The organism is Telluria aromaticivorans, from assembly GCF_013003915.1.
Lineage (GTDB): Bacteria > Pseudomonadota > Gammaproteobacteria > Burkholderiales > Burkholderiaceae_D > Telluria > Telluria aromaticivorans.
The window spans coordinates 338,128-562,947 of record NZ_JABAIV010000003.1 but is presented as its reverse complement, the minus strand read 5'-3'; the positions used below and the strand labels follow the sequence as shown (position 1 = coordinate 562,947).

General features: G+C 65.4%; 210 protein-coding genes, 4 tRNA genes, 1 other RNA gene and 1 riboswitch (1 of these 216 only partly in view). Of the genes, 117 read left to right on the top strand and 98 right to left on the bottom strand.

The features are described 5' to 3' along the window. Window positions 1-228: 228 nt before the first annotated feature. From HGB41_RS11880 to HGB41_RS11865, 4 genes are all read right to left on the bottom strand, one after another. A complete protein-coding gene (locus HGB41_RS11880) occupies window positions 229-612 on the bottom strand; it encodes a hypothetical protein (RefSeq protein WP_171084480.1) in 384 nt (127 codons plus the stop codon). Between the two features lie 261 nt (window positions 613-873). After that, complete coding sequence (locus tag HGB41_RS11875) at window positions 874-1,860, bottom strand: NAD(P)H-hydrate dehydratase (protein WP_171084478.1); 987 nt, start codon at window positions 1,858-1,860, stop codon at window positions 874-876. A 12-nt stretch (window positions 1,861-1,872) separates the two neighbouring features. After that, window positions 1,873-2,634, bottom strand: coding sequence for a histidine phosphatase family protein (locus HGB41_RS11870; protein ID WP_171084476.1), 762 nt, complete (start codon window positions 2,632-2,634; stop codon window positions 1,873-1,875). Between the two features lie 178 nt (window positions 2,635-2,812). Beyond that, window positions 2,813-4,213 carry an L-cystine transporter gene (locus tag HGB41_RS11865; RefSeq protein ID WP_171084474.1) on the bottom strand — a complete coding sequence of 467 codons (1,401 nt, stop codon included), beginning with the start codon at window positions 4,211-4,213 and terminating at the stop codon, window positions 2,813-2,815. 323 nt (window positions 4,214-4,536) lie between these two features. Here HGB41_RS11865 and HGB41_RS23745 point away from each other — a divergent pair, with 323 nt between their 5' ends. Then, window positions 4,537-6,270 carry a methyl-accepting chemotaxis protein gene (locus tag HGB41_RS23745; protein ID WP_171084472.1) on the top strand — a complete coding sequence of 578 codons (1,734 nt, stop codon included), beginning with the start codon at window positions 4,537-4,539 and terminating at the stop codon, window positions 6,268-6,270. An 87-nt stretch (window positions 6,271-6,357) separates the two neighbouring features. Here HGB41_RS23745 and HGB41_RS11855 read toward each other — a convergent pair whose 3' ends face one another. Continuing rightward, window positions 6,358-6,540 (bottom strand): hypothetical protein, encoded by a 183-nt coding sequence (locus HGB41_RS11855; RefSeq protein WP_171084470.1) that lies wholly within the window; start codon window positions 6,538-6,540, stop codon window positions 6,358-6,360. Window positions 6,541-6,669: 129 nt separating this feature from the next. Beyond that, window positions 6,670-6,822: a hypothetical protein gene (locus HGB41_RS11850; protein WP_171084468.1), complete on the bottom strand. Its 153-nt coding sequence runs from the start codon at window positions 6,820-6,822 to the stop codon at window positions 6,670-6,672. A 502-nt stretch (window positions 6,823-7,324) separates the two neighbouring features. Here HGB41_RS11850 and HGB41_RS11845 point away from each other — a divergent pair. Next, window positions 7,325-7,744 carry a hypothetical protein gene (locus HGB41_RS11845; RefSeq protein ID WP_171084466.1) on the top strand — a complete coding sequence of 140 codons (420 nt, stop codon included), beginning with the start codon at window positions 7,325-7,327 and terminating at the stop codon, window positions 7,742-7,744. Window positions 7,745-7,877: 133 nt separating this feature from the next. Here the strand turns inward: HGB41_RS11845 and HGB41_RS11840 are convergent, their stop codons facing one another. The 10 genes from HGB41_RS11840 to HGB41_RS11795 form a co-directional block, all read right to left on the bottom strand. Beyond that, window positions 7,878-8,126: a hypothetical protein gene (locus HGB41_RS11840; RefSeq protein WP_171084464.1), complete on the bottom strand. Its 249-nt coding sequence runs from the start codon at window positions 8,124-8,126 to the stop codon at window positions 7,878-7,880. A gap of 149 nt (window positions 8,127-8,275) precedes the next feature. Further along, window positions 8,276-8,351 (bottom strand) — tRNA-Lys (locus HGB41_RS11835). Between the two features lie 74 nt (window positions 8,352-8,425). After that, a complete protein-coding gene (gene ybgF, locus HGB41_RS11830) occupies window positions 8,426-9,181 on the bottom strand; it encodes a tol-pal system protein YbgF (protein WP_171084462.1) in 756 nt (251 codons plus the stop codon). A gap of 141 nt (window positions 9,182-9,322) precedes the next feature. Beyond that, window positions 9,323-9,844, bottom strand: coding sequence for a peptidoglycan-associated lipoprotein Pal (gene pal, locus HGB41_RS11825; RefSeq protein ID WP_171084460.1), 522 nt, complete (start codon window positions 9,842-9,844; stop codon window positions 9,323-9,325). 35 nt (window positions 9,845-9,879) lie between these two features. Then, on the bottom strand, window positions 9,880-11,142 hold the full coding sequence (gene tolB, locus HGB41_RS11820) for a Tol-Pal system beta propeller repeat protein TolB (protein WP_171084458.1): 1,263 nt from the start codon (window positions 11,140-11,142) through the stop codon (window positions 9,880-9,882). Between the two features lie 28 nt (window positions 11,143-11,170). Then, a complete protein-coding gene (gene tolA / locus HGB41_RS11815; RefSeq protein WP_171084456.1) occupies window positions 11,171-12,112 on the bottom strand; it encodes a cell envelope integrity protein TolA in 942 nt (313 codons plus the stop codon). Window positions 12,113-12,131: 19 nt separating this feature from the next. Further along, entirely contained in the window at window positions 12,132-12,563 is a 432-nt protein-coding gene (locus tag HGB41_RS11810) for a biopolymer transporter ExbD (protein WP_171084454.1), read from the bottom strand. Between the two features lie 19 nt (window positions 12,564-12,582). Beyond that, window positions 12,583-13,266, bottom strand: coding sequence for a protein TolQ (tolQ, locus tag HGB41_RS11805; protein WP_171084452.1), 684 nt, complete (start codon window positions 13,264-13,266; stop codon window positions 12,583-12,585). A gap of 45 nt (window positions 13,267-13,311) precedes the next feature. Next, window positions 13,312-13,716: a tol-pal system-associated acyl-CoA thioesterase gene (ybgC, locus tag HGB41_RS11800; protein ID WP_171084451.1), complete on the bottom strand. Its 405-nt coding sequence runs from the start codon at window positions 13,714-13,716 to the stop codon at window positions 13,312-13,314. Between the two features lie 359 nt (window positions 13,717-14,075). Further along, a complete protein-coding gene (locus tag HGB41_RS11795; RefSeq protein ID WP_171084449.1) occupies window positions 14,076-14,822 on the bottom strand; it encodes an SDR family oxidoreductase in 747 nt (248 codons plus the stop codon). Window positions 14,823-14,967: 145 nt separating this feature from the next. Continuing rightward, window positions 14,968-15,083, top strand: a riboswitch (ZMP/ZTP riboswitch). Window positions 15,084-15,220: 137 nt separating this feature from the next. Here HGB41_RS11795 and glyA point away from each other — a divergent pair. The 9 genes from glyA to HGB41_RS11750 all read left to right on the top strand — a co-directional run bounded on the left by glyA (window position 15,221) and on the right by HGB41_RS11750 (window position 22,254). Next, window positions 15,221-16,468: a serine hydroxymethyltransferase gene (gene glyA / locus HGB41_RS11790; protein WP_171084448.1), complete on the top strand. Its 1,248-nt coding sequence runs from the start codon at window positions 15,221-15,223 to the stop codon at window positions 16,466-16,468. Window positions 16,469-16,517: 49 nt separating this feature from the next. Next, the gene (nrdR, locus tag HGB41_RS11785) at window positions 16,518-16,976 is read left to right on the top strand and encodes a transcriptional regulator NrdR (RefSeq protein WP_171084445.1); all 459 of its coding nucleotides are present in this window, start codon (window positions 16,518-16,520) and stop codon (window positions 16,974-16,976) included. A gap of 156 nt (window positions 16,977-17,132) precedes the next feature. Continuing rightward, complete coding sequence (gene pilV / locus HGB41_RS11780; protein WP_171084443.1) at window positions 17,133-17,654, top strand: type IV pilus modification protein PilV; 522 nt, start codon at window positions 17,133-17,135, stop codon at window positions 17,652-17,654. A 32-nt stretch (window positions 17,655-17,686) separates the two neighbouring features. Then, complete coding sequence (locus tag HGB41_RS11775) at window positions 17,687-18,589, top strand: PilW family protein (protein WP_229422980.1); 903 nt, start codon at window positions 17,687-17,689, stop codon at window positions 18,587-18,589. Window positions 18,590-18,596: 7 nt separating this feature from the next. Then, window positions 18,597-19,415 carry a pilus assembly PilX family protein gene (locus tag HGB41_RS11770; RefSeq protein WP_171084439.1) on the top strand — a complete coding sequence of 273 codons (819 nt, stop codon included), beginning with the start codon at window positions 18,597-18,599 and terminating at the stop codon, window positions 19,413-19,415. Further along, on the top strand, window positions 19,412-19,888 hold the full coding sequence (locus tag HGB41_RS11765; protein WP_229422979.1) for a type IV pilin protein: 477 nt from the start codon (window positions 19,412-19,414) through the stop codon (window positions 19,886-19,888). Before HGB41_RS11770 ends, HGB41_RS11765 begins: the two co-directional genes overlap by 4 nt. Continuing rightward, the gene (locus HGB41_RS11760) at window positions 19,885-20,454 is read left to right on the top strand and encodes a GspH/FimT family pseudopilin (protein WP_171084437.1); all 570 of its coding nucleotides are present in this window, start codon (window positions 19,885-19,887) and stop codon (window positions 20,452-20,454) included. Before HGB41_RS11765 ends, HGB41_RS11760 begins: the two co-directional genes overlap by 4 nt. Window positions 20,455-20,541: 87 nt before the next feature. Continuing rightward, window positions 20,542-21,618, top strand: coding sequence for a bifunctional diaminohydroxyphosphoribosylaminopyrimidine deaminase/5-amino-6-(5-phosphoribosylamino)uracil reductase RibD (gene ribD, locus HGB41_RS11755; protein ID WP_171084883.1), 1,077 nt, complete (start codon window positions 20,542-20,544; stop codon window positions 21,616-21,618). Between the two features lie 6 nt (window positions 21,619-21,624). Beyond that, on the top strand, window positions 21,625-22,254 hold the full coding sequence (locus HGB41_RS11750; protein ID WP_171084435.1) for a riboflavin synthase: 630 nt from the start codon (window positions 21,625-21,627) through the stop codon (window positions 22,252-22,254). A gap of 126 nt (window positions 22,255-22,380) precedes the next feature. Here HGB41_RS11750 and HGB41_RS11745 read toward each other — a convergent pair whose 3' ends face one another. Next, window positions 22,381-25,320 (bottom strand): M16 family metallopeptidase, encoded by a 2,940-nt coding sequence (locus HGB41_RS11745; RefSeq protein WP_171084432.1) that lies wholly within the window; start codon window positions 25,318-25,320, stop codon window positions 22,381-22,383. Between the two features lie 118 nt (window positions 25,321-25,438). Then, window positions 25,439-28,111 (bottom strand): two-component system response regulator, encoded by a 2,673-nt coding sequence (locus HGB41_RS11740; protein ID WP_171084430.1) that lies wholly within the window; start codon window positions 28,109-28,111, stop codon window positions 25,439-25,441. 387 nt (window positions 28,112-28,498) lie between these two features. On the opposite strand from HGB41_RS11740, the gene ribBA reads away from it, so the two are divergent. The 3 genes from ribBA (at window position 28,499) to nusB (ending at window position 30,650) form a co-directional block, all read left to right on the top strand. After that, window positions 28,499-29,605, top strand: coding sequence for a bifunctional 3,4-dihydroxy-2-butanone-4-phosphate synthase/GTP cyclohydrolase II (ribBA, locus tag HGB41_RS11735; protein ID WP_171084429.1), 1,107 nt, complete (start codon window positions 28,499-28,501; stop codon window positions 29,603-29,605). A gap of 81 nt (window positions 29,606-29,686) precedes the next feature. After that, window positions 29,687-30,166, top strand: a complete 480-nt coding sequence (gene ribH / locus HGB41_RS11730) for a 6,7-dimethyl-8-ribityllumazine synthase (RefSeq protein ID WP_171084426.1) — start codon at window positions 29,687-29,689, stop codon at window positions 30,164-30,166. A gap of 13 nt (window positions 30,167-30,179) precedes the next feature. Then, on the top strand, window positions 30,180-30,650 hold the full coding sequence (gene nusB / locus HGB41_RS11725) for a transcription antitermination factor NusB (protein ID WP_171084424.1): 471 nt from the start codon (window positions 30,180-30,182) through the stop codon (window positions 30,648-30,650). A 445-nt stretch (window positions 30,651-31,095) separates the two neighbouring features. Here the strand turns inward: nusB and HGB41_RS11720 are convergent, their stop codons facing one another. Then, window positions 31,096-32,007, bottom strand: coding sequence for a transglycosylase SLT domain-containing protein (locus tag HGB41_RS11720; protein ID WP_229422978.1), 912 nt, complete (start codon window positions 32,005-32,007; stop codon window positions 31,096-31,098). A 487-nt stretch (window positions 32,008-32,494) separates the two neighbouring features. Here HGB41_RS11720 and ubiD point away from each other — a divergent pair, with 487 nt between their 5' ends. The 8 genes from ubiD (at window position 32,495) to HGB41_RS11680 (ending at window position 41,490) form a co-directional block, all read left to right on the top strand. Next, window positions 32,495-33,979 carry a 4-hydroxy-3-polyprenylbenzoate decarboxylase gene (ubiD, locus tag HGB41_RS11715; RefSeq protein WP_171084422.1) on the top strand — a complete coding sequence of 495 codons (1,485 nt, stop codon included), beginning with the start codon at window positions 32,495-32,497 and terminating at the stop codon, window positions 33,977-33,979. Between the two features lie 206 nt (window positions 33,980-34,185). Beyond that, window positions 34,186-34,284: signal recognition particle sRNA small type (gene ffs, locus HGB41_RS11710), an RNA gene on the top strand. Between the two features lie 203 nt (window positions 34,285-34,487). After that, entirely contained in the window at window positions 34,488-35,942 is a 1,455-nt protein-coding gene (locus HGB41_RS23840) for a methyl-accepting chemotaxis protein (protein WP_212760909.1), read from the top strand. Window positions 35,943-36,015: 73 nt separating this feature from the next. Continuing rightward, entirely contained in the window at window positions 36,016-38,205 is a 2,190-nt protein-coding gene (locus HGB41_RS11700; RefSeq protein WP_171084420.1) for a DNA polymerase III subunit gamma/tau, read from the top strand. Between the two features lie 56 nt (window positions 38,206-38,261). After that, entirely contained in the window at window positions 38,262-38,588 is a 327-nt protein-coding gene (locus tag HGB41_RS11695; RefSeq protein WP_171084418.1) for a YbaB/EbfC family nucleoid-associated protein, read from the top strand. Between the two features lie 16 nt (window positions 38,589-38,604). Continuing rightward, window positions 38,605-39,195, top strand: a complete 591-nt coding sequence (recR, locus tag HGB41_RS11690; protein ID WP_171084416.1) for a recombination mediator RecR — start codon at window positions 38,605-38,607, stop codon at window positions 39,193-39,195. Between the two features lie 140 nt (window positions 39,196-39,335). Further along, the gene (locus HGB41_RS11685) at window positions 39,336-40,493 is read left to right on the top strand and encodes a glycosyltransferase family 4 protein (protein ID WP_171084414.1); all 1,158 of its coding nucleotides are present in this window, start codon (window positions 39,336-39,338) and stop codon (window positions 40,491-40,493) included. A 70-nt stretch (window positions 40,494-40,563) separates the two neighbouring features. Then, complete coding sequence (locus HGB41_RS11680) at window positions 40,564-41,490, top strand: DUF2334 domain-containing protein (RefSeq protein WP_229422977.1); 927 nt, start codon at window positions 40,564-40,566, stop codon at window positions 41,488-41,490. On the opposite strand, the gene HGB41_RS11675 is transcribed toward HGB41_RS11680, so the two are convergent. Next, a complete protein-coding gene (locus HGB41_RS11675) occupies window positions 41,472-41,759 on the bottom strand; it encodes a hypothetical protein (protein ID WP_171084412.1) in 288 nt (95 codons plus the stop codon). The genes HGB41_RS11680 and HGB41_RS11675 overlap by 19 nt on opposite strands. 168 nt (window positions 41,760-41,927) lie before the next feature. Between HGB41_RS11675 and HGB41_RS11670 the strand changes: the two genes are divergently transcribed. Beyond that, window positions 41,928-44,333: a penicillin acylase family protein gene (locus HGB41_RS11670; protein ID WP_171084410.1), complete on the top strand. Its 2,406-nt coding sequence runs from the start codon at window positions 41,928-41,930 to the stop codon at window positions 44,331-44,333. A 218-nt stretch (window positions 44,334-44,551) separates the two neighbouring features. Here HGB41_RS11670 and HGB41_RS11665 read toward each other — a convergent pair whose 3' ends face one another. From HGB41_RS11665 to HGB41_RS11650, 4 genes are all read right to left on the bottom strand, one after another. Beyond that, complete coding sequence (locus HGB41_RS11665; RefSeq protein WP_171084408.1) at window positions 44,552-46,759, bottom strand: putative bifunctional diguanylate cyclase/phosphodiesterase; 2,208 nt, start codon at window positions 46,757-46,759, stop codon at window positions 44,552-44,554. 1 nt (window position 46,760) lies between these two features. Next, entirely contained in the window at window positions 46,761-49,628 is a 2,868-nt protein-coding gene (locus HGB41_RS11660; protein ID WP_171084405.1) for a response regulator, read from the bottom strand. A 479-nt stretch (window positions 49,629-50,107) separates the two neighbouring features. Continuing rightward, window positions 50,108-50,326: a YbdD/YjiX family protein gene (locus tag HGB41_RS11655; RefSeq protein ID WP_171084404.1), complete on the bottom strand. Its 219-nt coding sequence runs from the start codon at window positions 50,324-50,326 to the stop codon at window positions 50,108-50,110. Continuing rightward, window positions 50,326-52,392 carry a carbon starvation CstA family protein gene (locus HGB41_RS11650; RefSeq protein WP_171084402.1) on the bottom strand — a complete coding sequence of 689 codons (2,067 nt, stop codon included), beginning with the start codon at window positions 52,390-52,392 and terminating at the stop codon, window positions 50,326-50,328. The genes HGB41_RS11655 and HGB41_RS11650 overlap by 1 nt, the downstream gene beginning before the upstream one ends. Window positions 52,393-52,620: 228 nt before the next feature. Here HGB41_RS11650 and HGB41_RS11645 point away from each other — a divergent pair, with 228 nt between their 5' ends. The 5 genes from HGB41_RS11645 (at window position 52,621) to HGB41_RS11625 (ending at window position 58,141) form a co-directional block, all read left to right on the top strand. Then, window positions 52,621-53,985, top strand: coding sequence for a cache domain-containing protein (locus HGB41_RS11645; RefSeq protein WP_171084400.1), 1,365 nt, complete (start codon window positions 52,621-52,623; stop codon window positions 53,983-53,985). Continuing rightward, the gene (locus tag HGB41_RS11640) at window positions 53,982-54,647 is read left to right on the top strand and encodes a response regulator (protein WP_171084398.1); all 666 of its coding nucleotides are present in this window, start codon (window positions 53,982-53,984) and stop codon (window positions 54,645-54,647) included. Before HGB41_RS11645 ends, HGB41_RS11640 begins: the two co-directional genes overlap by 4 nt. 105 nt (window positions 54,648-54,752) lie before the next feature. Beyond that, a complete protein-coding gene (locus HGB41_RS11635; RefSeq protein WP_171084396.1) occupies window positions 54,753-55,922 on the top strand; it encodes an EAL and HDOD domain-containing protein in 1,170 nt (389 codons plus the stop codon). Next, a complete protein-coding gene (locus HGB41_RS11630; protein WP_171084395.1) occupies window positions 55,915-57,981 on the top strand; it encodes a putative bifunctional diguanylate cyclase/phosphodiesterase in 2,067 nt (688 codons plus the stop codon). Before HGB41_RS11635 ends, HGB41_RS11630 begins: the two co-directional genes overlap by 8 nt. Before the next feature lie 70 nt (window positions 57,982-58,051). Beyond that, window positions 58,052-58,141, top strand: a tRNA-Ser gene (locus HGB41_RS11625). A gap of 56 nt (window positions 58,142-58,197) precedes the next feature. Here the strand turns inward: HGB41_RS11625 and HGB41_RS11620 are convergent. After that, complete coding sequence (locus HGB41_RS11620; protein ID WP_171084393.1) at window positions 58,198-59,934, bottom strand: class I SAM-dependent methyltransferase; 1,737 nt, start codon at window positions 59,932-59,934, stop codon at window positions 58,198-58,200. A gap of 212 nt (window positions 59,935-60,146) precedes the next feature. Here HGB41_RS11620 and HGB41_RS11615 point away from each other — a divergent pair, with 212 nt between their 5' ends. Beyond that, complete coding sequence (locus HGB41_RS11615) at window positions 60,147-60,938, top strand: alpha/beta fold hydrolase (protein WP_171084391.1); 792 nt, start codon at window positions 60,147-60,149, stop codon at window positions 60,936-60,938. 16 nt (window positions 60,939-60,954) lie between these two features. On the opposite strand, the gene HGB41_RS11610 is transcribed toward HGB41_RS11615, so the two are convergent. After that, window positions 60,955-61,875, bottom strand: a complete 921-nt coding sequence (locus HGB41_RS11610; protein WP_171084384.1) for a LysR family transcriptional regulator — start codon at window positions 61,873-61,875, stop codon at window positions 60,955-60,957. Window positions 61,876-61,981: 106 nt separating this feature from the next. Between HGB41_RS11610 and HGB41_RS11605 the strand changes: the two genes are divergently transcribed. The 10 genes from HGB41_RS11605 to HGB41_RS11560 all read left to right on the top strand — a co-directional run bounded on the left by HGB41_RS11605 (window position 61,982) and on the right by HGB41_RS11560 (window position 74,522). Beyond that, complete coding sequence (locus tag HGB41_RS11605; protein ID WP_171084381.1) at window positions 61,982-62,308, top strand: nuclear transport factor 2 family protein; 327 nt, start codon at window positions 61,982-61,984, stop codon at window positions 62,306-62,308. Then, window positions 62,305-63,084, top strand: a complete 780-nt coding sequence (locus HGB41_RS11600) for an SDR family oxidoreductase (RefSeq protein WP_171084379.1) — start codon at window positions 62,305-62,307, stop codon at window positions 63,082-63,084. Before HGB41_RS11605 ends, HGB41_RS11600 begins: the two co-directional genes overlap by 4 nt. Before the next feature lie 67 nt (window positions 63,085-63,151). Next, window positions 63,152-64,765, top strand: a complete 1,614-nt coding sequence (locus HGB41_RS11595; RefSeq protein WP_171084377.1) for a GMC family oxidoreductase — start codon at window positions 63,152-63,154, stop codon at window positions 64,763-64,765. A gap of 63 nt (window positions 64,766-64,828) precedes the next feature. Continuing rightward, window positions 64,829-66,271, top strand: coding sequence for an HD domain-containing phosphohydrolase (locus HGB41_RS11590; RefSeq protein WP_171084375.1), 1,443 nt, complete (start codon window positions 64,829-64,831; stop codon window positions 66,269-66,271). 134 nt (window positions 66,272-66,405) lie between these two features. Next, the gene (gene lldD, locus HGB41_RS11585) at window positions 66,406-67,539 is read left to right on the top strand and encodes an FMN-dependent L-lactate dehydrogenase LldD (RefSeq protein WP_171084373.1); all 1,134 of its coding nucleotides are present in this window, start codon (window positions 66,406-66,408) and stop codon (window positions 67,537-67,539) included. A gap of 228 nt (window positions 67,540-67,767) precedes the next feature. Continuing rightward, window positions 67,768-68,922, top strand: coding sequence for a TRAP transporter substrate-binding protein (locus HGB41_RS11580; RefSeq protein WP_212760908.1), 1,155 nt, complete (start codon window positions 67,768-67,770; stop codon window positions 68,920-68,922). Window positions 68,923-68,998: 76 nt separating this feature from the next. Then, window positions 68,999-69,583, top strand: a complete 585-nt coding sequence (locus HGB41_RS11575; RefSeq protein WP_171084369.1) for a TRAP transporter small permease subunit — start codon at window positions 68,999-69,001, stop codon at window positions 69,581-69,583. After that, window positions 69,580-71,538 (top strand): TRAP transporter large permease subunit, encoded by a 1,959-nt coding sequence (locus HGB41_RS11570; RefSeq protein ID WP_171084367.1) that lies wholly within the window; start codon window positions 69,580-69,582, stop codon window positions 71,536-71,538. Before HGB41_RS11575 ends, HGB41_RS11570 begins: the two co-directional genes overlap by 4 nt. Before the next feature lie 472 nt (window positions 71,539-72,010). Further along, the gene (locus tag HGB41_RS11565; RefSeq protein WP_229422975.1) at window positions 72,011-72,643 is read left to right on the top strand and encodes a YitT family protein; all 633 of its coding nucleotides are present in this window, start codon (window positions 72,011-72,013) and stop codon (window positions 72,641-72,643) included. Window positions 72,644-72,827: 184 nt separating this feature from the next. Continuing rightward, a complete protein-coding gene (locus tag HGB41_RS11560; protein WP_171084363.1) occupies window positions 72,828-74,522 on the top strand; it encodes a sensor domain-containing diguanylate cyclase in 1,695 nt (564 codons plus the stop codon). 179 nt (window positions 74,523-74,701) lie between these two features. Here the strand turns inward: HGB41_RS11560 and HGB41_RS11555 are convergent, their stop codons facing one another. Next, window positions 74,702-76,036 (bottom strand): alpha-amylase family glycosyl hydrolase, encoded by a 1,335-nt coding sequence (locus tag HGB41_RS11555; protein WP_171084361.1) that lies wholly within the window; start codon window positions 76,034-76,036, stop codon window positions 74,702-74,704. Window positions 76,037-76,232: 196 nt separating this feature from the next. Between HGB41_RS11555 and HGB41_RS11550 the strand changes: the two genes are divergently transcribed. Further along, window positions 76,233-77,249: a porin gene (locus tag HGB41_RS11550; RefSeq protein ID WP_171084359.1), complete on the top strand. Its 1,017-nt coding sequence runs from the start codon at window positions 76,233-76,235 to the stop codon at window positions 77,247-77,249. Window positions 77,250-77,345: 96 nt separating this feature from the next. Then, window positions 77,346-77,783, top strand: coding sequence for a hypothetical protein (locus tag HGB41_RS11545; protein WP_171084357.1), 438 nt, complete (start codon window positions 77,346-77,348; stop codon window positions 77,781-77,783). Here the strand turns inward: HGB41_RS11545 and HGB41_RS11540 are convergent. The 3 genes from HGB41_RS11540 to HGB41_RS11530 all read right to left on the bottom strand — a co-directional run bounded on the left by HGB41_RS11540 (window position 77,742) and on the right by HGB41_RS11530 (window position 80,492). Continuing rightward, a complete protein-coding gene (locus HGB41_RS11540; RefSeq protein ID WP_171084354.1) occupies window positions 77,742-78,764 on the bottom strand; it encodes an SDR family oxidoreductase in 1,023 nt (340 codons plus the stop codon). The two genes, HGB41_RS11545 and HGB41_RS11540, sit on opposite strands and share 42 nt — an antisense overlap. 360 nt (window positions 78,765-79,124) lie before the next feature. Next, on the bottom strand, window positions 79,125-80,141 hold the full coding sequence (locus HGB41_RS11535) for a sulfate ABC transporter substrate-binding protein (RefSeq protein ID WP_171084352.1): 1,017 nt from the start codon (window positions 80,139-80,141) through the stop codon (window positions 79,125-79,127). A gap of 138 nt (window positions 80,142-80,279) precedes the next feature. Next, window positions 80,280-80,492 (bottom strand): hypothetical protein, encoded by a 213-nt coding sequence (locus HGB41_RS11530; protein ID WP_171084350.1) that lies wholly within the window; start codon window positions 80,490-80,492, stop codon window positions 80,280-80,282. A gap of 140 nt (window positions 80,493-80,632) precedes the next feature. On the opposite strand from HGB41_RS11530, the gene HGB41_RS11525 reads away from it, so the two are divergent. Beyond that, window positions 80,633-81,385, top strand: a complete 753-nt coding sequence (locus HGB41_RS11525; RefSeq protein ID WP_171084349.1) for a phosphatase PAP2 family protein — start codon at window positions 80,633-80,635, stop codon at window positions 81,383-81,385. Window positions 81,386-81,401: 16 nt separating this feature from the next. Next, on the top strand, window positions 81,402-82,238 hold the full coding sequence (locus tag HGB41_RS11520) for a metallophosphoesterase family protein (RefSeq protein ID WP_171084347.1): 837 nt from the start codon (window positions 81,402-81,404) through the stop codon (window positions 82,236-82,238). A gap of 166 nt (window positions 82,239-82,404) precedes the next feature. On the opposite strand, the gene cls is transcribed toward HGB41_RS11520, so the two are convergent. Both cls and HGB41_RS11510 read right to left on the bottom strand, forming a co-directional pair. After that, window positions 82,405-83,793 carry a cardiolipin synthase gene (cls, locus tag HGB41_RS11515; protein ID WP_171084345.1) on the bottom strand — a complete coding sequence of 463 codons (1,389 nt, stop codon included), beginning with the start codon at window positions 83,791-83,793 and terminating at the stop codon, window positions 82,405-82,407. Continuing rightward, entirely contained in the window at window positions 83,790-85,943 is a 2,154-nt protein-coding gene (locus HGB41_RS11510; protein WP_171084343.1) for a site-specific recombinase, read from the bottom strand. The genes cls and HGB41_RS11510 overlap by 4 nt, the downstream gene beginning before the upstream one ends. A 128-nt stretch (window positions 85,944-86,071) precedes the next feature. Here HGB41_RS11510 and HGB41_RS11505 point away from each other — a divergent pair, with 128 nt between their 5' ends. Continuing rightward, window positions 86,072-86,908, top strand: coding sequence for a branched-chain amino acid aminotransferase (locus HGB41_RS11505; protein WP_171084342.1), 837 nt, complete (start codon window positions 86,072-86,074; stop codon window positions 86,906-86,908). 246 nt (window positions 86,909-87,154) lie between these two features. Here HGB41_RS11505 and HGB41_RS23500 read toward each other — a convergent pair whose 3' ends face one another. The 5 genes from HGB41_RS23500 to HGB41_RS11480 form a co-directional block, all read right to left on the bottom strand. Further along, window positions 87,155-87,364, bottom strand: coding sequence for a TonB-dependent receptor (locus HGB41_RS23500; protein WP_171084340.1), 210 nt, complete (start codon window positions 87,362-87,364; stop codon window positions 87,155-87,157). A gap of 329 nt (window positions 87,365-87,693) precedes the next feature. Further along, the gene (locus HGB41_RS11495) at window positions 87,694-88,362 is read right to left on the bottom strand and encodes a YiaD family glycine zipper/OmpA-like lipoprotein (RefSeq protein WP_171084338.1); all 669 of its coding nucleotides are present in this window, start codon (window positions 88,360-88,362) and stop codon (window positions 87,694-87,696) included. Between the two features lie 100 nt (window positions 88,363-88,462). Beyond that, window positions 88,463-88,609 carry a lmo0937 family membrane protein gene (locus tag HGB41_RS11490; protein WP_020652694.1) on the bottom strand — a complete coding sequence of 49 codons (147 nt, stop codon included), beginning with the start codon at window positions 88,607-88,609 and terminating at the stop codon, window positions 88,463-88,465. 97 nt (window positions 88,610-88,706) lie between these two features. Next, on the bottom strand, window positions 88,707-88,934 hold the full coding sequence (locus HGB41_RS11485; RefSeq protein ID WP_171084336.1) for a hypothetical protein: 228 nt from the start codon (window positions 88,932-88,934) through the stop codon (window positions 88,707-88,709). A gap of 182 nt (window positions 88,935-89,116) precedes the next feature. Next, window positions 89,117-89,899, bottom strand: coding sequence for a glycine zipper 2TM domain-containing protein (locus HGB41_RS11480; protein WP_171084333.1), 783 nt, complete (start codon window positions 89,897-89,899; stop codon window positions 89,117-89,119). A 214-nt stretch (window positions 89,900-90,113) separates the two neighbouring features. On the opposite strand from HGB41_RS11480, the gene HGB41_RS11475 reads away from it, so the two are divergent. Next, entirely contained in the window at window positions 90,114-90,842 is a 729-nt protein-coding gene (locus HGB41_RS11475; RefSeq protein WP_171084331.1) for a Crp/Fnr family transcriptional regulator, read from the top strand. 262 nt (window positions 90,843-91,104) lie between these two features. Here the strand turns inward: HGB41_RS11475 and HGB41_RS11470 are convergent, their stop codons facing one another. The 3 genes from HGB41_RS11470 to HGB41_RS11460 form a co-directional block, all read right to left on the bottom strand. Then, window positions 91,105-91,326, bottom strand: a complete 222-nt coding sequence (locus HGB41_RS11470) for a YMGG-like glycine zipper-containing protein (RefSeq protein ID WP_171084329.1) — start codon at window positions 91,324-91,326, stop codon at window positions 91,105-91,107. A 21-nt stretch (window positions 91,327-91,347) separates the two neighbouring features. After that, window positions 91,348-91,659 carry a BON domain-containing protein gene (locus HGB41_RS11465; protein WP_171084327.1) on the bottom strand — a complete coding sequence of 104 codons (312 nt, stop codon included), beginning with the start codon at window positions 91,657-91,659 and terminating at the stop codon, window positions 91,348-91,350. A gap of 130 nt (window positions 91,660-91,789) precedes the next feature. Beyond that, window positions 91,790-93,862 carry an AsmA family protein gene (locus tag HGB41_RS11460; protein ID WP_171084325.1) on the bottom strand — a complete coding sequence of 691 codons (2,073 nt, stop codon included), beginning with the start codon at window positions 93,860-93,862 and terminating at the stop codon, window positions 91,790-91,792. A 226-nt stretch (window positions 93,863-94,088) separates the two neighbouring features. Between HGB41_RS11460 and HGB41_RS11455 the strand changes: the two genes are divergently transcribed. The 6 genes from HGB41_RS11455 to HGB41_RS11430 all read left to right on the top strand — a co-directional run bounded on the left by HGB41_RS11455 (window position 94,089) and on the right by HGB41_RS11430 (window position 97,319). Next, the gene (locus tag HGB41_RS11455) at window positions 94,089-94,478 is read left to right on the top strand and encodes a DUF4398 domain-containing protein (RefSeq protein ID WP_171084323.1); all 390 of its coding nucleotides are present in this window, start codon (window positions 94,089-94,091) and stop codon (window positions 94,476-94,478) included. A 116-nt stretch (window positions 94,479-94,594) separates the two neighbouring features. After that, window positions 94,595-95,536 (top strand): OmpA family protein, encoded by a 942-nt coding sequence (locus tag HGB41_RS11450; protein ID WP_171084322.1) that lies wholly within the window; start codon window positions 94,595-94,597, stop codon window positions 95,534-95,536. Window positions 95,537-95,566: 30 nt separating this feature from the next. Beyond that, a complete protein-coding gene (locus tag HGB41_RS11445) occupies window positions 95,567-96,100 on the top strand; it encodes a ferritin-like domain-containing protein (RefSeq protein ID WP_171084320.1) in 534 nt (177 codons plus the stop codon). A 53-nt stretch (window positions 96,101-96,153) separates the two neighbouring features. Next, window positions 96,154-96,504, top strand: coding sequence for an ElaB/YgaM/YqjD family protein (locus HGB41_RS11440; RefSeq protein WP_171084318.1), 351 nt, complete (start codon window positions 96,154-96,156; stop codon window positions 96,502-96,504). A gap of 18 nt (window positions 96,505-96,522) precedes the next feature. Continuing rightward, window positions 96,523-96,909, top strand: a complete 387-nt coding sequence (locus HGB41_RS11435; RefSeq protein ID WP_229422974.1) for a phage holin family protein — start codon at window positions 96,523-96,525, stop codon at window positions 96,907-96,909. Window positions 96,910-96,935: 26 nt separating this feature from the next. Continuing rightward, window positions 96,936-97,319, top strand: coding sequence for a hypothetical protein (locus HGB41_RS11430; RefSeq protein WP_171084316.1), 384 nt, complete (start codon window positions 96,936-96,938; stop codon window positions 97,317-97,319). 336 nt (window positions 97,320-97,655) lie between these two features. Here the strand turns inward: HGB41_RS11430 and HGB41_RS11425 are convergent, their stop codons facing one another. After that, a complete protein-coding gene (locus HGB41_RS11425; RefSeq protein ID WP_171084314.1) occupies window positions 97,656-98,024 on the bottom strand; it encodes a hypothetical protein in 369 nt (122 codons plus the stop codon). Window positions 98,025-98,125: 101 nt separating this feature from the next. After that, window positions 98,126-98,587 (bottom strand): outer membrane lipoprotein, encoded by a 462-nt coding sequence (locus HGB41_RS11420; protein ID WP_171084312.1) that lies wholly within the window; start codon window positions 98,585-98,587, stop codon window positions 98,126-98,128. A 218-nt stretch (window positions 98,588-98,805) separates the two neighbouring features. On the opposite strand from HGB41_RS11420, the gene HGB41_RS11415 reads away from it, so the two are divergent. The 3 genes from HGB41_RS11415 to HGB41_RS11405 all read left to right on the top strand — a co-directional run bounded on the left by HGB41_RS11415 (window position 98,806) and on the right by HGB41_RS11405 (window position 101,072). Further along, window positions 98,806-99,354 carry a hypothetical protein gene (locus HGB41_RS11415; RefSeq protein WP_171084310.1) on the top strand — a complete coding sequence of 183 codons (549 nt, stop codon included), beginning with the start codon at window positions 98,806-98,808 and terminating at the stop codon, window positions 99,352-99,354. 95 nt (window positions 99,355-99,449) lie between these two features. After that, complete coding sequence (locus HGB41_RS11410) at window positions 99,450-99,764, top strand: BON domain-containing protein (protein WP_171084308.1); 315 nt, start codon at window positions 99,450-99,452, stop codon at window positions 99,762-99,764. Window positions 99,765-99,809: 45 nt separating this feature from the next. Continuing rightward, the gene (locus HGB41_RS11405; RefSeq protein WP_171084306.1) at window positions 99,810-101,072 is read left to right on the top strand and encodes an AI-2E family transporter; all 1,263 of its coding nucleotides are present in this window, start codon (window positions 99,810-99,812) and stop codon (window positions 101,070-101,072) included. 481 nt (window positions 101,073-101,553) lie between these two features. Here the strand turns inward: HGB41_RS11405 and HGB41_RS11400 are convergent, their stop codons facing one another. Then, window positions 101,554-102,516, bottom strand: a complete 963-nt coding sequence (locus HGB41_RS11400) for a YihY/virulence factor BrkB family protein (RefSeq protein WP_171084304.1) — start codon at window positions 102,514-102,516, stop codon at window positions 101,554-101,556. A 112-nt stretch (window positions 102,517-102,628) separates the two neighbouring features. Further along, complete coding sequence (locus HGB41_RS11395; RefSeq protein ID WP_171084302.1) at window positions 102,629-103,654, bottom strand: OmpA family protein; 1,026 nt, start codon at window positions 103,652-103,654, stop codon at window positions 102,629-102,631. Between the two features lie 408 nt (window positions 103,655-104,062). On the opposite strand from HGB41_RS11395, the gene HGB41_RS11390 reads away from it, so the two are divergent. The 5 genes from HGB41_RS11390 to phbB all read left to right on the top strand — a co-directional run bounded on the left by HGB41_RS11390 (window position 104,063) and on the right by phbB (window position 108,093). Continuing rightward, the gene (locus tag HGB41_RS11390; RefSeq protein WP_171084299.1) at window positions 104,063-104,671 is read left to right on the top strand and encodes a winged helix-turn-helix domain-containing protein; all 609 of its coding nucleotides are present in this window, start codon (window positions 104,063-104,065) and stop codon (window positions 104,669-104,671) included. A 226-nt stretch (window positions 104,672-104,897) separates the two neighbouring features. Next, window positions 104,898-105,668 carry a glutathione peroxidase gene (locus tag HGB41_RS11385; protein WP_171084298.1) on the top strand — a complete coding sequence of 257 codons (771 nt, stop codon included), beginning with the start codon at window positions 104,898-104,900 and terminating at the stop codon, window positions 105,666-105,668. Next, on the top strand, window positions 105,669-106,556 hold the full coding sequence (locus HGB41_RS11380) for a M90 family metallopeptidase (RefSeq protein ID WP_171084295.1): 888 nt from the start codon (window positions 105,669-105,671) through the stop codon (window positions 106,554-106,556). It abuts the gene before it with no gap. A gap of 77 nt (window positions 106,557-106,633) precedes the next feature. Further along, window positions 106,634-107,188, top strand: coding sequence for a hypothetical protein (locus HGB41_RS11375; protein WP_171084293.1), 555 nt, complete (start codon window positions 106,634-106,636; stop codon window positions 107,186-107,188). Window positions 107,189-107,349: 161 nt separating this feature from the next. Next, window positions 107,350-108,093: an acetoacetyl-CoA reductase gene (phbB, locus tag HGB41_RS11370; RefSeq protein ID WP_171084292.1), complete on the top strand. Its 744-nt coding sequence runs from the start codon at window positions 107,350-107,352 to the stop codon at window positions 108,091-108,093. An 80-nt stretch (window positions 108,094-108,173) separates the two neighbouring features. Here the strand turns inward: phbB and HGB41_RS11365 are convergent, their stop codons facing one another. The 7 genes from HGB41_RS11365 to HGB41_RS11335 form a co-directional block, all read right to left on the bottom strand. After that, window positions 108,174-108,794, bottom strand: a complete 621-nt coding sequence (locus HGB41_RS11365; protein ID WP_229422973.1) for a hypothetical protein — start codon at window positions 108,792-108,794, stop codon at window positions 108,174-108,176. 11 nt (window positions 108,795-108,805) lie between these two features. After that, window positions 108,806-109,660, bottom strand: a complete 855-nt coding sequence (locus tag HGB41_RS11360) for a hypothetical protein (protein WP_171084290.1) — start codon at window positions 109,658-109,660, stop codon at window positions 108,806-108,808. A 97-nt stretch (window positions 109,661-109,757) separates the two neighbouring features. Further along, on the bottom strand, window positions 109,758-110,123 hold the full coding sequence (locus HGB41_RS11355) for a VOC family protein (RefSeq protein WP_171084288.1): 366 nt from the start codon (window positions 110,121-110,123) through the stop codon (window positions 109,758-109,760). A gap of 63 nt (window positions 110,124-110,186) precedes the next feature. Beyond that, window positions 110,187-110,975, bottom strand: coding sequence for a hydroxypyruvate isomerase (gene hyi, locus HGB41_RS11350; protein ID WP_171084286.1), 789 nt, complete (start codon window positions 110,973-110,975; stop codon window positions 110,187-110,189). A 78-nt stretch (window positions 110,976-111,053) separates the two neighbouring features. Beyond that, a complete protein-coding gene (locus HGB41_RS11345) occupies window positions 111,054-111,506 on the bottom strand; it encodes a MarR family winged helix-turn-helix transcriptional regulator (RefSeq protein WP_171084285.1) in 453 nt (150 codons plus the stop codon). A gap of 303 nt (window positions 111,507-111,809) precedes the next feature. Then, window positions 111,810-113,228, bottom strand: a complete 1,419-nt coding sequence (locus HGB41_RS11340) for a DEAD/DEAH box helicase (RefSeq protein ID WP_171084283.1) — start codon at window positions 113,226-113,228, stop codon at window positions 111,810-111,812. Between the two features lie 265 nt (window positions 113,229-113,493). Next, a complete protein-coding gene (locus tag HGB41_RS11335) occupies window positions 113,494-114,273 on the bottom strand; it encodes an inositol monophosphatase family protein (protein ID WP_171084873.1) in 780 nt (259 codons plus the stop codon). 175 nt (window positions 114,274-114,448) lie between these two features. Between HGB41_RS11335 and HGB41_RS11330 the strand changes: the two genes are divergently transcribed. The 8 genes from HGB41_RS11330 (at window position 114,449) to HGB41_RS11295 (ending at window position 121,241) form a co-directional block, all read left to right on the top strand. Continuing rightward, on the top strand, window positions 114,449-115,219 hold the full coding sequence (locus HGB41_RS11330; protein ID WP_171084281.1) for an RNA methyltransferase: 771 nt from the start codon (window positions 114,449-114,451) through the stop codon (window positions 115,217-115,219). A gap of 164 nt (window positions 115,220-115,383) precedes the next feature. Continuing rightward, window positions 115,384-115,902 carry a twin-arginine translocation signal domain-containing protein gene (locus HGB41_RS11325; RefSeq protein ID WP_171084279.1) on the top strand — a complete coding sequence of 173 codons (519 nt, stop codon included), beginning with the start codon at window positions 115,384-115,386 and terminating at the stop codon, window positions 115,900-115,902. Beyond that, window positions 115,899-117,518, top strand: coding sequence for a GMC family oxidoreductase (locus tag HGB41_RS11320; RefSeq protein ID WP_171084277.1), 1,620 nt, complete (start codon window positions 115,899-115,901; stop codon window positions 117,516-117,518). Before HGB41_RS11325 ends, HGB41_RS11320 begins: the two co-directional genes overlap by 4 nt. Continuing rightward, on the top strand, window positions 117,515-118,468 hold the full coding sequence (locus tag HGB41_RS11315) for an alpha/beta hydrolase (protein WP_212760907.1): 954 nt from the start codon (window positions 117,515-117,517) through the stop codon (window positions 118,466-118,468). Before HGB41_RS11320 ends, HGB41_RS11315 begins: the two co-directional genes overlap by 4 nt. A gap of 61 nt (window positions 118,469-118,529) precedes the next feature. Then, the gene (locus tag HGB41_RS11310) at window positions 118,530-119,342 is read left to right on the top strand and encodes a response regulator (protein WP_171084274.1); all 813 of its coding nucleotides are present in this window, start codon (window positions 118,530-118,532) and stop codon (window positions 119,340-119,342) included. A 91-nt stretch (window positions 119,343-119,433) separates the two neighbouring features. Next, window positions 119,434-119,901: a phasin family protein gene (locus HGB41_RS11305; RefSeq protein WP_171084272.1), complete on the top strand. Its 468-nt coding sequence runs from the start codon at window positions 119,434-119,436 to the stop codon at window positions 119,899-119,901. Between the two features lie 76 nt (window positions 119,902-119,977). Further along, complete coding sequence (locus HGB41_RS11300) at window positions 119,978-120,673, top strand: TetR/AcrR family transcriptional regulator (protein WP_171084270.1); 696 nt, start codon at window positions 119,978-119,980, stop codon at window positions 120,671-120,673. Window positions 120,674-120,689: 16 nt separating this feature from the next. Beyond that, window positions 120,690-121,241 carry an LOG family protein gene (locus tag HGB41_RS11295; protein WP_171084268.1) on the top strand — a complete coding sequence of 184 codons (552 nt, stop codon included), beginning with the start codon at window positions 120,690-120,692 and terminating at the stop codon, window positions 121,239-121,241. Between the two features lie 120 nt (window positions 121,242-121,361). On the opposite strand, the gene HGB41_RS11290 is transcribed toward HGB41_RS11295, so the two are convergent. The 8 genes from HGB41_RS11290 to HGB41_RS11255 all read right to left on the bottom strand — a co-directional run bounded on the left by HGB41_RS11290 (window position 121,362) and on the right by HGB41_RS11255 (window position 130,057). Then, a complete protein-coding gene (locus HGB41_RS11290) occupies window positions 121,362-122,459 on the bottom strand; it encodes a diguanylate cyclase (RefSeq protein WP_171084266.1) in 1,098 nt (365 codons plus the stop codon). Continuing rightward, on the bottom strand, window positions 122,456-125,179 hold the full coding sequence (locus HGB41_RS11285) for a bifunctional diguanylate cyclase/phosphodiesterase (RefSeq protein ID WP_171084264.1): 2,724 nt from the start codon (window positions 125,177-125,179) through the stop codon (window positions 122,456-122,458). The genes HGB41_RS11290 and HGB41_RS11285 overlap by 4 nt, the downstream gene beginning before the upstream one ends. Window positions 125,180-125,183: 4 nt before the next feature. Further along, the gene (locus HGB41_RS11280; protein WP_171084261.1) at window positions 125,184-125,615 is read right to left on the bottom strand and encodes a type 2 periplasmic-binding domain-containing protein; all 432 of its coding nucleotides are present in this window, start codon (window positions 125,613-125,615) and stop codon (window positions 125,184-125,186) included. A gap of 8 nt (window positions 125,616-125,623) precedes the next feature. Beyond that, window positions 125,624-126,883, bottom strand: a complete 1,260-nt coding sequence (locus HGB41_RS11275) for a hypothetical protein (RefSeq protein ID WP_229423012.1) — start codon at window positions 126,881-126,883, stop codon at window positions 125,624-125,626. Window positions 126,884-127,005: 122 nt separating this feature from the next. After that, entirely contained in the window at window positions 127,006-127,560 is a 555-nt protein-coding gene (locus HGB41_RS11270) for a YgjP-like metallopeptidase domain-containing protein (protein WP_171084259.1), read from the bottom strand. Window positions 127,561-127,785: 225 nt separating this feature from the next. Then, on the bottom strand, window positions 127,786-128,139 hold the full coding sequence (locus HGB41_RS11265) for a KGG domain-containing protein (RefSeq protein WP_171084256.1): 354 nt from the start codon (window positions 128,137-128,139) through the stop codon (window positions 127,786-127,788). A 129-nt stretch (window positions 128,140-128,268) separates the two neighbouring features. Then, window positions 128,269-128,829, bottom strand: a complete 561-nt coding sequence (locus HGB41_RS11260) for a hemerythrin domain-containing protein (RefSeq protein ID WP_171084255.1) — start codon at window positions 128,827-128,829, stop codon at window positions 128,269-128,271. A 196-nt stretch (window positions 128,830-129,025) separates the two neighbouring features. Then, window positions 129,026-130,057: an NADP-dependent oxidoreductase gene (locus HGB41_RS11255; RefSeq protein ID WP_171084253.1), complete on the bottom strand. Its 1,032-nt coding sequence runs from the start codon at window positions 130,055-130,057 to the stop codon at window positions 129,026-129,028. Window positions 130,058-130,190: 133 nt separating this feature from the next. Between HGB41_RS11255 and HGB41_RS11250 the strand changes: the two genes are divergently transcribed. Further along, window positions 130,191-130,733, top strand: a complete 543-nt coding sequence (locus HGB41_RS11250) for a YaeQ family protein (protein WP_171084250.1) — start codon at window positions 130,191-130,193, stop codon at window positions 130,731-130,733. Window positions 130,734-130,786: 53 nt separating this feature from the next. Continuing rightward, window positions 130,787-131,230, top strand: a complete 444-nt coding sequence (locus tag HGB41_RS11245; protein WP_171084248.1) for a copper chaperone PCu(A)C — start codon at window positions 130,787-130,789, stop codon at window positions 131,228-131,230. 125 nt (window positions 131,231-131,355) lie between these two features. Here HGB41_RS11245 and HGB41_RS11240 read toward each other — a convergent pair whose 3' ends face one another. Beyond that, window positions 131,356-132,141, bottom strand: coding sequence for a head GIN domain-containing protein (locus HGB41_RS11240; protein ID WP_171084246.1), 786 nt, complete (start codon window positions 132,139-132,141; stop codon window positions 131,356-131,358). A 219-nt stretch (window positions 132,142-132,360) separates the two neighbouring features. On the opposite strand from HGB41_RS11240, the gene HGB41_RS11235 reads away from it, so the two are divergent. After that, on the top strand, window positions 132,361-132,834 hold the full coding sequence (locus HGB41_RS11235; RefSeq protein WP_171084244.1) for a DMT family transporter: 474 nt from the start codon (window positions 132,361-132,363) through the stop codon (window positions 132,832-132,834). Window positions 132,835-132,933: 99 nt separating this feature from the next. Beyond that, window positions 132,934-134,055, top strand: coding sequence for a type IV pilus twitching motility protein PilT (locus HGB41_RS11230; protein WP_171084242.1), 1,122 nt, complete (start codon window positions 132,934-132,936; stop codon window positions 134,053-134,055). 14 nt (window positions 134,056-134,069) lie between these two features. On the opposite strand, the gene HGB41_RS11225 is transcribed toward HGB41_RS11230, so the two are convergent. From HGB41_RS11225 to HGB41_RS11195, 7 genes are all read right to left on the bottom strand, one after another. Then, the gene (locus HGB41_RS11225) at window positions 134,070-136,208 is read right to left on the bottom strand and encodes a TonB-dependent receptor plug domain-containing protein (protein WP_171084240.1); all 2,139 of its coding nucleotides are present in this window, start codon (window positions 136,206-136,208) and stop codon (window positions 134,070-134,072) included. Between the two features lie 4 nt (window positions 136,209-136,212). Next, window positions 136,213-136,947 (bottom strand): transglycosylase domain-containing protein, encoded by a 735-nt coding sequence (locus HGB41_RS11220; RefSeq protein ID WP_171084239.1) that lies wholly within the window; start codon window positions 136,945-136,947, stop codon window positions 136,213-136,215. Between the two features lie 18 nt (window positions 136,948-136,965). Beyond that, window positions 136,966-138,486, bottom strand: coding sequence for a M23/M56 family metallopeptidase (locus tag HGB41_RS11215; protein ID WP_171084237.1), 1,521 nt, complete (start codon window positions 138,484-138,486; stop codon window positions 136,966-136,968). 2 nt (window positions 138,487-138,488) lie between these two features. Further along, window positions 138,489-138,863, bottom strand: a complete 375-nt coding sequence (locus HGB41_RS11210; protein ID WP_171084235.1) for a BlaI/MecI/CopY family transcriptional regulator — start codon at window positions 138,861-138,863, stop codon at window positions 138,489-138,491. Window positions 138,864-138,933: 70 nt separating this feature from the next. Next, on the bottom strand, window positions 138,934-139,191 hold the full coding sequence (locus HGB41_RS23835; RefSeq protein WP_212760906.1) for a hypothetical protein: 258 nt from the start codon (window positions 139,189-139,191) through the stop codon (window positions 138,934-138,936). A 245-nt stretch (window positions 139,192-139,436) separates the two neighbouring features. Continuing rightward, on the bottom strand, window positions 139,437-140,036 hold the full coding sequence (locus tag HGB41_RS11200; RefSeq protein ID WP_171084233.1) for an SCO family protein: 600 nt from the start codon (window positions 140,034-140,036) through the stop codon (window positions 139,437-139,439). Window positions 140,037-140,084: 48 nt separating this feature from the next. After that, entirely contained in the window at window positions 140,085-141,797 is a 1,713-nt protein-coding gene (locus HGB41_RS11195) for a multicopper oxidase family protein (RefSeq protein ID WP_171084231.1), read from the bottom strand. Window positions 141,798-142,165: 368 nt separating this feature from the next. On the opposite strand from HGB41_RS11195, the gene HGB41_RS11190 reads away from it, so the two are divergent. Next, window positions 142,166-142,354, top strand: a complete 189-nt coding sequence (locus tag HGB41_RS11190; RefSeq protein ID WP_171084228.1) for a hypothetical protein — start codon at window positions 142,166-142,168, stop codon at window positions 142,352-142,354. Window positions 142,355-142,577: 223 nt separating this feature from the next. Here HGB41_RS11190 and HGB41_RS11185 read toward each other — a convergent pair whose 3' ends face one another. Next, window positions 142,578-144,365, bottom strand: a complete 1,788-nt coding sequence (locus tag HGB41_RS11185) for a serine hydrolase domain-containing protein (RefSeq protein WP_171084226.1) — start codon at window positions 144,363-144,365, stop codon at window positions 142,578-142,580. 174 nt (window positions 144,366-144,539) lie between these two features. Between HGB41_RS11185 and HGB41_RS11180 the strand changes: the two genes are divergently transcribed. Continuing rightward, a complete protein-coding gene (locus HGB41_RS11180) occupies window positions 144,540-145,043 on the top strand; it encodes a GAF domain-containing protein (RefSeq protein WP_171084224.1) in 504 nt (167 codons plus the stop codon). Beyond that, window positions 145,036-145,455, top strand: a complete 420-nt coding sequence (locus tag HGB41_RS11175) for an ANTAR domain-containing protein (RefSeq protein WP_171084223.1) — start codon at window positions 145,036-145,038, stop codon at window positions 145,453-145,455. Before HGB41_RS11180 ends, HGB41_RS11175 begins: the two co-directional genes overlap by 8 nt. Before the next feature lie 19 nt (window positions 145,456-145,474). On the opposite strand, the gene HGB41_RS11170 is transcribed toward HGB41_RS11175, so the two are convergent. After that, on the bottom strand, window positions 145,475-146,740 hold the full coding sequence (locus tag HGB41_RS11170; protein ID WP_171084221.1) for a c-type cytochrome: 1,266 nt from the start codon (window positions 146,738-146,740) through the stop codon (window positions 145,475-145,477). Continuing rightward, complete coding sequence (locus tag HGB41_RS11165) at window positions 146,737-147,489, bottom strand: c-type cytochrome (RefSeq protein WP_371868508.1); 753 nt, start codon at window positions 147,487-147,489, stop codon at window positions 146,737-146,739. The genes HGB41_RS11170 and HGB41_RS11165 overlap by 4 nt, the downstream gene beginning before the upstream one ends. 106 nt (window positions 147,490-147,595) lie before the next feature. On the opposite strand from HGB41_RS11165, the gene HGB41_RS11160 reads away from it, so the two are divergent. Further along, the gene (locus tag HGB41_RS11160) at window positions 147,596-148,339 is read left to right on the top strand and encodes a class I SAM-dependent methyltransferase (RefSeq protein WP_171084219.1); all 744 of its coding nucleotides are present in this window, start codon (window positions 147,596-147,598) and stop codon (window positions 148,337-148,339) included. Here the strand turns inward: HGB41_RS11160 and HGB41_RS11155 are convergent. Both HGB41_RS11155 and HGB41_RS23830 read right to left on the bottom strand, forming a co-directional pair. Further along, window positions 148,336-148,929 carry a 3'-5' exonuclease gene (locus tag HGB41_RS11155; protein WP_371868507.1) on the bottom strand — a complete coding sequence of 198 codons (594 nt, stop codon included), beginning with the start codon at window positions 148,927-148,929 and terminating at the stop codon, window positions 148,336-148,338. The genes HGB41_RS11160 and HGB41_RS11155 overlap by 4 nt on opposite strands. A 10-nt stretch (window positions 148,930-148,939) precedes the next feature. Further along, a complete protein-coding gene (locus HGB41_RS23830; protein WP_371868514.1) occupies window positions 148,940-149,395 on the bottom strand; it encodes a ProQ/FINO family protein in 456 nt (151 codons plus the stop codon). A 705-nt stretch (window positions 149,396-150,100) separates the two neighbouring features. Here HGB41_RS23830 and rpoD point away from each other — a divergent pair. The 4 genes from rpoD (at window position 150,101) to HGB41_RS11130 (ending at window position 157,793) form a co-directional block, all read left to right on the top strand. Further along, window positions 150,101-152,767: an RNA polymerase sigma factor RpoD gene (gene rpoD, locus HGB41_RS11145; RefSeq protein ID WP_171084214.1), complete on the top strand. Its 2,667-nt coding sequence runs from the start codon at window positions 150,101-150,103 to the stop codon at window positions 152,765-152,767. A 206-nt stretch (window positions 152,768-152,973) separates the two neighbouring features. Then, window positions 152,974-153,750, top strand: a complete 777-nt coding sequence (locus HGB41_RS11140; protein WP_171084211.1) for a transporter — start codon at window positions 152,974-152,976, stop codon at window positions 153,748-153,750. Window positions 153,751-153,759: 9 nt separating this feature from the next. Next, complete coding sequence (locus tag HGB41_RS23825; protein WP_171084210.1) at window positions 153,760-155,364, top strand: methyl-accepting chemotaxis protein; 1,605 nt, start codon at window positions 153,760-153,762, stop codon at window positions 155,362-155,364. Between the two features lie 242 nt (window positions 155,365-155,606). Next, window positions 155,607-157,793: a family 10 glycosylhydrolase gene (locus HGB41_RS11130; protein ID WP_171084208.1), complete on the top strand. Its 2,187-nt coding sequence runs from the start codon at window positions 155,607-155,609 to the stop codon at window positions 157,791-157,793. Window positions 157,794-158,000: 207 nt separating this feature from the next. On the opposite strand, the gene ppc is transcribed toward HGB41_RS11130, so the two are convergent. Continuing rightward, entirely contained in the window at window positions 158,001-160,805 is a 2,805-nt protein-coding gene (ppc, locus tag HGB41_RS11125; RefSeq protein ID WP_171084206.1) for a phosphoenolpyruvate carboxylase, read from the bottom strand. A 118-nt stretch (window positions 160,806-160,923) separates the two neighbouring features. On the opposite strand from ppc, the gene hemC reads away from it, so the two are divergent. The 5 genes from hemC (at window position 160,924) to ppa (ending at window position 165,812) form a co-directional block, all read left to right on the top strand. Continuing rightward, window positions 160,924-161,952: a hydroxymethylbilane synthase gene (gene hemC / locus HGB41_RS11120; RefSeq protein WP_171084867.1), complete on the top strand. Its 1,029-nt coding sequence runs from the start codon at window positions 160,924-160,926 to the stop codon at window positions 161,950-161,952. Further along, the gene (locus tag HGB41_RS11115; protein ID WP_171084863.1) at window positions 161,945-162,718 is read left to right on the top strand and encodes a uroporphyrinogen-III synthase; all 774 of its coding nucleotides are present in this window, start codon (window positions 161,945-161,947) and stop codon (window positions 162,716-162,718) included. The genes hemC and HGB41_RS11115 overlap by 8 nt, the downstream gene beginning before the upstream one ends. Then, on the top strand, window positions 162,715-163,824 hold the full coding sequence (locus HGB41_RS11110) for a uroporphyrinogen-III C-methyltransferase (protein ID WP_171084203.1): 1,110 nt from the start codon (window positions 162,715-162,717) through the stop codon (window positions 163,822-163,824). Before HGB41_RS11115 ends, HGB41_RS11110 begins: the two co-directional genes overlap by 4 nt. A 1-nt stretch (window position 163,825) precedes the next feature. Beyond that, window positions 163,826-165,022 (top strand): heme biosynthesis protein HemY, encoded by a 1,197-nt coding sequence (locus HGB41_RS11105; protein ID WP_171084202.1) that lies wholly within the window; start codon window positions 163,826-163,828, stop codon window positions 165,020-165,022. 250 nt (window positions 165,023-165,272) lie between these two features. After that, window positions 165,273-165,812, top strand: coding sequence for an inorganic diphosphatase (gene ppa / locus HGB41_RS11100; protein ID WP_171084200.1), 540 nt, complete (start codon window positions 165,273-165,275; stop codon window positions 165,810-165,812). A 76-nt stretch (window positions 165,813-165,888) separates the two neighbouring features. Here ppa and HGB41_RS11095 read toward each other — a convergent pair whose 3' ends face one another. The 10 genes from HGB41_RS11095 to HGB41_RS11050 form a co-directional block, all read right to left on the bottom strand. Continuing rightward, entirely contained in the window at window positions 165,889-167,343 is a 1,455-nt protein-coding gene (locus HGB41_RS11095) for a PA domain-containing protein (RefSeq protein WP_171084197.1), read from the bottom strand. Next, a complete protein-coding gene (locus HGB41_RS11090) occupies window positions 167,330-167,740 on the bottom strand; it encodes a post-PEP-CTERM-1 domain-containing protein (RefSeq protein WP_171084195.1) in 411 nt (136 codons plus the stop codon). Before HGB41_RS11090 ends, HGB41_RS11095 begins: the two co-directional genes overlap by 14 nt. A 19-nt stretch (window positions 167,741-167,759) precedes the next feature. Further along, a complete protein-coding gene (locus HGB41_RS23475) occupies window positions 167,760-168,422 on the bottom strand; it encodes a choice-of-anchor J family PEP-CTERM protein (RefSeq protein ID WP_171084192.1) in 663 nt (220 codons plus the stop codon). 376 nt (window positions 168,423-168,798) lie between these two features. Next, the gene (locus tag HGB41_RS11080; protein ID WP_171084187.1) at window positions 168,799-169,881 is read right to left on the bottom strand and encodes a branched-chain amino acid ABC transporter permease; all 1,083 of its coding nucleotides are present in this window, start codon (window positions 169,879-169,881) and stop codon (window positions 168,799-168,801) included. Window positions 169,882-169,885: 4 nt separating this feature from the next. Further along, window positions 169,886-170,908 carry a branched-chain amino acid ABC transporter permease gene (locus HGB41_RS11075; RefSeq protein WP_171084186.1) on the bottom strand — a complete coding sequence of 341 codons (1,023 nt, stop codon included), beginning with the start codon at window positions 170,906-170,908 and terminating at the stop codon, window positions 169,886-169,888. Between the two features lie 8 nt (window positions 170,909-170,916). Next, window positions 170,917-171,663, bottom strand: coding sequence for an ABC transporter ATP-binding protein (locus tag HGB41_RS11070; protein WP_212760905.1), 747 nt, complete (start codon window positions 171,661-171,663; stop codon window positions 170,917-170,919). After that, complete coding sequence (locus HGB41_RS11065) at window positions 171,656-172,438, bottom strand: ABC transporter ATP-binding protein (RefSeq protein ID WP_171084185.1); 783 nt, start codon at window positions 172,436-172,438, stop codon at window positions 171,656-171,658. Before HGB41_RS11065 ends, HGB41_RS11070 begins: the two co-directional genes overlap by 8 nt. A 1-nt stretch (window position 172,439) precedes the next feature. Then, window positions 172,440-173,642 carry a substrate-binding domain-containing protein gene (locus HGB41_RS11060; protein ID WP_171084183.1) on the bottom strand — a complete coding sequence of 401 codons (1,203 nt, stop codon included), beginning with the start codon at window positions 173,640-173,642 and terminating at the stop codon, window positions 172,440-172,442. Window positions 173,643-173,662: 20 nt separating this feature from the next. Then, window positions 173,663-174,535 (bottom strand): alpha/beta fold hydrolase, encoded by an 873-nt coding sequence (locus HGB41_RS11055; RefSeq protein ID WP_171084180.1) that lies wholly within the window; start codon window positions 174,533-174,535, stop codon window positions 173,663-173,665. 128 nt (window positions 174,536-174,663) lie between these two features. Further along, a complete protein-coding gene (locus HGB41_RS11050; protein WP_171084176.1) occupies window positions 174,664-176,952 on the bottom strand; it encodes a TonB-dependent receptor in 2,289 nt (762 codons plus the stop codon). A gap of 295 nt (window positions 176,953-177,247) precedes the next feature. Between HGB41_RS11050 and HGB41_RS11045 the strand changes: the two genes are divergently transcribed. Next, the gene (locus HGB41_RS11045) at window positions 177,248-178,159 is read left to right on the top strand and encodes a LysR family transcriptional regulator (protein ID WP_171084174.1); all 912 of its coding nucleotides are present in this window, start codon (window positions 177,248-177,250) and stop codon (window positions 178,157-178,159) included. A 99-nt stretch (window positions 178,160-178,258) separates the two neighbouring features. Here the strand turns inward: HGB41_RS11045 and HGB41_RS11040 are convergent, their stop codons facing one another. Both HGB41_RS11040 and HGB41_RS11035 read right to left on the bottom strand, forming a co-directional pair. Further along, window positions 178,259-178,837: a PEP-CTERM sorting domain-containing protein gene (locus HGB41_RS11040; protein WP_171084172.1), complete on the bottom strand. Its 579-nt coding sequence runs from the start codon at window positions 178,835-178,837 to the stop codon at window positions 178,259-178,261. Window positions 178,838-178,860: 23 nt separating this feature from the next. After that, window positions 178,861-180,423 (bottom strand): DUF4331 domain-containing protein, encoded by a 1,563-nt coding sequence (locus HGB41_RS11035; protein WP_171084170.1) that lies wholly within the window; start codon window positions 180,421-180,423, stop codon window positions 178,861-178,863. Between the two features lie 491 nt (window positions 180,424-180,914). Between HGB41_RS11035 and HGB41_RS11030 the strand changes: the two genes are divergently transcribed. The 11 genes from HGB41_RS11030 (at window position 180,915) to HGB41_RS10980 (ending at window position 191,151) form a co-directional block, all read left to right on the top strand. Beyond that, entirely contained in the window at window positions 180,915-181,829 is a 915-nt protein-coding gene (locus tag HGB41_RS11030; RefSeq protein WP_171084167.1) for a LysR family transcriptional regulator, read from the top strand. Window positions 181,830-182,440: 611 nt separating this feature from the next. Continuing rightward, complete coding sequence (locus HGB41_RS11025; protein WP_171084165.1) at window positions 182,441-183,916, top strand: SLC13 family permease; 1,476 nt, start codon at window positions 182,441-182,443, stop codon at window positions 183,914-183,916. A gap of 37 nt (window positions 183,917-183,953) precedes the next feature. Further along, window positions 183,954-185,621 carry a malonate decarboxylase subunit alpha gene (gene mdcA / locus HGB41_RS11020; RefSeq protein WP_171084163.1) on the top strand — a complete coding sequence of 556 codons (1,668 nt, stop codon included), beginning with the start codon at window positions 183,954-183,956 and terminating at the stop codon, window positions 185,619-185,621. Between the two features lie 10 nt (window positions 185,622-185,631). Then, the gene (gene mdcC, locus HGB41_RS11015) at window positions 185,632-185,946 is read left to right on the top strand and encodes a malonate decarboxylase acyl carrier protein (RefSeq protein WP_171084161.1); all 315 of its coding nucleotides are present in this window, start codon (window positions 185,632-185,634) and stop codon (window positions 185,944-185,946) included. After that, window positions 185,943-186,887: a biotin-independent malonate decarboxylase subunit beta gene (locus HGB41_RS11010; RefSeq protein WP_171084159.1), complete on the top strand. Its 945-nt coding sequence runs from the start codon at window positions 185,943-185,945 to the stop codon at window positions 186,885-186,887. Before mdcC ends, HGB41_RS11010 begins: the two co-directional genes overlap by 4 nt. After that, window positions 186,887-187,603, top strand: coding sequence for a biotin-independent malonate decarboxylase subunit gamma (locus HGB41_RS11005; protein WP_171084156.1), 717 nt, complete (start codon window positions 186,887-186,889; stop codon window positions 187,601-187,603). Before HGB41_RS11010 ends, HGB41_RS11005 begins: the two co-directional genes overlap by 1 nt. Beyond that, on the top strand, window positions 187,587-188,267 hold the full coding sequence (gene mdcG, locus HGB41_RS11000; protein ID WP_171084154.1) for a malonate decarboxylase holo-[acyl-carrier-protein] synthase: 681 nt from the start codon (window positions 187,587-187,589) through the stop codon (window positions 188,265-188,267). The genes HGB41_RS11005 and mdcG overlap by 17 nt, the downstream gene beginning before the upstream one ends. Further along, the gene (gene mdcB, locus HGB41_RS10995) at window positions 188,255-189,289 is read left to right on the top strand and encodes a triphosphoribosyl-dephospho-CoA synthase MdcB (RefSeq protein ID WP_229422970.1); all 1,035 of its coding nucleotides are present in this window, start codon (window positions 188,255-188,257) and stop codon (window positions 189,287-189,289) included. Before mdcG ends, mdcB begins: the two co-directional genes overlap by 13 nt. Before the next feature lie 55 nt (window positions 189,290-189,344). Further along, on the top strand, window positions 189,345-190,220 hold the full coding sequence (locus tag HGB41_RS10990) for an ACP S-malonyltransferase (protein WP_308788931.1): 876 nt from the start codon (window positions 189,345-189,347) through the stop codon (window positions 190,218-190,220). A 145-nt stretch (window positions 190,221-190,365) separates the two neighbouring features. Next, window positions 190,366-190,506 (top strand): hypothetical protein, encoded by a 141-nt coding sequence (locus HGB41_RS10985; protein WP_171084150.1) that lies wholly within the window; start codon window positions 190,366-190,368, stop codon window positions 190,504-190,506. 123 nt (window positions 190,507-190,629) lie between these two features. Beyond that, window positions 190,630-191,151, top strand: coding sequence for a GNAT family N-acetyltransferase (locus HGB41_RS10980; protein ID WP_171084148.1), 522 nt, complete (start codon window positions 190,630-190,632; stop codon window positions 191,149-191,151). Here HGB41_RS10980 and HGB41_RS10975 read toward each other — a convergent pair. Then, window positions 191,144-192,283, bottom strand: a complete 1,140-nt coding sequence (locus HGB41_RS10975; protein WP_171084145.1) for a GNAT family N-acetyltransferase — start codon at window positions 192,281-192,283, stop codon at window positions 191,144-191,146. The two genes, HGB41_RS10980 and HGB41_RS10975, sit on opposite strands and share 8 nt — an antisense overlap. A gap of 96 nt (window positions 192,284-192,379) precedes the next feature. Between HGB41_RS10975 and HGB41_RS10970 the strand changes: the two genes are divergently transcribed. The 4 genes from HGB41_RS10970 to HGB41_RS10955 all read left to right on the top strand — a co-directional run bounded on the left by HGB41_RS10970 (window position 192,380) and on the right by HGB41_RS10955 (window position 195,340). Further along, on the top strand, window positions 192,380-194,428 hold the full coding sequence (locus HGB41_RS10970) for an NAD(+) synthase (protein WP_171084143.1): 2,049 nt from the start codon (window positions 192,380-192,382) through the stop codon (window positions 194,426-194,428). 16 nt (window positions 194,429-194,444) lie between these two features. Continuing rightward, entirely contained in the window at window positions 194,445-194,783 is a 339-nt protein-coding gene (locus HGB41_RS10965) for a P-II family nitrogen regulator (protein ID WP_171084141.1), read from the top strand. A 93-nt stretch (window positions 194,784-194,876) separates the two neighbouring features. Then, window positions 194,877-195,137, top strand: coding sequence for a hypothetical protein (locus tag HGB41_RS23965; protein ID WP_371868506.1), 261 nt, complete (start codon window positions 194,877-194,879; stop codon window positions 195,135-195,137). Beyond that, window positions 195,092-195,340, top strand: a complete 249-nt coding sequence (locus HGB41_RS10955) for a hypothetical protein (RefSeq protein ID WP_171084137.1) — start codon at window positions 195,092-195,094, stop codon at window positions 195,338-195,340. The genes HGB41_RS23965 and HGB41_RS10955 overlap by 46 nt, the downstream gene beginning before the upstream one ends. A gap of 27 nt (window positions 195,341-195,367) precedes the next feature. Here HGB41_RS10955 and HGB41_RS10950 read toward each other — a convergent pair whose 3' ends face one another. Both HGB41_RS10950 and HGB41_RS10945 read right to left on the bottom strand, forming a co-directional pair. After that, the gene (locus tag HGB41_RS10950; protein ID WP_171084135.1) at window positions 195,368-196,336 is read right to left on the bottom strand and encodes a hypothetical protein; all 969 of its coding nucleotides are present in this window, start codon (window positions 196,334-196,336) and stop codon (window positions 195,368-195,370) included. A 218-nt stretch (window positions 196,337-196,554) separates the two neighbouring features. Then, window positions 196,555-197,160, bottom strand: a complete 606-nt coding sequence (locus HGB41_RS10945; protein WP_171084133.1) for a trimeric intracellular cation channel family protein — start codon at window positions 197,158-197,160, stop codon at window positions 196,555-196,557. A gap of 107 nt (window positions 197,161-197,267) precedes the next feature. Between HGB41_RS10945 and HGB41_RS10940 the strand changes: the two genes are divergently transcribed. Continuing rightward, window positions 197,268-198,347, top strand: a complete 1,080-nt coding sequence (locus HGB41_RS10940; RefSeq protein WP_171084130.1) for a DUF1176 domain-containing protein — start codon at window positions 197,268-197,270, stop codon at window positions 198,345-198,347. A gap of 188 nt (window positions 198,348-198,535) precedes the next feature. Here HGB41_RS10940 and HGB41_RS10935 read toward each other — a convergent pair whose 3' ends face one another. From HGB41_RS10935 to trxB, 3 genes are all read right to left on the bottom strand, one after another. Beyond that, window positions 198,536-200,719 carry an ATP-binding protein gene (locus HGB41_RS10935; RefSeq protein WP_371868505.1) on the bottom strand — a complete coding sequence of 728 codons (2,184 nt, stop codon included), beginning with the start codon at window positions 200,717-200,719 and terminating at the stop codon, window positions 198,536-198,538. A gap of 97 nt (window positions 200,720-200,816) precedes the next feature. Further along, window positions 200,817-201,485 (bottom strand): Smr/MutS family protein, encoded by a 669-nt coding sequence (locus HGB41_RS10930; protein ID WP_171084128.1) that lies wholly within the window; start codon window positions 201,483-201,485, stop codon window positions 200,817-200,819. Window positions 201,486-201,500: 15 nt separating this feature from the next. Further along, window positions 201,501-202,457: a thioredoxin-disulfide reductase gene (trxB, locus tag HGB41_RS10925; protein ID WP_171084126.1), complete on the bottom strand. Its 957-nt coding sequence runs from the start codon at window positions 202,455-202,457 to the stop codon at window positions 201,501-201,503. A gap of 196 nt (window positions 202,458-202,653) precedes the next feature. Between trxB and HGB41_RS10920 the strand changes: the two genes are divergently transcribed. The 3 genes from HGB41_RS10920 to HGB41_RS10910 all read left to right on the top strand — a co-directional run bounded on the left by HGB41_RS10920 (window position 202,654) and on the right by HGB41_RS10910 (window position 207,475). Further along, the gene (locus HGB41_RS10920) at window positions 202,654-205,167 is read left to right on the top strand and encodes a DNA translocase FtsK (protein WP_171084124.1); all 2,514 of its coding nucleotides are present in this window, start codon (window positions 202,654-202,656) and stop codon (window positions 205,165-205,167) included. An 86-nt stretch (window positions 205,168-205,253) separates the two neighbouring features. Beyond that, the gene (lolA, locus tag HGB41_RS10915) at window positions 205,254-205,889 is read left to right on the top strand and encodes an outer membrane lipoprotein chaperone LolA (RefSeq protein ID WP_171084122.1); all 636 of its coding nucleotides are present in this window, start codon (window positions 205,254-205,256) and stop codon (window positions 205,887-205,889) included. Between the two features lie 290 nt (window positions 205,890-206,179). Next, window positions 206,180-207,475 (top strand): replication-associated recombination protein A, encoded by a 1,296-nt coding sequence (locus HGB41_RS10910; RefSeq protein WP_171084120.1) that lies wholly within the window; start codon window positions 206,180-206,182, stop codon window positions 207,473-207,475. Window positions 207,476-207,591: 116 nt separating this feature from the next. Here the strand turns inward: HGB41_RS10910 and HGB41_RS10905 are convergent, their stop codons facing one another. Beyond that, window positions 207,592-207,948 carry a winged helix-turn-helix domain-containing protein gene (locus HGB41_RS10905; protein WP_171084118.1) on the bottom strand — a complete coding sequence of 119 codons (357 nt, stop codon included), beginning with the start codon at window positions 207,946-207,948 and terminating at the stop codon, window positions 207,592-207,594. A gap of 123 nt (window positions 207,949-208,071) precedes the next feature. Here HGB41_RS10905 and HGB41_RS10900 point away from each other — a divergent pair, with 123 nt between their 5' ends. From HGB41_RS10900 to HGB41_RS10855, 10 genes are all read left to right on the top strand, one after another. Next, entirely contained in the window at window positions 208,072-208,578 is a 507-nt protein-coding gene (locus tag HGB41_RS10900) for a hypothetical protein (RefSeq protein ID WP_229422969.1), read from the top strand. A gap of 106 nt (window positions 208,579-208,684) precedes the next feature. After that, window positions 208,685-209,215, top strand: coding sequence for a hypothetical protein (locus tag HGB41_RS10895; protein WP_171084114.1), 531 nt, complete (start codon window positions 208,685-208,687; stop codon window positions 209,213-209,215). Window positions 209,216-209,242: 27 nt separating this feature from the next. Then, window positions 209,243-210,994 carry a hypothetical protein gene (locus tag HGB41_RS10890; protein WP_171084112.1) on the top strand — a complete coding sequence of 584 codons (1,752 nt, stop codon included), beginning with the start codon at window positions 209,243-209,245 and terminating at the stop codon, window positions 210,992-210,994. Continuing rightward, complete coding sequence (locus tag HGB41_RS10885) at window positions 210,994-213,111, top strand: hypothetical protein (protein ID WP_171084110.1); 2,118 nt, start codon at window positions 210,994-210,996, stop codon at window positions 213,109-213,111. Before HGB41_RS10890 ends, HGB41_RS10885 begins: the two co-directional genes overlap by 1 nt. Before the next feature lie 18 nt (window positions 213,112-213,129). Continuing rightward, a complete protein-coding gene (locus tag HGB41_RS10880) occupies window positions 213,130-213,801 on the top strand; it encodes a hypothetical protein (protein WP_171084108.1) in 672 nt (223 codons plus the stop codon). Window positions 213,802-214,037: 236 nt separating this feature from the next. Further along, the gene (locus HGB41_RS10875) at window positions 214,038-214,235 is read left to right on the top strand and encodes a hypothetical protein (RefSeq protein ID WP_171084107.1); all 198 of its coding nucleotides are present in this window, start codon (window positions 214,038-214,040) and stop codon (window positions 214,233-214,235) included. Window positions 214,236-214,356: 121 nt separating this feature from the next. Next, window positions 214,357-215,649 carry a serine--tRNA ligase gene (gene serS / locus HGB41_RS10870; RefSeq protein ID WP_171084105.1) on the top strand — a complete coding sequence of 431 codons (1,293 nt, stop codon included), beginning with the start codon at window positions 214,357-214,359 and terminating at the stop codon, window positions 215,647-215,649. A 101-nt stretch (window positions 215,650-215,750) separates the two neighbouring features. After that, window positions 215,751-215,840 (top strand) — tRNA-Ser (locus HGB41_RS10865). 353 nt (window positions 215,841-216,193) lie between these two features. Next, window positions 216,194-216,283: transfer RNA gene (locus HGB41_RS10860), tRNA-Ser, on the top strand. Window positions 216,284-216,626: 343 nt separating this feature from the next. Next, window positions 216,627-218,828, top strand: a complete 2,202-nt coding sequence (locus HGB41_RS10855; protein ID WP_171084104.1) for an NADP-dependent malic enzyme — start codon at window positions 216,627-216,629, stop codon at window positions 218,826-218,828. 33 nt (window positions 218,829-218,861) lie between these two features. Here HGB41_RS10855 and HGB41_RS10850 read toward each other — a convergent pair whose 3' ends face one another. From HGB41_RS10850 to HGB41_RS10830, 5 genes are read right to left on the bottom strand one after another with little or no spacing between them, the layout of a single operon-like run. Further along, on the bottom strand, window positions 218,862-219,563 hold the full coding sequence (locus tag HGB41_RS10850; RefSeq protein ID WP_171084102.1) for an MBL fold metallo-hydrolase: 702 nt from the start codon (window positions 219,561-219,563) through the stop codon (window positions 218,862-218,864). A gap of 37 nt (window positions 219,564-219,600) precedes the next feature. Beyond that, window positions 219,601-220,416, bottom strand: a complete 816-nt coding sequence (locus HGB41_RS10845) for a TSUP family transporter (protein ID WP_371868513.1) — start codon at window positions 220,414-220,416, stop codon at window positions 219,601-219,603. Then, the gene (locus HGB41_RS10840; protein WP_171084098.1) at window positions 220,413-220,850 is read right to left on the bottom strand and encodes a YeeE/YedE family protein; all 438 of its coding nucleotides are present in this window, start codon (window positions 220,848-220,850) and stop codon (window positions 220,413-220,415) included. The genes HGB41_RS10845 and HGB41_RS10840 overlap by 4 nt, the downstream gene beginning before the upstream one ends. Before the next feature lie 10 nt (window positions 220,851-220,860). Then, window positions 220,861-221,292: a YeeE/YedE family protein gene (locus HGB41_RS10835; RefSeq protein ID WP_171084096.1), complete on the bottom strand. Its 432-nt coding sequence runs from the start codon at window positions 221,290-221,292 to the stop codon at window positions 220,861-220,863. Further along, window positions 221,289-221,621 (bottom strand): ArsR/SmtB family transcription factor, encoded by a 333-nt coding sequence (locus HGB41_RS10830; protein WP_171084094.1) that lies wholly within the window; start codon window positions 221,619-221,621, stop codon window positions 221,289-221,291. The genes HGB41_RS10835 and HGB41_RS10830 overlap by 4 nt, the downstream gene beginning before the upstream one ends. A gap of 188 nt (window positions 221,622-221,809) precedes the next feature. Between HGB41_RS10830 and HGB41_RS10825 the strand changes: the two genes are divergently transcribed. Both HGB41_RS10825 and HGB41_RS10820 read left to right on the top strand, forming a co-directional pair. Beyond that, window positions 221,810-222,244 (top strand): hemerythrin domain-containing protein, encoded by a 435-nt coding sequence (locus HGB41_RS10825; protein WP_171084092.1) that lies wholly within the window; start codon window positions 221,810-221,812, stop codon window positions 222,242-222,244. Then, window positions 222,241-223,077 (top strand): universal stress protein, encoded by an 837-nt coding sequence (locus HGB41_RS10820; RefSeq protein ID WP_171084090.1) that lies wholly within the window; start codon window positions 222,241-222,243, stop codon window positions 223,075-223,077. Before HGB41_RS10825 ends, HGB41_RS10820 begins: the two co-directional genes overlap by 4 nt. Window positions 223,078-223,201: 124 nt before the next feature. Here the strand turns inward: HGB41_RS10820 and HGB41_RS10815 are convergent, their stop codons facing one another. Further along, a complete protein-coding gene (locus tag HGB41_RS10815) occupies window positions 223,202-223,687 on the bottom strand; it encodes a universal stress protein (protein WP_171084088.1) in 486 nt (161 codons plus the stop codon). 314 nt (window positions 223,688-224,001) lie between these two features. On the opposite strand from HGB41_RS10815, the gene nhaA reads away from it, so the two are divergent. Continuing rightward, a protein-coding gene (gene nhaA / locus HGB41_RS10810) for a Na+/H+ antiporter NhaA (protein WP_171084086.1) crosses the window boundary here: on the top strand, window positions 224,002-224,820 show its 5' portion. 399 nt of this gene lie beyond the right edge of the window; only the first 819 of its 1,218 coding nucleotides appear in the window; its start codon is at window positions 224,002-224,004; its stop codon lies beyond the right edge, outside the window.

Below are 224,820 nucleotides of genomic sequence, written 5' to 3'. Positions count from 1 at the left end.
GGTTCTCCCGCCCACGCGGTGATAGTTGGAATATGAGCAGCCGTACAGGCGGCTTTACCCGGGTTTGAACGCGCGGCCGTTCGTAGTTCAGGCCACTGGCCTGAACTACCCCGGCCACCTACATCAGCCATAAACGGCCAGCCTCGCGCTGGCCGTTTCTATTTCCGAGCGCCGCAAACACGAAAGCCAGCCTTTGGGGGCTGGCTTTCGTGCCTTGCAGCCAGACGCTTACTGGCCGGTGGTTGGCGGCGTGGTCGACGTTCCGGTGCCGGTAGTGCCGGTCGCGCCCGTGGTGCCGGTTGCGCCGGTACCGACTGGCGGTGGGGTCATGGCCGGATCAGTGGTGGTGCCGGTTGGTGGCGTGGTGGCCGGATCGGTCATGGTGCCGGTGCCGGTCGCGCCGGTGCCGGTTGCGCCGGTACCGGTGTCACCCGTGGTGCCCATGGTGCCGGTGCTGCCGCTGGTGCCCGAGGTGCTGCTTGGGGCGGTGGCCGACGTGTCAGTGGTCGTGGTGGTGTCGGTTGCCGGTTCGTTCTTGCGGCATGCGCCCAGCAGCGAAGCCAACACGGCAGCAGTCAGCAGGATTTTTGGTGCTTGAGTCAGTGCTTTCATTGTTTAAACTCCTCGTTCACGTCTATCTTGTGCCGCGGGCTCCAGATAGGAAAGGAGTCCCGGCGGCGCCAGGGTTAGGTCCTCCGAGGGTCCATTGGAACCCAGCAGTGGAACCATCAGGGAACCGACGCAACACGCGGCCCCATCAGCGCACGAACCCGACTGTGAATAACGACTGGCAGTTGATTCGCCAACGCGCCGGATCGAACACCTCGTACTCGTTTCCGCGTTGTTGCTGCGGAATTCGTTGAAGAGCAGGTGCTACACACCCATTCCCCAACCCACCGGTTGTGGCCGGATGGTTTCGTCGCCGCCGGCATCCTTGCCGGCAACTTGTTCCAGCAGCGCGGGTATTTCCTGAGAAATTTCCCGCGCCAGATAACCGAGTGTGCCCAGACGTTCTGCCAGGCGCTCCCCTGCGCGCGCATGCAATGCCACGCCCCAGCAGGCGGCCTGGTCGAGCGGCGCGCCGCGCGCCGCCAGCCCTGCAATGATTCCCGCCAACACGTCGCCGGAACCGGAGATCGCCAGGCCGACATTGCCGCCTTCATGCTGGTACAACGTTCCATCCGGCGTTGCGATGACAGTGCGCGCACCTTTTAATGCGACGACCGCGTTCCAGGCCTGCGCCGCGTCCAGCGCCTTCGGGTCGGGCCCGGCAGTGATCTCGTCCTTGGCGATGCCGGTCAGGTGCGCCATTTCGCCCGCATGGGGCGTGACGATGACCGGACGCGCGAAGCGCCATGGCGTATCGAGCGGCCAGCCGGCGGGCGGGTGCAGCAGGGCGCCCATGGCGCAGGCATCGAGCACCACGGCAACACGCGAATCGCCCAGGCGCGGCAGCAGCGCATGCACCAGTTCGGCCGTGGCCGGCTCGTCCTGCATGCCGGGACCGATCAGCACGGCATCCACGCGGTCGGCCAGCGGATCGAGGCTGGCAACGGCGTCGATGCGCAAGCCCGCGCTGGCCTGCTCGAGCAGGCCGATGACGCGCGCCTCGGGCATCGCCAGCGCCACCAGTTGGGCCACGCTCTGGCCGGTGGCGATGGTAAGCTTGCCGGCTCCCGCGCGCAGCGCGGCGGTGGCGGCCAGGATGATCGCGCCCGGCATTTCGCAGGAGCCGCCGAGCACCAGCACATGGCCCCGGACTTCCTTGTCGCCTTCGACGGCCGGCATCGGCACCGGCCAGCTGCGCAGCAGGGCTGTATCGACGTCGTGCACGACGGTAGCGCGGTTGAGTGTATCCATGGGAAGTAAGCCTTACGCCTTCGGAGCGGCTGGCAGGTCCTTGCTGGCGGTAACCGGGGTGCCGGTCGCTTCGAGCGGCGCCACGAAATTCACGAGGCGCAGGGCAGGGTGGCCGCCCTTGCCGAGCTTGGGATCGAATTCGTAGGAGGTGACGGAACAGTTCGGTACGTCGCCGGCGCGGTCGAAATCGAGGATGGTCTTTTCGCTGAGGCGCTCGAACAGGTAGCGGAAGCAATTGACCGTAACCTGGTGCGCAACGATCAGCACGCGTTCCTTGCAGTACTCGCGATTGAGCGTGTCGATCACGCTGCGCAGGCGCAGGATCACGTCGCACCAGCTTTCGCCGCCGGGGGGGCGGAAATAGAACTTGCCGACGTGCTGGCGCTGCTCGTAAAGCTCCGGGTAGTGGTGGGCAATGCCGTAGGTGGTAAGGCGGTCGAGGATGCCGAACTCTTTTTCGCGCAGGCGCTCGTCGGATTCGATGACCATCCGGTTACGGTCCAGGCGCTGCATCATGATGTTGGCGGTCTCGGCAGCGCGCACATAGGGCGAGTGCAGCACGACGGTCGGCTGCTGGTCTGGCGGCAGCGAGGCGAACCAGGAACCCAGCGCCTCCGACTGGCGCTCGCCGAGCTCGGACAGGGACACGTCGACGTCGCGGTCGGCAATGTCGATATGGTGTCCGGCGGCGGCTTCAGCCAGGTCGCGCGCCACGTTGCCCGCACTCTGGCCGTGCCTGACCAGCCAGATCTCCTGCGGCCACTTTTGTTCCATTAACAGTCCATCGATGATGTTGACATGGCGTCATCATAGACGGATTCTACGGCCGCAAAGCGCACGATTGCAGCCCTTCCAGAGCGGCTTGCGGGCGCGTCGGAGGGGTCTTACAAGGCTGTTTGTAAAAGCATGAAAAAAGGCGAAATCGTCCTGCCGGACGGCGCAGGTCGCCTCGTCAAGACACCTGCTCTTCGCTATCGAGATTGATGTCCGCATCGCTCTGGAATACCCGCAGGTCGGTCTGCCCGAGCATCCGGCTGGTAACGGTGCCCGCGGTAATCGAGCCACTGACGTTGAGCGCGGTCCGGCCCATGTCGATCAGCGGTTCCACCGAAATCAGGAGGCCGGCCAGCGCCACCGGCAGGTCCATCGCCGACAGCACGATCAGCGCGGCAAAGGTGGCGCCGCCGCCGACGCCGGCCACGCCGATCGAGCCGAAAGCAACAATGGCCAGCAGCGGCAGCAGGAAGGAGGCCGTCATCGGGTCGATGCCGACGGTCGGGGCGATCATCACCGCCAGCATGGCAGGGTAGATGCCGGCGCAGCCGTTCTGCCCGATGGTGGCGCCGAACGAGGCCGCGAAGTTGGCGATGCCTTCCGGGGTGCCGAGGCGCGCGGTCTGGGTCGCCACGCTCATCGGGATCGATCCGGCGCTGGTGCGCGAGCTGAACGCGAAGGCCAGCACCGGGAAGATCTTCTGCAGGTAGCGCAGCGGGTTCAGGCCGCTGCCGGCGACCAGCAGCAGGTGCACGCAGAACATCAGCGCCAGCGCGCAGTACGAGGCGACCACGAAATTGGCCAGGCTCAGGATGTCCTGCAGGCTCGAGCCTGCCACCATCTTCGCCATCAGCGCGAACACGCCGAACGGCGTCAGGCGCAGCACCAGCGTCACCATCCGCATCACGATCACGTGCGCCATGTGGACGAAGTCGCTGAACGACTGGAACACTTCCGGCTTCTTGCCGGCGATACCGGTGGCCGAGATGCCGATGAAGATCGCGAACACGACTACCGCGATGGTCGAGGTCTTGCGTGCGCCGGTCATGTCGAGGAAGGGATTGGCCGGGATGAAGGACAGGATCATGCTCGGGAGCGAAATATCCTTTGCCGCCGCCACGTTGCCCTGCAAATATTCGCCGCGTGCGACCTCCGCCGTGGAAGCGGTCAGGCCGACCGCAGTCAAGCCGAACAGCTTGGCCATCAGGATGCCGATGGCGGCCGCCACGATGGTGGTCAGGATCAGGATGCCGATCGTCAGCGTGCTGATCGTGCCGAGCGACCCTGCGTTGCGCAGTTTCAGGATGGCCTGGATGATCGACACCATGATCAGCGGAATCACGATCATCTGCAGCAGTTTGACGTAACCGCTGCCGACGACGTCGAGCCAGGCGTTGGTGGCGACGATGGTGGGCGAGGGCGCGCCGTAGATCGCCTGCAGCGCCGCACCGAACACGACGCCCAGGCCGAGGCCGGTGAACACGCGCCTGGTGAACGAGGCATGGCTGGCCTGCATGCGGTATAGCAGCACGCAGGCTGCAAGCGCCACGGCCAGGTTGAGCAGGAGAGGGAAGTTCATTCAGGCCTTTTATGGGGAGCGATTCAGGCAGCTAGTGCGCTACGGAAATCTATCGCCGCATTTTATAGGCAAACCGATATTACCGCCGGAGAAGACGCGCACTGCCGGGCCGGAACTGCGATGAGCAATGTTGTGGAAATGTCTAGCCAGTCCAGCTACAGCGCATGTTTTCCTGACAAAGTTGTGTGGCGCAGCGGCGACGGACTCGCCTGCCGGCTGCAAAGCAGCTCGTCAATATGCGTTGCGCATGAGAATCTCTTTCTAAACCCGCTGCAGATGTCCTTGCATCGTCTTCCGCCATTCCATTTTCTTTCGAGCGCATCATGTTCAAGAACTTGACCATCAAGTCACGCCTCATCTTCGTCATCAGCCTTCTGGCAGCCGAGCTCGCGGTCGGAGCCGTCATTGGCATCTATAACCTGAGCAAGGCAAACGCCGAGCTGAAGAACCTGTACGACAACCGCCTGGTGGCCCTGGGCCAGCTCAGCCACGTCATGCAGCTGATCACGACCAACCAGCTGCTCGTCGCCAAGGCGGTCGGTATCAGCGACAGCGCGCAGCGCAGCGCCCTCGTGCAGCAGGTCGATACCAATATCGCGGCGGTTTCCTCTACCTGGAAAGCCTACGAGCAGACCGAGCTGACCGTCGAGGAAGCCGCGCTGGCCGGCAAGTTCGTCGAAGCCCGCAAAGCCTTCCTGGCGCAAGGCCTGGTGCCGGCGGTAGCGGCCCTGCGCGCCAACGACAGCGCACGCGCGGGCGAGCTGGTGGCGGGCGAGATGTCGCGCAGCTTCGGGCCGGTCGGCGCCCTTGGTAGCGAGCTGATCGAACTGCAGCAGCGCGTGGCGAAAGCCGATTACGAACACTCGCTGGCGGCCTATGAGACGGTGCGCCTGGTCTGCCTGGCCGGACTCGCGTTCGGTCTCCTGATGGCGGCGGTGGTCGGCTGGATGCTGGTGCGCGCGATCGTGCGCCCGATCGAGGCGGCAGTGAAAATCGCCGGCGCCGTGGCTGCCGGCGACCTGACCCAGCAGATCGACGTTACTTCGAACGACGAAACCGGCCGCCTGCTGCAGGCGCTGAAGGACATGAACGGGTCGCTGGTGGACATCGTCACCCGCGTGCGCGGCGGCACCGACACGATCGCAACCGCCTCCGGCCAGATTGCCGCAGGCAACTTCGACCTGTCGTCGCGTACCGAGCAGCAGGCCAGTTCGCTGGAAGAGACCGCGTCGTCGATGGAAGAACTGACCTCGACCGTCAAGCAGAACGCCGACAACGCCCGCCAGGCCAATGTGCTCGCGGCTTCCGCGCAACAGGTGGCGGGCAAGGGCGGTGCCGTGGTCGAGCAGGTAGTGCGTACGATGGGCGAGATCAATACCTCAGCCACACGCATCGTCGACATCATCTCGGTCATCGACGGCATCGCCTTCCAGACCAACATCCTGGCCCTGAATGCCGCCGTGGAAGCGGCGCGCGCTGGCGAGCAGGGCCGTGGCTTCGCCGTGGTCGCAAGCGAAGTGCGCAACCTGGCGCAGCGCAGCGCGACGGCGGCAAAGGAAATCAAGGCGTTGATCGACGATTCGGTGCAGAAAGTGAACCACGGCTCGGAACTGGTCGACCAGGCCGGCGCCACGATGGCCGAGATCGTCCACAGCGTCGGCCAGGTGACCGACATCATGGCGGAGATCACCGCCGCCAGCCAGGAACAGACCGCGGGCATCGAACAGATCAACGACGCCGTCACACAGATGGACCAGGTGACCCAGCAGAACGCGGCGCTGGTGGAGCAGGCCTCGGCCGCGGCCCAGTCGCTGCAGGATGAAGCGGCGCAGCTGGCGCTGACGGTGGGTGCGTTCAGGCTCGATGCACCGGCAGTGCCTGCGGCGCGCGCGCCACGCGCCATGGCGCCGGTGCCGCGGGTCGCCAGCCCCGTGGTTCGTGCGATGGACAAGCCGGCTACCGCGACGGTCCGGCTGGACACCGGCGCCACCGCGCCGAAGCGCGCTGGCAAGAGCGCGCAGACGGCTGCGGCAACCGAGGGGTGGGAAGAGTTCTGACGGTGGCATGGCGGGCCGGCAAGGCCCGCCATGACTGCGAAGCGCAGGAGAAACGGCGGTGTGCCTGGTTAGCGCACCGCCGTTTTGTCATTCCATGACGATGACAAGCGCAGCCAGGCCAAGGCTGAGGCCGAGCGCCACACCCAGGCGCTGGCGGATGCGGCGGCTGTTCGAGATGATGCCCTTGGCAAAGGTGCGCTTCGGCGCCGCCGGGTTGCTGCGGTCGACGGTAGCTGGATGGATGTTCTGCTGCGAATGTTCGGTGTTCATGGTCGGTTCCTGTTGCCGTCTCCGCCGGAGACCTGCATTGATTGATGTCGTTGATACGAAGCTTGGAAAAGCTGACTGCGGGGCCCGGCAGAGTCTGCGCTGAGGTTTCCCTTGCCGCGCTCGCCGAGCTCAGGCAAGCCGGGCAGCGGTGGCCGGATAGTTCCAGCCCGGTGGGCAGGCATGGCCGCGCGGTGCTGCGCGATTCGGGTCAGGCTGGCCGATGCGGGCATCGGCCAGCTGCGGGCACGTGTCCAGGTGGTACGGAACAGGGTGGCTAGACATGCGGTGACCAGTACTAAGCTTCGACTTCACATGCGATTCGTATTGCGATCACGCTGCTGGGCTGCACGGGATGTTATTCATTTTACATTCCCGGTCAGTGAATTCAAGGGTGTACACGATTCGTTACAACCTCAACTAATTGCCCTCTATCAACAATATCCTGCTCGCACCCCAGAAAGTCAAGTCAAGACTGCATTGCGTCGGAAACAACCAACATGGTTCCTGTATCCCTGGCAGGTAACGAACCTGATCGCGATACGAAAAACCGGTCGGTGCAGCGATTAATGCATCATTTCGTCCCGATCTGATATTTTCTGCTTCGAGACCGTTTTGTGATGTGGGCTGCATGCGCCTTGCACCCACCAGACGCCGCCCTAGACTGGGTTAACCGCCTCTGGCATGGCCAGTGTTGCGCTAATCGTCCGGCAGGCATCTCATTGCGGTTCTACCCGCTTGCACCAGTGCCCGGCCAACGCCCTTACCATTTCGCGAAGGAGCAATCATGCGTTCCCTATCCCTGGCAGTTTCTGCCGGCCTGCTGGTGCTGGCATCCGAAGCCGGCGCGCAGGCAAGCAAGTATCCAGTCACTTCCGACAGCGCCATGTCGAGTGTGCAGGTGACTGCGCCCGCACGCCGTATATTCCAGGAAGACCTCGACACAGTCCGCGGCCAGTACGCCTTGTCGAACGGCTGGCGCCTGAAGGTGGATCCTGCAGCCAGCGGCATTTCTGCCCAGATCGACAAGCAGCGTCCGATTCACCTCGTTGCACTATCCAAAGATAAATTCGTTTCTCGGGACGGCAATGTGGAAATGGTCTTCAACCGCGGCGACCAGGGCGATGACATGGTGATGAGCTATGTGTCGACCGACTCGAGAATCGCCCAGCTGATCGTGGTGAGGGCGACGCTGGCCCAGCGCTGAACCGAGCCGTCAAAGCTCGAAACAAAAACGCCAACCGCGAGGCTGGCGTTTTTTTCGCGTCCACAATCCGGCGCTTGTCTCGAATCCGCTGGGCCGGTGCGCCATCAGCCGCTGGAAGCAAGCGAATGGATGTCTACTGCCCGACGCAAATAATCTTGGTCACGTATTCGTGGGCGCTGCCCTTCTTTTTAGCGGCCCAGTCGATGACTTCCTGGGCATCGGCGACCGTCATGACGGTGGCTTTTTCCTTGTTCCTGATGAAGGAGACGCCTTCGAACTTGCCTTCCTTGCTGCGCATGACTTTGGCGAACACGGGCGCCTTGTTTTCTTTGTCGGCGAGCTTGTTTTGCTGGACGAGGTAACGCTGGTCGATGTTTTCCATGCTGGTGTTCTAAAGGTGAGGGTTCAAAGCCGTATTTTACGGCGTGCAGGTGTTCGGTACGAAAAACAAGGGCGCCGCCGATGCCTTCCATTTCGCAAGCAAAAGCAAAAAGCCCACGAACGTGAATTCATGGGCTTTCTGGGTATTCGTGGTAGGCCGTGCGGGATTCGAACCTGCGACCAACGGATTAAAAGTCCGCTGCTCTACCAGCTGAGCTAACGACCCGAAGAAGCGAGATTATAGGATGCTGGACACATCCTGTCAAATCCCGCGTCCCGTCGTCCAGCCCAACCGGGAACTTATTTCAGCGAAGCCAATCGGTCTTTCGCGGTCTTGCCGGCGCTCGTGCCGGGGTATTTCGACACCAGCTGCTGCAATGCCTTCTTGGCGTTCTTGCTGTCCTTGAGCAGGGCATAGCTGCTGGCGATGTTCAGCATGGCGTCCGGCACCTTGGGGCTATCGGAATACGTTCTGGTCACGACTTCCTGGGCGGCGATGGCCTTCTTGTAGTCGCCCAGGGCGTAGTAGGCGTTGCCGAGCCAGTACTGGGCGTTCGAGGCGTAAGGCGATTCCGGGTAGCGGCGCACGAAGTCCTGCAGCGCGGTGGCGGCGCCCTTGTAGTCGCCCGACTGGAACATGGCCGTGGCGCTCTCGTAGGCGGTCTTTTCGGATGGCAGCACTTCGGCGGCCTGGCCGTCGACGATTTCCTGCTGCGGCTCGATCTTCTTGATGCGCGCATCGAGGTCGGCGTACAGCTGTTTCTGGGAGTTCTGCGCCTTGCTGATCTCGTTGGCCAGCACTTCGATCTGGCCGCGCAGGCGGGAAATTTCTTGCATGGTCTGCTCGTGCTGGTTCAGCATGTCGAGCTGGACGGTCTTGTCCGACTTGGTATCGATGCGCGCGTTCAGGTCGCGGGCAATGGAATCGACCTTGGTGCGCAGGTCGAGGATGGCCTTGCGCGCTTCGTCGTCGTCGAGCAGGCCGGCGGATGCCTGCAATGGCATCCAGGCCATCAGGACGAGGCAGGCGAGGCGGGACGGGGACAATTTCATCATGGCAGGGATCTTTCCGGTTGCAGAGTAAAAACGGGGCGGATGCAGTCTGCACTGCTATCCGCCCCATTGTCAATCGCGCTTGACTTAAGAGCGCCTCACGATCTTCCGGGGAAGCCGCCAAGCGCTGTCAAGGTCAGTTGATTACTGGTAAACGATATCGGCGCGGCGGTTTTCAGCCCATGCAGCTTCGTCGCTACCGGTGGCTTTCGGCTTTTCTTCGCCCAGCGACACGGCTTCCATCTGGTTTTCCGACACGCCCAGCGACGACATCGAACGGCGGACGGCTTCGGCACGCTTCTGGCCCAGGGCCAGGTTGTACTCGGTGCCGCCGCGTTCGTCGGTATTGCCCTGGATCAGGACCTTGCGAGCCCCGTTCTTGGTCAGGTAGCCCGAATGGTTGGCGACGACCGGCTTGCCGTCTTCGCGCACGACGAAGCTGTCGTAGTCGAAGTAGACGCTGCGGTTGGCCAGCACGCCTTTTGGATCGTTCAGCGGGTCGACGCTGCCGGTTTCCACTGGACGAACGTCGCGCGGATCAGCCGGCTGGGCTACCGGGGTCGGGCTCTTTTCGACGACCGGGGTTTCGTTCAGCTTGGGCGTCGACGAGCAAGCGGTGAGCAGGACAGCCGAAGCGATAAGGGCTACTTTATGGAAGTGGCGCATGGTTTTTCTCCTTGTCTAATAAAAAGTTTACTTCTTTACTTCATGAAGGGACCCCAGCTGGGCTCCCGAATGTTTCCCGCTTTGGTAGTCAAGCGCTGCTTTACCCGTCCATCCACCGAGACCACGGCCAGCGAGACACGCCCGCCGCCCTTGGTCGCATACATGATGTACTTGCCGTTAGGCGAAAAACTCGGTTCGGTGGCCCCATCGGCCAGGCGCAGTTCCTGGCCGCTGGCCAGGTCCATCGCGTAAAGGGAGAAACCGCCATTGCGCTGGGAGATCCATGCCAGGGTCTTGCCGTCCGAAGACACGCGCGGGCTGATGTTGTAGTTGCCGTTGAAGGTGACGCGGGTCGGATTGCCGCCCGAGACGCTCATCTTGTAGATCTGCGGGCCGCCGCTGCGGTCGCTGGTGAAGTAAATACTCTGGCCGTCGGCCGAGAACTGCGGCTCGGTGTCGATCGAGGCGCTGTTGGTCAGGCGGCGGTGGCCGGTGCCGTCGGCGCCGACCGTATAGATTTCGGTATTGCCATCCTTCGACAGGGCCACGGCCAGCATGTTGCCGTTCGGTGCCCATGCCGGGGCCGAGTTGTTGCCCTTGACGTTGGAAATCACGTTGCGGCGGCCGGTCATCAGATCTTGCAGGTAGACCACCGGTTTACGGTCTTCCATCGAGACATAGGCGACCTTGCTGCCGTCCGGCGACCAGGCTGGCGAGATGATCGGTTCACGGCCGCGGGTGGCGACGATTTCGTTCTCGCCGTCGGCGTCGGCCACGGCCAGGGTGTAGTTACGGTTGGCGCGGTCTTCTTTCACATAGGCGATGCGGGTCGAGAAGATGCCGCGGGTGCCGGTCAGCTTTTCGTAGACGTCGTCGGCGATGCGGTGGGCTTGCAGGCGGGTGTACTTCGGCTGGACTTCGCCGCCCAATTGCGACAGCTGGGTGCCGCCGACGGTGTCGTGCAGCTTGTAGCGCACGGCCAGGCGGCCATCCGGCTGGCGCGCCACGCTGCCCACGACCAGCGCCTGGACGCCGCGCGCCTTGAAGGCGGCGAGGTCGGGGCTGGCGCTGTCGCTGATGGCCTGGCCCGCATCGACCACCTTGAACAGGCCGCTGCGCTCCAGGTCGGCGCGGATAATGGCAGACACCTGTTCCGGGGCCACCGATTCATCGGCAAAGGCGGCGACGGCGACGGGAATCTGGTTGCTGCCGACGCCGGCGATTTCAACCTTGAGCTGGGCCTGGGCGGTGCCCGCCAGAAGGGTAGCGCTGAACAGCAGGTAATGGAGTTTTTTCATAGTTGAGCGTTTGATTGGACTAACCCAGTCAGTCGTAATCCTTCATCGAGAAATTAACGTCGAGCGTGCGTTCCACCGTCCCGTCTTTCTTCTTCGGGAGAGGCGAAGCATTCTTGATACCATTTTGAACTGCCCGGTCGAACTCAGGCACACCGCTGCTTTTCACCAGCCGCACCGACATGATTTCACCGGTCGGCAACTGGTCGACCTTGAACACGGCTTTCGGATTGCCCGGCATGGTGGTGCTGCCGGCGTACGCAGTGGCGCTCTTGATCGCGGCGGTGATCGCGGCCACGTAGCCGGCATCTGCCTTCGGCGCGGTCGATTTGACGGCGCTGCCGCCGCTGCCCATGGCGCCGGCCATGCGTTTCATTTCTTCGTCGCGGAACTTGGCCAGCTTGGCGGCTTCGGCTTTCTCGGCCTTGTCCTTGGCGGCCTTGTCCGCGGCAAGTTTCTTGTCGGCGGCCTGCTTCTCGAGCTTCTTCTTGTCGTCCGCTTCCTTATTGGCGAGTTCCTTGCGTTCGGCCTCGTCGCGCTTCTTCTGCTCGGCGAGTTCCTTGCGGGCTTCTTCCTTGCGTTCGAGTTCGCGTTTCTCGGCCAGCTCCTGCTTGCGCGCTTTTTCCTTCAGCTCTTTTTCACGCTGAAGGTTGATGTCGGGCGGCGTCGGGGCAGGGCGCTCGATTGGTATCGGCTCGGCCACGCGTGGCGGCGGCGGGGTCGGTTCAGGCCGTGGCTCGGGTTCCGGCGCGGGCGGGGGAGGGAGTTCGGGTGCGGCGGCGGTCTGGACCGACATGTCCCAGACTTCGGCTTCGACCGCAACCGGCTCGTTGTTCTGCCAGCTGATGCCGAACCACAAAAAGCCCACCAGCACGGCGTGCACGGCCACTGCCAGCAGGAAAGCGGGCAGGCGGCTCGGTTCGGGCGGCACGCTGTAGGGCGCGCCGGCTGCGGCAGGGGTCAATGCTGGCATGCGGTCGTCTCGGGGTTCATCACTTGGTGGCGAGTCCCACCCGGTTGATGCCCATCTTCTTCGCTTCGGAAATCAGCTGGATCACATCGTCGTATTTGCTGTCGCGGTCACCGGCAATCAAGACCGGGTAGTCGGGATTTTCTTCGTGCAGGGCGCGCAGGCGCGCCAGCAGGGCGGTGCGGTCGGCCACGTCTTCTGACGCCACCTTCTGCTTGCCGCCGACGCCGATCGACAGCTTGTTTTCAGGCTGGATCGAGATCTGGATATAGGTGTCCGGCGGCAGCGCCGACTTCTCGGCGCTCGGCAGGTTGACCACGCTCGGCGCTTCGTTGGCGGGCACCGCCATGAAGATGATGAGCAGCACCAGCATCACGTCGATGTAAGGCACGACGTTGATCTCGGACTTGAAGCTGCGTTTGCGTCCGCTGCGCAGGCTGCTGGAAAAGGCCATTCAGTGTTCTCCGCTGTGCTTAGCGCGCCTGGCGCTGCAGGATGTTCGAGAATTCTTCGACGAAGCTCTCGAAGCGGATCGCCAGGCGGTCGATGTCGTGGGTGAAGCGGTTGTAGGCCACCACCGCCGGGATCGCGGCAAACAGGCCGATCGCGGTGGCGATCAGCGCTTCGGCGATGCCGGGCGCAACGATCGCGAGGGTCGCTTGCTGGACGCTGGCCAGGCCGCGGAAGGCGTTCATGATGCCCCAGACGGTGCCGAGCAGGCCGATGTAAGGCGAGACCGAGCCGACCGAGGCCAGGAAGTTCAGGTGGATGTCGAGGGCGTCGAGCTCGCGCTGGAAGGCGGCGCGCATGGCGCGGCGGGCGCCGTCGAGCGCAGGGCCCATGTCGGCGGCGTCGCGCGCGGCCTGCTTGCCCTTGATGAATTCGCCCATGCCGGCTTCGAAAATGCGGGCCAGCGGGCCGCTCTGGTCGCGCTGGCTGCTGGCGCTCTGGTGCAGGGTATTGAGGTTGCCGCCGGCCCAGAAGCTGCGCTCGAACTGCTCGGTCTGGTTCCTTGCGGCTTTCAGCGCGAACACCTTGCGGAAAATATAGGTCCAGCTCACCACCGACAGGATCAACAGCAGGGCCATGATCAGCTGCACCAGGATGTGCGCGTTGCTGATCAGGTGGATAAACGAAAGGTCTTGGGTTGCGGTCATCGGGTAGGTTCTGTTGTCGAATTATTCAGGCACGCATTTGCTAATTCACGCGGCGCGCATTTTATCAGCAGCGCTGTCGGGAATCGACCGTGGACGCATCGTCGCGGTATCGACGCAGCCCACTTTCACGTGGGCGCTGGTCAGGAGCAGGTCGCCTTTCCAAGCTTGCTGGACGAACTGGACGGAAGCGCGGCCGAGCTTTTCGACCGTCGTGCGGATCGTCAGCACATCGTCGAGCCGGGCCGGCGCGTGATAATCCAGGGAGGCGCTCTTGACGACGAAAGCGGCGCCGTCGGCATCGAGCAGCTCTTGCTGGCCGACGCCCAGGGCGCGCAGCCATTCGGTGCGGGCACGTTCAAAGAATTTCAGGTAATTGGCGTAAAACACGATGCCACCGGCGTCCGTATCTTCGTAATAGATCCTGACTGTCCAGTCAAAAGCTGAAGGCATTTCCCCTGCCATTTAAATGTAAATAGGAAACATTTTACGCGATTTTTGCCGACCCTATGTACGCTTAAGAACATAGGGGCCGGAAAAAGGTCAGACGTGCCTCTCGTTCAGGCACTACGCTGCGGCAGTAGTAGACGTGAAACATGGCCGAAAGGCCAATAACTGTAACACTTTCTAACAATTGCAGAGCGCGCGTTACGGAGCGTCGCCGAGCTCAGTTCAACCATACGACAACGCCCGCCTCGGTAGGGTGGGCAAGTCTCTTGCCCACGCGTTCAACAGCCAGTGGAACAGCCGCACGGACGGCATTACCGGCTGACCGCGTGGGCAAGGAACTTGCCCACCCTACGAGGCACGACTCAGCTGCGTTTGATGGTGAACGGCGAAAACCCCTGGCAAGTCGGCATCAGCTCGATGCTGTTCACATTGACATGTGGCGGCAGGGTCGCGATCCAGTAGGCCGTATTCGCAATATCCTCCGCGCTCAGCGGGGTCGTGCCTTCATACACCTTGGCCGCGGCCGCATCGTCGCCCTTGAAGCGCACGTTCGAAAACTCGGTGCCGCCGCACAGCCCTGGCGCCAGGTTGGTGGCGCGCACGCCGGTGCCGACCAGGTCGGCGCGCAGGTTCAGGGTGAACTGCTCGACGAAGGCCTTGGTCGCCCCATACACATTGCCGCCCGGGTAAGGGTAGTGGCCGGCCACCGAGCCCAGGTTGATCACCAGGCCACTGCCGCGTGCCACCATGCCAGGGAGCACCGCGCGGGTCATCGTCACCAGGCCCTGGCAGTTGGTGGCGATCATCGTGTCCCAGTCGTCCAGGGGCACCTCGTGCGCCGGCAGGGTATTCAGCGCCAGTCCCGCGTTATTGACCAGCACGTCGATGTCGCGCCAACCCTCGGGCAGGGCGGCGATGGCGGCATCGATCGAAGCGCGGCTGGTGACGTCCAGGGTGACCGGCAGTGCGGCATCGCCCAGTTCGGCCGCCAGGTGGGCGATGCGGTCGGTGCGGCGGGCCGCCAGGATGGCCTTGTGGCCGTTGCGGACGAAAATGCGGGCCATCGCGGCGCCGAAGCCGGCCGAGGCGCCGGTAATGAAGACGATCATGGGAGGTTCCTGGTGGCGGCGAAGTGGAAGGAAGGGAAAATTGTAGCCGAAATGGCTACAAGCTTGCTGCGGCCCCGTCACTTGTTAGGAAGACAGCAGTTTCCTTGCCCTAAGGGGCTCGGATCACATACAATCTGGAGTCATTTACGTCTCACGTAACTGGCGAAACACCGTGCCGCATCCGAATGCGCCAAGCACGGCAAAAGGTGGGCACCCACCGGGGAACGTGAGATGTCATCGCCGTTCGCCTGGGCAGCCATCAACTGGACCGCGTCGTGTCGTGTGCGGCCTCGCGGCTGCCTTGCGTCCGCCCGGCCGCCAATTCTGCGCCGGCGCGCCGGACCGCCGGGGCGCCGGACCGGCCCGTTGCCTGGTATTTCTCTCGATTGGAGTTTTACATGTTTGCAAAGAATCATACGCTCGCCAATGTCGACCCGGACCTGTGGGATGCCATCCAGAAGGAAAACGTTCGCCAGCAGGACCACATCGAACTGATCGCGTCCGAGAACTACACCTCGCCGGCCGTCATGGAAGCGCAGGGCTCGCAGCTGACCAACAAGTATGCTGAAGGCTATCCAGGCAAGCGCTATTACGGCGGCTGTGAATTCGTCGACGTCGCCGAGCAGCTGGCGATCGACCGCCTCAAGCAACTGTTCGGCGCGGAAGCCGCAAACGTGCAGCCGAACTCCGGTTCGCAGGCCAACCAGGGCGTGTTCTTCGCCATGCTAAAACCCGGCGACACCATCATGGGCATGTCGCTGGCCGAAGGCGGCCACCTGACCCACGGCATGGCGCTGAACATGTCGGGCAAGTGGTTCAACGTCGTCTCCTACGGCCTGACCGAGCAGGAAGACATCGACTACGAGGCCATGGAAGCTTTGGCCCGCGAGCACAAGCCGAAGATGATCATCGCGGGCGCCTCGGCCTTCGCGCTGCGCATCGACTTCGAGCGTTTCGCGAAAATCGCCAAGGAAGTCGGCGCCTATTTCATGGTCGACATGGCCCACTACGCCGGCCTGATCGCCGCAGGCGAATACCCGAACCCGGTGCCGCATGCCGACTTCGTCACCTCGACCACGCACAAGTCGCTGCGCGGCCCGCGCGGCGGCATCATCCTGATGAAGGCCGAGTTCGAGAAGCAGATCAATTCGGCGATCTTCCCGGGCATCCAGGGCGGTCCGCTGATGCACGTCATCGCCGGCAAGGCAGTGGCGTTTAAAGAAGCGCTGTCGCCGGAGTTCAAGGCGTACCAGCAGCAGGTCGTCAAGAACGCCAAGGTGCTGGCCGAGACCCTGATCGCGCGCGGCCTGCGCATCGTGTCGGGCCGTACCGAATCGCACGTGATGCTGGTCGACCTGCGCTCGAAGAACCTGACCGGCAAGGAAGCGGAAGCGATCCTCGGCCAGGCGCACATGACCTGCAACAAGAACGGCATCCCGAACGATCCGCAGAAGCCTTTCGTCACCTCGGGCATCCGCCTCGGCAGCCCTGCCTTCACCACCCGTGGCTTCAAGGAAGAAGACGCGGTCAAGGTGGGCCACCTGATCGCAGATGTGCTGGACAACCCGCACGACGCCGCGACCATCGAGCGCGTGAAGGCGGAAGTCAAGCTGTTGACCGACAAGTATCCGGTCTACGCCAAGTAAGTAACCTGGGGCCGCGTCGTGCGGCCCCTTTTTCAGCACCCGGCGCCCCATGAAATGTCCTTTCTGCCAGCATGAAGATACCCAGGTCCTCGACACGCGCGTGTCCGAGGAAGGGGACGCCATCCGCCGGCGCCGGCGCTGCGCGAAGTGCGACAAGCGCTTCACCACCTATGAGCGCATCGAACTGTCGATGCCGATCATCGTCAAGAAGAACGGCAGCCGCACCGAGTTCGCATCGAGCAAACTGCGCGGCAGCCTGATGCTGGCCTTGCGCAAACGTCCCGTGGCCGCCGAAGCGATTGATACCGCCGTCGCCACCATCGAAGAAAAGCTCCTGACCAGCGGCCGCCGTGAAGTCGACACCGGCTATGTCGGCGAACTGGTGATGCAAGAGCTGAAACGCCTCGACAAGATCGCCTATATCCGCTTCGCTTCGGTCTACAAGAATTTCGAAGACCTGGCCGAGTTCCAGGAAGCACTCGCCGAAGTCGGCCACCCGCGTAAATAAGCCGCCCGGGCGTCAGCCAGGCAGCTCATCAGTTCCCCGAAAACGATTGTGCCAGCTCACGGCGGGCAGATGCTCGCCTGATAACTTCGCAGCTCGCAGACGGCAGGCCGCTTCATGGCGCTGCCGGTGTTTCGATGCTGACGAGGGGAGGTGGCTATGCGGGCGCATGGAGTGCAAGGATTCACGCTGGTCGAGGTGCTGGTCGCGCTGTTCGTGCTGGCGGTGGGCATCGTCGGCGCCGGTGCTACGCAGCTGACGGCGGAGCGCCTGCGCCAGCACGCGGCCCTGGCCTCGGAGGCGGCGCAACTGGCGGCTTCGCTGGCCTCGCGCATGCGCGTCAACGCACCGGTTGCCGGCTTGCCAGATCCCGCCAATCCCTACCTCGGCTTCCAGTACGACGCCTCCGATGGCGCGCCCACCGCGCCGCTATCGTGCTTCGGCGCCACCGCATGCACGCCCCAGCAACTGGCCGATTTCGACCTGCACGAGATCCGGCGGGCCGTGCATGCGCAGTTCCCGGGCGGGCGCGTCGAGGTCTGCCGCGACGGCTCTCCATGGGACAGTGCGGGCAAAAGCTTTCGCTGGAGCTGCGATGGCGATCCGGGCGCACTGCCGGTGGTGAAGCTGGGCTGGCAGGGCACCGATGGTGCGCCGGGCTACGTGACGGTGCTGCGATGAGGCCGCGCGTTCACCGCCAGCGCGGAATGACGATGGCCGAACTGCTGGTCGCCATGACCGTCGGCCTGGGCGTGCTGCTGGCCGCAGGAAGCCTGTTCGTCTTTGCCACCCGCGCCTTTGCCGCCCAGGTGGAAACGGCGGCCATGGACGACGCCGGACGCTATTCGCTCGACGTGATGGCGCGTGCGGTGCGGCAGTCCGCCTTCGTGGACTGGGAACGGGACAGCGCCGGGCCGGATGCGGCGGCGCCGGCGCGCGTGGCCGGGCTGGACGCGCGCCGGGTGACGCAGACCGGCTTCGCCATCGACAATGCGATCGCCAATGCGGTCGTGCATGGCAGCGACGTGCTGGCGCTGCGCTATCCCGGCACCGGTGCGCCGCCCGGTGGGGACGGCACCACGCTCGACTGCGCGGGCTTTTCCGTTCATCGCGACGAAGAGGGCTGGAGCATTTTCTACGTCGCGCGCAATGCGCAGGGCGACGCCGAGCTGCGCTGCAAGTACCGGGGCGCCAGCAACTGGTCGGCCGATGCGGTGGTCGGTGCGGTGGACAGCTTCCAGGTGCTGTACGGGCTCGACCTCGATGCGGATGGTGCGCCGGAGCGCTACGTGCATGCCAGCGCCTTGTCCGCGCTGGATGCCGGCCTGGTGCTGGTAGGCGCGACCGCGGCCGAGCGCGATGCCGACCTGCGGCGCCGCACCCACTGGAAGAAGCTGGCCAGCGTGCGGGTGGCCTTGCTGCTGCACGGCGCGCCGAGCCGGCTGGAAGGTGCCGGCAACGCGCGCTACGACCTGTTCGGGCCGGAGTATGGCGACATGGCGGGCATTGCCGATGCCGGGACGCGCTTGCTGGAGGCGACGCTGGCCGGCCGCGGGGCGCCGCGCCACCGCAAGGTATTCACCACCACCATCGCGCTGCCGGCGCGGGGTGGGTGAGGACAACATGCACACGACCGTGCCCACGTGCGCTTGCCGTAACCGGGAGGGCGGCGTTGCGCTGCTTACCGCCTTGCTGCTGATGCTGGCGATCCTGCTGACCGGGATTGCCTCCGCCCGCAGTGCCCTGCATGGCGCGCTCGCCGCCAGCAATGAACGCGACCGGATGCTGGCCCTGCATGGCGCCATGGCGGCGCTGGCGGATGCGGAGCAGGACGTCGAGGGCGGCGCCGACCCGGCTTCCGCGCGCGCCGCCGCATTGGCCAGCGCCAGCCCGGCCGCCTTCAGCGACGGATGCCGCGGCGGCGCTCCCTACCAGGGCCTGTGCAGCCAAGCGGCTGCCGGTGACGGCGCCATCCACGAGGCACTGACCGACGAGGACGGGCCGGGCGTCGTGCTGGGCGCCTACACGGCGACCCAGATTCCTACCGGGGCCGGTGCGCTGGCTGCGCGGCCGCCGCGCTACCTGATCGAACGGATGCCGTCGCCGCCGGATGCGCTGCTGTACCGGATCACGGCGCTGGGCTTCGGCAGCGCCGGCACGACGCAGGTGGCGGTGCAGGCGTATTACCGCAAGCTGCTGGTTGCCGTGCCGTCCGGGCCGTCGTCGCCGGGGACGCCCGGCGAACCGGCTCCATCGGCCGACCCCGGCAGCCCGGCTGAATCGCCCGCACCCCCGCCGGCGCCGGACAGCCCCGAAACAAGTACCGCACCGGCGGCACCTGGAACGCCGGGCGGGCCAGGCCTGCGCGTGAGCTGGCGCGAGATCGCCAACTGGCACGATGGCGTTGCGGCAGCCGCACCCGCAGGGACGGAGGAAGGATGACTAGCCTGGCGATGCTGCCGCGCGGCACAAGGCGGCGCGGCTTTACCCTGGTCGAATTGATGGTCGTGCTGGCGATCGTGGCCATCCTGGGTGCGATCGGCTATCCGGGCTATGCCGCCCATGTGGTCAAGGCCCGGCGCGTGGAGGCGCAACTGGCGCTGGTCGACGCCATGCAGCGCCAGGAACAATACCGCGCCCAGCACCATACCTATGTCGCATTCTCGTCTGGCTCCGAAGATCCGGACAGCCAGCAGTTCCGCTGGTGGCTCGGGTCGCAACCGGAAACCAGCGCCTACGAGGTCGACGGCTATGCGTGCGAAGGCCAGGACATCGGCCAGTGCATCGAACTGCGCGCCCAGCCGGGAACGGCGAATGTCGATGCCGGCTTCGACGACCCGGACTGCGGCGTGCTGACCTTCGACAGCACCGGCGCGCAGGGAGCGAGCGGGAACGCGCCGCGCTGCTGGCCATGACCTCATCCACGAAGCGGGCAAGGTGCGCTGGCGCCACGCTGGCCGAACTGGTCGTCGTGCTCGGCATTTCGGCGGTCGTGCTGGCGGTGGCCGCGCCCGACCTGCACGCGCTCGTCACGGCGCAGCAGATACGCGCCGCATCGGGCGAGCTGCTGGGTGCAATCGCCCATACCCGGGCCCAGGCCATCGCGCGCAACGGCCGGGTCAAGCTGGTGCCGCGCGATCCCAACGGAGCCGACTGGACCCAGGGCTGGACCGTCTTCGTGGACCGCGACGGCGACCGCCAGCCCGGGCCCGGTGACGAGATCCTGTCGGTCCACGGCCCCTTGCCGCCGGGCGTGCGGGTCGACTTTTCCTTCACCCAGTCAGCGCCGCCGCACTACATCGCCTACAATGGCGCCGGGCGCAGCTGCAGCGAAACCAATGGCAATGCTTCCCGGCTGGGTACGCTATCGCTGTTTCACGGCGAGCATATCCGGCGTATTAAAATCAACATGCTCGGGCGCGTACGGCTGTGCAATCCGGAACGCGACGACGGCTGCGAGGGCGCGCAAGCGCCGCCGTAGCGGGGAGCAGCATGCACGGCAGGACGCAAGGGCAGGACACCACACTTGGCAAACGACAGCGACCAGATTCTCAACGATACCGACGGCATGGCGCTGGCCCTGGCATGGGCCGCGAAAGGCATGTATATCACCGCGCCGAATCCGCGGGTCGGCTGCGTGATCGTGGGCGATGGCATCGTGATCGGCGCCGGCCATACCCAGCCGGCGGGGCAGGCGCATGCCGAAATCCAGGCCATGCGCGATGCGCGGGCACGTGGTCATGATGTGCGTGGCGCTACCGCCTACGTCACCCTGGAACCATGCAGCCATTACGGCCGCACGCCGCCATGCTCGAATGCGCTGGTGGAGGCCGGCCTGGGACGCGTGGTGGCGGCGATGCTGGATCCCAACCCGCTGGTCGCCGGGCGCGGACTGGCGCAGCTGGAAAGGGCCGGCATCGAGGTCGTCTCCGGCGTGCTGGCCGACGCCGCCCATGAATTGAACATCGGGTTCTTCTCGCGCATGCGGCGCGGGCTGCCTTGGGTGCGCCTGAAAGTCGCGGCCAGCCTGGACGGCACCACCGCGCTGGAAAACGGCGAGAGCCAGTGGATCACCGGGCCGGACGCGCGCGCAGACGGCCATGCGTGGCGCGCGAGGGCGCAGGCGATCCTGACCGGCATCGGTACGGTGAAAGCGGACGATCCGCAACTGAACGTGCGCGGCATCGACACCCCATTGCCGCCGCGCCGCGTGATCGTGGACAGCCGGCTCGACATTGCGCCCGATGCGCGCATCCTGCAGGGCGAATCTTGCTGGATCGTGGCCGCTGCCGAACTCCCGCAAAAAGCTGCGGCGCTGCAGGCAGCAGGGCACGAGGTGATCGTGCTGCCGAACGCCGGCGGCAAGGTCGATTTGCCGGCGCTGATGCGCGAACTGGGCCGGCGCGAGATCAATGAGGTCCACGTCGAAGCCGGTTCGAAACTGAATGCCTCGATGGTGCGCGAAGGCTGTGTCGACGAGCTGCTGGTCTACCTGGCCCCTAGCCTGGTCGGGCCGGGGCAGGGCATGTTCGATTTGCCGCCGCTGGCGCAGCTGGGCGACAAGCGCCGGCTGCGCTTCCACGACGTGGCGCGGGTCGGCGACGACATCCGCATCCTGGCAAGATTTACCAATACTGAGGAATAAGATCACATGTTTACTGGAATCGTCGCGGCCGTCGGCAGCATTACTTCGGTCACCCCGCTCGAGGGCGGCTCGTTCGCAGGTGTACGCCTGGATATCGACGCCGGCCCGTTGCCGCTCGGCGACGTCGCGCTGGGCGATTCGATCGCCCTCAACGGCGCCTGCATGACCGTGGTGGCCAAGACCGACACGAGCTTCAGCGTCGACGTCTCGCGCGAGAGCCTGAGCAAGACGGTCGGCCTCGAGGTGCCGGGTGAGGTCAACCTGGAGAAGGCCTTGACCCTGGCCGAACGGCTGGGCGGCCACCTGGTCTCCGGCCACGTCGATGGCCTGGGCACCGTGCACAGCTTCGAGCCGGTCGGGGAATCGCGCGAACTGGTGATCGACGCGCCGCATGAGCTCGCGAAGTTCCTGGCGTACAAGGGCTCGGTGGTGGTCAACGGCGTGTCGCTGACCGTGAACCGGGTGGAGGACCTGGACGGGGAAGGGGGCAAGCTGTGCCGCTTCTCGATCAACCTGATCCCGCATACGATCGAAGTCACCACGCTCAAGCACCTGCGTGCCGGCTCGAAAGTGAACCTGGAGATTGACCTGATCGCGCGTTACGTCGAGCGCATGCTCTCAGCGCGGGCTTCGTAGGGTGGGCGGGTCCCCCGCCCGCGCGTTCAACCATCCGTGAATAATCGCACCGCCGCAATGCGAACGTGATTTGGACGCTTGGGCAGAATCTGCCCACCCTACGGGGCTCATCGACGTCGGTTCCGCCTATCCGCCTGGCGCTACTGGTTTGGACTCCGATGCCGACTCCGATGCCGACGCCGCCACCTTGGCCGGCGCCTGCACCTCCGGATTGAGCACCACCTGCACATAATTCTGGTCGTTGAAATAACGCTTGGCCGCCGTCCGGATCTCGTCCGCCGTCAACGCCGCCACCTGCTTCTCGATCTCGAGAATCGACCCAGGATCGGTTCCTTCGCTCAGCGCCGTCTGTAAATGCCCCAGCCAGTACCCGTTCTCGCGCAGCGAGCGGCGGTGGTTCTGGATCCAGTTGCTCTTCACTTTTTCCAGGTCGGCCGCGTCCGGCCCCTGCGTCTGCAGGCGGCGAATTTCGGCAAAGGTGGTCGCAATCACCTTGTCCACGTGCTCCGGCCCGGTCGGCAGGGTCACGCCGATCGAGTAATTCCCGTAAGGGATCTTGCTCAGCACGCCGTTGGCGCCGCCGCCGTAGATCAGGGCCATTTGCTCGCGCAGCACCTCGATGATGCGCAGGTTGGTCACTTCCAGCAGGGCCGACAGGCGCAATTGTTCGGCTTCGGTGAACTCGGCGGTGCCGGTAAAGGTGAGCGAGATGGTGCTCTTGGGTTCCGAACCGCTGCGCACTTCGCGCTTGACCACGCCTGTCGCCGGACGCATGCCGACGTCGCGGTAGGCCACCGGCAGGTCCGGGGTCGGCAGGCTGCCGAGGTAGGCGGCCAGCAGCGGCTTGATCGCGTTGGCGTCGAAGCTGCCGACCAGGATGAAGGTCAGGTCCTTGGCACTCGAGAAGCGCTGCTGGAAAATGTCGATGCTGCGGTCCAGGTCGATCTGCTCGTATTCTTCCGGCTTCAAGGTGCGTGGCGCGCGCGGGTGGTTGTTGTACAGCGCCGCCATCACGGCGTCGCCAAAGTGCACGCCCGGCTGCGAGGTCTGGTTGCGCGCCTGCTCGGCCTGCTTGCCGACATAGGAGCGGAACAAAGCTTCGTCGCGGCGCACTCCGTGGAACTTCAGCCAGGCCAGCTGCAGCATGGTCTCGATATCGGTCGCACCCGAGGCGCCGACCACCACGTCGGTGTAGTTGGCCAGGCCGACGTTCACCTGGGCCGCCTTGCCGGCCAGGATCTTGCTCATGTCGAGGGGAGTGAAATCCTTCACGCCCATGCTGGCCACGATTGCATTCGCGAAGCGCGCATTGAGCACGTCCTTGTCGCTGAACAGGCTCTGGCCGCCGAAGCGGGCCGCGCTCATCATCACCTGGTCGTTGCGGAAATCGGTGGGTTTCAGGATCACCTTGACGCCGTTCGACAGCTCCAGGCGTGTCAGGCCGAGCGCCTTGTCGTGCGCCTGGGCGACGATCGTGCCGGGCTTGGAAGGACGCTCCATCAGGCGCGCGGCCACGGCTTTTTCGTCACGCGCGCTGACCTCGGCGCGCTGGGCCGCTGCCACCGTGGCCAGCAACTGCTCGCCGCGCGGGGTCTCGGGGCGGGTTACGCCGGTGTACAGCACCAGCTTGCCCGAGTCGGCCGGGATGGTGCGGCGCGCGTAGGCATTCATTTCTTCCAGCGTGATGCCGGGCACCAGCTGCTTGACGTAGCGGTATTCGGTATCGATGCCGGGAATCGCTTCCTGCTGCAGGAAATTGCGGATGTATTCGGCCGCATAGGTGCCCGAATCGCTCTTGGCGCGCTCGTTCCAGGCCTGCTCGTAGGTGCGCATCAGGTTCTTCTTCATCTGCTCGAGCTCGGTCGCGCCGAAACCATGGCGGCGCGCCCGTTCGTTTTCCTCGACCAGGGCGGTGAGGGCGGCATCGGCGCCGCGCGGCCCCAGCGCGGCCGAGGCGTTGTACGAGCGGTAGCGGGGGGTCAGCTTGCCGAGCGAGCTGTTGGCGCCCATGAAGGGCGGCTCGGGCAGCTGGGCCAGTTCCTGCAGGCGCTGGTTCAGCATGGCGGAGAACAGCGCCTGCACCAGGTCGTCGCGGTAGGCGCGGATGGTGCCGGCTTCGTGCACCGGCTGGACCGGATAGCGGATCAGGACCGCATTGCCGGTGGCTTCCGGATCCAGGACGACCAGCGCCTCGGTGGCCTGGCGCGCCGGGATCTCGGCATAGGCGCGCGGGCGCGAGGGCTGCGGGTTCTTCAGTTTGGCGAAATGCTGCTTCACGAGTTGCTCGGCGCGCGCCGGCTCGATGTCGCCGACCACGACCACCGCCATCAGGTCGGGGCGGTACCAGTCGCGGTAGAAGCGGCGCAGGGCGTCGGGCGTGAAATTGCGCAGCACCTCTTCGGTGCCGATCGGCAGGCGTTCGGCATATTTCGAGCCGTTGAAGATCTTCGGCATGATCTGCTTGCTCATGCGGTCCGATGCGCCTTTACCCAGCCGCAATTCTTCCAGGATGATGCCGCGCTCCTTGTCGATGTCGGCCGGATCGAAGCTCACGCCATGGGCCCAGTCTTCCAGCACCTGGAAAGCCTTGCCGACGTGTTCGGGCTTGTCGGTCGGGATCGGCAGGATGTAGACGGTCTCGTCGAAGGCGGTATAGGCGTTCAGGTCGGCGCCAAAGCCGACGCCGATCGACTGCAGGTAGGACACCAGTTCGTGCTTGCGGAAATTGGTCGAGCCGTTGAAGGCCATGTGCTCCACGAAGTGGGCCAGGCCGCGCTGGTCCTCGTCTTCCAGGATCGAGCCGGCCTTGACCACCAGGCGCAATTCGAGCTTGCGCTCGGGACGCGCATTACGCTGGATGTAATAGGTGAGCCCGTTGGCCAGCTTGCCGACCTTGACCTGCGGGCCGACCGGGATCTGGGCATCGAGGCGCAGCGGTCCGGCGTCCCGGGCTGCCGCAGCAGGGGAAACCACAGGGGCCGATGTGGCCCCGTGTGCAACATTCGCTGGCAAGTGCGCGAACAGCACTGCGGCCATGCATATGCCGCGCACGAAATTGTTGCTCATTTAAGGAACTTTTTTATAGACGAGCACGCATTCTACCGCGCGTGCCCGTCTAAATATCGCATCGGCCCCTGTTGGGGCCGTGCGTGTTGCGTGCAGGCAGCAATGTCCGCAGCAAAATTCAGACCGCGACGCGTCCCTTGGCCAGCAATTGCCCCATTTCGTGCGCTGGCAAGGGCCGGCTGTACAGGTAGCCCTGCATGACGTCGCAGCCGATCAGCCCCAAAAAGTCGCGCTGGCCGACCGTCTCCACGCCTTCTGCCACGACCTGCAGCGACAGGCCCTGGGCCAGGGCGATGGTCGCCTGGGCGATGGCGGCGCTGCGCTGTTCGGTGGTGATGTTGCGCACAAAGGTCTGGTCGATCTTGAGTTTGTCGAGCGGGAAGCGCGACAGGTAGCCGAGCGAGGAATAGCCGGTGCCGAAGTCGTCCAGCGACAGCGACACGCCCATCGCGCGCAATTCCGCCATTTGCGCTTCGGCCACCGAGCTGTCGCCCATCATCACGCTTTCAGTCAGCTCCACCTCCAGGTAGCGCGGCGCCAGCCCGCTTTCTTCCAGTGCGGCGCGCACGATGCCGCTCACCGAGCCGGCCTTGAACTGGTTGGCCGAGACGTTGACGGCCACTTTCACTGGCGGCAGGCCGGCGTTTTGCCAGGCCTTGTTCTGGAAGCAGGCCTGGCGGATCACCCATTCGCCGATCGGGTGGATCAGGCCGGTATCTTCGGCCAGCGGGATGAAGTCGCCCGGCGGCACCATGCCGATTTCCTCGCTGCGCCAGCGCAGCAGGGCTTCCATGCCGACCACGCTGCCGTCGACACGCGAGATCTGCGGCTGGTAGTGCAGGGCCAGCTCGCTGCGCTCGATGGCGCGCCGCAGCCGCGTTTCCAGCGCCAGCCAGCGCAGCGCATGGGCATTCATCTCGCCCTTGAAGAAGCGGAAGCCGTTGCGGCCGGACTCCTTCATGTCGGTCAGCGCCGCATCGGCCGACTTGAGCAGTTCGCCCGCCGCATTGCCGTCGCGCGGGAAGATGCTGATGCCGACGCTGCCGGTGACCACCACGTCGTGCCCGCCCACCGCATGGGGCTGTGCGATGGCGTCGATCAGGCGGCGCGCGGCCAGGATGATGTCTTCGTTGTCGTGGCAGGCGGTGAGCAGCAGGACGAATTCGTCGCCCGACAGGCGCGCCAGCGTATCGGTGGGGCCGGCGATGTCGCCGACCCGGCGCGCGACTTCGCGCAGCACGGCGTCGCCGGCGGCGTGGCCGAGGCTGTCGTTGATGCGCGAGAGGCGGTCGACGTTAAACAGCAGCAGCGCCAGTTGGCCGTCGCCCTGGCGCGCCGCGGCGATCGCCTGCTGCAGGCGGTCGTTGAACAGCGAGCGGTTCGGCAGCAGGGTCAGGGCGTCGTGGTTGGACAGGAAATCGAGCTGGTGGTGCGCGGCCTTCAGCGCCGACAGGTCGGTCGAGACGGACACATAGGCAGTCAGGCGCCCGGCTTCGTCGCGCACCGCGCTGATGCTGCTGCGCTCGGGATAGACTTCGCCGTTCTTGCGGCGGTTCCAGATCTCGCCGCGCCACTGGCCATCGCTTTCCAGGCAGTGCCACATGCTGCCGTAGAAGGCGGAATCGTGCCGTCCGGAGCGCAGGATACGCGGGTTCAGGCCCAGCACGTCGGCTTCGCGGTAGCCCGTGATTTGCTCGAAGGCCGGATTGACGGCGACGATATTGGCCTCGGCATCGGTCATCATGATGCCTTCCTGGGTGCTGTCGAAGACCTGGCGGTTCAGCTCCAGCCGGTGCTGGCTCTCGCGCAGGGCAACGTCGGCGTCCGCGCGCGCCAGTGCTTCGAGCTGGAGCTGGGCGGCGTGGCGCTGCACCACGTCGTACAAATTCAGGTTTTCATAGGCCACCGCCAGCTGGGCGGCGAGGGCCGTGGCCCAGCGCTCTTCTTCTTCGGTGAAGGCCGGCGCGCCCGGATGGCGCGCGCAGTACAGCCAGCCGTGCGGATGCTGCAGGTCGTGCACCTGCAGGCCGAGGAAGCTGCCCATTCCCGGGTGGCAGGACGGCAATGTTCCCAAATACGTGTCGCCTTCGACCAGGCGCAATGGCGCGCGGGCGCGCAGCAGCATGCCCGGCAGCCGCGTTTCGTCCTGGGCATGGCTGGCCAGCAGGGCCGGGTCGAGCGCCCAGGCCGCGAGGTGGCGCACGTTGCGCTCGCCGCGGTCGAGCAGGCACAGGGCGGCGCAGTCGGCGTGCAGCACGCGGCGGGCGACGTCGAGGAAGGAGGCGGCCAGGGTCTCGACGCGGCGTTCGCCGATCAGGGCCAGGCACATGCGCTCCAGTTCCGTCAGGCGCGCACACAGGTCGAAGGGCAGGCCGCGGTCGCGTTCTTCCGGCGCGGCCACCGGCGCCGGCGGGGTGCCTTCGATCACGCCGAGTTCGGCGTTGACGGCTTCGAGGATCTGGTGCGGGTCGGAGGGCTTGGGCAGGACGGTGGCGACGCCGCAGCGCGCCGCCATGGCCTGGGTCTCGCGCTCGGCGTAGACGGCCGAGAAAAAGATGATGCGGGTGGTGCGCAGCTCCGGGTCGAGGCGGATCTGCTGGACCAGCTCGTAGCCGTCCATGATCGGCATCAGGATGTCGGTGATGACCAGGTCTGGACGGTGGTTGCGCGTCAGGGCCAGGGCCTGGGCGCCGTCTTCCGCTTCCAGCAGGCGGTGGCCGGTATAGCCGAGCAGGGCATTGAGGAAGGCGCGGTTACTCGGCCGGTCGTCGACGATCAGGATCGTGGCCATCAGCGACGCCTTCCAGGGAAAGCGCCGCAGCGACTGCGAGATGATGGAACTACCGCCATGGCAACTCCGCAGAGTGGGCCGGCGTTGCCGGGGAGAGCCCTCGGCGACATCATAGGCCGCAATGTCTTAATCATAATCTAGTCAAGCGTGGACATGCCATCTTGTTTCGTGCGGGAATGTGAAGCTTAACAATTATGTTCTCACAAATATACGCGAATTATTGCGTGTTGCATCAAGGCAACGTCGTTGACGAAATCGCAGCGCCGTGCTTGCCGGCGCCCGGATGATGAATAGGGAGGAAGCCGGGGGAAGGGAGTCAGGTTGAAAGGCGGTAAATCCTTTAAAATAACGGATTACGCAAAATACCTCCCGTTTCAAGGAATCCGCATGTCTATTTCCAGCACCGAAGAAATCGTTGCCGAATTGCGCGCAGGGCGCATGGTCATTCTCGTCGACGAAGAAGATCGCGAGAACGAGGGCGACCTGGTGCTTGCCGCCGACTTCGTCACCCCGGAAGCGATCAACTTCATGATCCGCCACGCGCGCGGCCTGGTCTGCCTGACGCTGACCGAAGAGCGCTGCGACGAACTGGCGCTGCCGATGATGACTTCGAAGAACGGCACCTCGTTCGGCACCAATTTCACGGTATCGATCGAAGCGGCCGAAGGCGTGACCACCGGTATCTCGGCGGCCGACCGCGCCCGCACGATCCAGGTGGCCGTGAACAAGGGCACCACCCCGGACGACCTGGTGCAGCCGGGCCACATTTTCCCGCTGCGCGCCCAGAACGGCGGCGTGCTGATGCGCGCCGGGCACACTGAGGCCGGCTGCGACCTGACCGCGATGGCCGGCTTGAGCCCGGCCTCGGTGATCTGCGAGATCATCAAGGAAGACGGCACCATGGCGCGCCTGCCGGACCTGGTCGAATTCGCCAAAGAGCATGACCTCAAGATCGGCACCATCGCCGACCTGATCCATTACCGCAGCCAGAACGAAAGCCTGGTCGAGCGCGTGGCCGAGCGCCCTCTGTCCACGCCCTACGGCGAGTTCAAGCTGGTTGCCTTCCGCGACAAGCCGAGCGGCGCAGCCCACCTGGCGCTGGTGCACGGCGAACTGGCGCGCGACAAGGAAGCGCTGGTGCGCGTGCACCAGCCGGTTTCGATCCTCGACGTGCTCGGCAACTGCGCCTCGACCCACTCCTGGGACCTGGCCTCGGCCATGAAAGCAATCCAGGCCGGCGAGCGCGGCGTGATCGTGCTGCTGAACTGCGGCGAGACCGCCGACGAGCTGTTTGCGCAGTTCGCCCCGCGCGATTCCGGCCCCCGCAGCGCGCGCGCAGCCTCGATGGACCTGCGCACCTACGGTATCGGCGCGCAGATCCTGCGCAACCTCGGCGTGGGCAAGATGCAGCTGCTGGCCAACCCGCGCAAGATGCCGTCGATGACCGGCTTCGACCTGGAAGTGACCGGCTACCTGCCGCAACCGGCAGCCTGACTCCTGCGGCCGGGCGGCCTAGCGCCGCTCGGGCCGAACACACACTAATATAGAACCATACAAAGAGAAGAGAGGTCAGCCATGACGGTAGGAACTTTTGAAAGCAATATGGCGGGTGAAGGCCTGCGCATCGGTATCGTGCAGGCACGCTTCAACGCCGACGTGGGCCACGGCCTGCTGTCGTCCTGCCTGGCGGAACTGAAGCGCCTGGGCGTGGCCGATGAGGATATCCTCCACATCACCGTGCCGGGCGCCCTCGAAATCCCGCTGGCGCTGCAGAAGATGGCCGAGACCCAGCAGTTCGACGCGCTGGTCGCCCTGGGCGCCGTGATTCGCGGCGAAACCTACCACTTCGAGCTGGTCTCGAACGAGTCGGGCGCCGGCATCACCCGCATCGGCCTGGACTACGGCATCCCGGTCGCGAATGCCGTGCTCACCACCGAGAACGACGAGCAGGCCGAAGCACGCATGGCCGAGAAAGGCCTGGAAGCGGCGCGCGCGGCGGTCGAGATGGCGAACCTGCTGTTCGCGCTCGAAGAGCTGCAGGCTGAAGAAGAATAAAGAAGGTAAGCACATGAACGACAAGACTTTGCATGCCAACCCGAGCAAGAACCGCACGCCGCGCCACCGCGCGCGCGAGTTCGCGCTGCAGGGGCTGTACCAGTGGCTGCTCAACAATGAAGCGGCGCGCACGATCGTCACCCACATCCGCAGCGCGCACGGTTTCGAGAAGGCCGACGGCGAATACTTCGCCGACCTGCTCAACGGCGCCATCAGCACCTCGGTCGAGCTGCGCGAAGCGATTTCTCCCCTGATCGACCGCGACGTGGCCGAACTGTCGCCGATCGAGCACGGCGTGCTGCTGCTGGGCGCCTACGAGCTGAAGAACCACCCGGAAATCCCGTACCGCGTCGTGATCAACGAAGCGGTCGAGCTGACCAAGTCCTTCGGCGGCATCGACGGCCACAAGTACGTGAACGGCGTGCTGGACAAGCTGGCGTCGAGCATGCGTCCGGATGAGGTTGGTGGCGATACGCGGCGTTGATTGCCGCACCCTCTCTATATACTAGAGAGTCTGAAAAAAGCCACCGAGGCAGTGCCCGGTGGCTTTTTGTTATCTGGTGACTCCCCGCGAATTTGCTGACCGCTGCTATGCCGCGAATGGGTTGAAGGGTGCTTTGCCGCGAACTGGGCGGCGGATGCTTTGCGGCGAATTTGTTGGCGGGTGCTTTGCCGTGAATCGTAGGGTGGGCAGGTTTCCTGCCCACGCGTTCAACCAGTATCGGCACAGACCCGACAGGATTTTCTCATCGCGCTTCTCACACCGCAGGTCCGGCGGACCAGGGTGACACCTCGGCTGTGCCGGCGATGGTTGAGCGCGTGGGCAAGGAACTTGCCCACCCTACGGGACCGCAACGACTCGCAGGTTTCGACTGGCGAAAAAGACCACTGCAGCGGCAGTGGTCTTTTGAATTCTTCAGCAAACTCCCTTACAGAGTCGCCAGCGTCTCCGCCGCATGGCTTTCCGCAGCAGCAGGGGCCGCAGGCGCTTCCACCGGCGTCGCCGTAGGAGCAGGCGCGGGCGCCTGTTTCACCATGATCGGCGCAGGCAGCGACGGCGGGGTGCGGGTAGGCACGTTGTGGCCGCGCGCCACCTGCTTCAGGCGGTGGTATTCGGCCAGCACCTTGGAGCCGTAGCCCTGGTCGCTCTCCATGTCGGCGGCGCCGACATAGGTCTTCAGGCCGCCTTCGACGGAACCGGTGCGCTTGACGTAATCCTTCAGGATCAGGGCGCCGACGCGGATATTGGCGGCCGGATCGAGGGCTGCCTTCTGGCCGCCCACTTGCTCGAACTTGTCGTGGTGGACCTTGGCCATGACCTGCATCAAGCCCTTGGCGCCTACCGGGCTCTCCGCGAACGGGTTCAGGCCCGATTCGATCGCCATCACCGCCAGGATCAGCAGCGGGTCGATCTTGACGTCGTGCGCCGTGCTGTAGGCGGTCGAGACCAGCATGTTGGCCGCATCGCTCGCCACACGGTAGCGCTTGCTCAGCCAGGAGGTCACCCATTGCTGCTGCTTGCTGTTGCCGGCCGCGTTGTAGGCGGTGGCCTTGACTGGTTCTGCGGCTGCCACTTCGGCGGCGACCGCAACTGCCGGCGCAGGGGGAGCGACGGCAACGATCTCAGGCTGGGGATCCAGCACATCCGAGACGTGCTTCGCAACGCCTTCGTTGGTGTAGAGCAGCGCGAGCATTGCGACTGCCGAGAGACCGAATACGGTCAGGGTATTACGGGCGGCATTTGCTGCACCGCGTACTGCCTTGCCCATGGATGACCAGCTTACTGGCTGGTTGGCCATGGATTGCACGAGCCTTGCGCTCGTGATGAAACGATGGATCATCGAATTCCCCTTGTCGCGGCAAAAAGATTCCCGTCACGGCGCTCATAAGAAAATTCGCGCTGTGTTCGGACTGAATGCCGTGCATCAGAAATATCGTAGGTCGCCGCGTAGCGGCTGACTAACGCCGTCATTGCTTTGCTTCAGCTGGCCGCCAGGCCCAAAGGGGGGTGGCAGATCCAGTGGCTCAACAACTGTCTCGGGGAGGTTGGGCAGACGCCCAGTGAGAACACTCCTTAAAATGTCATGTGGGGCCCCGACCCCGTGAATGCATGAGAACAAGCTAGAATCATGTCGAAACGATTTGCCTGCCTCATCAACTAGGACGGATTGTAGGGGGTCGCTTATGCCAAGTCAACCCTAGCACGAACCGCTCTTATTACTTTTAGATCTGATAGCCTAGCCGAAATTTTGAAAATGCTTGTCAAATCAGTCACTTGTGATGGTGCCTTGAACAACCTTATACGGTCGAGATAACGATCAAAACTTGATGAAATATTCAGATTTGCGTGATTTTATGGCTCAGCTCGAGAAAATGGGCGAGCTCAAGCGTGTGGGCGTACCAGTCTCGCCCCATTTGGAGATGACCGAAGTATGCGACCGCACGCTGCGTGCCGGAGGGCCGGCGCTGCTGTTCGAAAAGCCAACCGGGCACACGATCCCGGTACTCGGCAACCTGTTCGGCACGCCCGGGCGGGTCGCGCTCGGCATGGGCGCCGACGACGTCAGCGAACTGCGCCAGATTGGGCATGTGCTGGCGCGCCTGAAGGAACCCGAGCCGCCCAAGGGTTTCAAGGACATCATGGGCATGGGCTCGCTGGTCAAAGCGGTCTGGGACATGGCGCCGAAAGAAGTGCGCGGCGCGCCCTGCCATGACATCGTATGGGAAGGGCAGGACGTGGACCTGGCCAGGTTGCCGATCCAGCATTGCTGGCCGGGCGACATCGCGCCCCTCATCACCTGGGGACTGGTGATTACCAAGGGGCCGCACAAGAAGCGCCAGAACCTGGGCATCTACCGCCAGCAGGTGCTGGGGCGGAACAAGCTGATCATGCGCTGGCTGGCCCACCGCGGCGGCGCGCTCGACTTCCGCGAGCACGCGCTCGCCAACCCGGGCCAGCCTTACCCGGTCGCGGTGGCGCTCGGCGCCGACCCGGCCACCATCCTGGGCGCCGTCACGCCGGTACCGGACAGCCTGTCCGAATACCAGTTCGCCGGCCTGCTGCGCGGCCAGCGCACCGTGCTGACCAAGGCGATCGGCAGCGAGCTGCGGGTGCCGGCTTCAAGCGAGATCGTGCTGGAAGGGCATATCTACCCTGATGCGAACCACCCGTCCGGCTTCGAGCATGCGCTGGAAGGCCCCTACGGCGACCACACCGGCTACTACAACGAGCAGGACAGCTTCCCGGTGTTCACGGTCGACCGCATCACGATGCGGCGCGACCCGATCTACCACTCGACCTATACCGGCAAGCCGCCGGACGAACCGGCCGTGCTGGGCGTGGCGCTGAACGAAGTCTTCATCCCGCTGCTGCAGAAGCAGTTCAGCGAGATTACCGATTTCTATTTGCCGCCGGAAGGCTGCAGCTACCGCATGGCGGTGGTGCAGATGAAGAAGCAGTACGCGGGTCATGCCAAGCGCGTGATGTTCGGGGTGTGGAGTTTCCTGCGCCAGTTCATGTATACGAAGTTCATCGTCGTGGTCGACGAAGACGTCGACGTGCGCGACTGGAAGGAAGTCATCTGGGCCATCACGACCCGGGTCGACCCGACCCGCGATACGGTCATGGTCGACAACACGCCGATCGACTACCTCGACTTCGCCTCGCCGATCAGCGGGCTGGGCAGCAAGATGGGGATCGACGCCACCAACAAGTGGCCGGGCGAGACCAACCGCGAGTGGGGCACGCCGATCGTGATGACGCCGGAGGTGAAGGCGCGCATCGATGGGCTGTGGGGGGAGCTGGGGATCTGATGGCCCTAGCGGGCTCCTGGGGTTCGTAGGGTGGGCGGGGTAATTTCGGGCAATGCCCGGAATTACAAACGCCCGCGCGGTGATAGTGAGGGTTTGAACAGCCGCACGGGCGGCATGACCGTGATTTGAACGCGTGGGCGGGAAGACCCGCCCACCCTACAAAGGCAAGGTCCCCACAACTGCCGCCATGCGGTATAATTGCGGCTGGCGGGCCCCTGCGCATTGTGGCATGGTTAACCTGGTCAGGTCGGGAACGAAGCAGCCAAAGCCGTTTACCGCAAGTGCCGCAGATCAGGCTCGCCTCTTTCTCATCTTCCCCTCGTATCGTTCCAGCCGCATTCGCGGCTATCGGCGTTTGCGTTCACGCCAGCGCCATCAAATCCGTTTTCTGACGTTGCCAATCCAACACACGAACCGCAGTTGCATCGGCAATTTACTCAAATTTCTTTTGGGCAAGTTTGTTTTCTGATTGAATGTGGATCCGTGCATATGACAACAGGAGACAAGCGTGGAAAAACTCAGTGTCGACGACGTGCTGAAGAGCAGTTACCGTCGAGCCGACCGTTTCATGTGTGGGATCCTACTGGCGCTGTTTGCGATGGCCCTCGCTCTCGCGAGCATGCACGGCACCATGAAATGGGCGTTGCTCATCGGTTTGCCCACCCTGGTTTTGCCCGTACTGGCTGCGGTGTTCCTTGGCGGCACCCGCCTGTCCCGCATCACTGTCGGGGTGGCGACAATGGTGTTCTGCGCCTTGCATATTCACCAGGCGGCAGGCCGGACCGAACTGCATTTCGGCATTTTCGTCCTGCTGGCATTCTTGCTGTGCTATCGCGACTGGGCAGTTGTCGTCGCCGCAGCCGCGACCGTGGCCGTGCACCACTTCGCCTTCACGTATTTGCAGGAACTCGGCTTCGGTGTGATTTGCCTGACTGAACCCGGTTTCACCATGGTGCTCATCCACGCCGCCTATGTTGTCGCCGAGACGGCGGTATTGTGTTTCCTTGCCCAGATGTTGCGTCGTGAAGCCCTGCAATCGGCCGAGCTGAAGGTCAGCGTCGCATCGATGACCGACCGCCGAGGGATGATCGATTTGCGTCCCGACCTCTTGCCGGCCGCCAGCACCAGTGGCCGCGCGCTGCGCGATGTCGTCGGTTTGCTGCAGGACGCGCTTGCCAGCGTGCAGCGCACCGTCCATGCAACCAGCGCTTCTTCGGCGCAGATCGCCGCCGGCAATGCCGAGCTGGCCCAGCGCACCACGGCGCAGGCTTCGTCCATCCACGCCACCGTGCGTTCGATGGCCGAGCTCACCGGGACCGTGCGCCAGAATGCCGACAGCGCCAGCGCCGCCAATGAGCTGGCCGGCAGCGCCGCCGATATCGCGGCGCGCGGCGGCGACATCGTCACCGCGGCGATGCGCAAGATGGAGGCAGTGGATGCGTCCTCGCGCAAGATCGCCGACATCATTGCCGTCATCGACGGCATCGCTTTCCAGACCAATATCCTGGCGCTGAACGCGGCCGTGGAAGCGGCCCGGGCCGGCGAGCAGGGCCGCGGCTTTGCCGTCGTGGCCAGCGAAGTGCGCAACCTGGCGCAGCGCTCGGCCCTTGCTGCGCACGAGATCAAGGCACTGATCGGCCAGTCGGTCGCCGAAGTCGAGGCCGGCAGCGAGCTGGTGCGCCAGGCCGGCGCCACCATGGAGCAGGTGGTCGGCAGCGTGCGCCAGGTGTCGGCGCTGATCGCCGGCATCAGCAGCGCCAGCCGCGAACAGGCGGGCGGCATCGCCGCCATTGGCGACGCCATCAATGCGATGGATGCATCGACCCGCGACAATGCGCGCCTGGTCGAGCAGGCGGCCAGCTCGGCCGATTCGCTGGAAGAGCAGGCGCGCCATCTGGCCAAGGTGGTCAGCGTATTCCGCCTGAATCTGCCGGATGGCAGTCCGGCGCTGGCCTTGCGCTGAAACGGCGCCGGTGTTGTTGCCGGGCACGCCGCGGTTTGTCCGCGGCGGCCGCCAACTGCGGTAAAATCCCGGCATGTCCTATCAAGTCCTCGCCCGCAAATACCGTCCCAAGAACTTTGACACGCTGGTTGGCCAGGAGCACGTCGTGCGTGCCCTGACCCATGCGTTGAAAACCGGCCGCCTGCACCACGCCTACCTGTTCACGGGCACGCGCGGGGTCGGCAAGACCACGCTGTCGCGCATCCTGGCCAAGTCGCTCAATTGCATCGGCCCGGACGGGCAGGGCGGCATCACGCCCGAACCCTGCGGCGTGTGCGAAGCCTGCCGTGCGATCGATGCCGGCCGCTTCGTGGACTATATCGAGATGGATGCGGCGTCCAACCGCGGCGTCGACGAGATGGCCCAGCTGCTGGAACAGGCGGTGTATGCACCGAGCAATGCGCGCTTCAAGGTCTATATGATCGACGAGGTGCACATGCTCACCAACCACGCGTTCAATTCGATGCTGAAAACGCTCGAGGAACCGCCGCCGCACGTGAAATTCATCCTGGCCACCACCGACCCGCAGAAGATCCCGGTCACGGTGCTGTCGCGTTGCCTCCAGTTCAACCTCAAGCAAATGCCGCCGGGCCATATCGTCGGCCACCTCGAGAACATCCTGGGCCAGGAAGGCGTCACGTTCGAGCAGCCGGCCTTGCGCCTGCTGGCGCAAGGCGCGCACGGCTCGATGCGCGACGCATTGTCGCTGACCGACCAGGCCATCGCCTATGCCGCCGGCCAGGTGACGCTGGAAGCCGTGCAGGGCATGCTCGGCGCGCTCGACCAGTCCTACCTGGTGCGCCTGCTCGACGCGCTGCTGGCGCAGGACGGCGCCGACCTGATGGCGGTGGCGGACGAAATGGCCAGCCGCAGCCTGTCGTACAACGGCGCGCTGCAAGACCTCGGCACCCTGCTGCACCGGATCGCGCTGGCGCAGTCGGTGCCTGCGGCCGTGCCGCAAGACCTGCCGGAACTCGCCGACATCCTGCGCCTGGCGGGCGCGTTCGACGCCCAGGAAGTGCAGCTGTATTACCAGATCGCGGTCCACGGGCGTAACGAGATTGGCCTGGCGCCGGACGAATACGCCGGCTTTACCATGACGCTGCTGCGCATGCTGGCCTTCCGTCCGGGGCAGGGCGGGGCCGAGCCGCCTGCGGTAGCTGCACCGGCCCCGGCCCCGGCGGCCCGTGCTGCAGCGGTGGCCGCTGCCAGCCATGCGACGCGTCCTGCGCCGGCCTCGTTCGCGCCGCCTGCGGCGCAGGCGCCGGCCCCGGTTCGTCCGGCGCCTTCGGCTGCTCCGGCACCATCGGCACCAGCAGCGCAATCGGCCCCTCCTTCGGCGCCATCGGCCTCCAGCCCGGCGCCGGCCATGACATCGGCACGCGCCGCGATCAATGCTGCGCTGGAAGCGGCCCGTGCCGCCTCCGGACGCCCTGGCGGTGGTGGCGGCGCCCGTCGCCCTGCGCCGGAAGCGGCTGGGCCTGCTGTTGCGCCCGCAGTTGCACCCGCGCCGGTTGCGCCGCCATCGGCGCCCGGCCCTTCGGCAAGCATGCCGCAGGCCCCGCCTGCAAGTGCGGCCCCGGGCGCCGCGCCACCGTGGGACAGCGGCCAGCCGCAGGCTGCCGCACCAATGCAGCCCCAGGCCCGCATGGGTGCGGCGCCGGCCGAAGACGAGCCGCCGTCCTGGGTCACCGAATTTTCCGACAATACCGCGCTGGCCGCCGATGCGCCGGCAGTCGCCGCAGCGCCCGTGCAGTCGGCCGCGCCGGTGCGCGCCCCGGCCAAACCGCCGCACGCTTACATCGTCACCCCGGTGCCGGCGATCGGCTGGGACGGCGACTGGCCGGCCCTGGCCGCCAGCCTGCCGTTGCGCGGCGTCTCGCAGCAACTGGCGCTGCAGACCGAACTGATCGAATGCACGACCCACGACAATGCGGCGACCTTCCGCCTGCGCGTGCCGGTCGATACGCTGCGCGCCAGCGGCAACAGCGATAAGCTGGCCGCCGCGCTGCAAGAACATTTTCCGTCAGTGCGGGTGGCGCTCGATACCGAGATCGGCCCGACCTGGTACACGGCTGCAGCCGAAGCCAAGGCCGACCGCGAACAGCGCCAGCGCCAGGCCGAGGCCATCGTCGCGGGCGACCCCTTCGTGCAGGCCATGGAACAGACTTTCGGCGCCTTCGTCGTGCCCGGCTCGGTGAAGCCGGCTGCGCCCGCGGCCTGACCCACATTCAGACCCACCCTATCCAACCCATCCGGAACTTTTTGGAGACCTAGACCATGATGAAAAACCAGCTCGCAGGCTTGATGAAACAGGCGCAAGCCATGCAGGACAACATGAAGAAAGCCCAGGAGCAGCTGGCCCTGATCGAAGTCGAAGGCCAGTCGGGCGCCGGCCTGGTGAAGGTCGTCATGACCTGCAAGAACGACGTCAAGCGCGTCACCATCGACCCGTCGCTGCTGGGCGACGACCGCGACATGCTGGAAGACCTGGTGGCTGCCGCCTTCAACGATGCCGTGCGCAAGGCCGAGGCGACCTCCGCCGAAAAGATGAGTGGCCTGACCGCCGGCATGCCGATGCCGCCGGGCTTCAAGATGCCGTTCTGAGCGGGCGACACACTCCATGTCCAAGTCGCTCGACTTCCTGACCGAGGCATTGCGGCGCCTGCCGGGCATTGGTCCGAAGTCGGCGCAGCGTATGGCCTTCCACCTGCTCCAGCATGACCGCGAAGGCGCGGCCATGCTGTCGCGTGCGCTCTACCAGGCAGTGGACACCGTGCACCACTGCGCGATGTGCAATACCTTCTCCGATACCGAAGTGTGCGACCTGTGCGCCGACGAGGCGCGCGACCGTGCGCTGCTGTGCGTGGTGGAGACGCCTGCCGACCAGCTGATGATCGAGCAGACCATGACGTTCAAGGGCCTGTATTTCGTGCTGATGGGGCGGCTCTCTCCGCTCGACGGCATCGGCCCGCGCGACCTTCACCTCGACAAGCTGGTCGGGCGTGCCCTTGACGGCGTGGTGGGCGAGGTGGTGCTGGCCACGAATTTCACCAACGAGGGCGAAGCGACCGCCCACTACATCAGCGAGATGCTCAAGGCGCGCGGCCTGAAGGTCAGCCGGCTGGCCCGCGGCGTGCCCGTCGGCGGCGAGCTCGAGTATGTCGACGCCGGCACGATAGCGCGCGCCATGCTCGATCGCCGCAGCGCATAATCCACTGCATGACGACCCGGTAGCAGGGACCGCTGAGCCTTGCTTGCAGCTGCCGCAATGGGCAGTGCGACGGCGTGCCTGCGTGCGCGCAAGCCTGGCCAACGGACCGCTGCTATCTTGGCACTTTCAGCGGATCCAGCATGCATCTTGTCGACATCACGATGTTCTACGCGGCCGAAGGCGGCGGCGTCAGCACCTACCTGAATGCCAAGGCGCGCTGGCTTGCGCGCTACGGCTGGGTGCGGCATACCATCTTCAGTCCCAATGTCAGCGACGACGAGGTCGACGACAGCCTTGATGACGACCTGCCCACGCTGGTGCGGGTGCCGGCAGTCTCGCTGCCCGGCATCAACGGCTACCGCATGCCGGTCTCGGTCGCGGCTGCGGCGCGGCGCCTGCGCGCGGCCCAGCCAGACCTGATCGAAGCGGGCGACGCCGGCCACAGTGCCTGGGCGGCGCTGCGCCTGCGCCAGAAACTCGGCATCCCGGCCATCGCCTTCTACCATTCCGACCTGCCGCGCCTGGTGCAGAACCGCTTTGGCGACGCCATTTCCCAGGGCAGCTGCAAATACCTGGCCCACCTGTACCGCGAGTTCGACACCGTGCTGGCGCCGAGCCGGCTGATGGTGCACCAGCTGGCCGACATGGGCGTAACCCATGCGCTGCACCAGCCGCTCGGGATCGACAGCGAGATCTTCCACCCGAAGCGCCGCAGCGACACTCTGCGCGCCGAGCTCGGCCTGCCGGACGATACGCGCCTGCTGGTGTACGCGGGCCGCTTCACCGCCGACAAGAAACTGCCTCTGCTGATCGAGGCGGTGCGCAAGCTCGGCCCGCCTTACCACCTGCTGCTGGTCGGGGGCGGGGCGGCATTGCCGCAGCACCCGCAGCTGAGCATCATGCCCTTCAAGCGCGACCAGCGCGCACTGGCGCGGGTGCTGGCCAGCTGCGACCTGCTGGTCCATCCGGGCGACTGCGAGACCTTCGGCCTGATCGTGCTCGAGGCCATGGCCTGCGGCCTGCCGGTGGTGGGCACCCGGGCCGGCGGGGTGGCCGAACTGGTGGATGACGACACCGGGATCCTGGCCCAGCCGAACAATGCCGGCAGCCTGGCCGGTGCGATCGAAGCCATCTACGGTCGCGACATGGCGCGCCTGGGCGCCAACGCGCGGCGCAAGGCGCACGACCACTACGACTGGAAGCAGATCTTCCCGCAACTGATGCACCGCTACGGCAGCCTGCTGGCGGCCCGTCCGGGTGCGCCACGGGCAGTGGAGCGTTTCTGTGTCAGCGACTGAAGGGGCGGAGCCGAAGGTGATTGGAGCTACGCCTACGACGGGGCCTGCCGGTGCCGCTACGTATGCGTCTATGCATGGCCATGCGGTACGCGGCGTCACCGGCATGCGGGCCTTGTGCGTCTCGATCCACGACGTGGCCCCGGCCAGCTGGGACGAATGCGCCCGCCTGGCGAGCGCCATCCGCGAGGTGGCCGACATCCGCCTGACCTGGCTGGTGGTGCCGCACTACCACCGCAGCGGCGGCGACCTGGCCCGCATGGAAGCAGGACTCGAACGGGCGCTGGCAGCCGGCGACGAGCTGGCGCTGCATGGCTACACCCATCTCGACACCGCGCCCCGCGGCGCCGGCCTCGCCGAACGTTTTTTCCGTGGCACCTATAGCCGCGAAGGCGAGTTTGCAGCCCTGGACGCGGGCGAGGCGGCGCGGCGCATCGGGCTCGGACTCGACTGGTTCGCCGAGCGCGGATGGCCGGTACGCGGCTTCGTGCCGCCGGCCTGGCTGATGGGAGAGGGCGCCTGGGAGGCCTTGCGCGGCTTCGATTTCGATTACACGACGACCTTCAGGCGCTTCCACCTGTTGCAATCGCAGGGACCGCAAGTGCAGGGGCCGCAAGGGCAGGGGCCGCAAGGGCAGGGAGGGCAGGCGCAGGAGCCGCAGGAGCCGCAGGCGCAGGGACCGCAGGCGTACTCGCTTTCACCGCAGGCGCCGCAGGCGTTTTCACCGCCAGGACTGGTCCCGCCGTCGCTATTCTCACCGTCGCTGGTCTACGCTGCGCGCAACCGCAGCGGGCGGCTGGCGTCGCCCGTGCTGTCCGACCTGCTGGCCTTCGCGCTGGCCCGGCAGCCGCTGGTCCGGCTGGGACTGCATCCGCCGGACCTGCACCATCCGAGGCTGCTGCGCCATGCGCAGGCCACGGTCGAGCGCCTGGTGGGGGTGCGCACCGCCATGACCAAGCTCGCCTTTGCCCAGGGACTACATTACCAAGGTCCCCAATAGCCACCCCCACGCCAGTGACGTGATCCCCAGCCGCCATAGAAGGACGGACTGTTGCCGATCTGGCGCAGCTCTTCGCGCGTGCTGAGCTGCAGTACGCACTGGCGCCACGGGTCGCTGCTGGGCGCATAGCCCAGGCCCGTACAGGCCGGACCGTAAATCGCCATCATCTGGGCCATCTCCGCCTGCATGCGTTCTGCACGCTGTTGCGGCGTGGTGCATGCCGCCAACGCAAGCGTCAAAGCCAATACCGGGATTGTCGATAATCGCATGATTGCCTCCTGTGCCCGCCGACCTGGCGTCGCGGCTCCAGTATAGGACGAGCGCCTGCAACCCGTCGCCGGTAAATCAATCGTGCACGGCCTTATAGGTCCCGTTCTGTCCGCCCGGACAAGGGTTTTTCTGGCAAGATATTCCCCCTAAAAACAAGGAGAACACCCATGCGACAGCGCCGATGGAAGACCTGGACCCTGCGCACGCTGGTAGGCCTGCTGCTGCTTGCGCTGCTGGCCGCCGCCGGTGCCTGGCTCTACCTGCGTGCCAGCCTGGCCCAGCTCGATGGCGAGCGCCGCGCGCCGGGCCTGGGGGCCCCGGTGACGATCGCGCGCGACGCCGCCGGCGTGCCCCTGATCAGTGGCGCAAGCCGTGCCGACGTCGCCTATGCCACCGGCTTCGTGCACGCCCAGGAGCGCTTTTTCCAGATGGACCTGCTGCGCCGCACCGCCGCCGGCGAACTGGCCGAGCTGTTCGGCCCGCGCGCCGTGCCGATGGACCGCGGACACCGCCTGCACCGCTTTCGTGCCCGCGCCCAGCTGGCGCTGGCGCGCCTGCCCGCGGCCGAACGGGCTTTGCTGGAACGCTATGTCGCCGGCGTCAATGATGGTGTGAACGCGCTAGGCGCCAGGCCCTTCGAATATGCGCTGACCGGCGCCGGGCTGCGGCCCTGGAGCGCCGCCGATTCGCTGCTGGTGGTGTGGGCGATGTATCTCGACCTGCAGAACAACCAGGAACCGCGCGAACTCGCGCGCGGCTGGCTGCGCGAACACAGCGATGCGGCCCAGCTGGCCTTCCTGCTGCCCGAGGCCAGCAGCTGGGATGCCACGCTCGATGGCGGCGCCGCTCCTGCGCCGGCGCCGATCCCGGACCGGGCACCGGCATGGTGGGGCAGCGCGCCTGGCAAGGACGACGCATCGCTGCGCACTGCGAGCGTGGACTATGTCGACGCCGTCGGCAGCAACAACTATGCGGTGGCCGGCAGCCGCAGCGCCAGCGGCGCGGCCATCGTGTCCGACGACATGCACCTCGGCCTGCAGCTGCCGAACATCTGGTACCGGATCGCCCTGAGTTTCCCGGACGCGCAGGGCAAGCCGCGGCGGATCGTCGGCGTCAGCCTGGCCGGTGCGCCGCCCGCGGTCATCGTTGGCAGCAACGGGCAGGTGGCCTGGGCCTTCACCAACAGCTATGCCGACCTGGTCGACCTGGTGGAGCTGGGCGTTGACGCGAAGCGTCCCGGACAGGTACGGACTCCCGCCGGCTGGGAGACCCCGGCCAGCCACATCGAGATGATCGCCGTGAAAGGCGCGCCGGCGGACCGCTTCGTGGTGCGCGACACTTCGCTGGGCCCGATCCGCGAGGCGGGCGAGCGCCAGTACGCGCTGCACTGGATCGCCCACGACCCGGCCGCGCTCAACCTCAACCACCTGAAGCTCGAGACTGCGGCGAACGTCGACGAGGCGTTGGCCATTGCCGCCATCGACGGCATCCCGGCGCAGAATTTCGTGGCCGGCGACGCTCAAGGGAACATCGGCTGGACCATCGCCGGCCTGCTGCCGCAGCGCGCCACGGCGCCGCTGGCCGCGACCTTCCCGCTGGATGCGGATGGCAAGGCCGCCACCTGGAATGCCTTGCTGCCGGCCGAGCGCTATCCGCGCATCGTCAACCCCGCCGACGGCCAGCTCACCACCGCCAACAGCCGCCAGCTGATGAACGGCGGCGCCGCGCTGATCGGCGACGGCGGCTTCGACATCGGGGCCCGCAACCGCCAGCTGGCCGACGGCCTGCGCGCGCTCGGGAACGGCACCATCGTGCGCCAGGTGTTCGACGTCGCGCTCGACGACCGGGCCCTGTTCATGGCGCGCTGGCGCGAACGCGCGCTGGCCGCACTCGATGCCGAGGCTCTGGCCGGCCAGCCCGCGCGCGCCGAGTTCCGGCGCCTGCTCGAGACCAGCTGGGACGGCCGCGCCAGCGTCGACTCAAGCGGCTACCGCCTCGCGCGCGGCTACATGTGGGGACTGCACGACATCCTGTATGGCGGCGCCGGCAAGGCCATGCGCGTGCTTGGCCGGAGCGTCACGCCGGTGTCGGCATCGAGCCGCTGGCCCGAGGTGGTCGCACGCCTGCTGGAATCCCGCCCGGCCGGCTGGCTGCCGCGTGGTTATGCCGACTGGCGTGCGGTGGAACTGGCAGCCGTCGACCGCGTCATCGCCGACCTGGCCAAGGACGGCAAGCCGCTGGCCGAGGCCACCTGGGGCGCGCGCAACACGGCGCAGATCGGGCACCCGATCGGCGCGGCGGCGCCGGCCCTGAAAGCCTTGCTATCGGCGCCTGCGGACCGCCTCGCAGGCGACGCCAACATGCCGCGCGTGGCGGGACCGACCTTCGGGCAGTCGGAGCGCATGACGGTGTCGCCGGGACGCGAAGAGGAGGGCTTGTACAATATGCCGGGCGGGCAAAGCGGGCATCCGCTGTCGCCGTTCTTCCTGGCGGGGCATAAGGAATGGGCGGAGGCGAAGCCGGTGCCCTTGTTGCCGGGGGCGTCGCGGTATACGCTCAGCCTGATCCCGTAGGGTGGGCAAGTTTCTTGCCCACGCGGTGATAGTCAGGGTTTGAGTAGGCGCACGGGCAGCCGCACCGTAATTTGAACGCGTGGGCAGGAAGACCTGCCCACCCTACGGTGCAACTAGTTAGCAGGTAGCGCGAGTGATAGTCCGGATTTAAGCAGTCGCACGGGCAGCAGTACCGTGATTTGAACGCGCGGACGGCGAAGCCGCCCACCCCAACAAGATCATTTAGCCGGCAGCGCAACCGTAGCAGGCAGTGCAATCGCAGCCGGTAGCGCGAGTCTATCGGGCAGGATCAACGGCGCGCGCAGCATCCCCGTAATGTCATCTGCACTCGACGGATGCCCCAGGAAGTAACCCTGCACCATATCGCAGCCATACTGCTCCAGCATGAGCAGCTGCTCGCCCGTCTCCACACCCTCCGCCACCACCACCATCTTCAGCCCATGCGCCATCGCGATGATGGCCCGGGTGATGGCCGCGTTTTCCGAATCCTGCGGCAGGCCGTTGATGAAGCTGCGATCTATCTTCAGGGCCCGCACATCGAAGCGCTTCAGGTAGTTCATCGACGAATAGCCGGTGCCGAAATCGTCGATCGACAGGTAGACGCCGATGCCGCGCAGCCGCTCCAGCGTGACCATCGTCGCGCGCGCGTCGTCCATCAGCGTGCCCTCGGTGAGTTCCAGCTCGAGCAGGCGCGGTTCCAGCCCCGCGTCGAGCAGCGCCGAGTGCACCATCTGCGACAGGTTCTCGTCCTTGAACTGGCGCGCCGACAAATTGACGGCCATGCGCAGCGTGCGTTGCGCGAGCAGTTGCCAGGTTCTAGCCTGGCGGCAGGCGGTGCGCAGCACCCATTCCCCGATCGGCACGATCAGGCCGGTCTCTTCGGCCAGCGGGATGAACTCGGTCGGCGGCACCAGGCCGCGCTCCGGATGGCGCCAGCGCACCAGGGCTTCTACGCCGACGATCTCCGAGGTGCGCACGTCGCGCTGCGGCTGGTAGACCAGGTAGAGTTCGTCGTTCTGCAGCGCCTTGCGCAGGCCGACTTCGAGCTTTACATGGCTCATGATCTGCATGGTCAGCGAAGAGCTGTACAGCTTGGCGTTGTTCTTGCCGCAGTTCTTGGCATGGTACATCGCGGTGTCGGCGAACTTGAGCAGCGAGCCGCAATCGTCGCCGTCTTCGGGAAACAGCGAGATGCCGATGCTGGCGGTGACGAAAATCTCGTTGCCCTCGATGAGGAAAGGCCGCCGCATCGCCTCCTTGACGCGGGTAGCGACGTTCAGCGCATGCTCGACCCGTTCCAGGTCGGGAATCAGGATGGTGAATTCGTCGCCGCCCAGCCGCGCCAGGTTCGAGGCGCTGCTTACCGCGCTTTCGCCGCGTGACACCAAATCGCTCGGGCGGGTGGTGTCGCGCAGGCGCTCGGACACCATCTTGAGCAGCGTGTCGCCGGCGTTATGCCCGAGCGTGTCGTTGATGCGCTTGAAGGCGTCCAGGTCCATGAACAGTACCGCGAACTTCTTGTTGCCGATCTTCGAGCGCTGCAATTCGCGCTCGAGCGTCTCGAGGAAGGCCTGGCGGTTCGGGATGCCGGTCAGGCTGTCGCAATAGGCCAGGCGCCGGATCTGCTCTTCGGCGCGTTTGCGCTCGCTGATGTCGCGCACCAGTCCCAGCACCTGCGAGGTGCTGGTCGCCACCAGCCGCGCCTCGAAATGCTGCGACTCGCCGCAGTGATCCAGTTCGTATTCGACCGAGCGGACCTGCTGGGTGGTGAGCACGGCGCGCATCTGCTCCAGCATGCGGGTGGCAATTTCGGCCGGCAGCACGTCGCCGATATGCTTGCCGACGCAGTACTGGGGCGGCCGCTGTTGCTGGGCAGGCGCGCGCCCGCGGCCGGGCTGTTCCTGGCCCGGCTCGTAATCGAGGTAGAAGCCGTCGCCATCTAACCGGAAGAAGGTGTCGGGAATGGCGGCCAGCACCGCGCGGTTCTGGGCGTCGGCGATGCGCAGGCGGACGATGGCGTCGCTGGCGCGCAGCACGTACAGCACGCGGTGGCCCAGGATCGGCCAGTTGATCGGCTTGGAGATGAAGTCGGTCGCACCCATCTCGTAGGCGCGCGTGACCGCTTCCAGGTCGTCGCCGCCGGTGACCATCACGATCGGTATGCTGGCGCCGTCGGCGCCATTGGCCGCTTCGTTGCGGCGGATCGCTTCGCAGGCGGCGAAGCCGTCCATGCGCGGCATCTCGACGTCCATCAGGATCAGGTCGGGGGCGCGCTGCGCCGCCAGTTCGACTGCCGCTGCGCCATCGGGTGCCTCGATCGCATCCAGCCCGACCTGGGCCAGCATCTCGAGCATCAGCAGGCGCATGACGGGATCGTCGTCTGCGACCAGTACCGTTCCGCGCTTCAGGGGAGAGGAGGATCGCATCTCAGGTTTCCTTTTCGAGCATGGCATGAAGCGAATGGCGTACCGACTGGAATTCGTGTTCCATGTCGGCGAGGATGCGGTCGGCACCATGCACGGTATCGGCGCGTCCGATTTGTTCGAGTTCCTTGCACAGCGTCGCCAGCCGCGCGGCGCCGATGTTCGCGCTGGACGACTTCAGGCCATGGGCGACCCGGCGCACGCAGCCGGGATCAATCCCTGCAACCGCCTGGCGCAGCGTCGCCAGGTGCCTCGGCGTGTCGCCCATATAGGCGGCAATCACCTTCTGCATCAGCGCGTCCCCGCCATCGCGGCTCAACGCCCGGATGTTCTCCAGCGCCGCGCGGTTGACAGCTTCGCGCTGGATCACCTCGACGCTTTCCGGCGGCAGGCGCGGCGCAACGTCGTCGTGGTGGACGGTGGCGGCCAGCGGCACCGCCAGCCAGCGGCCGATGACGGCGGCCAGCTGCTGCTGGGTGAAGGGCTTGGACAGGTAGTCGTCCATGCCGGCGGCCAGGCAGGCCTCGCGGTCGCCCTGCAGGGCGTTGGCGGTGATCGCGATCACCGGCAGCGTGCGGGCACGGCCCGCTTCGCGCTCGTGGCGCCGGATCGCCGCGGTGGCGGCGAAGCCGTCCATGACCGGCATCTGGCAATCCATCAGCACCGCATCCCAGCTGCCGTCGCGCACCGCCTGCAATGCTTCCTGGCCGTTGCGCGCGCAATGCGCTTCCATGCCCAGGCTCTCGAGCATCGCTTTGGCGACTTCGACGTTGACCGGGTTGTCCTCGGCCAGCAGCACGCGCCGCGCGCGCGGGCGGTGGACCTGGCGGCCGCCAGGGCCGGTCGGCGGGGCGGAAGCGGCACGCCGCAGCTGTGCGGGCGAGGCCGGCGCGGACGTCTCGGCGGGAAGGCCGGGGGGCGCGGGCGCGTGCAGGCGCGCCGCGCAGGCGGCCAGGCAGGCATACAGGTCGGCTGCCCGCGCGGGCTTGATGAGCTGGTAAGCGACGCCGGCGCTGCGCCGCTGCACCGGGTCGGCCGCCAGCCGCTCGGGGCTGATGAGGACGAGGTGGGTGGCGCGCACCGCCGCCTCGGCCTTGATCGAGGCGGCGAGGGCCAGGCCGCTGGTGTGCGTCAGTTCCATGTCCAGCACGGCCGCGTCGTACGGCCGGCCGGCCTTGGCGGCATTGACCAGGCGCTCGTAGGCCCCGGCGGGGGTGGCGGCGCCGTCGGCGGTGGCGCGCCAGGCCTGCAGCTGCTGGACCACTTCCAGGCGGCTGGACTCGTCTTCGTCGACGATCAATACGCGCAGGTTTTCCAGCGTGTGCTGGCGGTGGCCGGGCGCGTCCGGATCGACGCGGCGCTTGTCGAAGCTGACCGTGAACCAGAAGATCGAGCCGCGCGTGGGCGCGTTGTCGACGCCGATGGCGCCTTTCATGAGCTCCACCAGCTGCTTGGAAATCGCCAGCCCCAGTCCGGTGCCGCCATAGCGCCGGGTGGTCGAATCGTCGGCCTGCGAGAAGGCTTCGAACAGGCGCGCGCGCGCCTCGCGCGAAATGCCGATGCCGGTGTCGTGCACCTCGAAGCGCAGCATCACCGATTGCGTGTCTTCGCCGGCTACGCGCACCCGCGCCAGGATCCGGCCCTGGTCGGTGAACTTGATGGCATTGCCCAGCAAATTGGCCATGATCTGGCGCAGCCGGTTCGGGTCGCCGCAGATCGCCACCGGGATGTCGTTCGCGATATCGAAGTCGAAGCCGATGCCCTTGGAGGCCGCCTGCGGCGTGTAGACGTTGTGGATGTCATCCAACAGGTCCCACAGGTTGAAGTTGATGTATTCGATGGTCAGCTTGCCGGCCTCGATCTTCGAGAAGTCGAGGATGTCGTTGATGATCACCAGGAGGTGCTCGCCCGAGCGCTTGACCAGGGTGGTGTAGTTGCGCTGCGACTCGGTGAGCCCTGTCGCCAGCAGCATCTCGGTCATCCCGAGCACGCCGTTCATCGGGGTGCGGATCTCGTGGCTCATGGTCGCCAGGAAGGCGCTCTTGGCGCGGCTCGCGGCTTCCGCGGCGTTCTTGGCCTTCTCGAGCTGCTCGGTGCGCACGCCGACCTGGCGTTCCAGCTCGTCGCGGTGGTGCAGCAGGGCCGCGCCGCGGTCTTCGATCTGGGCCATCATGACGTTGAAGCTGTCGATCAGCTGGCCCAGTTCGTCCGTGCGCTGGTGGGCGATGCGCAGGCTGTAGTTCTGGCTGGCGGATACCTTCTGCGCCGCCTGGATCAGTTTCGTCACCGGCTCGGCGATGGCGCGCTTGAAGCGGCCGGCCATGGCGATCGACACCAGCAGCGAGGCCAGCATGGCCAGGCCCATGATCGCAAGGCCGGCCAGGATGTCGATCCAGGTGGAGACCAGGTCGGCCTCGATCATGACCACGCCCACCTGCATCTCGCCATCGAGCACCGGCTGGTACAGGCGCATCTTGCGCGACGCCAGCTGCTGGCCGGCGGCGTTGGCGCCGGCCAGGGCCTCGCCGTCGACGCCGTCCATGGCCTCCGGCTTGGTGTTCTTGTCGACCGGATGCCAGGCGAAGGGCTGGCCGTGGCGGTCATACAGCACCGCCGACGAGATCTCGCGCTTGGCCCCGAGTGCGGCCAGGGCGGCCGCGGCGCGCTTGCGGTCGCGCAGCAGCAGGTCGTCGGCACTGGTGGCCCCGATCACCTTGGCGAAGGTGGCCAGCTGCATGGCCTCGTCCTTGCGATGATTGGCCACCGAGGTCACCGCAAACGCAACGAACACGCACAGCAGGGCGGTCGCGGTCGAGAGCAGCGAGATGATGGTCAGCTTCTGGTTCAGGCTGGAGCGCTCGAAGTTCGGCATTCTGATCCCGCAGGCACGGCGGAGCGGCCCTGCTTCGGACGAAACAGAACCTCCTTTGCGGAATGCAAATTCCCGCAAGAAAAAAATATACGTTTATGGGGAGACGGGGCGTTGACGGAAGTCAACAGAGGGTGGGTGAAGGGTGGGGCGAGGGCGGGACGGGTGGGAACGGCATTGGTAGGTGTGGCCGCATGGCCTTGATCGCGCCATGCCAGCATGCGGCATAAAACATCACCCTTACAACATGAACCGTCATTCCGGCGCAGGCCGGGATCCAATTCCTTCGCATCCCGTTAACGCTTGCGTGCACCCGCCAGCGTGAGGCGACGAACTTGGGGGGAATGATGCCAGTGGCATCATTCCCGCCTTCGCCGAACGACGGTTTTTAAGCCGTCGGCCGAAATAAACAAAGCTCGCCGCGTATAAAAAGAAAAAGGGACGCCGCGGCGCCCCTTCGTCATCCTTCCATCAGCGGTCCCTTAACAGCAGGTGCCGCGATTCCCCCCATACCTCGCCTCCTGGCGCTCGCGGAAGAACTCCTCGTAGGTCATCGGCGCCTGGTCCGGGTGGGTACGTTCCATATGCGCCAGGTAGGTGTCGTACTCGGGCAGGCCGACCATCAGGCGCATGCTCTGCCCGAGGTATTTACCGGCCTGCTTGGTGGCCTGGACTCCGGCATCTACCAGGTCGCTGAACATCACTGCACCTGCGGCGTGGGCATGGCGACGTACGCGGTTTCTTTCGCGCTCGGGCCATTGGTGTTACGGGAGGCCATCACGGTACGGATACCGTAGAACAGCACCGCCAGCACCACGAACATGAAGAAGCCCGCCAGCGTCGCGTTGACGTAGTCGTTGAAGATGATGCGCTCCATCTGCTCGAGCGACTTGGCCGGCGCCAGCACCGTGCCGGCATCGTGCGCGTCCTGGAACTTGTTGGCGTGGGCCATGAAGCCGACCTTCGGGTTGGCGTCGAAGATTTTCTGCCAGCCGGCGGTGAGCGTGCAGGCGAGCAGCCACAGGGTCGGCACGACGGTGATCCACGCATACTGCGCGCGCTTCATCTTGTACAGCACGCAGGTGCCCAGCATCAGCGCGATACCGGCCAGCATCTGGTTGGCGATGCCGAACAGCGGCCACAGGGTGTTGATGCCGCCCAGCGGATCGACCACGCCCTGGTACAGGAAGTAGCCCCAGGCCGCGACGCACAGGCCGGTGGCCAGCAGGTTGGCAGGCAGCGACTCGGTGCGCTTGAGCGACGGTGCAAAGGCGCCCAGCAAATCCTGCAGCATGAAGCGGCCGGCGCGGGTACCCGCATCGACTGCGGTCAGGATGAACAGCGCCTCGAACAAAATCGCGAAGTGGTACCAGAAGGCCATCATGGCCTGGCCGCCGACCACGTTCGACAGGATGTGGGCCATGCCCACGGCGAGGGTCGGTGCGCCGCCGGCGCGCGAGATGATGGTGTGCTCGCCGACGTCGCGGGCCATCTGCTCCAGCGTTTCAGGCGTGATGACGAAGCCCATCTGCGACACGGCCGCGGCGGCCGACTGCGCGGTGGTGCCCAGCACGGCGGCCGGGCTGTTCATCGCGAAGTAGACGCCCGGGTCGATGGTGCTTGCTGCGACCAGCGCCATGATGGCCACAAAAGATTCCATCAGCATGCCGCCGTAGCCGATCAGGCGTGCGTGGGTTTCGTTCTCGATCATCTTCGGCGTGGTGCCCGACGAGATCAGCGCGTGGAAGCCCGACACCGCGCCGCAGGCGATGGTGATGAACAGGAAGGGGAACAAATTGCCCGACCATACCGGGCCGGAGCCGTCGATGAACCTGGTCACGGCCGGCATGCGCAGGTCCGGGGCGACGATCAGGATGCCGATCGCCAGCGCCACGATCGTGCCGATCTTCAGGAAGGTGGACAGGTAGTCGCGCGGCGCCAGCAGCAGCCACACTGGGATGACCGAGGCGACGAAGCCGTAGCCGATCAGCATCCAGGTCAGTTCGGTGCCGGTGAAGGTGAACATCGGGCCCAGGGTAGGGGAGTCGTGCACCCACTGGCCGCCGACGATGGCCAGCATCAGCAGCACGAAGCCGATGATCGAGATCTCGCCGATGCGGCCGACGCGCACGTAGCGCGAGTACAGGCCCATGAACAACGCGATCGGGATCGTCGCCATCACGGTGAAGGTGCCCCACGGCGAACCGGTCAGCGCCTTCACGACGATGAGTGCGAGCACCGCCAGGATGATCACCATGATCATGAAAGTGCCGAGCAGCGCGATCAGGCCCGGGATCTCGCCCATTTCGGACTTGATCAGGTCGCCGAGCGAGCGGCCGTCGCGGCGCGTGGACATGAACAGCACGATGAAGTCCTGGACGGCGCCGGCAAAGACGACGCCTGCCAGGATCCACATCATGCCCGGTAAATAGCCCATCTGGGCCGCCAGCACGGGGCCGACCAGGGGGCCGGCGCCGGCAATCGCGGCGAAGTGGTGGCCGAACAGCACGTATTTATTGGTCGGGACGTAATCCAGGCCATCGTTGTACTTGTAGGCAGGGGTCTGGCGCGTTGCATCCAGTCCCAGCGCCTTGTAGGCGATGAACCGGCTGTAGAAGCGGTAGGCGATCAGGTAGACGCAGACGGCAGCGGCGACAATCCAGATCGCATTGATGGTTTCACCGCGCTTGACTGCGATGTAACCGAGCGAAAAGGCGCCGAGGATCGCAAGCGCGGCCCAGCCGAGCGTGCTCGACATTCGTTTCATGGTGCTCCTCCGAGATGGAATGATTCTTGTTTTATCCAGTATCGTGACCACATGCAACACATCTCGCGGCATCGATACCGGCGGTTTTTTGACAGCGTACCGCGAAGTATGTTGCATGATTATCAGCACCACAAGCGCATGATTACGCAGGCGCTGCGTAGTAGTACGTAAGCCGCCCGCCCTGTTCCGCCTTAGAATAGATGTCTTAAGGTAATTGGAGTCCGGGACATGCGTTTGAGGCAGAAGGTCATCGTGCTGGCGATCGCGCCGCTGATCGTGGCCCTGTGCGCAATCGCCCTGTTCGTGCGCCAGCAGGCGGCCGAGCTGGCCCAGCAGCAGCGCGCCACCATCCAGCACGCCTACCTGGCCAGCAAAGAAGCCGAGCTGCGCCATTACGTGGCGCTGGCGACCCAGTCGATCGGCCACCTGGTCCGCTCGGGCCGCACCGACCCCGCCACCCTGGACGAAGCCAAGCGCATCCTCGGCAGCCTGAGCTTCGGCGACGACGGCTATTTCTTCGTCTACGACACTAGGGGCCGCAACCTGATGCATCCGCGCCAGCCAGAACTGGTCGGCACCGAGATGTGGAACTGGGTCGACGCCACCGGCACCCCGACCATCCAGCGCCTGATCGAACGCGCCCGCGCCGGCGGCGGCTTCCACCGCTATACCTGGGCCAAGCCGTCCTCGAACCAGCAGGCCCCCAAGCTCGGCTACGTGGTGCCGGTGGCGAACTGGGGCTGGGTGATGGGCACGGGCATCTACCTGGACGACGTGGAGCGCGCGCTGGCCCAGGTCGACGCCCAGCAATCGCGCAATATCGAAGAAACCCTGCTGTGGATTGCCGGGCTGGCGATCCTGGCATCAAGCGCCGTGGCCGGCGCCGGCCTGGCCCTGAACCTGCGCGAGCTGCGCGTGGCCGACGCCAAACTCAAAGCCCTGGCACAGCGCGTGGTCGAATCGCAGGAAGAAGAACGGGCGCGCCTGTCGCGCGACCTGCACGACGGGATCAGCCAGGCGCTGGTCTCGGTCAAGCTGCAGCTGGAGGCGGGCATCATCCGCCTGGCTGGCAACGAGGAACAGCAGCAGGCGGCCCGCAGCAACCTGGACCGCACCGTGGAGCAGGTGAAGTCGGTGCTGGGCGAAGTGCGCCGCATCTCGCACGACCTGCGCCCGGCCTTGCTGGACGACCTGGGCTTGGCGCCGGCGCTCGAGCACCTGGCAAGCGAATTCGGCGAGCATAGCGGCACGCCGGTGCGCTTCCGCGCTACGGGAGCCGTCGACGCGCTGCCCGAGATGGCGGGGACGGTACTGTTCCGCATCGCGCAGGAGGCGCTGACCAATGCCGAACGCCATGCCGGCGCGCACAGCATCGTGATCACGCTGGTGCGCAAGCAGCGCTGCCTCACCCTGACTGTGATGGATGACGGCGCCGGCTTCGACGCCGACAGCGTGGCCTTGCACCCGCACCGCGGCATCGGCCTGCGCAACATGATGGAACGGATGGAGGCGATCGGCGGGATGCTTTCCATCGATTCGTCGCCCCAGGGCACCCGCGTGGTGGCCAGCATCGACCTGAAGGAGCACGCATGATGGAAAGAGAAACGCAGCGCGACATCTGCATCCTGCTGGTCGACGACCACCCGCTGGTACGCGACGGCCTGCGCGCTCGGCTGGAAGCCGCGCCGCACCTGCGCGTGGTCGGAGAAGCCGGCTCGACCCAGGAGGCGCTGGAGCAGGTGGGCCTGTGCCGCCCCGACCTGGTGCTGATGGACGTGAACATGCGCGGGGGCAGCGGCATCGAAGCGACCGCGCGGCTGCTTGAGCGCTATCCCGGCATCGCGGTACTGATCCTGTCGATGCACGACAAGCCGGAATACGTGACCCAGGCCATGGGCGCCGGCGCGCGCGGCTATGTGCTGAAGGACGCGCCGGGCAAGGACATCGTGCTGGCGATCGATACGGTGATGGGCGGCGGCATCTATTACAGCGCCGCGCTGGCGCGCCAGCTCGCCGGTCCGCTGGCGCCGGCGTCCACTTCGGCCCTCGGCAACCAGCTGACCGGGCGCGAACAGGAAGTGCTGCGCCACATCGCCACCGGCCAGTCGAACAAGCAGATCGCACGCGACCTCGATTTGTCGGTGCGCACCGTGGAAACCCACCGCCTCAACATCAAGCGCAAGCTGGGCATCGAAGGCCAGGCTGAGCTCATTCGGTTCGCGGTCCAGCGTGCCGGATTCAATGAATCTGCCTGAGTATGCATTAACTTGTCGTAAAGTGTATCCGTATGGAAACAAAAGGAGTTGCATTCTGATAATCGGTGCAATAAGATTGACCGAATATCATTGAGAGCCCCATACATGGCCGAGCTGGACCCCCACCCATTTCCGCTGGTAGCAGTTGATCCGGTCGCCAATGGGCAGAACGAATGGGTCGCGCTGTGCCTGCGCGTGTCCGGCGACGGCGAGCCATCGCAGCGCCTGCAGACCCTGTTCGGCACCGACTTGCTGGCCGCGATCGCGCCGCTCGACGGCTTGCTGATGCTCGATCATCCTTCCGCCCTGACGCCGCCGGTGCTGGCCCTGATGCCTCCCCATCGCATCGGCTTCGTCGTGTCCGCCGGCGCGCTGGTGGAAGAGGGCGTCCCGCGCCGCCTGGCCGACCTGCACGAAATCGGCTACCGCATCTGGCTCGATGGCGCCTTGCCTGCCGGTGTGCGGCAGCCATCGGCACTGCGCAGCAGCGCGCGCGACTGCGCGCTCGACGCCCCCGCCTCCGGCCAACTGGTAGCGCTGTTCGGCCCCCACCTGGCGCGCCGTGTCGACAGCGCACAGCGCTTCAGCGCATGCGCGGCCGCCGGCTTCGACTGGTTCAGCGGCGACTATCCCTACGACCCGGAACTGGCCGGCAGCGACGCCCACGACGGCAGCTCGCGCCGCCGCATCCTGACCCTGCTCGGCCTGCTGTCGCGCGACGCCGATTCGCGCGACATCGAGCTGCAGCTCAAGCAGGACCCGGCACTGTCCTTCCACCTGCTCAAGCTGGTCAACTCGGCGGCCTTCGCGGTGAGCACCCAGATCACCAGCTTCAACCAGGCCATCAGCCTGCTCGGACGGCGCCAGTTGCAGCGCTGGCTGCAACTGCTGCTGTACGCGCGCCAGCAGCCGGACGGCTTGCCGAACCTGCTGCTGCCGCTGGCCGCGCGCCGCGGCGCCCAGCTCGAAGCCCTTTGCAAGAGGGACGGCGGCGGGCGCGACGACTGCGACCTGGCCTTCATGACCGGCGTGTTCTCTTTGCTCGACCGGCTGCTGCACATGCCGATGACGGACATCGTCGGCGAGCTGCAGCTGCCGCAGCACGTCTCCGGCGCGCTGCTGGCACGCAGCGGCAAGCTCGGCGCCTGGCTGCGCATGACCGAGTCCCATCCCTCCGGCGACGACCTCGATGCGGCGGGCATCGACCCCGCCGACTGGTGGACCAGCCAGTTGAACGCCTATCACTGGGCGATCCAGGTAGGCCGGAATGTCTGACATGCCCGAAGCCTTTTTCCTCGACGCATCCCCAGACTTCATCGGCGCCTCCAACGCCGTGTGCGACGCCGTGCTGCGCCTGCGCGGCGCCGCCCTGCACGAAGCGCTGGGCCAGATCGCGGCCGGCCTGCTGGCCAGCCCCGTCGGCCGCTTCCTGCCGGGCGCCGGGGTTGGAGCACCGATCGGCGCACCGTTCAGTGCCAGCGCGCTACTGCGCCAGGTGGTGGCCGGCGCGTCCGAGCAGTTCGGTATCTATGAAGTGGCAGGGCGGGGCAGCTACTCTGCGGAAGACGCGCAGCTGCTGGCCGGCCTGGGCCAGCTGACCGCATCCCTGATGCAGGTGCATTCGCTGGCCCAGCGTTCCACGCACGCCTACGCCCAGATGGAAGCGCAGCTCGCGCACCAGTCGCAGATCCTCGACCAGATCCACGAGTCGGTGCTGACCATGGACCAGATGGGCTATATCACCAGCTGGAACCGCGGCGCCGAGGAGCTGTTCGGCTATACGGCGCTGGAAGCCATCGGCCGCAACATCCTGTTCCTGTACGCCGACGAAGACGAAGGCTTTCACGACGTGTTCGCGGAGCAGGGCGGGCGCATGATGGAAGTCAAGCGCCGCAAAAAGTCGGGAGAAGTCTTCTGGGCCAGCCTGTCGCTGTCGATCCTGCGCGACATGGCGGAGCGCCCGACCGGCCTGATCGCCTACCTCACCGACATCACCGAACGCAAACAGGCCGAGGAACAGCTGCACCACCTGGCCTATTACGACGAACTCACCGGCCTGCCGAACCGCACCCTGTTCGGGCGCCTGGTCGACCAAGCCCTGATGGTCGCCCAGCGCAACGAGGGCACCGGCTGCGTGCTGTTCGTCGACCTGAACCGCTTCAAGCGCATCAACGACACCCTGGGCCGCCGCATCGGCGACGAGCTGCTGCGCGAAGTCGCCCAGCGCCTGCGCGCTACCTTGCGCGACGAAGACGTGGTGGCGCGCCTGTCCGGGGACGAATTCGCCGTTGGCCTGTTCGACATCCGCCAGCACTTCGAAGCGACCACGGTGGCGCAAAAGCTGCAAGCCTCGCTTGACGCCCCTTTCCTGATCGGCGGCCACGACCTGCGCGTGGGCGCCAGCATCGGCATCAGTGTGTTCCCGCAGGACGGCAGCGACGCCGAAACCCTGCTGGGCCTGGCCGACATCGCGATGGAACGGGCCAAGCAGGCCGCGGACAACCCGGACCGCAGCGTGGCCTTCTACAGCCAGGACATGAACCAGGGCATGCAGGAACGCATGCGCATCGAATCCGACCTGCGCCAGGCGCTCGGCAACGGTGAACTGATCCTCTACTACCAGCCGAAGTTCGAGATCGTCAGCGGGCGCATCGTCGGCGCCGAGGCGCTGGTGCGCTGGCTGCATCCGACCCGCGGCCTGGTGCCGCCGAGCGACTTCATCCCGCTGGCCGAAACCACGGGCCTGATCGTGCAGGTCGGCGAGTGGGTGCTGGAGCAGGCCTGCGCCCAGGCCGCGATCTGGCAGCGCGCCGGCGTGCCACCATTCCGCTTGGCCGTGAACGTGTCGGCGCGCGAGTTCACGCCAACCCTGCCGGCGCGCGTGGCCGACACGCTGCTGCGCTACCAGCTGGATGCATCCTGGCTGGAGCTGGAGATTACCGAGAGCACGCTGATGCACGATTTCGAGCGCGTGACGGCCATCATGGATCGGATCACGGCGCTGGGCGTGTCGCTGTCGCTGGACGATTTCGGCACCGGGTATTCAAGCTTGTCTTACCTGAAGCGCTTCCCGATCCATACTTTGAAGATCGACCGCTCGTTCACGACCGGGATCCCGTCAGACCCGAGTGACTGCGCGATTGCCGGCACCATCATCAGCATGGCGCGGCAGTTGAATCTGCGCGTGATCGCGGAAGGGGTCGAGACGCTGGCGCAGCTGGACTTCCTGCGCGAGGCGGGGTGTGATGAGGTGCAGGGGTACTTGTACAGCAAGCCTGTGCCGGCGTTCGACTTCGAGCGGAGCTTGCGGGAGAACTGGTTGCTGGTGAGCTGACTGCCCGTCGCCTGGCGGCGGATTTGTCCTGCCCGGCGGGGATGATTTATGTATAATGCCGGTTCCTCAAGGAAGCGTGGCCGAGTGGTTGAAGGCAGCAGTCTTGAAAACTGCCGACGGGGGAACCCGTTCGTGAGTTCGAATCTCACCGCTTCCGCCAAGATCCTCAAGACGAGCCCCACGTGTTGGGGCTTTTTTCGTTTTATAGTGTTGTCATCAAGCAAAACTTGCATCGGGCGTCACGCGGCCGGCCGGTAACACCGGCTCCCATGGACGCAGTCCCTGATCCTTGGCCAAGCGGATGCGCTGCACTTTCATCGCATCGATCAGGTCTGCCGGGGAAGTGGAACGCTCGAACATCGGAAGGGTCTGCTCGGCTTCGAGGAAGAAGCGCTGACGTGCGTCGCTTCCCGGCGCCAGGAATGCTACTTCCCACCACTCGGTAATGCGTTCGCCGGCCGTTTCCAGCGCAGTTTGCGTGACCAAGCGGTTCGATTTCTCGCTGTTGATCCTTTGCGACGCAGGCATCAGGTTCCAGGCATCGCCGCAAGGCCAGGCAGCGAAGGGGAAACAATGGTCGATATGGTAGTCATCGCGCAGGCGCTGGCCTGACCAGACACAGTAGATGGACTTGCCTTGACTGCGAACCCGTTCGACGGCGGCTCGTGCGACCCTGGTGTCGCGCTCGGGATCTGCCCACGCCAGCAGGGCATAGGCAGCCTGGCCGATCGCCGGGCCAAGCTGTCCCGCATACGATTCCATCAGTCGAACCCATTCTGCAATCAGGACCGGTTCGACCCATACGTTGTAATGGCTGAGCGCATCCCAGATCTGGACGGGAACGTGGAACTCGCCGAAGCTCCACATGAATAGATCGTCGATCCGAAGGCTTGACGGCGTCGATGTGCGGCGCTGGTGCCTGACGTGGAAAATGTTCTCATCGCTCGCGGGCCTACGCAGGTACTTCACCGGCATTTCGCGGATCAGCCTGGAGATCTCCCACAAGCTAGCGTGAAGGTGTTGTGCCGTGTCGCTATAGAACTCCATCCCTGCACGAAGGTCCACGGGCCGAATGGGGCGCAATGCCGTGAAGTTGTCGGTCACGAAACCGGGGGCATTCCCAGCCCGGTTCGGCGGCATCTGGGGAAGGCCGCCTTCGATGAGCGGCTTGTACATGCGTAGCCAGAAGAGCGCGACGAGGCCCATTGGCAGGACGACGAACTCGGACTCATGGCGCGCGGCGCCCGCTGCGGTATCGGCGATCCTGGCAAGGATGCGCAGCAGCGCGATCTTGTAGGTCGACGACTTTCCGTCCGCGAGGATCAGGTGTCGCAGAAGTGGAAGCGCGCCCAGGCCATCGTCGGGTAGTCCCAGAACCGCGGTCGTCCACGAAATGCCAGGTCGACCCAGCTTGTCCGGACTGTCGTCGGTGCGTACCAGCCTGAGGCCGAACTGCTGGGCCGCCGCCATCAGCTCAGGCAGGGTCACCTCGTACATGGCCCGATCGGTATCCGGTGGACCGATGCGAAGGCTGATGGCGATGCGTCCATTCGGCGACAGCAGCGTTGCCAGCTTTCGCAGCGCACGCTGGCGTGAAGCCGGCGGTACATGCATCCAGACCGCCGAGAGCAAGATCAAATCGAAGGTGAGGCCTAGCCTGCGTACCTGGGCCAGGTCCGGAAGGCTGTCGGCTATCCAGTGAATGCGTGGCGATGGGTGACGCTGGCGTGCAAGTGTGCGCATTGCTTCCGAAGGCTCGGCGGCGACGACATCGTATCCTTTTGCGGCAAACCAGGCGGCATCTCTTCCGGAGCCGGCGCCGACATCGAGAATCGTCGCGCCGGGCGCTGGCAGCAGATCCAGCAGGGCAGGGTGCACGTGTTCGAACGTCAGCGATTCGTACTGGGAAACGAGCTGTTCGGCATGCTGATCGTAGTGAGGAATGGCCTGCACGTGACCTTCGGTATGGTTTGTCGACCTATCAATTGTAAGCCGAAGCGTGCTGCTGTAGGGCAATCGATCTGGTCTGCAATCGTATGAAAGTCGCACAGGATGCTGTGCTCGGACCTGGCCATCGCATCCGTATCGGTCATTCAACCGATACCGCTCGCTCCCCATCCTCCCTACACTGGTTTCACTTACCCACGACGCCAGAAGGAAACACCATGACCGCCACCAAAACCACGCTCCGCCAGATCGCCATCGCCGCCGCCTTCGCCGCTGCCGCCACCGCAACCCACGCGAACGCAAATGCCGCGCCCGCCGAGCCAAGCGCCAAGCCTTCCGTCGTGATCGTTCACGGCGCCTTCGCCGACGGCTCCGACTGGGCCAAGGTCATCCCGCTGCTGCAAGCCAAGGGCATCAAGGTCACCGCGGTCCAGAACCCGCTGACCTCCCTGGCCGACGACGTTGCCGCCACCCGCCGCGCGATCGCGGCCCAGCCGGGCAAGGTGGTGCTGGTGGGGCATTCGTGGGGCGGCACCGTGATCACCGACGCCGGCCAGCACGACAAGGTCGGCAGCTTGGTGTACGTGGCCGCCTTTGCCCCGGATGCCGGCAAGTCGACCGCCGAGACGAGCGAGGGCCACCCGGCCGCCCCTGGCACCAAGCGCTTCGTCGCCGACGCCGAAGGCTTCCTGAGCCTGCCGGAAGCGGCGATGCGCGAAGACTTCGCGCAGGACGTCTCGAAGGCGCAAGCCGCCGTCATGACCGCCACCCAGGGTCCGATCCAGGCCAAGGCCTTCAGCGACAAGGTCAGCGTCGCGGCCTGGAAGACCAAGCCCTCCTGGTTCATCGTCAGCGCGCGCGACCGCATGATCGACCCGGGCCTGCTGCGCGCGATGGCGGCCAAGATCGGTGCGAAGACCACCGAACTGCCAGCCAGCCATGTGCCGCAGCAGTCGCGCCCGGCCGAGGTGGCCAAGGTGATCCTCGACGCCGTCGCCGCAACCCGCTAAGCACATCCGGCAATGCCTAGCCGCCGCAGCGGATATCGAGCGCGCCTTCCTCCGCCAGCCGGTTCGCCTGTTCGATCAGGGCGCGCATCTTCGGCTGGTTCTGGGTGCGCACCGGGAAATACAGGAACAGCGCCGAGGTGTCGGGCACGTCCTGCTCCAGCACCCGCTGCAGGCGTCCGCTGCGCACGTCGTCGGCGATTTCCAGGTCCGGCAGGTAGGCGATGCCCAGGCCCTGGCGCGCCCATTCGGCCAGCATCTGGGTGTCGTCGGCGGTGAGGGCGGCCTTGGCGTCGAGCAGGACATCGCCCTCGGGGCTGCGCATGCGCCACGGCGGCAGCAGGCCGGAGGTCGAGAAGCGGTAGCGCAGCGTGCGGTGGCGCAGCAGGTCCTGGGGATGCGCGGGGATGCCTTCGCGCTGGAAGTAGGCGGGGGCGGACACGAGCGACCATGACAAGGGCCGGCTCAAGCGAATGGCCACCATGTCCTGTGCAATCGCCTGTCCGAGCCGGATGCCGGCGTCGTAGCCGGAGGCCACCAAATCGACCAGGCCGTCGTCGAGCGACAGGTCGAAGCTCACCTCCGGATAAGCCGCGCGCATGCGGGGTACCAGCAAGCGCGCCAGCAGGAAGCCGAAGCTGCGCGGCGCGGTGATGCGCAGGTGGCCCGACGGGCGGGTCTGGTAGTGCGCCAGCTCGGAGAAGGCCTGCTCGATCTGGCTCACGGCCGGCTTGAGCACGCCCAGCAGCGCGGTGCCGGCTTCGGTCAGCGAGACGCTGCGGGTCGTACGCACCAGCAGCTGGACGCCATGCTTTTTTTCGAGGGCGCGCACGCCCTTGCTCACCGCCGTCGGGGTGATGTTCAGGCGCCTGGCGGCCTGGGTGAAACTGCGTCCCTCCGCCACTGCCAGGAACAGCCGGATCAAATCGAGCGAACTCATCTCACCTCATTGTGAACTGTTGGTTCATAGCGCATGTCCATTTCCTTAGTTTTTAAAGATGATGCCTGAACCTACACTGGTTGCACAACTTTTAAGGAGAACCGCAATGAGCACACTACCGCAGGCCATTTCGGCCTATATCGACGCCGCCAACGCGCAGGCCCTCGATCGAGTCGCCGCCTGCTTCCATCCGGATGCGAAGGTGGTCGATGAAGGCCATGTGCACCAGGGCCGTGCGCAGATCCAGGAATGGGCTGCCGAAAGCAGCGCGCGCTACCAGGCCACGATCAAGCCCCTCGGGCTGAGCATGGCAGACGAGGCGCACATGTTGCGCGCCACCGTGCGCGGAAACTTCCCGGGCAGCCCGATCGAGCTGGACTTCCAGTTCGTGCTGCGCGCAGGCGCCATCGACGCGCTGGAGATCAAGCCATGAGCGGCGCAGCATTCGCCGGCAAGCATGCGCTCGTGACCGGTGGCACCAAGGGCATGGGCGAAGCGATCGTGCGCCTGCTTGCCGCGCGCGGCGCCTCGGTGATCACGGCGGCGCGCAGCCTGCCGCAGGATCCAATCGCCACGGTGCGCTATCTCGAGGCAGACGTCGGCACGCAGGAAGGCGCCGCCCATGTGGCCGAGGTCGTGGGGCGCGAATTCGGCCACCTCGATTACCTCGTCAACAACGTCGGCGGTTCGTCCGCGCCGAGTGGCGGGGCACTCGCACTGAGCGACGCCATGTGGGAGTCGGCGCTACAGGTCAACCTGATGTCAGCGGTGCGGCTGGACCGCGCCTTCCTGCCGGCCATGCTCGAGCGCGGCAGCGGCGCCATCGTCCACATCACGTCGATCCAGCGCCGCCTGCCGCTGTTCGAGTCGACCGTGGCCTATGCCGCCGCCAAGGCGGCGCTGGCCAACTACAGCAAATCGCTGGCCAATGAATTCGGCCCGCGCGGCATCCGGGTGAACAGCGTCGCGCCGGGCTTCATCGAAACCATGGCGGCTCACGCGCTGGTCAAGCGCATGGCGGCCCACCGCGATGGCAGCGAGGACGAGGCCAGGCAGCAGCTAATGGATTCACTGGGCGGCATCCCGATCGGGCGTCCCGGCAGGCCGGAGGAGGTGGCCGAGCTGGTGGCTTTCCTGCTCTCGCCGCTGGCAGCGTCGATTCACGGCGCCGAGCTGGTGATCGACGGCGGCACGATTCCGACCGTCTAGCCAATTCTCTTTTTTACCTGGCGCCGCCCACCCGGCGACGCCGCTTTCATCCTTGGACGGACTGCACATGCACGACACCCAAACCAATGAACACGCTTTCGCAGAAGCAGTGCGCCGCAACCAGGCGGCCCTGCGCGCGGCGCTCAACACCCATTACGACTTCATCGTCTGCGGCGCAGGCTCGTCGGGCTGCGTCGTCGCGGCGCGCCTGGCCGCCAATCCGGACGTACAGGTTTTGCTGCTGGAAGCGGGCAGTAGCGACGACGTCGCCAGCGTCATCGATCCGGCCCAGTGGCCGCTCAACCTGGGGTCCGAGCGCGACTGGGGCTTCATGGCCGAGCCCAACCCGCACCTGGGCGGCCGTGCGCTGCCGATGAACATGGGCAGGGTGCTCGGTGGCGGCTCCAGCATCAACGTGATGCTGTGGGCGCGCGGGCACCGCAGCGACTGGAATTATTTCGCCGCGCAGGCCGGCAACGACGCGTGGAACTACGAATCCGTACTGAAGATCTACCGCCGCATCGAAGACTGGCACGGCCCGCTCGATCCCGAGCGGCGCGGGCAGGGCGGCCCGGTGTACGTGGCCCCGGCCCACGCGCCGCAGCCTGCCGCGACGCTCATGCTCGAGGCGGCGCGTTCGCTGGGCGTGCCTACCTTCGACAGCCCGAATGGCGCCATGATGGAAGCCGACGGCGGCGCCGCCATCAACGACCTGCGCATCCGCGACGGCAAGCGGCTGTCGGTGTTCCGCTCCTACACTTACCCGCGGATGGCGCAGCCGAACCTGACGGTGCTGACCGGCGCCCTGGTCTCGAAGCTGTCCTTCGATGGCCGCACGGTGACCGGCGTCGAGGCCCTGGTCGACGGACAGCCGCACTGGTTCGGCGCTACCCGCGAAGTGATCCTGTCGCTAGGCGCGGTGAACACGCCCAAGGTCTTGATGCAGTCGGGGATCGGTCCCGAGCAGGAACTCGGACGGCACGGGATTACCGTGCGCCAGCACCTGCCGGGCGTGGGCCAGAACCACCAGGACCACGTGTCCTTCGGCTGCATCTGGGAGTATGCCGAGCCCCAGCAGGTGGGCAATGGCGGGTCCGAAGCGACGCTGTACTGGAAGAGCGATCCCGCGCTGGACGCGCCCGACATGCTGCATTGCCAGGTCGAGTTCCCGGTGCCGAGCGCCGAGACCGCGGCGCGCGGCGTGCCGGCCCACGGTTGGACCATGTTCGCCGGCCTGGCGCACCCCAAGAGCCGCGGCGAGCTGCTGCTGTCTGGACCCGGTGTGCACGATGCGATCATCATCCGCGCCAATACGCTGTCCGATCCCGAGGACATGCAGGCGGCGCTGGCCAGCGTCGAGATGTGCCGGGCGCTGGGCAATGCCAGTGCGTTCGGGCGGCTGGTAAAAGGCGAGTCCATGCCCGGCAAGCTTGGCCGCGAGCAGATGCAGGCCTGGGTACGCAGCGCCGCGGTGACCTACTGGCACCAGTCCTGTACCGCCAAGATGGGCCGCGACGCCATGTCGGTGGTCGACGCCAGCCTACAGGTGTACGGCATCGATAAGCTGCGGATAGCCGATGCCTCGATCATGCCGCGCATCACCACAGGCAACACGATGGCGCCTTGCGTGGTCATCGGCGAACGCGCGGCGGACCTGATCAAGACCAGACACGGGCTATAAGCAGGCCGGGCGACGCCGGGCCCCGGTCTTGCCCGGCGCGGACTTCTCCATTACAGTGCAAAAATGCAACTAGACCACACTGTCACCGTCGAGGAAGCTGTCCAGTTATTGGCCATGGTGGGCGACCTGAGCATGGGCCAGCCGACCGACGGCTCGATCCGCTCGGCTCGCCTGGCCGAGCGGCTTGCGCTGGCTGATGGTGCGGAGGAGGGGGCCTGCGCCCATGCGCGGCTGGTGACCCTGCTGCGCTGGTCCGGCTGCACTGCCAACGCCAGCGGTTTTTCCGCCTTGCTGGGCGACGACGTGGGTGGGCGCGACGCCATGCTCACGCACACCCTGCCGCCCGGCACCCGAATGAGTTTTACCAGCGTCGCGCCGCTCGCCCGCATCCATTGCGAAGTGTCGGGCGCCATCGCCGAGGCGGTGGGCTTGCCGCCGGAAGTCGAAACCGGTCTGCGCCGCGTGTGGGAGCACCATGACGGCGGCGGCATGCCGGAACGCCTGGCCGCGCCACACATCCCGCGCCTGGTGTATTACGTCAACCTGGGCAGCGACCTCGAGATCCTGGCGCGCGCCCACGGCATCGACGAGGCGCTGCGCCTGATCGCCGCGCGCTCGGATAAAAAATATCCTGCCGCGCTGGTGCGCCTGCTGGCAGTGCATGCCCGGGAGTGGCTCGACGCGAACGACGCGCCGCCTTGCCCGGCACCCGTCCCGGCGCTGGCCGCGCGCGTGCCCTTGAGCATCGTGGCCGACATGATCGAGCTGAAGCTGCCCTGGCTGCTCGGCTATTCGCGCCGGGTGGCCGACCTGGCCGAGCGCGCTGCGTTGATGGCAGGCCTGCCGCCGGCCCAGCAGCATTGCCTGGGACGCGCGGCCCTCCTCCACGGGATCGGCCGCGCGGCCGTGCCGAACGCCATCTGGCAGCATAGCGGCAAGCTCGGTGCGGCAGACTGGGAGAAGCTGCGCCTGGTGCCCTACTGGACTGCGCGAGCTGGCGTCCAGGTTCCGTCGCTGCGGGCAGAGGCTGCACTTGCCTCGCATGTCTACGAGCGGCTCGATGGCAGCGGCTACTACCGCGACCTCGATGCCGATACGCTCACCATGCCGCAGCGGATCCTGGCCGCGGCAGCAGCGTATGCGGCCCTGCGCATGCCGCGCCCCTGGCGCCCGGCCTTCACGGCGCCGGAGGCGGCGGCAGTGCTGGCGGCAGAGGCCGCGGCGGGCCGCTTCGACCTGCAGGCCGTGAACGCGGCCTTGGGGGCGGCGGACGGCACCCGCCTCGACGCAGGTGACACTGCGGCAAAGCGCAAGTCGCTGCTGTCCGAGCGCGAGACGGCGGTGCTGCGCCGTCTCAGCCTCGGCGAAAGCAACAAGGAAGTGGCGCGCGAATTGAAGATCAGTCCGTCGACGGTGCGCACCCATGTCGAGAGCATTTTCCGCAAACTGGGGTGCTCGACCAGGACGGCGGCAACGCTCAAGGGCCTCACGCTCGGGTTCATCTAGCATGGCGGCCGCGTCCGGACCTGCTGTAAGATCTGTACGTCATCGTGGAGGCATGGGTGGCCCGGCCGGGCGGCAAGGTCGCGCGGCTTTCCACTTGACGAACCGAACCTGGCTACTGAAAGATTGACCTTCCCATGATCATTTCTTCCGCCACCGATTTCCGCGAAGCCGCCCGCCGCCGCCTCCCCCCATTCCTGTTCCACTACCTGGATGGCGGCGCCGGCGCCGAGCAAACCCTGCGCGCCAATGTCGACGACCTGCAAGCCGTCAGGCTGCGGCAAAAGGTGCTGCGCGGCTCGTCCCAGCTCGACCTCACAACAAACTGGTTCGGCCAACACTACGCGCTCCCCATTGCCCTGGCCCCCATCGGCCTGACCGGCATGTTCGCCCGCCGCGGTGAAGTCCAGGCAGTGCGCGCGGCCTGCCACAAAAACATCCCCTTCATCCAGTCCACCGTCTCGGTCTGCCCGCTATCCGAAGTCGCAGCCCATGCCTCGAAACCCATCTGGTTCCAGCTCTACGTCCTGAAAGACCGCGCCTTCATGCGCGACGTGATGCGCCGCGCCTGGGAGCTGGGCGCGACCACCCTGGTCTTCACGGTCGACATGCCCGTCCCCGGCAACCGTTACCGCGACGCCCACAGTGGCATGAGCGGCCCGAACGGCCCGTTGCGCCGCATGGTGCAGGCGATGCTGCATCCGCGCTGGGCCTGGGATGTCGGCCTGCACGGACGTCCGCACGACCTCGGGAATATCTCGGCCTACCGCGGTCACGCCACCGGCCTGGAAGACTACATCGGCTGGCTGGGCGAGAACTTCGACCCCGACATCGCCTGGCAAGACTTGCAGTGGATCCGCGATGAGTGGAAGGGCACACTGATCCTCAAGGGCATCCTCGATGCCGAGGATGCCGGCGCAGCTTTAAACTTCGGCGCCGACGGCATCGTGGTCTCCAACCACGGCGGCCGCCAGTTAGATGGCGCCTTGTCCACCGCCCAGGCGCTGCCCTCGATCGCCGACGCTGTGAAAGGGAAGATGACGATCTTCGCCGACGGCGGCGTGCGCACCGGCACCGACGTGTTCCGCATGCTGGCCCTCGGCGCCGATGGCGTGCTGCTGGGGCGCGCCTTCGTCTATGCGCTGGCGGCGCAGGGGCAGGCAGGCGTCGAGAAGCTGCTGGCGATCCTGGAAAAGGACCTGCGCACCAACATGGTCCTCACCGGCGTGAAGTCGGTCCGGGAGATCGGCCCCCACCTGCTGGCGCGGTAAGAGCATTGGGTGCGTCGCTCAGGAATGACCCGGAAACATATTCTTGACACAACATTAAAACGATAAGATCCTGAGTAAGTACTACGTAAGCAATCCGTAAGGAAACAGGCACATTCTCCAAATAGATGTGCCGGCGTCGTATCGAGGAGGGGTCATTTTCTCGAAGCCAGAATTTGTGCGTGTATCGATTCAGTCCATGTAATTAAAAACTAGACAGGAGACATGAGCATGAAGAAGGGTGACAAGGAGTCGAATCAATCAGCAGCAGGTCGTCGTAAATTCCTGGGTAGCGCAGCAGCCGGCACCGCCGGCGCCACGCTGGCCTTCCCGATGATCGCCAATGCGCAGACGCCCAAGCAGATGCGCTTCCAGAGTACCTGGCCAAGCAAGGACATCTTCCACGAGTACGCGCTGGACTTCGCCAAGAAGGTCAACGACATGACCGGCGGCGAACTGAAAATCGAGGTGCTGCCGGCCGGCGCCGTTGTTCCCGCCTTCGGCCTGCTGGACGCCGTCTCCAAGGGTACGCTCGATGGCGGCCATGGCGTCATGGGCTACAACTACGGCAAGCAGAGCGCCATCGCGCTGTGGACCTCGGGCCCGGCCTTCGGCATGGATGCCAACATGGTCCTCGCCTGGCACAAGTACGGGGGCGGCAAGCAACTGCTGGCCGAGCTGTATAACGGGATCGGCGCCAACGTCGTTTCCTTCCTCACCGGGCCAATGCCCACCCAGCCGCTGGGCTGGTTCAAGAAACCGATCAGCAAGGTCGAAGACCTGAAGGGCATGAAGTTCCGCACCAATGGCCTGGCGATCGATTTGTTCACGGCCATGGGCGCGGCGGTCAATGCGCTGCCGGGCGGCGAGATCGTGCCGGCCATGGACCGCGGGCTGCTGGATGGCGCAGAATTTAATAACGCCAGCTCCGACCGGCTGCTCGGCTTCCCCGATGTGTCGAAGATCTGCATGCTGCAAAGCTTCCACCAGAGCTCAGAGACTTTCGAGATCACCTTCAACAAGACGAAGTACGACGCGCTGCCGGCCAAGATGAAGTCGGTCATCGAGAATGCGGTCGAAGCGGCATCGTCCGACATGTCCTGGAAAGCGGTCGACCGCTATTCCAAGGACTACCGCGACATGCAGGCCAAGGACGGCGTCAAGTTCTACAAGACGCCGGACGCGATCCTGCAGCAGCAGCTTGCCATCTGGGACCAGGTGGTGGCCAAGAAGGGCGCCGACAATCCGCTCTTCAAGAAAGTGGAGGCGTCGATGCGCGCCTTCGCCGAGCGCGCGATGAAGTGGGACATGGACACCAACAACCCGCGCCGCATGGCCTACAACCACTACTTCGGTCGCAAGGCGCCCCCGCCAAAGAAGGCGTAAGGACGTCTTCAGCTTCATGCGCGCCACCCCCGTCTAAGCCGAGGGTGGCGCTTTTTTGGCGACCGGGAGCAGCTCCATGCAGAACGTTTTATTTTTCATCGACCGTATCAGCAGTGGGGTCGGCCAGGCCTTTTCCTGGCTGATCGTGGCGCTCACCTTCCTCATCACCTGGGAAGTGTTTTCACGCTACGCCTTCAACAACCCCAACCCCTGGGCCTTCGACCTGATGATCATGATGTACGGCGCCGCCTTCATGATGGCCGGCGCCTATACGCTGGCCAAGAACGGCCACGTGCGCGGCGACGTGCTGTACAGCTTCTTCCCGCCGCGCCTGCAGGCCGGGCTGGACCTGTTGCTGTACATCGTCTTCTTCATTCCCGGCGTGGTCGCCCTGTGCTGGGCCGGCTACACCTATGCCGCCGAGTCCTTCGCCATCCGCGAGCATTCCACGCTCACCGCCAACGGCCCGCCGCTGTATCCCTTCAAGATGGTGATCCCTTTCGCCGGCATCCTTCTGCTGCTGCAGGGCTTCGTCGAGATCGTGCGCTGCGTGGTCTGCCTGCGTAATGGAGCCTGGCCCGCGCGCGAGCCCGATGTCGAGGAGGTCGACGTCGACAAACTGAAAGCCATGGTGCGTGTGGACGAGGGGAGGGCGACATGAGGAAGGAAATCTGGTTCGGACTGTCCATCCTGCTGGCCATCGTTGTCGGCCTGTTCGTATTGATGCCGGCGCCGGCCGACATGACCAACGGCCACCTGGGCCTGTTGATGCTGGCGCTGGTGGTGGTCGCCATCATGCTCGGCTTCCCGACCGCGTTCACGCTGATGGGCATGGGCATGATGTTCGCGTGGTTCGCCTTCCACAGCAGTGACCCCAGCCAGGCCACCCAGCTCACGCTCGACCTGATGGTGCAGCGCGCCTATTCGGTGATGGCCAACGACGTGCTGATCTCGATCCCGCTCTTCATCTTCATGGGCTACCTGGTCGAGCGCGCGAACCTGATCGAGCGGCTGTTCAAAAGCCTGCATATCGCCATGGCGCGCGTGCCGGGATCGCTGGCCGTGGCCACCATCGTCACCTGCGCCATCTTCGCCACCGCCACCGGCATCGTCGGCGCGGTGGTCACGCTCATGGGGCTGCTCGCGCTGCCGGCCATGCTCAAGGCCGGCTACAGCACGCAATTGTCGGCTGGCTGCATCACGGCAGGTGGCTGCCTGGGCATCCTGATCCCGCCCTCGGTGCTCTTGATCGTTTATGGCGCAACGGCCGGCGTCTCGGTGGTCAAGCTGTATGCGGGGGCCCTCTTCCCGGGGATCATGCTGGCCGGCCTGTACGTGGCCTATGTGGTGATTGTCGCCAAGCTGAAACCTGCCTGGGCGCCGCCGCTGCCTGCCGCCGAGCGGATCGTCGCGCTGCCCGAGTACACGCAGGCGATTCCGGGCGCCTATCACAAGGGCGCGGTGCCCGGCCTGATGCGCGCGATCAAGGGCCCGCTCGCGGCCAATGTCCCGAGCCGCACCCTGATGTCGAACCTGTTCGTCGCCTTGCTGCCGGCGCTCGCCTTTGCCGCCATCATGGGCGTGAGCTACCGGATGGCAACGGCGCCGGAAGCCGCGCCCACCGAGTTGGTCGAGATGGGTGCCCAGCAGGACGTCGATGCCTCGTCGAGCGGCGACAGCGGCGGTCTGCAGGAGCCGCCCGCCGAAGGCAGCCTGGCCGAGCCGCCAAGTGAAGGCGCGCTGGCAGCGCCGCCGGTGGAGGGCGCCGCCACGCCGCCGGTGGTATCCGCACCGTCCGCCCCCGCCGGCCCCGAGGCCATGGAGGCGGCTTCCAGAATCCCGGCCCAGGAGCCGCTTGCCAAGCCGGCGTCGAATACCTTCTGGATCGTGCTGGCGGTGGGTGCCGCCGCCATGCTTCTCTTCTATATCTTCTTCAGCTTTGCGCGGCTCGAGATTTTCAAGATGCTGCTCGGGTCCTTGTTCCCGCTGGCGATCATGATCCTGGCGGTGTTGGGAAGCATCGTGTTCGGGCTGGCCACGCCTACCGAGGCGGCGGCGATGGGCGCCTTTGGTGGCCTGATTTTGGCAATCGCCTACCGCAGGTTCAACTTCAACCTACTGCGCGAGTCGGCCCACCTGGCCACCAAGACCACGGCGATGGTGTGCTGGCTGTTCGTCGGCTCGAGCATCTTCTCGGCCGCGTTTGCGCTGCTGGGCGGACAGGAAATCATCAACGCCTGGGTGCTGGGGATGAACCTGACCCCGGTGCAGTTCATGCTGCTGGCGCAGGTGATCATTTTCCTGCTCGGCTGGCCGCTCGAGTGGACCGAGATCATCGTCATCTTCATGCCGATCTTCGTACCGCTGCTGGCCCACTTCAATATCGACCCGCTGTTCTTCGGGCTGCTGGTGGCGATGAATTTGCAGACCGCCTTCCTGTCGCCGCCGGTGGCGATGTCGGCGTTCTACCTGAAGGGCGTTGCGCCGCCGCACGTGACCCTGAACCAGATCTTCATGGGCATGCTGCCGTTCATGGCGATCCAGGTGCTGGGGATCGTGTTGCTGTATGCCTTCCCGGCGATCGGTCTGTGGCTGCCGAGCGTGTTGTACAAATAAGATCAGAGTTACCCCGTAGGGTGGGCAATTCGTAGTTCAGGCCACTGGCCTGAACTACCTTGCCCACGCGTTCAACCCGAATATGTGCAGCCATCGCGCGTATTCATACGATGTTTGAACGCGCGGGCGGGAGACCCGCCCACCCTACGAGTCCCCGTAGCATCCGCGTATCGCACGCATCGCACTCCAACACCCACCGTTATTCATTTCCCGAATGACCGACATATCGTTTGGTCGTCTTACATTGCGCTGCAACATGCGTAATAATAAGTGGCTATACCCAGCAGTACCATCCACGTTCCCGTATTTTGGTATCGCGAGTGCCATCTCCCGGCACTGTGGCAGCCACTCTGAGAACCATGAGGAAAATGAATCACCGTCTCCTGTCCGGCTCGCTGTCTTCGCCTTGCACCACGGACGCCGTGCGTGCGTCTCCCTTTGCTGCATCGGCGGTGCAATGATGCAGGGTACCTTGCCATCTCCAGCCGTGCAGGCCAACCGTCCCGTGTCCGTCAAGCCGCATACCTTCCTGGATGACCTCTACGGCATTGCCGTGGGCGTGCTGTTTGTCGTCATGGGTGTCCTGCTGCTGCAGGCTGCGGGGCTGATCACGGGCGGCGTGGCCGGTATTTCGCTGCTGCTTTCCTATACCAGCGGCTATTCGGTCGGCCTGCTGTTCATGTTCATCAACCTGCCGTTCTTCCTGTTCGGCTACCTGTTCATGGGCGCGCGCTTCACCATCAAGTCGCTCGCCGTCAGCGTGCTGATCATGGCGATGCTCAAGCTCGTGCCTTACGGTTTGGTCATTGGTCACGTGAACCCGATGCTGGCCGCCCTGGGCGGCGGCACTTTCTGCGGCATGGGCATCCTGGCCCTGGCGCGCCATGGCGCGGGCGTGGGCGGCACCGGTATCGTCACGCTCTGGCTGCAGAAGAAGTACGCCATCAATGCCGGCCGCACCCAGGTGCTGATCGACGCCGTCATCCTGCTGCTGGCGCTGCTGATCGTGACGCCGGAACTGGTCGGCTGGTCTTCGCTGAGCGCGATCGCCATGAGCAGCATGGTCATGGCCTGGCACCGCCCGGGCCGCTACTTCGGCAACTGAATCCGTTTTTCATGGGGCGCGCATCATCCGGTCGGTATCCCCGGCGGCGAACCGGCGTTGCCGTGTTGTAAATACGACGAATCTAGCCTGTGAGGCAACAGTTGATGCTCATTTGTATTTATTCCTAGATAGGAAGCTTGTTACAATGTGCGACAATTGAAATCTCAAAGTTAATTTTTCGTCCATGAATAGCTTCTTCGGTAAACTGCGACTGTCCAGTTTGATGACACTGGCCGTCTGCGCAACGGTGGCCCTGACCGTCGCCTTGCAGCTGACGCTGGTGAGTCATTTCGCGGTGCGCCAATCGTCCGAAGAAGCCGAGCTGCGCCTCCAGCAGCTGTCGTGGCAGATGCGCGATTCGCTCAACCGCGTGATCGAGCAGGCCATCGGCGACGCCAAACTCCTGACCCAGCTGCCCCAGGTGCGGCACGCGCAGAATCCGGAAGAAGCCCGCACCGTGCTGGAAAGCCTGCAGCGCACTTTCCCCGATTACGCCTGGATCGGCATTGCCGACATCGACGGCGCCGTGACGGCATCGACCGGGCGCATGCTGGAAGGCGCCAACGTGGGCAAGCGTCCCTGGTTCCTGGCCGGCATCCAGGGCGTGCATGCCACCGACTACCATCCCGCCGTGCTGCTCGAAAAAATCCTGCCGAAGACGCCCGACCCCTGGCGCTTCGTGGACGTCTCCGGCCCGATCCTCGACCGCAGCGGCAAGCCGGTCGGCGTGCTGGGCATGCACCTGAGCTGGGAATGGGCACGCCGCCACGCGCGCACCCTGCTCACGCCGGCGCTGCGCGAGTATGGCGCCGAGATCCTCGTCATCCGCGACGACGGCACCGTCATGCTCGGCCCGCAGTCGCTGGTCGAACGCAAAGTCAACACCACCAGCTTGCGCCTGGCGCAGAAGGGCATGACGGGGTCGCTGCGCGAAGTGTGGCCGGACGGGCGCGCCTACCTGACCGGCTACAGCCAGACCGGCGACATGCTCGACCCGTCCTCGCTGCGCTGGACCGTGCTGGTGCGGCAGACCGAAGACAGGGCACTGGAAAGCGCGGTCGACCTGAAGCAGCGCATGCTGGGCTGGAGCGCGCTGCTGGGCATGGTGCTGGCCGTCGCGGCGGTGCTGCTCGCGCGCCGCCTGACGCGCCCGATGGCGGTGCTGCGCGAAGCGATCGAACGGGTGACGGCGGCTACCGATGCCGGCAAGGAGCCGCCGCCGATTCCCCAGATCGACGGCTTCCTCGAAGCGCAGATTTTATCGAGCACCATGCGCGACCTGGTGCGCAGCGAAACCGCGCACCGCGAGGCGCTGATCGCCCTGAACGAGCGGCTCGAGGCCACCGTGGCCGAACGCACGGCGGAACTGCAGGCGCTGTTGCTGCGCGACGTGCTCACCGGCCTGCCGAACCGGCGTGCGCTGCTCGAGGCGCTGCCCGAGACCATGAGCCGCGCGCGCCGCGTAGGGCGCCCGAGTGCATTGCTGTTCCTCGACATGGACGGCTTCAAGGCCGTCAACGACAACCATGGCCACGAAGAGGGCGACGAACTGCTGCGCCAGTTCGGCCAGCGCCTGGTGCAGGGGGTCCGCAAGACCGACATGGTGGCGCGCCTGGCCGGCGACGAATTCGTCGTGGTGCTGGAAATGCTGACCGACGCAGCGCACGCCGAAGACACGGCGCGCAAGCTGCTGGCGCGTATGAAGGAAGCCTTCGTGCTGCGCACCGCCACGGTGACGGTTGGCGCCAGCATCGGCGTGGCGCTGCACGGGGCGGAAGATGCGCCGGACCTGGATGCCTGGCTGGCACGTGCGGACCACGCGATGTATGCGGTCAAGCGGACCGGGAAGAATGGGGTTGCGCTGGCGGCATCGGCTTAGATGGCCGGAGGCCGCATTAAATCTGCCGGAATAAACGCGTAGGGTGGTCGGGTCCCCCGACCGCGCGTTCAACTCTGGCATGCACCGTGGCGACACATGATCAGGTTGAACGCGCGGTCGGCAGAGCCGACCACCCTACGAAAACCTTTCGACGCCGCGCACCGCCTTACCTCCACACGTCACTTCACCGGCGCATCAATCACGTACTCCCACGCCCCCAGCGAGCGTTTCGCCCCGCCACCCGGCACGCTGTACTGCTGCGTCGCCCCCGACAAATTGACCGTCACCCGCACCCGGTTGCCGTCCTTCTCGCGCCGGAACGCGAACACCTTGTCGTTGCCCGTCTCCAGCACCTGCGCGGGGCCGCCATACTGCCCGTTCCACAGCGCGCGGTTGTCGTGCTTGAGCTTGAGCAGCCCGGTATAGAAGGGGGCCAGCGGATAGCCTTTCCACTCGATCGGGTCCTTCTCGAAGAATTCGATGCGCTTGTCCAGGCCCGCTTCCTGGCCGCCGTAAATCAGTGGCATGCCGGGCAGGGTTGCCGCCAGCACGGCCATGGCCTTGAAGGCCGGGCCGTAGTGCTCCTTGTCGCTGCCGTGCCATGAATTCTCGTCGTGGTTGCTGGTGAAGCGCATGCGGTAAGCGTGGTCCGGATAGGCCAGCGGCGGCTTTTCCAGCAGGGTGCGCAGGGCTTTCGCATCGGCCTTGCCCTTGGCGATGTCCTTGAAGATGGTCACCGTGTCCCAGCCATAGGTCATGTCGAAGGCCTTGTTGTGCAACTCGGGCTGCCAGGCCTCGGCCAGCATGAAGACCGGCTTGATTTTCTCCAGCTCGACCCGGGTCTGTTCCCAGAAGGCGGTCGGCACCTTGGCCGCAACGTCGGCGCGGAAGCCGTCGATGCCGGTTTCGCGCACCCAGAAGGCCATCGCATCGGTCATGCCTTTCCACAGGCCCGGCTGCTTCCAGTCCAGGCCGGTGACGTCGGTCCAGTATTCCGGCTCCGCGCCTTCGGTGTACGTCACCGGGAAGATCTCGCCCTTGGCGTCCTTCAGGTACCAGTCCTTGTGCTGGACGGTCCAGGGATGGTCGAAGGCGGTGTGGTTGGCGACCCAGTCAACGATGACGCGCATGCCCATGCCCTGGGCCTGCTTCACGAGGCGCTTGAAGTCGTCCATCGTGCCGAATTCCGGGTTGACGGCGGTGTAGTCGCGTACCGCGTAGTAGCTGCCGAGCGTGCCCTTGCGGTTCTTGACGCCGATCGGCTGCACCGGCATCAGCCACAGCACGTCCACGCCCATCTTGCGGAGGCGCGGCAGGTGCGCGGCGAAGGCGTTGAACGTGCCTTCTTTCGTATATTGGCGAATGTTGACTTCGTAGATGTTCGCATTTTTCGACCAGGCAACATGCTGCATCGGCACAGGAGCGGCCTGCTGCTGGGCCAGCGAGGGCAGGGGAGCCAGGGCGGCGCACAGCGCCAGCGCCAGGGTCGGGAGGGAAAAGGCTGCTGGTTTCATCGGTCTCCTCAAGTTTTGTGAAAGTCTCTTGTGTCCACTCATTCTACGGTGTAGAACAAACCATGGCTGGCCAAAGTTCTGCTCAGCCCCGCACGCTGCACCGGTTTTACCTGCCTGGTGCTGTTTTATGTGCGTTATTAGACAGATCAGTTCGTCGAAGAAGTGGATAACGAAGCTTCAGAGAGGGAATGACGCCATGAAGATGTCCATAGTCGCATGCGCCGTACTCGGAGCGAGTGCGGCTTGCGCCTCGGCCCAGAATGCTGACGCACCCGATGGGAGCGCAGGCGCCGGGGTTGTCAGGGAAGCTGCTTGCACCAGTGGGTGCACGTCGCCGCCTGCAGAGGTTGGCAGCAAGAACGTGCCTGTAAAGAGCGGGCTGGAAACTGCCGGGAATATCCCGAGCGATGCGCCGGCCATCTTCATGCTGGAGACGGCGCAGGAGGCGGAAGCGCGCCGCGCAGGCGAAGCATCCGTGTTGACCGTCGGACGCCAGTACACCGTGGACTTCACGACGCTGAACGACGTGGGCGACCCCTTCCACGGCGGCCTGGCCGGCAATGGCAGCGGGGCCGCAGGCGCGCGCCGCACCGACGACAGCGTCAACTACCAGGGCAGGTACAGCAACTTCATGGCCGGTTCATCCTGGGGCAAGGGCGACATCGACGGTTCGCCGTCCGGACGCGCCTGGGGCATGACGGTCGGCGTCAACGCCGGCCCGTTCACGATCCGCGCGGCGCACCAGAACCGCAACGTCGCCAAGATTACCCGCTACGACCAGACCGGCATCAGCATGGCGGCCAAGAATTCCATCATCGCGGCCAACATGCGGCTCGGCTGGGGCACGGCCTACGCGGCCTACAGCGCCAACCGCGGCTGGGGCAGTTCGCCGCTGTTCAATCCGGACAATCCCTACGGCGCCGGCGTCATCACCACGACGCAATCGACCAACAGCCGCGACGTGCTGGCCGGCGTCGCAGTGCCGCTCGGCCACGCCACCACGCTGCTCGCATCCTTCATCCGCAAGAACGACCGCGATCCGGCCAACCGCGACGCGCGCCAGGTGGCGGTCGGCGCGACCTATGCGGTGTCGCGCCGGATGGATTTCTATGCGGCCTATTCGCATATCCGCCATACCAGCGGCCTGCCCGAGGTCGGCATCCGGCCGGGTGGTGGCGGTGCGATCAACGTCGGGATGCGGCGCGGTTTCTGAGTACGGCCAGCTGGAATGCGCCAGCCGTGCGCGGCGACGCCATGTTGCAAAAAACGGTAGCCTGAGGGTACGGCTAATTTACGTTTTGGAGGCAGTATGACAGGCAGCAGCACACTTGATCCGGACAACTTCCCGGAAGGCCCGGACCGCAGTCTCGGCAAGGGACATGGCATCGGCGCCCTCGGCCCCAGCGATATTTCCGACACCGGCAGCGACGTCGTAGGCGGCCCCGGCTTTGCCGATGCGCTCGACCCGGACCAGATCCTCGACTTCGACGGTGGCACCACCTCGGACATGGAAGCCAGTCACGCCGACGGCACCGCCGGTCCCGATGTAGGCGACGCCGACTTCTCGGGCGACAGCGACATGGGTGGCACCGGCGAACGCGCGGCAGCTGGCCGCGATGCAGTGGCGAAGGACGGCGCCGACATCGACACCGACCAGATCATCTCCATCCCCGACCTGCCGCTGACCGAGGAGGACACCGATTTCCTATCGACCCAGCCGCCGGGTCAGCGTAAAGGCGGCAAATAAGGCGCCGCCGCCCACCAGGGCGGTCATCAACGGCGACGAGCGCAGCGTGGTCCTGGTATAGATGCTGCGCTCGTGTACTTTCTGCGGCATGCCCTGGCGCTGGCGCAGTTCGCTCGATGGGTCAGGCTTGTACAGCGCATCCTTCCGGTTCGGCGCGGTCGGGCGATCCGACTTCTGCTGCTTGAACATGGTGGCGTTCATGTAGCGGTCGAACAAAGCGGGCATGGCTTTCGAGCCCGCCGAGATCATCTTGGCGGCGCCGCCGGCAAAGATGTCGCGCTTCGGGTGTTCGGCGCAATACAAAATCGCGTCGGCCACCACTTCCGGTGCGTAGACCGGCGCCGGCAGGGCCGGTTCCATCTCCATGTAATTGCGCGCGTGCACCGCGAACATCGTGTCGATCGCGGCCGGCTTCACCAGCGTGACCTGAAGCGGCGCGCCTTCCTTTTCCAGTTCCATGCGCAGCGCGTCGGTGAAGCCCTTCACCGCATGCTTCGATGAGGCATACATGCCCTGCAGCGGGATCGAGCGCTCCGACACTTCGCTGCCCACGTTGATGATGGCGCCGCCGCCGCGATGCTTCATGCGGCGCACCGCTTCGAGCGAACCGTTGACGGTGCCCCAGAAATTGGTCTGGAACAGGCGGTGGTGGTCTTCCGGCTTGACTTCTTCGAGGCGGCCGAAGACCGAGATGCCGGCATTGTTGACCCAGGTGTCGATGCGGCCGAAGCGCTCGATGGCTTTTGCGCCGATGCGTTCGACGTCGCCGATCTCGCCGACGTCGGCGGCCACGGTTTCCACCTGCACGCCCTTGCCGCGCATTTCGCTGGCCAGTTCGTCGAGCACATCCCTGCTGCGCGCCGCGAGTACGAGGCGCGCGCCGCGTTCGGCCGCCATGCGCGCGGTGGTCAGCCCGATGCCGCTGGTGGCGCCAGTGATGACCATGACCTGGTCGTGGAGTTTCCGGAGTCTGATTGCCATGTCGTGATCCTTTTCAAGTGGGTGAAGAGGACTGCCCGCGGCGTCCAGCCGCAGGGGCAGGCCAGGATTGGTGAACGATTGCCATCCTAGCCCGGCTGGGGAAAACGGGGTTCTCGGTTGGGGATGCCTGAGTTGTCTTAACCCGTAGGGTGGGCAGGTTTCCTGCCCACGCGTTCAATCACCACGTGAATTCCCGGCCAAATGATATTGGACGCGCCTCAATGTGTGATTGGACAAACCAAAAACGCAAAAGGGCCCGACGTGAGGGTCGGGCCATGCGGGCACTGTTTGAACGCGTGGGCAGAATCTGCCCACCCTACGGGCTAACGTAATGCAACGTTCTCGATCCTGTTTACGCCTTTACTTCCCCGGCGCGTAAATCTGGTCGAACAAGCCGCCATCCGCGAAGTGCGCCTTCTGCGCCTGCGTCCAGCCACCGAGCTCGGTGATCGGGAACAGCTTGATGTTCGGGAATTGCGACGCGTACTTTTTCGCGTAGCGGGCGACCACAGGGCGGTAGTAGTTCTTGGCGACGATTTCCTGGCCTTCGTCGCTGTACAGGAACTCGAGATAGGCCTGCGCCACCGGGCGGGTGCCGCGCTTGTCGACGGTCTTGTCGACCACGGCCACCGGCGGTTCGGCCAGGATGCTGAGCGAAGGTGCGACGATCTCGAACTTGCCCGGGCCCAGTTCGCGCAGGGCGAGCAGGGCTTCGTTTTCCCAGGCCAGCAGCACGTCGCCGATACCGCGTTCGACGAAGGTGGTGGTGGCGCCGCGCGCGCCCGAATCGAGCACCGGAACGTTTCTATACAGCTTGCCCAGGAAATCCTTGGCCGTGGCTGGCGAACCTCCCGGCTGGCGCAGGGCATAGCCATAGGCCGCCAGGTGGTTCCAGCGTGCGCCACCCGAGGTCTTCGGGTTCGGGGTGATCACGGCAACGCCCGGCTTGACCAGGTCGCCCCAGTCGCGGATGCCTTTCGGGTTGCCCTTGCGGACCAGGAACACGATGGTCGAGGTGTAGGGCGAGCTGCGGTGTGCGAGGCGTTGCTGCCAGCCTTGCGCGATCAGGCCTTTTTCGCTGATGGCATCGATGTCGTAGGCCAGCGCCAGCGTGACCACGTCGGCCGGCAGTCCGTCGATGACGGCGCGCGCCTGCTTGCCCGAGCCGCCGTGCGACTGTTTCACGGTGACGCTGTCGCCGGTCTTCGCTTTCCAGTGGCGGGCGAAGGCGGCGTCGACATCTTGGTATAGTTCACGGGTCGGGTCGTACGACACGTTGAGCAGCGTAACGTCCGCGGCAAGGGCTGGCGTTGCAGCCAGCAGCGGTGCCAGCAGCGCAGTTGCGGCCAGCGAGTGCAGGAAAGTTTTGCGAAGCATGTCGTTCTTTCAGAGGGCAGTTTGGAGCTTGTAGACTACGGCTCAGTTCCCCCTGAAGGAACGAATTTATTCGCTTAACAATATGCGGATTTTAATTCGTCCGCGAATTCGTTCGCATTTCCTGCGAGTTGGTGCAACTTAGTGCGCCTTCGACAGGATCAGCAGCCAGCGGCGGAACAGCAGGATTTCAACGTGGCCAGCTTCGACGCCGGTGTCGCATTCGATGACCGGGTTGACAGCGTAGAAGCGCTTGCGGAAATCGCGGGTGATCAGGAGTTCACGCTGGCCGATGCGCAGCATAAAAGGGATAGGGGCATATTCCAGGCCAAAGGAGCTGTTCAGAGTGGTCATGGTGTGCTTTCCTTTTATTAGATTCGTTGGAGTAACTAAAGAATACCATAACTACTGTATGAATCCACAGTTACTGTTCGGATGTACAGTAAATTTTTATTTCTGTAGCTTTTTCGCTAACTGGCCTTATATCAAGGCGTATGCCGACCAAAATTCCACCCAGACTCCATCGCTTTGCCGCCAACCGCTTCTCGCCTGAAGGCGAATACGGCCTGCACCTTACGCTCGGCGTGGCAATGCTCATCATCGCCACTGCTGTCTTTGCCCAGCTCGCCGATGCCGTCGTCGCCGGTGCGCCGCTGACCCGGCTCGACGTGGAAGTGGCCAACTGGCTGCATGCGCACGCCCGCGCCAACAGCGGCCTGCGCGGGTTCCTGATGGCGGTGACGCACGTGCACAGCACCCCCGGCATATTGATCCTTGCGCTGGTGGCAGGCACCTGGCTGTACCGCCGCGGCCACCGCTACTGGCTGGTCGCGCTGGCCAGCGCCGTCCCGGGCGGGCTGGTGCTGAACGTGCTGCTGAAGCACACTTTCGAACGCGCCCGCCCGCATTTCGCCGAGCCGCTGCTCCAGCTGACTACCTACAGTTTCCCCAGCGGGCACGCGATGGCGGCCACCGTGCTGTATGGCTTCATCGCCTGCTACGCCTCGCGCCATGCGCGCAGCTGGCCGGGCAGGGTGCTGCCTTTCGTGCTGGCCGCGCTCATGGTGGCGACGGTCGCGTTCTCAAGGATGTATCTTGGAGTCCATTATCTGTCTGACGTGCTGGCTGCAACCGCCGAAGGCTGCGGCTGGCTGGCGATCTGCATCGCCGGCGCCACGACCCTGAGCCGGCGCAGCCGAGCGCGGGCACGGCGCGAAGGGGAGCCGGTCGAACCCCGGGATATTTGACTATTGAGGAAAACGGATGCGCACACTCGTACACTTGTCGGACCTGCACTTCGGGCGCGTCGACCATACCCTGCTCGATCCCCTGCGCACGCTGATCGAGCGAATCGATCCGGACGTGCTGGTGGTGTCCGGCGACCTGACCCAGCGCGCCAAGGCCGAACAGTTCGAGGAAGCGCGGGCCTTCCTGGATACCTTGCCGGGGCCGCAGATCATCGTGCCGGGCAACCATGACATTTCGCTGTACAACGTGTTCCGCCGCTTCGTGAAGCCGCTGGCGCGCTACAAGCGCTACATCACCGACGACCTCGACCCGGTGTATATCGACGACGAGATCGCCGTGGTGGGCGTGAACACGGCGCGCTCGCTGACCATCAAGGATGGCCGGGTGAGCAGCGAGCAGCTCGCGGTGGTTCGCCAGCAGCTGGCCGGCGTACCGGCCTCGGTGACGCGCATCGTGGTCGGCCACCACCCCTTCGACCTGCCCGACCATTTCGAGGAGCGCGACCTGGTGGACCGCGCGCCGAGGGCAATGAAGGCTTTCGCGGAAAGCGGCGTCGATATCCTGATGGGGGGCCACATGCACGCCAGCCACGCGGGCAGCACGGCGGGGCGCTACCAGATCAGCGAATACGCTGCGCTGGTGATCCAGGCCGGCACCGCCACCTCGACCCGCGGGCGCGGCGAAGTCAATTCATTCAATGTGGTGCGGGTGGAGTCGGAGAAGGTCGAGATCGACCGGTACGGGTGGGACGTGGTGCACAGCCATTTCGAACTGGTCGACACCGACAAGTTCATGCGCGCCGGGAATGTGTGGACGGCGCATAACGATGGGTTGATGGCGGCGGGCTTGTGACGGTTTGGTAGGGTGGGCGGGTCTTCCCGCCCGCGCGTTCAACGATCGTATGAGTATTGATTGGCGTTCGTGGTCCGCGACCGTGATTTGAACGCGCGGGCGGCAAAGCCGCCCACCCTACGATGCACGACATAGCCGCCGTTAGCGAACTACGGCTCCGTTCAAATCAAATCCAGTATTCCGCCAGCCGCCCCATCCACTCACGGAAGCGATCCTTCCACGGCCGGTACTGCCACTGCTCCAGCGTGATCTCTTTCGAGTCGCGCAAATCTTCATTGAATGCGCTCTCCATGTCGCGCCCGAAGGCCGGATCGAGCACCACCACGTTCAGCTCGTAGTTATGAATAAAACTGCGGCGGTCGATGTTGGCCGAGCCGATGGTCGACCAGATGCCGTCGATGACCGCGGTCTTCGCATGCAGCACCGCCACCTGCAGCTGGAAGATCTTCACGCCGCCGCTGAGCAGCTGGTCGTAGAAGGCCTGACCGGCGTACTTGATCAGGTCGTGGTCCGACACCCCCGGCAGCACCAGCTTGACGTCCACGCCGCGCTTGGCCGCGGCGATCAGGGCATCGACGATCTGCTGGTCGGGCACGAAATACGCCGAAGTGATGTGGATCGATTTCTTCGACTCGTTCATCGCGATCATCAGCGACTTGTAGATTTCCGAATCGCGGTCCGGCGTCGTGGCCAGCACGCGCAGCACCTTGTCGCCGACCGGGGCCAGGCGCGGGAAGTAGTCGACCTGCGGCAGTTCGCCCGCGTCCTGGCGCACCCAGTTGTCGATGAAGGCCCACTGCAGCGTGGCGACGGCCGGGCCTTCGATGCGGATGTGCGTGTCGCGCCAGCCCACCTTCTTGCTGTCGGCCGTGCTGGCCTTCTTCTTCGAGCGGAACAGCGAGCTGTTGGCATAGGTCTCGCTGATGTTGATGCCGCCGGTGAAGCCGACCTTGCCGTCCACGATCATGATCTTGCGGTGGTCGCGGTTGTTCAGCTGCCAGTTGCCGGGACGCTTGGTCGGATCAACCGGGTTGAAGATCACTACCTGGATGCCGGCCGCGCGCAGGCGCTCGAAGAATTCCTTGGGGGTGGCCAGGGTGCCGACGCCGTCGGCCATGATGTTCACCACCACGCCTTCGCGCCGCTTGGCGATCAGCACGTCCGCAAACTCCAGGCCCACCGGGTCCTGGTCGAAGATATAGGTCTCGAGGTTGATCGAGGTCTTTGCATTGCGCGCCGCATCCATCATGTCGCGCATGGTGGCCGGGCCGTCGAACAGCAGGGTCACCTTGTTGCCCGGGATGAGGGGGGCGCCGGTGGCCTGCTCCTCGAGCACGGCCAGCTGCTTGAGGTCGGCCGTTGCGTTCGACCAGCGCTTGGACAGCAGTTGCGAGGCCTGCTTGGCGTCGAGCATGCCGCGCTGGGTCGCCACCGAGGGTGTTCGCTTGATCGGCGCGTCCGGCAGGGAGTCGGCATTGGGCAGGCTCTTGCACGACGCGATCACGCAGACGAAGGCCAGTAAGCCGAGGAAGCTGGTCAGGCGCTTGTTTTTCATTTCGGTTCTCTCACGATGAGTTCGCTGCGTTGGTCGATGCGTGGTGCTGCACTTGTTTCGATACTGACGGGAAGATCTTTCGGGCCGAGGAAAAAGTCGACCGGCGAGGTGAGCAGGTGCCGGCCCAGGGCCTGCAGCAGCAGGATGCCGCGCTTGAAGCGCACCTTGCGGGCGCGCATCGCCACCCACAGGGCCAGGCCGAAGCTGACGACCAGGTTGACGGCGCCGATCAGCGCCACCCCGGCCGCGGCATTCACCATGGCTTCGGTCGACATCCGGTAATCGAGGCCGACCAGCGAGGTGGCGAAATTGGCCGTCGAGAAGGTCACGTGGCGGATGTCGAGCGGGAGCCCCAGCAGGTAGCCGATGGTGCCGGTCATGCCGAGCATGAAGCCGAAGAAGAAGTTACCCATCAGGCCGCCGAGGTTGTCCTCGACATACTCGGCGAAGCGGCCCAGGCGCGCCTCGCCCATCAGGCGGCGCAGGCCGCGCAGCTGGCGCACGCGCTGGCCCATGCGGGTGTACAGCGCCTTGTTATCGTAATAGCCCGAGATCAGGCCGGCCACGAACAGCCAGACCCCGGCGATCGCCGCGTAGAACAGGGCAGGGCCATGGAAGGGATCGATGTCGGCCAGCAGGTGGTGGGCCTTGGCCGGGTCGACCATGTGCTGGCCGCTGATGGCCTTGTAGCCGACCGCGATCGCCCAGGCCACCGGGAAGGCCAGCACCACGTTGCCGAGCACGGCCACGATCTGGGTGCGGAACACCTTGTTGACCAGGATGGCCAGGCTGTCGACATTGAGCCCGCGCCCGTTGTCGGCCTGCTGCAGCGAGGCCGCGATGTGCTGGGCGGTCATGGCCGGCTGCTTGGTGGCCACCGTAAAGTGCAGCACGTAGATCAGGATGAAGCCGAGCGAATAGTTCATGCTGAACAGGAAGGCCTCGACCAGCGGCGCGGTGCGCAGGTAGCCCAGCATGATCTTGAACATCGCCATGAAGCCGACGATGAAGCCGGCGCCGGCCGCGGCCACAAACATCTGGCGCAGGGCGCGCCGGGTGTCCGCCACATAATGCTCGCCGGTGCGGCTGGCGTTCTCGGTGACGTTGCGGGCCAGCAGGTCGACGTTGTCGCGCATCAGGCCGCGCACCTGGTATTTGGTGTTGTGCGCCTCGATCAGTTCTTCGGCCAGCGCGATCGCGGCCAGGCGGCGGTCGCTCGCGACCACCCCTTCATGGGTGGCGACCGAATCGGCGACGGCGTCCAGGTCCACGCCCGGCGCCGACGGCAGCTCGCCGCTCACGTCCACCAGGTAGAGCAGCTTGTGCAGGCGGTCGATACTCTGCTGCAGCGCCACCAGCAGATAGGTCAGCGCCACGCTGGTGCCGGTGCTTTGCGCGCCGCGCCGGATCTTGAGCACGACTTCCTCGCACTGGTCCAGCATCACCAAGAGGTGGCGAGCCGGTTCCGGTCCGCTGGTCTTGCCGTCGAGGTAGCGCGCGTATTCGTCGAGGTAGTGGTTGACCTCGATGTTCTGCATCAGGAAGGGCGAGTCGAAGTGTTCGATCTCGCTGTAGCTGTGCACCAGGCGCGGCTCCAGGCCCAGCGCGCAGATGCGGCAGGACAGGGTGCGGATCGCATCCAGGATGCCCATCACGGTGACATAGCGCGCGCGGTCCGGGGGGGCCGGTCCGCCGATGCGGTCCAGCGGCGGCGGCGCGTCGGCGATCACGTCGAACAGTTCCATCCAGTCGGCGTTCGGCACCGCGCGGATCCATTCGTAGTCGTTCTCGGCATACAGCACCTGGTTCAGCGCATCCGACAGGTAGAGGTCATTCAGGGCCGGCGGCAGGAAGCGGTAGGTGATGCGGCGCTTGAGTTCGGTGACGAAACCGTCGTTCGACAGGATGCCGATGTCGCTGTACAGGCTGGTATGCCGGCGCTTCTCGAGCAGCACCGTGATGTAGTGGCGCAGCGCCCAGGCCTGTGCCGGATTTCCCTTCAGCAGCTGGGTCAGCGTACGGACAGCCTGGGCGGGATCGTCCGGCTTTTGCCATACCCAGCGGTGACGCGGGCGCAGGCAATCGACCAGGCCGACCAGCAGGTCGATGCGGTCGCTGGCGGGATCGATCCGTTCAAGAATGTCGAGCATGGGCAATGATGACTTTGAAAGCCCTAGTGTACGCGAGTCGTCAGGGAAACTTTGTTCGCCACCGAACAATGGATTAGCCTCTCGGTTACACTGGAGCGCTCTGCAATACACGAATTTTTGGGGAATCCATGTACCTGACTTACTTCAACGGCAACTGGAATGAAGGCAATGTTCCACTTTATGGTGCAATGGACCACAGCCTCTGGCTGGGCTCGTCCGTCTTCGACGGCGCACGCGCCATGGGCGGCAAGCTGCCCGACCTGCGTCCGCACCTGGAACGCGTGATCACCTCCGCCGAGAAGCTCGGCCTGCGCTGCCCCTTGAGTGTGGACGAGATGGAAGCGCTGGTGCGCGAGGGCGTGGCGAAATTCCCGGCGGATGCCGAGCTGTATATCCGCCCGCTGGTGTTTGGCACCGACGGTTTCCTGATTCCCGTGCCCGAAGCCAGCCAGTTCGCCCTGACCCTGTTCGACGCGCCGCTGCCGCCGTTCGCCGGCTTCTCGGCCTGCCTGTCGACCATGCTGCGTCCGCAGCCGACCATGGCCCCGACCGACGCCAAGGCCTCGGCCCTGTACGCCAATTCGACCCGCGCCATGCGCGAAGCCAAGGCGCGCGGCTTCGACCAGGCGATCGTGCTCGATGCCGAGGGTAATGTGGCGGAATTCGCGTCGTCGAATTTGTTCATCGTGGCGGCGGATGGGGCGGTGGTCACGCCTAAACTGAACGGCACCTTCCTGGCCGGGATCACTCGTGCGCGCGTGATCGCGCTGCTGGCTCAAGAAGGCGTGAAGGTAGAGGAGCGCATCGTGGGGCCGGAGGAGTTGCTGACGGCGCGCGAGATCTTCAGCACCGGGAATTACGGCAAGGTGACGCCGTGCACGCGGTTTGAGGATCACACGATGGAAGCGGGGCCGGTGGCGCGCCGTGCGCGTGAGTTGTATTTGGCGTTCACGGAAGCGAGTTAATCGCTAACGGCTGCGTTGCCCGTAGGGTGGGCGGGGTAATTTCGGGCAATGCCCGCAATTACGGACGCCCGTGCGTTCAAATTACGGTGATGTCATCGGCGCGGCTCTTCATCCGCTGGTTGAACGCGCGGGCAGGAGACCTGCCCACCCTACGATATATCGTGACGCAGGCCCTGCGGCCCAAACAAATAAAAAGCCGCCCAGCTTCCACCAGGCGGCTTTTTTCATTTCAACCTACACGTCCGATCAGAACTTGTAGCTGGCGCTCATGCGGAAGTAAGGGCCCATTGCATTGTGCAGCTGGGTGTTGAAACCTTCGTTCGGGTAGCGCGGGTCATACGGCGCCGCGGTGTCGAACAGGTTCTTGATGTTGCCCGACAGGGTCCAGTTCTTGAAGCCCGTGTACGAGTAGGACACGTGGAAGGTGGTCCATTCCGGGATCGAGCAGTCGCTCACTCAGTTGCTGAACTTTTCCAGGCCGCCCAGGCTGTAGGCGCCGGCCGGCTGACCCTTGCCGACTCCGCTCGGTGGAGCGGTGTCTTACCTTGTCGATCGACTCTCCGGCAGGGTGTGAATATTCACCGAAGGGCAGCCTCAGAGCATTTTGGATAAACAAATGTCAAATCGGATTAATAATTTGTTTGGCAATTGCAACAGCTATAAATTGTGGGAATGGAGAGGCCGGGAAGGCTTATTGATTATTGGTGGAAGAATAAGGAAAACTTATGCATGGACAAGAAAAAGGCCGGCAAAGCCGGCCTCTTGTCCAGACAGGTCAGGTGCGCTTAACCCTGGCCGCGCTCCGCCACATAAATTTCGACGCGGCGGTTGCGCGAACGGCTCGATGCGTCGTTGTTCGAGGCGATCGGCTCGCGCTCGCCACGGCCTTCGATCGTGATGCGGTTCGGGTTCACGCCGCGGTTCGACAGGTAATCGCGGGTGCGCGCCGCGCGGTCGACTGACAGCGGCTGGTTGATGTCCGGGGTGCCGGTGCTGTCGGTGTGGCCGATGATGGTCACGGTGGTGGCCGGGTTTTCCTGCAGCGTCGAGGCGAAGCGGTCCAGCACCGGCTGGAAGTTGGACTTGATGTCCGAACGGCCGGTGTCGAACGAGACGTCGCTCGGGATCTCGAGCTTCAGGCGGTTGTCGGAGGTCTGGCTGACCTGCACGCCGGTGCCGCGGGTGGCCTGTTCCATGGCCTGCTTCTGCTGCTCCATGCGCTTGGACCAGATGTTGCCGGCGACAGCACCGAGGGCGCCGCCGATCGCCGCGCCCTTTGCCGCGCGGCCACCGCCACCGCCGCTGGTGGTGGCGCCGAGGATCGCGCCCAGGCCGGCGCCGATGCCGGCGCCCTGGGCGGTGCCGCGCTGGGTTGGGCTCATGTCGGCGCAACCGGTGGCGGTCATGAGAACGATGGTGGCGGCGATGGCCGATTTGGTCAGTTTGGTATGCATGATGATCTCCTTACGAAAAAAAGCAAAAATCCGTTTCGGAATCGCACCCGCCAGGGCGCGACTGCGAAACGGATCGGGTCTTACGAAATAGTGGCAAGGGCTATATTCCCCGTCCGCTGATCAGGCGCACCAGGATCATGATCACGGCGACGACCAGCAGGATATGGATGAAGCCGCCGATGGTGTACGAGGTCACCAGGCCCAGCAGCCACAGGACGATCAGGATGACAGCGATTGTATATAGCATGATAGTGTCCTCACTCGAATTACGCGCATTGGCGTCGTGATACCAGTATGCCCAGCCTTACTGCTGGCCTCTGTTCGATGGCGTACGCACTGCTGGATTATGCCATCCCCTTATCCTTGCGCAGTCCCGGGATCCAGCCCATGAAGCCCAGCAGGCCGGTGATGCCGATCAGGCAGGTGACGAGTCCGCCCGCGACCAGGAAGACGACGTCGTGCGGTTGCAGCGAGCCCGACGGAGCTTCGCTCGGTGGAGGGGCCGACAGCAGCCCGAAGCTTGAAAGGACCACTCCCCAGATGATGATGCCGATCCACGCCATGCTGTTCATGATGCGTTCCCCCTATGGTAATTGTCTGCACCGCACGCGTTGGTTCGCGCAGTTCCATTGTCGGGTTAGCTCAGCAATAATTCCGTGCGATGGCGCACATTGCATTTCAGAAAATTATTCAAAAGTAATAAAGGCCGGGTTCCTTACGGAAACCCGGCCTCGATCATGTGGTGCGACGTGGATCAGGCAACCGAACGCAGGCGGCCCTTGACAATGCGGACGCGGTCGCCGCTGCGCCATGCGGGCGGGTTGTTCTGGTTGAAGGTACGCACGGTGCCGTCATCCAGGCGCACCCGGATTTCATAGCTGGTGCTGGCCTTCATGTTGCCTTCGACCTGGTTGCCGACCACGGCGCCGCCGATCGCTCCGGCTGCGGTGGCAATGGTGCGGCCGGAACCGCTGCCCACCTGGTTGCCCAGCAGGCCGCCGAGCACGGCGCCGCCCGCAGCACCCAGGCCGCTGCCCTGGGCGCGTTGCTTGATGGTGCGGACCGATTCCACGTTGCCGCAGTTCGAGCACCAGTTGCGGCCGTTGTCGGCGGCTGCCACCTGGACTGCCTTTTTCGCCGGCTTGCTGACCGGTTCGTCATAGACGCGAACAGCAGCAGGGGCCGGGGCAGCCGCCAGTGCCTGCGCTGCCGGATAAGTCGGCGCCGGGGCCGGTGCATAGGCCTGCGGCTGGTAGTTCGACGGGGCAGGGGGCGCCTGCACGTAGCCGGGTGCCAGCTGCTGCGAAGGAGCGGCCACCACCATCGGCGCCGGCTGCGCGCCCTGCGGCAGGGTCGAGGCCAGGGCCAGGCGGTCGGCATCGTCCAGCTGGCGGTTGGCGGTGCCGCCGATCGAGGATGGAATCCAACCGAGGATGGCTGCCGTGCCTACCAGGCAGAACAGCAGGACCGCAAGCGCGGCCAGGATCATCATCGGGTGGAGGCGGCCCCGTGATTGTGGGTTGGGGGAGGTATTCATGTGCGTCCTTTCGGGTTCGTCTTGTGTGGGCCCGGCGTGCAAAACGCGGGCGGCCTGTTCATTACCCGATTGTCCTCAGGAACAACAGGGGGTTCCGTGCGTCACCGTACATACTCGCGCGCAGGGGCACGGTTACGCTGACTAAAATTGTTTGCAAATGTATCCAACACACCGATCAACGGTTTGCACCATGCAGTCCCACTCCGAGGATCCAATGAATTTTGCCGTACCGCCGCAGATCGTCGAGCACAACAGCAACCTGCTGCTGGCCGCGCTCCCGCCGCAGGAACTGGCGCAAGTACTGCCGCTGCTGGACCCCGTACGGGTCGAAGTCGGCGACGTGCTGTGCGAGGCAGGCGACCCCCTGCGCTACATCTACTTTCCCCATGACTGCCTGATTTCGCTGATGGGCGTGGCCGAAGGCCGCATGACGCTCGAAGTCGGGCTGGTCGGCCGCGAAGGCATGGTCGGCGCCACGGTTGCGCTGGGCCACGACACCACCCAGGTGCGCGCCGTCGTCCAGCGCGCCGGCAGCGCGAGCCGCATGGACAGCGCCTGCTTCCGCGCCGAGGTGGCGCGCAACGATGCGCTCCAGCGCGTGCTCTACCGCTATACCGACACCCAACTGGCGCAGGCGATCCAGATCGCGGTGTGCAGCCGTTTCCACGTACTGGAAGCGCGGCTGGCGCGCTCGCTCCTGATTACGCGCGACCGCCTGCAATCGGAAAAGTTCCACCTGACGCACGAATTCCTGGCGCACGCGCTCGGGGTGCGGCGGGTTGGCGTGACCAAGGCCGCCAGCGCGCTGCAGCAGCAGGGGCTGATCATTTATAGCCGCGGGAATATCGAGATCCTCGATCCGGAGGGGCTGGCGGCGGCCTCGTGTACCTGCTATGCGATCGTGAAGGAGGCGGGCGCCCAGCCAGCCTTGAGTTTCATGTAGGGTGGGAAATTCGTAATTCAGGCCATTGGCATGAATTACCTTGCCCACGCGGTCAGCTAGATGAAATATCGCTACGCATGCGTTTGTAGGGACGCATGCGTTTTTTATTGCGCAAGCCCACCGAAACGCATGCAGGATTTGAACGCGTGGGCAGAATCTGCCCACCCTACGATGTGCGGCAAATCTCGAGGCGCCGACCTTGGAAGCACAAACAAAAAAGCCCGGCTAGCCGGGCTTTCTCGTGTCGCGTTGCTTTTACTGCTTAGTTGGTCTTGTTGACCTGGTTGCCGATCACGCCGCCGACAGCTGCGCCGCCGACGGTGCCGACTGGGCTGCCACCGGTCAGGACGCCGCCGACCACTGCACCGGCGCCTGCGCCGATGGCGGTGTTCTTGTCCTGCTGCGACATGCCTGCGCAGCCGGTCAGGCCCAGGGCCACGGTTGCCAGCGATGCGGTGACGATCAGTTGTTTAATGGTTTTCATAGTATTCTCCTAAATGGTGGGTTATTTCAAGCGCAGGTCATTCCTGACCGATTTCACGCCTTTAACGGTCCGGGCAACCGATGCCGCGGCCGCCACGCTATCCGCCGAGCTTACGAAGCCACTCAGCTGTACTACGCCCTGCTCGGTCTCGACACCGATCCCGGTCACCTTCAGCGCAGGATCGCGCACGATGGCGGCCTGGACGCCTGCGGTGATGGTGGCGTCGTCGATGGCTTGCACCACCGGTCCAACGCTGCCTGACATCGCACACCCTGCGACCTGGCCCAGGGCCAGCATGGCCAGCAGGGCAGTCGTGCATCCGAATCGCTTCATGTTGCCAAGGTGTTTGTCGAGTCCATGTGTGCAGAATATTGCTTCTAGGCGAGCTGGTCTGTTCGACAAGTAACGTTCCGCAAACTTTTTCTCGCCCTCAACCCGATGCCGGTCGAGGGCGCGAAGGGCGTCAACGGCGCTGGACCTTGCCGGGTGGCGGGGCCTGTGGCTTTTCGCGCGCCACGGCCAGCAGGCGGGCGCAGTCGGTGCTTTCGCCCGGGCCCGTATTGATGAGGGGGATCAGCGCGGCGATCGGCGCCGCCACCGCGGCCAGGATGGCAGCGCCGCCGGCCTTCATGGCCAGCACGCCCTTGTCGATCGACACGTCGGGGTTGCTGAACGGGCCGCGCACGTAGAGCGGCGAGCGCAGCGAAAAGATGCGCACGGCCTTGGTCTTCGGGTCGATGCGCAAGTCCATCTGCTCGTCGGCCAGGTTGATGGCGCCGGCCACCGTGATCAGGGCTTCCTGGGTATCGACGACGAAGGTGCGGGTGCGCGCGACGCCATTGGTCACCGCGAAATCCGTGGCCATGCAGTTGAGCTGCACCTGCTTGTCGCCGAACAGCTTGGTGATCACGATGTTCGCCACGTTCAGGCCCATCATCTCGAGCAGCATCTTGCTCACTTGCCCCTTGCTGATCAAGGTCTTGAGTTCGCCGTTGGAGCCGGCCAGCAGGCTCGCCACCGAATTGCCCTGCGCCGTCAGGTTGGCTTCGCCATCGATGTTGCCGACCGTGGCCTTCATCTGTTCGATCTTCGGGAACAGCTTGGCGATCTCGATGTTGCGCGCCGCGACCTTGGCCTGGGCCTTGATCGCCTTCGGGCCTTCGCGGCCGCGGCCGTCGAGCCGGATGTTGGAGCGCACCGTGCCGCCGGCCATGGCAAATTCGAGCGGCTCCAGGGTCAGCACAGCGTTCTCCATTTTCAGGTGGGTCGACAGCTTGCTGATCGGGAAGGCGGTGTCGCGGATGATGCGGTCGGCGGCATAGCGCACGTCGGCGTCGAGCTTGTTCCAGCGCTCGGTCTTGAATTCCTCGACCGGCAGCACCTTGCCGGTGGGCTGCACGACGTCGGCATTGCGTTCTTTCTTGGCGGCGTTGGAATCGGCGCCGATCAGCGGCGCCAGGTCGGTGAAGACCAGCTGCTTCGAGCGCACATTGCCGGACAGCTTGGGCCGCGGTGAACCAGTGGCGTATTCGAGGCGCCCGCCGATGTCGCTCGAGCCGACCTTGCCCTTGAAGCCGTCGTAGACCCAGCGGCTGTTGGCTTCGCCGAGCGTGCCGGTCAGGCGTCCCGAGGTCGAGAATGGCCCGGTGGTCGGCAGCACCACACCGGTGAAGTTATACAGCTGGTCCATGCTGGCGCCGGCCAGTTCCAGCTTCAGGTCGATCGCCGCCAGCCTGGAGGGACGGGTCACCGTGCCTTCGAGCGCAATGCGGGTGCGGCCCGAACGCATCTCGGCCTGCACCGGGTAGGGCGTGCCTTGCTGCTTGAGAGACAGCACCGCGCCGGCCTTGCCGCCGCCCACCACCTTGGCGCCGTTGTAGGTGCCGTCGAGCGTCCAGCCGACCCCGTAGCGCTTGTCCTTGTCGAGCGTGCGCACCAGCGCCGTGACGTCCGACTTGGTGACCGCATCTTTAATGTGCACCACGCCCTCGGTCAGCACCACGCGTTCGAGGTCGAGGTTCCAGCGTGACTTTTCCTCGTTGCGCTTGAAGGTCCAGTTGTTGTGTTCCCGGTCAGTGCGCAGCAGGTCCACCCGTGGGCCGTCGAAACGCAGCAGCGGGATGCCGATGGTGCGGTGGAGCAGGCCGAAGGGATTCAGCGAAAACGAGAACTGGCGCACGCTGGCCATGTCCTGCGCCGGCAGGCCGGCCGGGTTGCCGACGTGGACATCGTTGGCGATCAGGTGCGGCCACGGAATGTGGTCGCGCCAGCTGCGCTCTTCGGGCGTCATGGTCTTGGCGGGGCGTTCCCATTCCACATCCAGGTTGCCGCGGATAGCGAAGGGACGGTCGATCGCGTCGCTGACCTTGGCATTGATCCAGGGGCGTGCGCGGTTCCAGTCGAAGGTCAGGATGATGACGATGGCGATCACCGGAATCGCCACCAGGATGCCGAGGATGCTCAGCAGGATTTTCTTGTTCGTCTTGCGGCGCGCCGGAGGCCGGCCCTGCGCCGCCGGCGTGTGGGTCTCGGCCATGGCGGTCCTTCCATTATGAGTAAGTAGTGGTCCAGTCCAGCTTAGCGCAAAGCCGGCTGCGATCAATGTGCGCTGCCTAACGCTCTGCCATTGAGCAGCTAGGCGTGGCGTGGACAATGTGCGGCAGCGAACCGAAGGCGGACGATAACAGGTTTATAACGTTATCAAGGACATTGCCTCAACCGTAAAGATTTATTTCCGCATGCATCATCACAGGAGGAACGCGATGAAACAGAAACACCCGACGACCCCACTGGCAGCTGCCGCCGTTGCCCTGCTGGTACTGGCCGGCTGCGCAAGTCCGCAGAAAGCCCCGGCGACCGCCGACGTGGCCGTGTCGCGCAATGCAGTCGAGAACGCCGTGTCGGCGGGCGCCGCCGAGCTGGCGCCGGAAGAGATCAACCTGGCCCGCGACAAGATGATGCGCGCCAACCAGGCCCTCGCCGCCAAGGACTACAAGCTGGCGCGCGAACTGGCGATCCAGGCCCAGGCCGACGCCAAGCTGGCGCAGAGCAAGGCCAGTTCGGCCAAGTCGAACGCTGCGGCGAACGCGCTGAACGAAGACCTGCGCGTACTGCAGCAGGAAGTCGACCGCGCCAACTCGTCGCAGAAATAAGCCGCACGAGCAGGCAAGGTCGTTGCCGCGGCAAAGGTCGCGGCAATGCGTAAAAAGAAGAAGTTCCATCCACCGATCGCCGCAGCCTGCGGCGCCCAGGAATAAAGGACAAGCACATGAAAACCCGTTCCACTATGTCGCTGCTGGCCGCCGCCGTGCTCGCCGCAGCCTGCGCTACCGCCCCGATGAGCACGCCGACGCTGGACCAGGCGCGCGCCGACTTCGTCGCCGCCAACAATAACCCGGCCGTGTCGCAATATGCGCCGCTCGAGTTCAAGCAGGCCGCCGACGCGCTCGACCAGGCCAATGCCGCGGCCGCCCGCCGCGAAAGCCTGAGCGACGTCGACCGCCTGGCCTATGTGGCCAAGCAGCGCATCGCCACCGCGATGGAAGTAGCGAAGGGCAAGACCGCCGAAGCGAACATCGCCGACGCCTCGCGCCAGCGCACCGAAATGCGCCTGGAAGCCCGCACTGCCGAAGCCGACCGCGCCAAGCGCGAAGCCGAAGCCGCCCAGGCCCAGGCCGCCCAGGCACAGATGCAGGCCCAGTCGGCCCAGCAGCAGGCCCAGGCTGCGCAACAGCAGGCTGCCGCCACGCAGGAACAGAATGCCGCACTGGTGCAGCGCGCCGCGATGCTGGAGGCCATCCTGGTCGAACTGCAGGCCGTCAAGACCGAGCGCGGCTATGTCGTGACGATCGGCGACGTACTGTTCGCCACCAACCAGGCCAGCCTGACCCCGAATGGAATGTCGACCCTGCGCAAGCTGGCCGATGTGATGGCGCAGAACCCGAACCGTACGGTGCTGGTCGAAGGGTTTACGGACAGCGTCGGCAGCTCCTCGTATAACCAGGAGCTGTCGCAGCGCCGTGCCGAAGCAGTGGCCTCGGCCCTGGGCAGCATGGGCGTGCCGCGCGACCGCATCGCCATGAAGGCCTATGGCGAAGCGTTCCCGGTCGCCGCCAACGATACGGCCGGCAACCGCCAGCGCAACCGCCGCGTCGAGATCGTGCTGTCGAACGAAGGCGCGCAGATTCCGCCACGCGCCGGCGCGCGCTGAGCCGGCACATTCAAGATATAAGGAAACATCATGGAAGACACGAAACATCTGGCGCATGGCTTCGACATCGCGGCGATCCGCCGCGCGGCGGCCAACCTCGATGACGGCGCCGTCACCGAGGGCTACCAGGCCGATCGCGAAGCCGTCATTGCCATGCTGAATGACGCGCTCGCGACCGAACTGCTGTGCGTGCTGCGCTACAAGCGTCACTACTACACCGTCAGCGGCCCGAACACCGGCCATATCAAGGCCGAGTTCCTCGAGCATGCACAGCAGGAGCAGGACCATGCCGACCGCATCGCCGAACGCATCGTTCAGCTGAACGGCTCGCCGAACTTCAACCCGGCCACGCTCACCGCGCGCAGCCACGCGGAATACGACGATTCGGAGGACGTGCAAGCCATGATCCGCGCCGACCTGATCGCCGAGCGCGTGGCGATCGAATCCTACCGCCAGATGATCCTCGCGATCGGCGACAAGGATCCGACCACACGCGCCATGCTGGTCGACATCATGGCAGTCGAAGAAGAGCACGCCGACGACATGTCCGACCTGCTGGCCTGAGGCCAGGCCGGGAACAGATTTTCACTCATCAATCAATAACAACGGAGTAGACCATGCTAGATACCACCCGCAACATCAAATCCCAGGCCCACGCCCAGTCCTTCGACAGCAACCTGTCGGATGCCCAGTCGGACGTCAAGGCGCTGGTACGCGACGCCCAGTCGATGCTGACCGCCGCCGCCTCGCTGACGGGCGTGAAGGCAGACGAGCTGCGCGAGCGCGGCATGGAAATGCTCGACCGCGCACTCGGCCGTGCCGGCCACTACCAGGGTCAGGCCATGGAAAAGGGCCGCGAACTGGCCCACGAAGCCGATGTCTACGTCAAGGACAACCCATGGCGCACCGTGGCGGTCGCCGCCGGCGTCGGCGTGCTGCTCGGCGCCCTGCTGAGCCGCAAGCAATAAACCGCGCCGGGGACTGCCATGCAAAATGACGACACCGTCCTGCATAACCCCGGCCTCATGGGCGGGATTTCCAGCCTGATGAAGAGCCTGTTCGGCCTGGCCGTGTCGCGGGTCGAGCTGGCTTCGCTCGAGCTGGCCGAGGTGCGCAACCATGTCATCGAACTGGTCGCCATCTTCGGGGCGGCATTGCTCGCCATCTGGTTCGCCATCGCCTACGGCACCGTGACGATCGTCGCGCTGGCGTGGGACGAAATGGGCTGGAAGATCCTGCTGATCATGTTCCTCGTGTTTCTCGTCATTACCGGCGTGCTGGTGGCCAAGGGCCTGGCGCTGATCAAGCAGGGCAAGCTCGCCTTGCCGGCCACGATGAAAGAACTCAAGAACGACCGCGACATGCTGCGCTGAGCGGCGCCAAGAAAGAGGGGGGAACCATGCACAATCATGACGAAAAAACCGGGCTGGCCGGCCACAAGCACAGCACCGATCCCGAGATCCGCAAGAAGGAGCTGCTGCGCGAGGGCGAATACTTCCGCAGCAACGTGGCCCATGCCAAGGCGCAGATCCGCCACGCCGCGCATCCCGAGGTCATGCTGCACGGCGTGATCGACCACGCCACCTCGGCGCTGCGCGTGCGGGCCGACGCCTTGCTGCGCCCGACCGGCACCAGCGTGTCGGCCCTGATGCCTTACGGTATGGCGGCATTCAACTTCATCCGCCAGCGCCGCATGGGAAAACAGGCCGCAGGCGCCGCCCTGGTGCTGGGGGCGATCGGGTATTACCTGAACAAACGCCGTCAGCAGGGAGCGAATTCCTAAGAAGGGCGAGGTGGGACTACACCGCCACGTATCGATATGGTGGGGCTTGAGCGGCGTCGCATGTAATGGGCGCCGTTTTTTTGCGTCTTGTTGATTGGCCGTCGGCCCGTAGGGTGGGCAGGTTTCCTGCCCACGCGTTCAATCAAAACATGATTCGCCGCTGGGCTTGCTTATATGGGATGTGGACGTACGCTGTTTTTGGCGTATCCGGCTGGATCGCGCTTCATTCTGATGGACGAACGAGCATCTCGGACCGCACACGTGCGTTGAACGCGTGGGCAGAATCTGCCCACCCTACGGTGTGCGGCAATTCTGATTTACGTATTCAACGAAAACCTAGGGCGCCGGTTCGCCAGCGCGCTCTTTTGCCTGCGCCATATCGCGCTGGTAGACCGCCCGCGCTTCCTGCAAACAGGCACTGCGCTCGGCAGCCGGTGCGCGCTTGCAGGCATTCTTCGCCTCTTGCAGCGCCGCGCCCATTTCTTTTTGCATGGTGCGCAGCTTGGCCTGGGTAGTCGCGTCTTCGCGGGTCCAGCGCGCCGGGTCGCCCTGGGCGATTTCGCGCGCCTGCTGGCGTGCTGCCACGGGTTCGACGAGGCTGTCGCCCTGTGTCGGAGTCTGTATTTGCGTCTGGGCGTGGGCGGACAGCGACATGCCAAGCAGGCAGGCGCAGGCGCCACGGGATAGGGGAGTGAGGATACGCATGCTTGCCTCCAAGCAGGATGATCTGGCGCCGAATTGGCCAGGGTGGTACGGGACCAGGGAAGGGCGCAGCTGGGCGCCTCTCCCTGTCCCGGGACAACTGATCAATAACGGTAGACGCGGCCGTCGACGATGCGCACGCGGTTGCCCACGCGCAGGTCGTACACGCTGTCCTGGCTCACGGCGCGGTATTCGCCGTTATCCATGCGCACGTTGATCTGGTACTGCTCCTGGCCGCCTGCATTGCGGTTGCGCTCGACGTTGTTGCCGATCGCTGCGCCAGCCACGCCGCCGGCCACGGTGGCCGCGGTACGGCCGCTGCCGCTACCGACCTGGTTGCCGGCCAGTGCGCCGACCACGCCGCCCAGGATCGCGCCGGCGCCGCTGGTGCGGTTGGCGCCCTGGGTTGCCTGGATCGATTCGATCGTGCCATAGCCCATCGACACATTGTTGTTGTAGCCGCTGTTGTAGCCGTCGTTATATGGCTGCGACGAGGTGCTGGCGCAGCCGGTGAGAAGTGCGGAGCCTGCAAGTACAGCAGCAGCAAGGGTACGGGTTGCGTTCATGTTGTTCTCCTGACAAATGTGTGAGTCCAGAATAGTCATAACGACAACCGTGGTCTGTGCGTTGCCTAACCGTCCTTGCTCTACGTATTGTTAGCCGATTTATCCACGCTAGCTCCAGCAATTGTTGTGTAAATGCTCATGTGTTCGGCAGCGAACAGAAGACCTGCGTCAGCACGTGTAAAACGTCCTTAGCGTGTTGACAAATGGAGAATAAAAAAATGAGAACATCCCATGCTTTCCTGCTGGTCGCCGCAGCACTTGCCTGGGCAAATGCTGCACGGGCCCAGGCTGTGCCGGACCCGAAGGCCACTTATGAACAAGCACGGGCGACAGCCGAAGCGAACTACAAGGGCGCCCGCGCCCGCTGCGACCTGATTGCCGGGAACCCACACGACCTGTGCATGGCCGAAGCGAAAGCTGCCCGCGTGCGCATCGATGAAGAAGCCGAAGCCGCCTACAAGAACACCTTGTCGGCCTACACCCAGGCCCGCATGAAGATCGCGTCGGCCAACTTCGATCGCGACAAGGTGCGCTGCGCTGCCGTGACCGGCAACGACCGCGACGTCTGCCTCGAGCAGGCCAAGGCAACCCTGGTCGCCGCTCAAGCCGATGCGAAGGCCGACCGCAAGAGCATCGAAGCGCGCCTCGATGCGCGCGAAGACAAGCTTGCCGCCGAATACCGCGTCGCCATTGAAAAATGCGACGCCTATGCCGGGGCAGTCAAGGACCAGTGCGTGAGCACTGCCAAGACCGCCTTCCGGAAATAACCAGCGGGCCGGCGTGCCGGCACCGCCACACCGCCCGCTTGGGCTTGCTTTAGTAGTTTTATCCGTAGTTTGACCACCTTTATCCAGGAGCTATCATGAAAATTGCACAACGCCTCGTCACCGCTTCTTTCGCTGCCGTCATCGCCATCACCTCGGTTGGTTGCGCTTCGACCTCGACCAGCACCAGCGCCGGCGAGTACGTCGATGATGCAGTCATCACCACCAAAGTGAAGGCTGCTTTCGCTGCCGACCCAACCGTCAAGGCTACCGAAATCAACGTCGAAACCTTCAAGGGCGACGTCCAGCTGTCGGGCTTCGTTGCCCAGCCAGGTGATGCCCAGCGCGCTGTGGAAATCGCACGCGGCGTGAAAGGTGTAACCTCGGTGAAGAACGACATCCGCGTCAAGTAATTGTAGGCGCCGGGGCGGCCCGGCTCCATTGTCAAGGCATTATCCATGCAGCTTGCACCAACTGAACCGGCACAACCTGCCGCGAAAGCGCCTGACAATACCGCCCCGGCGGCGCCGGCCCCCAGTGGGCCCGGCGTGGAGCCAGGCCCTGCGGGCGACGAGCTCACGATGCACGTGGGCGGCCTGCGGCTGCCGCTCCACGTGAATGCACGCGGACTGTCGCTCGGCATCCTCGCCACCATCGCTTCCATCTTTGCACTGCAGTGGGCGCAGAAATTCTTCGTGCCGCTCCTGCTCGGCATCTTCATCGCCTACACCCTCAATCCTGTCGTACGCTGGCTGGAACGCTGGCACGTCAAGCGCGCCATCGGCGCGACCCTCGTGACCGTGCTGATCCTCAGCGCCATGGGCGGCACGGTGTACCGGCTGCAGGACGAATTCTTCAACATCATCGACGAGCTGCCGACGCTCACGCACAAGGTCACGCGCATCCTGACCAGCAGCAGCGCCAGCGGCCAGCGCTCGACCATCCAGCAGGTGCAGGCCGCCGCCGCCGAGATCGAACGCGCCGCATCGAATGCGGGCAGCGGCGAACAGCGCCGCGCCATCCAGAAACGCACCCAGGCGGTCCCGGCCGTACCGGGCACCGGCGCACCGGGCATCCGGGTGATGGACTGGGTGCTCGCTGGGTCGGTGAGCCTGGCGACCTTCCTGTCACAGGCCACGATGGTGGTCTTCCTGGTGTTCTTCCTGCTGCTCGCAGGCGACACCTTCAAGCGCAAGCTGGTCAAGCTGACCGGCCCGTCACTCACCCGCAAGAAAGTCACGGTCCACATCCTGGACGACATCAACACCTCGATCCAGAACTACATGTTCATGCTGCTGGTGACGAACATCCTGCTGGCGCTGCTGACCTGGGCGGCGTTGCGCGCCATCGGCCTCGAGAATGCGGGCGCGTGGGCGGCCTTCGCCGGCGTGGCCCACGTCATCCCGTATTTCGGCCCGCTCCTGATCACGATGGCGACCGGCGCGGTGGCCTTCTTCCAGTTCGAATCCCTGCGCATGGTGATCCTGGTCGCCGGTTCGTCGCTCGGCATCGCCACCCTGGTCGGCATGGTCGTCACCACCTGGATGACCGGCAAGATCGCCAAGATGAACCCGGCCGCCGTGTTCGTGAGCCTGCTGTTCTGGGGCTGGCTGTGGGGGATGTGGGGCCTGCTGCTCGGGATACCCGTGGTGGTGGTGCTGAAGGTGATTGCCGAGCGGGTGGAGGGGATGGAAGTGGTGGCGGAGTTGTTGGGGGAGTAGATCTGCCGCACATCGTAGGGTGGGCAAGTTCCTTGCCCACGCGTTCAAATCACGCTGGAAAAGATGCTTCGCGATTAGTCACGCGGGCGTTGAACGCGCGGGCGTTTGTAATTCCGGGCATTGCCCGAAATCACCCCGCCCACCCTACGATTTCGTGGCCGGGCGGCGAGGCCGGCCCAGCTTGACATCCTACACGGCGCGGCCCTTCCTCCGTAATCCGGCTGATGATGATCGCTGAGTGGGTGGAGGGGATGGAAGTGGTCGCGGAGTTGTTGGGGGAGTAGGGCTTCGAAGTAGCAGCTGACCCGGCCGCGAACGTACGATCTGCCGGACATCGTAGCGTGGGCAAGTTCCTTGCCCACGCGTTCAAATCACGTTGGAAAAGATGCGCCGTGGTTATTCACGCGGGCGTTGAACGCGTGGGCAGAATCTGCCCACCTTACGATTTCGTGGCCTGGCAGCGAGCCCGGCCAAGCTTGACTTACACGGCCCGGCCGTCCTTCCAGGTTCCTGTCGGCGCCGGGGCTTTCTTCCCCGTTTCATCCCGCGGCACATCCCCCGTTTCTTCCTTCGGCTTGTGCTTCAGGCTCCCCAGCTTGAGCGCATACTGGCGCGCAAACTCGGCCCCGAGGAAAAATATCTGCGCCGAGTAGTACACCCACAGCAGCAGGGCGATCAGCGAACCGGCCGCGCCGAAGCTGTCGGCCGCGCCGCTGTTGCCGATGTACAGGCCGATCAAGAATTTACCCAACGTGAACATGGCGGCGGTGCCGACTGCGCCGATGATCACGTCGTGCCAGGACAGCTTGATACGCGGCAGTAGCTTGTAGATCACGCCGAACAGGGTGGCGATCACGAGGAAGCTGATGCCCCGGGCAACCCAGCCCATGACGACCGCGGCTTCCTTCCACATGCCGCCAATATAGTTCTCAACCACGGCCAGCGCCGCGCTCACGACCAGCGAGACCATCAGCAGGAAGCCCAGCACCAGGATCAGTCCAAAGGAGAGCAGGCGGGTCCGTGCCAGGTCCCAGAAGCCGGCACCTTTCGGCGGCGGCACGCCCCAGATTTCGTCCAGGCTGTCTTTCAGTTCGGCGAACACGCTGGTGGCGCCGACCAGCAGCAGCGCGCCTGCCACGAGGGTCGCCCAGAGGCCGTCTTCCTTGTTGCGTGCGCCGGCCAGGATGGCCTGGATGGTTTCCGCACCCTGGGTGCCGACCAGCCCGCGTAATTCATCGATCAATTGTCCCTGCGCAGCTTCATGCCCGTAGAACAGGCCGGCGACGGCAATCACCAGCACCAGGATCGGCGCCATCGAAAACAGGGTGTAGAAGGCAAGCGCGGCCCCCTTGCTGGCGGCGCGGTGGGCGAGCCATTCCGTGGCGGCACAGCGCAGGACGCCTACCAGCTCACGTGAGTACGGTCGCCACTTTTTGATATCCATGTTTCATCCTCCAATTAAAAAGGGGGCCGAAGCCCCCCTGTGCCAGCGTATGCCGTGCCCCGGACCAGCCAGCCGCAAGCGGCCGGGCTGGCCGGGCAGGGCCGGCCGGTGCTTACTGAACGCGTTTTTCGACGGTGATCTGCTCGACTTCGACGCGGCGGTTCGGTTCGAGGCAGTCGATCAGCGCTTTGCGGTTCTTCTCGGTGCACTGGACCAGCGGGTTGGCTTCGCCCTTGCCATAGGCTTTCAGGCGGTTGCCGTCGATGCCCTTGCTGACCAGGTAGTCGCGCACGGCGTTGGCGCGGCGCTCCGACAGCTTCAGGTTGTATTTTTCCGAACCCAGGCGGTCGGTGTGGCCGGTGATGTCGACATCGGTGATGCTGGTGTCGGCCTGCAGGGCGGCAGCGATCTCGTCGAGTTTCGGCGACGGCATGATGATGTCGGCCTTGTCGAACTCGAACAGCTTGGTCGCCTCGAGGGTCACTTTTTCGAAACGCGCCTGTGGCGCTGGAGCCGGTGCCGGTGCCGGGGCCGGGGCTTCAGCCATCGGGGCTGGTGCCGGGGCCGGTGCGACGGCGGCCGCTGGAGGCGGGTTGAACGCGTAGTTCAGGCCCAGGGTGAAGTATTTGTTGTTGCTGCGCTTGAAGCCGAACTGCTCGTCGTCACGCAGGTGGCCGCGCACGCTGCGCAGGTCGGCCTGCAGCGACCATTGCGGGCTCAGGGAAGCCTGGAAACCGATACCGGCGGTCAGGTATGGGGAATTCTTGCCAACGTTACGCAGTGGGTTCTGGACCTTGTCACGCTCGAGGCCGGCACCGAACAGCACGAATGGACGGAAGCGGTCACGCGAGAACATCAGCAGGGCGTCGGCGCCGAGCAGGGTCTGGCGGTATTGCGCAGGACCGTCTTCGAAACGCACCTGGCTGGCACCAAACTGGATGTCCCACATTGGCGACACGGCCTTGCCGAACTTCAGGCCGCCACCCCAGTCACGGTCGCGCACACCAAAGTCGCTGTCCGGCTTGGCGTGGATGACATTGGGCTGGATATACCACGATGGGTTGATCTCTTGCGCCATGGTGGTACCAGCCGAGCACAGGATGGCCACGGCCAGGGCGATCTTCTTCGAATTATTCACAGGTAACTCCCATAAGGTGAAGGGTTGTTGACATCGCAAGCTTCAAAGCTGAAGTTGGATAAAGGATAACAGTGCAAGTTCCACACCCTTCGTGCGGTATCGCACCTATGGGCTGTATGGTGTGCGAATTTACAACAGTGGAAGAAATACAACGAAAAAACCTGCTGTGCGCACCTTAATGGCGCAAAAGTGTACGGTCTGTCACTCCAATGAAAAAAGACTTGGCAAGCCTGCTTGTCAAAAATGCTTTCGGGAATGACCTCGAATGTGGGATGGCGCACAGACCAAGGGGTGGTGACACAGGCAACCTTGAGTCCAGTTAAGCGGAACCGAGGTGTTGTCAGGGTGTCAAACGACACACAGCGACCCGGACCACACAGTCTCTCTCTTTCATTGGAGCTCACCAATATGCATGCAACGACTCATCACAATGCGGTGCAAGGCGACATCGGCGCAGTGCACACTTCCAGCAACTCAGCGCTGATCGAACGCGTTCCTCCACAGCCTACCGAACGTGCGCCTATTTCCCTGGCGCCGATCGAACGTGTCCGCTCCACTTCGGCCACGCAGCGTCGGATCGAGAACATGCAGAAGCTGATCAACGAGCTCTCGACCCACGAAATGCTGGCGGACGAAATCGCCTGGTTCCTGAAGTTCTCGCCGTCGGGCGCCCGCAAGTACATCCGCGACCTGCGCGAAGCCGGCGTGATCGAGCTGGCCCGCTACATCGAAGGCACCGCCACCTACCTGGGCAAGGCCGTCTACCAGATCTGCCCGGACCAGGACCGGGTCAAGGCCTTCCTCGCGGCGATCTGCCAGCCAAAGCGCGAAGGCGCTGCCCCACGCAAGGAGCGTCCAGGCCTGCGCGAGCAGAACATGGCCGGCAGCGGCCGCCACTTCCACATCCTGGCGGACGACACCCACTACGCCATCCGCGTGAACCGCAGCCCGGTCACCCGCGATCCGCTGGTCGCAGCGCTGTTCGGCCCACCTCCAGGCCAGCCAGCCGCCAAGTAATCGCCAGACCGACGCGCCCTTACGTGCGCGACCCGGTACGCCGCGGCAGAGACCCGCGGCAGCTGCCGGTCCGACGATCGCTGTCGTCCTTCATGCCGCGCCTTGTGCGCGGCTTTGTTTTTTTCACATGAACAATTATTTGGTGCCGGCTCGTTGAAATCGCGTCAACGGGCCTTACCTCCCTTTGAACGCGGCGCCGGTTGCCGCTTACCGGAGAGGAAAACCAATGCAAGCGAGCACATCCACCACACTGCCGACCCCGGAATCGCTCCAGGGCAAGCCGGTCCCGAACGTGACTTTCAAGGCGCGCCCCGACGACGAATGGCAGGACCTCGGCACCGACGCGCTGTTCAAGGGCAAGACCGTGGTGGTGTTCTCGCTGCCCGGCGCCTTCACGCCCACCTGTTCCTCGACCCACCTGCCGCGCTACAACGAGCTGGCCCCGGTGCTGCGCGAGAACGGCGTCGACGACATCCTCTGCATCTCGGTCAACGACGCCTTCGTCATGAACCAGTGGAAGGCCGGCCAGGACGCGTCCAATATCACCGTCATCCCGGACGGCAACGGTGACTTCACGGAAGGCATGGGCATGCTGGTCGACAAGCGCGACCTTGGCTTCGGCCAGCGTTCGTGGCGCTACGCGATGCTGGTCAAGGACGGCGTGATCGACAAGATCTTCATCGAGCCCGAGCGCGAAGGCGACCCGTTCGAGGTGTCCGACGCCGACACCATGCTCCGCTATATCAACCCCGAGGCGAAGATCCCCGAAGCGGTGGTGGTGTTCTCGCGCCCCGGCTGCCCGCATTGTGCGCGCGCCAAAACGGCGCTGAGCGAGAATGGCATCGTGTTCACCGATGTGTCGGAAGACCAGAAGATCACCTCGAACGTGCTGCGCGCCGTGACCGGCAGCCTGACCTGGCCGCAGGCCTTCGTCGGCGGCCGGCTGATCGGCGGCGCCGACGATGTGCAGGATTACCTCGACAAGCAGGGACGCTAAATGGAAGGCATCATCGCCGGCCTCCTGGCGGCCGGGTTGCTGGCAGCCTGGCTGCTGCCGAAGTGGCGCCTGCGCCGGGCGCTGTCGCGGCCGCTCGCGCCTGCCGACCTCGCCACCCTGGAACGCAATGTCGCCCAGTACGCCAGCATGGACGGCGCCCAGCGCGCGCGCTTGCAGCGTTTGGTCCAGCAATTCCTGCACGAGAAGACCTTCGTGGGCTGCGCCGGCCTCGACATCACCGACGAGATGCGCCTGACCATTGCCGGCCAGGCCTGCCTGCTGGTGCTGGGGCGGGCCGGGGATGCCACCCCCGCCAATGTCTATCCGTCGCTGCATGCGGTGCTGGTGTATCCGGGCGCCTTCCTGGTGCCGCGGCGCGAGGTCGATGCCGCCGGGGTCGTCTCCGAGCAGCGCCAGGACCTGCTGGGCGAATCCTGGGGCGACGGCCGCGTGATCCTGTCCTGGGACCACGTGCGCCGCGCCGGCATCGAAGAGGCACCTTCCCACAACGTCGTGCTGCACGAGTTTGCCCACCAGCTCGACAGCGAATCGGGCAGCACCAATGGCGCGCCTTACCTCGGCAGCACCGCGCGCTACCGCAGCTGGTCCGAAGTGCTGTCGCGCGACTATGCCAACCTGCGGCGCGAGGCGATGTGGGGCCACCAGGGCGTGCTCGACCATTACGGCGCCAGCAGCCCGGCGGAGTTCTTCGCGGTAGCCACCGAAGCCTTCTTCGAGCAGCCGCACCAGCTCTCTGGCCGCCATCCCGAGCTGTACGGCGAGTTCCTCAAATACTACCGGATCGACCCGCGGGCCTGGATGCCGGAACCGGCCGTGTTCGCACACGAAACCTTTGGCGAGCAAATGGTGTACGGGCAGTGGCGGTAAGCTGCGTGCGTCTGCGTACAGATAGGGCAGGGCGCGCGGGCGCATAGTCGAGTTACAACGATCAAGGAGAAATCGATATGTCCACAATCATCGCAGGCCGCTTCCAGCTTCAGGACGACGTCGACCGCGCCCGCCACGCACTGGCCGATGCAGGGTTCGACAACAGCCGAATCAGCGCCTTTTACCTGACCCAGCCGGGCCAGCACGACCAGACCCCGATCGGGGGCGATAACCTGCAATCCCCGGGCGCCAAGGAGACGCCGGAAGGCGTGCTCAAGGGCGTCGCCACCGGCGGCGCGGTGGGCATTGCGATCGGCGCGGCTACCTCGCCCCTGACCGGGCCGCTGGGCCCGATCGTCGGTGGCCTGGTTGGCGGCCACGTCGGTTCGCTGTTCAGCTTTTCCAAGATGAAGGAACGCGGCGAGTCGGAAGAGGGCGGCGAGAACCGCATCCCGCCACGCGAAGCCGGCATGCTGGTCGCGGTCGCTTTTGACGATGCCGGCATGGCCGACCGCGCGGTCGACGTGCTGCGCCAGCTTGGCGCCCATCACATCGAGCGTGCCGAAGGCAATATCGTCGACGGCGACTGGGCCGACTTCGACCCGGCCAGCCTGCCCCGGCTGATCGCCTGACGCGTCTGCAAAATCTCCGGCAGGAGCTTCTCCTCACCTCGCCGGCGTGCTTGGTCTAGATCAATAAGTCACGCCGGCCGCTTCCCTACACTCGGTAGCTCGCGCTCGGCGGACTTGACCTTCCCGATGAACGCGGACCACCACGTTCAGGGGAGTTTTTCATGACCAATCGCGTTGCCCTCGTCACCGGGGGCATGGGCGGTCTCGGCACTGCCTTGTGCCGCCGCCTGCATCTCGACGGCTTCACCGTCGCCGCCACCTTCTCGCCCTCCAACCACAACCACCAGGCCTGGCTGGCCCGCCACCGGCGCGACGGCATGGAGCTGATCGCCGTCGAAACGGACGTCGCGGACTTCGAGGCCTGCAGGCGGGCAGTCGGGCGGCTGCTGGCCCAGGCCGGCCGCATCGACGTGCTGGTCAATAATGCCGGCGTCCAGCGCGACGGCAGCCTGCGCAAGATGGAGCTGGATGACTGGCATGCGGTGATGGGGGTGAACCTCGACGGTGCCTTCAACATGACGCGCCATGTGCTCGAACCGATGATGGCCCAGCGTTGGGGCCGCATCGTGAACATCGCCTCGGCCAGCGCACAGGCCGGCGCACCCGAGCAGGCCAATTTTTGCGCCGCCAAGGCCGGCATGCATGGCATGACCAAGGCGCTGGCGCTGGAGATGGCGCGCCATGGGGTCACCGTGAATACCGTGTCGCCGGGCTTCCTCGACACCCGCGGCCTGCATGCCATGCGGGCGGACGTGCTGCACGAGCAGGTTCTGCCGCAGATCCCGGTGGGCCGGCTTGGACAGCCGGACGAAGTGGCGGGCATGGTGGCCTGGCTGGTGTCCGACGCGGCCGGCTTCGTTACCGGCGCCAACCTGGCGATCAATGGCGGCCAGCACATGTGCTGAAACGGTGGCGCCCGGCCAGGCTGGAACCTGGACCGGGCGCTTGTGCCGGTTCGCCGGTTGCGAAACAGGTGCGCTGGAGTTCAGCTGGCCTTGGCAGGTGGTTTCGGCGCCAGCGCCTCGATTGCCTTGACCTGCTTGTGGATCTTCTCCAGGGCCACCAGCACCGGCACGGCCTGGCCGGTGGCGGCGGCGCCAGCCAGGGCCAGCAGGCCCCCGACCAGGCTGGTGACTTCACCGATGACGCCGATGCGGCGGATCTTTTCGGCGGCGTCGGTAGTGAGCTTGACCAGCTGCGCCTGCGGCTTGCCGAGCGCCCGGACGATGAAGGTGGCGGCATCCGCATACAGGCCGTTGGCGCGCTGGCGCAGCAGCACTTCGTCCTCGAGCAGCGCGCGCGCCGTGGCCTGTACCTTGTCGGGCACCGGCCCGCCGGCATAGGCGCGGATTTCGCGCATCACGCGCTCGTGGATCTGGTCGGCGCAGGCCGAGAGCTGGTCGGCCAGCTCGACGATCTGGTCGGGCGTGGCCAGGCCGCTGCCGGTGCCGGCCGCCGGTGCGGCGTCCGCTATGGCGTCAGTGACGGTGGCCGCCGCAGCCGGGGCGCCATCGTCCTGCGTCATGGGCGTGCCGGTGTCCTCGGGCGCAGGACCGGCGGAAGCTGTGGCCGCAGTGCCGGCGGAACGGGTGGGGGGCGATGCCATGTGCTCTCCTGTCATTCGCCCGACAGCCCATCGCGGATGGTGCGCAGGTCGCGGCCGTAGTTTTCCAGCAGGCGCCGGAATTCATCCGTGGACAGCTTGCCGAGGTTCTCGCGCATCTTCTTGTGCCCCAGCGCCACCTTGGTCAGGCCCTGCAGCGCCAGTTCGTAGCGGCGGTCGATCAGCTTGTACTCGGTGGCCTTGTTCAGGTAATGCACCTTGGCCAGCGTGACCAGCATGCGGTCCGAATTACGCGTGGAAAACGGAATCTCGACATCGAAGATGCCGAGGATGGTCTTCTTTTCATTCTCGTTGGTCTTGTAGTAGAGCCGGGTAAGCTGGATCATGGCGTCGAGCAGCACCTGTACGTCGGCGTCGCCGTCGCGCACCATGGTTTCGACGCTGCGGTTCTGGTAGCCGGAGGCGATCACGCGGGTCAAGAGCCGGGTCATGCCGGTGTAGGCGGCGATGTGGCGCTGCTGCAGGCCCGACTCGGTATTCGCCTTGAGGCCATTGCCGAGGTCGTCGATGCGGGCGGACAGGTCGTAGCGGGTGTCGCCGGCAAGCAGGCTCAGGGTCTGCATGTAGAGCACGAGGGTCTTCTGGATGGCGATGAAGTCCTCGTACACGGCCTTGCGCTTGGCATCGTTCTCGCGCCCCAGCCGATCGGTGGCGGGGGACAGGTAGGGCTGCTCGCGCTCGTAGGTGTCGCGGTAGCGGCGCGCCAGTTCGGCATAGCCCCCCAGCCTGGCCGAGGCATCGGCGAATTCGCGCACTTCCTGCAGGCTGACCGGTCCGCCGGTGGAAGCGCAGCCGCCCACCCACAGGGCGCACAGCAGGAGCAGACGGGTAGAGAGAGATCGCAACATGGTCTCCTTCCTGGCCGCATGGGGCGGCTAGAGAAGGTCCATTGTTTCAAACTCCGTCATTTGCAGTCTTGCTTATGGTCAATTACGCGGTGGGGAGTCAGCGGGCTTTGGCCAGGTCGAAGTGGGGATTCTGGATCACGCCGAACAGGTTGCCGTAGGGGTCGCGCACGGTGGCGACGCGGATGCCGCCGCCGACGTCGGCCACGGGCGATTCCAGTTCCGCGCCCAGTTCGACCAGCCGCGCGACTTCGGCGTCGGCATCCGGGGTGCCCCAGTAGGCGGTGCCGCCGGTAAGGCCGGGTTCGCCGTCGGGGATCAGGCCGAGCTCGAAACCGCCCACCTCGAAGCCCACGTAGAAGACTTCGTTGAAGTAGGGCTTGTGCCCGACGACCTTATCGTACCAGGCGGTGGCATCGGGAAGGTTCGTAACGGGGTAAATGACGGTGCGCAAACCCTGGATCATCGTGGTTCCTCGGCTGAGTGAAACGCCAATGTTGCCCGAACGGTCATCCACTGTCTAGCGAACTCAGCGGGCGGCTGCGCGTGCTTCCTCGAACCAGGCGAGGGTCGCTGCAGTCTCCCCCTGCGGGGTGTATTCGCAGCCGATCCAGCCGTCATAGCCCAGTTCGTCCAGCAGGCGGAACAGGTAGGGGTAATTGATCTCGCCGGTGCCGGGCTGCCGGCGTCCGGGGACGTCGGCCAGCTGCATGTGGCGGATCAGCGGCAGGAATTCGCGGATGGTGCCGGCCAGTTCGCCTTCCATGCGCTGGGCGTGATAGATGTCGTACTGCAGGAACAAATTGTCCGCGCCGCATTCCGCGATGATGGCCGCAGCCTGGCGCGTGCCGGTGAGGAAATAGCCGGGGATGTCGCGCGTGTTGATCGGCTCGATGAGCAGGTCGATGCCATGCGCCCGGCACTGCGCCGCCGCGTAGCGCAAATTGTCGACATAGGCAGCATGGGCGCGCTCGGCCGTGACCTTGGGCGGCAGCTTGCCGGCCGGGCAGTGCAGGCGCTTCACGCCCAGTTCGAGCGCGTATTCGAGGCCCAGGCCGACGCTGTCGCGGAATTCGGCGGCGCGGCGCGGATCGCAGGCAATGCCGCGCTCGCCCGCGGCCCAGTCGCCGGCCGGCAGGTTGTGCAGCACGAGCTGCAAGTCATAGCGCTGCAGGCGCTGGACGATCTGGCGCGGCTCGAAGGCATACGGGAACTGGAACTCGACAGCGTCGAAACCGGCGGCGCGCGCGAGGCCGAAGCGCTCGAGGAAGGCGGCTTCGGTAAACAGCGTGCTCAGGTTGGCGGCGAATTTGGGCATCGTGATCGGGACAGGGAACGGATCCCTATCCTAAACCAAACGACCGCCAGGAGCAGGAACCGATGCGGGGCGCCGCGTTCAGATGCTGGCGCCCGGATTGCCCGACATCTGCGCCAGCGCCGTATTCAGGGAGAGCAGCTCCGCGCGCACATTGCCCACCAGGTTGTTGCTGACGACATTCACCACCGACTCAGCGTTGCCGACCAGTTCGCTGCCGGTCGGGGTGATGATCGCGAAGCCGACCCGGGCATCGCGCGGATCGCTTTCGCGGCCAACCAGGCCGATCTTCTCCAGCGGCAGCAGCGCGCGGGTCACGGCCGAGGCCGTCAAGCCCAGGCATTCGGCCAGGTCCACCCGGCGCAGGCGTCCGCCCGGTGCCAGGTTCAGGTGGCGCAGGATCTGGTAATCGGAAAAGCTGATCCCATGATGGCTGCCCAGCGCCGAATCGAAGCGGCGCACCAGCGCCGTCGTCACGCGCGCCATGCGCAGGCAAAACTCGGTCTCGGCAGGGAGGGGTGCGGAGCTCATCATTATCCTTTCTTTGTACTCAATAGATCATTGATCTTGCAACTATATGCCTGCTTTCTTCAGTGCGCAAGCGGAAAATGAACCGGCTATTACAAAACAATGAGGGTCAGAGTGCAATTATCGGGAAATTTAACAATCTTTCCCATTAATTGCACTCTGACCCTAATTGGCTTGTTGCAGAGGCTGTTGCAAAACAATTAGGGTCAGAGTCGAATTACAGGAAACATTTGAAAGTTTCCCAATAATTCGACTCTGACCCTCATTAACGGGCTCTAGCAAGAGCCACGAAGCAAACTTAGTGCTGTCTTAGCGGTCGCGGCCTGGGCGCGAAGCGCTGGCTGGACGTGGGCCGCTCGAGCGCTTGGCGCCGGCCGAGGCCGGGGCGCCGCCTGGGCTGCGCGGTTTGCCGCCACCGCCACCGCCACCGTTGCCGGCGCCACGGTTGCCGCCACCACCACCACCGCCACCACCGGCGCCGCGGTTGCCCGCAGGACGGCCACCGCCACCGCCGCCACGGCCGCCATGGCCTGGGGCGCCGCTGCGCAGCTGGATCGGCTGGGCCTTGGCGTTCAGGTCAGGCTCGAAGCCCGGGATGACCTGGCGCGGCAGGGTTTGCTTAATCAGCTTTTCGATGTCTTTCAACATCTGGTGTTCGTCCACGCAGACCAGCGACACGGCTTCACCAGTCGCGCCGGCACGGCCGGTACGGCCGATGCGGTGCACGTAGTCTTCCGGGATGTTTGGCAGGTCGTAGTTCACCACGTGCGGCAGCTGGTCGATGTCGATGCCGCGCGCCGCGATGTCGGTGGCGACCAGCACTTGCAGGCTGCCATCCTTGAACTCGGCCAGGGCCTTGGTGCGGGCGGTCTGGCTCTTGTTGCCGTGGATCGCCATCGCGCCGATGCCGTCCTTGCCGAGCTGCTCGACCAGCTTGTTGGCGCCGTGCTTGGTGCGGGTGAAGACCAGCACCTGTTCCCAGTCGTTTTCCTTGATCAGGTGCGACAGCATCGGGTGCTTCTTGTCGCGGTCGACCGGGTGGATCTTCTGCGAGATGACCTCAACGGTCGAATTGCGGCGCGCCACTTCGATCGATGCGGGGTTGTCCAGCAGCTTGTCGGCCAGGGCCTTGATGTCGTCCGAGAAGGTGGCCGAGAACAGCAGGTTCTGGCGCTTCGGCGGCAGCAGGGCCAGCACTTTCTTGATGTCGTGGATGAAGCCCATGTCCAGCATGCGGTCGGCCTCGTCCAGGATCAGGATTTCCACTTTCGACAGGTCGACGGTGCGTTGGCCGGCGTGGTCCAGCAGGCGGCCCGGCGTGGCGACGAGGACGTCGACGCCATGCTTGAGCAGCTTGATCTGCGGGTTGATGCCGACGCCGCCGAAGATCACGGCGGAATTCAGGTTGGTGTACTTGCCGTACAGGCGCACGCTTTCCTCGACCTGGGCCGCGAGTTCGCGGGTCGGGGTCAGCACCAGGGCGCGGATGGCGCGCGGCGAGGTCTTGCTGGCCAGCGTGCTGCCTACCTTGTCGCTCGACAGGCGCTGCAGGATCGGCAGGGTGAAGCCGGCGGTCTTGCCGGTGCCGGTCTGTGCGCCGGCCAGCAGGTCGCCGCCGTTCAGCACTGCGGGAATCGCCTGTGCCTGGATCGGGGTTGGCGTGGTATAGCCTTGTTCAGTGACGGCGCGAACGATCGCGTCGGACAAACCGAGAGTAGAAAATGACATGAATGCTTTATAAAAAAGTGGGCCGCACCCGGATGGCCTGACGCCAGATGGTGTAGTCCAGGGAAATCGGATTAGTCATTGCAGGCGGGACGCGGTGGAAACCGCGGGAACGCCGGACGCTGCCGCACCTGAAGATCAAGCGCGTACAGCCGGGATTATAGAGAAGTTATTTCTCAGTGGAAAGTTTCTGACCGGGACTTTCCGTCCGGTGAAGCGGGGCGATGCATGGAAAAACGGCGCACGCCCCAGAAGCACAGCCTGTATTTTACGCGAAAGGCGAGAGGAGCGGGATCATGGCGCCGAAAACCTTCGGGCCGGCGGCGATCACGTCGCCCTTGTGCAGGTAATCCGACTCGCCGCTGAACTCGCCGACGATGCCGCCGGCTTCCGTCACGAGCAGGGCGCCGGCGGCGATATCCCAGACTTTCAGGCCTTTTTCATAGAAACCGTCGATGCGGCCGGCGGCCACGTTGGCCAGTTCCAGCGCGGCCGAACCGCTGCTGCGCACGCCGTGGCAGCGCGAGGCGACGACTTCATACATGCGCAGGTATTCGGCCAGCGCGCGCGGGTCGGCGCCATGGCCCGACGACAGCAGGGCCTTGCCCAGGCGGTCGTGGTTGCGCACGCGGATGCGCTTGTCGTTCAGGTAGGCGCCGGCGCCCTTGGTGGCGGTGAACAGGTCGTTGCGCACCGGGTCGTAGACCAGGGCATTGGTGGTCACGCCGCGCTGTTGCAGGGCGATCGAGATGCAGAAGTTGGGATAGCCGTGCATGAAGTTCGTGGTGCCGTCGATCGGGTCGATGATCCACACGAATTCTGACTCGTCATTCAAATTGCTTGAGGCGCCGCTTTCTTCCGCCAGGATGGCGTGGCCCGGATAGGCCTTCAGCAGCGTTTCCACGATGGCCTGCTCGGCCGCCTGGTCGATGTCCGTGACGAAATCGTTGTGTTGTTTTTCAGAAACGGTGATACGGTCGATGTCGAAGGACGCCCGGTTGATGACGGTGGCGGCGCGGCGGGCGGCCTTGATGGCCGTGTTGAGCATTGGGTGCATGGAGGCTTTCCGTGAAAAAACGCGAACGCCCACCACGCATGGATGCGCCGTGAACGGTCAGCTATTAGAGAATGACAAAGAGCAAAGCGGTGCTGAAACCGTTAGAATCCCCAGACTTGACGTCCACGAATCCACCTGTCTGCACCGCGCGATAGCGCTATTTTAAATGAACCCGACCGAAATCAACACGTCTCTTTTTAAACGCCTGCGTTTTGTGCTGGTCGAAACCAGCCGTGCGGGCAATGTCGGGTCGGTCGCGCGGGCCATGAAGACGATGGGATTTACCGAGCTGGTGCTGGTCACGCCGCGCTGTACCGACCCCTTGAGCGACCCGGAGGCGGTGGCCTTCGCCAGCGGCGCGATCGACGTGCTGCAGGGCGCGCGTATCGTCGGCAGCATGCAGGAAGCGCTGGAAGGCTGCAATTTCGCGGCCGCGGTATCGGCACGCCTGCGCGAATTCTCCCCTCCGATCTGGACCCCGCGCGCCTTCGCCACTCATGCGGCCGGGCAGGACGACCTGCGGCCGGCGTTCATCCTCGGCAACGAACGGGTCGGGCTGCCGAACGCGGTCGTCGAGGGCTGCAATGTCCTGATCAATATCCCGGCCAATCCCGACTACTCTTCGCTGAACCTGTCGCAGGCGGCCCAGGTGCTGGCCTATGAATGCCGGATGGCGAGCATGGGAGAGGCGGGCGGCACCGTCGACGAGCGCGGCGTGGGCTTCCATGGCGACGCCGCCAGCGTGACCCAGGTCGACGGCATGTATGCGCACCTGGAGCAGGCCCTGGTGGCGATCGGCTTCCTTAACGCAGACAACCCGAAGAAGCTGATGCCACGCCTGAAGCGCCTGTTCGCGCGTACCGGGCTCGAGACCGAAGAAGTCAACATCCTGCGCGGCATCGCCAGCGAAATCCTCAAGCGCGTTCCGCCGAAATAAGCCTGCACAGGATATTTGCCGTTTTAGCCCTGGATGCAAATATCCTTTGCATCTTGCGCCGGCATGGCAAATGGGTGATGCCGGCTTAGATGCAGTCCTCTAGTCCTCGCCTGTTGAGGGTGTTTCGCTTTGTCGTACACTAGGAAAAACACAAGAGACAGAGCATGGGGACATCCAGAAGAAGCTTCCTGAAAGCCGGCGGCGTGGCCGCGCTGGCGCTGGCCGCCGGCGGCGCGCTCTACCGGGCCACGCACACCGCCACGCCGCACCGCTTCGCCCTCGACGGCGAAGCCCGCGCCGCCCTGCATGCAATCGCACCGGCGATCCTGGCCGGCGCCTTGCCGCAAGATGCAGGCCGCGCCGCCGCGCTGTCGGCCGCCGTTGATGGCGTGCACGCCGCCATCCTCGGCCTGCCGCCCGCCACCCAGGAAGAAATCCAGGACCTGTTCGGCCTGCTCGCACTGGCGCCCGCACGCCGCCTGCTGACCGGGATCGCCGGCGGTTGGGAAGGGGCCCGCATCGAGGACGTCAGCGCCTTCCTGCAGGACTGGCGCCTGCACCGCCTCGGGCTGCTCCGCACCGCCTACCACGCGCTGCACGACCTGATGCTGGGCGCCTGGTATGCCCAGCCGTCCAGCTGGGCAGCGACCGGCTATCCGGGGCCGATGAAGGAACTCGCATGAGCGCCCCGATCATCCCTGATCCGATCCGGGAAGGCATCGCCAAAGGCTGGACGCTGATCGACGCTTCGACCATCACGAGCGACCGCACGCTGGAAGCCGACGTGGTCATCATCGGCAGCGGCGCCGGCGGCGGCGTCACGGCGGAGATCCTGGCACGCTCCGGCTTGAAGGTCATCGTGGTGGAAGAGGGCGCGCTGAAGTCCTCGAGCGACTTCAAGATGAGGGAAAGCGAAGCCTATCCAACCCTGTACCAGGAATCGGCCGCGCGCAAGACGGCGGACAAGGGCATCAACATCCTGCAGGGCCGCACCGTGGGCGGCTCCACGGTCGTCAACTGGACCTCGAGCTTCCGCACGCCACCGGCCACGCTGGAATGGTGGCGCCGCCACTACGCGCTGCCGGATGCGAGCCTTGACGCGCTGGCCCCGTGGTTCGCCATGATGGAGGCGCGCCTGCACATTGGCGACTGGGCGGGCGCGCCCAACGAGAACAACGACGTGCTGCGGCGCGGCGCACAGCAGCTCGGCATCGAAACGGGACTGATCCGCCGCAACGTCAACGGCTGCTGGAACCTCGGCTACTGCGGCATGGGTTGCCCGACCAATGCCAAGCAGTCGATGCTGGTCACCACCATCCCGGCCGCGCTGGAGCATGGCGCAACGCTGGTCACGCGCGCCCGCGCCGAACGCTTCGTCTTCAAGGGCGAGCGCGCCGATACCTTGCTCTGCCAGGCGCTCGATTCGGCCGGCATCGCTCCGAGCGGACGCACGCTCACCCTGCGCGCGCGCCACTACGTGGTCGCGGGTGGCGCCATCAATTCGCCGGCATTGCTGCTGCGCTCGAAGGCGCCCGACCCTAGCGGCCAGCTCGGCAAGCGCACCTTCCTGCACCCGACCCTGATCTCGGCCGCCTTCTTCCCGCAGCGCGTGGAGGCCTGGGCCGGTGCGCCGCAGACCGTCTATTCCGACCACTTCCTGCAAGGCGCCGTCGATGGCCCGATCGGCTACAAGCTGGAGGCGCCGCCGCTGCACCCGCTGCTGCTGGCCACGACCATGAACGGCTTCGGCGAACAGCATGCGCAGATGATGCGCGAGTTCCCGCACCTGCAGGGCATGCTGGCGCTGCTGCGCGACGGCTTCCATGACGGCGCCCCGGGCGGTACGGTGCGCCTGCGCGGCGACGGCAGCCCGGAGCTCGACTACCCGCTCACCGATTACCTGTGGGACGGCGCGCGCCGCGCGCTCTTGAGCATGGCCGAGATCCAGTTCGCGGCCGGTGCGCGCGAAGTGCTGCCGGCCCACGAGATGTCGCGCCGCTACCGCTCCTGGAGCGAAGCGAAGGCCGGTATCGCCGCACTGCCCCAGCAGGTGCACCTGACCCGCCTGGCTTCGGCCCACGTCATGGGCGGCTGCGCGATGTCCGGCGACGACGCGCTTGGCGTGACCGCGCCGGATGGCCGCTACCGGGGCCTGGCCAACCTGTCGGTGCACGACGGCTCGCTGTTCCCGACTTCGCTCGGCGCCAACCCGCAACTGTCGATCTATGCGCTGACGGCGAAACTGGCGAGCGGCCTTGCGGCCTCCTTGACCGGGCGCCCGGCGGCGCGGGTTGCATGAAACAGATCAGCGCGCGTGGGCTGCTGCGCCTGATCCTGGTGCTGCAGGCGCTGGCCGCGCTGGGCATCGGCGTGGCGGCCATCGAGGTATTCGGCGCCTCGCGCTGGCAGGCATTCGGAGCAGGCCTGGGCAGCGTGCTGCTGGTGCGGTTGCTCATCAACGCCAACAATTTCGCGATGAGCGCGCGCTATGCCAGCCCGACGCCGGGCGAATACCAGCTGGGTGTCGCGGCGCGCCTGCGCATGTTCGGCGAGGAGTTCGCGGCCAGCATGCTGCAGTCGTCGTGGACCATGCCGCGGGCGCGGCCGTGCACGCGCATTTATCCAGGTTCCCAAGCGCCGCCGGTGTTGCTGCTGCACGGTTACGGCTGCAACAGCGGTTACTGGTCGCGCCTGATGCCGCTGCTCGATGCCGCGCAGGTCAGCCATGCGGCGGTCGACCTCGAACCGCTGACCGGCGACATCGATGCCTACGCGCCGCTGGTCGAGCGGGCAGTGGAGGCGCTGCGGGCCGCGACCGGCGCGGGCAAGGTCGTCATCGTTGCCCACAGCATGGGCGGGCTGGTGGCGCGCGCCTGGATGCGCGCCTGCGGCACCCGCAAGGTGGCGCGCGTGATCACGCTCGGCACGCCGCACCACGGCACCTGCCTGGCTGCGTTCGGGGTCGGCCTGAATGCCGCCCAGATGCGCCGTGCATATCCGGAGGACCCCGACGAGCTGCCCGGATGCGACTGGCTGCGCGCGCTCGCCGCCAGCGAAGATGCGGCCACCCGCGCCCTGGTCACCTCGATCTTCACCCACCACGACAACATCATTTCGCCCCAGACCTCGAGCGAATTGCCGGGCGCGCGCCATATCGCTTTCGGCGGCGTCGGCCACGTGGCGCTCGGCTGCAACCGGCATGTGCTCGCTGCCGTGATGCAGGAACTGTTCCGGGTTCGGGAACGCTAAGGCTTATTGTATTTACGATGGCCATGCTACAGTAGCCACAACACGTACTGGGAGCGCCGTCTTGGCCCGCATCCTGATCATCGAAGACAATCCAGCCAACGTCGAGCTCATGGCCTTCCTGCTCACGGCGTATGGCCATGCCGCGCTGTCCGCACCAGATGGCCTGCGCGGTATCGCCGCCGCCCGCGCCGAACCGCCCGACCTCGTCGCCTGCGACGTCAACCTGCCCGGCATGAATGGGTTCGCCGTGCTGGCCGCGCTCAAGGCCGAGCCGGTGCTGGCCGGCGTGCCGGTCCTGGCCGTCACCGCGCTGGCGATGGCGGGCGACCGCGAAAAGCTGCTGGCGGCCGGATTCGACGGCTATATCAGCAAGCCGATCGAACCCGAAAGCTTCGTGGCCGAGCTGGAAGCCTTCCTGGTTCCCCATGCGGCGCCGGTGCCTGCGCCCGCGCCGCGGCCTGCGCTGCCGCCTGCCACGCAGCCGGCAGCGCAGCCCACCATCCTGCTGGTGGACGACGATCCCTTCATGCTGGCCGTGCTGGCCGAGATGCTCGAGGCCGAACCATGGCGCGTGCTCAGCGCCGCCTCCGGCGCCGAGGCACTGGCGCTTCTGGGACGCGAGCCGGTCGAGGTGATCCTGTGCGACCAGTCGATGCCCGGCATGAGCGGCACCGAGGTGCTGGCACAGGTGGCGCAGCGCTATCCGCGCACGGTGCGCCTGATGCTCACCGGCCAGCAAGACCTGGCCGCCATCGACGCCGCACTGCGCGCCGGCATCGCCGATGCGCATTACGCCAAGCCGGTATCGGCCGCCACCCTGCGCCAGAGCATCCGCGACGCAGTCACGCTGCAGCGCAGCCGCGCATCGGCCTGAGGCCCCTTTTGCCACCTCATCACCCCGTTTAGAAGCCGGTTTCTATTTCGCCTGCCTACAATGGCAGGGAGAGCACCAGGAGGGAACCGCCATGACCAAGAAACTCCCCGCCCCCGACGACGACGAGGCGCTCGCGCTCGCCGTGCGCGATTCGGCCCAGCAGATCTGGCAGGCCGGCCTGGGCGCCTTCGCCAAGGCGCAGGAGGAGGGCGGCAGCTCGTTCACCCGCCTGGTGCGCGACGGCAGCGCCCTGCAGAAGCGCGCCCGCGAAGTCGAGGAAGCCACCGGCACCGTGGCACGCGCCGCCGAACGCGCCAGCCGGCGGAGCAGCGGCTCCTGGGGCAAGCTGGAACAGGTGTTCGAAGAGCGCGTGGCGCGCGCCCTGGCCACCATCGGCGTGCCGGCCGCCAGCGAGGTCGAGGCACTGCGCCGGCGCGTCGACGAACTCGAGAAAATGCTGGCCGACCTGGCGACGCGCCTGCCCGCCGCGGCCCCCAAACCGCGCACCCGCCGCCCGCCAAAAGGCACGATCGTGCAGGAAGATGGCGAAGGCGCCTGAAACGCGTCCTCCGGCGCTGTCGCGATGGCATCATTTGGTGTTATTCTCCGGGCTGGAACCATAAACTTCGCCCTTCATGCAACAAAAAGCTCCGCGCCGGACCCGTGAACGCATCCTTGAGCTCTCGCTCAGGCTGTTCAACGAATTCGGCGAGCCGAACATCACGACGACGGTCATTGCCGAGGAGATGAATATCTCGCCCGGCAACCTGTACTATCACTTCCGTAACAAGGACGACATCGTCAATTCGATCTTCGTCCAGTTCGAGGCGGAGATCGAGCGCATCCTCACCGTGCCGGCCGGACGCCGCTCGAACATGGAAGATGTCTGGCTCTACCTGCACCTGATGTTCGAGCTGATCTGGCGCTACCGTTTCTTCTACCGCGACCTGAACGACCTGCTGTCGCGCAACCGCAAGTTAGAGTTGCATTTCAAGGCCATCCTGGCCCACAAGATCAAGGTGGCGCGCCAGCTGTGCGAAGACCTGCGCAGCGAAGGTTCGCTCGAAGCCTCCGACCACCATATTGGCGCGATGGCGACCAACATGGTGGTGGTGGCGACCTATTGGCTGTCCTACGAATACGTGCGCAACCCGCGCAAGTACAGCGAGCAGCAGGCGATCGCCGACGCCCTCGCGCGCGGCTGCTACCAGGTGCTATCGATGCTGGGGCCCTACCTGCGCGGCGACACCCGCCTGCTGTTCGAGAAGCTGTCCGAGGAATACCTCAAGAAGCTCTCCGCCGAAGCCCGTCCGGGCGCCGATTTCCTGTAACTCTCTTCTCTCCACGATGAAAACCCTGGCCGTGTATTGCGGCGCCGCGCATGGCGCCAATCCCTTCTACGCCGACGCGGCGCGCCTGCTCGCAGCATCGCTGGTCGAACACAACATCGGCCTGGTCTACGGCGGCGGCAAGGTCGGCCTGATGGGCGTGATCGCCGACGAGGTGCTGCGCCTTGGAGGCGAAGCCACCGGCGTGATCCCCAAGGCGCTGGTCGAACGCGAAGTCGGCCACGCCGGCCTGACCCGCCTGTTCGTGGTCAAGGACATGCACGAGCGCAAGGCCATGATGGCCGACCTGTCCGAAGGCTTCATCGCCATGCCGGGCGGGATGGGCACGCTGGAAGAGCTGTTCGAGATGGTGACCTGGGCCCAGCTCGGGATCCACGCCAAGCCGATCGGGCTGTACAACGCGAACGGTTTCTGGGATGGCTTGGTCAGCTTTGTGCGCCACCAGTGCGAGGAGGGTTTCGTCAGGCCGGAGCACCTGGGGCTGATGCAGGTGGATGCGGATCCGGATGCGCTGATCAGGCGGCTGCGGGCTGCCTGCGTGCCGGCTTAAGACGGATAATTGAATCGAGCGTCAGCCGGCACGAGGATCATTCGGCTGATCATCTTGGGCTTTGACCAGGCGCATGGCACGGCGCAACTGCATCAATTCGCGCATGGAAGCCAAGTCGGTTCAGGCCAGCACGATTCGGGCGCGCCCCGACTCCTTGGCCTGGTACAGCGCCTTGTCGGCGCGGCTGATGGCGTCGGCGAAGGGCTCGCCGGCGCGGCGCGTGGCCAAGCCGGCCGAGAAGCTGATGCGGCGCCCGTCCAGGCCCGGCACCAGCATTGCGTGGACGCGTTCGGCCATCCGTTCCAGCACGGCGCGGGCGTCGCCGGGTGCGGCGTCCGGCAGCAGCAGCAGGAATTCCTCGCCGCCCCAGCGCGCCAGCACGTCGCCCTCGCGCAGCGAGGCGCGCGCGGCGGCAGCGAAGCAGCGCAGCACGCTGTCGCCGACCGCGTGGCCGTGCTGGTCGTTGACCTGCTTGAAGAAGTCGATGTCGAGCAGCGCGATGCAGGTATCGGCGCCGGCCGCCTGGCGCCGCTCCTCGGCCTTGAGCACTTCGTTCATGTGGCGGCGGTTGACCAGCGAGGTCAGTTCGTCGACGGTCGCCAGCAGGCGGATGGTTTCCAGGGCCTCGGTCAGCTCGCGCTTCTGGCGCTTCAGGCGCGAGCGCAGCTTGCTCATCTCGCCGCTCAGCAGCGCGGTCGACAGCAGCGCACCGGCCAGATAGCCGAAGGTCAGTGCTTCGGTCGCCGGCGGGAAGCGCACCGGGTCGTGCGCCTGCAGCCACCACATGGTCGCGCCCATGCCGGCGATGGCGACGGCCGACAGCACCAGCGTCTGGCGCGGGCGCAGGGCGAACATGCAGAACACGATGATCACCACCGCCATGATCAGCATGGCCGCGCGCAGTGGTCCCGAAATCGCATAGGCCCAGAATGCGCACACCAGCGAGAACACGGCCTGGGCCACCGCGAGCTGGTCGGGCTCCAGCTTGAGCCGGGCGTTGGCGCGGATCAGCAGGTAGAAGGCGAAGGCGCCGCAGCCACCGAAGGCGATCAGGCCATTCGCCGCGGCCGGATTGCTCAGACCCAGCTCCACCTGCACCAGCAGCATGCCGATGCAGGCGACATACAGCACGCAGGTCGCGGCCCAGTACTTGAGCATCCGGCGCAGGACAGGATCGGTGCCGCACAGCAGGCGGATGAGGCGGCGCAGCAGGGTCAAGGCGACTCCGGCAAGGTAATCGACGCGGCCAGCATCTCCGCAATGCGTTCGGGCGGCACCGGGCGGCTGAACAGGTAGCCCTGCATCTCGTCGCAGTCGTTGGCGCGCAGGAAGTCGCGCTGCTGTTCGGTTTCGACGCCTTCGGCGATGACGCGCAGGTTCAGCTTGTGGCCGAGCGAGATCACGGCCATCGCGATGGCCTGGTCATCGAGGCTGTCGGCCAGGTCGCTGACAAAACTCTTGTCGATCTTCAGGCGGCTGATCGGGAAGGATTTCAGCGCCGACAGGCTCGAATAGCCGGTGCCGAAATCGTCGATCGACAGCGCCACGCCCATCGCCTCGAGCTCGCGCATCTTCTCCACCGAGCGGGCCAGGTCGCGCATGATCGAGCTTTCGGTGACTTCGACTTCGAGCGCCTGCGGCGGCAGGCCGCTGTCGCGCAGGGCGTCGGCGATCCGTTCGACCAGGCGCTTTTCCTCGAACTGCCTGGCCGACACGTTGACCGAGACCGCCAGCGGCGGCAGGCCGGCGTCACGCCACGCCTGGGTTTGAAAGCAGGCGGTGCGCAGCACCCATTCGCCGAGCGGCACGATCATGCCGCTTTCCTCGGCCAGGCCGATGAAGCGCAGCGGCGAAATCAGGCCGTGCTCCGGATGGTTCCAGCGGATCAGGGCCTCGACGCCGAATACCTGGCCGGTACGCAGGTCGACCTTCGGCTGGTACAGCAGCTGGAACTGGCAATCGGCGCCGGTGCAGCGGCCATCGCGCTCTTCCAGGCAGGGTTCCAGCGCGGTGCGCATCCCTTCGAGCAGCACCAGCTTTTCCTCGACGCTGGCATTCATTTCGCTGGCGTAGAACTGGAAGCTGTTCTTGTTTTCCTTGGCGCGGTACATCGCCGCGTCGGCATTCATCATCAGGGTGTTGGCATCCAGGCCGTCGCGCGGATAGAGCACCACGCCCATGCTGCAGCTGACCTGCACTTCCTGGCCTTCCACCTCGACCGGCTCGGTGACGGCCTGGCGCACTTTTTCCAGCAGCGGCGTGATGGCCATCGGGTCGCCCGAGAGGTCGGGCAGCAGGATCACGAATTCGTCGCCGCCGAAGCGCGCCAGGGTGTCGTTGCGGCGCAGGCAGAGGCCCATGCGTTCGCCGACCACCTTCAGCAGCTCGTCGCCGGCGTTGTGCCCGAGGCCATCGTTGACCAGCTTGAAACCGTCGAGGTCGATGAAGGCCAGGCCCACGCTGGTGCGCTTGCGTTCGGCGTCGCGGATGGCCTGGCCCAGGCGGTCGCGCAACAGGCTGCGGTTCGGCAGGCCGGTCAGGTCGTCGTGGTGGGCCAGGTGGCGGATGCGCTGCTCGGCGCGCTTGCGCTCGGTGATGTCGCGCACGATGGCGACCACGCCGCCTTCGACCCGCACCACCTGGCGGTGCAGCCAGCAGTCCGGGTTGTGCGGCAGGTGCGCCATCCATTCGGCCTCGCGTGCCACGCCGTCGATGGCAACGGCCGCCAGCTCGCCGAAGATGCCGCTGCCGAGATAGGTCGGCAGCATCACCGACATCGGCTTGCCTTCCATGTCCGCCTTGGACAGGGCGGTGAGCTGCTCGGCGCGGGTATTGGTGGTCTCGATGATGAAGTCGGCGACTTCGCCGCCCGCACCCATCACCGTGCGCAGCACGAAGAAGGCATCCAGGCTGGCCTCGGACGCCGCGGCATAGGTTTCCTGCGCCAGCCGTTCGCGCCGGCGCGCCTTGGCCAGCTGCCATGACCAGGCGCTGATGAGGGAGACGACGATCGCCAGCAGCGCACTGCCGGCGCTGGCGCCCAGCAGCCATGCGCGGCGCTGCTGGTGGAAGGCCGCCATCTGCTCGGACTCGGAGAGTCCGACCATCGCCACCAGCGGGAAGCCGTTGAGGGGCCGCACGCTCCTGTAGCGCGATTCGCCATCGAGCGGGCTTGGCGCCAGCACCACCTGGTCCGCCTTGCCAATGACGATGCGCTGTCCCCATCGAACCTGTTCGCCGGTGCGCACCGCGCGTACCACGCCGTCGCCGCCGGCCATGCCGAGCAGGCCGCGCTCGCCCTGGCGCGAGTGTTCGTAGGAACTGGTGAAGAAGGCGGGGTCGACCGCCACGGTGGCGACGCCGGCAAAGCGGCCATCGGCGTCGTTGATGCGGCGCGAAAACACGACGTGCGGCTCGTCCCGGCCGATGGTCTCGCTGACATAGGGCGCGTCGCCGTCTCGGTCACGGTGAAAGGTGAACCAGGAGGCGCGCGAGACATCGCCGCCGCTACTCGTCCTCGGGTTGCTGGCCAGGATACGGCCGGCGTCGTTCGTGATGGCCACCTGGAACACCAGTCCCGGCGGCAACAGCCCCTTGGCGCTCATGGCGCCCAAGGCTTCGTTCGGCCCGTTCATGACCACGGCATACTGCATGACGCGCAGGGTCTGGTCGATTCCGCTCAGGCTGCGCGCCATCTGGGCCTCGTAGGTGTCCACCAGTTCGCGGGTTGCGTCGTGCGCGGCGCCTCGCGCGGCGCGCTCCTCGGTGCCGATCACGTGGAAGGTGGCGAACCACAGGGCCGCGATCAGCACCAGCGCGAACAGCGGCAGCGAGATATGGGTTTCCAGCCCGCGCCCGAGCAGGCGCGCGAAGGCGGTGCGGCGCGCGGGAGGCGACGCCGGACGGGGATGCGCCTGCTCGGCCAGGGCGGCTTTCATGGCCTCAGCGCAGTACCAGCACCGGGCGCACGCTGCCGTCCAGGGCGGAGCGGTCGACATAGCCGATCATCGACGGGTTCTCGGCCACCATGCGGCGCACCGTGCTGCCGTCAAGGGCCTCGCGCGGCGGCTGGCCGCGGCCGGTGAAGACCATCTTCGACCAGTGCGCCTTGAGCAGGGCAGGGGTCTTGCCGGCGACCTGCCGGTAGAACTGGTCGCGTTCGCTGGAGCCGATGCGCTGGTCGAGCGCCACCACGTCGGCGCCGTCGGGCAGGCGGCCGGCCTGGCCGAGGAAGATGGCGGCCACCTGGTCACTCGACAGCGAGGTTGCCGGGCTGCGTGCCGAGACGATGACGACGAGTTCCGCCGACGCACTGCCGGAGACTGCGAACAGCAGCGTGGCGGCGGCCAGCAGGGAGCAGAAGTGGATGCCCATGCGGCGCCTCAAAAGACGAAATCGAGCGCGACGCTCGCTACATGGACCGTCTGGTCCGAGCGGAAATCGGCCTGGCGATTGATCAGGGTGCCGCGCGAGCCTCCAGTCGGCCGAACGCGGTCGTACTGTGCCTTGAGGGCGACATTGTCCACCGCATCCCAGCGCAGTCCGGCGCTCGCGGTGGTCTGTACCGGGATCGTTGCCAGGTACGAATTCAAGCCAGCGTTGACGATCGCGGCCGTCGCCTGCAAGCGCGGGGGCAGGCCGGCCAGGGGCAGGCCAGGGTCGCTGATGGCGCTATTGGCGCGCACCTTCGCATAGCCGAGGTAAGGAGTGAGTTCGTGGAAGCGGTAGCCGCCCCCGAGGTACATCGAGGTGGTCTGGCCAAGCAGCGTACGGGTATGGGTGCGCCCGATTTCGGCGCTGACGAACCACTGGCCCGGGTCGTAGCTGATGCCGGCGCTCGCCATGGCCACGCGCTTGTCGCGAATGTCGTAGCGCCCGGCAATGGCCGCGCCCTGCGGGCCGAAGGCGCGCAGTGCGGCGAATACCTCGCTGCCAACCTCGGTAGTCAGCCTGCCGCTCAGGATCGATGCGCGGCCACTCAGGAAACCCTGTTCGATGCTGTGCGAGAACCCGGCGACACCGCGTGCGCGCAGGCGGTTACTGTCGAACAATTCGGTGTCGGTGCGGCCGTAGAAGGCCTGGGTGGCGTGACGCATCGCGCCGGCGCTCCAGCGCCAGGTGGCGTCGATGCCGTCGCTGCTGGACAGTGGCAAGGCGCCATAGACCTCGACCGGTGTGCGGACCCAGGGCAGGGTATAGCCGACCTTGCGGTGATCCGCGGCCAGGAACACCGGCAAGGCGATGCGGCCCAGTCGCACGGCGACGTCCGGCGTCACCTGGTATTTGACGTTGGCCCATTCGACGCGCGGGCGATAGCTGCCCGTCATGCCCTGTTCGCTGACCACCTGCAGCACGGCCGACCAGCGGTCCTGCGAGACGTCGAGCTGGGCCCCGAGGCGGCTGTCCACGTCCGGGCTCCAGCGCTCGCTGGCGCCGGCGCCGGTGGCGCGCAGGATGGTAGAGGTGTAGTCGGCGCTGCGGGTGCTGGCGTGGACGGCCCCGAGGGTGCCGAAGCCGGAAAATTTCCAGGCAAGTTCGTCGGCAGCCTGGGCGGCGCTGCCGGCGGCCAAGGTGCAGGCGACAATGCTGGTGCGCAGCATGGCCGGCAGGAGGGCGCCATCATGAAGATTCTGGTTCGTCATCGTGTTCAACATTTCGGCCGGGCGGCACTGGAGAGCTGGGGAATGCGCGGCCGGGAGAACGCGACGCTCAGACTTTACCGAACGGGCCCGTGAAAGTCGAGATCTTTACGTATGGCAACGAATCAGTTTGACAACTGCTGTTGTGAGATGGCAACGCGGTCTTCCCCGGCCATCCACAGGCGCTTACCGCCCAGGTCGAGCCAGGTCAGGTAAAGACGCAGGTCGAATTCGAGCTGGTGGTATTCCGGTTCCATCCAGCAGCACAGTTTATAGAAGGCCTTGTCGTGCTCCTTCTCCTTCAGGTGCGCCAGCTCGTGCACCGCGATCATGCGCAGGAAGGGCAGTGGGGTATCGCGGAACACGCTGGCCACGCGGATCTCGTGCTTGGCCTTGAGGCGGCTGCCCTGCACGCGCGAGATGGCCGTATGCAGCCCGAGGGCGTGCTGCACCACATGGATCTTGCTGTCGTAGGCGACCTTGGCAACCGGTTCCGCCTGGCGCAGGTAGTCGTCCTTCAGGTCCTGCACGTAGGCATAGAGCGCCTTGTCGGTGCGGATGCCGTGGGCGTCGGGGTAGCGCTGCAGGAGCACCTCGCCGAGCCGCCCGGCGTCGACCAGCGCGCCAACCTGGCTGCGCAGGGCGTCGGGATAGGCCGTGAGGTAGGGAAGCTTGTGCATAGGGGCCGCAATGTAACACAGCGTTTGCCGCTGCGGTCCCGGTGCCACGGCGCCGGACGGCGCGCCGTGGTAAGAATACGTCGGTCGGATGGAATGACCGTCATGTGGAAGGGTGGCCGGCCTGGCAGCTTGTCGGCCGGTGGGGTTTAACCGGAGGTTTGTCACCGGGAGGAATTGTCATCCGGAGGGATTGTCATCCGGAGGGATTGTCATCCGGAGGGATTGTCATCCCTCCTTACCGCCCTGGCGGTTGCCGGCATTCTTTGCCGCCAGCGCGGCGCGCTGGGCCGACTGCCGGCTTTCGCCGCCCTTGCGGCCGATGTCGGCCATGTGGGCGCGGTTGCGGCTCACGGCCTCGCCGCCTTTCTGGCCGGCGCGGCGTGCTTCCTCGGAATCGAACTCGTGGGCGGTGCCTTTCTGGTGCGCCGCCTGTCCGCCTTTGCTGGCGATTTCGCGTTGCTGGTTCTGGTCCATCGCTGCGAAACCGCGCTTGGCCGGCGTACCGCTGCCGGCGCCGGCCTTCTGGGCGTTGCCGGACTGATTGCCCGCGCCCTTGCCGGTGTCTTTACTCGTCGCCATGTCGCTCTCCTTGTCTGCCTGTGTGCTATCGAAGTAGGAACCCGCGAACGCCTATATGGATGCGCTCGTGCCGTTTAGAGGCACGGCTGGGGCGTTAGTTCCATCGGCCTCGGCGCGCGAAGGCTCGCGCTAGCGCGGCCGCGCGCGCCGTTCGCGCAGCTGGCCCAGGGAGCCGCGCAGCAGGCCGCGCGGCTCGGTGCCGTCGATGGCGGGCGGCGGCGAAGCCAGGTCCAGTTCGAGCTGGAGCCGGCGCGCGCGCAGGCGCTGGCCGAGCGCGACCTGGTCGACGCCGGCGCGCGCCAGGGCAGGGAACAACACGGTCTCCTCGTGCGCGACGTGGTGCGCCACTTCTTCGGCCAGCACGGCGACGGTGGCGTTGAAAAAGTCGTCTTCGGGGAAGAGCGTCTCGAGCTGGAGTATGAGCTCGCGCGCGCTGTCATGCTCGAGTTCCGCGTTGTCGAGCAGGCTGTCGTCTACCACGGCGCGCAGCGCCGGATAAAACAATTCTTCTTCGAGCGTAGCGTGCAGCGAGAGCTCGTCGCACAGGTCGTCGACCAGGCGCTCGCGCCGCTCCACTTCTTCGCCGTCGAGCATCGCGAATTCGTGGAGCATGGCGCGCACGCGCGCGTGGTCGGCGCGCAGCTGGGCGATGATGCCGTCGGGCGGCTCGGGCAAATCGGTGGAATGCATGGCGCCTCCTAGCCGGCGCGCGGCCTGCCGGCCGGTTCAGGAAATGGAATCATGATCTCCTCGCAACGGGAAAGGCGCGCCAAGCCAAAGCGTAATAGACGCGCCTCAGGAGAACAAGTTTAGACGACCCATGGTGATTATGCGATAGATCAAAAGCAATTCCGGGAAACCTTGCATTCCCGGCGCATTGATGCGTTCAGGCGTCGGCGACCTTCAGCACCAGCTTGCCCAGGTTCTTGCCTTCGAAGAGCATCAGGAGCGCCTCGGGGAAGCGCTCGAAGCCTTCGGTGACGTGTTCATGGCTCTTGACGCTGCCTTCCTGCATCCATCCGGCCAAAGTCGCCACGCCCTCGGCATAGCGCGGCGCGTAGTCGAATACCACCATGCCTTCCATGCGCGCACGGTTCACCAGCAGCGACAGGTAGTTGGCCGGACCCTTGACCTGGCTGGTCGCGTTGTACTGCGAGATCGCGCCGCAGATCACGATGCGCGCCTTCATGTTGATCCGGGTGAGCACCGCGTCCAGGATGTCGCCGCCGACATTGTCGAAATAGACGTCCACGCCCTGCGGGCAGTGTTCCTTCAGCCCGGCGTGGACCGGGCCGGCCTTGTAGTCGATGCAGGCGTCGAAGCCGAGCTGCTCGACCACGTAGCGGCACTTGTCCTCGCCGCCGGCGATGCCGACCACGCGGCAGCCCATCTTTTTCGCCACCTGGCCGACCGTCATGCCGACCGCGCCGGCCGCGCCCGAGACCACCACGGTTTCGCCGGCCTTCGGCTGGCCGACTTCGCGCAGGCCGAAGAAGGCGGTCATGCCCGGCATGCCCAGCGTGTTGAGCCAGGCCGTCAGCGGTGCCAGGCGCGGATCGATTTTCGTGAACGCGGCGGTCTTGTCGTCGGCCGGGCCGGACCAGTAGCGCTGCACGCCGGTGCCGCCGACCACGTAGTCGCCCATGGCAAAGCGCGGCGACTTCGAGGCGATCACGATGCCCAGCCCGCCTGCGCGCATGACTTCGCCGATCGCCACCGGGCGGATATACGATTTGCCTTCGTTCATCCAGCCGCGCATGGCCGGGTCCAGCGACAGGTACAGCACCTTGACCACGATCCCGCCATCGATCGGCTCGCCCACGGCCTCTTCGTGGAACAGCCAGTCTTCGTTGCGCGGCATGCCGAGCGGGCGGGCCGCAAGGCGGAACTGCTGGTTCGGCGGGAATGCGTTGGTCATGCGGGTCTCCTGATGGCGTTGGTAAGGTGTTTGAGCAAGGTGATTATCAACGTGACTATACCGTCTTCGCCGCGCCCGCGTGCGGCGCGTGCGACAATAGCAGGCTAACCCCAACACGCATCCATCACGCACCATGGCTCTCAAAGCAACCATCTATAAAGCCGACCTGTCGATCGCCGACATGGACCGCAACTATTACGGCGACCACACGCTCACCATCGCGCGCCACCCGTCCGAGACCGACGAGCGCGTGATGATCCGCGTGCTCGCCTTTGCGCTGCACGCCGACCCGCAACTGGCCTTCACCAAGGACCTGTTCGACGTCGAGGAGCCGGCCCTGTGGCAGAAGGACCTGACCGGCGCCATCGACCTGTGGATCGAAGTCGGCCAGCCGGACGAAAAGCGCATCCTCAAAGGGGCCGGCCGATCAAGCAAGGTGGTGGTGTACAGCTACAGCGCCACCAGCGACATCTGGTTCAAGGGCATCGCCAACAAGATCGACCGCGCCCGCAACGTCTCGGTGATCAACATCCCGAGCGAGACCAGCGCCCAGCTGGCGAACATGGCGAAGCGGAACATGCAGCTGCAGTGCACGATCCAGGACAGTCAGATCTGGCTCACCGACGGTGTCGACACGGTGCTGGTCGAGCGGGAATACCTGCGCGGCTCGCTGTAAGTGGTCACAGTACCGCTATAATTTTAGATTCCACTCATTCGACGGTGCCGCACATGACCCGACAGCTTCTTGCCCTGCTTGCCAGTGGCCTGCTTTCCGCTTCCGCCTTTGCCCAGGTGAGCGTCACCGAACCCTGGATCCGCGCCACGGTGCCGCAGCAGAAGGTCACCGGCGCCTTCATGCGCGTGCAGTCGGCCACGCCGGCGCGCCTGGTCGGCGTCCAGACCGAGGTGGCCGGCCGCGCCGAGCTGCACGAAATGGCAATGGATGGCCAGACCATGCGCATGCGCCGCGTGGAGTCGATCGAGCTGCCGGCCGGTAAGCCGGTCAACCTGGCCAGCGGCGGCTACCACGTGATGCTGATGGACCTGAAGCGCCAGGTGAAGGAGGGCGAGACCGTCGCCGTCACCCTGAACGTGCAGGATGCCGCGGGCAAGCGCCAGGACGTGAAGGTGAACGTGCCGGTGAAGCCGTTGACGCATAGCGCGCACCATTAATGTAGGGTGGGCGGCTTCGCCGCCCGCGCGTTCAAATTACATATGGTCCGACGCGCAGGTTTTTCATACACTGGTTGAACGCGCGGGCGGGAGACCCGCCCACCCTACGATCTGCGGCAAATCTACTACCTTGGCGCCGCCGCGATCCGGCGCGCATCCCCCGAGCCCACGACCTTCTTGCTGATGCGCGGGTCGCCGTAATAATTGACGTCGCCCGAGCCGGCGATGGTCATGCTCAGTTCATGGCGCGCCCACACGGTCGCTTCGCCCGAACCGGCCACCCGGATGCTGGCGCTGTCCGACTGCACCCGGCCCATGTCGACCGTGCCCGAGCCGCCGATCGATACCGACAGCTTGCGCGCATTGCCGCCGTCGGCCTTGAAGTCGCCGCTGCCGCCCAGGTTCACTGCGACCGAGTCGCTTTCCAGCTTGCGCACCCTGATCTCGCCCGAGCCGCCCAGGTTGATGTCCAGGTGCGGCCCGCGCAGCACATCCGCGTCGACCGATCCGGAGCCGCCCAGCCCCAGGCGCTCGACCTGGCGCGCATGCACCACGATCTTCAGGTTTCTCGTTTTCAGGTTCAGGTTACGCTTGGAAGGGCGGATCTTCAGGGTGCCGTCCTCGACCACGGTTTCGACCAGCGGCAGGAGGTTGTCGTCGGTTTCGATGGTGACCGATTCGGTGTCGCCCAGGCGCAGCTCCAGCTCGCCTGGCACTTCGAGGGCCAGGCCGGTGAAATGCGACACCTGGCGCACCTGGCGCTTGATGCTGCCGCTTCCCTGCACCTGCTCGCCGCCCCACGACCATTCACCGGCATAGGCCGGGGTGGTAGCGCAGGCAAGAAAGGCCACGAGGGCGGTGGCCAGCGCGACGCCGCGCAGGCGGGTTGTCGAAAGGGTGGTCTTGTTCATTCTTGTCTCCTTGAAAACCGTTTGTCGATGAGGCCATCCTAGGCAAACGCCGGGTTCGGCGCATGCCCCATGCGACGAATTGCAGAGCTTGCGGCCCAGGATGCAGGGTGGCGGGACAGGCTGTCGGCCGCCCATGCGAACTGCATGTCTATCCTGAACGGCCGGTTTGCACTAGAATGGTGCGCTTTTTGCCCCGGTTGCGTGCCGGAGGAAGCAAGCATGAACCTGATTCTCTTAATAATGGCCTTTTGTGTCGGCGTGGCCATGTCGGTGCAGGCGGCCGTCAATACCCAGCTGGCCGCGTCGATCGGCGCCAATTCGGTGGTCGCCGCCTTCGTGTCCTTCGCCTGCGGCACCATCGTGCTGGGCGGCATGGCGCTGTCGCGCGGCGGCCTCGGGCCCACTTTTGCCGCGCTGGCCACCCAGCCGGCCTGGAAATTCGCCGGCGGCTTCCTCGGCGCTGCCTTCGTGTTCGGCACGGTGTTCCTGGCGCCGCGCATCGGCCTGCTGAGCCTGATCGTGCTGGTGATTGCCGGCCAGCTCATCACCTCGATGGCGATCGACCACTTCGGGCTGATCCACATGGCCGCGCGCAAGGTCTCCGGCGTCAGGATGCTGGGCGCCGGCGTGGTGGCGCTGGGAGTGGCGGTGACCCTGTTCGGCGAGCGCATCGTTGCGGGTTTTGGACGTTAGCGCCCAGGCTGAAATTATTATTTCAGTTTTGCAATCTTTCGACGAAGCATGGTTCTATAATATCCGGCACAAGTTAACCTTTTCCTAAGTGCCGGCCAGATGGAACATCACCAGTCTTCGCAGATCCCCACCCTGTCGTATATCGAGAACGAAGACCATCCGGTATTCGGCACCCTGGTCGAGCAGATCCTCCACCTGCTGAACTCGCGCCTGGTGTTCTCGGACATTATCATCCACCAGAACAGCCCGCTAATGCTGCGCCAGCCGAAGGGGCTGGTGGCGGTGACCGATTCGCCGATCACGAAGGAAGAGCTGGAAGAATTCTTCGACGTGATCGAGCCGAACTGGAACGAGCGCATCCAGGTGCGCGCGTTCGACCGTTCGATCGACCTGCACACGGCGCGCATCCGCGCGAACTGCTTCAGCTTCCAGGGCAAGAAGCGCCTGGGCTGCGTGATCCGCCGCTTCCCGAAGGAACCGGTGGCGCTGTCGGAGCTGGGCCTGTGGAAGGACGAGCAGGAATTCGCCCGCCTCAACAGCGGGCTGGTGCTGATCATTGGCGACACCTGCCAGGGCAAGTCGACCACCATCGCCTCGATGATCGACGAGATCAACAAGCACCGCTCGGGCCACATCATCACCATCGAAGATCCGGTCGAGACCCTGATCCCCCAGCGCAAGTGCATCATCACCCAGCGCGAGGTGGGCGTCGACGGCGACGTCGAAAGCTATTACCTTGGCGCCCTCGACGCATTGCGCGAACGGCCGGACGTGATCGTGATCGGCGAGATCCGCGATGCCGAAACCGCCCAGGAAGCGCTGGCGCTGGCCGAATCGGGCCCGCTGGTGCTGGCCACGCTGCATGCGCGTTCCACCGAACTGGGCCTGCAGAAGATGCTGCGCCTGCTCGGCAACTCGGAAGCCCAGGCCCAGGCCCTCGCGCACGCGCTGCGCGGCGTGCTGTGCCAGGCCTTGCTGCCCTCGGTGGAGGGCAACCGCTACCACCTCGCGACCGAATGCCTGACCCCGAGCCCGGCGATCATGCGCATGCTGGAGTCGGGCGACGTGGGTGGGATCCGCGCGCACATGAATTCCGGCCGCGACGCCGGCTGCCACACGATGAATGCCTCGCTCGAGCAGCTGCTGGCCTCGCACAAGGTGCGGGTGGAGGATGCGCGCAATGCCACCACCGACCGCGTCTCGTTCGCGGACATGGTGTAATCAGCCGGGCAGGATCACAAGGCCTGCTCCCACATCAGCCGCCACACCGGGCGCACCCGGTAGACCGTCGTGCGTGCCAGCGCGCGCTCGCCTGCGTACAGCAGGCGCTCGCTATGGTCCCGCTGCAGCAGGTTGGACACCGACATCCGCAGCCGCGCGTCGCTGCTGCGCTTCCATAACGCATACAGGTCGAGCTGGCGCCGGGCGCCGTTGTCGCTGAAGAGCAGGGCGCTCGAGCGCTGGGCGACCCGGCCGCGATAGGTATAGCTGCCGCCCAGGTCGACGCCCGTCGTGGGCGCGGCGTAGTCCAGTCCCAGGTTACCGCTCCAGGCCGCCTGGCCTTCGATGCGGTTGCCAGGGCCCGGCACCTCGTCGACCCGCGACCAGTTGCGCGCCAGGTTGATGCGGGCCGACAGCGCCCCGCGCGTGGCCTTGCCCTCGAACTCGATACCGCTGACTGTTGCATCGCCACCGTTGACCGGCATGGCGGTCCATAGGCCATCCCTCTGATCGATGCGGGTGAGCGTGATGTCGCGGATGCGCTTGTGGAAAGCGCTGACGCTGAGCATGTCGCTTTTGCCAAAAAAGCGTTCCCAGGCCAGGTCGATGCCCAGTGCGAGTTCGGGACGCAGGGTCGGATTGCCTTGCTGGTCGGGGTTGGTGGCGCTGTTGTTATTGTCGACTGCATAGCGGCGCGGCATCAGCTGGATGATGTTGGGCGCCTTGTAGGTGCGGCTCACGGCCAGGCGGAACCCGTCGCGCGGCCCCGTGTCGCCTGCCTGCTGCGGTTTGTACAGCGTCTGGAATACCGGGCTCCAGGCGCCTGCATCGACATCGACCGGGGCGTCGGCATTGCCTTCGCCGCGGGTAGCCAGGTCTTCGCGGCGCAGGCCGGCGTAGGCGGACCAGCCGTCGGCGATATCCCATTCGTCCTGGATGAAGAAAGCGCTGCGCGCTACCGTCGCGCGGTAGGCTTCATCGCTGAGCAGCAGCAGGGCGCCTGCGGCATCAAGACGCCGTTCGCGGCGGTATTCGCTGCGCGCCTTGCGGCCGAATTCCCAGCCCGCGGCCAGCGCGTGGCTACCCCACAGCGGGCGGCGCCAGCTGCCGCTGAAGGTCCATTCGCGTTCGACCGGTCCGGAGGCGACGTAGTGGGTTGCGAGCAGGGTGTCCTGCAAGTCCAGTCCGCGGTATTCGAACGCGGCATCGCGCGTCGTGTAGAAGCCCGACAGTTTCATGGCCAGCCGGGCGCCGGTATCGAGCCTGCGCGTCCAGGCCAGGTCGGCATAGGCGTTCAGCGGACGCGTTTCATAACGATGGTCGGCGTGCGGGAACGCGGTTGGTGCGCCGGTGTCGGTGGTTTCATCCTCGCGCTTGGCATTGTCGATATGGCGCTTGCGCAGGTAGCTGTGCGAAGTGATGACATCAAGCGCCGTCGGCTGCCAGCTCAGGCGCGGCGCCAGTTCCAGCAAGTCTTCCACCTGGTGGTCGGTCCATGCGGTGCGGCGCAGCAGTGCCGGATCGGCGCCTTCCTCCAGGGTGAGGGCGGCAATCGGATTCACGTGGCGCCTGAGCGTGGCGCTGACCGAATAGGCGAGCGTTCCGGTGCGGCCGCTATGCTGGGCCACCAGCTGGGGCGCCAGCCGCCCGGCGGTAAGCGCGCTGCCCGCCTTGACCTCGTTGGCGGTCGCGCCTTTGGCCGGGCCGGCGCGGCGCAGGATCACGTTGATGGTGCCCGCCATGCCCTGGGCGCTGGTCTCGGCGGTGGCGGCGCGCTGGATTTCTATCCGTTCGACCAGGTCGGGGCTGATCGATTCGAGCGAGAAGCCGCTGGGGGCAGGCAGGCCGTTGAGCAGGATCGCTACGTAGCCGCCACCCATGCCGCGCATGCGCACCTCGGGCGCCTTGCCCGCGGTGGTATCGACCGTGATGCCAGGCTGCCGCTTCAACACTTCGGACAGGCTCGAATCGCCCAGGCGCAGGAGTTCGTCGCGGCCGACGACGATGCTGGTGGTCGTCGACTGCGCGCGCCCGTCACCGGCGCCGGCCTTGATGACGACCTGCTGCATCGGTTGCGGGGTGGACTGGGCAGACGCACAGGCGTGCGCGGCCAGCAGCAGCGCGCAGGCGCTGCCGGTTCGGATGGTTCGCATAATGTTATTCGTGAGTGGGTGAGGGGACGCGGCTTGCAGCGCTTGCCGGCCCCGGGCTGCAATGCTCAAGCTGTGTGTCGAACCAGCCGCCGGGCCGGCAGGTGCCGGCGACCAGGGCGCGTACTCTGGCCACGCGGGTGTCGTAGGCCGCGCGGTGCTTCAGTGGATGGAAGGCGTTCGGCGCCTTGATCATGGCGACCAGGCCGATGAATTCATCGATCGTCGTGCTGTCCAGCGGTTTGCCCAGGTAGCTTTCGGCGGCCTGGGGCAGCCCCCTGATCTGCCGGCCTTCGTGGGTACCCATGTAAACCTGGGACACGTAGAGCGCCAGCTGCTCGTGCTTGGACAGCCTGGCGTCGAGCACCACGGCCATCAGGTCGCGCCCGAGGTCGATCTTCTTGCAGCAATCGAACACGCCGCGGTAGAGCGCCTGCAGGGCCCCGGCAGTGCCGCTGAACCGGGCGCCGTACAGGTAGACGTCGCGCGCGACGGCCGAGGAGATCGTCGCCAGGCCCTGGCCTTTCGCCAGGCTGACGCCGCGATGCTCAAAAAAGTTCGGGTCTTCGACGAGCGTCAGGATGGCGGTTTGCCGTGGCGAGAGCTGCCCGGCCGGCGGGACGCCTGCGCCCGCCATGGCCGGATCGAAGCTGGCCCAGGCCCAGCAGGCAACGATGGCGAGATAGCCCAGCATCAAGGCCGGCAGTGCAAGCAGCAGTTTTTTCTTCGTGGTGACTGGCATCGGACTCTTTTCAAGCGATCAGTTGTGAGGACGCCGGGATTGCGCAGTGCCGCCGAGCAGGGTTTGCGGATCGACCTGGGCGCCATGGCGCGAGACCTCGAAGTGGAGGTGGGGGCCGGTCACCTTGCCCGTGGCCCCCGTCAGCGCGATCTGCTGGCCGGCGCGCACCACATCGCCGGCCTGGACCAGGCGCCCGTCCAGGTGGGCATACAGGCTGCTGCTGCCGTCGGCATGGTCGATGACGACGACCTTGCCATAGCGCGCGCCGCCCTCGTAGCGGTCGGTCGAGACGGTGACCCTGCCGGCGGCTGGCGCCATCACGGGCGTACCGCGCGCCGCGCCCAGGTCCATGCCGCCGTGGGGTTTGCCGCCTGGACGGTTGACGGAACCGAATTCGCTGGTCACGCGCAGTGTCGCCAGCGGCGCCTGCCATGGCGTTCCAGTTACTGCGCCGGTCCTCGCTGCGCTTGGCGCCGGCGACGCGCCTTGCGCAGCCTGGCTCCACGCGAACTGGGGCTGCAGCAGCACGCTGGCGCCGCACAGGCCAGGCAACAGCAGCAGGGCGGCCACGCCCGCCCAGGGCGCATGCGCCGCCGGCCGGGCGTCGCGGATCAGGCAGATGCGCTGCGCCACGGCCTGCCCGCCGCGCATGCCAAAGGCCAGCGAGGCCGGCCCCATTGGCTGCGGAAGGCCGGTTCCTTCCCGGACCTGCACGGCCAGTTGCGCCAGCAGGGCCGCGGCATAGTTGCGACGTTCGCTGTCCGGGCGGCTAGAGAGCACCGCGCGGTCGCAGCCGAGTTCCAGCGCCCACTGCAGGCGCTCGTGGAAGCTGTGCACGGCCGGGACAAACCACAGCACCGGCTGCAGCAAACTGCCTGCGTGTTGCCACAGGTGGTCGCGGCGCTGCAGGTGCGCCAGTTCGTGCGCCACGATCAGTTGCTGCTGCGCGGGCGGCAAATCACGCATGTGGCGCGGCAGCAGCAGGACGGGATGGAGCAGGCCGGCCAGCATCGGCGACACCGGGGCATCGATTTCCAGAACCGGCGGCAGGGGGGCGCGGTGCCCGGCAAATGCGGGGTGGGACTGGAGGGCCAGGCCGTCGAGGCGCTCCGCCAGGCATGCCAGCGCGCGCAGCTCGCGCCGGACACGCTGCCAGCGCCGTGCATGCCAGGCGCCACCGGCGATGTAGCAGGCAAGCCAGAGCCAGGCGAGCGTCGGCAGGCTGTCGTCAGCGGCCAGGTCGTCCGCGCCGCCCGGGAGCAGGTCCATGACCGCGAACACCGGCGCATGAACGGCCGGCGCGGCATTGGCCGCCTGCGGCGCCGCCGCGAACAGGCTCAGTTGCGAGGAGCCGGGAAGCATCACCAGTACCAGCGTGAGGGCGCCGGCCAGTTGGGCGAGCAGCCAGGGACTGCGCCGGGCGTCGAGGCCCGGCCAGCGCCGGCGCGCCAGCTGCAGCAGCGCCCAGGCCAGGCTGCAGGTGATGAAGGTGGTGGCACTCGCCTGCAGGAACAGCAAAGGAAAAGGGGAGAAAGTCATGTTCACTCCTTGGCGTCGGGCCAGTCTTGCAGCAGCTGCTCCAGCTCGGCCAGCTCGGCAGGATTCACGAGCTTCGATCCGGTGAACATATTGACCGGCAGCGGCGCGTCCATCTCCATCACGCGGCGCCCGAAATCGCGGGTGAAGGCGGCCAGGGTCCCGATCTTGTCGACGGCGGCGGTGTACACATTCACGCCATGTGCCGCCTTGAGGGTGACCATCTGCTTTTCCACCATCCGCTCGAGCGTCTTGCGGGTGGACGAATACGACCACTGCAGCTCCGGCTCCGCCTGCTCGTGGAGTTCGCGGGCGGACAGGGGCTGTTGCCGCCACAGGCATTTCAGCAGCGTCAGTTCGGTAACGGAAGGAATGGACATGTTGGCCTCGTTGTGTGACTGGTGACGCAATCATACGACAAGTGTCACATGACGGCAAGCCGTATGCAGCTCAAGCCCACAGGCGCAGCGGCAGCAGGCGTCCGCCAGCACCAGGCAGCATTGCAGGACGGCCAGCATGGCGGCTGTCTCCACGCTCCTCCAGGCTTTCCGGCCTGGCGAGCACGATCCGGATCGCGTTCACGGCCGGCGTCAGCGTCACTGCGCGGTTTCCGGCCAACGGCGGATAGGCCGGCGACTTGCACTTGCCTTCAGCCATCGGGCCGGTGGCCGTGCCGCGCGGCGAGATGCCGGTCTGCAGCAGCGCCACGATGTTTTCCTGGTTCCAGTCCCCGAGTCCCGCTTCGGCGCCGGAGGTCGGCGGGCGACAGGACGTTCACGGCTGGCGTAATCTGTCCCGGACGAGTGCGTCCACTGTCCTGTTCAGGATGATGCGATTGATGCCGAGGTGTCAGCGTCATCCGGACGGCGGCGAAACTGGCGGGAAGAGGAGCCGCTCCCGGTAAATCTCCGGGATGCGGATTGGCGCCAGGCGCCTCGGCTGACTGGCCGCGCTCAGGCGATTTCCTCGATCGAGCGGACAATCTGGTCGGCCGCGGTCAGGGCGGGCATCATGCACCAGCGGTCGATCTTGTCGTTGCCGATACTGACCATCCCCGTATGCCGGAAAAGGTCGGCATCGGCGGCGGGATCGCTGTCATAAAAGCCCAGCCTGCGCCGTACGATGTCGGTGTTGCCGCGTGTCCCGGTCAGGAAGGTCCAGCCGGGGCCGACGCCATAGCGCTGCATATAGGCTCGCAGGGCGGAAGGGGAATCCAGTTCCGGGAGCAGGCTGAGGGAGACCATGTGGACGTCGCGCCCCATCCTGTTACCCAAGGCCCGCTGTACATTCAGGAGGTTGGCCGTATTGCTCGGACAGACGCTGGTGCAGGCGGTGTACATCATGTTGACGACCACGACCTTGTCCTGAATGATATTGTCGTAGAATTTGACGTGCCTGCCGGTGTGGTCGACAAATGATGCATTGGTAAAGTAGTGTCCGCGGAAAGTGTCCGCCGATCGGCGCTCCGCTTCCCATGCCACGGTGGTGGCCGATACCGCCGATGTCGCGGCGCTGGCCAGTAACGTAAGTAAGGTCGAACGTTTCGCATTCATTCTTTTTCCCCTGTTCTGAACGAATATCCGTATCCAGCTTGCGCCGGTTCAAGTGACGATATCCCACCGAACCATCATTGCGTGATCCTCGTGTGTCAAATTGTGGCAATGCATCATGTACTTTCCGGTGTAGTCCCGGAATTTCATGACCAGTCTCAGTTCCTCGCCAGGTCCGATCACATACACATCCTTGCGACCGCGCTCATGGATCGGCGGTGCCTTCCCGTTCCTGGAAAGGATCCGTCCTTCTTCGAAGTGGATGTGAATGGGATGCGACCAGTTGCCTTTGCCCCGCAGGATCCAGAGTTCCTGCGTTCCGAGGCGCGGCTTTGCCGCAACCTGCTTGACGTTGAACAGCTTTCCGTTGACCGTCCAGCCGCCATTACCGCGGTCGAATTCCCAAACCCGCTTCGGCATGCTCTTCAATTCGTCAGCCGTTGGAAGTGGGGGTTGTTCGCGCAGTTTATCTGGAACGCGGCTGGCGTCATCCACGGGAGGATTAGCCTTGACATCGAAACGGAGCAACTGCGTTCCGGACAGGATCTGCCCGGTTGGTCCGCGGCCACTGGTCTGCTCGAGCTTGTTGACCAGGAAGACTTGGGCGCCGATGGGAAACGCCGCGAAATCGATCACGATATCGGCACGCTCGGCCGGGCTGAGCCGGACCTTTTTCATGACCAGCGGTGCTTCGAGCAGGTTGCCGTCGTTAGCGATATAGGTGAACGACTGGTCCTTTCCATCGTAGCTCAGGTAGAACTCATAGAACCGGGAAGGTCCGCCATCAAGCAGGCGAAATCGGTATTTCCGTCTTTCGACTTCAAAATAGGGCTGGATTTTCCCATTGATGCAGAATTTATCGCCAAGAATCCCATCCGAATTAAACGAGTCGAAAGCCATGATTCCTTTCGCATTGAACTGCTTGTCATGGAACACCAGCGGAATATCGTATTTCCCAACACCGCTTGGCAGGCGCAAGGCTTTTGGATTGGTATCGTATTCATTGCCCGAGTCGATATCGTCGAACAGGAGGTAAAAGCCTGACAAGCCGCGGTGAACATTTGGCGCGGTAAAATCCAGCCGGTGATCGTGATACCAGAGCGTTCCGAGCGCTTCACGCGGATCGCCATGGGTTTCGTGGTACTCGTCATAGCCGGCCAGGCAATTAGCGTACAGGTGATCCTTGTACTTGCCCGGCGCGCTCATTGTCGGGCCGAATTTGAGCGCGCTGTAATAATCGCCCGTGAAACCGTCGCTTTCCGACGCATTATGCAGATTATGCAAATGGGTGCTGATTTCCGGCGATCCATAGCCGACATGGTTTTGCGGGAGCTCATTATAAATCCGGACAATGACCGGTTCACCATATTTGGCAACGAAAGTCGGACCCGGGAATATCCCGTCATAGCCCCAGATCGGCTGTATGGGAAGATCCGGATGAAAGGAATGCATGTTCTCGCGAACATGCAGTTCATAGAATTTGCTGGCATAAAACTCTGCCCAGCGCTGGTGATCTTGGCGGCCGCATTCTTCTCCCATTGCGACTGCTTGGGCCGGGGGTGATAGCTCCGGCACCGTGGTTTTTGGTGCGTAGACGGGAAGGCGTTCGACGAAAGGCCTGGTCTTGGGACTGCTCTCCGCGGCCGACGCGGATACGGAAGCCAGTTGTGCACTGACCAGACCGGCGCTTGCCGCTGTAATACTTCCCTTAAGAAGGTTTCTACGACTATTGGAAGTGCATGCCAGGTTATTCTTGGACATCATGGATCCTCCTACATAGAAAGGGAATAAAAATGACGATGCATTTGATGGCTGGTTCCCGAATGCAGGCTTTCGCCGCCCTGCCACTAATTTTGGCAGGTGGCAGAGAGACAGTATGTAGACTGTCTCTCTGCTTGCGTCTGGAAACGCGAACACCCCTTGTTTATTATTGGAACTATTAGTTTTATGAAAATTAATTTATTTTAATTGTTTTATTGCAAAATGCGTTCTCTTGTCGGTGACATTGAGTTCGTTGTTTGGTTCAAGTATTCTTCTCGCATTTAAATAGATGGTCAAGTGGACAAGGCGCCACTTCGTTATTTTTTTTGCTCTTGGTGATGCTTCGAATTTCTGGAAAATAAAACAAATTTATGAGACTCAAAAGGCTTTCGATCGAGAAACAAGCTTTTATTTTGGCGCTGCGCGATGTGCCAGTCGATTTGAATCATATTAAAAGCGTTCCAATTCAATCGTTTACGGTGGACTTTGGGCAGCATGGCGCGCGCATCGGAGGCTTGCAGTTTGACTGGCGCGCGCATTGTCTGGCGACTGCCGCATAAAAATAAAGCAACCTCATCTTTATAATCGTTTTACGCGCCGGGATATCGAAGCGTGGCTGCACATTCGATCTGGCTTCGGCACAGGCATATATTCATTGCCGAGTCTGCATAATTGCACAGCGGTTTTGTGGGGGGCGGCATTCCGGCCGTGGCGCAGCCGGTGTGCGTGCTGCGATGGAGGCACGCAGGGACAAGTGTCACGTGGCTGCAAGCGCTATGCGCCTCAAGCCCACAGGCGCAGCGGCAGCATGCGCCAATCCGCCAGCACCAGGCAGCATTGCAGGACGGTCAGCATGGCGGCTGTCTCCACGCTCCTCCACGCTTTCCGGCCTTGGGCGATGGCGAGCCCGATGCACATCGTCACCGGCAAGGCGGCGGTGACGGCTGCCAGCAGGCCGCTGGCCAGGGTCAGGTCGCCCAGCTGAATGAAGGACTGGCGGTAGAAAAAGGGGAGCGGCAGCAGCAGGGCCAGGACGCCGGCGATGGGCGCCGCCAGCGGATCCTGCCACGACAGCCTTCGCAGGCTAATGCGGGCGATGCCTGCGACGATGACGTAAGCCAGTCCCAGCACACCGGCCAGCACACTGGCCCACAGTGACAGCAGGTATATCAGCGGCACTTTCTTGTAGCTTTGCGTACCGCTCGTGACGATGCGTTCTCCGTCGGCCGAGACCAGCAGCACGTGGGAGGCCAGCAGTTTGTCCCGCACCCGGAACAGCCCACTGCCTACGTGGCGCAGCTCGAGCGCCGCGGACTGGAAGGGCTTCAGGCGCAGGCTGTTTCCTTCGCGGCTCACATGCAGGAAGTTGGCCACCGTGTCGATGAAGCGCATGCTGTCGAAGCGGTTCGGCGCGGGAATGTAGAAGCCTTCCCAGGCGCGGGAATCGAAAGCGGGCGACGGCAGTGCCGCCGGCAGCCTGGCCGCGGGCTGGAGCGCCCGGACCAGCAGGGCGTCGAGCCGGCCGTAGTCGGCGGTTTCGCTGTCGGTATTGATGGCGATGAAGAAGCCCTGCTGCGTATCGGGGAACAGGCAGAGCATGGCCCGGAAGCCGATGGTGTTCCCGCTGTGGCATTTGGCGAGTGCGCCATGGCGGTCGAGCTTGCGCAGGCCCAGGCCATAGCCGACCTGCAGGCCCGCGCGTGCCGCCTCGGTCGCGTGCGGTTCGCCCATCCGGCGCAGCAGCTGCGGATCGATAAAGGGTGCGCCCCCAATGCTGCCGTCGCCCATCAGGAAGCGCGCGAAGCGGCCCATGTCGGCAGCGGTGGTCGTGAACTGCCCGGCCGGGCGCAGGTAAGACGGCAGGGCGGGATGGACGACGCCGTACTCGACATGCCCCATGGCCAGGCCCGGGTCGCCGGCCTGCGTCACGAAGCCGAAGCTGCTGTCGTGCATGCCCAAGGGGGCCAGCAGTGCTGCGTCCAGGTAGCGCTCGTAAGGCTGGCCGGCGATGCGCTCGATGACCATGCCGAGCAGCGTATAGCCCATGTTGGAGTAGGAAAAACGCGTGCCTGGCCGGTGGCGCACGCGCAGCAGGCCGCGGCCGGGCGGGAAGGCAGCGGCGAGCGGCGTATCCGCCTTCGGCTGCATGCTGAAGACCTGCCACAAGCGGGCGTCGTCCAGGCCGGCGCTGTGATCGAGCAGGTGGCGGATGCGCACTGGGTCGCTCGCTTCCCACTGGTTGTCGAAGGCCATGCCTGGCAGCAGCGCGGACACCGGCGTGTCCAGTCCCAGACGTCCCTGGCTCACAAGGCGCAGCAGCCCGGCCGCGAGTACGGTCTTGGCCACCGAGCCGACCTGCACCCGGTGGTCCACCCGCATCGGCCTGTTGCTGCTGTTGCTGCTGCCTGCGTCGCTGGCGCCGGCCGCGCCGTGCGCGTCGAGCGTGGTCCATACGGCGCCCTCGAGGCCCTGCTCGCGCAGCAGGGTGGCTATCTGGGGCACCAGGTCGGGCGCCGCGTGCAGCTGCGGCGAAAACAGCAGGAGGGCCAGCAGGAGGATCAGGGCGTTCAAGGCGTACTCTTTAACGTGGATGAACACGCACGGTAGGGCAGCGCCGGTGAAATCAAGGTGAAATCCGCCGGTTTTCGATACGGGACCGGCGCGGCGTGAACGGGGAGGCCTCGTTTGATAGTGAACAGGACAAAAATAGGCTATGGTGAAGCAAATCACCTCAAGCCAGCCACCATGATCACGCCCCCCATGCCCGACAACGAGGCCGACCGCCTTGCCTTGCTGTATGAACTGCTCCTGCTCGATACGCCCCCCGAGCGCCGGCTGGACAAGATCGTCGAGTTCGCGTCAAGCGAGTTCAATGTGCCGATTTGCCTGATCAGCCTGGTCGATAGCAACCGGCAGTGGTTCAAGGCGCGGGTCGGGATCGACGCCTGCGAGACGCCGCGCGACATGTCCTTCTGCAGCCATGCGCTGGGGAGCAGCGAGCTGCTGGTGGTGCCCGATGCCCTTCTGGATGCGCGCTTCCACGATAACCCGCTGGTCTCCGGGGGGCCGCGGATCCGCTTCTACGCCGGCGCCCCCTTGATGTGCCGGGACGGCCTGGTGATCGGGACGCTGTGCCTCATCGATACCGTTCCACGCGTACTCGACCCGGTCGAACAGGCCATCCTGAAAAGCCTGCGCGACCTGGTAGTAATCGAGCTGATGTCGCCACAGGCGCTGGTCGATGAATAAGGACAGGCACTTCGGCATCCTGCTGGTCGAGCCCTCCAACCTGTTGCGGCGGACTGTCTCGCTGACCGTGCGCGGCCTCGGGACGGCCGACGTGACCGAAGCCGCCACCTACCAGACGGCGCAGCAGGTATGTGAACTGCGCCGCTTCGATGGCGCGGTGATCGCGCTCGAGAGGCCGCCGCAGGGCGACACCTGTGAAGGACTCACCCTGGTCCACCAGATCCGGCTGGGCCGCTGCGCAAGCCCCGCCGACATCCCGATCGCAGTGCTGGTCGGGTCCTGCGATACCACACTCTTGCAATTGCTGCGGGCGAGCGACATCAGCCGCATCCTGATCAAGCCCTTCCGCGTGCGCGACGTGATCGATACGATCGACGGCATGCGCGAGCGGGCCCACGGCGCGACCGTGTAGTACAACCGCCGCCTGGCCATCAGTCCAGCGGCACGCTGCGGTAGCGGTTGACGTCAGGCGCCGCTAGCGGCGGCGCCGCATTGCCCCAGCTGGCACGCACATAGGTCAAGACCGCCGCCACCTGCGCATCGTTCAACTCGTGGCTGTATGGCGGCATGCCAAACGGGCGCGGGTTGCCCTTCGTCCCCGGCGGGAAGCCGCCATTGAGCACGATCCGGATCGCGTTCACGGCCGGCGTTAGCGTCACGGCGCGGTTACCGGCCAGCGGCGGGTAGGCCGGCGGCTTGCCCTTGCCGTCTGCGCCGTGGCAGTCCACGCAAAAGCTGCCGTACAGGCGCCGGCCTTCTTCCAGCAACTGCTTGCCTGGCGGCGGCGCGCTGTCCGGAGCCGCTTCCGCGTTCGGGGGCAGCGATTTCAGGTAGGTGGCCATCGCCCCGACGTCGCCCGTCGACAGGTGCTGCAAACTGCGCGCCACCACTTCGGCCATCGGGCCGGTGGCCGTGCCGCGTGGCGAGATACCGGTCTGCAGCAGCGCCACGATGTGTTCCTGGTCCCAGTCCCCGAGTCCCGCTTCGGCGCCGGAGGTCAGCGAGGGGGCGTACCAGCCGATGCTTGGCATCAGGCCGCCCGACAGGGTGTCGCCGCTGGCGCCCAGGCGGTTGCGGGTGCTGTGGCAAGCGCTGCAGTGGCCCAGTCCCTCGACCAGGTAGGCGCCGCGGTTCCATTCGGCGCCGCGCGCAGGCTGCGGCGTAAAAGCCGCCGGCTTGAAGTAAAGCAGGCGCCAGCCGGCCAGCATGGCCTGCTGGTTGTAGGGGAAGTCCAGTTCGTGTGGCTTGTTCGGCTGGCGCACGGGCGGCAGGCTGCGCAGGTAGGCGAACAGCGCATCGGCATCCGGGCGCGATACCCTGGTGTAGTTCGTGTACGGGAAGGCCGGGTAGAGCAGGCGGCCGTCGGGGGCGCGACCGTTGTGCAGGGCGTTCCAGAATTCGTCGGCGGTCCAGTCGCCGATACCGGTCTCGCGGTCGGGCGTCAGGTTGGGGCCGTACAGGCGGCCGAAAGGCGTGTCGAGCGCGCGGCCGCCGGCATATTCCGGGCCGCCGCGCACGGTGTGGCAGGCCACGCAGTCGCCGGCGCGCGCCAGGTAGGCCCCGCGCGCGATGTTCTCAGGTGTGGCCACCCAGGCCGCGGGCGAGGTGGACGCGATGAATTCGTCGCGCGGCCAGGCGAGGGCCAGCGCCACCGCCACAGCGGCGGCCAGCACAAGCACGGCGATGCGCTTCTTCATGGCGCCTCCGGGGCGCTGCCGCAGGCGATCGGCAGCGGACGCGCGATCGACGCAGCTGGGGAGGGGCGGGGGTCGGCGGGTACGGGCTGGGCGGCGAGCCAGCCGGAGACCGCCGCCACGTCTTCGAAGGAGAGGCGGGCAGTGATGCCGGCCATGCAGTCGGGCGCATGGGCGCGGCGCGCCTTGTTGCGCCAGGCGCCGAATTGCGCATTGACGTAGTCGCGCGGCAGGCCGAGCAGGCCGGGGATGGCAGGTTCGACGCCGGTCAGGCGCTGGCCATGGCAGGCCACGCAGGCCGGCAGCTTGCGGCTGGCATCGCCGTTGAAGACCAGCTGGCGCCCGCGTTCCAGGACTTGCGGCGTCACCTGCGAAGCGGTGGCGGCGTGTGCGGCGGGCGGCAGGGCCGCGAAGTGGCCGGCGATCTCGCGCAGGTAGGGGTCGGGCAGGTGCTCGACCAGGTAGGTCATGAGCGGGTACTGGCGCCGGCCTTCGCGGAAGTTCAGGAGCTGGTTGTACAGGTAGCCGGCCGGCTTGCCCCCGATGCGCGGGAAATAGACGTCGTTGACCGGGTTGCCGCGCGCATCGACGCGCGCGTGGCAGGACGTGCAGGCCACCAGGCGCTGGGCCAGGGTGTCGGGGACTGCCTGGGGCACGGTCGAAGGGGCCATGGCGTGCGCCGTGGCGGCCAGGGATAAGCCACATGCGAGGCAGGCGGCAAGGGCGCGGGCCAGCGTAGGGGAAGCACTCATGGACACACCGGAAGTCAGCATGCAGGAATGATAACGCGGATGGAGGCGTGGCGACTCGTCCTTGCTATAATCGCCTCCCTTTCGGCCAACGGGGCGCAGCATGGGTGTGAGTTATACGGAAGGCGTGTTCAGGGACAGGAACCCGGTCAAGCGCTGGCTGCAGCACCAGCGCCTATACAGCGCGCTGGGCTTCACGCAGAAGGCGCGCGAAACCGTCACCTGCGTGCTCGATTTCGGCGCCGGCAGCGGTGAGCTGTGCAAGCACCTGGTCCACGCCTACCCGAACGCCACGATCATCTGCTACGAGCCATGCTCGGACCTGCTGGATGAAGCCCGGCGCGAGCTGGCCGGCCTGCCGCGGATCGAATTTTTCGCCTCGTTCGATGCGTTGCCGAAAGGGCAGGCCGACGTGCTGTTCTGCCTGGAGGTCTTCGAGCACATCCCCTTGAGCATGCGCGCCAAGTCGCTGGGCGAGGTCGATTCCCTCCTGAAGAACGATGCGGAAGTGGTGTTCGGGGTGCCGGTCGAAGTGGGCTTGCCGGCGCTGTACAAGGGCATGTTCCGCATGAGCCGGCGCTATGGCGCCTTCGACGCGCGCTTGACAAACGTGCTGCTGGCGGCCCTCGGCATGCCGCCGAAAGAGCGCCCGGTCGGCATCCTGCCGCCGGACGTCGAGGTGCACAACGAGCACATGGGTTTTGACCACCGCGTGTTCCGCAAGGCGATCGCGGAGAAGTTTTCGCTGGTAACGGCGAGCGCCAGCCCGTTCCCGGTGCTGGGCACGATGCTCAATCCGGAAGCGTATTTCGTGGTGAGGAAGCGCGCGGCCTGGGCCGAGGGGAAGGACTAGGCCTGCGGATTGGCTTGCCAGAGCCGGTAGATGCGCAAGGCCACGTGGGCATCGTCGGCCGCGTACAGCACCTGCTTGTCGCTCAGTTGCGGCAGGGCCCAGTTGGTAGTGGTGATGCGTTTCGACTTCTGGAGCTTCTGCCCGAAGAAGCGCGCCACTGCCGTCTTCGCACCCAGGGTATTGCGCTCGCCGCGACGGCGCAGGGCCGTCGACAGGTCGAGCACCTTGTGCGTCTCGACGCCGAGCTTGGCGCGCAGGCGCTTGAGGTCGTCGCCCAGGCCGAAACCCACTTTCAAAATAGTCTCCGATTCCAGCACCGGCTTGAGCACAGTGAGGGCGGTCTGCGCACTGGCGGCGCTGCCGATCTGGAACAAATAGGCCAGGTCGTTGGTCGCAAGCTGCACCAGGTGCGGCCCGGTCGAGACCTCACCCTTGGCGAACGTGGGCTTGGATTCGGTGTCGAAGCCGATCACGTCGGCCGCCAGCAAGGCTGCCAGCGCCGCCTCGGCGTCGGCCATCGTGCGCACCAGGCGCACGTCGGCGAGCCGGATGCCGTCATAAGGCGGCAGCAGCTCCGGATCGGCGCTCACCGGCGCCGGCTCAATTCTTGGAGAACTTGGAAGCAAGGGCTTTCAGCTTTTCCTGGCGTTGGCGATTGGCTTCTTCTTCGGCAGCTGCTTCACGCTCGGCCTTCTTGCGGTCGGCTTCCTTCTTGAAGCGCTGCTGCAGCAGTTCCTTGGCGTGCAGGCGATGGGTGTCGGTCACTTCGGCGCCGGCAGCGCCGTCGAGGTCGTAGCGGACCTTGGCTTTTTCCATCGCGCGCAGGTAGCGCATCGAGCCGGTGTGGATGCCGAGTGCGGCACGCATGATCTTGCGGTCCAGGCCGGGCATGCGCGCCAGCAGCTGCTTGTCGATGCCGATTGCCAGCGGCAGGCAGTCGCGGAAGGCCGGGAACTCTTGCTGGAGCTGCTTGAGCAAGGCGCGGGCCGAGCCCGGCTGGGCGGCAGCGGCGGGAGCCGTGGCAGGCGCGGCGTCGGTGGAAACAGCCTCGGCCACTGGTGCGGCCTCGGTCCCTGCGTCGGCCGAAACAGCCTCGTCCGCGGCATCCGCTGCCGGGGCAGCGGATGGCGAAGAGGCCTCGGCAGGCACGTCAGGGGTGGCGGGGGCGTTGGTATCGACGGACTCTGCAGCGGTAATGGTATTCATTGACTTCATGGTAAGAACGGGAATGCGAAGGATAGCACGGCGCCCGTGCGCCAGCGCGGCCGTATTGTACTTCTTCCATTAATCTTGCGAGCCCAGCCACAGCCGGGCGGCGTGCAGCGGGAAAAACGTGTATGATCCGCCTCTTGCCTTGCGCACGGCTTGCGTTGTCGCAGGCCTGACGGGAAGTCTACAGGCGGTGTCATATTCAACGCGGTGATATCCATTATGGGATATATCAATTATCACCAATTCTTGCAATACGGCATAATCTCGCTTCCCTCTATGTTCCCTGAACTATAGAAGCAAGCCCGTTAGATCCGACGGGCTTTTTTTCGTTTCGACATGCATACCGTGATTTTAAACACTGCCATTTCCTCGCCTGCCCGCTGCCACCTCCCGACGCTCGTCGGCGGCCGCAGGAAATGCGTGCTTGAAGTCCGCCTGCCCGCCCTCAGCTAGGGCCACTTCCGTTCCCCGTATCCGACCCGTGCGCGGGTCCCGCTGGATTATTGACCTCGCAGGCGTCCACCCGCCTCGACTGGAGAGAGCTTCACTATGAAAAACACCGCCAAGACACTGACACTGACCGCCAAAAAAGCGCCCGCCAAGGCAACGGCGCAGCTGGCAGTGCCGAAAACCGCGACCTCCTACTTCCTCGAGACGGAAGCAGCGGCCAAGGTAACGGTGGTCAAGACGCGCTCGCGCCTGGCGTTGGCCAAGGCGGCCCAGGTCGACGACGTGCCGGTCGATGCGGTGGAAGCAGTTGAAGCGCCGACTGAAGCCGTGCTGGAAGTGAACCTGGCATCGGCCGTGAACGAAGCGGCCGTCGAGCCGGTCGCCGATGCCGCCGATGGGGCTGAAGACTACATGCCGGCCGCGGCGGCCACCCCGGCCGCGCCGCCGGTCATCGTGCGCAAGCGCAGCTCGAAGCTCGCCGCGCTCAAAGCCGCCGCCGAGCCGACCTCGGAATCGGCCCAGGCCGACGCCGTGGAAGCCGTCCCTGCTCCGGCAGAAGACCCCGCCGTCGAGGCGCCGAAGGCCGTGCGCACCCGCCGCCGCTCCGACGCGCCTGTCGTTGCCGCCCCGGCCACCGCCGTCGGCACCGTCAGCTCGACCACCGATGCCGCCAAGCTGGCCGCCATCGACACCACCGGCTACCTGCTGCCGCAAGTCAAGGTCCCGGGCCGCCGCGGCCGCAAGCCGAGCGAGTTCGTGCCGGAGAACGACGAAGTCGCGGCACTCAACACCATCGAGCGCTCGGAACTGAAGGCCGCGTCGAAGCTGCGCGAGCGCCGCGCCAAGGGCTTGCCGAGCGCGGTCGTGGCCGGTTTCTCGGAAGCGGAACTGGAAAAACGCCGCACCCAGCTGAAGAACCTGATCAACATGGGCAAGGAGCGTGGCTACCTGACCCACGCCCAGATCAACGACCAGCTGCCGGAAAACATCGTCGATCCGGAAGCGATCGAAGGCATCATCGCGACCTTCAACGACATGGGCATCGCGATCTACGAGCGCGCCCCGGAAGCCGAAATGATGCTGCTGTCGGACAACGTCCCGACCGCGACCAGCGAAGACGAAGTCGAAGCGGCAGCCGCCACCGCGCTGTCGACCGTCGATTCGGACTTCGGCCGCACCACCGACCCGGTCCGCATGTACATGCGTGAAATGGGCGCCGTCTCGCTGCTGACCCGCGAAGGCGAGATCGAGATCGCCAAGCGCATCGAAGACGGCCTGAAGGACATGGTCCAGGCAATTTCGGCCTGCCCGACCACGATTTCGGAAATCATCGCGCTGTCGCACAAGATCGCCGCCGACGACATGAAGATCGACGACGTGGTGGACGGCTTCGTCGACCACAACGCGTCCACGCCTGCCCCTGTGGCGGCGCCGGCCAGCGCATCGTCGCGCGCCGGCGACGACGAGGAAGAGGAAGAGGAAGAAGTCGAGGAAGAGGAAGAAGACGGCGCCGTCGGCGGCGGCGCGGCCGGCTATTCGACCGAGCAGCTCGCGCAACTGCGCAAGAGCGCGCTGGAAAAGTTCGCGCTGATCGAAAAGCAGTTCGACCGCATGGGCCACGCCTTCAAGACCGACGGCTACGGCTCGGACGAGTACGAAGAAGCGCAAGCCATCATCTCGACCGAACTGCTGGGCATCCGCTTCACCGCCAAGATCGTGGAAAAGCTGTGCGACACGCTGCGCCACCAGATGGACGAAGTGCGTGCTATCGAGCGCGCCGTGCTGGATATCTGCGTGAACCGCTGCGGCATGCCGCGCGCCCACTTTATCAAGGTCTTCCCGGGCAACGAGACCGACCTGCAATGGGGCAATCGCGAAGTCGACTGCGCCTATCCGTACAGCGCGGTCCTGAACCGTAACCTGCCGGCCATCAAGGAACTGCAGCAGCGCATGATCGACCTGCAGGCGCGCGTGGCGCTGCCGCTGGCCGACCTGCGCAAGATCAACAAGCAGATGGCGGCCGGCGAGAAGCGCGCCCGCCAGGCCAAGCGCGAAATGACCGTGGCCAACCTGCGCCTGGTGATCTCGATCGCGAAGAAATACATCAACCGCGGCCTGCAATTCCTCGACCTGATCCAGGAAGGCAATATCGGCCTGCTGAAGGCGGTCGACAAGTTCGAATACCGCCGCGGTTATAAATTCTCGACTTATGCGACCTGGTGGATCCGCCAGGCGATCACGCGTTCGATCGCCGACATGGCCCGCACCATCCGTGTGCCGGTGCACATGATCGAGACCATCAACAAGATGAACCGCATCTCGCGCCAGATCATGCAGGAAACCGGCAGCGAGCCGGACCTGCCGACCCTGGCCCTGAAGATGGAAATGCCAGAGAACAAGGTTCGCGAGATCATGAAGATCGCGAAAGAGCCGATTTCGATGGAAACCCCGATGGGCGAGGACGGCGATTCCCAGCTGGGCGACTTCATCGAAGACAACACCACCCTGGCTCCGCTCGACGCGGCGCTGCATGCGTCGATGCGCAACGTGATCAAGGAAGTGCTGGATTCGCTGACCCCGCGCGAAGCCAAGGTGCTGCGCATGCGCTACGGCGTCGAAATGTCGAACGACCACACGCTGGAAGAAGTCGGCAAGCAGTTCGACGTCACCCGCGAGCGTATTCGCCAGATCGAAGCCAAGGCGATGAGCAAGCTGCGCCAGCCGTCGCGTTCGGACAAGCTGAAGACTTTCCTGCACAATCACTAAAAGTTTTGCCAGTTGGTAAAAAACCGCCCGGTCGACGACCCGGCGGTTTTTTTTCGCCTGATGCAGCTCATCAGCAACGCTTCGTTTGCTGTTTGCAAACGATGTGGCATGCATATATTGACGCAGGCAGCTTAAACGAACGATTATTCTTCAAGGCAACTTTTATCGTCCTGCGGCACTCAGCGCCCGTCCCCTTTTGGAAGCCAATGAAACACTTCGCCGTCATCTCCGCGCTCGCACTGTGCGCCACACCCGCAGTTCACGCCCAGGACGAGATCGCCACTGACCGTCCCGATTTCGTCGAGTCCAGCAATGTCGTCGGCAAGAGCCGGCTGCAGGTTGAAACCAGCCTGCTGCTCGAGCGCGACCGCAGCGGTGCAGCGCGCGATCGCACCGTGTCGACGCCGACCCTGCTGCGCTACGGCATCGGCGAGACTTTCGAATTGCGCGCCGAAACCGATGGCCGCATGATCGCCCGCCATACCGAAGGCGGTCTGCGGGGCACCGAAACCGGCTATGCCGACACCTCGCTGGGGGTGAAATGGCATGCAATGGATGCAGGGGGCAGTCTGCCTTCGGTCGGCGTGCTGCTGCACGCGGACCTCGACAGCGGTTCGCGCGCCTTCCGCGGCCAGGGCCTGCGCCCGTCGCTGCGCGTGGTGGGCGAGTGGGAACTGCCGGGCGAGCTGTCGCTGGGCGTGATGCCGGGTGTGGGCGTCGAGCGCGGCGACGCTGGCCGTTACCGCTACGCGATCCTCGGAGTGGTGCTCGGCAAATCCATCAATGAGCGCCTGCGCGGCTTCATCGAAGTGGCAATGCCGCAGATCGCCCGCAGTGTCGATGGCGGCACCCAGGCCAGTTTCGATGCGGGCGGCGCCTACCTGCTCTCCGATACCGTCCAGGTCGATGCGATGGTCTCGCGCGGCCTGAACAGCCGTACTCCCGACCTGGCCTTCACCGTCGGCCTGTCCTTCAAACTCTAAGAGCTTGCGATGAAACTGAGCATCAAGCACCAGCTGCGCCTGTCCTATGTCGTGACCCTCGTATTTTGCAGCCTGGTCGGTCTGATCGGCTACCTGTCGGTGCAGTCGCTCGACCGCTCGATGGATGCGATCAGCGTCAACGGTTCCGCGCTGCGCGACCAGATGCAGGCCGATATGATGCACGACGCGTTGCGTGCCGACGTGCTGGCTGCACTGATGGCTGCCACGCCGGAAGAACAGGCCGCGGCAAAGCGCGACGCCGACGAGCATGCCGCCACCTTCAACAAGACACTCGCCGCGCTCGACGCCCAGGCGACCAACGCCGCCGTCAAGGCCGCCGTCGACAAGGTGCGTCCGGATGTCGACGCCTACTTGAAGAGCGCCGCGGCGATCGTGTCCCAGGCCGGGGCCGACCAGGCCGGGGCGCGCCAGGCGTTTGGCGGCTTCATGGATGGTTTCCGCAAGCTCGAAGGCACGATGGGCGCCTTGAGCGAACTGATTGAAAAGGACTCGGACGCCGTGCGCGCCGAGGGCGATGCGGTGGTGAGTTCGGGCTCGCAACGCATCATGCTCGTTGCCCTGGCGGCGATGATCGCTACCATCGCCATGGGCTACTTCCTGATCCGCGGCATCGTGCGTCCGCTCGAAGACGCCATCGTGTTTGCCGACCGCATCGCGCAGGGCAACCTGGCCGGCGATACGGATGCCACGTCGCCGGCAGACCATACCGAAACGGGGCGCCTGCGCCGCGCGCTCGAGGCCATGCGCACCAGCCTGCACGGGATCGTCAGCTCGGTGCGCGATGGCACCGATTCGATCGGCACCGCCTCGCAGGAAATCGCCGCCGGCAATCTTGACCTGTCGCGCCGCACCGAAACCCAGGCCAGCTCGCTCGAGGAAACCGCCTCGTCGATGGAAGAGCTCACGGCCACCGTGCGCCAGAATGCCGACAATGCGCGCCAGGCCAGCCAGCTGGCGGCGTCGGCCACCGAAGTGGCGACCCGCGGCGGCGCCGTGGTGGACCAGGTGGTGCAGACCATGGGCGCCATCGACGAAGCCTCGCGCAAGATCGGCGACATCATCGGCGTCATCGAAGGCATCGCCTTCCAGACCAATATCCTGGCGCTGAACGCCGCGGTGGAAGCCGCGCGTGCGGGCGAGCAGGGCAGGGGCTTCGCCGTCGTCGCCAGCGAAGTGCGCGCGCTGGCGCAGCGTTCGAATTCCGCAGCCAAGGAGATCAAGGTCCTGATCGACTCCACCACCGGCACCGTGGGCGAAGGCAACCGTCTGGTCGGGCAGGCCGGCAGCACCATGCACGAGGTGGTGGCGGGCGTGCAGCGCGTGAGCGACATCATGTCCGAGATCAGCGCGGCCAGCCGTGAGCAGGAAGCTGGCATCGGGCAGGTCAACCAGGCGATCGGCGAGATCGACGCGGCCACGCAACAGAATGCCGCACTGGTAGAGGAGGCGGCGGCCGCGGCGGAGTCGCTGCAGGTGCAGGCCGAGAAGCTGGCTACTCTGGTGGGCGTGTTCAATCTGGGCGCTTCCCCTGGCGGCGCCGCGGCGGCGCGCCCTGCAGTCGCCACAGGGGCCTTGGCGTTGGCCTTGCGCTGAACGTTCCAGCAGCGTCGCTTCTCTTCGTTTTTGCCCGCCAGGGGCATAACCCGGATGCCGCCATGCATCCGGGTTATGCCGGACAACTTGAAATTCATTGGTTGTCAAAATTGCTCGGGCGTACCCTTTTTTGCGGATGACAATATATCGGTGCTTGGAGAGGCGCCGCGCATTGCCACCAGCGCGCCGCCAGCGTTCCCGGCTGCTTGGGGCGTTCACTCAACCCGCAAAAAATCCACAACATGAAAAAACTTTTGCTTGCAGCGGCAGCCGCGATGCTCGTCGCTTCCATGTCCCATGCCGACGCCCAGACGGTGTCACCGAAGCGCGAGATGCGCGGCGTATGGATCAGCACCCACCTGAGCCTGGACTGGCCGAACCGGACCCAGACCCCGGCACAGCAGCAGGCCGCGCTCAAGCTCATCCTCGACCACAACAAGGCCACCGGCATGAACGCCGCCTTCCTGCAGGTGCGCAGCCAGGCCGACGCCATGTACCCGAGCAGCTACGAGCCGTGGTCCTACTACCTGACCAACAACCAGGGCAGTGCGCCATCCCCGGCCTGGGACCCGCTGGCCTACGCGATCGATGAAACCCGCAAGCGCGGCATGGAGTTCCACGCCTGGATCAATCCCTACCGCGCGGTGGCCACCGTGGCCAACCAGGGCAATACCGCGCAATACGCGGCCAACCACGTGTCGCGCACGCACCCGGAATGGATGCTGACCGTCGGCACCGTGAAGATCCTGAACCCGGGCCTGCCGCAAGTGCGCGACCACGTGGTGAACGTGATCATGGAGATCGTCAACCGCTACGACGTCGACGGCATCCACTTCGACGACTATTTCTACCCGGCCGGCACCATCCTCGACGACGAGGCCTACAACCTTGATCCGCGCGGCTTCCCGAATACGACAGTTGGGCGCGCCGACTGGCGCCGCGATAACGTCAACATGCTGATCGCGCGTGTGAACGACAGCATCCGCGCCGTGAAGCCGTGGGTGAAGTTCGGCGTCTCGCCCTCGGGCATCTACCGCAGCAGCACCGATCCGGCCATCGGCTCGCCGACCTCGAGCGGCGCCTCGCAGCACTACAGCAGCATGTTCGCCGACAGCCGCAAGTGGATCCAGCAGGGCTGGGTCGATTACCTGGTGCCGCAGGTCTACTGGTACATCGGCCAGGCGGGCTCGGACTACAAGCTGCTGGTGCCATGGTGGAACGACAATGCCTACGAGCGCCACATGTACATCGGCCTGGCCGACTACAAGATGAACACTGCCGGCTGGCTTGATGCGAACCAGGTCAACAACCAGATCGCGATGAACCGCGCGCACGCGAACATTTCGGGCCAGATCCACTTCCGCCACGCCTTCCTGCAGGGCGACGTGCTGGGCTACCGGACCTCGCTCAAGAACAGCACCTATGCGCGTCCGGCGCTGCTGCCGGTGATGGGCTGGAAAGGTTTGCAGGCGCCCGGCGCACCGGCGCAGCTGGTGGCGGGCAGCAGCGACAATGTAGTGCAGCTGGCGTGGGCGCCGGCGCAGGACAGCGCGGACGAATTCGAAAAGACCCGCAAGTACGCCATCTATCGCTCGCAGCAGCGCGAGATGGACCTCGAATCGCCGACCAACCTGCTCGGCGTGACCGACACCGCCACCACCAGCTTCGCCGACGCGGGCGCGAACGGCCAGTATTACTACTACACGGTCACGGCCCTGAACCGCCTGAGCGTCGAGAGCCCGCGTGCGAACACGGTCAGCAACGATTTCGAGGCGCCCGTGGTGCGTACGCGCGATGTCGCGCTGGCGCTGGCCAATGGCACGGCCTCGGTCACGCCGGGGCAGCTCGATGGCGGCACGAGCGACAACTGGAGTATCGAATCGCTGAGCGCATCGCGCACCAGCTTCTCGTGCTCCGACATTGGCGCGCAGAAGGTGGTCTTGAATGCCGTCGACAAGGGCGGCAACAGCGCCAGCGGCGAAGCGGCCGTGCAGGTGGAAGGGCATGTTCCGCAGCCGGCGATCAGCGTTGTTGCGGGCGAGGGAGAGGCGACCGGGCTGCCGGCCAACACGATCACGCTGGGGTACGGGCCGCAGAGCGTGCAGCTCACGGCGAGCGATGCGGCTGGCGCTTCTACCTTCGCCTGGAGCCCGGCGGGCGGCCTGTCGTCGACTTCAGGCGCCGTGACGACCTTTGCGCCGACCGGTGCGGGGACCTTCAGCTTCACCGCGCAGGCCACAAGCCCTGAGGGCTGCTTCGCTGCGGCCACGGTGACCGTGCCGGTGATCGACGCGCGCTGCGGTGACGGCAAGGTGCTGGTGTGCCACAAGACGGGGAGCAGCAGCAATCCGTCGACCCAGGTCTGCGTGTCGCCGAATGCGGTGAAGGCGCATTTGAAGAAGGGGAGTGTGCTGGGGGCGTGTACCTAATCTGTAGGGTGGGCGGGTCTTCCCGCCCACGCGGTGATAGGTGCAATGTAAACCAGCGAACGGGCTGCAGCACCGTAATTTGAACGCGTGGGCAAGGTAATTCAGGGCAATGCCCTGAATTACGAATTGCCCACCCTACGGGTAAGCGACGGCTCTTAAGTGATCGGCATTAGGGCATTGTCCGAAGTTACCCCGCCCACGCTAGGTCTATCCCGTATTCCGCAACCCCGCAGCCACCCCATTGATCGACAAGTGAATCCCCCGGTGCACCCGCGGATCCGCGTTGTCGCCCAGCGAGCGGCGGCGGTGGATCAGCTCGACCTGCAGGTGGTTCAGCGGATCGAGGTAGGCGAAGCGGTTCTGGATCGAGCGCGCCAGCAGCGGGTTGCCCACCAGCCGTTCGCTGGTCCCGGTGATCGCTTCCAGGCAGCGCAAGGTCTCGCCATGCTCGGCCGTGATACGGCGGAAGATCCGCTCGCGCAGCGCCACGTCCGCCACCAGGCCAGCGTAGCGTGACGCGATCGCGAGGTCGGTCTTGGCCAGCACCATGTCCATGTTCGACAGCAGGGTGGCGAAGAAGGGCCACTCGTTGAACATCGTGCGCAGCTGCGCCAAGCGGTCCTCTTGCTCGCCCTCTGCCAGCCAGCCGGCGACGGCGGCGCCGAAACCGTACCAGCCCGGCAGCAGCAGGCGGCACTGGCCCCAGGAGAAGCCCCAGGGAATCGCGCGCAGGTCTTCGATGCGGCGCGTCGACTTGCGCGAGGCCGGGCGCGAGCCCAGGTTCAGCTCCGCGATCTCGGCGATCGGCGTGCCTTCGAAAAAGTAGTCCGTAAAGCCGGGCGTCTCGTAGACCAGGTTGCGGTAGGCCCGGTAGGCCCGTTCGGACAGCTCCGCCATCACGGCTTCGAAACGGGCCAGCTGTGCATTACTCGCGTCGTCCGCTGCGCGCGGGCTCAGGCTCGCTTCCAGGGTGGCGGCCACCAGCAGCTCCAGGTTGCGCCGGCCGATCTCGGGGTTCGAGAACTTCGAGGCGATGATCTCGCCCTGTTCGGTCAGGCGGATCTGGCCGTTGACGGTGCCCGGCGGCTGGGCGCGAATCGCGTCATAGCTCGGGCCGCCGCCGCGGCCGACGGTGCCGCCGCGTCCGTGGAACAGGCGCAGCTTGACCTTCTTTGCCGCGAATACGTCGACAAGTTTGAGTTCGGCCTGGTACAACTCCCAGTTCGAGGTGAGGAAGCCGCCGTCCTTGTTCGAGTCCGAATAGCCGAGCATGACTTCCTGCAGGCGGCCCTGCTTATCGATCACGCTTTCCACCAGCGGCAGCGACATCCATTCGTCCATGATGCCGGCGGCGCGCTGCAGGTCGGGGATGGTCTCGAACAGCGGGATCACCATGACGTCGCAGCCGCCCGCGGATGCGCGCATCAGGCCGGTTTCCTTCTGCAGCAGCAGCACTTCCAGCAGGTCGGACACCGTCTCGGTATGCGAGATGATGTAGTTGCGGATCGCGCGGCTGCCGTAGCGCAGGCGGATCTCGCGCGCGGTGCGCAGGATCGCCAGTTCGCCATTGGTCTCGTCCGAATAGGCCTCAAAGGGCAAGTACAGGGGACGCGGCTGCGCCAGTTCCGACTGCAGGAGCGCTACCTTGCGCGCTTCGTCGAGCCCGGCATAGTCGGCTTCGACGCCGGCACGCGCGAACACCTCGGCCAGCACGCGCTCGTGCACGTCCGAGCTCTGGCGCATGTCGAGCGAAGCCAGGTGGAAGCCGAAGATGCGCGCGGCGCGCTTCAGGCCCGACAGGCGCGGCTCGACCAGCACGGCGCCATGGTTGGCGCGCAGCGAGTCGGCGATGACCTCGAGGTCGGCGGCGAACAGGCCGGCGTCGAGATAGGGCGGGGCGTGCCCGACTTCCTTGCGCAGGATGTGGTCGACACCCAGTTCGCGCGCGGTGGCGGCCAGCCGCGCATAGATGCCGATCAGGGCGCGGCGGTAGGGTTCGTCGCTGCGGTGGGGCGAGGAATCGGTGGACCCGTCGGCCAGCGCCTGCATCGCCGGCGTGACTTCGACCATCAGCGTGGAGGTGGACAGCTCGGCGCCCAGCGCGTGCACTTCTTCCAGGTAGAAGTCGAGGATGGTGGTGGACTGGCGCACCAGCGCGTGGCGCATGGTGTCGGCGTTGACGTTCGGGTTGCCGTCGCGGTCGCCGCCGATCCAGCTGCCCATCTGCAGGTACTGGGCGTCGCCGATCTGCGGCGCTGCGCCTTTGTAGCGTTCAGCGATCTCGGCTTCGATGTCGTCGTACAGGCCGGGCACTTCGCGCAGGAAGGTAATGCGGTAGTAAGACAGCGCGTTGTCGATCTCGTCGGCCACGGTCAGCTTGGTGTAGCGCAGCATGCGGGTCTGCCACAGGGTGGCGATGCGCGCATGCAGCAGCTGCCCGTTGCGCTGCAGCTCCTTGGGCGTCAGGCCGCGGTCGCGCTCGGCCAGCAGGCGCGCGATGTCGTGCTCCGCATCCAGGATGCTCTTGCGCTGCACCTCGGTCGGGTGGGCGGTGAGCACCGGCGAGATCAGGGCATCCTTGAAGAAGCCCTCGACCAGGTCTTGCGGCACGCCGGCGTCGCGCAGCTTGCACAGGGCGTAGCCGACGCTGCCCTGGCGCGGGTCGGCGCCGCGCAGCAGGTGGGCGCGGCGGCGGCGGATGTGGTGCTGGTCTTCGGCGATGTTGGCCAGGTGCGAGAAATACGAGAACGCGCGCACCACCGAGATGGTCTGGTCGCGCGTGAGCTTGTGCAGTAGGGCGGTGAGCTCCTTGCCCGCCTCGGCGTCGTCTTCGCGGCGGAAGCGCACCGCGGTCTGGCGGATGGTCTCGACCACCTCGAAGACATCAATGCCTTCCTGGTCGCGCAGCACGTCGCCGAGCAGGCGGCCAAGCAGGCGGATGTCTTCTTTCAGCGGCGCGTCCTTGTCATTGGCGGAGGCGCCGGGGTTTGCTGATGCAGCAGGATTATCCATATCGACCACATTTAAATTGATTGTGCCATGGCGGTTGGCCATCGTCCGCAAGAGGGCCCATGCTAAAATTTATGATCTTATGCAAGGGCCAGGTACCGGCATCGTCCTGGTGGGCCAGATGACAGTGAAAGAATCCGTGTTGAATGCAACTGAAACGGCGCAGCAAGCGCCCGCGAAGCTGATTATCGCATCCCGCGAGAGCCGCCTGGCCATGTGGCAGGCCGAGCATGTGCGCGATCGCCTCGCCGAATTATATCCGCAGTGTAGTGTCGAAATTCTCGGAATGACAACACGGGGCGACCAGATCCTGGACCGTGCGCTGTCCAAGGTCGGCGGCAAGGGCCTGTTCGTCAAGGAACTCGAAGTGGCAATGGCCGAGGGCCGCGCCGACCTCGCCGTGCACTCGCTCAAGGACGTGCCGATGGACCTGCCGGAAGGCTTCGAGCTCGCCGCCGTGCTCGAGCGCGAAGACCCGCGCGACGCTTTCGTGTCGAACGACTACGCCAGCCTGGCCGAGCTGCCGCCGGGCGCCATTGTCGGCACCAGCAGCCTGCGCCGCCAGGCCCTGATCGCGACGCGCTATCCGCAGCTCGTCATCAAGCCGCTGCGCGGCAACCTGGATACCCGCCTGGGTAAGCTCGACCGCGGCGAATATGCCGCCATCATCCTGGCGGCGGCCGGATTGATCCGCCTCGGCCTGCCTGAACGCATCCGCGCCGTGCTCGAGCCGGAAGACAGCCTGCCGGCGGCCGGGCAGGGCGCAATGGCGATCGAGATTCTGGGCGCCGCCCGCAGCGACGGCGTCGACCTGCGCGCGGTCCTGGCCCCGCTGAACCACGACGCCACCGCGCGCGCCGTCGCGGCCGAGCGCAAGGTGTCGAAGATTTTCGGGGGCAGCTGCCAGATCCCGCTGGCCGCCTTTGCGACCGTCGAGGGCACGGCCATGCGCCTGCGCGCCATGGTCGCCACGCCCGACGGGCTGCGCAGCGCCCATGCCGAAGTGGCCGGCTCGTGGGAGCATCCGGAATTCCTCGGCGAGCAGGTGTCGATCCTGCTGGAAGCCCAGGACGCGCACGCGATCCTGGATGCCTGCAAGCAGGAGGCGGCAGCGCTTGACGCGGCCTCCGCTACCGGCCAGGATGCCTGACCGGGCGGTTGTCATCACCCGGCCGCGCGCCCAGGCAGGCGCGCTGGCGCAGGCCGTCGCCGGCATAGGACGCAGGCCGGTCGTGCTGCCATTGCTCGAGATCGCGCCCCTGGCGGACCAGTCGGCGCTGCAGGCCGCGCTGGCCGCACTGGCGGATTACGCCCTGGTGGCCTTCGTGTCGCCGAATGCGGTCGATGCCGCCTTTGCCCACCTGGCGGCCTGGCCGGCGGGGGTAGCGATCGGCGTCGTCGGCGAAGGCAGCCGCGCGGCGCTGGCACGCCATGGCGTCACCTCGGAGAATGCGGTCATCCATTGCCCGCCCGATCCTGCCAACGCCGATTCGGAACACCTGCTGGCCAGCCTCGACCTGGCGCAATTCAACGGGCGCCGGGTGCTGATCGTGCGCGGCGAGAGCGGGCGCGAGCTGATGGCCGACAGCCTGCGCGCCGCCGGGGCCCGGGTCGATACCGTCGCCGCCTATCGTCGCAGCCTGCCGGTTCTGGATGATCAGCTCTCATGCCAGCTTTCCGCCTTGCTGGCGGAGCCGAACGACTGGATAATCACGAGTTCGGAAGCATTGCGCGGGCTGGCCGCGCTGGTGCAGGAGCTCGATCCGCTTGACGGATTGAAGCGCCTGCAGGCGCAGCACCTGGTCGTTCCGCATGCGCGCATCGAAGAAACGGCGCGTTTGCTAGGGTGTCAGCGGATCACGCTGACCGGATCAGGCGACGCCCGCTTAATTGCCGCGATACAATCACACGAATGAACGAATTGCCTAACAATCCAGAACCGATTCCTCCTGCCAACGTCGTCGTGCAGCAGGCGCCGCCGCGCGCTCCGACCGGGCAGGGCCTGCTCCAGACCCTGCAGCGTCCGCTGCCGGCCGCGGTCGCCATCCTCGCAGTGCTGCTGGCCCTGCAGACCTGGAGTTCGCACAGCCGCATCAATTCGCTACGCAAGGACATGGCGCAGAGCCTGCAGAAGGGCAATGCCGTCAATGCCGAAACCGCGGCGCTGGCGCGCGAGGTCTCCGACACGGCCAAGGAATTGCAGATCAAGGTCGGCGTGCTGGAAAGCCGCCAGTCCGAAGCCCAGACCCAGACCCTGGCGCTCGAGCAGCTCTACCAGGACCTGTCGAAGAACCGCGACGAATGGGCGCTGGCCGAGATCGAACAGGTCTTGAGCACCGCCAGCCAGCAGCTGCAGCTGGCCGGTAACGTGCAGGGCGCCCTGATCGCGCTGCAGAATGCCGACCGTTCGCTGTCGCGCTCGGACAAGCCGCAATTCCTGAACATCCGCCGCGCCATCGGCGCCGACATCGACCGCCTGAAGGCGATGCCGGCGGTCGACCTGGCCGGCGTGGCGCTGCGCCTGGATGGCGTGATCGCCCATGTCGACACGCTGCCGATGCTGTCCGACGAAAAGCCGCTGCTGCCGGCCGCGCCGGTGCGCAGCACCCGCACCAAGGCGACCCTGCCGGAGTCGCTGACCCTGGTCCAGCGCGTCACCCAGACCTGGCGCAACTGGAGCCAGGAGATGTGGGACGACGTGCGCCAGCTGGTTCGCGTGCGCAGCGTCGACACGCCGGAAGCGCTGATGCTGTCGCCGAGCGAAGCCTTCTTCGTGCGCGAGAACCTCAAGCTGCGCCTGCTGAACGCGCGCCTGGCGCTGCTGTCGCGTAACGAAGCGGCCTTCCGCGACGACCTGAACAGCGCGCAGGACATCATGCTCAAGTATTTCGACACCCGCTCCCGCGCCACCCAGTCGGCGCAAAGTGCGTTGCGCCAGGTGCAGGCGAATAACCTGACGATCGAGATGCCGACCCTGTCCGAGAGCCTGAACGCGGTGCGCAACTACAAGGCGAAGGGCTGAGATGCGGCTTCTTCTCTGGTTAGTCGCCCTGATGGCTACGGCCATCGGCATCGCCGTGACGGCGCGCTTCAATCCGGGCAACGTGGTGCTGTTCTATCCGCCGCACCGGCTCGACATGTCGCTCAACCTGTTCGTGGTGCTGCTGGCCCTGCTGTTCCTGGTCGCCTACGGCCTGGTGCGCGCACTCAACGCCACCCGCAAGATGCCGCAGCGCGTGGCCGCCTACCGCCAGCGCAAGCGCGAGCGTGAAGGCAACAAGGGCTTGCGCGATGCGCTCAAGGCCCTGTTCGAAGGCCGCTTCGGCCATGCCGAAAAAGCCGCCATGCGCGCCGCCGAGCTGCCGGAAAACACCGGCCTGGCCGCGCTGATCGGCGCCCGTGCCGCCCACCGCATGCGCGAACCAAGCCGGCGCGACGCCTGGCTGGCGGGCGTCGCCCACGACAATGGGCTGAAAACCGCACGCCTGATGACGGTCACCGAACTGCTGGTCGACGACCACCAGCCGGAAGCCGCGCTGGAAGCGGTGGCCGAACTCAATGCCAGCGGCCAGCGCCACATCCACGCGCTGCAGTGGTCGATGAAAGCCAACCAGCAGGCCCGCAACTGGCCTGAGGTGCTGCGCCTGGTGCGCATTTTAGATAAGCGCAAGGCGCTGCATCCGGCGCTGTCGACCCGCCTGCGCGAGCTGGCCTACGAGGCCCTGCTGGGCGCCGAGGGCCATGACGCCGAATCGATCCGCCGCGTCTGGGCCGGCGTGCCCGCGCCGGACCGCACCGTGCCCTATATCGCGGCGCGCGCCGCCGGCGCCTTCAATGCGCGCGGCCTGCACGACGAGGCACGCGCCATCGCCGAAGACGCGCTGCGCGCCAACTGGGACGACCGCGTGGTGCGCGCCTACCGCGAAGCAGCCGGCCCGGCCGGATCGCCGACCCTCTTGACCCAGATCGAGCATTGCGAAACCTGGCTCAAGGAGCGTCCGCGCGACGCCGAACTGGCGCTGACCCTGGGCTCGCTCTGCCTCAAGCAGAAGCTGTGGGGCAAGGCCCAGCGCTACCTGGAAGGGGCACTGTCGGACGCCACCGAAGCGCCGATGGTGCGCGAGGCGCACCTGAAGCTGGCGCAGATGCATGAGGCGCTGGGGCAGGAGGCCGAAGCGGCGAATCACTACAGGCAGTGCGCCCTGGCCAGCATCCTGTAGGGTGGGCGGCTCGTGATTTGGTCCACTGGACCAAATCACCCCGCGCGTTCAACCGGACCATGAATCATCGCGCCAGAATTTTATGACGCGTCGTTATCCGGTCAATGTTGAACGCCGCTATTGTTCACGCACCGGTTGAACGCGCGGGCGGGAAAACCCGCCCACCCTACGGTACCCCGATGCGACACCGCGATGCCCCTTTCGCTATAATGTCAAACTTTCACCGAATCCCAGTAACCAAGGAACATCCATGAGCCTGAATAACGTCCCAGCCGGCAAAGACGTGCCGAACGACTTCAACGTCATCATCGAAATCCCGATGAACGCCGACCCGGTCAAGTACGAGGTCGACAAGGACAGCGGCGCGATCTTCGTTGACCGCTTCATGGGTACCGCCATGCATTACCCGTGCAACTACGGCTACGTGCCGCAGACCATCGCCGACGACGGCGACCCGTGCGACGTGCTGGTCATCACCCCGTTCCCGCTGCCGCCGGGCGTCGTGGTGCGTTGCCGCGCGCTGGGCGTGCTGAATATGACCGATGACGGCGGCGGCGACGCCAAGGTGATCGCGGTGCCGGTCGAGAAGGTGCTGCCGATGTACAAGAAGATCCAGTCGCTGGACGACGTGGAAGAGCTGCGCCTGCAGCAGATCCAGCACTTCTTCGAGCACTACAAGGATCTCGAGCCAGGCAAGTGGGTCAAGATCGAAGGCTGGGCCGACAAGGAAGCCGCACAGGCCGAGATCGTCGCCGGCGTGGCAGCGTTCAAGAACAAGGCCCAGGCCTAAGCTGTTCCGCTCGTAAGAAAAAACCGGCGCCCCTCGTGGGGACGCCGGTTTTTTTTCGACTGTCGATCAGGCAGCTTTACCAGCCGATGTCCTGCAGCAGCGGGAAGCTCAGGTCGCGCGGCGGCGTCACCACATGCTCCAGGTCGGAGTTGATCGACGGCTCCATCAGCTGGTTCGGCTTGGCTTCGGTGGTGTAGTGCGATACCGAGGAACCCGGCGAATAGATGCTGGGCGTGTACATCAGGATGCGGCGCTGGGTATCGGTGCCGGCCAGTTGCGACGGGTCGATGGCGAGGGTGGCGACCACGCCCGACTTGCTGCGCGAACGCTGCTGCAGTGCGGCCTTGATCGCGACCCCATCCGACAGCGTGATCCGCACCGCCGGGATCGTGATCGTGGGGTCGTCGCCGCTCAGCCCGATGACGTCGCCCGGCGCGTTGTCCACCACCACCATGGCGATCGCGCCGGCGGCCTGCACGTTGCGCGCCTTGAGCGTGAAGTCGCAGGCGCCGCGGTCGACCACGGCGACATTGTTGCGCACCGCCAGAGCGTTGGCGGCGTTGAGTGGCGTGCAGGCCAGGCCGGCGCCATTGGCCTGGTCGACGACCGGCATCAGCTGGCCGCTGACCGGCGTGGTTCCCAGCGGTGGGCCGAAGGACGCGTCGCCCACGTAGTAGTCGCCCCTGGCCGAGCCGGCATTGGCCCCGCCGATGTCCAGGTTCGAGCGCGGCGCCAGCACCGTGGGCACGGCCGCATTCACGTTGGGACCATTCCACGACAGCCCGCGCCAGTTCACGGCCGAGGAGGCGCGCTGGGCGTCGGTCAGGGCGACCCAGGGCGTGTTGTCGCGGTTGTCCACCAGGTGGTAGTCCCATTCCGAGGGCAGTCCCAGGAAGAGCGCGCCCGTCTCGTCGTCGGTGAGCGACAGGAACCCGAGGCCGTGCGCCATTTCGTGCAGCAGCACCGCGACCAGGTCGATCTGGCCGGCGGCGTTGTTGTCCAGTCCCAGGTAGAAGGGGGAACCCGGCAGGCAATCGGGGAACAGGCCGAGCCGCGAGTTGAAGCGCGCGATGATGTGCGGGTCGGTCGGCGCGGTCAGGTCTTCGCCCGCCAGCTTGGCTGCCAGCGCGCCGACATACCAGGTGCTGGGGCGCGGCGCGTTGGGAAAATCGGTCCAGGCTTCGGTCGGGCCGGCCGAACCGAGGACCGCGCCGCCCGCGTTGCACGCCAGCGGGACGAAGCCCGCGCCGACCCGGATCGTGACGCTGCTGTCGAGGGTTGCGCCCCAGATGGCGGCGGCATGCTGGAAGGCGATCAGGCGCTGTTCGCCCAGGGTGGTGCCGGGGTTGCCGCCAACCGGCGCGGCCGGCGTCGGGTCGTTGAAGCCCACGCCCGGTGCGTTCAGGTTGACGATGACGATGTTGGCGGCGGCCTGCGCGGCGCCGGCGCCGGCCAGCGTGAAGGCCAGGGTCGACGCCAAGCTTGACGCCAACACGGCCGCCATGCGGCGCAGGGAATTAACGGCTTTCATGGCGGCGCTCCTCTGGCTTGGTGGCGGGGGCCGGCTTGGCAAGGGCACCGTCGACGTCATGCGTGCCGTGGACGCACTGGCCGGCGAGCTTGCCGTCGCTGTCGCGCGTCACGACCGAATACACCATGTGGCGCTCGCCAAGGCGTACCGAACGCCGTCCGCCCGGACCGACGACGATCTTGGGCGGGGTCGCGGCGGCAGCGGCGGCGGATGCGCTCGGGCGCGGCTGCAGGGCGCGGGCCTCAAGCGGGGTCGGGGCACGCAACTTGCCGGTTTCGGCGTCGCGCACGACGACCATTCCCTGCTCGGACGCGGGGGCCGGGTCCTGCTGGGAGGCAGCGGCCGGCAGCGCCAGCGCGGCCAGCGGCAGGAAGAGCATCAGTGTGAAGATGGGCATGTCAGTCTCCTGAGGACGGTTATTTGCGCAGGCGGCGGGCAGTCGCCCCGACGGCGCCGAGGCCGGCCAGCAGCATCAGCCAGGACGAGGGTTCCGGCACGGCGGTTACCACCCGCACGGCATCCAGGCCGACATAGTCGAGCGTGGCGGCGTCGCCGAGGAAGCGGAAAGCGAAGCGTCCTTCTCCCTGGACATCCAGGTTGGTCGTCCATCGCGCCCAGTCGCTGGGAAAAGTCAGGTCGCCGCCGATGGTCAGCAGCAGCGTGTCGAAGCCGTCGGCGCTGGTATTGCTACCGAAGCCGAAGCGCACCTCGAGCTGGTCGAAGAAGCCCGTCTCGCCGCTGCGGTTGGTATGGAACGACAGGGTGCTCAAGCCGTTCAGGGTGAGCGTCGGCGTGATCAGCCAGTTGTCGACCACGCCCATGCCGTTCGCGGCATTCAGGTAGTTGGCGGCGATATAGGCATTGTCCGGTCCGTTATAAGAAGTGAACACGTCGGTATTGCCCTGGAACCAGCCGGTGCCGGGCGGGACGCTGCGGTTGATCTGCGCCCAGTCGGACAGGTTCGCGACATTGCGGAAGCCTTCGTTGAGCACGACGAGTTCGGCAGCGTGGCCGGGCAGCGGCGCCACGGCAGCCGCGGCAAGCAGCACCGCGCCGGAGAGCGAGGTAAGTCGGTTCATGATTCCCCTTTCAAGCAAGCCAGAAGGATGGCGGTCGACTCGCGCTGGCTGACGGCGAGGCCATAGTTGCTTTTATGGTAAGAGCAAGATGATAATAAATATTGACGTGTGTTTAACGTTCGGAGACAAGCGCTGAGTACGGCTCAAGGGAGGGGAAGGTTGGAAATCTTGGGGGAAATAAAACGGCCTCCGCGATGGGAGGCCGTGGGGTGCTGCAAAGAAATTGGGTTCCCGCCTGCGCGGGAAGTCATTGCTGCCAGTGGCAGCAATGACGGTTTATCAGCTAACTAATCAGGAGTTTGGTTGCTGCCTGCGGCCTTGGAACGTCGTCCCGGCGCAGGCCGGGACCCAAGGTCAGGTAAAACAGACCTTGCGCCTATTTCTTCCTCCCCGCCAAATACCCCCTCAACCGCATCTTTCCCACAATCCCGATCGGGAAGAAGTAAATCGACAGGATGAACAGCACGCCCAGCCACAGCATCCAGCGGTCCGGATGCAGTGCTGCTGCCAGGACCGGCACGCCTTCCAGCGCGCTGGAACCTGCGCCCATCAGCTCCTTCAGGTAGTTCTGCGCAATGATGAAGAGCGCCGCGCCGACCACCGCGCCATACATCGTGCCCATGCCGCCGATGACGACGATCAGCAAAATGTCGGTCATCACCTCGAAGCCGAGCGAGGTCTTCGGCCCAACGTAGCGCAGCCACAGCGCCATCAGCGCGCCGGCCAGCGCGGCCACCAGCGCGGCCAGGCAGTTGGCCCAGATGCGGTACACCATGGTGCGGTAGCCCAGCGCCTCGGCGCGGAATTCGTTCTCGCGGATCGCCTGCAGCACCCGGCCGAACGGCGAATTCACAAGGCGCAGCAGGAACAGGAACAGCAGCAGGCAGCCGAAGAACACCAGGTAGTAGCTGAGCAGCTTGCCGTCGATCGAGCGCCCGAACACTTCGTTTTCCATGAAGGTGTAGCCGGGGGTGAGCACTTCCGGCACGCTGAAGGTGACGCCGTCTTCGCCGCCGGTGAAGTCCGACAGCTGCGAGGCCAGTACGGCAAACGACGACGCAACGGCCAGCGTGATCATGGCGTAGAAAATGGCGCGCACGCGCAGCGCGAACAGGCCGACCACCAGTGCCAGCGCCAGCGCCACCACCAGCGCGATGGCGAGGCCGCCGAGCGCCGCGCCCCAGGTGGCTTCGTCGACGCGCGCCAGCCCCAGGCCGATGCCGTAGGCGCCGATCCCGTAGAACATCGTGTGGGCAAACGAGACGATGCCGGTATAGCCGAGCAGCAGGTCGTAGGACGCCACCAGCACGATGTAGACGCAGATCGTGGCGGCGGTGTTGAGCGGGCGTGCACCCGTGGTCAGGAAAGGCGCGAAGGCCAGTCCCAGCAAGATCAGGAGCAGGACGGCGGTCAGGACGCGGCTGCGCGGCAGGTCGCCGGAAAGAAGTCGATGCAGCATGGCGTCAGCTCCGCATTTTCGAGTACAGGCCGGCCGGGCGCCACAGCAGGATCGCGATCATCAGGATGATGTTCGAGACCAGCGCGACCTTCGGGGCCAGGAAGCCGGCATAGTTGGCGACCAGCGCCATGAGCAGGGCGCCGATGAAGCAGCCGCCCACCGAACCGAGCCCGCCGATGATGATGACGATGAAGATCATCACCATGATCTCGCCGCCCATCGCGGCAGTGAGGGTTTCCTTGTACAGGCCCCACAGCACGCCGCCCAGGCCGGCCAGGCTTGAGCCGGCCGCGAACACCGCCACGAACAGGCGACGGATGCGGTAGCCGAGCGCTTCGACCATCTCGCCGTTCTCGACGCCGGCGCGGATCAAGAGACCGATCTTGGTGCGGTTCAGGGTCAGGAACATGCCTACGAAGACCACCAGCCCGACCGCCACCGCAACCAGCCGGTACTTCTCGATGGCCGCGTCGCCCAGGAAGATCGCGCCGCGCAGTGCGGTCGGCAGCGGCAGGGCGATGGTTTCGGCGCCCCAGATCACGTGGATCAGCTGTTCGGCCACGATCATGCCGCCCATGGTGATGAGGATCTGCTTCAGGTGCTGGCCGTAGACCGGCTTGATGATGATGCGCTCGAAGGCCCAGCCCATCAGGCCGGTGACCACCATCGCCAGCGTGATCGCCAGCGCCAGCACGCCCAGGTTGACCAGCAGCGAATCCATCTCGAGCCAGCCGCGCATCGGGATCAGCACCATGGTCGCGGCAAAGGCGCCGACCGACACGAAGGCGCCGTGGCCGAAGTTCAGCACGCTCATCAGGCCGAAGACGAGGGTCAGGCCGCTGGCCATGATGAAGATCATCATGCCCATCGCCAGGCCAGCGACGGTGAGGGTGACCCAGGTGGGGAAACTGCCGACCAGCGGCAGCATCAATAGCATCAGGGCCGGGACCAGCAGCAGCGGCGCGAGGTCGCGCGGCGCGCTGGGCAGCGGCGTGTCCTTGACGGCAAGGGGTAGGGTGGCGCTCATTGTGGTTCCTATTGGTGTGAATCCAGCGACAGCCCGAGCAGGCGCTGTTGCAGCTCATCGTTGGTGGCAAGTTCATCCATCGAACCGGCATGCACGACGCGCCCGTCGTCCATCACGCTGACCGTATCGCCCAGCGAGCGGACGAAATTGAAGTTCTGTTCGACCAGCAGGATGGTGGTGTCGGTTTCCTTGAGCTCGCGGAAGGCTGCGATCAGGCTCTGGATGATGGCCGGGGCCAGCCCCTTGGTCGGCTCGTCGACCAGCAGCAGCTTGCGCGGCTCGACGATCGCGCGAGCGATCGCCACCATTTGTTTCTGGCCTCCCGAGAGGTTCCCCGCGGGGTAGTTCCAGAACTTCTTCAGGGCCGGGAAGAAGCCGCAGATCCAGTCGACTCTCGCCTGGTCGAGCGGTCCGCTGCGCGCGGCCAGGTACAGGTTTTCGCGCACGGTCAGGTCCGAGAACACCGCCATGCTTTCCGGGACATAGGCGATACCCAGGCGCGCGATGTCGGGCGTGGCCATCTTCGTGATGTCGCGGCCCTCAAAGAGGATGCTGCCGGCGCTGGCCTGCCACAGGCCCATGATGGTGCGCAGGGTCGTGGTCTTGCCGGCGCCGTTACGCCCCAGCAGGACCGACAGGCCGCCGCGCGGAACCAGCAGGTCCACGCCCTGCAGGATGTGGTACTGGCCGATGTGGGTGTGCACGCCGGACATCGTCAGGAGCGGGGGCGCCAGGGGCTTGGCGGGTTCAAGCATGTTCGGTTTCGGGTGTTCCAAGATAGGCTTCCTGTACGATCTTCGATTGCATGACCTCAAGTGGATTGCCGTCGGCGACCAGCGTGCCGTTGTGCAGCACGATGATGCGGTCGGCCAGGGCGCGCACCACGTCCATCTTGTGCTCGACCAGCAGCACGGTCTTGTTGCGCTCCGCCTTCACCGACTGGATCAGGTCGAGCACCACCGGCACCTCGTCCACGCTCATGCCGGCGGTCGGTTCGTCGAACATCATGATGGAGGGTTCCAGCGCCAGCAAAATCGCCACTTCCAGCTTGCGCTGGTCGCCGTGCGAGAGGGTGCCGACCCAGGCATCGCGCTTGCCAGACAAGGCCACACGCTCCAGGTAATGCTCGGCGCGCGCAATCAGCTCCTTGTGGCTGGACCAGATCGAGAAGAAATTCAGCCCCATGCCGGCGCGGCTCTGCACCGCCAGGCGCACGTTCTCGATGACAGTCAGGTTCGGGAACAGGTTGGTGAGCTGGAAGGCGCGGCCGACACCGAGGCGCGTGCGCCTGGCGGCGCCGGCGCGCGTGATGTCCTGTCCGTTCACGAAGACCTGGCCCGAGGTGGCGGGCAGCTGGCCCGACACCAGGTTGAAATAGGTGGTCTTGCCGGCGCCGTTCGGGCCGACGATGACCGTGAGCGTGCCGGGATAGAAGTCGGCCGTCACCCCGTTCACCGCGACGTGGCCGCCGAAGCGGATGGTCAGGTCGCGGGTCGACAGGGACGGTTGCTGGTTGCTGTTGCCTTGCATGTCAGCGCTTGTTCCGCACCGGCAGCGGCAACTCGGTTGCCGGGATTTCGCGCACCAGTTCCAGCAGGTCCCATTCGTGCTTCTGGTCTTTCTTGATGCGGAAGTGGTACATCGGCTGGATCGCCTGGTGGTCCTCCTTGCGGAAGCTCATCCTGCCTTTCGGGGTCTCGAAGGCCAGGCCTTCCATCGCCGCCACCATCTCGTCGCCGTTCTTCGCGTTCGGCACTTTCGACAGCGCCGCGTGCACGGCGCTGGCCGCGGCCATGCCGCCTGCAGTGAACATATCGGGCGGCATCTTGTAGCGCTTGGTGTGCTCGGCCACCAGCCAGTCGTTCATCGGGTTCTTCGGGAAGCCGTGGTAATAATAAATCGTGCCCTCGGTGCCGGCGTACTGCTTCCAGGTCTTCATCACCGGCAGGATGTTCCCGCCCGGGACCAGCGAGATGCCGTAGCGCCCAGGCTTCATGTCGGCGATCTTGTTCATCGGGTTCGGGCCGGCCCAGACGATGGCCAGCACGCGCGGCTGCGGTTTGTCTTTCAGCGCGTCGAACAGGCGCTGGGTCGAGGCGGTGAAATCGGTGGTGGTGGCCGGCGCGTATTCCTCGTGGATCACCTTGGCCTTGCTGCCGGTGGAGACCAGGGCTTCCTTGCCGGCCTTGATGGCGTCGCGCCCGAACGCATAATCCTGGGCCAGGAAGCCGATGCTGCCGCTTTTGAGGGTGCTGGCCGCGGCCAGCGCATCCTGCATCGAGCTGCGCGCAGTGCGGAAGACGTATTTATTCCACTTGTCGCCGGTGATCGCGTCGGCCACGGCCGGTTCGACGATCAGCACCTTCTTGTATTCCTTCGCTACCGGCAGCATGGCGATCGCCGAGCCAGACGAGGTGGTGCCGACCGCGATGTCGACCTTGTCGTCGCCGTAGGCCTCGGCCAGCAGGGTGCGGCCGAGGTCAGGTTTACTCTGGTCGTCCTTGACGATGACCTTGATCTTGCGGCCATTGATGGCCATGGTGCCCTTGGTGAGGTATTCGAGGCCCATCATGAAGCCGGTCTCGGTCTCCTTGGCATAGGCTTCGAGCGGGCCGGTCTTGCCGGCGATGAGGGCGATCTTCAGGTCCTTGCCCTGGGCGAAAGCGCCCGGTGCGGCGGTGGCTGCAAACGCGGCAAGGATAGCGGCGGAAAGGGGTTTGATCAGGTGTTTCATGGGGTCTCCTTCTATAGTCCTCAGGGTACCGTGGCCAGGAACTGGCGGATGGCGTCCAGCGCGGCAGGCTCGGTGAGCATGGGCGCGTGGCCGACATCGGGTACTTCGGCATACTGCAGTTCGGGGGCCGCCTTGCGCATCCAGCTGGCCTGCTCGGGTTCGACCAGGTCGGACAGCGCGCCGCGCACCAGCAGGGTAGGGCGGCGCCGTGCCAGGCGGCGGAACGCCATGCGCGCCGCCAGCGAGGTCGGGCGCAGCTTGCCCGTCTGGATCGCCGTGGCGATATTCGGATCGTAACGCAGAGCCAGCTGTCCGTCATCCTTCTGTTCGAAGGCGCGGCGCGCCCACTTGCCCCATTCCTCATCGCTGTTGGCGGGGAAGGCGCAGGCATTGATGTCGCGCAGGTAGGCCGCTGCCTCGTCCCACGAAGCGAGCGTGCCGCAGCGGCCCGCATAGCCGGCAATGCGGGCCAGGCCGCGTAACGACATCACGGGGCCGATGTCGTTGATGATGGCGCCCGCGATCAGGTCGAGGTGGCGCGCCGCCAGGGTCATGGTAATCAGGCCGCCCATCGAGGTGCCGACGAAAACGGCGCGGGCAATCCCGAGATCGTCCATCAGCTTGACGATGTCGCCGGCATAGACCCCCGGGTTGTAGTTGTCCGGGTTCGGGTCGCGCGCCGAGTTGCCGCGGCCGCGCACGTCGACCGCGATGACGCGCCGGCCTATGGCCGCCAGCTCGGGGGCCAGCTCGTCGAAGTCAGCCGAATTACGCGTCAGGCCATGGATGCAGATGACCGGCAGCCGCGCCGGTCCGCCTGCGGCCGGATAGTCGCGTGCGTACAGCGCCAGCCCGTCGCTGCTGGAATAGCTGATTGGTGTGAAAGTGGACACGCTGGCTTATCCTGTGAGTCGGTCGGAATGCGGTAGTTCGGGTAAAAACAGGCTGCAACCGGCCCGGCCGGCGCGCTTTTCCAGGGAAAAGGCGCCAGCCAGGCGGTGCTGCCTGGTGAAACGGAAGCTTAGAAGCGGTACTCGAGCGTTGCCGAGACCTGGCGTGGGTTGCCGTAGAACGCGGTCAGGGTGCCTTCGTTGCCCAGGGTCGGGAACAGGTAGCCGCCGGTCTTGTAGTGCTTGTCGCCCAGGTTCTTGCCGTGCAGGCCGGCGCGGATCTTGCCGTCGGCACGGGTCCAGACGATGCTCGCGTCATACAGCTTGTATGATTCCTGGTCGATCAGCGACGCGGTTTCGAACTGCGCGGTGGCACCCTTGTGCGAAGCGCTGCCGACCAGCGAGAGCTTGCCGTCGCGGCCCATGAGCGGCAGCGGGATGTCGTAGTTGAAACGCAGGTTGGCCGAGTTCTTCGGGGTGTTCTGGAACTTGCGCGCGCCAGCCACGTTCACGCCGGCCGCGAAGTATTCCTTGTACTCGGCATCGATGTAGCTGTACATGCCGGCAAGCATGAAGTTCGAGGTGATGTTTGCCACCGCTTCCAGTTCGAGGCCCTTGATCTTGGCCTTGCCGGCATTGGTGGTCACGCCGGCGAAGCTGTCGTCGCGGCCGTCGCCGTTGGTGTCGATCGCCACCGAGCCCGGGATCTGCACGTCCTGGTAGTCGCTGTAGAACACCGCGGCGTTGGTCGTGATGCGCCCGCCGTTGAAGGCCGACTTCAGGCCCAGCTCATAGGTTTCGATGGTTTCCGGCGCATAGCCGGCGCGCGCCACGGCCAGCGGGATGCGGGTGCCAACCACGTTCAGGCGCGGATCGAAACCGCCGCCCTTGAAGCCTTCGGAATACGAAGCATAGACGTTGTGGTTCGGGCTGAACTTGTAGTTCACGGCCACGCGCGGGGTGAATTTCTTGTCCTCCCGGCTCAGGACGCCGCCACGCAGGTCGGTATCGGTGCGGAACAGGATCGCGCCTGCATTGCCCAGGCCCGGCGAGCCGTTGGCGCCCAGGTAGATCTGGCGCAGCACTTCGGCGTCGCGCTGGTCGACGGTGTAGCGGCCCCCCAGCGACAGGCTCAGGGCATCGGTGATGCTGTAGCTGCCGTCGGCATAGATGGCCCAGGCTTTGGTGTCGATGTCGCCGCTGGTGAAGGTCGAGGTCGGGACGGCGCCGGCCAGGATGGTGTCGAACTTGTTGAAGGCATTGGCATCGATGTAGTAGATGCCGGCCACGCCCTGCAGCCGGTCGCCCGTGTAGGTGAGGTTGAATTCCTGGCTGAACTGCTTGTTGGTGTAGAGGGCGGGCACGTGGAAGTCGGTCACGCCCAGCGAATCGAAGTCGATCGGGGCGTACGACTTGTCCTTGCGTGCCGCCGTGATCGATTTGACCGACCACTCGTTGTTGAGGGTGTAGTCGACGGTGGCCGAAACGCCGTGCGCCTTGACTTCCTGGTCCTTGCCGAGCGCCTGCATCAGGTTGGCGCGGGTGTCGAAGACATTGCCCAGGATCGGCGCGGCGCTGGTGCGGCCGACGATCAGGCGGTGGCCGTTCTTCGGGCTCGAGTCGTCCTGGGTGGCGTCGCCGGCGATGCGGATGAACAGGTCCTGGGTCGGGGTGAACTCGGCCGAGAGGCGGGCCGCGGTGACATCCTTGTCGTAGTTTTCGCCGCCGGTGGTCAGGTTCTTGCCGAAGCCGTCGCGCTTGAAGCGGGCGAAGGTGCCGCCGATGCGGGCGGTGTCGGAGATCGGGGTGCTGGCGGTGGCGACGATTTCCTTCTGGCCAAATTCGCCGATGGTGGCGCGCAGGCGGGCATCGGTTTGCGGGGCCAGCTTGCGGGTCACGTACTTGACGGCGCCGCCGATGGTATTGCGGCCGTACAGCGTGCCCTGCGGGCCGCGCAGCACTTCGATGCGCTCGACGTCATAGATGTCGGCCACGGCGGCCTGCGGGCGCGCCAGGTAGATGTCGTCGATATAGATACCGACGCCGGCTTCGAAGCCGGCCAGCGGGTCGGCCTGGCCGACGCCGCGGATGAAGGCGGTCAGGGTCGAGTTGGTGGCGCGCGAGGCCTTCAGGGTGGTGTTCGGCAGAGAGGTTGCCAGGGCGGTGATGTCCGGCGTCGCCACTTTCGAGAGCTGGTCGGCGCTGAAGGCGGTGACCGAGACCGGCACGTCCAGCAGGGTTTCTTCGCGGCGGCGGGCGGTCACGACCACCCGGTTCACGCCTTCTTCGGCATTTGCGGCCGACGGGGCGCCGGTCGCATCCTGGGCGTAGACAGGGGCACCGCCCGACAGGACGAGTACCGCAATCGCCGACTGGATTGCAGGGTTCAGCAGCTTCATTTTGTTCTTGGTCAGACGCATCGATGTCTCCTAATTTTTGATAGCGGCATGCGTTCAGGTTGTCGCATGCCGAGCAGTGTGCCTCGGTTGAGTTTGGTTAGATAGTCAACAATCACCCACCCCGTTGTGCAAAAATGCACAAGGCCCTGCACCACCGTTGTGCGTGCATGCTCCGGGCTTCCTTGGGGCGGACAGCGGGACCGGCGGCGAGGTGCGCACGCTTTATGCGCGGTGGCAGGATCGATGCGACAAATGATTGCAGGGGGAATGTGCACTAGTGCACAATATGAGATCTTGATATTGAACAAGTGATCCGATGAATACGCTGCCCGAGTGGACCGACCTGCGTTTCTTCCTGGAGCTGGCGCGCGCCGGCACCCTGTCGGGCGCTTCGCGCCGGCTGGAAGTGGAACACACCACGGTGGCGCGCCGCATCGACCGGCTCGAGTCCCAGCTCGAGACCACCTTGTTCGATCGCTCGCGCGAAGGCTATGAACTGACCGAGGTTGGGCAGGCGCTGCTGCCGCATGCCGAGGCGATGGAAGGTGCGGCGCTGGCGGCGGCCGAGCAGATCGGCGGGGCCGAAGTGGCGGCCCACGGCGTGGTGCGGCTCGGGGTGCCGGAAGTATTCGGGGTGCGGGTGGTGGCGCCGCTGCTGGCCAGGCTGCTGGAGCAGAATCCAGACCTGTCGATTGACCTGCTGGCGCTGCCCAGCTTCGCCAACCTGGCCAACCGCGAGGCCGACCTCGGCGTCATGATGGACGCCCCGACCACGGGCCGCTACATGGTGACCCGGCTGGCCTCCTTCCACTTCTACCTGTACGCCTCGCCGATCTACCTGGCCAAGCATGCGCCGATCCGCACCCAGGCCGACCTGGCCGGCCACGACTTCGTGGACTACGTGCAGGACCGGCTGGCCAGCCGCGAACTCTCCTACCTGAACGAGCTGGGTTTCACGCCGCGCCGCCGCATGTGCTGCTCGGGCATGACCGCACAGCTGGAGGCCGCCTCGCTCGGCATGGGTCTGATGATGGCGCCGCCGTATGCGGTGCCGGACAATGGCCGCCTGGTGCGGGTGCTGCCGGGGTTCCAGGCCGAGCGCTCGTTCTGGCTGGCGGCGCCGACCGACCTGTACCGGCTGCGCCGCGTGAAGGTGGTGTGGGATTTGTTGCGCGAATTTGCAGATAGCCAGCCTGGGCTGTTCGTCGACGGGACGATCCAGCCATGAATGCGTGTGCGCTGCCGGCGCCGAGCTCGCCCGGCGCCGTCGATGCATCCACGCGCATGAGACGCCTTGCCGGGGCAACGGCTCCGGCAAGCCCACCGCCTATCGCATCCCGATGGCTTTCCGAACATGTCGCGACCGCAGCGCCACCAGCGTGCCCAAGCCCAGCAAGAGCATGGCGCCCGTGTCAGGTTCCGGCACGGGCGAGACTTGCACGTTGTCGATCACCAGGTCTGCACTGGCAGATAGCCGCAGCTCGCTCAGTCCCGTCCAGCCGGTTAAGGAAAGGCTTGTTAGGTCACCCAGGGCCAGGGTCGTGCTGAGCTGCTCGTTGCCGCCGACGATGCCGGTGAGGCTGAGAATGGCAGGCGTGTCCGGATCGAACAGCCCGGCATCCAGGCCCAGGAAGTTGAACAGGATTCCGTCCATGCTGACGAGGCTGATGGAATTCCCGCCAAACAGCACCAGGCCGCCGGACGCGCCGCTGCCCAGGCCATCGATCGTGAGGAAGCCCGCCGCATCGCCGGCAAGCGAAAAGCCGTCTTCGTTGTAGGTCGCCCGGTTGGTGGCGTTGTCGATCTCGATCAGGCCCGGCGCATCGAAGTCGATGACGGCGGCCGTCACTGCAGGGGCTGCGGTGACGGCCAGTACGGCAGCCAGCGTACACAGTAATTTGCGCATTTTTTTCTCCGGTCGGTTGAGGCTTACTGGGCGCCTGGCAGCGGCGTGTTCAGGTACGGGAAGCCGCCCAGGAAGGGCTGGACGGCCTGGTCGACGGCATCGTGCAGCTTGAACGCCGTGGCGCCGAGCGGGACCTTGCCTGGATTGCAGTCGGCGCCGAAGCCGAACGCATTGTTGTTCCCGTTCGCCACGCACAAGCCACCCATTGCCACGACCAGCGAGATGTCCACCACGTCGTCCTTGGGACGGCGGCCGTTCGGATAGCCGGCGTTGTCTGTGCCACCGGCAAGCACATTGCCGATGATGCCCAGCCGATTCTGCTGGGGGAAGGGTACGGCGGGAATCGAGGTGTTCAGGCGCATCATTTCCGATGGCGTCACAGTCATCGGCCGGTTGACGCCGGCGATCCCGGTCAGGAAGGCCGTCACCAGGTCTTGGCGCGGCAGGTTGGCTGGGGCGGCGCTGCCGGGCGTCAGGCCCAGGGCGATCTCAACCACCCTTGGCAGGGTCGGATTCGTCACATAGGCCGCGAACTGGCCGTCGTTCTGCGGCAACGAACTGTTGAAGCGGTCCTTGTCGCGCAGGCCGATGACCACCTCGTTCACGAGCGGCATGCCAAGGCGGGATACCTGCACGTAGGCGCCCCCGTAGCTGATGGTAGTCTGGTAGCCGGCCGGCGGATTCGGGTTGACGAGCTGGCTCTGGCGGACACTTGCCGTGGTCCATACGCCAATGACCGGGTCGGAGGTGCGCGTCGACAGCAGGCAAGTCTTGTGGATTTCGAGCGCCAGCGAGGTGATGTTCTTGTCCGCCAGCGGATTGGGGGCCGCATTGATCTTGGACGGGTCGGTGATCACCGACAGCGGCACGTTCAGGAGATCGAAAATCGTGCCGACATTGACGGCGAAGCCCTCCCTGCGCTGCCCGACGAACATGCGGCCCGGCGTCGAGCAGCCCGGGATCGTAACCGGGTAGATATGCTGTGCCGCATAGGCTGCGTAATCCGGCAGCGTCTTGGTTCCTATGTTGTCGACCGGCTTGTCGAACGTGGTGGCGCCGGTTCCAAAACGTGAAACCGCCGCCGCCTGGCCGCTGCGGCGGTCGCCGCGGATCAGGTTGAGGGTGAACCGTTCATTAACGTTCAACGATGCCGAGTTCGGGGCATTTACCTGTCCGGCCGCTGGGAATGCAATCGGGACATTCTGGTTTCCAATCGGCAGTGCAATTGAACGCAGGACGTTCTGGAACTTGAACTGGAATGTCAGGTCCTCACGGGCGTCGCCATTGTTATCGACGTGAATCTCATAAATTGCATTCGGATCCATCTTGAAGAATTCCGGGGCTCCGTATGGATCTTGCAGCGGCTGGTAGTTAGCGATAAGCGTGACATACCCGGACCGCCCGTTTTCATAACTGTTGAAGGCGTAGACATCGGTGCCGTCAATCTTCGGCTGGGTCGTGATAAAAGGCGCTTCCCGGTGGCTGGAGGCTTGCGCCGGAAACGCAGAAAGGACTGCGAGAAGCGGACAGCTTGCTGCGATAATGGCATTCCGGAAATTCGAACGGCGCTTCAACTGCGTGATCATATTAATTCTCCTCTGAATTATATTGAAAATCAGAAACCAATTAAACCGATACCACCTGCAACCGAAAACGTTAATGTGAATTAACAGAATTGCCGAATTTGGCAGAATTAACGTCAAAGGATTCTACTGCTGTTCGGTCGATGCACAATTCGTTAAGACATAAAATATTAAATGGGTCAGGAAAGCGGATACAAATCCATCGACAAATGAATTGGATGCCTGCGGTTTCATTTCGAGAAGGAATAATTAATGAGAACCAAATGGCAGAGGACTAGTAGAAGGAAGAACGATTCTGGGTAAGCCGGGCCCGCGTCTCACTGGCAACGCCGAGGGAACTGTATCGGCCGCGACGGCGGCAGGCGGTGTAGCACAGGCCGAGCAAATGAAGCAGCAGGCAGCAGGCCCGCTTTTCCAGGCAGTGCGGCAGCCAGCGGTTGCCCGCGACCTGAGCAGCGCGTATCCTCGCATGCACCACTACTATCGAGGGCCTCATGCGCAGCCGGATCAGCGACGACATCACCTTCCGCAAGCTCGAAGTCCTGCTGGCCTACATGGAAGGCGGCAACCTGAACGCCGCCGCCCGTCTGCTCGACATCAGTGCGGTGAGCGTGCACCGGGCGCTGCATTCGCTGGAAGACGCGATGAGCTGCCAGCTGTTCAGCCTGCAGGGCCGCAACCTGATCCCGAACGAGGCGGCGCAGGTGCTGGCCGACGTCAGCCGCGACGTGATCCGGCTGATGGCGGACGGGATCGCCGCCACCCGCTCGGCGGCCGGCTATTCGGCCGACCACCTGAAAATCGGTTCGCTGTATTCGCTGACCTCCGGGGTCATCCCCAAGGTCCTCATCGGCATCAAGCTGCGCAAGCCGGAGCTCGAGACCGAGCTGGTGCTCGGGTCGAACGACGAACTGCTGCACAAGCTCAGGCAGAACGCGGTCGACGCCGCGCTGATGGCGCTGCCCGAGACCGACCCGGACGTCGAATCGATCGCCTTGTTCGAGGATGAGGTGTTCTTCGCGGCGCCGGCCGGTTCGCCCTACGCGGGGCTGGATGAAGTCGACCTGCGCGAATGCGCCGCCGAGAAATTCGTCTGCCTGCGCGATGGCTTCGTGACCTTTACCGGCTTCCAGGAAGCCTTCCGCATCGCCGGCTTCGCGCCCACCATCGTGACGCGCGTGGGCGACATTTTCTCGCTGATGAACCTGGTCGGGGCGGGCATCGGCTACACCCTGCTGCCGGGCCGGGTGCGACACGCCTTCGGCGACAAGGTGCAGCTCATCCCCTTGAAGCCCGACTACCGCATGCGCCAGACCATCGGCCTGAGCTTCCTGCGCGTGCGCGAACGCGACCCGAACCTGCTGGCCCTGGCGGCGGTCTGCCGCATGCTCAAGCACGAAGCCGCGTAGGGTGGTCGGCTCCGCCGACCGCGCGTTCAACGGGAATTGCCGTGCCGCAGTGCCTCCGTAAGTTGGGCGCGCGGGCGTTTGTCATTCCGGCCATTGGCCTAATGCCGATCACTTAAGAGCCGCCGGTTAGTCGTAGGGTGGGCAATTCGTAAATCAGGGCATTGCCCTCATTTACCTTGCCCACGCGTTCAAACTACGGTGCTGCAGCCCGTGCGCCGGCTCATGTTGCAACTATCACCGCGTGGGGTAACCGGGGCCAGTGGCCCGGGTTACAAGCCGCCCACCCTACGGTTCTCACTAATTGACTGGCATTAGGCCATTGGCCGACATTACCCCGCCCACCCTACAACTGCAACTGCGAAATAACATCCGACCAGGGTATGGGTTACGTTTAACCCGGATAGTTCCGCTGAAAGTAAACGTTAGCACCTAAGCCTAATTGATCCCGGCAGGGTTCAGCGCTACCTTTAGGTCACAAAATAGCATAACAAAAGTGCATGCCCGACCTGCGCCAGCCCGTTTCAATGGTATGGGGAGCCGGGGATGATTTGGAGACGTATCACCAGCGGTCACGGTTGGAGCCGGGGGCCGCGCCCTGAAGGAGCACTGCCGTGTCCTCTCACATGATTGCAATCTGCGTGCTGGCCCTGATGTTCGTCCTGGCCACCGCCCTGCCCATCAATATGGGCGTCATCGCCTTTGTCGGGGCCTTCCTGGTCGGCACCGTGGTCGCCGGCATGCAAACCAAGGCCATCATGGCCGGCTTCCCGGCCGAACTGTTCCTGACCCTGGTCGGCATCACTTTCCTGTTCGCCCAGGCCCAGAACAACGGCACCATCGACTGGCTGGTGAGGCTCGCCGTACGGGCGGTCGGCGGGCGCATCGCTGCCATTCCCTGGGTGATGTTCGCGATCACCGCGCTGCTGACTTCGGTCGGCGCGGTCAGCCCGGCAGCGGTGGCGATCATCGCACCGATCGCGCTCGGCTTCGCCGCCAAGTACAACATCAACCCGCTGATGATGGGCCTGATGGTGATCCACGGCGCCCAGGGCGGCGGCTTTTCCCCGATCAGCATCTACGGCGGCATCACCAACAAGGTCGTGATGGAAGCCGGCTTGCCGATCTCGCCGCTGACCACTGCCTTTACCAGCCTCGGCGTCAACCTGGCGGTCTCGGTGCTGCTGTTCTTCGCATTCGGCGGCATGAAGCTGATGAAGCAGCAGGTGCCGAAGTCCGGCCTGGGCCTGCCTGGCGTCCCCTTCGGCACCAATGTGGCAATGGCCGCGCAGGGGCCACAGATCTACGGCGACGCCGAGAGCGAGGCCGCGAGCGAGGAAAAGCTGACGCAGCAGGGCTCCGGCCAGGCGGTCGGGGCGATGGGTAGCGCGATGGGCGGGGCGGCGGGCGGGGCAGCAGCCGGCACCATGGGCAGCATGGGTGGCAGCCGTTCCGCGGCCGCTGGCGCTGGGACTGCAGGTGCGGTCGCCGCCGAAGGCCCGACCTTCCACCAGGTCGTCACCGTCGTGGGACTGGTCGCGCTGGCCGTACTGACCCTGTTGTACAAGCTCGACATCGGCTTCGTCGCCATCTCGATCGGCCTCCTGATTTCGATCCTGTCGCCGCAGGTGCAGAAACGCGCCATCGGCCAGGTGTCCTGGCCCGAGATCATGCTGATCGTCGGCGTCAGCACCTATGTCGGCGTGATGCAGAAGATGGGCACCATCACCTGGGTCGGCGACAGCGTCGCCAGCCTCACCTCGCCGCTGACGGTCGCGCTGCTGCTGCTCTTCGTCGGCGCCATCGTGTCGGCCTTTGCCTCGTCCACCGCGGTGCTGGGGTCCCTGATCCCGCTGGCCGTGCCTTTCCTGGCCTCGGGCACCGGGGTCGATCCGATCGGCTTCATCGCCGCGATGGCGGTGGCATCCACCATCGTCGACGTCAGCCCGTTCTCGACCAACGGCGCGCTGGTGCTGGCCAGTGCCCAGCACGTCGACCGGGATGTATTCCTGCGCCAGCTGATGATCTATGGCGGTATCGTCACCCTGGTCGCGCCGGTCGTGGTGTGGGTGCTGTTCGTGGTGTTCTGACGGGCGGGGCCGGTGCAATCACTTTTTGGGAAATCCAATGAACCATGCTGAAGGCCGCTGGACTACCCAGCAAAGCAACCGCCGGGACCGCCTGGAACGGGCCCGGGCGGCGCTCGGCGATGCGCTGGACGGCAAGATCGTCGCGTCCTCGCACATCGTCGAGCTGCTGCACCAGGTGCTCGAACCCGGCGACCGGGTCTGCCTGGAAGGGAACAACCAGAAGCAGGCCGACTTTCTCGGCAAGGCGCTGACACGGCTCGACCCCGGCCGCATCAACAACCTGCACATGCTGCTGTCGGTGCTGTCGCTGCCCGAACACCTCGACGTGTTCGAGAAGGGCATTGGTTCGCGCCTGGACTTTTCCTTCTCCGGGCCGCAGGCCGGCCGGCTGGCCAAGCTGGCGCAGTCCGGCAAGCTGAATATCGGCGCGATCCACACCTACCTGGAACTGTTCGCGCGCTATTTCGTCGACCTGACCCCGCGCGTGGCGCTGGTGGCGGCCGAAATGGCCGACCGCGAGGGCAACCTGTACACCGGCCCGAATACCGAGGACACCCCGGCCATCGTCGAGGCCACGGCCTTCAAGAGCGGCATCGTGATCGCCCAGGTGAACAAGATCGTCGACAAGCTGCCGCGGGTCGACATTCCGTCAAGCTGGGTCGAGTACGTGGTGCAGTCGCCCACGCCTTATTACATCGAGCCGCTGTTCACGCGCGACCCGGCCCAGATCTCCGAGATCCAGGTGCTGATGGCGATGATGGCGATCAAGGGCATCTATGCCGAATACCAGGTCGAGCGCCTGAACCACGGCATCGGCTTCGATACCGCCGCCATCGAACTGCTGTTGCCGACCTATGCGATGGACCTTGGCCTGAAGGGGAAGATCGCCCGCCACTGGGCCCTGAACCCGCACCCGGCATTGATTCCGGCGATCGAGGCCGGTTTCGTCGAATCGGTGCACTCGTTCGGCTCCGAGCTCGGCATGGAAAACTATATCGCCGCGCGGCCCGACGTCTTCTTCGTCGGAGCGGACGGTTCCATGCGCAGCAACCGCGCCTTCTCGCAGGCGGCCGGCCACTATGCCTGCGACATGTTCATCGGCTCCACCCTGCAGATCGACTTGCAGGGCAATTCATCCACCGCGACCCTGGGCCGCATCTCGGGCTTCGGCGGGGCGCCGAACATGGGCGCGGACGCGCGCGGCCGCCGCCATCCGAGCGCGGCCTGGCTCAAAGCAGGGCAGCAGGCGCGCGCGGGCCGCAATACCATCCCGCGCGGGCAGAAGCTGGTGGTGCAGATGGTCGAGACCTTCCGCGAGCACATGGCGCCGGCCTTCGTCGAGAAGCTGGACGCCTGGCAGCTGGCCGAGCAGACCGGCATGGCGATCCCGCCGGTGATGATCTATGGCGACGACGTCACCCACATCCTGACCGAAGAAGGCATCGCGAACCTGCTGCTGTGCCGCAGCGACGAAGAACGCGAGCAGGCCATCCGTGGCGTAGCGGGCTACACGCCGGTGGGCATGGGCCGCGACAAGCGCATGGTGGAAAACCTGCGCGACCGTGGCATCATCCAGCGCGCCGAAGACCTCGGTATCGACAAGCGCCTGGCAACCCGCGACCTGCTGGCGGCCAAGAACATGAAAGGCCTGGTGCGCGCATCGGGCGGCCTGTACGAGCCGCCGAAGCGCTTCAGGAACTGGTAAGGACACCAATATGGAAACGCTTCAATTCCGATTCGAGCAGGGCGCACGTTCCCTTGTAGGCATGCCGCAGCTGGTCGGCGTGGTCGGCTCGGGCAATCTCGAGGTGCTGATCGAGCCGGCCGCGCTCGGCGGCGCCTGCGAAATCGAAGTACGCACCGCCGCGGTCGGCTTCGGCGCCACCTGGCAGGCCGTGATGGCGGACTTCCACGAGCGCTGGGGCCTGGCCGATGCGCGCATCTGCATCAACGACATGGGCGCCACGCCGGCCGTGGTCAGCCTGCGGCTCGACCAGGCCGTGGAATCGCTCACCGGGGGAACACCATGAGCAGCTACCTGGAACTCACGGCGCGCCAGCGCATTCCCGCCATCTTCGATTCCGGCAGCTTCGAGGAATTCCTGCCGCCAAGTAGCCGCGTGGCCAGCCCGCACTTGGCCCAGCTCGATGCACCGGTCTCGTTTGATGACGGCGTGGTGGTCGGGCGGGGCCTGCTTGGCGGGCAGGTGGTCTTTGGCGCCGCCCAGGAGGGCGGCTTCATGGGCGGCGCGGTCGGCGAAGTCCATGGCGCCAAGCTGGTCGGCATGCTGCGTCGCGCGGTGGATGAAGGCGCGCAGGCGGTACTGCTGCTGCTCGAATCGGGCGGCGTGCGCCTGCACGAAGCCAATGCCGGCCTGATCGCGGTATCGGAGGTGATGCGCGCCATGCTCGACGCGCGCGAAGCCGGCATCCCGGTGATCGCCGTCATCGGCGGATCGAACGGCTGCTTCGGCGGCATGGGCATCTCGGCGCGCTGCGCGAATACCGTCATCATGTCGGAAGAAGGGCGCCTCGCCATGTCCGGCCCCGAAGTCATCGAGACCGCCAACGGGGTCGAAGAATTCGACTCGCGCGACCGCGCCCTGGTCTGGCGCACCACCGGCGGCAAGCACCGCTACCTGCTGGGCGACTGCCAGGTGCTGGTGCCGGACGATACCGCGGCCTTCCGCGCTGCCGCCTTGCAGGCGATCGCGGACGTAGCCGCGGGCGGGGCGCAGCTGACACTGGAGGACCTGCTGGCCGAGCAGGGCATGCTGGCCAGGCGCCTGGCGGACACGGAGGGACTGGCCGAGCCGATGGACGTCTGGAAGGGGCTGGGCATTCCCGACCCGGCCGGCGTACCGATGCTGGAGGCCGAGGCCTTCATGGCGCTGGCGGCCCGGCACCGCCTTGACTACCGGCCGGCACCGCAGGCGGCTGCGCAGCCGGCAACGCCCACGGGAGAACAATGATGGATTGGCAGACTCTGGCAACGCAGCTGTTCCCGGGCGGGCACGATATCACCGAGCGCGACAATTTCCTGTCCGGCAGCGCCCAGGTCGACGCCCAAGCGGTCGACGTGATCGGCACCACCGGCCACGTCCCGATCGGCATCGAGATCGCGCTGGCCCAGGCCCAGGCCATCCTGAAAACGGTGCAAACCAATCCGGGACGGCCGATCCTGATCCTGGTCGACACCCAGGGCCAGCGCCTGCGGCACCGCGACGAGATGTTGGGCATCAACAGCTACATGGCCCATCTCGGCAAATGCGTCGACCTGGCGCGGCGCAAGGGGCACACGGTCATCGGCCTGGTCTACGACCAGGCGCTATCCGGCGGCTTCATCACCAGCGGCCTGATCGCCAGCGCCTGCTTCGCGCTGCCGCAGGCGACCATCCGCGTGATGGGCTTGCCGGCGATGGCGCGCATCACCAAGGTGCCGGAAGAACGCTTGAGCGAACTGGCCAGGGACAACCCGGTGTTCGCGCCGGGGCCCGAGAATTACCTGCGCATGGGTGGCCTGCACGGCATCTGGGAGCACGACCTCGCCGGCGAACTGGCGCGGGCGCTGCGCGAGTGCGGCGCCGAGGATGAACGCATGGCCCTGGGCCACGCGCGCGGCGGACGCATGCTGGCGCATCCAGTGGCGCAAGCGGTCAGGACGGGCAGCGATGTTCGCCCGGCATGACCTGGTCTGGCTGACGAGCCGCGGATGGGAACGGGCGCATGCCGGCGCGCCCTCCGGGACGGCCGGCGCTCTCGATGCCTGGCGTGATGCCGGCTGGCCGGCTACGGTACGGCGGTCCGAAACCAGTCTTGCACCCGGCGAGGTGGCGATCGGCTTCGCCATGCCGCCGCGTCCGGACGGCGGCGGCAAGCTGCGGGTCGGCTGCCGGGTGGAACTGGCCGACGTCCAGCGCCGCACCCGCGCGCTGGCCCTGGTCGGCGCTCTCGACGCGGTGCCGGCGGCCTGGCGTGAACGGCTGGCCGTGCTCGAGCGCGAGGCCGCCGAGGCCGGGTTGGGGCTGGCCGTCTACGGTTCGGTGGCCCTCGAGGCGCTCACCGGACAGCGCTACCTGACGCCGGCATCGGACATCGACCTGTTGCTGCGTCCCCTGAACCGCGCGCAGCTGATGGCCGGGCTGGACCTGCTGGCCCGGTACGCAACCAGCCTGCCGCTGGATGGTGAGATCGTGTTCCCGGATGGGCGCGCGGTAGCATGGAAAGAGCTGCGCGCCGCATTCGGCAGTGCGCCCGGCACGCGCGTGCTGGCCAAGGGGCTCGAGCGGGTGGCGCTGGTCGCGCCCGGGGAATTGATCGCGACGCTGGAGGAGGGCGCATGGCCGAACTGAGCACCGCACCGGGCCTGTTATTCAAACCTTCGCTCCACCCCTTGCCCAGCTCCGCCCTCGGCCCGGCGGTCGACCCTTCAGCCGGTCCCGGATGGAACGAGGAACTGAATGCGCCATGTCCGGGCGAAGGCTTCATCCCGGCGCAGCACGCACCGGCCTTGCCCGGCCTTGTTCGCGACAAGGGGTTCTGCCAGCAGATCGCACGCCTCGCCGTGCGCAGCCTCTATGCCGAACTGGCCCTTTACCCGAAGCCCGGACTGGTGTCGCTTGTCGACAACGGCAGCCATGAGGACATGACGGCCGCGACCTTCATGCGCAGCATGTTCGCGCTGCGCCGCTACTTCCTGCGCATCACCGCAGCCGGCATGGCCGATGCGCCCTTTCACGTGCTGAAACGCCTGGGAATCGAGGCCGAGCAGCGAATGCTGCGCGCCACAAGCGGCATCAACACCCATCGCGGCGCCATCTTCTGTCTGGGCATGTTGTGCGCTGCAATCGGCCGCTGCCGCGCGGACGGCGCGGCGCTGGAACCTGCAGTAATCCAGTCCACGCTCTTGCGGCAATGGGGAGGGGCGCTCGGCGCCCATAGCGGCGACGCCGGTATCGGCAGCGGCACGCAGTCGCACGGCGCCGAGGCCCTGCAGCGCTACGCCGCCAGCGGCGCACGCGAGGAGGGTGCGCGCGGCTTCCCCTCGGTATTCGGCATCGGCTTGCCGGCCTTGCAGCGCGCGCTCGGCGCCAAACGTGGCATGCGGCAGGCCCGCGTCGACGCACTGTTCGCGCTGATGGCCCACATCAGTGACACCAACGTCTATCACCGCGGCGGCATCGAAGGCGCGCAGGCGGTGCGGCGCCAGGCACGCGCCTTCGTCGCGCGTGGCGGGACCGCCGCCCCGGACTGGGAGGAACGCGCGTTGGCCTGCCACCGCGCCTTCGTCGTCGCACGTCTGTCGCCGGGCGGCGCGGCCGACCTGCTGGGCGCCGCCTGCCTGCTGCACGCCGTGTGCGCAGGGCAGGGCTGACATGGCGGGACGGCTTCTTATCCTGTGTCCGGGCCAGGGTGCCCAGCATCCAGCCATGTTCGACATGGCGCGGGATAATCCGGCGGCCGGCCGCCTGCTCGACGCCTGGTTCGACGACCCGGCACTGGCAGGGCCGCTGCGTGAGTCCCTCGAGGGCCCGGCGCGCTTTTCCAACCGGGTGGCCCAGCCATCGATCGTGGCCGCCACCCTGGCCACGTGGACCGCCCTGGGCGAGCTGGCGCCCGCGCCTGCGCTGGTTGCGGGCTACAGCATCGGCGAGCTGGCCGCCTGGGGCGTCGCCGGCGCCCTCGACCCCCTTGATGCCGTGAAACTTGCCGTCGAGCGCGCCCGCCTGATGGATGCCTGTATGGCCAGCGGGCCGCCCCAGGGCATGGTCGCCCTGTCCGATATGCCGATCGGCAGCGCCGACGAACTGCTGCAGCGTTTCGGCTTCCATGCTGCCATCGTGACCGGCGACGACACGCTGGTGGCCGGCGGGCTTGCCAGGCAGCGTGAAGCACTGGCCGAGGCGGCCGTCGCAGCGGGCGGCCGCGCCGCGGTGCTGCCGGTTGAAGTCGCCTCCCACACGCCGCTAATGGGGGCTGCGGTGGCGCCTTTCGCGGCACTGCTGCACGCCCAGCGCTGGTCGGCGCCGGCCTTCCCGGTCCTGTCCGGCATCTCCGCCGAACCGCTGCAGGATGCCAGCCGGGCAGTTGACCACCTGGCACGCCAGCTTGCGGAACCGATCCGCTGGAAAGACTGCATGGACGCCTGCGTCGAGGCCGGCGTGACTGTCGCGCTCGAACTGGGACCGGGCGCGGCCTTGTCGCGCATGTTGCAGGCACGCCACCCGGACATCGCTTGCCGTTCCATTACCGAATTCCGCTCCCTCGGAGGCGTATGCTCCTGGCTGGGGAGGCAACTCGAATAACATTCACGAGGATGATGTCTGGTATTGCTAATGGGAATTGGAAGTTTGACTGACTCGCCTATATAACGGTTGTATCGCATCGCATTCGTGATCGCATGCTTACCGTCAGCCTTGCCGATGTTGACAAGGTAAAAGAGGAGTCGCTATGAAGAATTTCCTGAACACCGTTGCCCGCCTGCTGCTGGCCGCCGCCAATGGCCGCGCCCTGAACGTCCTGCGCAAGCAGGCTGAACTTGCCAAGCCTTTCCACGTCGAGTTTCGCTCGAACGCAGGCGGCTGGAACTAAGCAAGGCTGGCTGCAGAGCGCCCGCGTCTACCAGCGCGGCGCCTGAAACGAGAAGGGCCGGGTCCGCATCGAGCGCACCCGGCCCTTCGCTCGTTTGCGGGAGAACCACCTTATACTTGGGCGATGAGCTATCTCATCCGCCCCTACGAGGCAGCCGACCGCGATGGTGTCAATCGCGTGGCGCTGGCCGCCTTCGGCCAGTACCAACACGAATACGAGGATTGGCCCGCATTCAGCGAAGGCATCGGCCGGATGGCGGATCTCGCCGTCCAGGCCGACCTGCTGGTAGCCGAACTGGACGGTCAGGTCGTGGGTGCGATCGTGCACGTCGGCCCCGGCAAGCCCAGGAGCGCAATCTTCCCGGATGACTGGTCGGTGATCCGCATGCTGGTAGTCGACCCGGCGCACCGAGGCCTGGGCATCGGCGGTGATCTGGTAGCGGCTTGCCTGCGCTGCGCCATCCGTGACGACGCGCCGGCAATTGGCCTGCACACCAGTCCCATCATGACCTCGGCGCTGCGTCTCTACACCAGCCTCGGATTCACCCGCAACCGCGACCTCGATCCGATTCGCGGCGTGCCCTATGGCCGCTACGTGCTTCCCGCGAGCGAATTGCAGGCTGCGCTCGACCGGCTTGCTAGGTAGCTGAGCGAAACGGATTACGCTCGTTCAGCTCATCCATGTAATCGTCGATCCCGCCGCTTTCCCGCTCCAGGAAGCGCTCGATCGCATCCGCAAACGAGGGATGCGCCAGCCAGTGCGCCGACCAGGTACGGGTCGGCAGGAAGCCGCGCGCCATCTTGTGCTCGCCCTGGGCGCCGCCTTCGAAAGCCTGGATGCCTTGTTCGATGCAGAACTCGAGCGGCTGGTAATAGGCCGCTTCGAAATGCAGGCAGGGCACGTGTTCCAGCTCGCCCCAGTAGCGCCCGAACAGCGTGGTCTCGTTGTGGATCACCAGCGAGGCCGCGATGTCGCGCCCATCGCGTTCGGCGATCACCAGCAGAATATTGTCCGGCATGGACTCGCCGATGCGGCGGAAAAAGTCCAGGTTCAGGTAGGGCGTCGAATGGTGCGCCTGGTAGGTGTGGCGGTAGCAGCGATTGAACAGCACCCAGTCGCTCTCCTGCGCATCGCGCCCGCGCACCCGGCGCATCGTCACCCCAGCCTCGCGAACCTTGCGCCGTTCGGCGCGGATGTTCTTGCGCTTCTTTTGCTCCAGCGTGGCCAGGAATTCTTCGAAGTCGGCATACCCCTGGTTCAGCCAGTGGAACTGCACGCCGCTGCGCAGCATGAAGCCGGCATCGTGCAGCTGGCGCGCATGCGCCTCGGGCGGGAACAGGATGTGGGTGGACGAGACCTCGGTCGCGCGCTGCGTCGCCACCAGCACCTCGATCAGCGCGGCGCGCGCGGCATCGTCGCGCGCCAGCAGGCGCGGCCCGGCCACCGGCGTGAACGGGATCGCCGAGAGCAGCTTCGGGTAGTAATCCAGCCCATGCCGGTGGTAGGCATCGGCCCAGGCCCAGTCGAACACGTATTCGCCATAGGAGTGGTCCTTGACGTACAGGGGCAGGGCGGCGGCCAGTTCCTCGCCGTCGAACAGCGCGATGTACTGCGGCTGCCAGCCGGTCTCCGGCGCCGCGCTGCTTGACGCGTGCAGTGCATGCAGGAAGGCATACGACAGGAAGGGGTTGGCATTCTCCTGCGCCGCCACCAGCGCATCCCAGCGGGCCTGCCCCAGCTCGGGGAGAGAAGAAACGATATGCGTGCGATAATTCAAAATGACTTCCGTAGCAAAACGAATGGATACATTGCGACCCTGCAGGCCGCTGTTTTCAAGCAGTCCAGCGCCGGCCGGCACGCGAAAGACCCCACCATGACCAAGCGATTCTTCAACCTCTATACGCACCACTTTGCCCGCGTCGCGGTGGCCATCCCGCGCTGCCGCATCGCCGACCCGGCCTTCAATGTCGAGCAGACCCTCGCGCTCGCGCGCCAGGCCGCCGGCGAGGGCGCCGTGCTGGTGGCCTTCCCCGAGCTCGGACTGTCCGCCTACAGCTGCGACGATTTATTCCACCAGCGCGCGCTGTTAGACGCCTGCCTCGACGGCCTGGCGAAGATCATCGAGGCTTCGAAGTCGCTGCCGCTGGCGCTGGTCGTCGGCATGCCCTTGAAGGTCAACCACCAGCTCTTCAATTGCGCCGTCGTCGTGGCTGGCGGCCGGGTGCTCGGTGTGGTGCCCAAGAGCTTCCTGCCTAATTATGGCGAGTTTTACGAATCCCGGCAGTTCAGTGCAGCCGATTGCGCGGCCGTCGACCAGATCGACCTGTTCGGCGCTACGGTAGCTTTCGGCCCGGCGCTGCTGTTCGAGGTCGAGAACCTGCCGCTGCTGCGCTTCCACGTCGAGATCTGCGAAGACGTCTGGGTGCCGATCCCGCCGTCCTCGTTCGCCGCCATGGCCGGCGCCACGGTGCTGGTCAATTTGTCGGCCTCGAACGTCGTGGTCGGCAAGAGCGGCTACCGCCACCAGCTGGTGAGCCAGCAGTCGGCGCGCTGCCTGGCGGCTTATCTCTACACCTCGGCCGGGCGCGGCGAATCGACCACCGACATGGCCTGGGACGGCCAGTCGCTCATCTACGAGAAGGGCGATTTGCTGGCCGAGTCGGAACGCTTCAGCGACGATTCGCACGTGATCTTCGCCGACGTCGACTTGGACCGTTTGTCCAACGAGCGCATGCACGCCACCACCTTCGCGCAGTCGGTACGCCGCCATGCCGGGGAAGTATCGAAGTTCCGGCTGGTGCGGTTCACACTCGAACTGCCCCTCCAGCAGGACCTGCCACTGGCGCGGACGGTCGAACGCTTCCCCTACGTGCCGGCCGACGCCGCGCGCCGCGACGAGCGCTGTCTTGAAGTCTACAACATCCAGGTGCAGGCCCTGATCCAGCGCCTGTCTTCGAGCGGCATCAAGAAGGTAGTGATCGGCGTGTCGGGCGGCCTCGATTCGACCCATGCGCTGCTGGTCTGCGCCCGAGCGATGGATCGCCTCGGGCTGCCGCGCACGAACATCCTGGCCTACACCATGCCGGGCTTTGCCACCAGCGAGCGCACCCTGCAGCAGGCCAACGACCTGATGGCGGTGGTCGGCTGCAGCGCCCAGCTGATCGACATCCGCCCGAGCTGCATCCAGATGCTCAAGGACCTCGGCCACCCGTACAGCGAGGGCAAGCCGGACTACGACATCACGTTTGAAAACGTGCAGGCGGGCGAGCGCACCAACCACCTGTTCCGGCTGGCGAACTTCCACAATGCGATCGTGATCGGCACCGGCGACTTGTCCGAGCTGGCGCTGGGCTGGTGCACTTATGGCGTGGGCGACCACATGTCGCACTACAACGTCAACGCCAGCGTGCCGAAGACCCTGATTTCCTACCTGGTGCGCTGGGTCGCCGAGACCGGCGCGGTGGTGGAAAACGGCGCCGAGGTGCTGCTCAAGATCCTGGATACCGAGATCAGCCCCGAGCTGGTGCCGGGCGGCGCCAACGACAGCAAGCCGGCGCAGTCTACCCAGGACGTCATCGGCCCCTACGAGCTGCAGGACTTCAACCTCTATTACACGCTCCGCTTCGGCTTCAAGCCGAGCAAGGTGGCCTTCCTTTCCTGGTCGGCCTGGCATGACCGGGAACAGGGCAAGTGGCCGAACGCGGCCAGCGCGCGCAACCAATACGCGCTGGCCGAGATCAAGAAGAACCTGGGCATCTTCCTGTGGCGCTTCTTCAAGACCAGCCAGTTCAAGCGCTCCTGCGTGCCGAACGGGCCGAAAGTCGGCAATGGCGGTTCTCTGTCGCCGCGCGGCGACTGGCGCGCCCCATCCGATTCCGAGGCCACCGTGTGGATGGATGACCTGAACAATATTCCCGACTAATAACAAGGAAAAGACAATGAAACAGATTACCTGTGTGATCAAGCCCTTCAAGCTCGACGAAGTGCGCGAGGCGCTGGCCGACGTCAATGTCACCGGCCTGACCGTGACCGAAGTAAAAGGCTTCGGCCGCCAGAAGGGCCATACCGAGCTGTACCGCGGCGCCGAATACGTGGTCGACTTCCTGCCGAAGGTCAAGATCGAGGTGGTGGTCGATGATGCGATGGCCGAAGGCGTGGTCGACGCCATCATCAAGGCCGCCCGCACCGGCAAGATCGGCGACGGCAAGATCTTCGTGCAGAACGTCGAGCAGGTGATCCGCATCCGCACCGGCGAGACAGGTCCCGACGCGGTCTGATCGTTACCGTCCAGGCCGCCTAGTAGGGCAGTCTTGTAGTCTCGCGCTGAACGAATCGCGCAAGCTCGAGGCGATCGGCGCCTCACCGGTGGCGTGGCTCACGATTTCAACACCCTGCTGCAGGTGATCCGGGGCTCGGTGACGCTGCTGCCGCTGGTCGAACCGGGCGGCGGACGCTTCCAGCGTGCGCTGCATGCGATCCAGCATTCGGCATCGCGCGGCGCCAAGCTCACCCACCAACCGCTGGCTTTCGGCCGTCGCCTGCGCTCGCCGCCGGCGCCGTCGACGTCGGGCGTCCGCTCGACGAGATGCACGAGCTGCTGCAGCAGTCCCTGCGCGAGCAGATCCGATTAAAGGTACCCATCGAGCCGGACCTGTGGCCGGCCGATGCCGACCCGACCCAGCTCGAAGTGGCGCTGCTGCATCTGGCTGCCAACGCGAAGGAAACCATGCCGCGCGGCGGCGTGCTGGCCAAGCCCCATACGCAGGAAACCCTGGGTACGGCGCTGGCGCGGCTGCGGGCAGAAGTGCAGCAAGCGGGTGCGCGCAGCGCGTAGAAGCGCTTGCAGGCCGGTGGTCCGGCCTCAGACGTAAATCGCATAGCAGCTCAATGTGTATTCGATACCCGCCGGTGTACTCTTGACATGCCGGATCTTGCCGAATATTTTCGCTTCCAGCGTTTTCTCGTTTTTCAGCACGCTGCCTGCACCGGAAAGCGGCGTCGGAATGTCGCATCGGAATCTGGCACGTCCGGGGAGCGACGGGACGTAATCGAAGGACAGCGAGATATTCTTGGCCGGCCGGCTGATATGGTTCATGCCTTGCACCACGACCCAGCTCCCCTGGGTGAATTCGTTAGGTGCCGACACTTTCAGGTTTTGCTCGATGATCGCTCGCCGCCGCGCCTCGATCAGGTTTGCCGAGAGGGGAATCTTGTAGGTATTGTCCAGCAAGCGCACGGCGCGATCGAGTTCATTCAGTTCGGGACTCTGGATTTCGATGCTGCGCACCGGAAGCAGGCGCTTTTCCTTGTACAGGTGTTCAATGATCCTGATGACATTTTGCGCGTTGCTCGGATCGACCGCAGCGAAGGTGGATGATTGTTCGCTTTCGCCACCCACTTTTCCTTCGAAGTCGACGACGCCTGCATTGCCCCCGGCTTTCGCCTCTCCTGTTGCTTTCCGGGAGAATTTTTTCTCGGTGATTTTCATGTCGCCCCGAATCTGCGAATACACCTCGGTCAGGCGTTCGCTGTCGGAATAGATCAGCTCAATGGGCGAGGCAATCGAGAAGGGGGTTTCCGCGGTCGAATCAGGCGCAATCGTCGATACTTCCACTTCCCATGGTCCATTTTCGATTTTCATGTAATTCGCCCGGGTCCAGGCCAGGGTCAGCAACAGGACCGCGAACAGCGGGAAATGGTTTCGGGAGAAAACCGAATTCAGGACCAGGACCCATCGTTTTGAACTGGCTTGATCCTGGTCGTAGGCCCGGAACAGGAAGACGAGGGCGCTAATAAACACCACGTTGGCAACAAAGGTGTGGCCGAACATGTAGTCAAACAAAATCTCGTGATTTAGTTCCGATATGGTTCTGTATCACCAGAAGGGGTAAAGAAAAACGCCGGCAGCCAGATATAAAACGACTGCGCTGAACGCTATCCTTGCCTTTTTCATTGGGTTCGCTTGAAACTCACCTGGGAGATAAGCCGATATTAGCACCGCCGATGTAGCTTGTCGCAAAAGCGACGGGTGGTGTGGCGGGATGGCTGCTAGCGCCCCATCCGCAGATCGAACTTCCAGGTAATCAGGCGCAGCCCGCTGATGAACAGGGCGCTCGACCACAGGGCGAAGTCGTGGCCGACGCCGTATTTGCCCATCAAGAGGAACAGCCAGTTGCCGAGGAAGGCGCAGATCGCGTACGGTTTGCCGTCGCGGAAGACCATCGGCACCTCGTTGCAGACGATGTCGCGCAGGACCCCGCCGAAGATACCTGTGATCACCCCCATCATCGAGGCGATGAAGATCGGCATGTTGGCGTCCAGCGCCGCCGACACGCCGGCGATCGAGAACAGGCCCAGGCCGACCGCATCGGCGATCACGATCAGGCGTTCGGACACCATCTGGCGCAGCGTGCGGATCAGGGGAGAGGCCACCAGGGCCAGCACGAAGATCAGGATCGCGTATTCCTGATGCGTCACCCAGAACAGCGGCCGCTTGTCCAACAGGATGTCGCGCAGGGTGCCGCCGCCGAAAGCCGTGATGAAGGCCACCGTGAACACCCCCACCAGGTCCATGCGCTTGCGCCGGGCCTCGATGAAGCCGGAAAAAGCGCCCACCAGGATCGCCATGATTTCAATAAACTTGATTAGGGTCATGCGCAGAGGGTTAGCCGGAACTTTTATTAGACTACCATGCGGCTCTACATTAACGTAAGGGCATTCGTCCACGTTAATTGCTATACGTTACTGTCGTTGGAGCCAATATGGCCAGAACCTGTGCCTGCATCCACCTTGCCCTCGCTGCCGCCGTTTCCCTTGCCGCCTCGCTCGCCGGGCCTGCCGTGGCCGCTTCGCCGCAGGTCAGGTACCAGCACCTCGACTGGGAACTGGCCTGCGATAACACGCGTACCTGCTATGCGGCCGGCTACCACATGGAAGAGGGCGAGCCGGCGGCCGCCTCGGTGCTGCTGGTGCGCAAGGCCGGTCCGGGCGTGCCGGTGACGGCCCGCTTCCAGGTCGGCACCTACGGCGAAGATGAAACCGCGGCCCGGCTGTCGAAATCGAATTTGCTGACCATGCGCATCAACGGGCGCGTGGCGGGTACGGTCGCGGTCGACCGCGACACCATGATCGCGGACCTCAGCCGCAAGCAGGCCGATGCGCTGGTGGCGGCGCTCGCCGGCAAGGCCACCCTCGACTGGGAGGGCGGCGGCATGCACTGGACCGTTTCCGGCAAGGGGGCGGCCGCGGTGCTGCTCAAGATGGACGAATTCCAGGGCCGGCTGGGCACCCCGGGCGCGCTGGTGCGCAAGGGCGCCCGGCCGGAAGCGTCCGTGCCGCCGCCCCTGACGGCGCCGGTCGTCGACGCGGCGCCGGTGCCGCCCGCCACGCCACGCAAGCTGCCGCGCGAGCAGGTGCGCCTGCTGCTCGGCGAGCTGCACGCCGCCCCGGGCGGCGCCGAATGCGAGGACCTGGCCGATGTCGCCAAGGGCAGCAATGCGCTCGCGGTGGTGCGGCTGTCGCACGACAAGCTGCTGGTGTCGGCGCGCTGCTGGATGGGCGCCTACAATGCCGGTTCCGGCTACTGGGTAACCAATACCGCGCCGCCCTATGCGCCGGTGCTGGTGACGACGCAGGGCACCGGTTACCTGGACGGCGTCATCAGCGCCTCGCACAAGGGCCGCGGCCTCGGCGATTGCCGCTCGTCGGACGAATGGGTGTGGGACGGGCGGCGCTTCGTGCACACGGCATCGAGCACCAGCGGCAAGTGCCGGCTGGTGGCGCCGGGTGGGGCCTGGCATTTGCCGGTACTGGTGGCGACGGTGCGCAAGGCGGGGGGGTAGGCGGCGCGGGACCTGCGAAATTCTGAATTGTCGACACTCGTAGGGTGGGCAGGGCATGCCAGGCCAGTGGCCTGTCATGCGCCCACGCGGTGATAGCCAGGAGTCGAACAACCGCGCGGGCGGCAGCACCGTGATTTGAACGCGTGGGCAGGATCTGCCCACCCTACGGTTTTCGACAGATCAGAAGCTTATGCCCGCAGCGGCAAGCGCAAGGCAAACACCACCTGTCCATCCGCATGGCGATACACCAGCTCCCCCTGGTGCTCGCGCACGATCTGCTGGGCGATGTACAGTCCCAGCCCCATGCCGGTGCGGTTGCGCGGGTTGTGCAGCGAGGTGCGCTTGAAGGGGTTGAACAGGGTTGCAACCACCTCCGGCGCGATCGGCGCGCCGGCGTTGCTGACTTCGACCACGGCGTCAACCCCGGAGGTGGATACGCACACGCGCACCGGCTTGCCCACCTCGCCATGGTGGCGTGCATTGCTGAGCAAATTCGACAGCACCTGCGCGATGCGTCCGCTGTCGGCGCTCACCGTCGCAGGAGTGGAGCATTCCAGCTCGAAGGCGATATCCGGATAGGCCAGGCGCGCTTCGTCCATCACGTCTTCCACCAGCGCGCTCAGGTCGACCGCATCGAGCGCGACGCCCAGGCCAATGCCGCCGTCGATGCGGCTCATGTCCAGCACCTGGCCGATCATTTTCTGCATGCGGTTGGTGGAAGACTGGATGCGCCGCCCCAGCGTCGGCTGGCTGTTGCCTTTCTCGAGCACCATGCCGGCCATGTTGATCGAATGGAGCGGGTCGCGCAGGTCGTGCCCCAGCATGGCCAGCAGCTGGGCGCGCGTCGCCTCGGTTTGCGCGCGGCGCGAATTCATCACGCGCACCAGTTCGGCCAGCGTCAACCTGGCATTGGCCAGCACGGTCTGTTCCCACCCGATCGCGCGCCCGCGCACGGTTTCGTACCAGGCATCGAACGAGCCGCGCGGGGTCAGGCGCGGGCCCAGCGGCCCGGTCGCGGTGGTTTTCTCAGGCCTGCCGGCCCAGGCCACCTGTTCGATCTGTTCGACGCGCAGCAGGATCACCCAGCCGCCGGCCGCCGGCTCGAAGGGCAAGGCCAGCAGGCCGACCCATTTGCCCAGCTGCGCATGCAGGTGCGATGGCCAGCCGTCGAGCGATTCGCGCAGCACAAGGTCGTGGCCGCCCTCCGGCAGCGAGGCAATGACGGCTTCGGCCAGGCCGGGTGGCAGGTCGCCGCGCACCAGCAGCTTGCCGTACTGGCTTGCGACCAGGCCCTGGGCGGCGGACGAGTCCATCAGCGCCTGCGCGTGGCGCTTCAGGACGTCGAGCGGCTCTTCGTCGAGCAGCAGGTCTTCGATCAGGGCGGTGCGGGTGCTGGAGGAGCGTTCCACCAGCTCGGACTGCTGGCGCGCTTCGATGCTGTGGATGGTCGAGGCCATCACCTGGGCCAGCACGTCGGCCGACATGCGGATCGCGTAGGGCACCAGCTTGGGTGACATGTGGTGGCAGGCGATCAGCCCCCACAGGCGGCCGTTGATCACGATCGACACGCTCATCGAGGCGCCCACGCCCATGTTCTTCAGGTATTCGATGTGCACCGGCGAGACGCTGCGCAGCACCGCGTGGCTCATGTCCAGCGGCGTGGCGCCGGGTTCGCCCAGCATCGGCACGGCGCCATAGCCGGTGTCGACGATGATGCGCAGGGTATTGAGCAGGTAGAGGCGGCGCGCCTGTACCGGGATGTCCGAGGCCGGGTAGCGCTGCCCGAGGTAGGGCGTGAGGTCGTCGCGCCGGCTTTCGGCGACCACGTCGCCGCTGTCGTCGGCGCGGAATCGGTAGGCCATGACGCGGTCGAAGCCGGTGAACTCGCGTACCTGCTGCACCGCGCTGGCCAAGAGGCCGTCGATGGTCTTCTGGCGCCGCAGGCGGTCGATCGAGCCATGCGCCTTGACCGCGAACAGCGCCACCTCGCTTGATGCCACGTCGCGCCGCTCGAATTCCGCGATGATGCGGCCGTAGGCGGCGTGCACGATACAGTCGTAGTCGGCGCCGCCGATGGATACCGGGACGACGGAAGGCGCGATGTCGTCATCCTGCTGGCCGGTGAACTCGCCCAGCAGTTCGAGTGCGGCCGAGGGCAGGGCCAGCGCCGCATAGGGCGTGCCGAGCTGCGCTTCGATGAACAGCAGGGCAGGGGCATTCGCGCTCCAGCCTTCGAGCGTGCCTCCAGGGGTAAAGAAGAGCACGGCGCCGTGCGGCTGGATGGATCCGGGTAAGTGGATCGGTTCGTCGGCACACGAGAGCAGGTCGACCGGGCGGCCGTGCTCCATCGGAATCGCGGTAGTTCCCTTCACGTGCACCCTTCCGATCAACCCCAGCCATTGCCGGACTTGCAAATTCTACATCGAATAGCTTTTTTTGGCCGCAAGAAGTGATGCGTGGCGGGGGAGCTCAGCTATCGAGGGCGGGGCGCAGCAGGACGATCAGCGCCCCATGCCCGCCGTCTTTCTTGCTGGCCACGCAGAAGGCGATGACTTCGCCCATCTGCACCAGCCAGCTGTGCACGATCCCGCGCAGCACCGGTTCGCCGCCGGGCGAGCCGTAGCCGATGCCGTGGACGATGCGCACGCAGCGCACGCCGCGCCGGTTGGCGCGATGCAGGAAGTCGACCACGGCGTCACGCGCCTGATCGCGGTTCATGCCGTGCAGGTCGAGTTCGTCCTGCACCGGCCAGTGGCGCTTGCGCAGCTTGCGCACCACGTCCGGGCCGACGCCGACCTGGGCGTAGCTGAGCGAGGGATCTTCGTCGAGCAGGCCGTCGACGTCGAAGCCGTCGGACAGCGATTCGCGCAGCACGGCTTCGGTTTCTTCTTCTTCCGTCAACGGCTTGCGGTCCTGGAAGGCGCGTTCGGACGCCACGTACACCGGGCGGTAGACGTAGCGGTCGGATTCGGGGATCTTGCGCACGCCTTCCATCGCGCCGCGGAATTCCACGGCGCGTTCGCGCGCGATGCGTTCCCGCTTTTCGCGCGCGGCCTGCTCGATGGCGCGCACGCGCTCGTCTTCCTTGAGCTTGTCGCGCAAGCCCTTCAACTCGGAAAAGTCCTTCATGCCCGCCATCGTAGGTGGTGCTCCTTAGCCTTCCAGCTCATCCAGGTAGCGCTGGGCGTCGAGCGCGGCCATGCAGCCGGTGCCCGAACTAGTGATTGCCTGGCGGTAGACGTGGTCCTGCACGTCGCCGGCGGCGAAGACGCCCGGCGCGCTGGTGGCGGTAGCCATGCCTTCCAGGCCCGAACGGGTCTTGATATAGCCGTTGTGCATCTCGAGCTGGCCTTCGAAGATGCCGGTGTTCGGCTTGTGGCCGATCGCCACGAACACGCCATGCACGCTCAGGTCGCGGGTAGCGCCGGTCTCGGTCGATTTGATGCGCAGCCCGGTCACGCCGCTCTGGTCGCCGACGACTTCTTCGAGAGTGTGGTTATATTCCAACACGATCTTGCCTTCTTCGACCTTGTTCAGCAGGCGGTCGACCAGGATCGGCTCGGCGCGGAACTTGTCGCGGCGGTGGATCAGGGTGACCTTGTTGGCGATGCCGGACAGGTACAGGGCTTCTTCGACCGCGGTATTGCCGCCGCCGATGACCGCGACTTCCTGGTTACGGTAGAAGAAGCCATCGCAGGTGGCGCAGGCCGACACGCCCTTGCCCATGAAGGCCTGTTCCGACGGCAGGCCGAGGTACTGGGCCGAGGCGCCGGTGGCGATGATCAGGGCGTCGCAAGTGAATTCATGCGAATCGCCGACCAGGCGGATCGGCTTCTCGTTCAAATACGTCGTGTGGATGTGGTCGAACACGATCTCGGTATTGAAACGCTCCGCGTGCTGCAGCAGGCGCTGCATCAGCTCCGGACCCTGCACGCCCAGCGGGTCGCCCGGCCAGTTTTCGACGTCGGTCGTGGTCATCAGCTGGCCGCCTTGCTCGACGCCCGTCACCAGCATCGGCTTCAGGTTGGCGCGCGCGGCATAGACGGCTGCGCTGTAGCCGGCAGGACCGGAACCGAGAATCAGGACTTTGGCGTGTTTGGTAGTAGTCATCGAGGGGCTTCTTAAGATATGAACAGACGGAAACTGGGGGCGGCTGCCGCAGGAATCAAGGCTAGTCGTGCAGCCTGCGATTATAAGCGATGATGCAGCCAAGCATGAATCGTGGTCGGCCCGGGCGTATATGGCTTAGAATGTCCGGATCGCCGATAGCGGACACTTCAGCAGAACACTTCAGCACTACCCTCGCATGAGCAAGAATAGCCAAGCCAGCACGTCAGGATACACCCGCACCCCGGCCACCGCCCGCCAGCCCCTGCCGGGCCGGCTCTCGCGCCTTCTGTCAGAAGCGCGCTGGATCGCCATGGCCGTCGCCTTCCTGTACTTCGTCCTTATTTTAATCAGCTATAACAAGGCAGACCCGGGCTGGTCGCACGCCAACGCGGTCGCCAGGATCGCCAACCTGGGCGGCCGCGCCGGCGCCTGGCTGTCCGACCTGCTGCTGTTTATCTTCGGCTTCTCGGCCTGGTGGTGGGGCGTGATCTTCCTGCGCGGCGTCTGGCAGGGCTGGCGCCGCCTGACCGACCGCCTCGCCCCGCCGGAAGAAGCGCCGCATGCCGGCGAAATGTACGTGCGCTGGACCGGTTTCGCCATCATGTTCGCCGGCAGCCTGGGCCTGGAATACCTGCGCATGTGGTCCTGGAACGTCGAGCTCCCGCGCGCCGCCGGCGGCGTGCTGGGCCAGCTGATCGGCCACGCCAGCCACGTCGCCTTCGGCTTCACCGGCGCCACGCTGCTGCTCCTGCTGCTGTTCGGCCTGGGCTTCTCGCTGTTCTTCCAGGTGTCCTGGCTGGCCGTGGCCGAGCGCATCGGTGCCGCGGTCGAAGCCAGTGTCGACTGGTTCCGCCTGCGCATCGAAGACCACGAAGACCGCAAGCAGGGCGAAGCCGCCGCCGTCAAGCGCGACGAAGTGGTGGTCCACGAGCGCCAGAAATACACCGAGAAGCACCCGGCCCCGACGCCGATCGTGAAGGCCGAGCCGCAGCTCGAGATGCGCGACGATTACGATGACGCGCCGCGGGTTGCGCCGCATGCCGCGCCACGGGCCGAACCTGTGATCCTGCCGCCATCGATGCCGTCGGCAGCCGCGCTGGGAGCGCCGTCGCCAATGGCCAGCGCGGCTTCGTCGATCAAGATCGAGCCGCAGATGGTGAACGTGCCGAAGTCCGAGCGCGCCCAGAAGGAAATGCAGACGCCGCTGTTCCGCGAGCTCGATGCCGATTCGCCGCTGCCGCCGCTGGCGCTGCTGGACGAAGCGCCGCCGGCCCAGGAGACCGTATCGGTCGAGACCCTCGAATTCACCAGCCGCCTGATCGAAAAGAAGCTGTCCGACTTCGGCGTCGAAGCCAAGGTGGTCGCCGCCTATCCGGGCCCGGTCGTCACGCGCTACGAAATCGAGCCGGCCACCGGCGTCAAGGGCAGCCAGATCGTCAACCTGGCGCGCGACCTGGCGCGTTCGCTCTCGCTCACTTCTATCCGCGTGGTCGAGACCATCCCGGGCAAGAACTACATGGCCCTCGAACTGCCGAACCCGAAGCGCCAGATCGTGCGCCTGTCGGAAATCGTCGGCTCGAAGGTCTATGGCGACAGCGCGTCGAGCCTGACGGTCGCCCTGGGCAAGGACATCGCCGGCAAGCCGGTCTGCGCCGACCTGGCCAAGATGCCCCACCTGCTGGTGGCGGGTACCACCGGTTCGGGTAAATCGGTGGGCATCAACGCCACCATCCTGTCGCTGCTGTACAAGTCCGATCCGGCCGACGTGCGCCTGATACTGATCGACCCGAAGATGCTGGAGATGTCGGTCTACGAGGGCATCCCGCACCTGCTGGCGCCGGTGGTCACCGACATGCGCCAGGCCGGCCACGCGCTGAACTGGGCGGTCAACGAGATGGAGCGCCGCTACAAGCTGATGTCCAAGCTGGGCGTGCGTAACCTGGCCGGCTACAACACCAAGATCCTCGATGCGGCCAAGCGCGAAGAGCACATCCCGAATCCGTTCTCGATCATGCCGGACAACCCGGAGGCGCTCGAGAAGCTGCCGACCATCGTCATCATCATCGACGAGCTGGCCGACCTGATGATGGTCGTCGGTAAAAAGGTGGAAGAACTGATCGCCCGTATCGCCCAGAAGGCGCGCGCGGCCGGCATCCACCTGATCCTGGCCACCCAGCGTCCGTCGGTGGACGTGATCACGGGCCTGATCAAGGCCAACATCCCGACCCGGATCGCCTTCCAGGTGTCCTCGAAGATCGACTCGCGCACCATTCTCGACCAGATGGGCGCCGAAGCGCTGCTGGGCATGGGCGACATGCTCTACATGCCGCCCGGGACCGGCCTGCCGATCCGCGTGCACGGCGCCTTCGTCTCGGACGAAGAAGTGCATCGAGTTGTAAAACATCTGCAATCGCTGGGCGCCCCGAATTATATTGAAGGCATTCTCGAAGGCGGTACGCTGGAAGAGGGCAATGCCGAGGGTGTGCCTGCGGGCGAGGGCGGCGGCGAGTCCGACGCGCTCTACGACCAGGCCGTGGCCGTGGTGCTCAAGAACCGCAAGGCCTCGATCTCGCTGGTCCAGCGCCACCTGCGCATCGGCTACAACCGCGCCGCGCGCCTCATCGAGCAGATGGAGCAGGCCGGGATGGTGTCGCCGATGCAGAGCAACGGCAACCGCGACATCCTCGTGCCCGCCACCGCCGCCGAATAATCTGCTCCACCGCTTTTCGTAGGGTGGGCGGGTCTCCCGCCCGCGCGTTCAACGCACGGCGGCGGACCACAACAAGAGGAATTCACATGAAATTCACGACGCATCACATCGCCGCATTCATCGCCGCCGCTACCCTGGCCCTGCCGGGCGCCGCCCAGGCCAGCGCCCTCGACCAATTCAAATCCTTCGTCTCCACCACTAAATCCGCCAAAGGCGAATTCACCCAGCAACAGCTGACGAAATCCAAAACCGGCAAGGCCGCCCCGGTCTCCAGCGGCAGCTTCGTGTTCGCCCGTCCCGGCAAATTCATCTGGACCTACCAGAAGCCCTACGACCAGCTGCTGCAGGCCGACGGCGACCAGCTCTACATCTACGACAAGGACCTGAACCAGGTCACCGTGCGCAAACTCGGCAACGCCCTGGGTTCGTCCCCGGCCGCGATCCTGTTCGGCAGTAACGACCTGGAGAAGAACTTCACGCTGTCGGAGGCGGGCGAGCGTGACGGCGCCGAATGGCTGAACGCGGTACCGAAGACGAAGGACACGACCTTCGAGCAGATCGGCATCGGATTGAGGGGCGGGGTGCCAGTGGCGATGGAGCTGAAGGACCAGTTTGGCCAGGTGTCGGTGCTGAAGTTCTCGAACTTCCAGCGCAACCCGGCGCTGGGGGCGCAGCAGTTCAAGTTCGAGGTGCCTAAAGGCGCTGACGTCGTAAAGCAGTAAGGTTAGCGGCTGCGGCGCCAACTTGGAGGAAATCATGCCGGTGGCATGATTTGCGCCTTCGCCGGGATGACGTCGATAAGAGATAGAGGTAATCGTAAACTGCGACTTCTAATCCGTCGTACGCGCCATTGGCGCCTACGACTTCCGGCGAAGGCCGGAACCTAAGTTGCGCGTAAACCGCGAACGCGTCCTTGCACCTCGTACCGCCCTCCAAACGCCTATCGTTTACACTAGGCGCATGCACACTCACCAGCTCCTCACACCCTTCCAACTGACTGCCGGAGCGCGTCATGGATGACCTGTTCAAGACCGAACCTTCGCCGCCGCTGGCCGAAGCCCTGCGCCCGCGCACCATCGATGAAGTCATCGGCCAGAGCCACCTGCTCGGCCCAGGCAAGCCGCTGAACCTGGTGTTCAAGTCGGGCAAGCCGCATTCGATGATCCTGTGGGGGCCGCCCGGCGTGGGCAAGACCACGCTGGCGCGCCTGACCGCCTACGCCTTCGAGTGCGAATTCATTGCGCTGTCGGCGGTGCTTTCAGGCGTGAAGGACATCCGCGCCTCGGTCGAACAGGCCGAACATTACCTCCAGCAGGGCAAGCACACGATCCTGTTCATCGACGAGATCCACCGCTTCAACAAGTCGCAGCAGGACGCCTTGCTGCCTTTCGTGGAATCGGGCCTGGTGACGCTGATCGGCGCGACCACCGAGAATCCTTCGTTCGAAGTGAATTCCGCGCTGCTGTCGCGCTCCCAGGTGTATGTGCTCAAGGCCCTCAGCGACGACGAGATGCGCCTGCTGCTGGGGCGCGCCCAGGAGCGCGTGCTGCAGCACCTGAAGTTCGACGAGGTCGCGATCGACACGCTGGTCGGCTATGCCGACGGCGATGCGCGCCGCTTCCTGAATTTACTGGAGCAGACCAAGACCTCGGCCGAGACGTCAAGCATCACCACGATCACCGCCGAATTCGTCGAGAACGCGCTGACGCTGAATGCGCGCCGCTTCGACAAGGGCGGCGACAATTTCTACGACCAGATCTCGGCCCTGCACAAGTCGGTGCGCGGCTCGCATCCGGATGCGGCGCTGTACTGGCTGTGCCGCATGCTCGATGGCGGCGCCGACGCCAAATACCTGTCGCGCCGCATCGTGCGCATGGCCTGGGAAGACATCGGCCTGGCCGACCCGCGCGCGCTGCAGGTGGCCAACGATGCGGCCACCACCTACGAGCGCCTCGGCTCGCCGGAAGGGGAGCTGGCGCTGGGGCAGGCGGTGGTCTACCTGGCGATTGCGGCCAAGAGCAATGCCGGCTATAACGCCTTCAATGCGGCGATGGCCTTCATCAAGAAGGACAAGTCGCGCGAGGTGCCGGTCCACCTGCGCAATGCGCCGACCAAGCTGATGAAGGAGCTCGGCTACGGCCACGAATACCGCTACGCCCACGACGAGCCGCATGCGTATGCGGCGGGCGAAACCTATTTGCCGGACGGGATGCGCGAACCGGGCTGGTACCAGCCTGTGCCGCGCGGGGTGGAAGCGAAGATTGCGGAGAAGCTGGCCTTCCTGCGCAGCCTCGATGACGAAGCCTAGAGCGCCCGACAAAACCCTGAGGGCAAGGGATGCGGCCCCCCGACGCATCGTCGAAGACAGTACGCGAGTACGGCGAGACGATGCAACGCGGCCATCGGGGGAATTGTCGGGCGCTCTTAGCTTCCCTTGGCGGCCTTGAGCATGAGGCCGGATAATTCATCGAAATAGGCCAGCGCCGCCGGGGTCAGGTCGACCTGCTTGCGGCGGCTGTCTTCGGTATCGCCCAGCACCAGCCAGCCCTTCTTGCGCATCGAGGTGATGCGCGCGTGGATCGTCGCCGGCGCACCCAATCCGTCCTGGCCCATCAGGTCGCGCACGCTCAGGCGTTCTTCGAGCTGGCGCGCGCGGCCGACCACGGCCAGGATGCGCTCCTCGAGCGGGTCGAGCGGCGGTAGCGCGGGCAGGGCGCGCAAGGCGTCCATCAAATTCAGGAAGCGCAGGTAGATGTCGGCTGGACGGGGCGACTTGCTCATGGCAGCGGCGTATCGATAGACATAGCTTATTGCTCGATAAATAAGAGTAACTGATATAATGCTTTGATATATTAGATAGGCTTATTCTACCCTGTCATGTCCGGCTTCCCTTTGAAATTTGCCATGAGTGCCGGCACTGCGCTGCTTTTCCTTGGCACGATCGCCCTTAACGAACTCCTGTTCAAGTGGCTGGAATTCGCCCATGGCATCAGCTGGATTTACCTGCCTGCCGGGGTGCGCCTGTTGTGCATCCTGCTGTTTGCGGAAGCGGGCGCGATCGGCATCCTGGTTGCCTCCTGGCTGATCTGCTTTTTCCATTTCTTCCCGAACGACCCGATCCGTTCCTTCGCCGGCGGCATCCTCGCCGCACTCGCGCCCTACCTCACCTATCGCCTGCTGGTTGCCGGTCGCGTCGGCCCTTCGCTGGCCGGACTCGGGCCGTGGCGCCTGCTCGGCTGCGCACTGGCCTTTTCGATCGCCAGCCCGCTGTTGCATCACATCTGGTTCGCCCTGCAGGGCCAGCGTGAAGGCTTGCTGCACGGCTTTTTCGTCATGGCCAGCGGCGACCTGATCGGCACGATCGTCGTGCTGTACACCGCAAAACTCATCCTTTCCATGCGCCAGCAATAACTTTGCTGCTGAGTAGGCAATATTTCTTTACAGAAAAATAAAAGCTCGGTAGGATCTGATCTCGTTTTTGCAACGTTCTAGAAATCATAACGATAAAGGATGTTCCATGCACTCGAGATCAATCTTCCTCACGGGCGGGCTGCTGGCGCTGTGCGCCGCCATGCCCTTGCTGTCCGGCTGCGAGGACGCGCGCGAAAGCCTGGCCTCGGCCATCAAGCCTGCCGGCGCAGCTGAGGTCGCGACCGCACTGCGCCAGCAGATCGCGCAAGGGAAATTTGCCGAAGCCAGCGCCCAGGGCGCGCGCTTCCTGGAAGACAAGCAGGATACGGCCGGGGTAGTGGCCTGGGAGACGGCCAAGGCCAGTGCCCAGGCCGGCAAGGCCGACGACGCCATCCGCTATGCAGGCTTGGCGGTCAAGGGCGGCACGGTCTCCGGCGTCGACCTGATGGCCGAGCCGCTGCTCGACCCGGTGCGCACCGATATCCGTTTCGTGGCGCTCGCCGCCGGCGGCGCGGATGGCGCGGTCCAAGCGCCTGCGGCCGCTTCAGCCACCCCTTCGGCCGCGGCCGAAGCCAGCATCGACGCGTCCGGCGTCAAGGCCAGCGCCGGCGACGTGTCGGTCCAGCTTCCCGAGTAAATCCCGCTTCACTTCACTCCAGATAACATGAAAAAGACTCTCCTGCTGTCGGCGCTGCTTGCGCTCGGCTCTATCGGCGCCACCGGCACCGCCGCGGCCGAAACCTTCTCCGCCAACGGCGTCAAGGAACTCAGCATCAAGGCCAGCGGCGACCTGGTCAACGCGCGCCGCATCGCACGCGAACAGGCCGAACTGGCAGCCGTCGCCAGCGTCCTGCGCCTGAAACTCAGCGCCAACCCGAACGACCCGAAGGTGAAGAATGCGCTGGCCGAACTGCGTACCCAGCTGGCCGACAACCTGCGCACCAGCTTCAATGCCGAAGGCGACATCCTGACCGCGCGCTCCACCCTGCAGGTCGATTCTAGCGTCTTCCTCGACATGACCCGCTCGCTGGAGCTGGGCTCGAAGATGGCCGTCAGCAGCGCCAAGGTGCTGTTCCTGATCGACGAATACTACGGCGTCGGCACCAAACTAGACCCGTCGCAGCCGCTGGTCACCGAGATCGACTACTCGCACGACAAGAGCTCGATGTCGGACCGTTCGTCTTCGGTCTCGAGCTCGCGCAGCGCCGCCAGCAGCTCGGCCAGCGCGGCCAAGGGCAGCTTCGCCGCCGCATCGAGCGACAAATCGGCCTTTGCCGCCAGCTCGGCTGCATCAAGCGCCGGGCGCGACCGCGCTTCCTTCTCCGGTTCCGACAAAGCCTCGTTCAGCGGCTCCGACCGCGGCGCGGCCGCCATGCAGGACGGCTACGGCGGCTCGGCTGCCGCCGCGCGCAACGTGCAGGCCAGCGGCTCGCGCGACACCCAGGTGGCCGGCGCCCGCGACACCCAGTTCGCGGCTGCCCAGAAGTCGTCCGCCGCCGGCAGCTCGTCGTCGCAGGCCGCCGTCAGCGCCAGCCATTCCAGCGCCAGCGCCGCCAAGTCCAGCAGCGCGGCCAGCTATGCCGAGAAGAACAACGACGTCCAGCGCCAGAACGACGTGGTCAACCTGAAAGTGAAGCAGGTCTTCGCCGGCATCGACAACGCCAAGCCGGCCGACCTTGAAGCCTCGCTGATCAACCAGAAGCTGCAGCAGGTGGTGGGCGAGTTCGACCTGGCGGTCACCGACGAACGCGACTTCCGCGTCGAGAACGGCCGCCGCCTGACCGTCTCCGACATCACCCGCATGCAGAAATTCGACAGCTACCTGAAGAAAGCATCGAGCGGCAGCTACAAGGCCAAATACCTGGTCTACGGCCAGGCCGTGATGCAGTCCGAAGGCAGCTCGCCGAGCGGCGAGGTGCTGTGCTCGGGCCAGCTGGCCCTGAGTTCGGCCGACGTCGACACCGGCGACAGCTTCGCGAAGGGCACCATCGGCAAGCGCGCTTCCGGTTCGAGCGACCAGAACTGCCGCGCCAACCTGGCCGATGCCCTGGCGCGCTCGCTGGCCGAAACCATCGGCACCAAGGCGCGGCGCGACCTGCAGCAGGCCAGCGCGCAGGGCAGTCCCTACGTGGTCTCGGTATACAGCGCCCAGCGCATCCCGGGCAAGCTGCGCCGCGATTTCGAGGCGCGCATCAAGGAGATGACCGGCGTCGTGGAATTCGGCGAGGGCGACAATGCGTCGGCCGAGCTGTACAGCTGGAAGGTGACCGCCAAGGGCAATTTCGGCACCCAGGTCAACGACCTGGTGGACGAATACATCGAAGCGGACAACAGCGCCTTCCGTGGCGGACGTTATGAGCGCCGCGGTAACCGCCTGCTGTTCTGCCTCGACGGCAAGTGCCCGGAGCAGATCTGATGCGGCGTTTGCTGATCGCAGCCATGGTGGCGGGCCTCGGTGCGGCGCTGCCTACCCAGGCCGCCTCGTTCTACCTGTTCCCCGTGCAGGAAATCGAAGGCATGTCGCCGGAGGGGCGCCAGGCCCGTTCGCTGCTAGACCCGAAGCTGATGGCGCGCCTGTTCGACGACACGGCCGGCCAGGCCGCACAGGCCGCGTTGATCGCGCGCTTCGTCGGCCAGCTCGGGCAAGCCTACCCGGCGTCGATCATCCATGCCAGGCAGGTCGCCGACATCAAGGTCGGCAGCGGCCACCGCTTCATCAACGACAGCAGCCTGCAGTGCAAGACGGCGCCCTCGTTTGCCGTGGCCGACACCTATGCGGTCCTGCTGGGCATCACCCGCGCCTCGCTGTACGAGGTGGCGCGCGGCGACAATGTCGAAGTGCTGGTGCCGGTGACCCTGAGCCTGCAATTCGTGAGGCCAAGCCTGGCCAAGGTGGTCTACACGATGAGCGAAACCGTGTACACGCCGTTTCGCTTCAGCCGCGCCGAATACGCCTCCGGCGCGATGGACGCGACCATGCGCGCGGAGGTCCTCAGGAATATCGCAGCCCAGGTCGACACCCTGGTCGCCGCTGCCAGCGCCGCCTTCGACCCGAAGGCCACGGCCGTGAAACTGGTCGACAGGGACGGCAAGTTCCTGGTGGCCGACCGCGGCGTGGAAGCCGGCTTCGTCAAGGGCGAACAGGTCGAAGCCCAGGCGCCAGACGGCAAGACCAGCATCTTCGACGTGCTGTACGCCGACAGCGGCTATGCCGTGCTGCGCACCGCGATGGGCAGCGCTTCCGCCGGCGACACCCTGCAATTCACCTTCGAAGGCACCGGCGACGACAGCCGCAAGCCGCGCCTGCTGCCGGTGGTTGGCAAGGACGATGCAGCGTCGAACGCGGTGGCCGATATCTTCGGGCGCGCGATCGGCTTCAAGGCCTCGTTCCAGCTCAGCCCCGTGGACGTGCACTTCAGGCAAACCAGGCAGCTGATCACGCGCTCGGCCAATTGCGTCGACTGGAACAAGCTGCCGAGCATGGCCGAAGCCTCCGGTATCCGCACCGACCCGCCGGACTTCTTCCTGCGCTTCACGCCGGTGGCCACGCCGAGCGTCACGCTGAGCGGCACGCTTGGGACCAAGACCGAAGAGCGCTTCCATACCCTGGTCAGCGCCCAGGTGGTGGACCGCTTCGGCAAGGTGGTGTTCTCGGAGCTGGGCGACGACGACTACAGCATCGAGCGCGTAAAGGGCAGCGGCCTGGATGCGACCCAGGCGCGTGAGATCTCCCTGAAGAACGCTACGGCGAAGCTGGCGCAGAACTTCCTGGCCAACGTGCGCTTCACGCCGCGCGACCTGCGCATCGCGAAGGTCGATGCAGGCCGCATCTGGGTCGAAGGCATGGGCGGCACGCCAGGCCAGCGCCCGAGCTTCAACGTGCTGCACCAGCTAGCGGCCAAGGTGCACGGCAAGCCCGCGCTGCTCGACCTCGACGTGGCCAGCGGCAGCCTCGATCCGGTAGGCGAGGGCGCCTTGGTGGGCTTGTCGTACTCCGCCACCAACCCGGCGCTGCCGAAACCCCAGCGCGGCGACATCCTGCGGGTACTCGACCAGCCCCTGCCGGGCGCGGCGCCGGTGATCGATTGCGCCGAACCGGTCTACGTCGGCCAGAACAGCGTGGCCGAAGCCGCGTATGCGGCGCCGCTGGTGCGCCATGCGCTGTACCGCTCGCGCAAGCATGCGGGACACCTGGGCGACCCGGCCTTCTATGGCGATGCGAACGTGCTGCTCGAGGCGGGCATGTTCGACACCCGCCTGCAGCCGCCGGCGATTGCGCAATGCGTGCAGCCGGGCTATGTGATCCGCGAGGAAGCTGCTAGTTGCGAAGGCGAAGCCTGCAAGGCGACCGTCACGCTCGGCCTGGTGGCGCGCTTCAAGAGCGGCGCCGACGTCACGAAAACCGTGACCTCGGGCCTGCGGACCGAATTCAGTGGCATGCCCGCATCAAGCAAGGCGGCGTACTACGGATACAAGGAGCTGGGTAATGGACTGTCGATGCAGCCCGACCTGCTCAAGAAACTCGATAACTAAAACAGAAAGTCCTGAAAAATGAAAAAAATTGCACAAGCGGTGATGGTGGCGGCATGCCTGACTAGCGCCGGCGCGGCGCACGCGCAGCTGGGTGGCCTCGGCGGCCTGCTGAGCGCAGCCAAGGGCGGTGGCGGTGGCGGCGACATCAGCGCGGATGTGAGCACCTTCGTGACCCAGAGCGCGGCGCTGAGCCAGCTCACCGGCCGTTCGGTCATTGCGATCAAGCTGGCCTTCGACAATGCCGAGCAGCGCGCCCTGACCAAGGCCGAGCTGGACGCCATCGAGAAGCTGACCGACACCAAGGAGCGCGACGCACGCCGCGCCAAGCTGGTCGAGTCGGCATCGGCCGAAGCCAAGCGCCTCTACGATTCGGGCGAGATGAAGAACAAGATGACCACGCTCGACAGCGCCAGCAAGAAGCAGGTCGGCGACGCGCTGCTGAACTACGGCATCGGCGCCCTGCAGGCGGTCGCGTTGACCAGGACCGGCCAGTCGCTGATCGCCAAGGCCAGCGCCAACCCGATGACCCTGCCGCAGATCCTGCCGGTCAAGGATTCGCTGCCGCTGCTGGGCAAGGTCGTGACCGATTCGGGTGGCTTCATGGCCGGCGTGATCAAGCTGGCGCAGGGCGCCAAGATCGACGTGCCGACCCCGAAGGCCGATTCGAAAGCGGTCGACCTGGCCTTCTAAGCGTCCGGTATAAAGCGGCTGCCAGCACCCGGCGAGGGCCGCCGGCAGCCGCTGCCCTGGCCGTATGCCGGCGAACGTCGGCGTACATGCGGGCTTCGTCGGCCGGTCCGCGATTAGTGCATTCTGGGCCATGTTTTCCGCGCTTCGTCGCAAGCCGGTGGCGCCTGACTGGGGCGATCGATAAAGTTCAAGCATACCGAACCACTTATCGCATCAATCAACCCCAGGAGCACACCATGAACATCCGTAAAAACTTCGAAGCCATCTTCCTGAGCGCCGCCGCACTGGGCCTGGCCGCCAGCTACGCCACCGCCGCTGCACGTCCGGTCGAGATCGTGAAAGCGCCGACCGCGATCCTGGTGGATTCGACGATGCACGTGGTTGTCGTCAAGGCGCCGCGCCTCACCGTCGCCCAGAAAGCCGGCCTGAACTAATGCAGCAAAGGGCTGGCGGGCGGCCCGGCAGAACGGATCTGGAATCGTTCGCCAAATCTCGTTGGTAAAGGCTGTCGGCTTGGTACAATTGTGTTTTCGACATACGCAAGCCCAACCCGACATGATTGACATCCAACTTCTCCGCAAAGACATCGACAAGGTCGCCGCGCGACTGGCGACCCGCAAGTTCCAGCTCGACGTGGCTGCCTTCAACGCCCTCGAAGCCGAACGCAAGGCGATCCAGACGCGCACCGAAGAACTGCAGGGCAAGCGCAACTCGCTGTCCAAGCAGATCGGCATGATGAAGGGCAAGGGCGAGGACACCACGGCCGTGATGGCGGACGTGGCCGGCCTGGGCGATGAGCTCAAGGCCAACGAAGCGGCCCTCGCCGAAGTGCAGGCGAAGATGGCGCGTTTCATCGAAGCCGTGCCGAACCTGCCGCACGAGAGCGCGCCGCAGGGCCTTGATGAAACGGGCAATGTCGAAGTGCGCAAGGTCGGTACCCCGGGCAGCTTCGACTTCGAAGTAAAAGACCACGTCGACATCGGCGAAAAGCTGGGCCTGGACTTCGAGACCGCGACCAAGCTGACCGGCTCGCGCTTCTCGATGATGAAGGGCGGCATGGCGCGCCTGCACCGTGCGCTGGCCCAGTACATGCTGGACACCCACACTAGCCGGCACGGTTATACCGAGTGCTACACCCCCTACATGGTCAACGCCGATTCGCTGCGCGGCACCGGCCAGCTGCCGAAATTCGAAGCCGATTTGTTCTCGGTGAAGAAGGGCGGCGTCGAGGGCGAAGGCGAGACCTTCTACCTGATCCCGACCTCGGAAGTTTCGCTGACCAACGTCGTGCGCGACGAGATCGTGGCGCTGGACGAGCTGCCGCTGAAGATGACCGCGCACACCCCATGCTTCCGCTCGGAAGCCGGCAGTTACGGCCGCGACACCCGCGGCATGATCCGCCAGCACCAGTTCGACAAGGTCGAGCTGGTACAGGTGGTGCATCCGGAACAGTCGTACGTGGCGCTGGAAGAGATGGTCGGCCAGGCCGAATTCATCCTGACCTCGCTCGGCCTGCCTTACCGCGTCATGCTGCTGTGCACCGGCGACATGGGCTTCTCGGCCGCCAAGACCTATGACCTGGAAGTGTGGCTGCCGGCACAGAACACCTATCGCGAGATTTCGTCGCTGTCGAACTGCGAAGCCTTCCAGTCGCGCCGCATGCAGGCCAGGTTCCGCAACGCGGCCGGCAAGCCGGAGCTGGTGCATACGCTGAACGGTTCGGGCCTGGCGGTGGGGCGTACGCTGGTGGCAGTGCTGGAGAATTACCAGCAGGCGGATGGCAGCGTGGTGATTCCGGAAGTGCTGCGGCCGTATATGGGTGGGCTGGAGCGTCTCTCGGCGGCCTGACGCGGACAGGGCAAGTTTTGCGTGGCAGCTGAATTTGCTCTTCCGTTTTTGCAAGGGGCTCGCTATAATGCGTGTCTTGCAGCGACCGCAACACCGATTTTGGAGAGGTGGCAGAGTGGTCGAATGTACCTGACTCGAAATCAGGCGTACGTTAAATCGTACCGTGGGTTCGAATCCCACCCTCTCCGCCAGTAAACAAAAAGGGCTCCCTCGGGAGCCCTTTTTGTTTACTGGCGGAGAGGAGTAAGCCGCCTGCGCGGCTTACGCGTGGGATTCGAAGCCGTGCGCATACTTGCGCACGGGCGGCCTGCGGCACGTAGGCGAATCCCACCCTCCCCAGACTCCCGCAGGGAGCCTCATTCTGGCTCTTGCAGTAGAGGCCTGAAATATCCTTTCATATGTCGCACTCAGGTGAAATTTTCTTTCACCCTCATGTGCAAGTCAGCTTTCGAGAAAATTTACTTCTCGTACTTTTTCCTCTTCCATGAAATTCGATCCTTCGCTATAATTCGGCCTCGCTTACAGCGACCGCAACACCGTTTCAGGAGAGGTGGCAGAGTGGTCGAATGTACCTGACTCGAAATCAGGCGTACGTTAAATCGTACCGTGGGTTCGAATCCCACCCTCTCCGCCAGTAGTAATAAAAAAGCTCCCGCATGGGAGCTTTTTTATTGCGTACGCGGAAGGAGGGAGCCGTCTGCATGGCTTCCGAGTGGAATTCGAAGCCGTGCGCATACTTGCGCACGGGTGGCCTGCGGAACGTAGGCGAATCCCACCCTCTCCGCCAAGTCGTAACGAAAAGGCTCCCACCGGGAGCCTTTTTCGTTTCCGGACACATCTCACCTTTCGCTACACATACAAAAAACCATCCGATGTGATGGCTTTTCCCGTTTCGTGTTGCAATGATGGCTTTCCGACAGGTAGGCTTGCATGCAGGCGCCAGGCCGCTGCCGCACACGAGAACAAAAGGAGACAAGATGAGCACGGAATCCAGCAACGACGAATCCCGCGACACCCAGCTGCGCGCAGACGCGCTCGAGTACCACCGCAGCCCGACCCGCGGCAAGATCGAGGTGGTTGCCACCAAGCCGCTGTCGAACCAGCGCGACCTGTCGCTGGCCTATTCGCCGGGTGTGGCCTATGCCTGCGAAGAAATCGCCGCCGATCCGAACATGGCCGCCGAGTACACCTCGCGCGCCAACCTGGTGGCCGTGATCACCAACGGCACCGCCGTGCTGGGCCTCGGTAACATCGGGCCGCTGGCCTCCAAGCCCGTCATGGAAGGCAAGGGCTGCCTGTTCAAGAAATTCGCCGGGGTCGACGTGTTCGACCTGGAGCTGGACGAGATGGATCCGGACAAGCTGGTCGACGCGATCGCCATGCTGGAACCCACCGTCGGCGGCATCAACCTGGAAGACATCAAGGCGCCCGAATGCTTCTACATCGAGAAGAAGCTGCGCGAGCGCATGAACATCCCGGTCTTCCACGACGACCAGCACGGCACCGCGATCATCTCCACCGCGGCGCTCCTGAATGCGCTCAAGGTCGTCAGGAAGGACATCGGCCAGATCAAGCTGTGCGCTTCCGGCGCCGGCGCGGCTGCGATTGCCTGCCTCGACATGATGGTGCTGCTCGGCGTGAAGCGCGAGAACATCTTCGTCACCGATTCCAGGGGCGTCATCTACCTTGGTCGCGAGGCCAACATGGAAGCCAACAAGGCGCGCTATGCCCAGGCCACCGATGCGCGCACGCTTTCCGACATCATGCACGGCGCCGACGTCTTCCTCGGGTGTTCGACCGCGGGCGTGCTCACCGGCGAGATGGTCAAGTCCATGGCGAACCAGCCGGTGATCCTGGCGCTGGCCAACCCGGAGCCGGAAATCCGCCCGGAAGTGGCGCGCGCCGCGCGGCCCGACTGCATCATCGCCACCGGCCGTTCGGATTACCCGAACCAGGTGAACAACGTGCTGTGCTTCCCCTACATCTTCCGCGGCGCCCTGGATTGCGGCGCAACCCGCATCACCGACGAGATGAAGCTGGCCTGCGTGACGGCGATCGCCGAACTGGCCGAAGCCGAAGCCAGCGACGTCGTGGCCTCGGCCTACGAAGGCCAGGACCTGAACTTCGGGCCCGAATACATCATCCCGAAACCCTTCGACCCGCGCCTGCTGGCGGCGATTGCGCCGCGCGTGGCACAAGCGGCCGCGGACTCCGGCGTCGCGGCGCGCCCGATACTTGATATGGCGGCCTACCGCGACAAGCTGGCCCAGATGATCTACCACACCGGCTTCTTCATGAAGCCGGTCTTCACCAAGGCCAAGGCCAGGGCGCGCCGGGTCGCCTATGCGGAGGGCAGCGACCGCCGCGTGCTGCGCGCGGTGCAGACCGTGGTCGACGAAGGCATTGCGCGGCCGGTCCTGATCGGCGAGCGGGCCAAGGTCGAGCGAGCCATCAAGGACGCAGGCCTGCGGCTGCAGGCGGACAGCGACTACACGCTGGTCGAGCTCGAGGGCGACGCGACGCTGCAGGGCGCGCGCCTGCTGAAATCCGGCGAGGTCGATGCCCTCATCTGCGGCATGCAGGGCAGCTATGACAGTCACCTGGTGCATGTGCAGGAGGAAATCGGCACCGCACCGGGTGTCGGGGTGCTGGCGGCGATGAATGCGCTGGTGCTCGACAAGTACACGCTGTTCATCACCGATACCTATGTGAATGACCAGCCGACTGCGCCGGAGCTGGCGGAAATCGCGCGCCTCGGCGCGGCCATGCTGCGCCAGTTCGGGCTCGAGCCACGGGTGGCGCTGCTGTCGCATTCCTCGCTCGGCTCGTCGCAGCGGCCCTCGGCGCGCCGCATGCGCGAAGCGCGCGAATTGCTGAAGGCATCCGCGCCGGACCTGTCGGTGATCGGCGAGATCCATGGCGACGCCGCGCTGTCCGAAGAGATCCGCGACATCTACAAGATCGAGGACGGCTTCGCCGGCAGCGCCAACCTGCTGGTGATGCCGTCGCTGGATGCCGCCAATATCCTGTTCAACGTGCTCAAGGTTGCGGCGGGCAAGGGCGTCACCGTCGGGCCGATCCTGCTCGGTGCGGCCAGGCCGGTGCACATCCTCAGCCCGAGTGCGACGGTGCGGCGGATCGTCAACATGACGGCGCTGGCTGCGGCGGCCGTGGAGTGATCCGGCAAGCCGCGGGCAAGGCCGCGGCGCGGTTCATCCGCCGTGCGGCAGCCCAAGATTGCGGTTGGCCGGCACGGCCACGTCGATCAGTTTCGGGCGGGGCAGGTCGAGCTGGTCCATGAGCCTGGCGAAATCGGCACGGCTGCGGCCGGCCAGTCGCGCGTTATGGCGCTTTTCCCAGCCGATGGTCGATACCGACTGGCCCTGGTAGTCGTGGCCCGGCCACACGCGGGTGTCGTCCGGCAGCGTGAACAACTTGCCGGTGACGCTGTCGTACAGCGCCTGCGCGCTGCCGCCCTGGAAGTCGGTGCGCCCGCAGCCGTCGATCAGCAGGGCGTCGCCGGTGAACACGTTGCGGCGCCACGCATAGCTCATGCTGCCCGCAGTGTGTCCCGGCGTGTGCAGCACCCGGATCTCTTCGCCGGGGCCGAAGCGCAGCACCTCGCCATCCTGCAGTTGCAGCTCGGCCGGTGCGATGCCGCAGCCGCCGGGGACTGCGGCGAGGGCGCCGGTCATCTCGCACAGCTTGCCGGCCGAGGTGACATGGTCGGCATGCGCGTGGGTTTCCAGCACCAGCCGCAGCTTCAAGCCCAGGCGCTCGAGATGGCGCAGGTCGCGCTCCCAGTGGCGTGCGACCGGGTCGATGATGACGGCGTCGGTGTCTCCCGGGGCAGCCAGGATATAAGTAAAGGTCGACGATTCGGTGTCGAACAGCTGGATCGGATTGGTCGTCATTGCGTTCCCCAAAAATGCACTGCGTTGTCCCTGCAATTCACAGCAAGGCCTTGGCGATCATGCCCGCTGCAACCACGGCCGACACGAGCGCGAACGCCTTCTGGAGCGCGGGCCCGGCTGCCCGGGCGGCGAGCGCGCGGCCGCCCAGCATGCCGGCCAGGGCGCCCGCCGCGAACGGCGCCGCCATGTGCCATTCGATCCCGCCCTGCGCCGCGGCCGCAGCGACACCGCTCGCGGAAATCAGGGCAATCACGGCCAGCGAGGTCGCCACCGCCGACTTGACCGGCAGGTCGGTGTAGCGCTGCAGGGCGGGCAGCATCACGAAGCCGCCCCCGACCCCCAGCAGCCCCGACAGGAGCCCGGCAGCGCCGCCCGACAGGGCCAGCGCGCGGGCGCAGGGGCGGGTCCAGCCGAAGCGGCCGGTCGACGCCATGCGTACGCAGACCGGTGCGCGCGGCGCCTGCGCCGCCGTGGCATTGCGGGCAGCCAGGCGGTAAGTCTTGACGGCTACATACAGCAGGACCAGGGCAAACAACAGGCCCAGCCAGCGGGCGTCGGCCAGGCGCGCCGCCCACAGGCCGAGCGGCGAGAGCAGCATGCCGGCGGCGGCGACCAGGAGGGCGGCGCGATAGCGGACCTGGCCCGCGCGCAGGCCCAGCGCGGCGCCGAGCGCGGCCGCCATCCCGACCGCCAGCAGGCCGATCGGGCCGGCATCGGCAATACCCATGCCGGTGCCGAACACCAGCAGCGGAACGGCCAGGATGCCGCCGCCCGCGCCGGTCAACGCGAGCACCAGGCCAACCAGCAGGCCGAGCAAGGAAACCGTCAGCATCGCGCCCTCCACCATGCTCAGGCCGGCTGGCGCGAGCGGGTCGCAGCGAGCCGTTCGAGCAGCTCGAACAAGCCCATCCCGGCCAGCATGGCGGCGCTGAACACCAGCGGTTCGCGTGCGCCGCTTGCCAGGGAGGCCAGCGCCGGGCCGGGGCAATAGCCTGCCAGGCCCCAGCCGGCGCCGAAGACGAGCGAGCCGAGCACGAGGCGGCGGTCGATCCGGGTCGCCGCCGGCAGGCGCATGGGTTCGCCGAGCAGCGAGCGTTCGCGCCTGGCTGCAAAGCGGAAGGCGACGGCGCCGACCAGGATCGCGCCGCCCATCACCAGGCCGAGCGACGGATCCCAGGATCCTGCGAGGTCGAGGAAGCCGATGACTTTGGCGGGATCGGTCATGCCGGCGACGATCAGGCCGACGCCAAACACCAGGCCGATGATGAGTGCCATGAAGATCTGCATGATGGTTTCCTTATCCGGGCAGGTGACGTACGACGAAGACGGTGGCGAAGCCGGCCAGCATGAAGGCCGCAGTCGCTGCCAGCGAGCGCGGCGACTGGCGCGACAGCCCGCATACCCCATGCCCGCTGGTGCAGCCTGCGCCATAACGGGTGCCGAGGCCGACCAGCAGGCCCGCCGCAACCAGTGTCGGGACATCGGCCGCGACGTTGGCCGCCGGCAGTGCCGCCACCAGGCCATAGGCAAGCGGTGCGCCGGCCAGGCCGAGCAGGAAGGCGACTCGCCACCCGGTGTCCCCGCGTACGGGGCGCAGCAGGCCTCCGAGGATGCCGCTGATGCCGGCGATCCTGCCGTTGAACAGGATGAAGGCCGCGGCGGCGGCGCCGATGAGCAGGCCGCCGGCGAGCGAGCGCCATGGCGTGAAATGGATCCAGTCGATACTCATGCGTGTACTCCTTTCGATGGCAGGCAAAATTGTTCGTACAGCACCTGCATCACGGCCAGCGCTTCGGGACTGTCGATACGGTAGTAGATCTGCTTGCCTTCGCGCCGGGTGCTGACCAGCCGCTCCTCGCGCAGGACGCCGAGTTGCTGGGACAGCGTGGGCTGGCCAATCCCGAGCAGGGTTTCGAGGTCGCTGACGCAATATTCCCCTTGGGTCAACTGGCACAGCAGCATGAGCCGGTCGGGGTTGCCCAGCACTTTGAGCAGAGCGCAGGCCTGCGATGCGGCGGCCCGCATGTCGTGCAGGTCGAGGTGGAGTGGAGTAGACATGGATGCCCTTTCGATCTGGTGCAGTACATTATATCGATATACAATATATTTTTCAATATAATGAAAAATTCGGCAGGGACGGGTGAATCTTTGATCCAGGATCAAACACACGGAGCTATTAAACGGGGAGTCTGCACAGACTTCGATCATTGTCAAATGCAGGTGCCGCGTATGCTCTCTATTCATCAATGGCGCACGGCCCCCACAGTGCGGTGCGCGCGCTGGCGCATGCGCGCAAGCGGCTGCTGTCCCGGGTGGGCGAGGCCGCCGCAGCGTCGGACCAGGTGTTTCCGACCCTGTTCACGCTGCTGGTCGCGGAGATCGAAACGGCTTTCCGGCACGAGGAAACCCTGATGGAAGCGGCCGGCTACCCCGGCCTGCGCGAGCAGCGCCGCGACAATGCATTGCTGCTGGCGGCCCTGCACCACACTTTGCCGCAGGTCGAGGCGGGAGAGCCTGCCACCGCGCGCGCCGCAGTCGCGGCGCTGCGTCCCCTGTTGTCGCTGCACCGGTTCAGCGCCCTGCGCGTGCTGGCGACGGCGCAGCGCACCTTGCTCGCGCACCGGCACGGACGCGCCGCCGGCGCCGCGCGCGCCGGGACAGGCAGGGAGCGCGTGCGATGAGCTACAAGACGATCGTCGTGCACGCCGACCTGTCGCGCCATGCTCCTGCACGCATCGGCATCGCCGCCCAGCTGGCCAAGGCGCACGATGCGCACCTGGTCGGCGTCGCCGCCACCGGTGTCTCGCGCGAAGTGTTCCCGCATGGTTACCATGCCGCCGCCGGCAGCCTGGAGGCCAGCTATTTCGATCCGTTGCAGCAGAAGGCCAGCCGTGCGCTCGAGCAGTTCAGTGCGCTCGCACAGGCGGCCGGCGTGTCGTTCGACACGCGCCTGGTATGCGACCTCGTCAGCGATGCGCTGGCCAGGCTGGCCCGGTTCAGCGACCTGGTGGTGGTCAGCCAGGATGATGTGGGCGAGGCCCTGAGCGAGACAATCGGGCGGATTCCTGAATACGTGGTGTTCACCTGTGCCAGGCCGGTACTGGTGGTGCCGTGCACGCCGGTCGCGCGCGCGCCCGGACAGCATGTCCTGGTAGCCTGGAACGGCAGCCGCGAAGCCTCGGCCGCACTGCGCGCCTGCATCCCGCTGCTGCAAGGCGCCGCCCGTGTGCGCGTCGTGTCCTTCCACACGACGGACGACATCGACCTGGCCGACGCGCGCCAGCAGGCAGACCTGTCGGCATTCCTTGCGCGCCACGGCGTGCGCGCCGATGTTATCGCCCTGGGCCGTAGCGTGGACGACGGCCATGCCTTGCTGGCCTATGCGGCGCAGGAGGCCGACGACCTGATCGTGATGGGCTGCTACGGCCATTCGCAATTCCGTGAACTGATTCTTGGCGGCACCAGCAGCACCGTCTTGCGCAGCGCTGCAGTGCCGGTCTTGATGGCTCGCTGAGCGCCGCAGCGCACGCCACCCGCAGGAGGCCGTATGCAGATGATGAATGCCGCAGTGTTCGCCGGGCCCGGCCGTATCGTGCTCGACCGCAAGCCGGTGCCGGTCGCCGGCAGGGGGCGCCCGCTCAGGCCTGGCCGTCTTCGATGAAATCGGGCGGCGCGGCTTCGCGCGGATCGCGCAGGAGCAGGACCGGGATCGTGGAATTGGCGAGTACGTACTGGGCGACGCTGCCCGCGAACAGCCGGTTGGCGTCGTTCGGGCCATGGGTGCCGATCACGATCAGGTCGCAGCCGTTTTCTTCAGCCAGTTCGAGAATGGCGGGCCCGGGCGTCGAGGACAGCGGCGTGGCGGTTTCGCAGCTGACCCCGCTGGCGCGGGCGATACGTTCGACCGTCTCGACGTGCGCCTGGGCGGCCTGGCGGGCGCGCTCGAACTCGGCCTGTGCATCGGGCAGCGCGGCACCGGCCCCGCTTGTCGAGAAATGCGGTTGCGCGACCGAGACCGCGACCATGCGCCCGGCGCCTGCATGCGCAAGCAGGGCGCCCATCTGGGCGGCCCTGACGGCCAGGTCGGAGCCATCCGTGGCGACACATACTCTCTCGAGGAACATACGGACTCCGTCTGGATTGGTCGGGGTCCAGCTTACGCGCTTTCAGGCCCGCACGCCCGAATTCGACCAGGAGGGCGCGCCGGTCGGGCAGTGCAAGCCGGCATCCAATGCTGCGCCCGCGGCATGCCGGCAGAGTTATAATTTATCAAGGGTGATCGTACCAAAAGGGGTACGACAGGATTCGCGCCGGTCGGGCCGCCACGCGGCCTGATCACGGCCATCCAGAATGCACACCAGCCTACCCTCCCGCCATCCAGCCACTCCATCGCTTTCCGCTTCCTCCTCGACGGCCCCGGTGCTGCACGGGCGCCATCATGCGCATTGAACAGCGCCTGTCCAGCAGCTTCAAGGAATTCGCCGCATCCGGCAAGGCCGGCGGCGTCGTCTTGATCCTGTGCACGCTCGTGTCGCTGGCGGTCGCCAATTCGCCGCTGGGCCCGTCCTACCTTGGTTTCTGGCACGTGAACGTTGCCGGGCTGAGCGTCGAGCAATGGATCAACGACGCCCTGATGGCGGTGTTCTTCCTGCTGATCGGGCTCGAGCTCGAGCGCGAGTTGCAGAACGGCGAGCTGTCCGACCTGCGCAATGCACTGCTGCCGATCGTGGCGGCGGCGGGCGGCATCGCGCTGCCCGCGCTGGTCCACTTCTGGCTCAACGGCGGCACGCCCACCCAGCCCGGCATGGGCATCCCGATGGCGACCGATATCGCGTTCGCGCTGGGCGTGCTGGCGCTGCTCGGCAGCCGGGTGCCGGCCTCGCTCAAGATCTTCCTCACGGCGCTGGCGGTGATGGACGACCTGGGGGCGATCATCGTCATTGCCGTGTTCTACACGGCCCAGCTGTCGGTCATTTACCTGGCGGGCGCCGCCGCGGTGTTCGGCAGCTTGGTGATGATGAACCGGCGCCTGCGCGTGATGGCACTGTGGCCCTACCTGCTGGGCGGGGCGCTGATGTGGTTCCTGATGCTCAAGTCGGGCGTGCATGCGACCATCGCCGGGGTGCTGCTGGCGTTCGCGATCCCGTATTCGTCCAGCCAGGACGATGGCGCCTCGCCGTCGCACCGCCTCGAGCACGCGCTGCACAAGCCGGTGGCCTTCCTGATCCTGCCGGTGTTTGCTTTGGCCAATACCGGG

What these genes read in the sequence shown, in the direction of transcription:
- HGB41_RS11005 (WP_171084156.1), top strand. Translation starts at nt 186,887, where the DNA reads ATGGATTGGCAGACTCTGGCAACGCAGCTGTTCCCGGGCGGGCACGAT.
- HGB41_RS11525 (WP_171084349.1), top strand. Translation starts at nt 80,633, where the DNA reads ATGCCGACCAAAATTCCACCCAGACTCCATCGCTTTGCCGCCAACCGC.
- HGB41_RS11260 (WP_171084255.1), bottom strand. Translation starts at nt 128,829, where the DNA reads ATGCATTCCACCGATTTGCCCGAGCCGCCCGACGGCATCATCGCCCAG.
- HGB41_RS11480 (WP_171084333.1), bottom strand. Translation starts at nt 89,899, where the DNA reads ATGAATACCTCCCCCAACCCACAATCACGGGGCCGCCTCCACCCGATG.
- HGB41_RS11035 (WP_171084170.1), bottom strand. Translation starts at nt 180,423, where the DNA reads ATGATCACGCAGTTGAAGCGCCGTTCGAATTTCCGGAATGCCATTATC.
- HGB41_RS11760 (WP_171084437.1), top strand. Translation starts at nt 19,885, where the DNA reads ATGACCTCATCCACGAAGCGGGCAAGGTGCGCTGGCGCCACGCTGGCC.
- HGB41_RS11225 (WP_171084240.1), bottom strand. Translation starts at nt 136,208, where the DNA reads ATGCGAACCATCCGAACCGGCAGCGCCTGCGCGCTGCTGCTGGCCGCG.
- HGB41_RS11640 (WP_171084398.1), top strand. Translation starts at nt 53,982, where the DNA reads ATGATGGAAAGAGAAACGCAGCGCGACATCTGCATCCTGCTGGTCGAC.
- HGB41_RS23825 (WP_171084210.1), top strand. Translation starts at nt 153,760, where the DNA reads ATGAAACTGAGCATCAAGCACCAGCTGCGCCTGTCCTATGTCGTGACC.
- HGB41_RS10825 (WP_171084092.1), top strand. Translation starts at nt 221,810, where the DNA reads ATGGCGCACGGCCCCCACAGTGCGGTGCGCGCGCTGGCGCATGCGCGC.
- HGB41_RS11465 (WP_171084327.1), bottom strand. Translation starts at nt 91,659, where the DNA reads ATGAAGCGATTCGGATGCACGACTGCCCTGCTGGCCATGCTGGCCCTG.
- HGB41_RS11240 (WP_171084246.1), bottom strand. Translation starts at nt 132,141, where the DNA reads ATGAACAAGACCACCCTTTCGACAACCCGCCTGCGCGGCGTCGCGCTG.
- HGB41_RS11445 (WP_171084320.1), top strand. Translation starts at nt 95,567, where the DNA reads ATGGAAGACACGAAACATCTGGCGCATGGCTTCGACATCGCGGCGATC.
- HGB41_RS11345 (WP_171084285.1), bottom strand. Translation starts at nt 111,506, where the DNA reads ATGATGAGCTCCGCACCCCTCCCTGCCGAGACCGAGTTTTGCCTGCGC.
- HGB41_RS11535 (WP_171084352.1), bottom strand. Translation starts at nt 80,141, where the DNA reads ATGCTTCGCAAAACTTTCCTGCACTCGCTGGCCGCAACTGCGCTGCTG.
- HGB41_RS11590 (WP_171084375.1), top strand. Translation starts at nt 64,829, where the DNA reads ATGCAACTAGACCACACTGTCACCGTCGAGGAAGCTGTCCAGTTATTG.
- HGB41_RS11250 (WP_171084250.1), top strand. Translation starts at nt 130,191, where the DNA reads ATGGCTCTCAAAGCAACCATCTATAAAGCCGACCTGTCGATCGCCGAC.
- HGB41_RS11355 (WP_171084288.1), bottom strand. Translation starts at nt 110,123, where the DNA reads ATGATCCAGGGTTTGCGCACCGTCATTTACCCCGTTACGAACCTTCCC.
- HGB41_RS10970 (WP_171084143.1), top strand. Translation starts at nt 192,380, where the DNA reads ATGACCAAGCGATTCTTCAACCTCTATACGCACCACTTTGCCCGCGTC.
- HGB41_RS11365 (WP_229422973.1), bottom strand. Translation starts at nt 108,794, where the DNA reads ATGGCATCGCCCCCCACCCGTTCCGCCGGCACTGCGGCCACAGCTTCC.
- HGB41_RS10905 (WP_171084118.1), bottom strand. Translation starts at nt 207,948, where the DNA reads ATGAGCAAGTCGCCCCGTCCAGCCGACATCTACCTGCGCTTCCTGAAT.
- HGB41_RS11675 (WP_171084412.1), bottom strand. Translation starts at nt 41,759, where the DNA reads ATGCGATTATCGACAATCCCGGTATTGGCTTTGACGCTTGCGTTGGCG.
- HGB41_RS10855 (WP_171084104.1), top strand. Translation starts at nt 216,627, where the DNA reads ATGAGCACGGAATCCAGCAACGACGAATCCCGCGACACCCAGCTGCGC.
- HGB41_RS11580 (WP_212760908.1), top strand. Translation starts at nt 67,768, where the DNA reads ATGAAGAAGGGTGACAAGGAGTCGAATCAATCAGCAGCAGGTCGTCGT.
- HGB41_RS10910 (WP_171084120.1), top strand. Translation starts at nt 206,180, where the DNA reads ATGGATGACCTGTTCAAGACCGAACCTTCGCCGCCGCTGGCCGAAGCC.
- HGB41_RS10815 (WP_171084088.1), bottom strand. Translation starts at nt 223,687, where the DNA reads ATGTTCCTCGAGAGAGTATGTGTCGCCACGGATGGCTCCGACCTGGCC.
- HGB41_RS11670 (WP_171084410.1), top strand. Translation starts at nt 41,928, where the DNA reads ATGCGACAGCGCCGATGGAAGACCTGGACCCTGCGCACGCTGGTAGGC.
- HGB41_RS11510 (WP_171084343.1), bottom strand. Translation starts at nt 85,943, where the DNA reads ATGCTCGACATTCTTGAACGGATCGATCCCGCCAGCGACCGCATCGAC.
- HGB41_RS11600 (WP_171084379.1), top strand. Translation starts at nt 62,305, where the DNA reads ATGAGCGGCGCAGCATTCGCCGGCAAGCATGCGCTCGTGACCGGTGGC.
- HGB41_RS11575 (WP_171084369.1), top strand. Translation starts at nt 68,999, where the DNA reads ATGCAGAACGTTTTATTTTTCATCGACCGTATCAGCAGTGGGGTCGGC.
- HGB41_RS11615 (WP_171084391.1), top strand. Translation starts at nt 60,147, where the DNA reads ATGACCGCCACCAAAACCACGCTCCGCCAGATCGCCATCGCCGCCGCC.
- HGB41_RS11455 (WP_171084323.1), top strand. Translation starts at nt 94,089, where the DNA reads ATGAAACAGAAACACCCGACGACCCCACTGGCAGCTGCCGCCGTTGCC.
- glyA (WP_171084448.1), top strand. Translation starts at nt 15,221, where the DNA reads ATGTTTGCAAAGAATCATACGCTCGCCAATGTCGACCCGGACCTGTGG.
- serS (WP_171084105.1), top strand. Translation starts at nt 214,357, where the DNA reads ATGATTGACATCCAACTTCTCCGCAAAGACATCGACAAGGTCGCCGCG.
- HGB41_RS11665 (WP_171084408.1), bottom strand. Translation starts at nt 46,759, where the DNA reads ATGCGATCCTCCTCTCCCCTGAAGCGCGGAACGGTACTGGTCGCAGAC.
- HGB41_RS11180 (WP_171084224.1), top strand. Translation starts at nt 144,540, where the DNA reads ATGATCACGCCCCCCATGCCCGACAACGAGGCCGACCGCCTTGCCTTG.
- HGB41_RS11680 (WP_229422977.1), top strand. Translation starts at nt 40,564, where the DNA reads ATGCATGGCCATGCGGTACGCGGCGTCACCGGCATGCGGGCCTTGTGC.
- HGB41_RS10930 (WP_171084128.1), bottom strand. Translation starts at nt 201,485, where the DNA reads ATGGCGGGCATGAAGGACTTTTCCGAGTTGAAGGGCTTGCGCGACAAG.
- HGB41_RS11090 (WP_171084195.1), bottom strand. Translation starts at nt 167,740, where the DNA reads ATGCCCATCTTCACACTGATGCTCTTCCTGCCGCTGGCCGCGCTGGCG.
- mdcB (WP_229422970.1), top strand. Translation starts at nt 188,255, where the DNA reads ATGGCCGAACTGAGCACCGCACCGGGCCTGTTATTCAAACCTTCGCTC.
- HGB41_RS10920 (WP_171084124.1), top strand. Translation starts at nt 202,654, where the DNA reads ATGAGCAAGAATAGCCAAGCCAGCACGTCAGGATACACCCGCACCCCG.
- HGB41_RS11420 (WP_171084312.1), bottom strand. Translation starts at nt 98,587, where the DNA reads ATGAACGCAACCCGTACCCTTGCTGCTGCTGTACTTGCAGGCTCCGCA.
- HGB41_RS10880 (WP_171084108.1), top strand. Translation starts at nt 213,130, where the DNA reads ATGAAAAAAATTGCACAAGCGGTGATGGTGGCGGCATGCCTGACTAGC.
- HGB41_RS11040 (WP_171084172.1), bottom strand. Translation starts at nt 178,837, where the DNA reads ATGCGCAAATTACTGTGTACGCTGGCTGCCGTACTGGCCGTCACCGCA.
- HGB41_RS11080 (WP_171084187.1), bottom strand. Translation starts at nt 169,881, where the DNA reads ATGCTGCATCGACTTCTTTCCGGCGACCTGCCGCGCAGCCGCGTCCTG.
- HGB41_RS11875 (WP_171084478.1), bottom strand. Translation starts at nt 1,860, where the DNA reads ATGGATACACTCAACCGCGCTACCGTCGTGCACGACGTCGATACAGCC.
- HGB41_RS11765 (WP_229422979.1), top strand. Translation starts at nt 19,412, where the DNA reads ATGACTAGCCTGGCGATGCTGCCGCGCGGCACAAGGCGGCGCGGCTTT.
- HGB41_RS11130 (WP_171084208.1), top strand. Translation starts at nt 155,607, where the DNA reads ATGAAAAAACTTTTGCTTGCAGCGGCAGCCGCGATGCTCGTCGCTTCC.
- HGB41_RS11010 (WP_171084159.1), top strand. Translation starts at nt 185,943, where the DNA reads ATGAGCAGCTACCTGGAACTCACGGCGCGCCAGCGCATTCCCGCCATC.
- HGB41_RS10980 (WP_171084148.1), top strand. Translation starts at nt 190,630, where the DNA reads ATGAGCTATCTCATCCGCCCCTACGAGGCAGCCGACCGCGATGGTGTC.
- HGB41_RS11560 (WP_171084363.1), top strand. Translation starts at nt 72,828, where the DNA reads ATGAATAGCTTCTTCGGTAAACTGCGACTGTCCAGTTTGATGACACTG.
- HGB41_RS11325 (WP_171084279.1), top strand. Translation starts at nt 115,384, where the DNA reads ATGGGGACATCCAGAAGAAGCTTCCTGAAAGCCGGCGGCGTGGCCGCG.
- HGB41_RS11850 (WP_171084468.1), bottom strand. Translation starts at nt 6,822, where the DNA reads ATGTCTAGCCACCCTGTTCCGTACCACCTGGACACGTGCCCGCAGCTG.
- HGB41_RS11855 (WP_171084470.1), bottom strand. Translation starts at nt 6,540, where the DNA reads ATGAACACCGAACATTCGCAGCAGAACATCCATCCAGCTACCGTCGAC.
- HGB41_RS23745 (WP_171084472.1), top strand. Translation starts at nt 4,537, where the DNA reads ATGTTCAAGAACTTGACCATCAAGTCACGCCTCATCTTCGTCATCAGC.
- tolQ (WP_171084452.1), bottom strand. Translation starts at nt 13,266, where the DNA reads ATGACCGCAACCCAAGACCTTTCGTTTATCCACCTGATCAGCAACGCG.
- HGB41_RS11140 (WP_171084211.1), top strand. Translation starts at nt 152,974, where the DNA reads ATGAAACACTTCGCCGTCATCTCCGCGCTCGCACTGTGCGCCACACCC.
- HGB41_RS10850 (WP_171084102.1), bottom strand. Translation starts at nt 219,563, where the DNA reads ATGACGACCAATCCGATCCAGCTGTTCGACACCGAATCGTCGACCTTT.
- HGB41_RS11380 (WP_171084295.1), top strand. Translation starts at nt 105,669, where the DNA reads ATGGAAGGCATCATCGCCGGCCTCCTGGCGGCCGGGTTGCTGGCAGCC.
- HGB41_RS10950 (WP_171084135.1), bottom strand. Translation starts at nt 196,336, where the DNA reads ATGTTCGGCCACACCTTTGTTGCCAACGTGGTGTTTATTAGCGCCCTC.
- HGB41_RS11315 (WP_212760907.1), top strand. Translation starts at nt 117,515, where the DNA reads ATGAAACAGATCAGCGCGCGTGGGCTGCTGCGCCTGATCCTGGTGCTG.
- HGB41_RS11320 (WP_171084277.1), top strand. Translation starts at nt 115,899, where the DNA reads ATGAGCGCCCCGATCATCCCTGATCCGATCCGGGAAGGCATCGCCAAA.
- HGB41_RS10890 (WP_171084112.1), top strand. Translation starts at nt 209,243, where the DNA reads ATGAAAAAGACTCTCCTGCTGTCGGCGCTGCTTGCGCTCGGCTCTATC.
- hyi (WP_171084286.1), bottom strand. Translation starts at nt 110,975, where the DNA reads ATGCCCAAATTCGCCGCCAACCTGAGCACGCTGTTTACCGAAGCCGCC.
- HGB41_RS11645 (WP_171084400.1), top strand. Translation starts at nt 52,621, where the DNA reads ATGCGTTTGAGGCAGAAGGTCATCGTGCTGGCGATCGCGCCGCTGATC.
- HGB41_RS11400 (WP_171084304.1), bottom strand. Translation starts at nt 102,516, where the DNA reads ATGGATATCAAAAAGTGGCGACCGTACTCACGTGAGCTGGTAGGCGTC.
- ribH (WP_171084426.1), top strand. Translation starts at nt 29,687, where the DNA reads ATGACGGTAGGAACTTTTGAAAGCAATATGGCGGGTGAAGGCCTGCGC.
- HGB41_RS11375 (WP_171084293.1), top strand. Translation starts at nt 106,634, where the DNA reads ATGTCCACAATCATCGCAGGCCGCTTCCAGCTTCAGGACGACGTCGAC.
- HGB41_RS11415 (WP_171084310.1), top strand. Translation starts at nt 98,806, where the DNA reads ATGAGAACATCCCATGCTTTCCTGCTGGTCGCCGCAGCACTTGCCTGG.
- HGB41_RS11105 (WP_171084202.1), top strand. Translation starts at nt 163,826, where the DNA reads ATGCGGCTTCTTCTCTGGTTAGTCGCCCTGATGGCTACGGCCATCGGC.
- HGB41_RS11695 (WP_171084418.1), top strand. Translation starts at nt 38,262, where the DNA reads ATGATGAAAAACCAGCTCGCAGGCTTGATGAAACAGGCGCAAGCCATG.
- HGB41_RS10820 (WP_171084090.1), top strand. Translation starts at nt 222,241, where the DNA reads ATGAGCTACAAGACGATCGTCGTGCACGCCGACCTGTCGCGCCATGCT.
- tolB (WP_171084458.1), bottom strand. Translation starts at nt 11,142, where the DNA reads ATGAAAAAACTCCATTACCTGCTGTTCAGCGCTACCCTTCTGGCGGGC.
- ybgF (WP_171084462.1), bottom strand. Translation starts at nt 9,181, where the DNA reads ATGATGAAATTGTCCCCGTCCCGCCTCGCCTGCCTCGTCCTGATGGCC.
- HGB41_RS11075 (WP_171084186.1), bottom strand. Translation starts at nt 170,908, where the DNA reads ATGAGCGCCACCCTACCCCTTGCCGTCAAGGACACGCCGCTGCCCAGC.
- hemC (WP_171084867.1), top strand. Translation starts at nt 160,924, where the DNA reads ATGACAGTGAAAGAATCCGTGTTGAATGCAACTGAAACGGCGCAGCAA.
- HGB41_RS10835 (WP_171084096.1), bottom strand. Translation starts at nt 221,292, where the DNA reads ATGAGTATCGACTGGATCCATTTCACGCCATGGCGCTCGCTCGCCGGC.
- HGB41_RS11360 (WP_171084290.1), bottom strand. Translation starts at nt 109,660, where the DNA reads ATGTTGCGATCTCTCTCTACCCGTCTGCTCCTGCTGTGCGCCCTGTGG.
- HGB41_RS11740 (WP_171084430.1), bottom strand. Translation starts at nt 28,111, where the DNA reads ATGGCCACGATCCTGATCGTCGACGACCGGCCGAGTAACCGCGCCTTC.
- HGB41_RS11795 (WP_171084449.1), bottom strand. Translation starts at nt 14,822, where the DNA reads ATGATCGTCTTCATTACCGGCGCCTCGGCCGGCTTCGGCGCCGCGATG.
- HGB41_RS11450 (WP_171084322.1), top strand. Translation starts at nt 94,595, where the DNA reads ATGAAAACCCGTTCCACTATGTCGCTGCTGGCCGCCGCCGTGCTCGCC.
- HGB41_RS11840 (WP_171084464.1), bottom strand. Translation starts at nt 8,126, where the DNA reads ATGGAAAACATCGACCAGCGTTACCTCGTCCAGCAAAACAAGCTCGCC.
- HGB41_RS11495 (WP_171084338.1), bottom strand. Translation starts at nt 88,362, where the DNA reads ATGCATACCAAACTGACCAAATCGGCCATCGCCGCCACCATCGTTCTC.
- HGB41_RS11050 (WP_171084176.1), bottom strand. Translation starts at nt 176,952, where the DNA reads ATGCGTCTGACCAAGAACAAAATGAAGCTGCTGAACCCTGCAATCCAG.
- phbB (WP_171084292.1), top strand. Translation starts at nt 107,350, where the DNA reads ATGACCAATCGCGTTGCCCTCGTCACCGGGGGCATGGGCGGTCTCGGC.
- ubiD (WP_171084422.1), top strand. Translation starts at nt 32,495, where the DNA reads ATGAAATATTCAGATTTGCGTGATTTTATGGCTCAGCTCGAGAAAATG.
- HGB41_RS11595 (WP_171084377.1), top strand. Translation starts at nt 63,152, where the DNA reads ATGCACGACACCCAAACCAATGAACACGCTTTCGCAGAAGCAGTGCGC.
- HGB41_RS11110 (WP_171084203.1), top strand. Translation starts at nt 162,715, where the DNA reads ATGAACGAATTGCCTAACAATCCAGAACCGATTCCTCCTGCCAACGTC.
- HGB41_RS10830 (WP_171084094.1), bottom strand. Translation starts at nt 221,621, where the DNA reads ATGTCTACTCCACTCCACCTCGACCTGCACGACATGCGGGCCGCCGCA.
- HGB41_RS11425 (WP_171084314.1), bottom strand. Translation starts at nt 98,024, where the DNA reads ATGCGTATCCTCACTCCCCTATCCCGTGGCGCCTGCGCCTGCCTGCTT.
- HGB41_RS11550 (WP_171084359.1), top strand. Translation starts at nt 76,233, where the DNA reads ATGAAGATGTCCATAGTCGCATGCGCCGTACTCGGAGCGAGTGCGGCT.
- HGB41_RS11060 (WP_171084183.1), bottom strand. Translation starts at nt 173,642, where the DNA reads ATGAAACACCTGATCAAACCCCTTTCCGCCGCTATCCTTGCCGCGTTT.
- mdcC (WP_171084161.1), top strand. Translation starts at nt 185,632, where the DNA reads ATGGAAACGCTTCAATTCCGATTCGAGCAGGGCGCACGTTCCCTTGTA.
- HGB41_RS11750 (WP_171084435.1), top strand. Translation starts at nt 21,625, where the DNA reads ATGTTTACTGGAATCGTCGCGGCCGTCGGCAGCATTACTTCGGTCACC.
- HGB41_RS11810 (WP_171084454.1), bottom strand. Translation starts at nt 12,563, where the DNA reads ATGGCCTTTTCCAGCAGCCTGCGCAGCGGACGCAAACGCAGCTTCAAG.
- HGB41_RS11410 (WP_171084308.1), top strand. Translation starts at nt 99,450, where the DNA reads ATGAAAATTGCACAACGCCTCGTCACCGCTTCTTTCGCTGCCGTCATC.
- lldD (WP_171084373.1), top strand. Translation starts at nt 66,406, where the DNA reads ATGATCATTTCTTCCGCCACCGATTTCCGCGAAGCCGCCCGCCGCCGC.
- HGB41_RS11630 (WP_171084395.1), top strand. Translation starts at nt 55,915, where the DNA reads ATGTCTGACATGCCCGAAGCCTTTTTCCTCGACGCATCCCCAGACTTC.
- HGB41_RS11045 (WP_171084174.1), top strand. Translation starts at nt 177,248, where the DNA reads ATGAATACGCTGCCCGAGTGGACCGACCTGCGTTTCTTCCTGGAGCTG.
- HGB41_RS11610 (WP_171084384.1), bottom strand. Translation starts at nt 61,875, where the DNA reads ATGAGTTCGCTCGATTTGATCCGGCTGTTCCTGGCAGTGGCGGAGGGA.
- ppc (WP_171084206.1), bottom strand. Translation starts at nt 160,805, where the DNA reads ATGGATAATCCTGCTGCATCAGCAAACCCCGGCGCCTCCGCCAATGAC.
- lolA (WP_171084122.1), top strand. Translation starts at nt 205,254, where the DNA reads ATGAAATTCACGACGCATCACATCGCCGCATTCATCGCCGCCGCTACC.
- HGB41_RS11170 (WP_171084221.1), bottom strand. Translation starts at nt 146,740, where the DNA reads ATGAAGAAGCGCATCGCCGTGCTTGTGCTGGCCGCCGCTGTGGCGGTG.
- cls (WP_171084345.1), bottom strand. Translation starts at nt 83,793, where the DNA reads ATGAAAAACAAGCGCCTGACCAGCTTCCTCGGCTTACTGGCCTTCGTC.
- HGB41_RS10895 (WP_171084114.1), top strand. Translation starts at nt 208,685, where the DNA reads ATGCACTCGAGATCAATCTTCCTCACGGGCGGGCTGCTGGCGCTGTGC.
- HGB41_RS11685 (WP_171084414.1), top strand. Translation starts at nt 39,336, where the DNA reads ATGCATCTTGTCGACATCACGATGTTCTACGCGGCCGAAGGCGGCGGC.
- HGB41_RS11460 (WP_171084325.1), bottom strand. Translation starts at nt 93,862, where the DNA reads ATGGCCGAGACCCACACGCCGGCGGCGCAGGGCCGGCCTCCGGCGCGC.
- HGB41_RS11775 (WP_229422980.1), top strand. Translation starts at nt 17,687, where the DNA reads ATGGCCGAACTGCTGGTCGCCATGACCGTCGGCCTGGGCGTGCTGCTG.
- HGB41_RS11200 (WP_171084233.1), bottom strand. Translation starts at nt 140,036, where the DNA reads ATGAATGCGAAACGTTCGACCTTACTTACGTTACTGGCCAGCGCCGCG.
- HGB41_RS11470 (WP_171084329.1), bottom strand. Translation starts at nt 91,326, where the DNA reads ATGAAAACCATTAAACAACTGATCGTCACCGCATCGCTGGCAACCGTG.
- ppa (WP_171084200.1), top strand. Translation starts at nt 165,273, where the DNA reads ATGAGCCTGAATAACGTCCCAGCCGGCAAAGACGTGCCGAACGACTTC.
- HGB41_RS11865 (WP_171084474.1), bottom strand. Translation starts at nt 4,213, where the DNA reads ATGAACTTCCCTCTCCTGCTCAACCTGGCCGTGGCGCTTGCAGCCTGC.
- nusB (WP_171084424.1), top strand. Translation starts at nt 30,180, where the DNA reads ATGAACGACAAGACTTTGCATGCCAACCCGAGCAAGAACCGCACGCCG.
- HGB41_RS11570 (WP_171084367.1), top strand. Translation starts at nt 69,580, where the DNA reads ATGAGGAAGGAAATCTGGTTCGGACTGTCCATCCTGCTGGCCATCGTT.
- HGB41_RS11540 (WP_171084354.1), bottom strand. Translation starts at nt 78,764, where the DNA reads ATGGCAATCAGACTCCGGAAACTCCACGACCAGGTCATGGTCATCACT.
- ribD (WP_171084883.1), top strand. Translation starts at nt 20,542, where the DNA reads ATGGCGCTGGCCCTGGCATGGGCCGCGAAAGGCATGTATATCACCGCG.
- HGB41_RS10955 (WP_171084137.1), top strand. Translation starts at nt 195,092, where the DNA reads ATGCACGAGCTGCTGCAGCAGTCCCTGCGCGAGCAGATCCGATTAAAG.
- HGB41_RS11440 (WP_171084318.1), top strand. Translation starts at nt 96,154, where the DNA reads ATGCTAGATACCACCCGCAACATCAAATCCCAGGCCCACGCCCAGTCC.
- HGB41_RS11265 (WP_171084256.1), bottom strand. Translation starts at nt 128,139, where the DNA reads ATGGCGACGAGTAAAGACACCGGCAAGGGCGCGGGCAATCAGTCCGGC.
- HGB41_RS11655 (WP_171084404.1), bottom strand. Translation starts at nt 50,326, where the DNA reads ATGTTCAGCGACCTGGTAGATGCCGGAGTCCAGGCCACCAAGCAGGCC.
- HGB41_RS11530 (WP_171084350.1), bottom strand. Translation starts at nt 80,492, where the DNA reads ATGACCACTCTGAACAGCTCCTTTGGCCTGGAATATGCCCCTATCCCT.
- tolA (WP_171084456.1), bottom strand. Translation starts at nt 12,112, where the DNA reads ATGCCAGCATTGACCCCTGCCGCAGCCGGCGCGCCCTACAGCGTGCCG.
- HGB41_RS10840 (WP_171084098.1), bottom strand. Translation starts at nt 220,850, where the DNA reads ATGCAGATCTTCATGGCACTCATCATCGGCCTGGTGTTTGGCGTCGGC.
- HGB41_RS11745 (WP_171084432.1), bottom strand. Translation starts at nt 25,320, where the DNA reads ATGAGCAACAATTTCGTGCGCGGCATATGCATGGCCGCAGTGCTGTTC.
- HGB41_RS11555 (WP_171084361.1), bottom strand. Translation starts at nt 76,036, where the DNA reads ATGAAACCAGCAGCCTTTTCCCTCCCGACCCTGGCGCTGGCGCTGTGC.
- HGB41_RS11220 (WP_171084239.1), bottom strand. Translation starts at nt 136,947, where the DNA reads ATGCCAGTCACCACGAAGAAAAAACTGCTGCTTGCACTGCCGGCCTTG.
- HGB41_RS11275 (WP_229423012.1), bottom strand. Translation starts at nt 126,883, where the DNA reads ATGACGAACCAGAATCTTCATGATGGCGCCCTCCTGCCGGCCATGCTG.
- pal (WP_171084460.1), bottom strand. Translation starts at nt 9,844, where the DNA reads ATGCGCCACTTCCATAAAGTAGCCCTTATCGCTTCGGCTGTCCTGCTC.
- recR (WP_171084416.1), top strand. Translation starts at nt 38,605, where the DNA reads ATGTCCAAGTCGCTCGACTTCCTGACCGAGGCATTGCGGCGCCTGCCG.
- HGB41_RS11270 (WP_171084259.1), bottom strand. Translation starts at nt 127,560, where the DNA reads ATGCACAAGCTTCCCTACCTCACGGCCTATCCCGACGCCCTGCGCAGC.
- HGB41_RS11280 (WP_171084261.1), bottom strand. Translation starts at nt 125,615, where the DNA reads ATGGGCATCCACTTCTGCTCCCTGCTGGCCGCCGCCACGCTGCTGTTC.
- HGB41_RS11505 (WP_171084342.1), top strand. Translation starts at nt 86,072, where the DNA reads ATGTACCTGACTTACTTCAACGGCAACTGGAATGAAGGCAATGTTCCA.
- mdcG (WP_171084154.1), top strand. Translation starts at nt 187,587, where the DNA reads ATGTTCGCCCGGCATGACCTGGTCTGGCTGACGAGCCGCGGATGGGAA.
- HGB41_RS11305 (WP_171084272.1), top strand. Translation starts at nt 119,434, where the DNA reads ATGACCAAGAAACTCCCCGCCCCCGACGACGACGAGGCGCTCGCGCTC.
- HGB41_RS11545 (WP_171084357.1), top strand. Translation starts at nt 77,346, where the DNA reads ATGACAGGCAGCAGCACACTTGATCCGGACAACTTCCCGGAAGGCCCG.
- HGB41_RS11115 (WP_171084863.1), top strand. Translation starts at nt 161,945, where the DNA reads ATGCCTGACCGGGCGGTTGTCATCACCCGGCCGCGCGCCCAGGCAGGC.
- HGB41_RS23475 (WP_171084192.1), bottom strand. Translation starts at nt 168,422, where the DNA reads ATGAACCGACTTACCTCGCTCTCCGGCGCGGTGCTGCTTGCCGCGGCT.
- HGB41_RS11405 (WP_171084306.1), top strand. Translation starts at nt 99,810, where the DNA reads ATGCAGCTTGCACCAACTGAACCGGCACAACCTGCCGCGAAAGCGCCT.
- HGB41_RS11330 (WP_171084281.1), top strand. Translation starts at nt 114,449, where the DNA reads ATGAACCCGACCGAAATCAACACGTCTCTTTTTAAACGCCTGCGTTTT.
- HGB41_RS11870 (WP_171084476.1), bottom strand. Translation starts at nt 2,634, where the DNA reads ATGGAACAAAAGTGGCCGCAGGAGATCTGGCTGGTCAGGCACGGCCAG.
- nrdR (WP_171084445.1), top strand. Translation starts at nt 16,518, where the DNA reads ATGAAATGTCCTTTCTGCCAGCATGAAGATACCCAGGTCCTCGACACG.
- HGB41_RS11235 (WP_171084244.1), top strand. Translation starts at nt 132,361, where the DNA reads ATGAACCTGATTCTCTTAATAATGGCCTTTTGTGTCGGCGTGGCCATG.
- HGB41_RS11070 (WP_212760905.1), bottom strand. Translation starts at nt 171,663, where the DNA reads ATGCTTGAACCCGCCAAGCCCCTGGCGCCCCCGCTCCTGACGATGTCC.
- HGB41_RS11720 (WP_229422978.1), bottom strand. Translation starts at nt 32,007, where the DNA reads ATGATCCATCGTTTCATCACGAGCGCAAGGCTCGTGCAATCCATGGCC.
- HGB41_RS10965 (WP_171084141.1), top strand. Translation starts at nt 194,445, where the DNA reads ATGAAACAGATTACCTGTGTGATCAAGCCCTTCAAGCTCGACGAAGTG.
- HGB41_RS11660 (WP_171084405.1), bottom strand. Translation starts at nt 49,628, where the DNA reads ATGCCGAACTTCGAGCGCTCCAGCCTGAACCAGAAGCTGACCATCATC.
- HGB41_RS11430 (WP_171084316.1), top strand. Translation starts at nt 96,936, where the DNA reads ATGCACAATCATGACGAAAAAACCGGGCTGGCCGGCCACAAGCACAGC.
- HGB41_RS11880 (WP_171084480.1), bottom strand. Translation starts at nt 612, where the DNA reads ATGAAAGCACTGACTCAAGCACCAAAAATCCTGCTGACTGCTGCCGTG.
- HGB41_RS10985 (WP_171084150.1), top strand. Translation starts at nt 190,366, where the DNA reads ATGAAGAATTTCCTGAACACCGTTGCCCGCCTGCTGCTGGCCGCCGCC.
- HGB41_RS11485 (WP_171084336.1), bottom strand. Translation starts at nt 88,934, where the DNA reads ATGAACAGCATGGCGTGGATCGGCATCATCATCTGGGGAGTGGTCCTT.
- HGB41_RS11295 (WP_171084268.1), top strand. Translation starts at nt 120,690, where the DNA reads ATGAAAACCCTGGCCGTGTATTGCGGCGCCGCGCATGGCGCCAATCCC.
- HGB41_RS11770 (WP_171084439.1), top strand. Translation starts at nt 18,597, where the DNA reads ATGCACACGACCGTGCCCACGTGCGCTTGCCGTAACCGGGAGGGCGGC.
- HGB41_RS11255 (WP_171084253.1), bottom strand. Translation starts at nt 130,057, where the DNA reads ATGACCAACGCATTCCCGCCGAACCAGCAGTTCCGCCTTGCGGCCCGC.
- HGB41_RS11190 (WP_171084228.1), top strand. Translation starts at nt 142,166, where the DNA reads ATGAGACTCAAAAGGCTTTCGATCGAGAAACAAGCTTTTATTTTGGCG.
- HGB41_RS11215 (WP_171084237.1), bottom strand. Translation starts at nt 138,486, where the DNA reads ATGACTTTCTCCCCTTTTCCTTTGCTGTTCCTGCAGGCGAGTGCCACC.
- HGB41_RS11165 (WP_371868508.1), bottom strand. Translation starts at nt 147,489, where the DNA reads ATGAGTGCTTCCCCTACGCTGGCCCGCGCCCTTGCCGCCTGCCTCGCA.
- HGB41_RS10990 (WP_308788931.1), top strand. Translation starts at nt 189,345, where the DNA reads ATGTTCGACATGGCGCGGGATAATCCGGCGGCCGGCCGCCTGCTCGAC.
- ribBA (WP_171084429.1), top strand. Translation starts at nt 28,499, where the DNA reads ATGTCTATTTCCAGCACCGAAGAAATCGTTGCCGAATTGCGCGCAGGG.
- pilV (WP_171084443.1), top strand. Translation starts at nt 17,133, where the DNA reads ATGCGGGCGCATGGAGTGCAAGGATTCACGCTGGTCGAGGTGCTGGTC.
- HGB41_RS10940 (WP_171084130.1), top strand. Translation starts at nt 197,268, where the DNA reads ATGGCCAGAACCTGTGCCTGCATCCACCTTGCCCTCGCTGCCGCCGTT.
- HGB41_RS11700 (WP_171084420.1), top strand. Translation starts at nt 36,016, where the DNA reads ATGTCCTATCAAGTCCTCGCCCGCAAATACCGTCCCAAGAACTTTGAC.
- HGB41_RS11210 (WP_171084235.1), bottom strand. Translation starts at nt 138,863, where the DNA reads ATGTCCATTCCTTCCGTTACCGAACTGACGCTGCTGAAATGCCTGTGG.
- HGB41_RS11175 (WP_171084223.1), top strand. Translation starts at nt 145,036, where the DNA reads ATGAATAAGGACAGGCACTTCGGCATCCTGCTGGTCGAGCCCTCCAAC.
- rpoD (WP_171084214.1), top strand. Translation starts at nt 150,101, where the DNA reads ATGAAAAACACCGCCAAGACACTGACACTGACCGCCAAAAAAGCGCCC.
- HGB41_RS11030 (WP_171084167.1), top strand. Translation starts at nt 180,915, where the DNA reads ATGCGCAGCCGGATCAGCGACGACATCACCTTCCGCAAGCTCGAAGTC.
- HGB41_RS11245 (WP_171084248.1), top strand. Translation starts at nt 130,787, where the DNA reads ATGACCCGACAGCTTCTTGCCCTGCTTGCCAGTGGCCTGCTTTCCGCT.
- HGB41_RS11195 (WP_171084231.1), bottom strand. Translation starts at nt 141,797, where the DNA reads ATGATGTCCAAGAATAACCTGGCATGCACTTCCAATAGTCGTAGAAAC.
- HGB41_RS11340 (WP_171084283.1), bottom strand. Translation starts at nt 113,228, where the DNA reads ATGTCATTTTCTACTCTCGGTTTGTCCGACGCGATCGTTCGCGCCGTC.
- HGB41_RS10945 (WP_171084133.1), bottom strand. Translation starts at nt 197,160, where the DNA reads ATGACCCTAATCAAGTTTATTGAAATCATGGCGATCCTGGTGGGCGCT.
- ybgC (WP_171084451.1), bottom strand. Translation starts at nt 13,716, where the DNA reads ATGCCTTCAGCTTTTGACTGGACAGTCAGGATCTATTACGAAGATACG.
- HGB41_RS11490 (WP_020652694.1), bottom strand. Translation starts at nt 88,609, where the DNA reads ATGCTATATACAATCGCTGTCATCCTGATCGTCCTGTGGCTGCTGGGC.
- HGB41_RS11635 (WP_171084396.1), top strand. Translation starts at nt 54,753, where the DNA reads ATGGCCGAGCTGGACCCCCACCCATTTCCGCTGGTAGCAGTTGATCCG.
- HGB41_RS11390 (WP_171084299.1), top strand. Translation starts at nt 104,063, where the DNA reads ATGCATGCAACGACTCATCACAATGCGGTGCAAGGCGACATCGGCGCA.
- HGB41_RS11650 (WP_171084402.1), bottom strand. Translation starts at nt 52,392, where the DNA reads ATGAAACGAATGTCGAGCACGCTCGGCTGGGCCGCGCTTGCGATCCTC.
- HGB41_RS11230 (WP_171084242.1), top strand. Translation starts at nt 132,934, where the DNA reads ATGGAACATCACCAGTCTTCGCAGATCCCCACCCTGTCGTATATCGAG.
- HGB41_RS11605 (WP_171084381.1), top strand. Translation starts at nt 61,982, where the DNA reads ATGAGCACACTACCGCAGGCCATTTCGGCCTATATCGACGCCGCCAAC.
- HGB41_RS11065 (WP_171084185.1), bottom strand. Translation starts at nt 172,438, where the DNA reads ATGCAAGGCAACAGCAACCAGCAACCGTCCCTGTCGACCCGCGACCTG.
- HGB41_RS11435 (WP_229422974.1), top strand. Translation starts at nt 96,523, where the DNA reads ATGCAAAATGACGACACCGTCCTGCATAACCCCGGCCTCATGGGCGGG.
- HGB41_RS11300 (WP_171084270.1), top strand. Translation starts at nt 119,978, where the DNA reads ATGCAACAAAAAGCTCCGCGCCGGACCCGTGAACGCATCCTTGAGCTC.
- mdcA (WP_171084163.1), top strand. Translation starts at nt 183,954, where the DNA reads ATGAACCATGCTGAAGGCCGCTGGACTACCCAGCAAAGCAACCGCCGG.
- HGB41_RS11475 (WP_171084331.1), top strand. Translation starts at nt 90,114, where the DNA reads ATGAATTTTGCCGTACCGCCGCAGATCGTCGAGCACAACAGCAACCTG.
- HGB41_RS11520 (WP_171084347.1), top strand. Translation starts at nt 81,402, where the DNA reads ATGCGCACACTCGTACACTTGTCGGACCTGCACTTCGGGCGCGTCGAC.
- HGB41_RS10885 (WP_171084110.1), top strand. Translation starts at nt 210,994, where the DNA reads ATGCGGCGTTTGCTGATCGCAGCCATGGTGGCGGGCCTCGGTGCGGCG.
- HGB41_RS11335 (WP_171084873.1), bottom strand. Translation starts at nt 114,273, where the DNA reads ATGCTCAACACGGCCATCAAGGCCGCCCGCCGCGCCGCCACCGTCATC.
- trxB (WP_171084126.1), bottom strand. Translation starts at nt 202,457, where the DNA reads ATGACTACTACCAAACACGCCAAAGTCCTGATTCTCGGTTCCGGTCCT.
- HGB41_RS10900 (WP_229422969.1), top strand. Translation starts at nt 208,072, where the DNA reads ATGAGTGCCGGCACTGCGCTGCTTTTCCTTGGCACGATCGCCCTTAAC.
- HGB41_RS11385 (WP_171084298.1), top strand. Translation starts at nt 104,898, where the DNA reads ATGCAAGCGAGCACATCCACCACACTGCCGACCCCGGAATCGCTCCAG.
- HGB41_RS10875 (WP_171084107.1), top strand. Translation starts at nt 214,038, where the DNA reads ATGAACATCCGTAAAAACTTCGAAGCCATCTTCCTGAGCGCCGCCGCA.
- HGB41_RS11285 (WP_171084264.1), bottom strand. Translation starts at nt 125,179, where the DNA reads ATGAAAGCCGCCCTGGCCGAGCAGGCGCATCCCCGTCCGGCGTCGCCT.
- HGB41_RS11095 (WP_171084197.1), bottom strand. Translation starts at nt 167,343, where the DNA reads ATGAAAGCCGTTAATTCCCTGCGCCGCATGGCGGCCGTGTTGGCGTCA.
- HGB41_RS11845 (WP_171084466.1), top strand. Translation starts at nt 7,325, where the DNA reads ATGCGTTCCCTATCCCTGGCAGTTTCTGCCGGCCTGCTGGTGCTGGCA.